The organism is Maribacter aquimaris, assembly GCF_014596745.1.
GTDB lineage: Bacteria > Bacteroidota > Bacteroidia > Flavobacteriales > Flavobacteriaceae > Maribacter_A > Maribacter_A aquimaris.
On the sequence record NZ_JABTCF010000001.1, the window covers coordinates 461,372 to 692,057 of the forward strand.

210 protein-coding genes and 1 riboswitch (2 of these 211 cut by a window edge) are annotated in these 230,686 nt (G+C 40.2%); of the genes, 116 read left to right on the forward strand and 94 right to left on the reverse strand.

The window, feature by feature from the left end:
* The 4 genes in view from ligA to HPE56_RS02020 are tightly spaced (at most 7 nt apart) and all read right to left on the reverse strand, a layout consistent with a single transcriptional unit that may run on beyond the window.
* On the reverse strand, positions 1-1,211 hold the 5' portion of the coding sequence (gene ligA / locus HPE56_RS02005) for an NAD-dependent DNA ligase LigA (protein WP_188242092.1). It extends 787 nt beyond the left edge of the window; the window shows 1,211 of its 1,998 coding nt (coding positions 1-1,211); its start codon is at positions 1,209-1,211; its stop codon lies beyond the left edge, outside the window.
* Between the two features lie 6 nt (positions 1,212-1,217).
* Complete coding sequence (locus HPE56_RS02010) at positions 1,218-1,799, reverse strand: LOG family protein (protein ID WP_188242093.1); 582 nt, start codon at positions 1,797-1,799, stop codon at positions 1,218-1,220.
* Between the two features lie 7 nt (positions 1,800-1,806).
* A complete protein-coding gene (gene prmC / locus HPE56_RS02015; protein ID WP_188242094.1) occupies positions 1,807-2,658 on the reverse strand; it encodes a peptide chain release factor N(5)-glutamine methyltransferase in 852 nt (283 codons plus the stop codon).
* Between the two features lie 3 nt (positions 2,659-2,661).
* The gene (locus HPE56_RS02020; protein ID WP_188242095.1) at positions 2,662-3,147 is read right to left on the reverse strand and encodes a GNAT family N-acetyltransferase; all 486 of its coding nucleotides are present in this window, start codon (positions 3,145-3,147) and stop codon (positions 2,662-2,664) included.
* 74 nt (positions 3,148-3,221) lie between these two features.
* Here HPE56_RS02020 and HPE56_RS02025 point away from each other — a divergent pair, with 74 nt between their 5' ends.
* Genes HPE56_RS02025 through HPE56_RS02045 form a run of 5 tightly spaced genes read left to right on the forward strand, consistent with a single transcriptional unit; the run spans position 3,222 to position 6,809 of the window.
* Positions 3,222-3,683, forward strand: a complete 462-nt coding sequence (locus HPE56_RS02025; protein ID WP_188242096.1) for a hypothetical protein — start codon at positions 3,222-3,224, stop codon at positions 3,681-3,683.
* Positions 3,684-4,736, forward strand: a complete 1,053-nt coding sequence (ribD, locus tag HPE56_RS02030; protein WP_188242097.1) for a bifunctional diaminohydroxyphosphoribosylaminopyrimidine deaminase/5-amino-6-(5-phosphoribosylamino)uracil reductase RibD — start codon at positions 3,684-3,686, stop codon at positions 4,734-4,736.
* Positions 4,729-5,331, forward strand: coding sequence for an HAD-IA family hydrolase (locus HPE56_RS02035; protein ID WP_188242098.1), 603 nt, complete (start codon positions 4,729-4,731; stop codon positions 5,329-5,331). The genes ribD and HPE56_RS02035 overlap by 8 nt, the downstream gene beginning before the upstream one ends.
* The gene (locus HPE56_RS02040; RefSeq protein WP_188242099.1) at positions 5,332-6,195 is read left to right on the forward strand and encodes an EamA family transporter; all 864 of its coding nucleotides are present in this window, start codon (positions 5,332-5,334) and stop codon (positions 6,193-6,195) included.
* The gene (locus HPE56_RS02045) at positions 6,195-6,809 is read left to right on the forward strand and encodes an IMPACT family protein (RefSeq protein WP_188242100.1); all 615 of its coding nucleotides are present in this window, start codon (positions 6,195-6,197) and stop codon (positions 6,807-6,809) included. Before HPE56_RS02040 ends, HPE56_RS02045 begins: the two co-directional genes overlap by 1 nt.
* Here HPE56_RS02045 and HPE56_RS02050 read toward each other — a convergent pair.
* Positions 6,806-7,204, reverse strand: a complete 399-nt coding sequence (locus tag HPE56_RS02050) for an acyl-CoA thioesterase (protein WP_188242101.1) — start codon at positions 7,202-7,204, stop codon at positions 6,806-6,808. The genes HPE56_RS02045 and HPE56_RS02050 overlap by 4 nt on opposite strands.
* A gap of 206 nt (positions 7,205-7,410) precedes the next feature.
* On the opposite strand from HPE56_RS02050, the gene dnaA reads away from it, so the two are divergent.
* Genes dnaA through HPE56_RS02065 form a run of 3 tightly spaced genes read left to right on the forward strand, consistent with a single transcriptional unit; the run spans position 7,411 to position 10,033 of the window.
* On the forward strand, positions 7,411-8,835 hold the full coding sequence (gene dnaA / locus HPE56_RS02055; RefSeq protein ID WP_188242102.1) for a chromosomal replication initiator protein DnaA: 1,425 nt from the start codon (positions 7,411-7,413) through the stop codon (positions 8,833-8,835).
* A gap of 9 nt (positions 8,836-8,844) precedes the next feature.
* The gene (locus HPE56_RS02060) at positions 8,845-9,300 is read left to right on the forward strand and encodes a low molecular weight protein-tyrosine-phosphatase (RefSeq protein WP_188242103.1); all 456 of its coding nucleotides are present in this window, start codon (positions 8,845-8,847) and stop codon (positions 9,298-9,300) included.
* Between the two features lie 10 nt (positions 9,301-9,310).
* Positions 9,311-10,033 carry an SAM-dependent methyltransferase gene (locus tag HPE56_RS02065; RefSeq protein ID WP_188242104.1) on the forward strand — a complete coding sequence of 241 codons (723 nt, stop codon included), beginning with the start codon at positions 9,311-9,313 and terminating at the stop codon, positions 10,031-10,033.
* Between the two features lie 57 nt (positions 10,034-10,090).
* Here HPE56_RS02065 and HPE56_RS02070 read toward each other — a convergent pair whose 3' ends face one another.
* The 4 genes from HPE56_RS02070 to dapF all read right to left on the reverse strand — a co-directional run bounded on the left by HPE56_RS02070 (position 10,091) and on the right by dapF (position 13,213).
* Positions 10,091-10,720 (reverse strand): lysozyme family protein, encoded by a 630-nt coding sequence (locus HPE56_RS02070; RefSeq protein ID WP_188242105.1) that lies wholly within the window; start codon positions 10,718-10,720, stop codon positions 10,091-10,093.
* 146 nt (positions 10,721-10,866) lie between these two features.
* A complete protein-coding gene (gene mltG, locus HPE56_RS02075) occupies positions 10,867-11,910 on the reverse strand; it encodes an endolytic transglycosylase MltG (RefSeq protein ID WP_188242106.1) in 1,044 nt (347 codons plus the stop codon).
* The gene (locus tag HPE56_RS02080; protein ID WP_188242107.1) at positions 11,910-12,431 is read right to left on the reverse strand and encodes a GNAT family N-acetyltransferase; all 522 of its coding nucleotides are present in this window, start codon (positions 12,429-12,431) and stop codon (positions 11,910-11,912) included. The genes mltG and HPE56_RS02080 overlap by 1 nt, the downstream gene beginning before the upstream one ends.
* On the reverse strand, positions 12,425-13,213 hold the full coding sequence (gene dapF, locus HPE56_RS02085; RefSeq protein WP_188242108.1) for a diaminopimelate epimerase: 789 nt from the start codon (positions 13,211-13,213) through the stop codon (positions 12,425-12,427). The genes HPE56_RS02080 and dapF overlap by 7 nt, the downstream gene beginning before the upstream one ends.
* 139 nt (positions 13,214-13,352) lie before the next feature.
* Here dapF and HPE56_RS02090 point away from each other — a divergent pair, with 139 nt between their 5' ends.
* The 11 genes from HPE56_RS02090 (at position 13,353) to HPE56_RS02140 (ending at position 25,678) form a co-directional block, all read left to right on the forward strand.
* Complete coding sequence (locus HPE56_RS02090) at positions 13,353-14,747, forward strand: S1C family serine protease (protein WP_188242109.1); 1,395 nt, start codon at positions 13,353-13,355, stop codon at positions 14,745-14,747.
* A 125-nt stretch (positions 14,748-14,872) separates the two neighbouring features.
* Positions 14,873-16,321 carry a glyceraldehyde-3-phosphate dehydrogenase gene (locus HPE56_RS02095; RefSeq protein ID WP_188242110.1) on the forward strand — a complete coding sequence of 483 codons (1,449 nt, stop codon included), beginning with the start codon at positions 14,873-14,875 and terminating at the stop codon, positions 16,319-16,321.
* Positions 16,322-16,469: 148 nt separating this feature from the next.
* Positions 16,470-17,093, forward strand: coding sequence for a tRNA (guanine-N1)-methyltransferase (locus HPE56_RS02100; RefSeq protein WP_188242111.1), 624 nt, complete (start codon positions 16,470-16,472; stop codon positions 17,091-17,093).
* Between the two features lie 39 nt (positions 17,094-17,132).
* The gene (locus HPE56_RS02105) at positions 17,133-17,576 is read left to right on the forward strand and encodes a GNAT family N-acetyltransferase (RefSeq protein WP_188242112.1); all 444 of its coding nucleotides are present in this window, start codon (positions 17,133-17,135) and stop codon (positions 17,574-17,576) included.
* A gap of 18 nt (positions 17,577-17,594) precedes the next feature.
* Entirely contained in the window at positions 17,595-18,272 is a 678-nt protein-coding gene (gene trmD, locus HPE56_RS02110; RefSeq protein WP_188242113.1) for a tRNA (guanosine(37)-N1)-methyltransferase TrmD, read from the forward strand.
* A 5-nt stretch (positions 18,273-18,277) separates the two neighbouring features.
* On the forward strand, positions 18,278-18,595 hold the full coding sequence (locus HPE56_RS02115; protein ID WP_188242114.1) for a hypothetical protein: 318 nt from the start codon (positions 18,278-18,280) through the stop codon (positions 18,593-18,595).
* 131 nt (positions 18,596-18,726) lie between these two features.
* Positions 18,727-19,077 carry a 50S ribosomal protein L19 gene (rplS, locus tag HPE56_RS02120; protein WP_109650283.1) on the forward strand — a complete coding sequence of 117 codons (351 nt, stop codon included), beginning with the start codon at positions 18,727-18,729 and terminating at the stop codon, positions 19,075-19,077.
* A 772-nt stretch (positions 19,078-19,849) separates the two neighbouring features.
* Complete coding sequence (locus HPE56_RS02125) at positions 19,850-22,069, forward strand: NADP-dependent isocitrate dehydrogenase (RefSeq protein WP_188242115.1); 2,220 nt, start codon at positions 19,850-19,852, stop codon at positions 22,067-22,069.
* 115 nt (positions 22,070-22,184) lie between these two features.
* The gene (locus HPE56_RS02130; RefSeq protein ID WP_188242116.1) at positions 22,185-24,560 is read left to right on the forward strand and encodes a TonB-dependent receptor; all 2,376 of its coding nucleotides are present in this window, start codon (positions 22,185-22,187) and stop codon (positions 24,558-24,560) included.
* Positions 24,561-24,563: 3 nt separating this feature from the next.
* Positions 24,564-25,370, forward strand: a complete 807-nt coding sequence (locus tag HPE56_RS02135; protein WP_188242117.1) for a DUF4249 family protein — start codon at positions 24,564-24,566, stop codon at positions 25,368-25,370.
* A 71-nt stretch (positions 25,371-25,441) separates the two neighbouring features.
* A complete protein-coding gene (locus HPE56_RS02140) occupies positions 25,442-25,678 on the forward strand; it encodes a DUF6095 family protein (RefSeq protein ID WP_188242118.1) in 237 nt (78 codons plus the stop codon).
* A 32-nt stretch (positions 25,679-25,710) separates the two neighbouring features.
* Here the strand turns inward: HPE56_RS02140 and HPE56_RS02145 are convergent, their stop codons facing one another.
* A complete protein-coding gene (locus tag HPE56_RS02145) occupies positions 25,711-26,397 on the reverse strand; it encodes a DUF4294 domain-containing protein (RefSeq protein ID WP_188242497.1) in 687 nt (228 codons plus the stop codon).
* A 104-nt stretch (positions 26,398-26,501) separates the two neighbouring features.
* Here HPE56_RS02145 and HPE56_RS02150 point away from each other — a divergent pair, with 104 nt between their 5' ends.
* Complete coding sequence (locus HPE56_RS02150) at positions 26,502-27,590, forward strand: M42 family metallopeptidase (protein WP_188242119.1); 1,089 nt, start codon at positions 26,502-26,504, stop codon at positions 27,588-27,590.
* 24 nt (positions 27,591-27,614) lie between these two features.
* The gene (locus tag HPE56_RS02155) at positions 27,615-28,163 is read left to right on the forward strand and encodes an NUDIX hydrolase (protein WP_188242120.1); all 549 of its coding nucleotides are present in this window, start codon (positions 27,615-27,617) and stop codon (positions 28,161-28,163) included.
* On the opposite strand, the gene hisS is transcribed toward HPE56_RS02155, so the two are convergent.
* From hisS to rpsF, 7 genes are all read right to left on the reverse strand, one after another.
* Complete coding sequence (gene hisS, locus HPE56_RS02160) at positions 28,158-29,534, reverse strand: histidine--tRNA ligase (RefSeq protein ID WP_188242121.1); 1,377 nt, start codon at positions 29,532-29,534, stop codon at positions 28,158-28,160. The two genes, HPE56_RS02155 and hisS, sit on opposite strands and share 6 nt — an antisense overlap.
* Before the next feature lie 62 nt (positions 29,535-29,596).
* The gene (locus tag HPE56_RS02165) at positions 29,597-30,073 is read right to left on the reverse strand and encodes a DUF6495 family protein (RefSeq protein WP_188242122.1); all 477 of its coding nucleotides are present in this window, start codon (positions 30,071-30,073) and stop codon (positions 29,597-29,599) included.
* 156 nt (positions 30,074-30,229) lie between these two features.
* The gene (yccS, locus tag HPE56_RS02170) at positions 30,230-32,377 is read right to left on the reverse strand and encodes a YccS family putative transporter (protein ID WP_223170143.1); all 2,148 of its coding nucleotides are present in this window, start codon (positions 32,375-32,377) and stop codon (positions 30,230-30,232) included.
* A gap of 242 nt (positions 32,378-32,619) precedes the next feature.
* Entirely contained in the window at positions 32,620-35,802 is a 3,183-nt protein-coding gene (locus HPE56_RS02175; RefSeq protein WP_188242124.1) for a TonB-dependent receptor, read from the reverse strand.
* A gap of 84 nt (positions 35,803-35,886) precedes the next feature.
* Positions 35,887-36,336, reverse strand: coding sequence for a 50S ribosomal protein L9 (gene rplI, locus HPE56_RS02180; protein WP_188242125.1), 450 nt, complete (start codon positions 36,334-36,336; stop codon positions 35,887-35,889).
* A gap of 12 nt (positions 36,337-36,348) precedes the next feature.
* Positions 36,349-36,645 (reverse strand): 30S ribosomal protein S18, encoded by a 297-nt coding sequence (rpsR, locus tag HPE56_RS02185; protein WP_013307341.1) that lies wholly within the window; start codon positions 36,643-36,645, stop codon positions 36,349-36,351.
* 5 nt (positions 36,646-36,650) lie between these two features.
* On the reverse strand, positions 36,651-36,989 hold the full coding sequence (gene rpsF / locus HPE56_RS02190) for a 30S ribosomal protein S6 (RefSeq protein WP_188242126.1): 339 nt from the start codon (positions 36,987-36,989) through the stop codon (positions 36,651-36,653).
* Between the two features lie 232 nt (positions 36,990-37,221).
* On the opposite strand from rpsF, the gene HPE56_RS02195 reads away from it, so the two are divergent.
* Positions 37,222-37,914 (forward strand): LytR/AlgR family response regulator transcription factor, encoded by a 693-nt coding sequence (locus HPE56_RS02195; protein WP_109650312.1) that lies wholly within the window; start codon positions 37,222-37,224, stop codon positions 37,912-37,914.
* Between the two features lie 32 nt (positions 37,915-37,946).
* On the opposite strand, the gene priA is transcribed toward HPE56_RS02195, so the two are convergent.
* Genes priA through nadC form a run of 4 tightly spaced genes read right to left on the reverse strand, consistent with a single transcriptional unit; the run spans position 37,947 to position 42,678 of the window.
* Positions 37,947-40,403 (reverse strand): replication restart helicase PriA, encoded by a 2,457-nt coding sequence (gene priA / locus HPE56_RS02200; protein WP_188242127.1) that lies wholly within the window; start codon positions 40,401-40,403, stop codon positions 37,947-37,949.
* A 12-nt stretch (positions 40,404-40,415) separates the two neighbouring features.
* Positions 40,416-40,856 carry a DUF2147 domain-containing protein gene (locus HPE56_RS02205; protein WP_188242128.1) on the reverse strand — a complete coding sequence of 147 codons (441 nt, stop codon included), beginning with the start codon at positions 40,854-40,856 and terminating at the stop codon, positions 40,416-40,418.
* Positions 40,840-41,820 carry a YihY/virulence factor BrkB family protein gene (locus HPE56_RS02210; protein ID WP_188242129.1) on the reverse strand — a complete coding sequence of 327 codons (981 nt, stop codon included), beginning with the start codon at positions 41,818-41,820 and terminating at the stop codon, positions 40,840-40,842. Before HPE56_RS02210 ends, HPE56_RS02205 begins: the two co-directional genes overlap by 17 nt.
* On the reverse strand, positions 41,821-42,678 hold the full coding sequence (nadC, locus tag HPE56_RS02215) for a carboxylating nicotinate-nucleotide diphosphorylase (RefSeq protein ID WP_188242130.1): 858 nt from the start codon (positions 42,676-42,678) through the stop codon (positions 41,821-41,823). It lies immediately after the preceding gene.
* 82 nt (positions 42,679-42,760) lie between these two features.
* Here nadC and rlmH point away from each other — a divergent pair, with 82 nt between their 5' ends.
* Complete coding sequence (rlmH, locus tag HPE56_RS02220; protein ID WP_188242131.1) at positions 42,761-43,234, forward strand: 23S rRNA (pseudouridine(1915)-N(3))-methyltransferase RlmH; 474 nt, start codon at positions 42,761-42,763, stop codon at positions 43,232-43,234.
* A gap of 68 nt (positions 43,235-43,302) precedes the next feature.
* Here the strand turns inward: rlmH and serA are convergent, their stop codons facing one another.
* The 5 genes from serA to HPE56_RS02245 form a co-directional block, all read right to left on the reverse strand.
* On the reverse strand, positions 43,303-45,198 hold the full coding sequence (gene serA, locus HPE56_RS02225; RefSeq protein WP_223170144.1) for a phosphoglycerate dehydrogenase: 1,896 nt from the start codon (positions 45,196-45,198) through the stop codon (positions 43,303-43,305).
* A 211-nt stretch (positions 45,199-45,409) separates the two neighbouring features.
* Complete coding sequence (locus tag HPE56_RS02230; protein ID WP_188242132.1) at positions 45,410-46,195, reverse strand: alpha/beta fold hydrolase; 786 nt, start codon at positions 46,193-46,195, stop codon at positions 45,410-45,412.
* A 45-nt stretch (positions 46,196-46,240) separates the two neighbouring features.
* Positions 46,241-46,942, reverse strand: coding sequence for a DUF3307 domain-containing protein (locus tag HPE56_RS02235; protein ID WP_223170145.1), 702 nt, complete (start codon positions 46,940-46,942; stop codon positions 46,241-46,243).
* Entirely contained in the window at positions 46,942-47,553 is a 612-nt protein-coding gene (locus HPE56_RS02240; protein ID WP_188242133.1) for a SatD family protein, read from the reverse strand. The genes HPE56_RS02235 and HPE56_RS02240 overlap by 1 nt, the downstream gene beginning before the upstream one ends.
* 94 nt (positions 47,554-47,647) lie before the next feature.
* The gene (locus tag HPE56_RS02245; RefSeq protein WP_188242134.1) at positions 47,648-48,100 is read right to left on the reverse strand and encodes a methyltransferase family protein; all 453 of its coding nucleotides are present in this window, start codon (positions 48,098-48,100) and stop codon (positions 47,648-47,650) included.
* A gap of 165 nt (positions 48,101-48,265) precedes the next feature.
* Between HPE56_RS02245 and HPE56_RS02250 the strand changes: the two genes are divergently transcribed.
* The 6 genes from HPE56_RS02250 (at position 48,266) to HPE56_RS02275 (ending at position 54,882) form a co-directional block, all read left to right on the forward strand.
* Positions 48,266-48,856, forward strand: coding sequence for a non-canonical purine NTP diphosphatase (locus HPE56_RS02250; RefSeq protein WP_188242135.1), 591 nt, complete (start codon positions 48,266-48,268; stop codon positions 48,854-48,856).
* Positions 48,843-49,487: a DUF4337 domain-containing protein gene (locus tag HPE56_RS02255; RefSeq protein WP_188242136.1), complete on the forward strand. Its 645-nt coding sequence runs from the start codon at positions 48,843-48,845 to the stop codon at positions 49,485-49,487. Before HPE56_RS02250 ends, HPE56_RS02255 begins: the two co-directional genes overlap by 14 nt.
* A 148-nt stretch (positions 49,488-49,635) precedes the next feature.
* On the forward strand, positions 49,636-51,444 hold the full coding sequence (locus HPE56_RS02260) for a DEAD/DEAH box helicase (RefSeq protein ID WP_188242137.1): 1,809 nt from the start codon (positions 49,636-49,638) through the stop codon (positions 51,442-51,444).
* Positions 51,445-51,519: 75 nt separating this feature from the next.
* Positions 51,520-52,293 carry a carboxypeptidase-like regulatory domain-containing protein gene (locus HPE56_RS02265; RefSeq protein WP_109650336.1) on the forward strand — a complete coding sequence of 258 codons (774 nt, stop codon included), beginning with the start codon at positions 51,520-51,522 and terminating at the stop codon, positions 52,291-52,293.
* A 49-nt stretch (positions 52,294-52,342) separates the two neighbouring features.
* The gene (locus HPE56_RS02270) at positions 52,343-54,037 is read left to right on the forward strand and encodes an alpha-amylase family glycosyl hydrolase (RefSeq protein WP_188242138.1); all 1,695 of its coding nucleotides are present in this window, start codon (positions 52,343-52,345) and stop codon (positions 54,035-54,037) included.
* 32 nt (positions 54,038-54,069) lie between these two features.
* Positions 54,070-54,882, forward strand: a complete 813-nt coding sequence (locus HPE56_RS02275; protein ID WP_188242139.1) for a metallophosphoesterase — start codon at positions 54,070-54,072, stop codon at positions 54,880-54,882.
* A gap of 256 nt (positions 54,883-55,138) precedes the next feature.
* Here the strand turns inward: HPE56_RS02275 and HPE56_RS02280 are convergent, their stop codons facing one another.
* Positions 55,139-55,789, reverse strand: a complete 651-nt coding sequence (locus tag HPE56_RS02280; RefSeq protein WP_188242140.1) for a TrmH family RNA methyltransferase — start codon at positions 55,787-55,789, stop codon at positions 55,139-55,141.
* Between the two features lie 33 nt (positions 55,790-55,822).
* Between HPE56_RS02280 and HPE56_RS02285 the strand changes: the two genes are divergently transcribed.
* Positions 55,823-56,515 (forward strand): SIR2 family NAD-dependent protein deacylase, encoded by a 693-nt coding sequence (locus tag HPE56_RS02285; protein ID WP_188242141.1) that lies wholly within the window; start codon positions 55,823-55,825, stop codon positions 56,513-56,515.
* Here HPE56_RS02285 and HPE56_RS02290 read toward each other — a convergent pair.
* Positions 56,478-56,951, reverse strand: coding sequence for a heme-binding domain-containing protein (locus tag HPE56_RS02290; protein WP_188242142.1), 474 nt, complete (start codon positions 56,949-56,951; stop codon positions 56,478-56,480). The genes HPE56_RS02285 and HPE56_RS02290 overlap by 38 nt on opposite strands.
* A 34-nt stretch (positions 56,952-56,985) precedes the next feature.
* Between HPE56_RS02290 and HPE56_RS02295 the strand changes: the two genes are divergently transcribed.
* Complete coding sequence (locus HPE56_RS02295; RefSeq protein WP_188242143.1) at positions 56,986-57,555, forward strand: adenylosuccinate lyase; 570 nt, start codon at positions 56,986-56,988, stop codon at positions 57,553-57,555.
* A gap of 98 nt (positions 57,556-57,653) precedes the next feature.
* Positions 57,654-58,997, forward strand: coding sequence for an adenylosuccinate lyase (gene purB / locus HPE56_RS02300; protein ID WP_188242144.1), 1,344 nt, complete (start codon positions 57,654-57,656; stop codon positions 58,995-58,997).
* A gap of 95 nt (positions 58,998-59,092) precedes the next feature.
* Here purB and HPE56_RS02305 read toward each other — a convergent pair whose 3' ends face one another.
* The 6 genes from HPE56_RS02305 to HPE56_RS02330 form a co-directional block, all read right to left on the reverse strand.
* Complete coding sequence (locus HPE56_RS02305) at positions 59,093-59,908, reverse strand: mechanosensitive ion channel family protein (protein ID WP_188242145.1); 816 nt, start codon at positions 59,906-59,908, stop codon at positions 59,093-59,095.
* A 288-nt stretch (positions 59,909-60,196) separates the two neighbouring features.
* A complete protein-coding gene (locus HPE56_RS02310) occupies positions 60,197-60,736 on the reverse strand; it encodes a DUF4252 domain-containing protein (RefSeq protein WP_188242146.1) in 540 nt (179 codons plus the stop codon).
* 72 nt (positions 60,737-60,808) lie between these two features.
* Entirely contained in the window at positions 60,809-61,357 is a 549-nt protein-coding gene (locus HPE56_RS02315; RefSeq protein ID WP_188242147.1) for a DUF4252 domain-containing protein, read from the reverse strand.
* Positions 61,358-61,461: 104 nt separating this feature from the next.
* The gene (locus HPE56_RS02320; RefSeq protein ID WP_188242500.1) at positions 61,462-62,004 is read right to left on the reverse strand and encodes a DUF4252 domain-containing protein; all 543 of its coding nucleotides are present in this window, start codon (positions 62,002-62,004) and stop codon (positions 61,462-61,464) included.
* A gap of 11 nt (positions 62,005-62,015) precedes the next feature.
* Positions 62,016-62,435 (reverse strand): hypothetical protein, encoded by a 420-nt coding sequence (locus HPE56_RS02325; protein ID WP_188242148.1) that lies wholly within the window; start codon positions 62,433-62,435, stop codon positions 62,016-62,018.
* A complete protein-coding gene (locus HPE56_RS02330) occupies positions 62,422-62,931 on the reverse strand; it encodes an RNA polymerase sigma factor (RefSeq protein ID WP_188242149.1) in 510 nt (169 codons plus the stop codon). The genes HPE56_RS02325 and HPE56_RS02330 overlap by 14 nt, the downstream gene beginning before the upstream one ends.
* Positions 62,932-63,163: 232 nt before the next feature.
* On the opposite strand from HPE56_RS02330, the gene HPE56_RS02335 reads away from it, so the two are divergent.
* A complete protein-coding gene (locus HPE56_RS02335) occupies positions 63,164-64,651 on the forward strand; it encodes a S41 family peptidase (RefSeq protein WP_188242150.1) in 1,488 nt (495 codons plus the stop codon).
* 78 nt (positions 64,652-64,729) lie between these two features.
* Here the strand turns inward: HPE56_RS02335 and HPE56_RS02340 are convergent, their stop codons facing one another.
* Both HPE56_RS02340 and HPE56_RS02345 read right to left on the reverse strand, forming a co-directional pair.
* A complete protein-coding gene (locus HPE56_RS02340) occupies positions 64,730-66,145 on the reverse strand; it encodes a Calx-beta domain-containing protein (RefSeq protein ID WP_188242151.1) in 1,416 nt (471 codons plus the stop codon).
* A 5-nt stretch (positions 66,146-66,150) separates the two neighbouring features.
* Complete coding sequence (locus HPE56_RS02345) at positions 66,151-67,980, reverse strand: TonB-dependent receptor plug domain-containing protein (protein WP_188242152.1); 1,830 nt, start codon at positions 67,978-67,980, stop codon at positions 66,151-66,153.
* A 34-nt stretch (positions 67,981-68,014) separates the two neighbouring features.
* Positions 68,015-68,239: riboswitch (cobalamin riboswitch) on the reverse strand.
* A gap of 233 nt (positions 68,240-68,472) precedes the next feature.
* On the opposite strand from HPE56_RS02345, the gene HPE56_RS02350 reads away from it, so the two are divergent.
* From HPE56_RS02350 to gndA, 7 genes are all read left to right on the forward strand, one after another.
* The gene (locus HPE56_RS02350) at positions 68,473-69,621 is read left to right on the forward strand and encodes an ABC transporter substrate-binding protein (protein WP_188242153.1); all 1,149 of its coding nucleotides are present in this window, start codon (positions 68,473-68,475) and stop codon (positions 69,619-69,621) included.
* A complete protein-coding gene (locus HPE56_RS02355) occupies positions 69,622-70,653 on the forward strand; it encodes a FecCD family ABC transporter permease (protein ID WP_188242154.1) in 1,032 nt (343 codons plus the stop codon).
* A gap of 7 nt (positions 70,654-70,660) precedes the next feature.
* Positions 70,661-71,458, forward strand: a complete 798-nt coding sequence (locus HPE56_RS02360) for an ABC transporter ATP-binding protein (RefSeq protein WP_188242155.1) — start codon at positions 70,661-70,663, stop codon at positions 71,456-71,458.
* 63 nt (positions 71,459-71,521) lie between these two features.
* Complete coding sequence (gene rmuC / locus HPE56_RS02365; protein ID WP_188242156.1) at positions 71,522-72,868, forward strand: DNA recombination protein RmuC; 1,347 nt, start codon at positions 71,522-71,524, stop codon at positions 72,866-72,868.
* Entirely contained in the window at positions 72,865-73,230 is a 366-nt protein-coding gene (locus tag HPE56_RS02370; protein WP_188242157.1) for a 6-phosphogluconate dehydrogenase, read from the forward strand. Before rmuC ends, HPE56_RS02370 begins: the two co-directional genes overlap by 4 nt.
* Before the next feature lie 3 nt (positions 73,231-73,233).
* Complete coding sequence (locus HPE56_RS02375) at positions 73,234-73,782, forward strand: acyl-CoA thioesterase (RefSeq protein WP_188242158.1); 549 nt, start codon at positions 73,234-73,236, stop codon at positions 73,780-73,782.
* A 10-nt stretch (positions 73,783-73,792) separates the two neighbouring features.
* The gene (gene gndA / locus HPE56_RS02380) at positions 73,793-75,205 is read left to right on the forward strand and encodes an NADP-dependent phosphogluconate dehydrogenase (RefSeq protein WP_188242159.1); all 1,413 of its coding nucleotides are present in this window, start codon (positions 73,793-73,795) and stop codon (positions 75,203-75,205) included.
* Between the two features lie 117 nt (positions 75,206-75,322).
* On the opposite strand, the gene carB is transcribed toward gndA, so the two are convergent.
* Together carB and rpmH are read right to left on the reverse strand one after the other, a co-directional pair.
* The gene (gene carB / locus HPE56_RS02385; protein ID WP_188242160.1) at positions 75,323-78,175 is read right to left on the reverse strand and encodes a carbamoyl-phosphate synthase large subunit; all 2,853 of its coding nucleotides are present in this window, start codon (positions 78,173-78,175) and stop codon (positions 75,323-75,325) included.
* A 94-nt stretch (positions 78,176-78,269) separates the two neighbouring features.
* Positions 78,270-78,428, reverse strand: a complete 159-nt coding sequence (gene rpmH, locus HPE56_RS02390) for a 50S ribosomal protein L34 (protein WP_089887732.1) — start codon at positions 78,426-78,428, stop codon at positions 78,270-78,272.
* A 229-nt stretch (positions 78,429-78,657) separates the two neighbouring features.
* Here rpmH and HPE56_RS02395 point away from each other — a divergent pair, with 229 nt between their 5' ends.
* Positions 78,658-79,173, forward strand: a complete 516-nt coding sequence (locus HPE56_RS02395; protein ID WP_188242161.1) for a DUF2892 domain-containing protein — start codon at positions 78,658-78,660, stop codon at positions 79,171-79,173.
* Position 79,174: 1 nt separating this feature from the next.
* Here the strand turns inward: HPE56_RS02395 and cls (HPE56_RS02400) are convergent, their stop codons facing one another.
* From cls (HPE56_RS02400) to HPE56_RS02410, 3 genes are all read right to left on the reverse strand, one after another.
* Positions 79,175-80,638: a cardiolipin synthase gene (gene cls, locus HPE56_RS02400; protein WP_188242162.1), complete on the reverse strand. Its 1,464-nt coding sequence runs from the start codon at positions 80,636-80,638 to the stop codon at positions 79,175-79,177.
* A gap of 2 nt (positions 80,639-80,640) precedes the next feature.
* The gene (locus HPE56_RS02405; RefSeq protein WP_188242163.1) at positions 80,641-81,600 is read right to left on the reverse strand and encodes a lytic transglycosylase domain-containing protein; all 960 of its coding nucleotides are present in this window, start codon (positions 81,598-81,600) and stop codon (positions 80,641-80,643) included.
* Between the two features lie 100 nt (positions 81,601-81,700).
* Positions 81,701-82,363, reverse strand: a complete 663-nt coding sequence (locus HPE56_RS02410) for an alpha/beta fold hydrolase (RefSeq protein WP_188242164.1) — start codon at positions 82,361-82,363, stop codon at positions 81,701-81,703.
* A 169-nt stretch (positions 82,364-82,532) separates the two neighbouring features.
* On the opposite strand from HPE56_RS02410, the gene HPE56_RS02415 reads away from it, so the two are divergent.
* Positions 82,533-82,826, forward strand: coding sequence for a GNAT family N-acetyltransferase (locus tag HPE56_RS02415; protein ID WP_109650395.1), 294 nt, complete (start codon positions 82,533-82,535; stop codon positions 82,824-82,826).
* Positions 82,827-82,889: 63 nt separating this feature from the next.
* On the opposite strand, the gene mtaB is transcribed toward HPE56_RS02415, so the two are convergent.
* The 3 genes from mtaB to HPE56_RS02430 form a co-directional block, all read right to left on the reverse strand.
* Entirely contained in the window at positions 82,890-84,215 is a 1,326-nt protein-coding gene (gene mtaB / locus HPE56_RS02420) for a tRNA (N(6)-L-threonylcarbamoyladenosine(37)-C(2))-methylthiotransferase MtaB (RefSeq protein ID WP_188242165.1), read from the reverse strand.
* Positions 84,216-84,347: 132 nt separating this feature from the next.
* Positions 84,348-85,520 (reverse strand): GlmU family protein, encoded by a 1,173-nt coding sequence (locus HPE56_RS02425; RefSeq protein WP_188242166.1) that lies wholly within the window; start codon positions 85,518-85,520, stop codon positions 84,348-84,350.
* Between the two features lie 83 nt (positions 85,521-85,603).
* Positions 85,604-85,876, reverse strand: coding sequence for a type B 50S ribosomal protein L31 (locus HPE56_RS02430; protein ID WP_109650793.1), 273 nt, complete (start codon positions 85,874-85,876; stop codon positions 85,604-85,606).
* Between the two features lie 186 nt (positions 85,877-86,062).
* Here HPE56_RS02430 and HPE56_RS02435 point away from each other — a divergent pair, with 186 nt between their 5' ends.
* From HPE56_RS02435 to HPE56_RS02465, 7 genes are all read left to right on the forward strand, one after another.
* Positions 86,063-86,584, forward strand: a complete 522-nt coding sequence (locus HPE56_RS02435) for a DUF4199 domain-containing protein (protein WP_188242167.1) — start codon at positions 86,063-86,065, stop codon at positions 86,582-86,584.
* Positions 86,585-86,702: 118 nt separating this feature from the next.
* Positions 86,703-87,677 carry a glycosyltransferase family 2 protein gene (locus tag HPE56_RS02440; RefSeq protein ID WP_188242168.1) on the forward strand — a complete coding sequence of 325 codons (975 nt, stop codon included), beginning with the start codon at positions 86,703-86,705 and terminating at the stop codon, positions 87,675-87,677.
* Between the two features lie 24 nt (positions 87,678-87,701).
* A complete protein-coding gene (locus tag HPE56_RS02445; protein WP_188242169.1) occupies positions 87,702-89,411 on the forward strand; it encodes a phospho-sugar mutase in 1,710 nt (569 codons plus the stop codon).
* Positions 89,411-91,231 (forward strand): ABC transporter ATP-binding protein, encoded by a 1,821-nt coding sequence (locus tag HPE56_RS02450; protein WP_188242170.1) that lies wholly within the window; start codon positions 89,411-89,413, stop codon positions 91,229-91,231. The genes HPE56_RS02445 and HPE56_RS02450 overlap by 1 nt, the downstream gene beginning before the upstream one ends.
* A gap of 67 nt (positions 91,232-91,298) precedes the next feature.
* Positions 91,299-91,841 (forward strand): RNA polymerase sigma factor, encoded by a 543-nt coding sequence (locus HPE56_RS02455; RefSeq protein ID WP_188242171.1) that lies wholly within the window; start codon positions 91,299-91,301, stop codon positions 91,839-91,841.
* Between the two features lie 33 nt (positions 91,842-91,874).
* The gene (locus HPE56_RS02460; RefSeq protein ID WP_188242172.1) at positions 91,875-92,405 is read left to right on the forward strand and encodes a hypothetical protein; all 531 of its coding nucleotides are present in this window, start codon (positions 91,875-91,877) and stop codon (positions 92,403-92,405) included.
* Positions 92,398-92,853, forward strand: coding sequence for a hypothetical protein (locus HPE56_RS02465; protein WP_188242173.1), 456 nt, complete (start codon positions 92,398-92,400; stop codon positions 92,851-92,853). The genes HPE56_RS02460 and HPE56_RS02465 overlap by 8 nt, the downstream gene beginning before the upstream one ends.
* A 52-nt stretch (positions 92,854-92,905) precedes the next feature.
* On the opposite strand, the gene HPE56_RS02470 is transcribed toward HPE56_RS02465, so the two are convergent.
* Positions 92,906-93,937 (reverse strand): WD40/YVTN/BNR-like repeat-containing protein, encoded by a 1,032-nt coding sequence (locus tag HPE56_RS02470; RefSeq protein ID WP_188242174.1) that lies wholly within the window; start codon positions 93,935-93,937, stop codon positions 92,906-92,908.
* A 71-nt stretch (positions 93,938-94,008) separates the two neighbouring features.
* On the opposite strand from HPE56_RS02470, the gene HPE56_RS02475 reads away from it, so the two are divergent.
* The gene (locus HPE56_RS02475; RefSeq protein ID WP_188242175.1) at positions 94,009-95,223 is read left to right on the forward strand and encodes an RsmB/NOP family class I SAM-dependent RNA methyltransferase; all 1,215 of its coding nucleotides are present in this window, start codon (positions 94,009-94,011) and stop codon (positions 95,221-95,223) included.
* A 118-nt stretch (positions 95,224-95,341) separates the two neighbouring features.
* Here the strand turns inward: HPE56_RS02475 and HPE56_RS02480 are convergent, their stop codons facing one another.
* Positions 95,342-95,710: a winged helix-turn-helix transcriptional regulator gene (locus HPE56_RS02480; protein WP_188242176.1), complete on the reverse strand. Its 369-nt coding sequence runs from the start codon at positions 95,708-95,710 to the stop codon at positions 95,342-95,344.
* Positions 95,711-95,979: 269 nt separating this feature from the next.
* Between HPE56_RS02480 and purL the strand changes: the two genes are divergently transcribed.
* A complete protein-coding gene (purL, locus tag HPE56_RS02485; RefSeq protein ID WP_188242177.1) occupies positions 95,980-99,642 on the forward strand; it encodes a phosphoribosylformylglycinamidine synthase in 3,663 nt (1,220 codons plus the stop codon).
* Between the two features lie 104 nt (positions 99,643-99,746).
* Here the strand turns inward: purL and HPE56_RS02490 are convergent, their stop codons facing one another.
* Positions 99,747-100,871 carry a glycoside hydrolase family 10 protein gene (locus HPE56_RS02490; protein WP_223170146.1) on the reverse strand — a complete coding sequence of 375 codons (1,125 nt, stop codon included), beginning with the start codon at positions 100,869-100,871 and terminating at the stop codon, positions 99,747-99,749.
* Positions 100,872-101,144: 273 nt separating this feature from the next.
* Between HPE56_RS02490 and HPE56_RS02495 the strand changes: the two genes are divergently transcribed.
* The 7 genes from HPE56_RS02495 to HPE56_RS02525 all read left to right on the forward strand — a co-directional run bounded on the left by HPE56_RS02495 (position 101,145) and on the right by HPE56_RS02525 (position 110,963).
* Positions 101,145-102,917, forward strand: coding sequence for an AMP-dependent synthetase/ligase (locus HPE56_RS02495; RefSeq protein ID WP_188242178.1), 1,773 nt, complete (start codon positions 101,145-101,147; stop codon positions 102,915-102,917).
* A 127-nt stretch (positions 102,918-103,044) separates the two neighbouring features.
* Complete coding sequence (locus HPE56_RS02500; protein WP_109650427.1) at positions 103,045-103,479, forward strand: MarR family winged helix-turn-helix transcriptional regulator; 435 nt, start codon at positions 103,045-103,047, stop codon at positions 103,477-103,479.
* A 33-nt stretch (positions 103,480-103,512) separates the two neighbouring features.
* Entirely contained in the window at positions 103,513-105,918 is a 2,406-nt protein-coding gene (locus HPE56_RS02505; protein WP_188242179.1) for a 3-hydroxyacyl-CoA dehydrogenase/enoyl-CoA hydratase family protein, read from the forward strand.
* A gap of 41 nt (positions 105,919-105,959) precedes the next feature.
* Positions 105,960-106,307 (forward strand): four helix bundle protein, encoded by a 348-nt coding sequence (locus HPE56_RS02510; protein WP_188242180.1) that lies wholly within the window; start codon positions 105,960-105,962, stop codon positions 106,305-106,307.
* A gap of 41 nt (positions 106,308-106,348) precedes the next feature.
* Positions 106,349-107,539 (forward strand): acetyl-CoA C-acyltransferase, encoded by a 1,191-nt coding sequence (locus tag HPE56_RS02515; protein WP_188242181.1) that lies wholly within the window; start codon positions 106,349-106,351, stop codon positions 107,537-107,539.
* Between the two features lie 18 nt (positions 107,540-107,557).
* Complete coding sequence (locus HPE56_RS02520) at positions 107,558-109,369, forward strand: acyl-CoA dehydrogenase family protein (RefSeq protein ID WP_188242182.1); 1,812 nt, start codon at positions 107,558-107,560, stop codon at positions 109,367-109,369.
* A 235-nt stretch (positions 109,370-109,604) separates the two neighbouring features.
* Positions 109,605-110,963: a S8 family peptidase gene (locus HPE56_RS02525; protein WP_223170147.1), complete on the forward strand. Its 1,359-nt coding sequence runs from the start codon at positions 109,605-109,607 to the stop codon at positions 110,961-110,963.
* Between the two features lie 83 nt (positions 110,964-111,046).
* Here the strand turns inward: HPE56_RS02525 and HPE56_RS02530 are convergent, their stop codons facing one another.
* Positions 111,047-113,065 carry a dipeptidyl-peptidase 3 family protein gene (locus HPE56_RS02530; protein WP_188242184.1) on the reverse strand — a complete coding sequence of 673 codons (2,019 nt, stop codon included), beginning with the start codon at positions 113,063-113,065 and terminating at the stop codon, positions 111,047-111,049.
* A 205-nt stretch (positions 113,066-113,270) separates the two neighbouring features.
* Between HPE56_RS02530 and HPE56_RS02535 the strand changes: the two genes are divergently transcribed.
* Positions 113,271-115,847 carry a glycoside hydrolase family 3 C-terminal domain-containing protein gene (locus HPE56_RS02535; protein WP_188242185.1) on the forward strand — a complete coding sequence of 859 codons (2,577 nt, stop codon included), beginning with the start codon at positions 113,271-113,273 and terminating at the stop codon, positions 115,845-115,847.
* 194 nt (positions 115,848-116,041) lie between these two features.
* Here the strand turns inward: HPE56_RS02535 and HPE56_RS02540 are convergent, their stop codons facing one another.
* Positions 116,042-117,844 (reverse strand): glycoside hydrolase family 15 protein, encoded by a 1,803-nt coding sequence (locus HPE56_RS02540; protein ID WP_188242186.1) that lies wholly within the window; start codon positions 117,842-117,844, stop codon positions 116,042-116,044.
* Positions 117,845-117,947: 103 nt separating this feature from the next.
* On the opposite strand from HPE56_RS02540, the gene HPE56_RS02545 reads away from it, so the two are divergent.
* The 4 genes from HPE56_RS02545 to HPE56_RS02560 all read left to right on the forward strand — a co-directional run bounded on the left by HPE56_RS02545 (position 117,948) and on the right by HPE56_RS02560 (position 124,033).
* Positions 117,948-120,155: a bifunctional alpha,alpha-trehalose-phosphate synthase (UDP-forming)/trehalose-phosphatase gene (locus HPE56_RS02545; protein WP_188242187.1), complete on the forward strand. Its 2,208-nt coding sequence runs from the start codon at positions 117,948-117,950 to the stop codon at positions 120,153-120,155.
* Between the two features lie 99 nt (positions 120,156-120,254).
* Positions 120,255-121,586 (forward strand): M28 family metallopeptidase, encoded by a 1,332-nt coding sequence (locus HPE56_RS02550; RefSeq protein WP_188242188.1) that lies wholly within the window; start codon positions 120,255-120,257, stop codon positions 121,584-121,586.
* A 10-nt stretch (positions 121,587-121,596) separates the two neighbouring features.
* The gene (locus HPE56_RS02555; protein WP_188242189.1) at positions 121,597-123,213 is read left to right on the forward strand and encodes a M1 family metallopeptidase; all 1,617 of its coding nucleotides are present in this window, start codon (positions 121,597-121,599) and stop codon (positions 123,211-123,213) included.
* Between the two features lie 619 nt (positions 123,214-123,832).
* Positions 123,833-124,033, forward strand: a complete 201-nt coding sequence (locus tag HPE56_RS02560; protein ID WP_188242190.1) for a CsbD family protein — start codon at positions 123,833-123,835, stop codon at positions 124,031-124,033.
* A 56-nt stretch (positions 124,034-124,089) separates the two neighbouring features.
* On the opposite strand, the gene HPE56_RS02565 is transcribed toward HPE56_RS02560, so the two are convergent.
* Entirely contained in the window at positions 124,090-124,473 is a 384-nt protein-coding gene (locus HPE56_RS02565) for a winged helix-turn-helix transcriptional regulator (protein WP_188242191.1), read from the reverse strand.
* 219 nt (positions 124,474-124,692) lie between these two features.
* Between HPE56_RS02565 and nfsB the strand changes: the two genes are divergently transcribed.
* From nfsB to HPE56_RS02625, 11 genes are all read left to right on the forward strand, one after another.
* A complete protein-coding gene (gene nfsB, locus HPE56_RS02570) occupies positions 124,693-125,346 on the forward strand; it encodes an oxygen-insensitive NAD(P)H nitroreductase (RefSeq protein WP_188242192.1) in 654 nt (217 codons plus the stop codon).
* Positions 125,347-125,368: 22 nt separating this feature from the next.
* A complete protein-coding gene (locus HPE56_RS02575; RefSeq protein WP_188242193.1) occupies positions 125,369-126,292 on the forward strand; it encodes an alpha/beta fold hydrolase in 924 nt (307 codons plus the stop codon).
* A gap of 12 nt (positions 126,293-126,304) precedes the next feature.
* Positions 126,305-126,928: a putative quinol monooxygenase gene (locus HPE56_RS02580; protein WP_188242194.1), complete on the forward strand. Its 624-nt coding sequence runs from the start codon at positions 126,305-126,307 to the stop codon at positions 126,926-126,928.
* Positions 126,929-126,939: 11 nt separating this feature from the next.
* Positions 126,940-127,842 (forward strand): hypothetical protein, encoded by a 903-nt coding sequence (locus HPE56_RS02585; protein WP_188242195.1) that lies wholly within the window; start codon positions 126,940-126,942, stop codon positions 127,840-127,842.
* Between the two features lie 26 nt (positions 127,843-127,868).
* Positions 127,869-129,440 (forward strand): carboxymuconolactone decarboxylase family protein, encoded by a 1,572-nt coding sequence (locus tag HPE56_RS02590; RefSeq protein ID WP_188242196.1) that lies wholly within the window; start codon positions 127,869-127,871, stop codon positions 129,438-129,440.
* Position 129,441: 1 nt separating this feature from the next.
* Positions 129,442-130,380 carry an alpha/beta fold hydrolase gene (locus HPE56_RS02595; protein WP_188242197.1) on the forward strand — a complete coding sequence of 313 codons (939 nt, stop codon included), beginning with the start codon at positions 129,442-129,444 and terminating at the stop codon, positions 130,378-130,380.
* 24 nt (positions 130,381-130,404) lie between these two features.
* Positions 130,405-130,998, forward strand: a complete 594-nt coding sequence (locus tag HPE56_RS02600) for a DsbA family oxidoreductase (protein WP_188242198.1) — start codon at positions 130,405-130,407, stop codon at positions 130,996-130,998.
* Between the two features lie 100 nt (positions 130,999-131,098).
* Complete coding sequence (locus HPE56_RS20430) at positions 131,099-131,230, forward strand: hypothetical protein (RefSeq protein ID WP_262890260.1); 132 nt, start codon at positions 131,099-131,101, stop codon at positions 131,228-131,230.
* A 187-nt stretch (positions 131,231-131,417) separates the two neighbouring features.
* Positions 131,418-132,359, forward strand: coding sequence for an NADP-dependent oxidoreductase (locus HPE56_RS02610; RefSeq protein WP_188242200.1), 942 nt, complete (start codon positions 131,418-131,420; stop codon positions 132,357-132,359).
* Positions 132,360-132,405: 46 nt separating this feature from the next.
* Complete coding sequence (locus tag HPE56_RS02615; RefSeq protein ID WP_188242201.1) at positions 132,406-133,269, forward strand: SDR family oxidoreductase; 864 nt, start codon at positions 132,406-132,408, stop codon at positions 133,267-133,269.
* A 698-nt stretch (positions 133,270-133,967) separates the two neighbouring features.
* Complete coding sequence (locus tag HPE56_RS02625) at positions 133,968-134,345, forward strand: hypothetical protein (RefSeq protein ID WP_188242203.1); 378 nt, start codon at positions 133,968-133,970, stop codon at positions 134,343-134,345.
* 85 nt (positions 134,346-134,430) lie between these two features.
* Here HPE56_RS02625 and HPE56_RS02630 read toward each other — a convergent pair whose 3' ends face one another.
* Positions 134,431-137,454, reverse strand: coding sequence for a ThuA domain-containing protein (locus tag HPE56_RS02630; RefSeq protein ID WP_188242204.1), 3,024 nt, complete (start codon positions 137,452-137,454; stop codon positions 134,431-134,433).
* A 204-nt stretch (positions 137,455-137,658) separates the two neighbouring features.
* Here HPE56_RS02630 and HPE56_RS02635 point away from each other — a divergent pair, with 204 nt between their 5' ends.
* From HPE56_RS02635 to HPE56_RS02670, 8 genes are all read left to right on the forward strand, one after another.
* Positions 137,659-138,426: a CDP-alcohol phosphatidyltransferase family protein gene (locus tag HPE56_RS02635; RefSeq protein WP_188242205.1), complete on the forward strand. Its 768-nt coding sequence runs from the start codon at positions 137,659-137,661 to the stop codon at positions 138,424-138,426.
* A gap of 143 nt (positions 138,427-138,569) precedes the next feature.
* A complete protein-coding gene (locus HPE56_RS02640; protein ID WP_188242206.1) occupies positions 138,570-140,291 on the forward strand; it encodes an amidohydrolase family protein in 1,722 nt (573 codons plus the stop codon).
* 110 nt (positions 140,292-140,401) lie between these two features.
* Entirely contained in the window at positions 140,402-143,638 is a 3,237-nt protein-coding gene (locus tag HPE56_RS02645; RefSeq protein WP_188242207.1) for a WD40/YVTN/BNR-like repeat-containing protein, read from the forward strand.
* Between the two features lie 260 nt (positions 143,639-143,898).
* Entirely contained in the window at positions 143,899-144,567 is a 669-nt protein-coding gene (locus HPE56_RS02650) for a DUF2490 domain-containing protein (protein WP_188242208.1), read from the forward strand.
* A 66-nt stretch (positions 144,568-144,633) separates the two neighbouring features.
* Positions 144,634-145,851, forward strand: a complete 1,218-nt coding sequence (locus HPE56_RS02655) for a bifunctional alpha/beta hydrolase/OsmC family protein (protein WP_188242209.1) — start codon at positions 144,634-144,636, stop codon at positions 145,849-145,851.
* Positions 145,852-145,962: 111 nt separating this feature from the next.
* Positions 145,963-146,532: a superoxide dismutase family protein gene (locus HPE56_RS02660; RefSeq protein WP_188242210.1), complete on the forward strand. Its 570-nt coding sequence runs from the start codon at positions 145,963-145,965 to the stop codon at positions 146,530-146,532.
* Between the two features lie 347 nt (positions 146,533-146,879).
* Complete coding sequence (locus tag HPE56_RS02665) at positions 146,880-147,521, forward strand: YceI family protein (RefSeq protein ID WP_188242502.1); 642 nt, start codon at positions 146,880-146,882, stop codon at positions 147,519-147,521.
* A gap of 258 nt (positions 147,522-147,779) precedes the next feature.
* The gene (locus HPE56_RS02670) at positions 147,780-148,970 is read left to right on the forward strand and encodes an LETM1-related biofilm-associated protein (protein ID WP_188242211.1); all 1,191 of its coding nucleotides are present in this window, start codon (positions 147,780-147,782) and stop codon (positions 148,968-148,970) included.
* Positions 148,971-149,048: 78 nt separating this feature from the next.
* On the opposite strand, the gene HPE56_RS02675 is transcribed toward HPE56_RS02670, so the two are convergent.
* The 6 genes from HPE56_RS02675 to HPE56_RS02700 form a co-directional block, all read right to left on the reverse strand.
* On the reverse strand, positions 149,049-149,804 hold the full coding sequence (locus HPE56_RS02675) for a LytR/AlgR family response regulator transcription factor (RefSeq protein WP_188242212.1): 756 nt from the start codon (positions 149,802-149,804) through the stop codon (positions 149,049-149,051).
* Positions 149,805-149,851: 47 nt separating this feature from the next.
* Positions 149,852-150,181: a 2TM domain-containing protein gene (locus HPE56_RS02680; RefSeq protein WP_188242213.1), complete on the reverse strand. Its 330-nt coding sequence runs from the start codon at positions 150,179-150,181 to the stop codon at positions 149,852-149,854.
* Positions 150,181-150,519, reverse strand: coding sequence for a 2TM domain-containing protein (locus HPE56_RS02685; protein WP_188242214.1), 339 nt, complete (start codon positions 150,517-150,519; stop codon positions 150,181-150,183). The genes HPE56_RS02680 and HPE56_RS02685 overlap by 1 nt, the downstream gene beginning before the upstream one ends.
* Entirely contained in the window at positions 150,510-150,812 is a 303-nt protein-coding gene (locus HPE56_RS02690; RefSeq protein WP_188242215.1) for a 2TM domain-containing protein, read from the reverse strand. The genes HPE56_RS02685 and HPE56_RS02690 overlap by 10 nt, the downstream gene beginning before the upstream one ends.
* Positions 150,813-150,924: 112 nt before the next feature.
* On the reverse strand, positions 150,925-152,262 hold the full coding sequence (locus tag HPE56_RS02695; RefSeq protein ID WP_188242216.1) for a 2TM domain-containing protein: 1,338 nt from the start codon (positions 152,260-152,262) through the stop codon (positions 150,925-150,927).
* A gap of 13 nt (positions 152,263-152,275) precedes the next feature.
* The gene (locus HPE56_RS02700; RefSeq protein WP_188242217.1) at positions 152,276-152,896 is read right to left on the reverse strand and encodes a tetratricopeptide repeat protein; all 621 of its coding nucleotides are present in this window, start codon (positions 152,894-152,896) and stop codon (positions 152,276-152,278) included.
* A gap of 284 nt (positions 152,897-153,180) precedes the next feature.
* Between HPE56_RS02700 and HPE56_RS02705 the strand changes: the two genes are divergently transcribed.
* On the forward strand, positions 153,181-154,479 hold the full coding sequence (locus HPE56_RS02705) for a DEAD/DEAH box helicase (RefSeq protein WP_188242218.1): 1,299 nt from the start codon (positions 153,181-153,183) through the stop codon (positions 154,477-154,479).
* Between the two features lie 36 nt (positions 154,480-154,515).
* Here HPE56_RS02705 and HPE56_RS02710 read toward each other — a convergent pair whose 3' ends face one another.
* Entirely contained in the window at positions 154,516-155,250 is a 735-nt protein-coding gene (locus tag HPE56_RS02710; RefSeq protein ID WP_188242219.1) for a LytR/AlgR family response regulator transcription factor, read from the reverse strand.
* Between the two features lie 2 nt (positions 155,251-155,252).
* The gene (locus tag HPE56_RS02715) at positions 155,253-157,214 is read right to left on the reverse strand and encodes a tetratricopeptide repeat-containing sensor histidine kinase (RefSeq protein WP_188242220.1); all 1,962 of its coding nucleotides are present in this window, start codon (positions 157,212-157,214) and stop codon (positions 155,253-155,255) included.
* Between the two features lie 212 nt (positions 157,215-157,426).
* On the opposite strand from HPE56_RS02715, the gene HPE56_RS02720 reads away from it, so the two are divergent.
* From HPE56_RS02720 to HPE56_RS02745, 6 genes are all read left to right on the forward strand, one after another.
* Positions 157,427-157,945 carry an ester cyclase gene (locus tag HPE56_RS02720; protein ID WP_188242221.1) on the forward strand — a complete coding sequence of 173 codons (519 nt, stop codon included), beginning with the start codon at positions 157,427-157,429 and terminating at the stop codon, positions 157,943-157,945.
* 56 nt (positions 157,946-158,001) lie between these two features.
* Positions 158,002-158,766, forward strand: coding sequence for a hypothetical protein (locus tag HPE56_RS02725; protein ID WP_188242222.1), 765 nt, complete (start codon positions 158,002-158,004; stop codon positions 158,764-158,766).
* Positions 158,767-159,002: 236 nt separating this feature from the next.
* Positions 159,003-159,884, forward strand: a complete 882-nt coding sequence (locus HPE56_RS02730) for an ester cyclase (protein ID WP_188242223.1) — start codon at positions 159,003-159,005, stop codon at positions 159,882-159,884.
* Positions 159,885-159,962: 78 nt separating this feature from the next.
* Positions 159,963-160,721 (forward strand): hypothetical protein, encoded by a 759-nt coding sequence (locus HPE56_RS02735; protein ID WP_188242224.1) that lies wholly within the window; start codon positions 159,963-159,965, stop codon positions 160,719-160,721.
* A gap of 387 nt (positions 160,722-161,108) precedes the next feature.
* Positions 161,109-161,948: an endonuclease/exonuclease/phosphatase family protein gene (locus HPE56_RS02740; RefSeq protein WP_223170148.1), complete on the forward strand. Its 840-nt coding sequence runs from the start codon at positions 161,109-161,111 to the stop codon at positions 161,946-161,948.
* The gene (locus tag HPE56_RS02745) at positions 161,948-162,550 is read left to right on the forward strand and encodes an FMN-binding negative transcriptional regulator (protein ID WP_188242225.1); all 603 of its coding nucleotides are present in this window, start codon (positions 161,948-161,950) and stop codon (positions 162,548-162,550) included. The genes HPE56_RS02740 and HPE56_RS02745 overlap by 1 nt, the downstream gene beginning before the upstream one ends.
* On the opposite strand, the gene HPE56_RS02750 is transcribed toward HPE56_RS02745, so the two are convergent.
* Entirely contained in the window at positions 162,551-163,540 is a 990-nt protein-coding gene (locus HPE56_RS02750) for an NAD-dependent epimerase/dehydratase family protein (RefSeq protein ID WP_188242226.1), read from the reverse strand.
* 381 nt (positions 163,541-163,921) lie between these two features.
* Here HPE56_RS02750 and HPE56_RS02755 point away from each other — a divergent pair, with 381 nt between their 5' ends.
* Complete coding sequence (locus tag HPE56_RS02755) at positions 163,922-165,202, forward strand: MFS transporter (protein ID WP_223170181.1); 1,281 nt, start codon at positions 163,922-163,924, stop codon at positions 165,200-165,202.
* A gap of 7 nt (positions 165,203-165,209) precedes the next feature.
* On the opposite strand, the gene HPE56_RS02760 is transcribed toward HPE56_RS02755, so the two are convergent.
* Positions 165,210-167,375, reverse strand: a complete 2,166-nt coding sequence (locus tag HPE56_RS02760; RefSeq protein WP_188242228.1) for a TonB-dependent receptor — start codon at positions 167,373-167,375, stop codon at positions 165,210-165,212.
* 294 nt (positions 167,376-167,669) lie between these two features.
* Between HPE56_RS02760 and HPE56_RS02765 the strand changes: the two genes are divergently transcribed.
* A complete protein-coding gene (locus HPE56_RS02765; protein ID WP_188242229.1) occupies positions 167,670-168,092 on the forward strand; it encodes a DUF2141 domain-containing protein in 423 nt (140 codons plus the stop codon).
* A 72-nt stretch (positions 168,093-168,164) separates the two neighbouring features.
* Here the strand turns inward: HPE56_RS02765 and HPE56_RS02770 are convergent, their stop codons facing one another.
* On the reverse strand, positions 168,165-168,644 hold the full coding sequence (locus HPE56_RS02770; RefSeq protein ID WP_188242230.1) for a Dps family protein: 480 nt from the start codon (positions 168,642-168,644) through the stop codon (positions 168,165-168,167).
* Positions 168,645-168,746: 102 nt separating this feature from the next.
* Here HPE56_RS02770 and HPE56_RS02775 point away from each other — a divergent pair, with 102 nt between their 5' ends.
* A complete protein-coding gene (locus tag HPE56_RS02775; protein ID WP_188242231.1) occupies positions 168,747-169,685 on the forward strand; it encodes a LysR substrate-binding domain-containing protein in 939 nt (312 codons plus the stop codon).
* 4 nt (positions 169,686-169,689) lie between these two features.
* On the opposite strand, the gene HPE56_RS02780 is transcribed toward HPE56_RS02775, so the two are convergent.
* Both HPE56_RS02780 and HPE56_RS02785 read right to left on the reverse strand, forming a co-directional pair.
* Entirely contained in the window at positions 169,690-170,085 is a 396-nt protein-coding gene (locus tag HPE56_RS02780; RefSeq protein ID WP_188242232.1) for a hypothetical protein, read from the reverse strand.
* A 107-nt stretch (positions 170,086-170,192) separates the two neighbouring features.
* Positions 170,193-170,390, reverse strand: coding sequence for a hypothetical protein (locus tag HPE56_RS02785; RefSeq protein WP_109650535.1), 198 nt, complete (start codon positions 170,388-170,390; stop codon positions 170,193-170,195).
* Between the two features lie 145 nt (positions 170,391-170,535).
* Here HPE56_RS02785 and HPE56_RS02790 point away from each other — a divergent pair, with 145 nt between their 5' ends.
* Positions 170,536-171,804 carry a D-alanyl-D-alanine carboxypeptidase/D-alanyl-D-alanine-endopeptidase gene (locus tag HPE56_RS02790; protein WP_188242233.1) on the forward strand — a complete coding sequence of 423 codons (1,269 nt, stop codon included), beginning with the start codon at positions 170,536-170,538 and terminating at the stop codon, positions 171,802-171,804.
* Positions 171,805-171,849: 45 nt separating this feature from the next.
* On the opposite strand, the gene nudK is transcribed toward HPE56_RS02790, so the two are convergent.
* Complete coding sequence (gene nudK / locus HPE56_RS02795) at positions 171,850-172,431, reverse strand: GDP-mannose pyrophosphatase NudK (RefSeq protein ID WP_188242234.1); 582 nt, start codon at positions 172,429-172,431, stop codon at positions 171,850-171,852.
* 190 nt (positions 172,432-172,621) lie between these two features.
* Here nudK and HPE56_RS02800 point away from each other — a divergent pair, with 190 nt between their 5' ends.
* Positions 172,622-174,196 (forward strand): M81 family metallopeptidase, encoded by a 1,575-nt coding sequence (locus HPE56_RS02800; protein WP_188242235.1) that lies wholly within the window; start codon positions 172,622-172,624, stop codon positions 174,194-174,196.
* Between the two features lie 280 nt (positions 174,197-174,476).
* Here HPE56_RS02800 and HPE56_RS02805 read toward each other — a convergent pair whose 3' ends face one another.
* From HPE56_RS02805 to HPE56_RS02815, 3 genes are all read right to left on the reverse strand, one after another.
* The gene (locus tag HPE56_RS02805) at positions 174,477-175,274 is read right to left on the reverse strand and encodes a TIGR00266 family protein (protein ID WP_188242236.1); all 798 of its coding nucleotides are present in this window, start codon (positions 175,272-175,274) and stop codon (positions 174,477-174,479) included.
* A 228-nt stretch (positions 175,275-175,502) separates the two neighbouring features.
* Positions 175,503-176,396, reverse strand: a complete 894-nt coding sequence (locus tag HPE56_RS02810) for a DUF6268 family outer membrane beta-barrel protein (RefSeq protein ID WP_188242237.1) — start codon at positions 176,394-176,396, stop codon at positions 175,503-175,505.
* Between the two features lie 178 nt (positions 176,397-176,574).
* The gene (locus HPE56_RS02815) at positions 176,575-177,033 is read right to left on the reverse strand and encodes a DUF4442 domain-containing protein (protein ID WP_188242238.1); all 459 of its coding nucleotides are present in this window, start codon (positions 177,031-177,033) and stop codon (positions 176,575-176,577) included.
* A gap of 133 nt (positions 177,034-177,166) precedes the next feature.
* Between HPE56_RS02815 and HPE56_RS02820 the strand changes: the two genes are divergently transcribed.
* The 8 genes from HPE56_RS02820 (at position 177,167) to HPE56_RS02855 (ending at position 184,139) form a co-directional block, all read left to right on the forward strand.
* The gene (locus tag HPE56_RS02820; protein ID WP_188242239.1) at positions 177,167-177,649 is read left to right on the forward strand and encodes a DUF4870 domain-containing protein; all 483 of its coding nucleotides are present in this window, start codon (positions 177,167-177,169) and stop codon (positions 177,647-177,649) included.
* Positions 177,649-178,143 (forward strand): nuclear transport factor 2 family protein, encoded by a 495-nt coding sequence (locus HPE56_RS02825; protein WP_188242240.1) that lies wholly within the window; start codon positions 177,649-177,651, stop codon positions 178,141-178,143. Before HPE56_RS02820 ends, HPE56_RS02825 begins: the two co-directional genes overlap by 1 nt.
* A gap of 162 nt (positions 178,144-178,305) precedes the next feature.
* Positions 178,306-178,644, forward strand: coding sequence for a PadR family transcriptional regulator (locus HPE56_RS02830; RefSeq protein ID WP_188242241.1), 339 nt, complete (start codon positions 178,306-178,308; stop codon positions 178,642-178,644).
* Positions 178,644-180,470 (forward strand): PspC domain-containing protein, encoded by a 1,827-nt coding sequence (locus HPE56_RS02835; protein ID WP_188242242.1) that lies wholly within the window; start codon positions 178,644-178,646, stop codon positions 180,468-180,470. The genes HPE56_RS02830 and HPE56_RS02835 overlap by 1 nt, the downstream gene beginning before the upstream one ends.
* 136 nt (positions 180,471-180,606) lie before the next feature.
* The gene (locus HPE56_RS02840; protein WP_188242243.1) at positions 180,607-181,338 is read left to right on the forward strand and encodes a head GIN domain-containing protein; all 732 of its coding nucleotides are present in this window, start codon (positions 180,607-180,609) and stop codon (positions 181,336-181,338) included.
* 152 nt (positions 181,339-181,490) lie between these two features.
* Positions 181,491-182,501, forward strand: coding sequence for a dipeptide epimerase (locus HPE56_RS02845; RefSeq protein WP_188242244.1), 1,011 nt, complete (start codon positions 181,491-181,493; stop codon positions 182,499-182,501).
* On the forward strand, positions 182,501-183,547 hold the full coding sequence (locus HPE56_RS02850; RefSeq protein ID WP_188242245.1) for an aminotransferase class I/II-fold pyridoxal phosphate-dependent enzyme: 1,047 nt from the start codon (positions 182,501-182,503) through the stop codon (positions 183,545-183,547). The genes HPE56_RS02845 and HPE56_RS02850 overlap by 1 nt, the downstream gene beginning before the upstream one ends.
* A 121-nt stretch (positions 183,548-183,668) precedes the next feature.
* A complete protein-coding gene (locus HPE56_RS02855) occupies positions 183,669-184,139 on the forward strand; it encodes a hypothetical protein (RefSeq protein WP_188242246.1) in 471 nt (156 codons plus the stop codon).
* 67 nt (positions 184,140-184,206) lie between these two features.
* Here the strand turns inward: HPE56_RS02855 and trxB are convergent, their stop codons facing one another.
* Positions 184,207-185,172, reverse strand: coding sequence for a thioredoxin-disulfide reductase (gene trxB / locus HPE56_RS02860; RefSeq protein ID WP_188242247.1), 966 nt, complete (start codon positions 185,170-185,172; stop codon positions 184,207-184,209).
* 201 nt (positions 185,173-185,373) lie between these two features.
* Between trxB and cls (HPE56_RS02865) the strand changes: the two genes are divergently transcribed.
* Positions 185,374-186,801, forward strand: coding sequence for a cardiolipin synthase (gene cls / locus HPE56_RS02865; RefSeq protein WP_188242248.1), 1,428 nt, complete (start codon positions 185,374-185,376; stop codon positions 186,799-186,801).
* Here cls (HPE56_RS02865) and HPE56_RS02870 read toward each other — a convergent pair.
* From HPE56_RS02870 to HPE56_RS02880, 3 genes are read right to left on the reverse strand one after another with little or no spacing between them, the layout of a single operon-like run.
* On the reverse strand, positions 186,796-187,803 hold the full coding sequence (locus tag HPE56_RS02870) for a 2-hydroxyacid dehydrogenase (RefSeq protein ID WP_188242249.1): 1,008 nt from the start codon (positions 187,801-187,803) through the stop codon (positions 186,796-186,798). The two genes, cls (HPE56_RS02865) and HPE56_RS02870, sit on opposite strands and share 6 nt — an antisense overlap.
* The gene (locus tag HPE56_RS02875; RefSeq protein WP_223170149.1) at positions 187,784-188,446 is read right to left on the reverse strand and encodes a hypothetical protein; all 663 of its coding nucleotides are present in this window, start codon (positions 188,444-188,446) and stop codon (positions 187,784-187,786) included. Before HPE56_RS02875 ends, HPE56_RS02870 begins: the two co-directional genes overlap by 20 nt.
* Before the next feature lie 19 nt (positions 188,447-188,465).
* Complete coding sequence (locus HPE56_RS02880) at positions 188,466-188,909, reverse strand: hypothetical protein (protein ID WP_188242250.1); 444 nt, start codon at positions 188,907-188,909, stop codon at positions 188,466-188,468.
* Positions 188,910-189,232: 323 nt separating this feature from the next.
* Between HPE56_RS02880 and HPE56_RS02885 the strand changes: the two genes are divergently transcribed.
* Complete coding sequence (locus HPE56_RS02885; protein WP_188242251.1) at positions 189,233-189,937, forward strand: LytR/AlgR family response regulator transcription factor; 705 nt, start codon at positions 189,233-189,235, stop codon at positions 189,935-189,937.
* Positions 189,938-189,955: 18 nt separating this feature from the next.
* Here HPE56_RS02885 and HPE56_RS02890 read toward each other — a convergent pair whose 3' ends face one another.
* The 8 genes from HPE56_RS02890 to HPE56_RS02925 all read right to left on the reverse strand — a co-directional run bounded on the left by HPE56_RS02890 (position 189,956) and on the right by HPE56_RS02925 (position 196,722).
* Positions 189,956-190,387, reverse strand: a complete 432-nt coding sequence (locus HPE56_RS02890; protein WP_188242252.1) for a hypothetical protein — start codon at positions 190,385-190,387, stop codon at positions 189,956-189,958.
* A 68-nt stretch (positions 190,388-190,455) separates the two neighbouring features.
* Positions 190,456-191,826, reverse strand: a complete 1,371-nt coding sequence (locus HPE56_RS02895) for an MBL fold metallo-hydrolase RNA specificity domain-containing protein (RefSeq protein ID WP_188242253.1) — start codon at positions 191,824-191,826, stop codon at positions 190,456-190,458.
* Between the two features lie 6 nt (positions 191,827-191,832).
* Complete coding sequence (locus HPE56_RS02900; protein ID WP_188242254.1) at positions 191,833-192,678, reverse strand: ATP cone domain-containing protein; 846 nt, start codon at positions 192,676-192,678, stop codon at positions 191,833-191,835.
* 81 nt (positions 192,679-192,759) lie between these two features.
* The gene (locus HPE56_RS02905; RefSeq protein WP_188242255.1) at positions 192,760-193,656 is read right to left on the reverse strand and encodes a mechanosensitive ion channel family protein; all 897 of its coding nucleotides are present in this window, start codon (positions 193,654-193,656) and stop codon (positions 192,760-192,762) included.
* 19 nt (positions 193,657-193,675) lie between these two features.
* Positions 193,676-194,083 (reverse strand): hypothetical protein, encoded by a 408-nt coding sequence (locus HPE56_RS02910; RefSeq protein ID WP_188242256.1) that lies wholly within the window; start codon positions 194,081-194,083, stop codon positions 193,676-193,678.
* Positions 194,084-194,146: 63 nt separating this feature from the next.
* Positions 194,147-195,007, reverse strand: a complete 861-nt coding sequence (locus tag HPE56_RS02915; protein WP_188242257.1) for a universal stress protein — start codon at positions 195,005-195,007, stop codon at positions 194,147-194,149.
* Positions 195,008-195,009: 2 nt separating this feature from the next.
* Positions 195,010-195,858, reverse strand: a complete 849-nt coding sequence (locus HPE56_RS02920) for a universal stress protein (RefSeq protein ID WP_188242258.1) — start codon at positions 195,856-195,858, stop codon at positions 195,010-195,012.
* A gap of 18 nt (positions 195,859-195,876) precedes the next feature.
* On the reverse strand, positions 195,877-196,722 hold the full coding sequence (locus HPE56_RS02925; RefSeq protein ID WP_188242259.1) for a universal stress protein: 846 nt from the start codon (positions 196,720-196,722) through the stop codon (positions 195,877-195,879).
* Positions 196,723-196,837: 115 nt separating this feature from the next.
* On the opposite strand from HPE56_RS02925, the gene trxA reads away from it, so the two are divergent.
* Complete coding sequence (gene trxA, locus HPE56_RS02930) at positions 196,838-197,143, forward strand: thioredoxin (RefSeq protein ID WP_188242260.1); 306 nt, start codon at positions 196,838-196,840, stop codon at positions 197,141-197,143.
* A 5-nt stretch (positions 197,144-197,148) separates the two neighbouring features.
* Here the strand turns inward: trxA and HPE56_RS02935 are convergent, their stop codons facing one another.
* The 3 genes from HPE56_RS02935 to HPE56_RS02945 all read right to left on the reverse strand — a co-directional run bounded on the left by HPE56_RS02935 (position 197,149) and on the right by HPE56_RS02945 (position 200,382).
* Positions 197,149-197,988 carry a universal stress protein gene (locus HPE56_RS02935; protein WP_188242261.1) on the reverse strand — a complete coding sequence of 280 codons (840 nt, stop codon included), beginning with the start codon at positions 197,986-197,988 and terminating at the stop codon, positions 197,149-197,151.
* 90 nt (positions 197,989-198,078) lie between these two features.
* A complete protein-coding gene (locus tag HPE56_RS02940; protein ID WP_188242262.1) occupies positions 198,079-199,131 on the reverse strand; it encodes a response regulator in 1,053 nt (350 codons plus the stop codon).
* 6 nt (positions 199,132-199,137) lie between these two features.
* Complete coding sequence (locus HPE56_RS02945) at positions 199,138-200,382, reverse strand: PAS domain-containing sensor histidine kinase (RefSeq protein ID WP_188242263.1); 1,245 nt, start codon at positions 200,380-200,382, stop codon at positions 199,138-199,140.
* Between the two features lie 159 nt (positions 200,383-200,541).
* Here HPE56_RS02945 and HPE56_RS02950 point away from each other — a divergent pair, with 159 nt between their 5' ends.
* From HPE56_RS02950 to HPE56_RS02965, 4 genes are all read left to right on the forward strand, one after another.
* On the forward strand, positions 200,542-200,994 hold the full coding sequence (locus HPE56_RS02950; protein WP_188242264.1) for a hypothetical protein: 453 nt from the start codon (positions 200,542-200,544) through the stop codon (positions 200,992-200,994).
* 53 nt (positions 200,995-201,047) lie between these two features.
* Positions 201,048-201,947, forward strand: coding sequence for a DnaJ C-terminal domain-containing protein (locus HPE56_RS02955; RefSeq protein ID WP_188242265.1), 900 nt, complete (start codon positions 201,048-201,050; stop codon positions 201,945-201,947).
* A complete protein-coding gene (locus HPE56_RS02960) occupies positions 201,944-202,237 on the forward strand; it encodes a chaperone modulator CbpM (RefSeq protein WP_223170150.1) in 294 nt (97 codons plus the stop codon). The genes HPE56_RS02955 and HPE56_RS02960 overlap by 4 nt, the downstream gene beginning before the upstream one ends.
* A gap of 269 nt (positions 202,238-202,506) precedes the next feature.
* Entirely contained in the window at positions 202,507-202,956 is a 450-nt protein-coding gene (locus HPE56_RS02965) for a hypothetical protein (protein WP_188242266.1), read from the forward strand.
* Between the two features lie 4 nt (positions 202,957-202,960).
* Here HPE56_RS02965 and HPE56_RS02970 read toward each other — a convergent pair whose 3' ends face one another.
* The gene (locus tag HPE56_RS02970; RefSeq protein WP_188242267.1) at positions 202,961-203,911 is read right to left on the reverse strand and encodes an ROK family protein; all 951 of its coding nucleotides are present in this window, start codon (positions 203,909-203,911) and stop codon (positions 202,961-202,963) included.
* A 132-nt stretch (positions 203,912-204,043) separates the two neighbouring features.
* Here HPE56_RS02970 and HPE56_RS02975 point away from each other — a divergent pair, with 132 nt between their 5' ends.
* The gene (locus HPE56_RS02975) at positions 204,044-204,466 is read left to right on the forward strand and encodes a hypothetical protein (protein WP_188242268.1); all 423 of its coding nucleotides are present in this window, start codon (positions 204,044-204,046) and stop codon (positions 204,464-204,466) included.
* Here the strand turns inward: HPE56_RS02975 and HPE56_RS02980 are convergent.
* From HPE56_RS02980 to HPE56_RS03010, 7 genes are all read right to left on the reverse strand, one after another.
* Positions 204,440-205,276 (reverse strand): universal stress protein, encoded by an 837-nt coding sequence (locus tag HPE56_RS02980; RefSeq protein WP_188242269.1) that lies wholly within the window; start codon positions 205,274-205,276, stop codon positions 204,440-204,442. The genes HPE56_RS02975 and HPE56_RS02980 overlap by 27 nt on opposite strands.
* A 32-nt stretch (positions 205,277-205,308) precedes the next feature.
* Positions 205,309-205,608 carry a ribosome hibernation-promoting factor, HPF/YfiA family gene (gene hpf, locus HPE56_RS02985; protein WP_188242270.1) on the reverse strand — a complete coding sequence of 100 codons (300 nt, stop codon included), beginning with the start codon at positions 205,606-205,608 and terminating at the stop codon, positions 205,309-205,311.
* Between the two features lie 374 nt (positions 205,609-205,982).
* A complete protein-coding gene (locus HPE56_RS02990) occupies positions 205,983-207,329 on the reverse strand; it encodes a Gfo/Idh/MocA family protein (RefSeq protein ID WP_188242271.1) in 1,347 nt (448 codons plus the stop codon).
* 119 nt (positions 207,330-207,448) lie between these two features.
* A complete protein-coding gene (locus HPE56_RS02995; RefSeq protein ID WP_188242272.1) occupies positions 207,449-208,270 on the reverse strand; it encodes a sterol desaturase family protein in 822 nt (273 codons plus the stop codon).
* 234 nt (positions 208,271-208,504) lie between these two features.
* A complete protein-coding gene (locus tag HPE56_RS03000; RefSeq protein WP_188242273.1) occupies positions 208,505-210,538 on the reverse strand; it encodes a transketolase family protein in 2,034 nt (677 codons plus the stop codon).
* 306 nt (positions 210,539-210,844) lie between these two features.
* Complete coding sequence (locus tag HPE56_RS03005; protein WP_188242274.1) at positions 210,845-213,661, reverse strand: TonB-dependent receptor; 2,817 nt, start codon at positions 213,659-213,661, stop codon at positions 210,845-210,847.
* 235 nt (positions 213,662-213,896) lie between these two features.
* Positions 213,897-215,078: an aldose epimerase family protein gene (locus HPE56_RS03010; protein WP_188242275.1), complete on the reverse strand. Its 1,182-nt coding sequence runs from the start codon at positions 215,076-215,078 to the stop codon at positions 213,897-213,899.
* 661 nt (positions 215,079-215,739) lie between these two features.
* Here HPE56_RS03010 and HPE56_RS03015 point away from each other — a divergent pair.
* From HPE56_RS03015 to HPE56_RS03035, 5 genes are all read left to right on the forward strand, one after another.
* A complete protein-coding gene (locus HPE56_RS03015) occupies positions 215,740-217,170 on the forward strand; it encodes a TolC family protein (protein WP_223170151.1) in 1,431 nt (476 codons plus the stop codon).
* Positions 217,171-217,178: 8 nt separating this feature from the next.
* Positions 217,179-218,153, forward strand: a complete 975-nt coding sequence (locus HPE56_RS03020; protein ID WP_188242277.1) for an HlyD family secretion protein — start codon at positions 217,179-217,181, stop codon at positions 218,151-218,153.
* A gap of 5 nt (positions 218,154-218,158) precedes the next feature.
* On the forward strand, positions 218,159-219,346 hold the full coding sequence (locus HPE56_RS03025) for an ABC transporter permease (RefSeq protein ID WP_188242278.1): 1,188 nt from the start codon (positions 218,159-218,161) through the stop codon (positions 219,344-219,346).
* Positions 219,343-220,548 carry an ABC transporter permease gene (locus HPE56_RS03030; RefSeq protein WP_188242279.1) on the forward strand — a complete coding sequence of 402 codons (1,206 nt, stop codon included), beginning with the start codon at positions 219,343-219,345 and terminating at the stop codon, positions 220,546-220,548. The genes HPE56_RS03025 and HPE56_RS03030 overlap by 4 nt, the downstream gene beginning before the upstream one ends.
* A gap of 436 nt (positions 220,549-220,984) precedes the next feature.
* On the forward strand, positions 220,985-222,574 hold the full coding sequence (locus HPE56_RS03035; protein WP_188242280.1) for a sulfatase family protein: 1,590 nt from the start codon (positions 220,985-220,987) through the stop codon (positions 222,572-222,574).
* A 355-nt stretch (positions 222,575-222,929) separates the two neighbouring features.
* On the opposite strand, the gene HPE56_RS03040 is transcribed toward HPE56_RS03035, so the two are convergent.
* A complete protein-coding gene (locus tag HPE56_RS03040; protein ID WP_188242281.1) occupies positions 222,930-223,790 on the reverse strand; it encodes a glycerophosphodiester phosphodiesterase family protein in 861 nt (286 codons plus the stop codon).
* Positions 223,791-223,840: 50 nt separating this feature from the next.
* Positions 223,841-226,042, reverse strand: coding sequence for a hypothetical protein (locus HPE56_RS03045; protein ID WP_188242282.1), 2,202 nt, complete (start codon positions 226,040-226,042; stop codon positions 223,841-223,843).
* Between the two features lie 349 nt (positions 226,043-226,391).
* On the opposite strand from HPE56_RS03045, the gene HPE56_RS03050 reads away from it, so the two are divergent.
* The gene (locus tag HPE56_RS03050) at positions 226,392-228,356 is read left to right on the forward strand and encodes an FG-GAP-like repeat-containing protein (RefSeq protein WP_188242283.1); all 1,965 of its coding nucleotides are present in this window, start codon (positions 226,392-226,394) and stop codon (positions 228,354-228,356) included.
* A 100-nt stretch (positions 228,357-228,456) separates the two neighbouring features.
* On the opposite strand, the gene HPE56_RS03055 is transcribed toward HPE56_RS03050, so the two are convergent.
* A protein-coding gene (locus HPE56_RS03055) for a ligand-binding sensor domain-containing protein (RefSeq protein ID WP_188242284.1) crosses the window boundary here: on the reverse strand, positions 228,457-230,686 show its 3' portion. It continues 23 nt past the right edge of the window; only the last 2,230 of its 2,253 coding nucleotides appear in the window; its start codon lies beyond the right edge, outside the window; the stop codon is at positions 228,457-228,459.

A 230,686-nucleotide genomic window follows, 5' to 3' on the forward strand; every position in this document is an offset into this window, starting at 1 on the left:
GGGCAATGGGTGATATATTGTGTTGGTTTTGAATTGGCTGGTCTTAAGGTAAGGTCGACCCCAACAATCTTCGGAATGATCTCTCCCCCTTTTTCCACAAAAACGGTATCCCCTTCCCGTATATCCAATTTCTCAATTTGATCGGCATTATGCAAGGAGGCCCTTTTCACGGTCGTTCCGGCCAATAATACAGGCTCAAGATTCGCTACGGGGGTAATCGCACCAGTACGGCCCACCTGGTACGTAATTTCCCTTAAAATGGTGGAAACCTGTTCTGCCTTAAACTTATAGGCCATGGCCCATCGTGGCGATTTAGCCGTATACCCCAATTCCTCTTGGTGTTGAATACTGTTGACTTTTACGACAACACCATCGGTCTCATATGGCAAACTATGGCGTTGAACATCCCATTTATCAATAAAGGCCATAACCTCGTCGGTACTTTTACATAATTGGGCTATGGTAGGCACTTTAAATCCCCACTCCCTTGCCTTTTCCAACATCTGGAATTGGGATGATATTCCCGTATTGGTCCCTTCGATTCCATAGAGAAGACAATCCAAAGGACGTTGGGCCACCATAGCACTATCTTGCAATTTTAGGCTTCCCGAGGCCGTATTCCTTGGATTCATATAAGGGTCTTCCCCTGCAGCGATACGTTCCTCGTTCATTTTTGCAAAACCATCCAAAGGCAAAATAATCTCTCCGCGAATATCGAATTTAGGAGGATAATCACCCTTAAGTTGTAGGGGTACCGAACGAATGGTCTTTATATTGTTGGTTACATCATCGCCTTGAAAGCCATCTCCCCGGGTAACCGCCTTCACGAGTTTGCCTTCTTCGTAGGTAAGACTAATCGATGCCCCATCATATTTTAACTCACAGGTAAACGCTACTTCGGCATCGCCTAAAATACGCTGTATACGTTTCTCCCAATCTTCCAAATCCTCTTTGGAATACGAGTTGTCCAGGGAATACATACGATGTTCATGGACCACGGTATTGAAATTCTTCGTAATCCCCCCTCCAACCCTTAAGGTTGGGGAAGTCGAGTCTTTAAACTCAGGATGTTTTGCCTCCAAATCTTGGAGCTCCTTAAGTTTCATATCAAATTCGAAATCCGTAATCGTAGGATTATCGAGCACATAATAATTATGGTTATGCTCCCTTAATTCTTGGCGCAGTGCCTGTATTTTCTCTTTAATATCCATTTATAATCAACCTTTATCTATCCATTTTGGCAACACCACTGCCTTGTAGTTTTCCATTTGTTGTAATAGTCCGTCTACAGAATCATCAACCAACAACATATCATAATTTTCCTTTTTCAGAAAGCCTTGATCCACCATTTTCAGTAACATCGCCAACAAATCATCATAAAATCCATTAATGTTTAAGATACCGATTGGTTTTTGATGCAGGCCGATTTGGGCCCAGGTAATCATCTCAAACAATTCCTCCAAGGTTCCATATCCCCCGGGGAGGGCAATGATACCATCGGATAATCCATGCATTTTAAGTTTGCGTTCATGCATGTCCCCTGTAACAATCAACTCGGAAAGGCCAGTATGGAACACTTCCTCTATTTTTAGAAAATCGGGGATTACCCCTATGACCTCTCCACGGAACTTCAAGGCTCCTTCCGCAACCTTACCCATGACCCCAATTTTAGCCGCTCCATAGACCAACGTTATCCCACGCTCAGCCAACGTACTTCCCAAATCCTCGGCAACTTTCAATATCCTTAGGTCGTTCCCTTCACTACTCCCGCAAAATACCACGATGCTATTTAATCGCATAATACCACTATTTGTTGATTTTTGCCCTCAACATCCGTTCCTTTCCAAATATATCCTTTCTTAGCTCAATTTCCACAAACCTATCCACTAAGAGTGCTTTGGTTTCCGAACCTAAATATTGGTTGATTTCAAAATATAACCAACCATCTTGTTTTAAGTGCTCGATAGCAAATTGTATGATTTTACGATAAAATACCAATGGGTCATCATCAGAAACGAACAATGCGATTTCAGGTTCGTTTTCAATTACGTTGGAGTTCATATATTCTTTCTCTAACACCCTGACATAAGGTGGATTAGAGACTATAATATCAAATTTTTCTTCAAGGGATTCTGTTTTAAGGATATCAGATTGAATATATACTATTTCAACCTTATTCTTCTGTGCGTTCAATTCAGCCGTCCTCAAAGCTCTTTTCGAAACATCAAGAGCGAATACCTTTGTATTTTTTAAGGCTTTCGCCAATGCTATCGCAATACATCCACTACCTGTTCCAATATCCAGGATAGTGAATGGTGTATGATGATTGTTGTGTTCTTCTATTATCCAACGAACCAACTCCTCAGTTTCTGGCCTTGGAATCAGTACATCCTTATTCACGATGAACTCCATATCCATAAAATCAGTAGCCCCTAGAATATACTGAATGGGTTTTTCCAAACGCAATTGGCTCAACACTTCAAACAGGGGTTGCTCCTTTTCCTTGGTCAGCGTCAAATTAGGTTGCATCGCCAAAACAAAACGTTCCAAATCCAAGAAATGCGAAATGGCCAGGTAAAAAAAACTATCCACTTCCTCTTTGGGATAGATGGGGTCGAGCTCCTTATGATAAATATTCCTAATCTCCCGTAATAACATAATCTATAGTTGTTTCAACATCCATACGGGACAAGAAAAATGGCCCGTATCACCCATGGGGCCCTCAATATATTCAAATCCGGATTTTATATAGAGTTTTTGGGCGTCCTTCATGTATGGCATAGTCTCCAAATAACATTTTTCAAAACCATATTTTTTGGCACGGTCTAAGCAAATATCCATCATTGCCGCACCCAAACCCCGACCTCTAGCCTCTTCTAGAAAGTACATCTTTTGTAACTCACAGACATTCCCTTTGTAATTCGCTAATTGTGCCACTCCCGCAGCGCCGATAAGTCGACCTTGATCTTCGACCACAAAATAAGTGGCTTTGGGCATATCGTAATTCTCGAACATCCGGTCCAAGGCCTTATCCGCATATGCCGTACCCACCTTGGGCACGCCCATTTCCAACAAAACCTTCCGAATCAACGAAGCCACTTCCCTATTGTCCTTGGGTTCTATTTCACGTATTACAGCTGTTTCCATGAATTATTGATTCAATCTTTTTTAATGTTCTATTTTAGCGGAGTGAAGATACATGAAATATAAATTTATAGGGAATGAAAAAAGTATTTTTCATATTGGTTTTGACCGTACTTGGGCAAAGTTGCACCTTCAATCAAAAACCGGAATTTGTTGGAATCGATAGCGTTTCGGTGAAAGAGGCCAGTGCAAATGCAATCACCCTGCTGGCTGAAGCACGCTTTAACAACAATAACGATTTGGGAGGCACCCTACTTACCGATGAAATCAAGGTTTATGTTGACGGCATATACTTGGCTACCGTATCTTCAGAGGCTTTTGACGTGCCGGCCAAGGACAATTTTATTGTACCTTTGGTGGTTAATTTACCTTTGTCGGAATTGTTTAAAGAGGATAAGGGCAATTTATTCGGTGCCATCTTAAATCAGGTGTTGAACAAGAAAATGAAGGTTGACTTTAAAGGGAACATAACCTACAGACTTGGCGGTTTTTCCTATGATTACACTGTTGACCATAGTCAAGAAATAACGATACAATAAATGTCGATTGACCCAATATTTATGGAACGCGCCCTACAATTGGCGAAAAATGGCCTTGGGGTGACCGCACCAAATCCCATGGTAGGGGCGGTAATCGTGCAGGGAAACAGAATCATCGGTGAAGGATATACCAGTGCCTATGGAGGGCCCCATGCCGAGGTGAATGCCATCCATTCGGTTACCGATAAATCCCTTTTATCAAAATCAACCCTATATGTGACCTTGGAACCCTGTTCCCATTATGGAAAAACCCCTCCTTGCGCTGATTTAATCATAAAACATAGGATACCCAATGTCGTTATTGGCACGGTAGACCCCCATGACAAGGTTAAGGGCGAAGGTGTTGCCCGACTTAAAGAATCCGGTTGCAATGTAACCGTGGGGATACTTGAGGATGCGTGCCGGGAACATCACAAACGATTCATGACATTCCATCAAAAGCAACGCCCATTCATTATTTTGAAATGGGCTGAGACCAAAGATGGTTTTATGGCCCCTTTAGCTTCAAAAAGAAATGGCAAAACCGAACCCTATTGGATCTCTAACCATTATTCAAGGCAATTGGTGCATAAATGGCGTAGTGAAGAACAGTCCATTTTGGTAGGCACCAATACGGTTATGGAGGACAACCCCAAACTAAATGTGAGGGAATGGTACGGCAAATCCCCAATTCGTGTGATCCTCGATAGGAATCTAAGGATACAAGGTGAATACCACATCTTCGACCAAAAAATAAAAACCATCATTATCACACAGATTGAAGACACTGCCCTATGGAGAAAAGGCGTGGATTATGAGGTCGTCGACTTTTCAGTAAATTTGCCAGAACAAATTTGCCAAGTACTATACAAGAACAACATTACCAGTGTTCTGATCGAAGGGGGTTCCCAAACACTAACTTCCTTCATTACTGCCGACCTATGGGATGAGGCGCGAATATTCAATGGCCCCAATACCTTTGAAAAAGGTCTTAAAGCCCCAAAAATCATGGGCAAAACCCCATGTGTATTAAATATTGACACTGACATTTTAAACATATATAGAAATGATTAAAAACATCATTTTTGATTTTGGCGATGTTTTCATAAACCTGGACAAGGAGATTCTTTTTCGTGAAATCCAAAAATACGATAACACAAACCTCACAGCTGATCTCCTAGCCCTAAGTAATGATTTTGAAGTAGGGGCTATTAGTTCCGGGGATTTTGTAAAGAAACTTCAAATTGCTTTTCCAAGTGCATCATCGCAGGAAATAGTTAGGATTTGGAATGGAATGATATTGGATTTTCCGGAATACAGACTTGAATTCATTGAAAAATTGGCCCAAGAAAAGACACATCGTCTCTTTCTTCTAAGCAACACCAATGCCCTCCACATTTCCAAGGTAATCGAAACTATGGGGGAGCATAATTACCATCGCTTTAAAAACTGTTTTGAGCAATTCTATCTTTCGCACGAAATTGAAATGCGAAAACCCAATAAGGACATTTACGGGTTTGTACTTAAAGAGAACGATTTGAATGCCCCAGAAACCCTTTTTATCGATGACACCCTGGAAAACACCTTGGCTGCCGAACAGTTAGGGATAAAGACCTGGAATATTAGCGTTGGAAAAGAGGACATAATACAATTAAATTCTAGGATATAGATGTTAGACCTAGTATTAAGCGTCCTTTGTTCCAGTTTGATCTTTGTGATTTTCAAACTCTATGAGATCTATAAGATTGAAACCTCATATGCCATCATCACCAATTATGTGGTAGCCTGTGCAGTAGGGATGTTTTTTTATTCGGGTGAGGTGAAACCCTTGGAAATCACAGAACAACCTTGGTTTACCGGAACCCTTCTCTTAGGTGTGTTATTCATCGTCGTATTTAATTTAATGGCTAAGACCTCACAGACGGTAGGGGTTTCAGTTGCATCCGTGGCCACCAAAATGTCATTGGTAATTCCCGTAATTTTCGGGATACTGGTTTATAAGGAAACCCTTGGGTTTTTGAAAGTCATAGGAATACTTTTAGCATTGGCTGCCGTATATTTTGCTTCCATCAAGAAGAAGGAAATCAAATTCAAAAGATCATCCTTGCTTTTGCCAATTTTGGTTTTCCTGGGATCTGGAATTATAGATACCAGTATCAAATACGTTCAGGAAACCCAAATCACGGAAAACGAATTCCCCCTTTTTTCAGCTGCCATTTTCGCGGCTGCCGCTTTCGTGGGGCTATTCTTTATTATCTTCAAAGCCTTTAAAGCCCCTTTGAAAATAAACTTTAAGAATATTCTAGGTGGAATTGCCTTAGGGGTGCCGAACTATTTTTCTATATACTATTTGTTACGGGCATTACAAAACCCAACTTTGAATAGCGCTTCGGTCTTTACGATCAATAATGTGGCCATTGTAATGTTGTCAACCCTTTTAGGCATTGTCCTATTTAAAGAACAGATAAGCCCCAAAAACTGGGGAGGTATAGTCTTGGCTGTTATAAGTATCATTCTCGTTGCTGTATTCTAATGGAAAATACTGATTGTTATAAAACTTTGTCCAAACCTTCAGAGGAAGTTCTTTTTAAAGAGAAAAAGAGCAAGTTTTTTGGTTACGCCTACCCGTTGGTATCTGAGGACGAGGTGAAACCCATTATTGAAATGCTTAAAAAAAAGCATCATACCGCCAATCATGTCTGTTACGCATGGCAATTGGGTATAAATAACGTTCGGTATCGTGCAAATGATGATGGCGAACCTAACAACTCGGCCGGAATGCCCATTTACGGACAAATACAATCTTTTGAGGTAACCAATGTCCTTGTGGCCGTGGCCCGTATATTCGGTGGCACCAAATTAGGGGTTGGAGGCTTGATCAGCGCCTATAGGACCGCAGCACAAATGGCCCTTGAGGCATCACCTATTGTTGAAAGGACCGAAAAAGCCCATTTCGAGATCAAATTCGGCTATGAAACGATGAACAAGGTAATGCGCATAATCAAACAACACAACCTCGAAATCGTTTCCCAAAAACTCGAAATGGAATGCACTATTTATATTTGTGTACCTAAAAGCCATGCCCAAATGACACAGCAATTATTCCAAGAAAACCATACCATATCCATTACGGAAAGACCGGGTTAAAAACCGATCTTTTCGAGTATATCCGCAGGACACCTGATCGGCTTGTTTTTTTTGGCATCCATAAAGGCGAGTACTGTATTTGCTACAGCCAACAAATCACCTTCCCCATTATAGATTTCATAATCAAATTCAATCCTGACCATAGGTTTTTTACGCAGGTAAGTACGAAGAACTATAATGTCGTCATAGTAGGCGGATTTCTTATAGTTCAGGGAAATAGAGACAACAGGAAGAATAATCCCATTATCCTCCATGGCTTTGTAGGAAATACCGTAGGAACGCAACCATTCCGTCCTCCCCATCTCCAAATACTGCGGGTAATTGCCATGATGCACAACACCCATTTGATCCGTTTCCGCATATCGGACACGAAAAGAAATTTCATGAAAATCCATAATTATTCATCTAAAAATTATATCTTTAAAAGCTACCCTTACGGGCAGTGTAACATGCGAAAAAAAAAGGGTAAAATCAACCCCAAATCATTTTTTTTTTAGGATTTTTGTTCACATATTTGCGGGACCTAAATTACATTAATCCAGCTATAAGACCTAGTGCTATCAGTGCTTAAAAACTAACCATAAACAACAGAATTTTTACAATGAGTGTTACTGCTAATTCCGTCTGGAACAACTGTTTGGCTTTTATCAAAGATAACATCCAACCGCAGGCATTCAAAACTTGGTTTGAACCCATAAAACCTGTAAAATTATCAGATAATGCCTTAAGTATTCAGGTGCCCAGCAAATTTTTCTATGAGTGGCTGGAAGAGCACTATGTGAAGCTTTTGAAAGTTGCCCTTACCAAAGAATTGGGTGAGACCGCCAAACTTGTATACATTATAAGGATGGAGAATACCTACGGCAACCGTGAACCGTTTACAGAAAAAATACCCAGTTCAAACCGGGGCAATATGGGACCACAGGAAATGGATGTCCCTATTAAATCAAAAAACCCGGAACTTAGGAATCCTTTTGTCATTCCTGGAATTCGAAATATCAAAATCGAATCCCAATTGAATCCGAATTACAATTTCGATAATTTCCTTGAAGGCGACTCTAACCGTTTGGCCCGTTCGGCAGGGATGGCAGTAGCGAACAAACCTGGGGGAACCTCGTTTAATCCGTTATTGATTTTTGGTGGAGTTGGTTTGGGCAAGACCCACTTGGCTCATGCGATTGGCGTTGAGATAAAGGATAAATACCCTGACCGTACGGTTTTGTACATATCCGCGGAAAAATTCACCCAGCAGTATATTGAATCCGTCAAGAAAAATACACGAAACGATTTTATACATTTTTATCAATTGATAGATGTGCTCATTATCGATGATGTTCAATTCCTATCGGGAAAATCGGGTACCCAGGATGTGTTCTTCCACATATTCAATCATTTGCACCAGAACGGGAAACAAGTGATTCTAACATCGGACAAGGCTCCTGTTGATATGCAGGATATTGAACAACGATTGCTTTCGAGATTCAAATGGGGATTATCGGCCGAATTGCAAAATCCCGATTACGAAACGAGGATTTCCATCTTAAAGAACAAATTGTATCGCGATGGTGTTGAAATGCCTGAAGATATCATCGATTATGTTGCCAAACACATCAAAACCAATATTCGAGAGTTGGAAGGTGCCATTATATCCTTGATAGCACAATCTTCCTTCAACAAGAAAGAGGTTACTTTGGAGCTGGCACAACAAGTGGTCGAAAAATTCGTCAAGAATACCAAACGCGAAGTCTCTATAGATTATATCCAAAAAGTAGTTTCCGATTACTTTGAAATGGATGTGGCCACCCTTCAATCCAAAACAAGAAAAAGGCATATCGTCCAAGCTAGGCAACTGGCTATGTTCTTCGCCAAAAAATTTACCAAGGCTTCCTTGGCAAGTATTGGCTCACAAATTGGAAAAAGGGACCATGCCACTGTTCTCCATGCCTGTAAAACGGTTGACAACCTAGCTGAAACCGACAAGCAGTTCCGGAAATACATTGAGGATCTAACCAAGAAACTTTCTTAACATACTTTAATGGCTATAAAGGTTTTAATGGTCTGCCTTGGAAATATCTGCAGGTCACCATTGGCCGAAGGAATTCTCCAAAACAAGGTCGACAGTGATGAAATTCATGTAGATTCCGCTGGAACAGGAGGCTATCATATTGGCAGTAAACCTGACCCTCGAAGTATCGAGGTAGGTAAAAAATACGGTATAGATATCAGCCATCAACGTTGCCGACTATTCACGATAGCCGATTTTGAGGCATTTGATGTTATTTATGTGATGGATAAGAGCAATTACAGAAACATCATTGCCCTTACCCAAAATAAACACCACAAAAACAAAGTTAAATTATTGTTGGAAGTATTGGATTCCAGTACCATGGAAGTACCGGACCCCTATTACGATGACGATGGTTTTGAACATGTTTTTCATCTTATAGACGAAGCCTGCACAGTCATCGCAAAAAAGCTGGACAATAAGTAAGCACACCTGAATGGATAGCAACAACAAGACAAAAGGAAAACTTTATTTGATCCCCACCACTTTAGGTGATAATGAGCCATTGGAAGTATTGCCCATTTCCATAAAAAGGGTGATTGAAGCCGTTGACCACTATATTGTGGAAAACGAAAAATCGGCCAGACGGTTCATCAAAAAAATATCCCCTAGAAAATCGCAACCTGGATTGCATATCGAACTGCTGAACAAATATACCGAAGCGGAAAGCCTTCCTACTTTTTTACAACCATGCCTTGAAGGCCTTAATGTTGGGATTATCTCCGAAGCCGGTTGCCCCGGTATTGCAGACCCTGGTGCCGATGTGGTGCGTATTGCCCATCAGAAGAACATACAAGTAGTTCCCCTAGTAGGACCCTCATCCATTGTATTGGCTTTAATGTCCAGCGGAATGAACGGACAGAATTTCGCATTTAACGGCTACCTCCCAATTGATTCTGCAGATCGAAAAAAAACCATCAAATCGCTTGAAAAAAAATCGAGGGATATAAAACAGTCCCAAATTTTCATTGAGACCCCGTATCGGAATGACAAATTGTTCAAAGAACTATTGACCTCACTTTCGAACAGCACTCGATTGTGTATAGCTTGTGACATTACACTCAATACGGAATTCATTCAAACTAAAAATATAACGGACTGGAAAAAATCCAATGTGGACTTAAATAAAAGACCTGCCATTTTCATCATTCAGGCTTAAACAAATAAACCCCGACGTTTCCGTCGGGGCCTACCATTTTCATATACATATAAAACCTTACACTTTTGGGTTACGTTTTGGTAATACCAATGAAATATCGTACCCCGAGAATTTCTTTAAATAATTTACAATGGTTGATCCATAAGCATCCTTAAAATTGATTTTTCCATAAGAACGCAAGTATTTCATTACATTTCCAGGTCCAGCCAAATGGGCCGCAGCCAACATTCCAGATTCGGTAATCTCAACACCTTTAATCCGTTTGCCTACAAACTTCTTAATATCCCTCCGCATAATCCATTTATTACGGGCAATATTCGTCTCAAATGCCTTTTCCTGCAATATAGGATCATTAAGGAACACTGATGAGTTGAAAACACCCATTAATTCCAAGGTGTTTATACCGAACTGGTACTTACCTAAATACCCTAGGGTATTTGTTGCAAAATAATTCCCTGACGATTCCTTAAACGCCAAGGCTTCTTTAAAACCATGGAATGTACTGCCTAAAAAAGGCGGGGTTTCCAAGGTTGGAGCCAAAACAGTTTTGTTTTTGGGAAACAAAACCTCAGTAGGTTCATTGACTTTCAAGGTCCTAGGGACTGTCGTATCAGACGACAAACCACTAAAACTCACAAAAATCAAAAGCATGATAAGAGAACTAAAAAAGAAAATACATCTTCTCATATCTCTGTTTTCTTAAGACTTACTACCAAAAAGGGTATGCTTAAATTTCACTATGCAAAGATATGGCGCTTAACATGGGAAGGTCAGAAGGCTTTGTTAAAAATATACATTATTAGTTAACAAGTCCTTAATTTTCGATTAATGACCTATCTATTAATATTTTGACTATTGATCCATCGGACGTACTGTGCCTTATTTCGGTTATGTTGGGCAAGGGTTTTTGCGAATTTGTGATATCCGAAATTTTCAACATTGGCTACAAAATAATAATAGTCGTGCTTTTCTGGATTCAAAACAGCCTCTATTGCCGATATATCGGGCATGGTGATTGGCCCAGGGGGTATTCCGGCATATTTATAGGTGTTGTAGGGTGAATCTAGCTCCAGATCTTTATACAATACCCGTTTAATAACCGTATCAAAATTTCCTGTATGTTTTTTCAGTGCATAAATAACGGTAGGATCGGCCTGCAATTTGATGTTCTTTCTTAACCTGTTCAAATACACACCTGCCACTCTAGGCCGCTCCTCAACCTTAGCCGTCTCTTTATGCACAATCGATGCCAAGGATATAACCTCGGTCGGGGACAATCGCAAGGCCTTGGCCTTGGCCCTTCTTTCTTCATTCCAAAAACGATTATACTCCTTCAACATCCGGGCCCTGAATTTTTCCGCCGAAGTATTCCAGAAAAACTCATAGCTATTCGGAATGAACATCGCAATTTTCGTGGCCTCATTAAAACCATTACCCTTATAAAAATCGGGGTCGTTCAGAACCTTCAGGAGACTGAGACTGTCCGGCTCAATTTGGGAAGCAATCCTACCGGCCAAGCTGGCCAAGGTCTCTTGATTATTGAATGACACCTTAACAGGAATATTGTTACTTCTTAATGAATTTATGATATCATTGTTGCCCATTCCCTTTGTAATGGCATATTTACCTCCTTTTACATTTGAAGCGTAACCTTTTCGTTCGGCAACCTGAACAAATGTATTGGCATCTTTTAGCAAGGGATCCAACAACTGACTTACATCATTAATGGTAGCCCCGGTTGGTACGTAGACAAACGCCTCCTCATTGTTGAACTTGGTATTGGGAGAAAACACCGCATCGTAGACCTTATAGGCAAAAACACCCCCTATAATAAGTCCCAAAACAACCAGTAGCAATAAAATCTTTCTTATATACATTATACAGTGATCTTTTGTAGTAATATTTCATTTTTAAACGTGCCATTGGAGAAAATCCAATCTTTTTTCAAGCCGACCTCTATAAATCCCATTTTTTTGAACAGGTGGAGACTGGCCAAGTTTTCTTCCATGACATTGGCATACAATTGCCGAAGTCCCAAAACCTTAAAAACATAATCACACAAAAGTGAGAGGGCTTCCGCACCAATTCCCTTATTCCTGTGTTTGTGCTCCAAAACCACGATCCCTACTCCTGCCCGCTTGTTTTGGGGGTCAAAATCGAATAAATCGATAAACCCTACAACTTTATCCGTTGTAGCAATACATAATCGCAATTGCTTCACATCATAGATATCCCTATGGGCATTATCCAAATACTGTTTTAACACATGTTTGGAATAAGGTGTGGTAGTGCCACTGATCTCCCAAATATCCGTATTGTTCTCCAATTCATAGAGAAAATCCAGATCAGAAGGCTCTAGAGCCCTTAGATGAATATGTTTTCCTTGAAGATTCAACATTTGATTTCCCCTTTAAAAACTTGAGTTGCCGGACCTTTTAGATGTACGTTGGAATACCCTTTGGCATCGACTGAGAACCTTACTTGTAATTTTCCCCCTTGGGCCTCGATATTTACGACATCGGAAGACACCTTACCTGACTTGTGCATTGCAATAGCCACGGCTGTTACTCCAGTACCACAGGAAAGGGTCTCGTCCTCAACTCCACGTTCATACGTTCTCACTGCAAAAGTTCCTTCACCCAAAGGTTCCACAAAATTAATGTTACTCCCTTTTTGTCCATAGACCCCATATCGCAATTTGGAACCTTCCTTAAATACATCAAAATCCTGAAGCCCCTTTACCAACTGAACATGATGTGGGGATCCCGTATTCAGGAAATAAGCATTGGGTTTTTCACTGATTTCGGAAACGTCACCCATTTTGAGTTCCACGATATCCCCATTTATGGTAGCGGAATGCACTCCATCGACAGCATTGAATTTCGCTTCAGCGGAAACTACGCCCAGAAATTTTGCGAAAGCTACCAAGCAGCGGCCACCATTTCCACACATTGACCCTTGTTTACCATCAGCATTATAATATACCATGTTAAAGTCCATGATCGCATCTTCCTCTAAGAGGATGAGTCCATCGGCCCCTATCCCAAATCTTCTATCACACAGCCAAGCCACCAATTTTATATCATCTTTAGGGAAGCTATTGTCCCTATTATCGATCATTACAAAATCATTTCCCGTGCCTTGGTATTTATAAAACGTAAGTACCCTATTCATTTCCATGGTCCAAATATAATGTAATTTTAAGGGTTTTTTAGCAGTTAAAAAGTAGTTAAACCCTAAAGGCAAGATCTTTAATTCCCTTAATTTTACCTTGAATTTAAGACCTAAGGACACTAATAAATAAAAATTACATTTACGTATGAAAAAAATCGGAGGCTCATTACTTATAGCACTTTTTGCTGGGGCCATTACATTAGGCGCTTATAAATTATTTTTTGAAAGAACAAATTATGCCGTGGTATCGGACGATAATCCATCATCGATAATCAATTCAAGCTTTTCACCTGCATCAGCAAAAGGGGCTGGGATCAATGAGGTCGACTTTACATCGGCGGCCGAGACCACCGTAAATGCCGTTGTACACGTTAAAAACGTAACCATAAGCAGGGGACCTTCTAGTTTAATGGAGTTCTTTTACGGTTATGAAGGCAACCAGAAAGCCCAGATCGGTACTGGATCAGGGGTTATTATCTCCCCTGACGGGCATATCGTAACGAACAATCATGTTATCAAAGGTGCCAGTCAATTACAAGTCACCCTGAACAACAATAAAACCTATGAGGCCGAATTGGTGGGTACGGACCCAAATTCAGATATCGCCCTATTAAAGATAGATGCAAAAAGACCCTTGCCTTACCTGGCCTTTGGGGATTCTGACCATGTAAAAGTTGGCGAGTGGGTATTGGCTGTGGGCAATCCCTTTAATTTGACTTCAACGGTAACCGCCGGTATTGTAAGTGCCAAGGCACGGGCATTAATGAGCAACGACCAATCCTTTATCCAAACCGATGCCGCTGTGAACCCAGGAAACAGTGGTGGAGCATTGGTGAACACCAATGGCGATCTCATTGGGATCAACACCGCCATTTCATCCCAAACAGGTTCTTACGTAGGGTATTCTTTTGCCGTACCCAGTAATATCGCAAAAAAAGTTATTGATGATATTATGGAATTCGGAAGTGTCCAAAAAGGGGTTTTGGGTATCAAAACCGTTTCCATCAACACACCCTATGCCATTGAAAAAGGAATCAATGAAATTGACGGAGTGTATATTGAAGGTGTCGAGGAAGAATCGGGAGCCGAAGAGGCCGATCTAATGGCAGGGGACATCATTAAGGCCGTAGACCAGATAGAAGTGCACAAATTTGCCGACCTAACCGGGTATCTGTCTACCAAAAGACCAGGTGATGAAATTGAAGTAACCATTGACAGGGAAGGTGAAGAACTCATTCTTCCCGTGACCATCAAAGAGCGACAGACTTTATTTGTGCCGGTCATGGGCCTTGAAGTCAAAAATTTGACCGACAAGGACAGGAAAGCCTTCAAGACAAAAAAAGGAGTGAAAATTGTTGGGGTTCCAGAAACCTACCGCGGATATGGTTTGGATGGTAAAGTTCTTCTTTCCGTAGACAATGAAGAAATCAACGATATCCAAGAAGCCAAAACGCTTTTTGGACGCATTTCAAGATATGGAAAAACGAGTATTACCATGATCAATAAAAAAGGGGAAAGAGAACGACTTATCTTCCAATAATACTTAAAAAACACTATAGACCAAAACACCTTGACCATCGTTAAGGTGTTTTTTTTTGATTCTAAGAAACATTCCTAAAACGTTTGAAATATATATTTTTGGGTAAAACTACAACGCAACAAACTATGGAACATATTAAATCATACGAAAAAGAATTGGCTTTTCAGGCCGACCGTAGAAAGGCTACTACGGAATTTATAAAGATCACCAGTGACCTGTGGTACGACAAAGCCATTGAAGTTGTTTTGTTCAAAAACCAAATTATCGACCGCAGCGTCGGCGACATTATACACCTACATGAATATGCCGGTGAGTTTGTGCAAAAACCGATTTCGATATTCGATTCAATAGAAATCCTCAGGGCCATAAAGGATATTAAACTACCCCCTTCAAAACTGGATATTGGCAAATTAACCTATGAATACCACGCTGACGAAGGCAATTACAATAACGTAAAAGCGTTCGTTATTGGAAAATTGAAAAGCGCCTATAGCGCTGAAGAAATACAACCCAAGGACGTGGTCCTATACGGTTTTGGTCGTATTGGACGATTATTGGCCCGGGAATTGATGGCCAAAACCGGTAAAGGCAACCAGCTTCGTTTGAGGGCAATAGTTACCCGCGGAACCATCGATGAGGATATCCTTGAAAAAAGAGCTAGTTTATTGCGAACGGATTCAGTACATGGAAGGTTTTTAGGAACTGTGGATACCGATTTAAAGAACAAGGCCCTGATCATCAATGGCACCACGGTACATATGATCAGCGCAAGTCAACCCGAAGACATCGATTATACCGAATACGGCATAAAGAACGCCCTATTGATAGACAACTCAGGGGCTTATAGAGATCAAGAGCAATTATCCCGCCACTTGCTATCCAAAGGAGTAAAGAAAGTATTATTAACGGCACCAGGAAAGGAAGTACCGAATATTGTTCATGGTGTCAACCATTTGGAATACGACCCGGATAAAACACATATTTTTTCAGCTGCTTCATGCACCACAAATGCCATCACCCCTATTCTTAAAGTCATTGATGATTCCCTTGGTATCATAAAAGGACATCTGGAAACCATACATGCCTATACGAACGACCAGAACCTTGTAGACAATATGCATAGTAAATACAGGCGGGGAAGGGCCGCGGCATTGAACATGGTCATTACTGAAACTGGGGCCGGTGAGGCTGTTGCCAAAGCCATCCCCTCCCTTCATGGAAAATTGACCTCAAATGCCATTCGTGTTCCCGTTCCCAATGGATCATTGGCTATATTGAACCTGGTCGTAAAAAACGAAACCTCTTTAGATGGTATAAACACCATTGTCAAAAAATATGCCTTGGAAGGAGACCTTGTAGAGCAGATAAAATATTCGCTAAGCAAAGAGATGGTATCCTCCGATATTGTGGGCACGTCGGCCCCTTCGATCTATGACAGCAAGGCCACAATCGTGTCCGATAACGGCAAAAATATCATTCTATATATATGGTACGACAATGAATATGGGTATTCCCATCAAGTAATTCGGTTAGCCAAGTATATCGCTAAAGTTAGGCGTTTTACATACTATTAAACTATAAAGATAATATTGATACAATTAAAATTGATCCATCACGTTGAATAACTATAAGTAGCTTCTGATCAATTTTTTTTCTTAATTGATATTATTGGACTACTTTAGTCCCCTCTAAATCATTTACTAAACATAGAACCATTTAAAAATGAAAGGTTTAAAAACACTACTTCTTTTATTGACCTTATTGTCATTCAACCTACACAATGCACAAGAAGAAACAGACACCACTGAAGAATTATCCTTGGACAAAGGAACTATCGACAGTCAATTTGATTACATCTATAAAAAGTCGGGGAATTACAGGGCCGACGGCAAGCGTTATGAGGTGGTACGTATCATTTCCTTGGATAAATTGCGAAAGAATGTAATGGACACCCTTAATATGACGTACAAGAAAGAAGCGGAATTGAAGGCTACGATTTCGGGCCATGAAGCTACCATCTCATCCTTGAATAAAAAATTGGAGGAAACGACCAATAATTTAACTTCGGTATCGGAAGAAAAGGACAGCATGTCGTTTTTAGGTATGTTGGTTTCCAAAACCACCTATAACTTCATTCTTTGGTCCATTATCGGTTGCCTGTTATTGTTATTCTTGCTTTTTGTTTACAAATTCAGAAGAAGTAATACCTTGACCCAAGAGGCCAAAACGGCTCTTGCCGAAGTGGAGACCGAATATGAGGACCACCGCAGAAGGGCCTTGGAAAGAGAGCAAAAAATAAGTAGGCAATTACAGGATGAGATAAACAAGTACAAAAAATCAAAATAAAAAAAAGCTCCTTAACGGAGCTTTTTTTTTGCTAGCATCATGATCAAAATCGTTAAAGCCACTATAAAAGACCTTTTTGAGGTTGCACCCCTATTCAACCAATACAGGGTGTTTTATAAGCAAGAAAGCGATATTGAAGGCGCAAGGATATTCTTGACCGAACGTTTGAACAAAAACGAATCAATTATTTTTTTAGCCTATTACCAAAACAAACCAGCGGGATTCGTCCAACTCTATCCCATGTTCTCGTCGGTTTCGATGCAACATTCCTATGTTTTGAATGACTTATTCGTCGAGGAAGTATTCAGGAATAAACAAATCGGCAGGGCTCTTTTGGGTAAAGCCAAGGAATTTTGTTTAGCGAATAGGGCTAAAGGGCTTGCCCTAGAAACAGACGTGGACAACCCAGCCCAAAAATTATACGAAAAATTGAACTGGGTAAAAGACGTTGATTGTTTTCATTACTTTTGGACCGCAAAATAATTTAGACCCACAAACACCATGCGTATTGACATTATAACCGTATTACCCGAATTGCTTAAAAGTCCGTTTGAGGCTTCCATTTTAAAACGCGCCATTGAAAAAGGGATTGTTGAAGTGCATATGCACAATCTACGCGACTATACAGATTTAAGCTATAACCAAGTTGATGATTATCAATTTGGTGGTGGAGCGGGAATGGTATTGATGATTGAACCCATTGATAAATGCATTTCATCCTTAAAAGCGGAACGTGATTATGATGAAATCATTTATATGACCCCGGATGGCGTGACCTTAAACCAAAAAACCGCCAATAGCCTTTCACTAGTCGAAAACATCATCATTCTTTGTGGTCATTACAAAGGTGTTGACCAAAGGGTTAGGGATGCCTATATCACAAAGGAAATCTCCGTTGGCGATTATGTACTGTCCGGGGGTGAATTGGCCGCCGCCATACTCTGTGATTCGATCATACGATTGATCCCAGGGGTTTTGGGCAATGAGACCTCTGCATTGACCGATACCTTTCAAGACAATTTACTGGCCCCACCCGTATACACCAGACCGTCGGAATACAAGGGACTCAAGGTCCCCGATGTGCTACTAAGTGGTAATTTTCCGAAAATAGAGGAATGGCGTGAAAATAAGGCCTACGAAAGAACCAAAACATTACGCCCTGATCTTTTAAACGAATAATCTTCATGGACAATTACGAGATTTACTTTTTATTTGGCTCAATAATTGGATTTATCGTTGAGGTCGTTATTTTTATTTTCTCCTTATTGTATTATTTAAAATCCAAATCCACAGCCGGACTCTTAATGGGCATTGGCAGTTGCCTTAGTGCCTTGTTATATATCATCAGGCCTATATTGACAACCTTGACGGCCCACAACATGGGCGCTAGGGAGCTGGTGAACATTCAAGGGTATTTGACTATCGTCGGGGCTCTTTTCGCCTGTGTGTTCACCATCGGTTTTGTACTGGCCATACTAAAGATGCTGAAGACCGCTAACTAAGTTGCTGGAATTAAAAAAAATAAAAATAAATTTCTTGCAGTTTTTAATTTATAACGTATTTTTGCACCCTGTTAAACCAACCTCTGACGAAAATCGTGAATGTTGGTAGAATATAATTGTAAAAAATAACAATGGAAGCATTAATCAACTTCGTAGAAAACGAATTCATTCCAAAAAAAGAATTCCCAGAATTCTCAGCTGGAGATACAATCACCGTATACTATGAGATTAAGGAAGGTGAGAAAACACGTACCCAGTTCTTTAAAGGGGTCGTGATCCAACGAAGAGGCAGCGGAGCAACAGAAACTTTTACCATTCGTAAAATGTCAGGGACTATAGGTGTTGAACGTATTTTCCCTATCAATTTACCTGCATTGCAGAAAATTGAAGTCAATAAAAAAGGTAAAGTTCGTAGAGCAAGAATTTACTACTTTAGAGGTCTTACCGGTAAAAAGGCAAGAATCAAGGAAATTCGTTCTTAATCACGAATTACACAAAATCAAAAAGCATCCCTTCTTCAAGGGGTGCTTTTTTTATGAACAATTGTTAACAACCTAAGTTCATAAGCTGTTGATTTTTAATTCTTTGAAAATTCGAAATTTAAGCCTATATTTATTATATGGTTTTGAGGGAGTCCGACTAGGAATTTTAAAAAAGCCATTATAAAGTTTACGTTCTTTATATTGTTGTTTAGTCTTTTAAGAAAATCCAGTAGAATTCGTTTTACGGGATAATGATTAAATAGGCGAGCATAAACAAAAGAGGCTTATGTCTCCGGTTTTATGTAGGTATCCTTATTTTAAACGCAAAACGTAGGTCTTGTAGTTAAGTTAAGAACATTAAGACAACAAGAAGCAAAACATAAATGTGGTTGCTTGATTGAAAAGTCAAAAACCGCTTTGTATTGCAAACGTTGAAATAGTATTGGGAGTGGCAATCAATGGTTGCGGTTTTGATGAAAATTCAGAACATATATTTTCGTGCTATTTCTAAAAAGCCATATCAAATGTACTTGTACAAGTGATATGGCTTTTGTTTTGGACCCTAGTGCGGATTCCCTACTAGATATAAATTACGAATACGGAGCGTTACGTGGTTCTATTTCCCCATCCATGAAGTACACAATTTTTAGTACTGCCCTGTTTTCCACTTCACAAAAAGAAACTTTTCCATTATAAATAATCCGCAAAACACAAACAATCGGCAGGGCATAAAATTGTATATTTGTTTCACTAAAATCAAATTACTCAATAGATGCCAAAGATTTTCTATACCAAGACCGACGAGGCTCCTGCCCTAGCAACACAATCATTCCTACCTATTGTCCAAGCTTTTACCAAGACTTCGGGCATTACCGTAGAGACCAAGGACATTTCATTGGCCGCAAGAATACTTGCTGCCTTTCCAGAATTTCTATCCGAAGAACAGCGAATGCAAGATGACCTGGAAACTTTGGGAAACCTGGCCAAGATGCCAGAAGCAAACATTATTAAATTACCTAATATCAGTGCTTCGATCCCTCAATTGAACGAAGCCATAGAGGAACTCCAAAGTAAAGGCTATGCCTTACCCGACTACCCCGACGATCCCCAGGATGATGAAGAACGGAAATTAAAAGTACGTTATGACAAAATAAAGGGGAGTGCGGTTAACCCTATACTACGTGAAGGTAACTCTGATCGTAGGGCTCCAAGGGCCGTTAAGAACTACGCCAAACAAAATCCACATTCCATGGGTGCATGGAGTAAGGACTCCGCTACCCATGTTGCTACTATGGACCATGGTGATTTCAAATCAAATGAAAAATCATTGACCCTATCTGCAGCTACCAGCATTAAAGTTGTGCTTAACGGTAATGATGGCTCTACCACAGTTTTAAAAGAGAATCTTCCCCTCTTAAAAGGTGAGATCATTGACGCTACGATTATGAGCAAGAAAGCCTTGGTGGCTTTTTTGACCGAACAAATCGAAGATGCCAAGAAAAAGGGTGTTTTATTCTCGATCCATATGAAGGCCACCATGATGAAGGTCTCCGACCCTATTATCTTTGGTCATGCCATCGAGGTCTTCTTTAAGGATGTGTTTGCCAAACATGGCCCAACATTCGAATCAATAGGTGTAAACGCCAATGATGGTTTGGAAAATTTATTGGATAAACTCAATGAACTTCCCGCTGACAAAAGAAATGAAATTGAAAACGATATAAAAAACGCCATCAAACAAGGTCCTGATCTGGCTATGGTAAATTCTGACAAAGGCATTACCAACCTTCATGTACCTAGCGATGTTATTATCGATGCCTCCATGCCTGCCATGATTCGAAATTCGGGAAAGATGTGGAACGCGAAAGGTGAGGCACAGGATACAAAAGCGGTCATACCCGACAGCAGTTATGCCGATATCTATTCGGCTACCATCGACTTTTGCAAAGAGCATGGCGCCTTTGATCCAACTACCATGGGTACTGTACCGAATGTTGGACTTATGGCCCAAAAAGCCGAGGAATATGGTTCCCATGATAAGACCTTTGAAATTGGAACAGACGGTAAAGTAGCCGTAATTGATATAAATTCAGGAGAAACCCTCTTGGAACACACCGTGGAAAAAGGTGATATTTGGAGAATGTGCCAAGTAAAGGACGCTCCTATCCAAGATTGGATCAAATTGGCGGTTTCGAGAGCACGTGCCTCACAAATCCCTACTATTTTTTGGTTGGATGAGGAAAGGGCCCATGATAGGGAAATAATGAAAAAGGTTAAAACCTACCTGCCAGATTATGACACCACAGGATTGGACATTAAGATCTTATCTCCCCTTGAAGCTACAAAGGTCACCTTAAAACGTATGAAGGAAGGTAAAGACACCATTTCCGTTTCAGGGAATGTCTTGCGTGATTTCCTGACCGATCTTTTTCCTATACTTGAGGTAGGAACAAGTGCCAAAATGCTTTCCATTGTACCGCTTATGAATGGCGGTGGTCTTTTTGAAACTGGAGCCGGAGGTTCTGCCCCCAAACACGTTGAACAATTTTTGGAAGAAGGCCATTTACGTTGGGATTCTTTGGGCGAATTCTTGGCCCTAGGCGTTTCATTGGAATTCTTTGGGGATAAGAACAACAATCCAGAAGCCCGTATTTTAGGGGATGCCTTGGATGCAGCAACCGAAAAATTCCTATTGAACGACAAATCGCCTTCACGTAAGGTAATGGAATTGGATACCCGTGGCAGTCATTTCTATTTGGCCATGTATTGGGCCGAAGCTTTGGCGAACCAGAATAAGAATACGACTTTGAAAAACACCTTTTCCGAAGTTGCTGAAGCATTGAAGACCATGGAAACCCAAATAATCAACGAATTGACAGATGCCCAAGGCAAGCCTCAAGATATTGGTGGGTATTACTTGCCCGATGCCAAACTTGTTGCCGAAGCTATGCGACCAAGCAAGTCTTTGAATGCTATTTTGGAAAAAATATAACACATTGTTAACCAGAGAAAAACCCTTGGCTTACGCCGGGGGTTTTTCTTTTAAATAAATGTTAACACCCCCATATACCCTATTATTCTTCATACATTTACTAAAAATCGCATCAATGAATAAGAGGCCATTATCATTTATAATTTTATTTTTCCTTTTTTCTTTTATTCTATTTTCCCAACAAAAATATACTTTAAGCGGTACCGTATCGGAAGCTTCCAGTAACGAAACAATGATCGGCGTTACTATTGCCATTCCTGAATTGGGTACTGGTGTGACCACCAATGAATATGGTTTCTACTCCATTACACTGCCCGAAGGGGAATACAACATACAAATCAGTTATTTAGGATTTCAAGGGCAGACCCAAACCATCAGCTTAACCGAAAACAGCAAATTGAATTTTCTAATGGTTGAGGAAGCCCAACAATTGGAAGAAGTGGTTGTTACGGATTCAAGTGATAAATTGGATATTCGAAAACCACAAATGAGCGTAAACACCATGTCTGTGGCAACCATTAAAAAAATACCCGTAATCTTGGGGGAAGCCGACGTCATTAAATCCATTTTACTACTGCCTGGTGTCACCAATGCTGGCGAGGGATCTTCCGGCTTCAATGTTCGGGGAGGTGCCGTAGACCAAAATCTCATACTTCTGGATGAAGCCACTATTTTCAATTCCTCCCACCTTTTTGGTTTTTTCTCGGTTTTTAATCCTGATGCCATTAAGGATATAAAACTATACAAAGGGGGAATCCCTGCCCGATATGGCGGAAGACTTTCCTCAGTGCTTGATATCTTTCAAAAGGAAGGCAATAGCAAGGAACTGAAAATCAATGGGGGTATTGGCCTGGTAGCAAGCCGTTTACTTGTTGAGGGACCCTTGAAAAAAGACAAGGCGGCCTTTCTCATTGGTGGTAGATCGTCCTATGCCCATCTATTCCTACCCTTGTTCGACATAGACAATACCGCCTATTTCTATGACCTGAACACCAAAATCAATTTCAAGATAAACGAGAACAACAACATCTTTTTGTCCGGGTATTTTGGGAGGGATGTTTTTAGTATCAGCGACAGTTTTGTGAACACCTATGGCAATGCCGTCGGTAACTTTCGTTGGAACCACTTGTTCTCCAACAAGTTGTTCTCCAATCTTTCCTTGATTTATTCCGATTACTACTATGGACTCAAATTGGATTTTGTCGGATTCAACTGGAATTCAGGGATTCAAAACTTCAATGTGAAGTATGACTTAAAGCATTACCTGAATGATAATCTACAAATAAACTACGGCCTTAACAATATCTATTACCGCTTTAACCCAGGAAAAATAGAACCAAGCAATGCTTCTTCGGGAATTGTGGAAGATCAACTTATTCAAAAATACGCCAATGAATTTGCCGCGTATATTGATATTGAACATGATATTACCCCAAATTTAAGTTTGGGCTACGGATTGCGCTTTAGCAACTTCAACCGTTTGGGACAAGAGGAAGTAAACGTATATGAAAATGACAACCCAGTTGTCTACAACCCTTCCCTTCAAATCTATCAGGAAGCGGACCCCATATCCGTTTTAAATCCTAAGCGTAGCGAAAGTCTGGCCAAATTCAACAATTTTGAACCTAGGATCAGCGTATCGTACATTATTAACGACAACAGCTCCGTAAAGGGCAGTTACACCCGATTGGCACAATACCTCCACCTCATATCGAATACTAGTTCACCAACCCCTCTGGACGTATGGACCCCTAGTGGCTCTTTTATTGAACCACAGCTTCTGGATCAATATGCCTTAGGGTATTTCCGAAATCTTAAGGAAGGTGATTATTCCGTCGAAACCGAGGTATTCTATAAGGACATCCAAAACCGTATTGATTATATCGATGGTGCCAATCTTATCGCCAATGATGCCATTGAGCAGGTTATCCTTAATGGTGAGGCCAGGGCCTATGGACTGGAATTCCTATTTCGAAAGAATACCGGAAAACTTCAAGGTTGGTTGGCTTACACCCTTTCCAAATCTGAACAAAGAACACCAGGTAGAAACATTACCGAACCCGGTATTAATAATGGTCAGTGGTACAATACACCTTATGATAAGACCCATGATTTTTCCATCTATGGCAATTATGACCTTAATAGTAAATGGAGTTTCAATACAAATTTTGTGTTTCAAACAGGGCAACCCACCAACTACCCCATAGGGCAATATGAATATCAAGGATTGACGGTCCCTTACTATGGACTAAGAAACCAAGAAAGGCTACCGAGTTATCACCGCCTCGATCTATCGGCCAGTCTTACCCCTAGAAAGAATGCGAATAGAAAAGTACAGGGGGAATGGATATTCAGCCTTTACAATGTTTACAATAGACGTAATGCTGCCTCCATTTCGTTTAGCAGAAATGAGGATACCAATGTGAATGAAGCGGTACGAACTTCGATTTTCGGGATAGTACCTGCCGTTACCTATAATTTTAAATTTTAGGCCATGAAAAAATATGTACTTGTAATATTTGTGCTTTCCTTTGTTTTCGGTTGTGAGGATGTAGTCGAAATAGACGTACCCAAGGATGACACACGTTTATCGATTGACGCCTTGATCCGTATTGATACCGAGACATCAACAACACGCGTAGCGGTAAAGGCTACCGAAACCACCAGTTTTTTCGAGGAAATTGAGCCAGCGGTTTTAGACCAAATACAATTATTGAACACTTCCTCTAATACGATAACAGACCTCGTGGAAGACCCCTCTGGCTCTGGTGTTTATGTTGCAAATTGGCCAACCCGTGAATTGATGGAAGGTGATTTCCAATTGAACATTCTGTATAACAATGAACAATATGAGGCCACGACCACCTTTGTGCCCACGGTACCTTTCGATGATTTAAGACAAGGGGATGGTACATTATTCTCTGAAGACGAAACGGAAATCGTGGTTTCGTATACCGATGTAGCCAATAGCGATGACTATTATCTCTTCGATTTTGGATTTAATGAATACCTCGTATCCGAGGACACCTTTTATCCTGGACAGTCCTTTGAATTCTCTTACTTTTATGAAGACGGACTTGAAGCAGGAAGAAATCTGAATATCAGTATTTTAGGTGTAGATGAAACATTTTACAATTACATGAACCAATTGATTGCTCAAAGCGGGGGTGACCAAGGTCCTTTTCAGACCCCAGCAGCCACGGTTCGGGGAAATATCATTAATACCACTGATTCGGAAAACTTGGCCTTAGGATATTTTGCCCTATGTCAGGAATATAGGGAAACTATCATACTGGAATAAAATTATGGTGTAGTGTCACCCAATTATTACGCTAGAATGGATACTTTTATTGTTATAACATTTTAACCGGCATGAGAACCAATAAAGACCTATTGATTAAAGGCATAAAGCATTTTGCTTATACCTTTCTTTTAATGTTTACCGCTCCCACGGTATTATGGCAAGCTTTCAAAAACCAGGAACACTCCTTTTACATCCCGGTTCTGATTGTGGGCCTTATTTTGGCCATTGCGGCAATTGCCATGGCCTTTTATAGTGTTCATTTAATCATGAATGCCCTGTTCAATACACCAAAAAAGAAAAAATAACGGCTAAGCTTCTTTTAGCAAAAACCACTACATTATTTTTTATCGGTACTTGCGGTACGCCATTTGTCCTCCAAATCCATATAATCGAAATCCAAAGCCGATTTTTGTCGTTTCAATTTACCGGCCGCGAAAGCCCGCTGTAAAATATCCTCGATAAGGTAGTCCTCCTGTACCATTTCAGGATCATACTCCTCCTTTAAACTGATATTGAACATTTTGGCCGTCGTATTGTACCAAAAAGCACGCCAACCATTTCTTAGTTCCTTCACCAGGTTAAAAGCGTTATATCCCGTTTGTCGGTAAATAAGTTTCACCAAGATCTGTCCCTCGGTACGCGTCAGTTTTTTCAGTTCATCCGAAAATTCCCCTTCAATATATTTTTGGACTTTCTTCGTGTATTTTTTTCGTTTTCTTGGCTTTTTTATTTTTGAGAGACTATCATTGAGCTCCTGCAAACGCTCCGCAGCCATCTTCGCATAAGGAAATACCTTAATGGTCTTTCTTCGTAGGATATAATATCTGAGTTTTTCTTTGTAGGACGGGAATTTCAGTCGGCTAAAGACATACACTTCCTCAAGGGGAATAGAGTTGTATACAATCGAATCCCCTTCAATAACGATCATTTTTTCCATGATAGAATCCAAAGGCCGATCTTCCACCTGTGCCATAACAAGCAGCGAAAAGAAGCTGAAAACAAAAATCAATATGTTCTTTTTCATCATTGGGTTTAAAGCAAAAGCCTTGCCAAATTTAACGATAATTAACCATGGTTATTATTAATTGGAAGTGAATATTGTTAAGTTTGTATACAAAATTATTATATATGGCCACAAAGAATATTCTCAACAAAAAATCAATGGATTTTTTGGAAAAATACCTGAATAACGCAGCCCCAACAGGCTACGAATGGGAAGGACAAAAGATTTGGATGGAATATCTAAAACCTTATGTAGATACTTTCATAACCGACACCTATGGCTCTGCCGTTGGAGTCATTAATCCGGATGCCAAATTCAAAGTAGTTATAGAAGGGCATTCTGATGAAATTTCATGGTATGTCAACTACATTACCGATAACGGACTATTGTATGTAATCCGGAATGGTGGTAGCGATCATCAAATTGCACCTTCAAAATGGGTGAACATCCATACGAAAAAAGGCATTGTGAAAGGTGTTTTCGGTTGGCCCGCTATCCATACCAGAAATAAGGCTAAGGAAGAACCACCTAAATTGGATAACATCTTTATTGACATAGGCGCCAAAGACAAGGAAGAAGTTGAAAAAATGGGTGTTCATGTAGGCTGTGTCATTACCTATCCCGATGAATTCCAAATTCTAAACAAAGATAAATTCGTATGCCGAGCGATAGACAATAGGGCCGGTGGCTTTATGGTCGCGGAAGTTGCCCGATTGTTGCATGAGAACAAAAAGAAATTGCCTTTCGGATTGTATATAACCAATTCCGTTCAAGAGGAAATAGGGTTACGCGGCGCTGAAATGATTACCCAGACCATAAAACCGAATGTGGCGATCATTACCGATGTGTGCCACGACACGACGACCCCTATGATCGAGAAGAAGACCGAGGGCCATACCGAAATAGGTGCAGGGCCGGTTATTTCTTATGCCCCTGCGGTACAGAATAAACTACGGGAAAGAATTATAGAAACAGCGGAAGCCCATAAAATCCCATTCCAACGAATGGCAGCCTCCAGGTCAACAGGAACCGATACCGATGCCTTTGCCTACAGCAATGGCGGTGTAGCTTCTGCCCTTATCTCCTTACCGCTACGCTATATGCACACCACTGTGGAAACCGTGCATAAGGATGATGTTGAGAACGTGATTCGTTTGATTTATGAAACGGTATTGAATATAAAGGACGGTGAGACTTTCAGTTATTTTGATTGATGGACTCTTTTAAATAATTTTATTATGGATGAATTGGTTGATATACTGGATGCTGAAGGAAACTCCACCGGAAAAACAGCCATGAAATCCGAAGCCCATAAACATGGACTGTTCCATCCGACAGTCCATGTTTGGTTTTATACCAAAAACGGACAGGTATTATTGCAGCAACGAGGAAAGGACAAGGATATACATCCCCTACTCTGGGACGTTTCCGTAGCCGGACATGTAGGAGCGGGCGAAAATATTGAAACCGCTGCCATTCGTGAAGTCGCTGAAGAAATAGGTTTGGATATCACTTCCGATGAACTGGGGAAGATCGGGGTTTTCAAATCCATACAAGAACATCATGAAAACTTGATCGATTGTGAATTCCACCACACCTTTCTCTGCGAATTAAAGGTGCCTTTTTCACAATTGCATAAACAGGACTCCGAAGTTGAGGCCTTGGCCCTTACCCCACTCCTGAAGTTTTCAGAGGAAACCTGGGGATTGGCCAATCCACAAAAATATGTTCCACACAGCGTGGATTATTACAAAACAATAATCAAGGCCATTAAAAAAAGGTTATAGCCTTTTTATGAAATCCTTGATTTCATCCAGGCCATACGTATGTTGTTCACCGCTGGCCATATCCTTGACCACGAAAGTCTTGGTGTTCATTTCATTTTCGCCGATCAGCACTACAAAAGGCACCTTGCGGTTATTGGCGTATTTCATTTGTTTTTGCATTTTGGCCTTACTGGGGTACACATCTGCGGTAACCCCTTGCTTTCGCAACTGGGTCACTAATGCCAAAGCCGACATCGATTCCCTTTCCCCAAAGTTCATGCAAAGCACATCCAGTGACTTATCCAAGGTTTCAGGAAATAAGTCCAATTCTTCCAAAACCAAATAAATTCGGTCTAAACCAAATGAAATACCCACTCCGCTCACATTTTTCAGCCCAAAGATCCCCGTTAGATCGTCATAACGTCCACCACCGCCAATAGAGCCCATTTTAACGCCTTCTGGCGCTCCAACCTCAAAGATGGCTCCTGTGTAATAGTTAAGCCCTCTAGCAAGTGTTACATCGATTTTTAGGTTTGCGGATTCCAATTCCAAATCCCTAATGGCATTGATAATAAATCCAAGCTCTTCGACTCCCTTGCTACCTTGCTCGGAATCCGCAAGTAAATGCTTTAGGGCCTCCAATTGGGAAGCATTGTCACCGGAAAGGTCAAAAAGCGGTGCTGCCTTGGCTATCGCTTCTTCTGAAATACCTTTGGCCAGCATTTCCTTTCGTACCCCTTCTACCCCTATCTTATCCAATTTATCCAAAGCCACGGTAAAATTCACCAAATTGTCCTGGGCTCCAATAACCTCGGCTATTCCGGCAAGTATCTTTCTGTTGTTCAACTTTATGGTAACCCCTTCCAATTTCAAATCAGCAAAAACAGCATCGTACAACTGGATCAATTCCACCTCCTGTAAAAGGGAATTTGACCCAACCACATCGGCATCACATTGATAAAACTCCCTAAAACGACCTTTTTGGGGTCGGTCTGCCCGCCAAACAGGCTGTATCTGATAGCGCTTAAATGGAAAATCGATCTCATTTTGGTGCATCACCACATAGCGTGCAAAAGGCACTGTTAGATCATAGCGTAATGCCTTCTCCGAAATCTTCGCTGTCAACGATTTAGAATCCTTGGAACTGTAGGTAGCATCATCTACCTTACTGATATAATCACCTGAATTCAATATCTTAAAAATCAAACGATCCCCTTCATCCCCATATTTACCCATTAAGGTCTCCGAATTTTCAAAAGACGGGGTTTCAATAGGCTGAAAACCAAAAATCTTAAAGTGCTTTTTTATAATCTCGAAAATATAGTCGCGTTTTGCGATTTCGGTAGGTGAAAAATCACGGGTTCCCTTAGGTATACTTGGTTTTTGTGCCATTTGGTAAATTTCTAATGCAAATATATGTTTTTGTTGATCCTAGCCTTCGCCTGAATTTGATATTATTGTATCCCGATCATGCTGTCGAACCATTTATACAAATCCCCTTTGGTGATCGTAGCCCCTTGTTGGATCAACTTGAATTTGTCCAGGTTCTTATCCTCTGTGTACGCTTTAGATGCCGTTAAATATTCCACAAAGTCGGATTGCCAATTTTTCTTGAACCAACCAAACCCCTCCTTGGTCATTAAATCAACATCCGGATTCATCACCTTGACCGAAATGAGTTTCATTTCCTTATCGGTCAGTTCGAACAGATGCATTTGTTGGGCGGAAATATTCTCAAGATACGCAACCTTGGTCAATACCCCTTCCCAAATTAAATCACTGAAAACATCCAACTCCTCTTCTGCCACTTCCGGCTTCTTAGCCTTTAGTTCTTCCCACTCTTCAGCCGTAATGGATTGTGTTGCCAAGAAATTTATGAATTCCTGATGCAGTTCTTCCAATTGTTGCTTGGTCAATCTCGTATATTTCATCGATTATCTGATTTGTTACTGGTTTCAGTCTGCAAAAATAAAAAGCCCTGACAGAATCGTCAGGGCTTTTAAGATTATTTTCTGTATTCTTCCTAAAAAATATAATGTACACCTCTTTTATCCCCCTCTATGCTTTCTTATACAGTCAACCGTTTATCAACTTTCACCAGTGGTTGTCGTAAGTTTGGATAGTTTAGCCTGTTCAAGAATCTGTAAGGTTACGTGAACAATATTATACAATAAGATATATTGCATTTGCGTTGCCTCTTTGTTCGTGGCAAGCAATTGGGTACTTATCTCCTTGAGCATATTTTCAATCGGTTCTATTTCACTATTGTGTTGTGTTGTCAACCAATTAAAGGCATCGTCCAGTGCTTTTAAAATGTCATTCTCAAACTCCAGCACCTGTATAGTCCCACCTTTTTCCTGTGCCCTGTGGGCCCCTAATGCCGATAAATACGACAACAAGGCATGGTTTAGATAGGTTAGCGTAAAAGCCGTTTTATTCAGTTGTTGCTGTTTTTGGGGATCTAACTGCATGTTTTGCCAAACCTTAACCAAGGCATTATCGGCACGATGGGCTTCCCTTCTGGCTATTCTATATTTTAAATCATCTGTTGTAGGGTTTTGGTATTGATCCAAAATAGCCTTAAAATAAGCTGTGTTTTTATGGATGACCCCACTTAGCAAGCTTGGTAGTTTTTTGTATTGCCACTCCGGCCATAAAAACCGGACCACCATAAACGAAATAAACGCACCTATAAGTGTGGCCAATAAACGGGGGGCCATAACGTCTACCCCCTTGTTGGACATGATATTAAAGGCGCATAACACAAAAATGGTAATAAAAACAACCCCTACGGAGTAACGGCGTTTCATCCAAATAAAAAACAAATAGGCCGAAGTGATCAGTAGTACGATTTGTCCAGAAAAAGAAAACAGTCGAATTATCAAAACACCAACAACCACACCGGTTAAGGTTCCTATGGTTCGTTCCAATAATCGTTTTCTTGTTTCACTGAAACTGGACTGTAAAACAAACAAGATGGTCAGGACAATCCACTCCCCTTTGTCTATATTAAAATATTGATAGACCGTAAATCCAATTAGGAAAGACACACTCAACCGCAACGCATGACGCATTCTCGGATGATTGATGTTCAATTGTAATTTTAACCGTTCAAAATACGAGCGCGTTTCTTTTTCCAATTTTGGCAAGGAATCCGTGTCGTAATTTTTATCAATGCATTTTAATGTTTCATGACACTGCGTAATATTATTGATCAATAAACGCAAAGGAAGCGAACCTTTTAATGGATTGGTTTCCAATAATCCATTCATGGTTCCAACCAACCAACTTAACGCCATGGGATGTTTGTACGGACTACCGGTAAGTAAACTTTCGGCAAAATTATTGGTAGCAAATGCCAATTCATGCAATAATTGACGAATACCCCCAATCAATTCAATGTTGGCTGGATCCGTAGTCAATAAATCGTACCGTTCATGACTTGAGGTCGCCCTTTCGTGCAATCCTTGTAACACCATAAAATAATGCAAATAGGGCAATAAAGGTTGCTGATTTTTAAGCGCCTCCCCATAGCTGTTCAAAACTTCCTTACAGGAATCCAATGCCTCAACTATTTGTATGTTCAACAGGGCAAGTTTTGTTCTTACTTCCTTTTCTGATTCGCCATCACTGGGGAACAGTTTGGCCTTTTCATCAAAATAGTTTGAGAGCGCGTAAAATCCTCTGGCCAATTGTTCATTTAGAAGACTATAAGGTTTTAAAAGCAATATAACATATGAAAAAGCACCATAAATAAAGGCTCCTAATGAAAGGAGGATAGGTTGTATATACCAATTAGGACTTATTTGCGCCCCGATCATCGTATAAACCCCTATGAGTAAGGCTCCAAAAGTTACACCCCTAAAACGCTCACTGATACCCCCTATCAGTATAAACACAATGGTTGAAAGGGATAGACCAATGCCTAGCAGTATGGGGTATGGTTGCAATAATTCAACTGAAAAACTGGAAATAGCAAAACTGATGATTTTCAAAGCCATGGACTTCAAGCGCCCATTCGGGTGATCCTCCGTTTCTGAAAGCACCCCTGCAAGCGCTCCCAAACCCAATGTTACAGCGTAAAATGGCAATCCCAAGATCACCATTAAAATAACCAATGAACCTATGACGATAGTTCCTTTAAACGCCAATAGCCTATTAGGGTTCTTTAAAAACAGATTCCGATAATATTTATACCAAGAAATTTGTTTTAAGTTGAAAGAAAGTCGCTTCATTGCCATGGCTATTTGTGCCTTTTGTAATAAAACCACAAAAGTAAACAATAGCTATGGCTTAGTATGTATTATTAAACCATATCAGTCAATTTCTTGCAAGGGTGAAATACCCCCTTCTTCAACCGAGCCACATGTTTCAACTTCCTGTAAAGACGTTTTTCGAAGCTTGGTGTTCTATCATACCGCAAACAAAAAGCCCTGACGATGCTGTCAGGGCTTTAAGATTATCATCTGTATGTTTCTTAAAAAATGTAACGTACACCAAATTGCCCTTGCCATCTAGACAAAAGACTTGCGTCATACCCAAAAGTCTCGGTCAACTCAGGATTAAACGTATAGGTAGGTACATTTGTATTTGGATCCACTGAAACACTTAATGGGTTCAGATTATTTGGCTGCTGAACAACACCCCAATCCGAATTCAATAAGTTTCCTACATTCAAAATATCAAAACTTAACTGAATGGTATGGGTCTTACCCCCTGAAACCTTGAAGTTATAGTCCTGAAGAATCTTTAAATCCCATTTTCCCCTCCAAGGGGCCAAAGCACCATAACGCTCGGAATATTCCCCTCTATGGTCACTCAAATAATCATCTTGCTGAATATATGATTCAAAGGCCGCCGCTTGATTGGCTCCTGTAAATTGCATTTGTTGTACTTCGGTAGTGGTGGGAATATAGATTAGGTCATTGTTTTGGAACGAGCTATCGTTGTTTATATTACCCGCATAGGTATAATTGAACCTACCTCCTTGGGCATATTCAAAGAACGTGGAAATGGTGGTTGCCCATTTATTGTCTGTACCGTACTGGAATTGTTTTGATCCCACACCGATAAACCGATGTGTATCCCCATATTTTGAAAAGCCCAACACATCAGCATTGGCATCCCCTAAATTGGGATTGAAATCGAAAGCATCCCCTGTGATTTCCGCTTCAATGGAATTTACATCCTTGGCATTTAAATAACTATAGGCCAACATGGCGTAAATACCATTATCAAATGTTTTTTGTCCTTTTAGCGATAAGTTCCAGATACGTCCCTTGTCCGAATTTGTAAATACGTATGCACTAGTTGGACCTCCAAAAGCATTGGTGGAAACATCACTCCCCAAATATATCGGTCTGTTATCACCAGGAGCATTCAAAGTACCTGATGGGTCACTGTACGCCCAGTTCTGTACGTGGGAAGCATTCAAATCCTTTGTATAGGAAACATCGGCGGTTAAAACGAATCCGTTGTCAAATGCCTTATCCGCACCAAGGTTGGTTCTCCATACTTGAGGCCATTTAAAATCCGGATCTACAGCTTGATAAAAGAAGAAGTCCACACCCTGCACTTGGTTACCCAACCATACAAAAGGCAATCTTCCTGTAAACACCCCGGTTCCACCACGGAGTTGTAAGGTATTATTACCTTGTACATCCCAATTGAACCCTACCCTTGGGGATATCATCCAATCATTGCTTGGCAACTGCTCAGAATCAATCGTTGTCGCTTCCCCTGTATTGGGATTGTAATAAAGATTGTCTGGCTGATAATTCGCTGATTTCCTTTCAATGTTATCCCTGATTTTTTCCTTGGTGTCAAAGTATAATGGCTTATCAAAACGAACTCCGTAGGTCAACTTGAAATCGTCAGTGGCACTCCATTCATCCTGAAGGTAAAAAGAAAGTTGGCCAACGTTTGTTTCCGCTAGCGTCCATCCACCATCCGCTCCATCCTCAAACTGATTATTGTTCGCATAAGTCGCTTCAGCACCTTGGATCAATCCATCAACCAAACCTCCTGGTTGGGCATTGTCCAAAAATTCCTGTACACTTCTAAAATTTCCGAAATAACCATCCTCGATAGGAAATCCAAACGTTCCTCCGTAAAAACCTAGGTTGAAGGAATTATCGAATTGGAATTTTTCAAAGGCGAAACCAACCGTATAGGTATGGTTACCTTTAAAAATGTTCATGTTATTCGTGATTTGAAATACTTTTTGGTCCAATCTGTTATGAATGGAAAATGGTTCATGACCTGCAATAATGTAGTTGGAACCTGCACCATCTTGAATAATGATACTCGGAGCCGGTGATGAAAGTGGATCTCTAAAATCATCGAAATGGGAATAGCCAATCTGTAATTTATTGGTCACTTCGTCGGACAAGGTGGAATTCAACTCCAATTGTACGGAGTTCAATTTATTATTGATCTCGTATCCTGATTTTTCGAACTGCAACGTTGTAAAACTAGGCCCCCTTACCCCAATTGCCGTAGGGTGTGCAGGTTTTTCCTTGGAAGCTTTCAAAAAGTTATAAATAACTGCCAACCTGTTTTTATCATTGATGTTCCAATCCAATTTAAAAATACCCTTGGTAGATTCGGAGCCATAGGTAAACCCTTCATAGGCCCCAGTATCATACCCTAATGTACCTAAAGCGGATTGTACGGCCATAAGATCACTTTGCAACACCCTGGATTCATTAATGGCACCTGAGCCCGTATTGGGTATCCATCCGTTTGTACCAAGATCATCCCGTTGTTCTTTTTCAAAGTTTGCAAAAAAGAAAAGTTTATCCTTAACAATAGGACCTCCGATACTAAAACCATATTGACTTTGATTCAAATCAGGCTTTACAACACTTTCGCCGCGGATTTTTCCTCCGGTCAGACCTTCATTACGCGTAAACCCATATACTGTACCATGAAAGTCATTGGTACCACTCTTTGTTACTGCATTTACGGTTGCCCCCGTAAATCCGGATTGGGTTACATCGTAAGGAGCGGTTGACACTTGGATCTGTTCAATGGCATCCAAGGAAATGGGCTGTGCATCGGTTTGCCCACCAGGAGTCGGGGAATCCAATCCAAAAGGGTTGTTGAAAATAGCCCCGTCCAAAGAAAAGTTATTGTATTGATCGTTTCGACCCCCAAATGAATTGCCACTTGCAGTAGGCTCCAAACGGGTGAAATCCTGCGCAGAACGCGAAATAGTGGGTAAACGGGTCAATTCCCTTCGACCAACACTGGTCTCAGCACCTGTTCGACCATCCCCGAAGGTACCTGACCGATCCGAAACCACGATTACTTCATCAAGTGCCTGACTATCCGTAAGCATTGCAGCATCCAAATCAAAGGTTTGCCCTAAGGTTAAAAACACATTGTTCAGTTCTTGGGTCTTAAAACCGATATAAGACAAGGTAACCGTGTATGGTCCACCTACTCTCAGGTTCAATAGATTATAACGGCCATCCTCATTGGTAATCGCACCATAAGTAGTACCCGTTGGGGTATGGACTGCGACAATATTAGCCCCTAATAAAGGTAAATTCCGATCATCGACCACCTTACCTCTAATATTGGAAGTCGTGACCTGTGCCATTGCCGTAAGAGAAACGAACAGCAGCACCATGCTAAGTTGGAGTTTTCTGTACATATGTTTGGTTTGAGTTAGATCCAAAAATAGCACAAAAAAAGAGCTATGCAGGCATAGCTCTTAAAAGTTATTAACGGTAAGTTCCTATTTATCAGCAACTACCTCAAATGGGAAATCGATAATCACATCCCTGTGAAGTCTTACTTGTGCAGAAGCTACACCAGTTCTTTTTACCGTGCCTCCGAGAATATTGATGAATTTTTTATCAATCTCGTGTCCTTCTTTTTCAAGTGCAGCGGCTAAATCTATTGATGTAACCGATCCAAAAAGTTTATCACCAGCACCAGCCTTTGCCTTAATTTTAAGTTCAAGGGTCTTTAATGCCTCAGCTACTTTATTTGCAGCGTCAATGACTTTCTTTTCTTTATGGGCTCTCTGTCTTAAATTTTCTGCCAATACCTTTTTTGCTGAAGGAGTAGCCAATGAGGCCAACCCTTTAGGTATTAGAAAATTTCTTCCGTAACCGTTCTTAACACTTACTAAATCGTCTTTAAAACCTAAGTTTTGTACGTCTTCCTTTAATATAAGTTCCATGGTTCGTTTCTTTTATTTTAATAAATCACCAACATAGGGCATAAGTGCCAAATGGCGGGCTCTCTTAACGGCCTGTGCCACTTTTCTCTGATATTTCAAAGAAGTACCTGTTAACCTTCTTGGAAGAAGTTTTCCTTGTTCATTAACCAATTTCATTAAGAAATCAGCATCCTTATAGTCAATGTATTTAATACCTGACTTTTTGAAACGACAATATTTCTTTTTTGTGTTGGTTTCGATATTCAATGGGGTCAAATATCTGATTTCCCCATCTTTTTTACCTTTTGCCTGTTGTTCTATAGATGCCATAGTACTTACGCTTTAGATTTTAGTCTTGTTCTTCTTTTCTCAGCCCATTCAATGGCATGCTTGTCTAACTTTACAGTCAAGAAACGCATTACACGTTCGTCTCTTCTGAATTCCTGCTCATAAGGAGTGATTACCTCCCCAGGTGCTTTGAATTCAAATAAGTGGTAAAAACCACTCTTTTTGTTCTGTATTGGATAAGCCAATTTCTTGAGCCCCCAATTTTCGTTGGATACCATTTTGGCATCATTCTTGATTAAGAAATCCTCGAATTTCTTAACTGTTTCCTCTATCTGAACATCTGATAGAACGGGATTTAAAATGAAAACAGTTTCGTAATTGTTCATAAATATTTTGTTTTAAGGATCGCAAAAATAAGAATATTTACGAGTTAACACAAGAAAACGAGAAAATCTTCGTTATAGATAGGATAATTATAATAATAGAACCAAACAAAAATTGAATTTAATGATCGATGCAGATTACACAGTATTTAATGCAATGTTTACAACTTTTATTGCAGTTCAGCGTGTTATTTCGGTAATTTGTCGATGATTTAACCCCACAAATCAACCTTTTATGAAATTAAGAAGTATTATTGTTGATGATTCATCAATGCAGCGGATGGCGGTCGCAAAATTGGTCAACAACCATCCTAACCTAGCAATGGTTGCTGAATATAGCAATGCGATCGAGGCAAAGAACGGTATCAAAAACCATGAAATCGATTTGATTTTTCTTGATGTCGAAATGCCCATCATAAATGGATTTGACCTACTCGAGTCCCTAGAAAACAGTCCTCAGGTGATTTTAATCACCGGTAAACCCGATTATGCCCTTAAGGCATTCGACTATGACGTAACAGATTATTTGCACAAACCCATTACGATGGCACGTTTTGATGCATCTGTTAAAAGAGCAGTCGCAAAATACGAACAAATGAACAGGGTTCTTGAGGATGAAGAACACATCTTCGTAAAGAGTAACCTTAAGAAAAGAAAAGTTATACTTAACGATATTAAGTGGATAGAAGCCCTTGGTGACTACATAAAATTAGTGACTGATGAAGCCAATATCGTAATCTTATCAACAATGAAATCTTTCGAAAAGCAACTGCCTGAAGAAAAATTTCTTAGAATCCATAAGTCTTATATCGTTAACCTTGAAAAGGTTGAGAAATTCAACAGTAAAAATGTTGAAGTAAGTGGAAGGTCTATTCCTTTAAGTAGGAATAAAAAAGCCGAACTGGCCGAAGCGCTGAGTAACGTTTAATTTTACCTGGGAAATTTCTGGGATTTACAATGTTAAATGTGGTCTACATTGTAGATTACCCTAACACTTCTGAACTGCGAAATGGCATTAAAGGAATTTTCTATTCTTTTAATGCTATTTTTTGTTTTGCCCAATGGTTGTCCCAAAGGGATCTTAATAATCACATTCTTCAGGTATTGATTCCGTATTCGTGCCACGGGAGGATATTCAGGCCCTAAAATGCCTGCCCGAAAAATAGTTCTCAAGCCTTTGGCGAACCATTCAGCGGCATCGTTCAACGTATTGTAATTTTTGTGCTTGAAAGTAATCTTGATAATTCGATTTACTGGTGGATAAAGAAACTGTTCCCGCTCGTATAGCTGCTCTTTGAACATTCCCAAATAATCATTTGTTGAAACCTGTTTCAATATTTGATGATAAGGATTGAAACTCTGGACAATCACCTTTCCCCTTTTTTGGGTACGCCCTGCCCTACCCGCAACTTGGGTCAATAGCTGAAAACTACGTTCATGGGCGCGATAATCCGGGAAATTCAACAAAGAATCCGCATTCATTATCCCTACTAGGCTCACATTTCTAAAATCGAGCCCTTTGGTAAGCATTTGCGTACCCACAAGCACATCCAACTCTTGTTGCTCAAAAGCAGTTATTATTTTTTCATACCCATATTTTCCCCGGGTCGTATCCAAATCCATTCGGCCCACTTTTGCATCGGGAAACAATTTCTTAAACTCATGCTCCACCTGTTCGGTACCAAACCCTTTCGTATCCAAGGTTGGACTACCACAGGCCTCACAGATTTCAGGAAGGGCTATATGGTGTCCGCAGTAATGACAACGCAATTGCTTTTTAAACTGGTGATAGGTCAAACTTACGTCACAATTGGGACACTGGGGGGAATGCCCACAAGTGGTACATTCAACAATAGGCGCAAAACCCCTACGGTTCTGAAACAGGATTGCCTGTTCCCCATTATCCAATGTATCCGTGATTTCCTCCAACAATCGCTCAGAGAAATGCCCCTTCATTCTTCTTTTTCGGGTCTGCTCCTTTAGGTCGACCAATTCAATATCGGGCATTAAAACATCGCCAAACCTTCTATCAATTCTTGCATAACCGTATTTTCCCGTCTGCGAATTGTAATAACTCTCTACGCTAGGGGTAGCTGACCCCAAAACAATATTGGACCCGTGCAGATTGGACAACACGATTGCTGCGTCCCTTGCGTGGTATCTCGGCGCAGGATCGAATTGTTTAAAAGAACCTTCATGTTCTTCATCGACAACAATAAGCCCTAAATTCGAATAAGGAAGAAATAATGCGGAGCGAGCGCCAATAACGATTTGTGCCTTGGCCTTTTTTGCCAGGACATTATTCCATACCTCCACCCTTTCATGAATGCTATATTTAGAATGGTAAACAGAGATCTTTTCCCCGAAATACTCCTGCAGTCTTGAAATCAATTGCGTGGTCAATGCAATTTCAGGAAGTAAATACAAGGCCTGTTTCCCAGCGTTGATACAAGTTTCGATAAGCTTCATATAGACCTCGGTCTTGCCTGAGGAAGTTACACCATGAAGCAATGCAACCTTATGACCATCAAAACTTCCTTGAATTTCATCCAAAGCTTTTTGCTGATGTTCATTCAGGCTTTTTAAATCAAAATCCCCCGCAGTCCCATCATAATTGACCCTATCGACCTGTATGTGGTATTCCTCCAAAACACCTTTGTCTATCAAGGTCTTTATCACGGCCTTGGAACTGCCACTCATCTGTTCCAAATCAGTGATCTTTATCGGCTTCTTATCCTTTACCTCCAATTGGAAAAGGGATAATACCACTTGACTTTGTTTCGGAGCCCTTGTCAAAGATTGCAGCAACTCCTCCAACTTCCCTTCGGACTGGTATGCCGTACCTAATTTTACATACCTTACCAATTTTGGTTTATATTGCTCGTAAATCTCGTCTTTTAGAAGAATGACCTGTTTTTCAATCAACCTGTTCAATATGGGCAGTACATTTTTCCGGTCGACAATGGCACTGACCTCATCAACCCTAAGCATCGATTGATGCTGCAAGGCCTCATAAACCAAAAATTCATCATCCTTTAGATCACTTTCATCAACCTCCCCCCTTTCATTCCGTAGGATCAGGGTTTCACTCTCTAACAAAAATGCGCTTGGCATGGCACTTCGGAACACCTCCCCAAGTGTACACATATAATAATCGGCAATCCACCGCCAATGTTGCAACTGTATTGTGTTTACCACTGGGGTATCATCCAATATCTTATGGATTTCCTTAGCCTCATACACCTCAGGAGGGGTAGTATGGATTTCAAATACCAGGGCCGTGTATATCTTTGATTTACCAAAAGGGACCGCAACACGCATCCCAGGTTGTAAAAACCGGGATTCAGGTTCCGAAATACTGTAGGTGAAAAGCTTTTCTAGCGGAATGGGTAAGATGACGTTGATGAAATGTTCCATACACCCCGTCTTTTAGCTTTCAACGCGCAACCAAGTTTGCGTTCTATAAATAATAGCCAAATACCCCCGAACCTTAAGCTCATTGTGATTTTCCGGATTCAACCATATCTTGCATCGAAACGTCATAGCCTGTTGTGGATCGAATAGTTTTTTACCTTTCCATTCCCCATTATGGTGTTCTTTAGCCGCTTCTATAATCGTCATTCCTAATATAGGTTGATCCTTTAACTCCCCATCGCATTTAGAACAAACAGCGCTTTCTTTACCCTCTTCCAGGATTTTGACAACGTGACCATACATGAGGCCATCCTTCTCATAAATATCAATAATGGCTTTGGGCTTGCCTGTGCGGTCATCAATGGTCTTCCATTTGCCGAATACACTTTGCGATTGTACGGTAAAGGAGAACATGACCAACATTCCCAATAGTAATAGTTTACTTCTCTTTGTCATCTATATTGATGTTTTTTCGTAATGAATTAAGTGATGCGTTCAGTTCGAACCCGAGCAGCAATATATTGGAATTTAACCAAATGAACACCATTAGGATCAATAATCCTCCCAATGCCCCATATAATTCGTTATATCTCGCAAACTTCTCAACATAAACCCCAAAAAGATACGAAGTCAAAACAAAGAGTATCGTGGTCATTAAAGCCCCTACCGAAAAGAATTTTGCCTGTTTTCCTTCTGCGGTACCGAAATAATATAAAATGGCGGTTGTGAAATAGGACAAAATCACAAAAAAGAGAACCTTGCCAACCTGTGCTCCTATGATGTCATTTTCTGACAAATTAAAACCATTGGACTTTGCGGCCCATGCACTTAGATAATCCAGAATATAAAATTCAAAATACACGTAGATTGCGGCCCCTAAAATCAAAAGTACGGATAGGATCAGCCCCACCATAAGTGCATAGGCATACTGCCGTATAAAATTCCGGGTTAATTTAACATGATATGAATTCTCAAATCCCCCAAAAATAGCATTCACCCCATTGGCCATTAAGAATATCGAAATAAAAAATGCCGAGGATAGCACCCCGCCACTTTTCTGATCTTTAATCTGCTGATAAATATCCCCAAAATACTCACTGGTCGCCGATGGGAGAAAAGATTCCAGGAACAATAGGAATTGGGCATCAAAGTTTTCATTGCCCACACTCGCGTAGGGCACAATGACAGGCACCAGGGATACCAAAAATATCAAAAGGGGAAACAGTGCCATAAACAGACTAAAGGCAATGGAGCTTGCCCTAGAGGATAATGCACCCTGTACGATACCCAGGATATACATTTCTGCAAGGTCATACAGTGAAAGCCCTTCAAAAGCCGGTAATTTTACCTTTTTCAAAAGGGATACCAGCCAATTGACTACAGGGATTTTATCAAGTTTAGCTTCTATCTCCTCCGACATTTATACCGCTTTAAGGCTAAGGTCCATATTGTAAACCGAGTGTGTTAAAGCCCCTGAGGAAATGTAATCTACCCCACATTCCGCATATTCCCTAATTGTTTGTTCGTTGATTCCTCCTGAGGATTCCGTTTGGCATTGGTCTCCGATCATGGCCACTGCCTTTCGGGTATCTGCATAATCAAAATTATCGATCAAGATACGATGAACGCCTTTGGTTTCAAGAATTTCGCTAATCTCATTCAAATTCCTTGCTTCGACAATAATTTTCAAGTCCCGTTGGGTTTCCTTTAAATATGCCTGTGTTTTTTGTATCGCCTTGGTAATCCCTCCCGCAAAATCGATATGGTTATCCTTAAGCATGATCATATCATACAGGGCAAACCTATGGTTTTCACCACCCCCTATTTTTACAGCCCATTTTTCAAGAGCCCTAATCCCAGGAGTGGTTTTCCTTGTATCCAGTATTTTAGTTCCCGTACCTTCCAGCAAGGTGACATAGGAATTCGTCTTGGTTGCGATGGCACTCATACGTTGCATTGCATTCAACACCAGACGTTCTGCCTTTAATATACTTTGTGAACGTCCGGAAACATAAAAAGCAATATCCCCATATTTTACCTCAGCCCCATCCTCGATCAACGTTTCCACCTGCATTTCATCATCTATATGAGCGAACACCTGCTTGGCAAAATCAATCCCTGCAATGATCCCCTCATCCTTGACCAAGAGTTTCGCCTTTCCTTTGGCGGTTTCAGGAATACACGCCAAGGAGCTGTGGTCCCCATCACCAACATCCTCACGAATGGCATTGGCAATTATCAAATCGATCTCATGTTGAAATTGTGCTTGTGTAATCATTGGAAAAAATGGTTTGTGCTAAATTACTAAAAACAATATCCAATATGAATATCCTATTGGCTGAAAGTTTTATTTTTGGGTCATGACCATAAAACTACTTGCCATTGGCAAAACCGATAGTGCTTCTTTACAGCATCTTATATCCGATTACGAAAAAAGACTCCATCATTATATCAAGTTTGAGTTGGAAATTATTCCGGACCTGAAGAATGTAAAAAATCTTTCTGAAGTCCAACAGAGAGAAAAAGAAGGTGCATTGATCCTGAAAAAACTCAGCAATACCGACGTTTTGATTCTTTTGGATGAAAATGGAAAACAATTTGATTCCGTTGGATTCTCGAATTACCTTCAGAAAAAGATGAACTCAGGCATAAAACAATTGGTTTTGGTCATCGGTGGGCCATACGGTTTTAGTGATGCGGTATACGCAAAAAGCCAAGGCAAAATCAGTTTATCGAAAATGACCTTTTCCCATCAAATGGTTCGCCTTTTCGTGGTTGAACAACTCTATAGGGCATTCACTATTTTAAAAAATGAACCTTATCACCATCGTTGATCTTTAGGCATCATTGATCCCTTTTTTATAGGAATCACCCCCTGTTTTGGACCATGTATCCCAAAGTTTTAGTAAAGCACCCTGAATTTAATCGTATTCTCAATCTTACGTAAGGCTTTGATGACCTCCTTGTTGTACTCCTTATCCAAATCGGTGATTACATAACCCAACTCAGAGTCGGTTGACAGATATTGCCCATTGATGTTCAATTCATACTCTGCCAATACCTTGTTGATCTTGGCCATGATACCAGGTACGTTCTTGTGAATATGCAAGAAGCGATGTGCATTGGTTTGTTTCGGCAACCTGATATTCGGGAAGTTCACGGCATCCACGGTGTTCCCCGAATTGATATAGTCCATGATCTTATTAGGGACAAAATCGGCAATGTTACGTTGGGCCTCTTCGGTACTTCCCCCAACATGTGGCGTAAGTATTACGTTGGGAAGTCCCTGTAATTTGGAATGGAATTCCCCATTGGCCCTAGGCTCTTCAGGATATACATCCACAGCGGCACCAGCAAGCTTGCCGCTTTCCAACGCTGCGGAAAGCGCATCGATATCGACCACAAAACCTCTTGAAAGATTGATCAACATCGCTCCGTCCTTCATTTGGTTTAGCTCACGCTCCCCAATAAAATCCTTATTGGCCTTATTGTCGTCTATATGTAAGGTCACCACATCGGAAATATTCAATAAATTTTCCAAGGTTTCACAACGTACGGCATTACCAAGGGCCAGTTTATCATCGATATCATAATAATACACCCGCATACCTATGGCTTCTGCCAAGACCGATAATTGCTTACCTATATTACCATAGCCTACAATTCCAAGGTTCTTACCCCTGACCTCCCTTGAATTGCTGGCAGTTTTGTTCCATTGTCCCCCGTGTATCTCGGTACTACGTGGAAAAACACTACGCATAAGCATAATGATCTCCCCTATGGCCAATTCCACGACAGAACGCGTATTGCTATAGGGTGCGTTGAAAACAACAACCCCCTTAGACTTACAGTAATTCAAATCTATCTGTGTGGTACCGATACAAAAGGCTCCCACGACCAATAACTTGTCGGCCGCATCCATGACTTTTTGCGTTACTTGGGTTTTAGATCGGATACCCAACACATGAACACCTTTTATCCGCTCTATCAGTTCTTCTTCCGATAGGCTCGTCTTTACCAACTCCACAGAAAAACCATCTTCCGAAAGATTATGGAAAGCGGCTGGGTGAACATTCTCTAAAAGAAGGATCTTAATTCTATTTTTAGGATAGGAGATATTTCGTGGCAAATCGTTGACAAAAAGAAACTCATCCAAATTGGGTGTCACGTGGTCGGCATGTTCAGCAGCTTTTTCCCGATGCACATTTTCTGTATAGGCGAAGAACTTATCGGCAATACCCGCCTCGCGCATAACATAATCACTATAACCATCACCGATGACCTGTACCTCTCCTTTTAAATCGAGGTTTTTTAAACATTCAATCTTACCATTATGGGTCGCCAGAACATTTTTCTCATCAAAACCAATGATGTTTCCCTGCTCATCGAATTCAAAGGTATTTGCAAATACCCTTTCGGAGGGAATATTATATTCCTTGACAATAGGATCGATAAATTCTTTGAAACCACAGGAAATAACGTAAATGTCATCAGAGAATTTTTCGAAAAATTCCTTGTTGGATTCAATGGACTTCGAAATCTTATGACGCAACTCCTCCACTAATCCATCCAAATCATCCTTATGGGCCTCCAATAGTTTAATGCGTTGCTCTAGGGATTCTGTAAATGAGATATCCCCATCGATACCTAAATTGGTTATTCGTTGGATTTCCCCAATTATCTCTTCACGGTTCGGTTTACCCTGTAAGGTCATCTCCGCCAAAACATCCAAAGCCTCAACCCTGGTCAAGGTACTATCAAAATCAAAAACGTATTTACGTGCCACTTCGGTTATCATATTTAGATTATTGCCTAAAACTCACAGGTTTCCATAAAGATGGAGCAGACCCGATATTCTTTTTAAATCAAGCGATAAAAGTAAAAATTAATTCGTAAGCCATGGCTGGAATCTTATCAAAAGTTATCCCTATCACCAAAAGCCTTCATTTTGATAAATAAATCAATCCATTTTTGGCAAAATCAAGAAAGACCCTTTCCTGACTGGCCCATTAGTTCAAAAAAGTCAACACAGCCTTGGAAAAATCCAATGTTTTATACGTGCCATTGTGATCACCATCCACGATTTTCAACTCAGCCTTGGGTATGGCCCTTTGCAATTCACGGGGATCGCCATTATCATCATCCTTATCACCCGCTATGACCAACACTTTCTTTCGTAATGCTGCCAGTTCTTTTAGCGAGGTCACTGGTTGGTATTTTTGTTGTAGGTGCAATGAACGCAAATCCGCATGTATCGACTTGGCATAATCAACCGCGCCTTGGGTAACCTCGTTGGTATTGCCCGCAAAAGCCGCGGCGAACATTATTCGTCGATCCCAATCGGGAAGAGTGAAGTCTATGCCCATTCCTCCCAACACAGCCTTTTTAATACGCTTATCCTGAGTCAATAATTTAGCTAAAACGATACTTCCGCGGGAGTAACCCACCGCCTTGTATTTTGTGATTTTCAAATGATCCATGAGCAACAATAAATCCCTAACCTCAGCATCATTGGCATATGCCTTATCATCCTGAGGTTTATCCGAATCACCATTACCCCTTAAATCAGGAATGATAACGCGATAGCCCTTGGTCAAGAGGTCCTTCTTCAATACGGTTTGGTCCCAAGATTTCCGGGTATTGATAAAACCATGTATGAGTAGGACCGGTTTACCTTCACCTTCATCAGTGAACACCAATGTTGTACCATCAAAAGAAGTGAATTTTTGGGATTGGCCCCTAAGACCCTTACCGATGAACAAAAGAATGAGGAAAACAATACGTATACCAACCATACTCCACTTTTATATTTATAAATGATTCCCAGTGAAAGTTCAGGGCTATGAACTAAAATTCATATACAGGATACCCGTTATGATGGCAAAGCCAAAACTCAGTAATGTGCCGATCAAAATATATTCGGTAAGTTTTCGATTGTTACTTTCCTTAAGATCATTGAACCTAAAGACCGATTTTGCCGTAATCAATAATCCGATGGCCTCCCATCTACCCAATATTATGAAAGTAAGCACAAACAACCTTTCTATTATACCAATATACTTACCGGCATTCGGCAATGACTTATGATCCAATTCGATCTTACTCGACATACCTTCCAACAAAACACCCATTATGATTGCCGTGGGATAGCTTACAAAAACGATGGCCGTAACCAAGGGCCAATTTATCATATCTATCAAAAGTAAGGTATGCTCATATAGATTTTCGTAATAGACACAGGTATATAGGACCGCTATATGTAATATTTGATCGATAAAAAATGGAATGGTTTTTCGCTTGAACAATGGATTTGCATACAGCTTGGCCAAATCCAAAACATAATGGGACAAGGTTATGGCTACAACGATCTTCCAATAGCTTAAATCCCATAACAACAACATCATTAGTGCAGCATGAAGCAGTACATGTAGGTATAGGTATTTTGATGTTATCTTATTTGCTTCCTTATGGATCACCCAACGGAGAGGTTGCAATAAAAAATCCCCGATCAAATGGGCCAATAAAAGTTTCGTGAACAGCATTATTCCTTAATGGTATTTATGGTGGTTTGATAATATGCCAATAATTCCAAGACCAAATCCAATCTGGCCCTCTTGGTTCTTTGGCTTACCGCCGATTGTTTTATATGTAATTGATCGGCCAAGTTTTGTTGGGATGTATTGGGGTGACTCAAGCTCAGGTACACCATTTCTGCGGAAACCGTACTCCAATCATCCATAAAATCCGAGGCAAGTTTCAGCATAAGGTTCAAAGTACGGTTATAGGCCACATCTGCCGTTGTCAACATTAAATTGACTTTGCTTTCCTTTAATACCTCCAAGGTTGTTCCCGATCGTTGATAGGCCGTACCATTGGATTCACTTACACCGGCACCGATAAACGATTCATCACCTACGCCAATGCCCATGCGAATATCTAGCCCTTTTATGGTTTTCACCAGGGCCTTTACCTTAATTGCCGCGAATAAGGCTTCCGTTACCGGTATTCGCAATTGGATTTCATCCCCCCGATAAATCTCCCATGTTGTTGGGGTATCCCCCCATTGGGAGAGGCATGACTTTAATTTAGCCATCCATTCGGTTGAATCATACCCTCTGGAATTAACAATATCGCCTGTAATTACTGCTATCATTTTATTATCTAAAAAGCTAATATTAATTATTTATAAGCTAATTTACTAATATTTATTGTTATAAGCTAAATATGTAATGAAAAAAGACACCTACTTAAAACCACCGTCTAACCTGTGTACAATAGTGGCGGAATTCCTTTCCATAGGTAGCAGCCAATTCCCCCTCCTCCGGAATAATCTGAAACCTGTTCATATACCCTACAAAACCAGCGGCCAATAAGGTATTAAAAGCATTGCCCAACCAAAGTCCCCATGCCAATAAAACCATTAAAAGCGCCAAGTACATCGGGTTTCTTGAGTATTTATATATACCTTTTGTAACCATGGAGGAAACCTTCGCTGGTGTTCTGGGGTCAACGGATGTTTTTACGACATAAAATTGTATTACTGAGACCAACCCCACTAGTGCCCCCGATCCCACTAAAAAAAAGGCCAAAAATTGCCTGCCAAAAAAATCAAAATCACCAAAAGGCAGCACAATCGACAACACGTACATCAGTATTGAGAATATCACAAAAACAAGTACAGGGGGTAGTTTCAACTTCATAAATCTAATCAAATAATGGTAAATAAAATTACTACTTTTACGCCAGTTAAAATTACCCCCCAATTCTTTCCTTACCGAAATCACGCTATTACTTTGGCATGAATCCGTTAGAATAGGCGCATTCATTAGGGCCACACCATAAAATGAAATTTTGAAATTATTGCTATGAAATTGGTTTTTGCCACACATAATCAAAACAAGGTAAAAGAGGTGCAAGCCTTACTACCTAAAAACATATCCCTTTTATCATTGACCGATATCGGTTGTAATGAAGAAATACCTGAAACCGGGAAAACCCTAAAGGAAAACGCCATTATAAAAGCCGATTTCGTCACAAAACATTTCGGTTTGCCGTGTTTTGCAGATGATACAGGTTTATTGGTTGACGCATTGAATGGCGCCCCTGGCGTATATTCCGCCCGTTACGCAGGGGAACAAGGGAATTCCGATAACAATATGGACAAACTACTATCCGAATTAAAATCAAAAACCCATAGATCCGCAAGGTTTGAAACCGTAATTGCCCTAAACCTTGAAAATAGTCAGCATATTTTCACAGGCACTGTTGAAGGAGATATCATCGACGAAAAAAAAGGCGATAAAGGTTTTGGATACGACCCCATTTTTAGGCCAAAAAACTATTCACAAACCTTTGCCGAACTTCCAATGGATGTAAAAAACAAAATCAGTCACCGTGGTAAGGCCATTCAAGAATTACTAATTTTCCTAAAGCGTTTAGCCAATGATACCGAGTAATAAAAAAGGGGAAACCATAGAGGTTTCGGTTGCTTCTGAAAACGCGGAGGCCATAGGTGGGGTACTTATTGCCTTTTTTGCCGCCCTAATGGCCATTGCCCAGATGGTAAACGGGGAATTGGAAGAAGAAATGATGATAGCCCACAATAAAGTGGTCAACTATTCAAACTGGTATCAATCCAAAAGCATTAAAGAAAGTCTTAAGGAAAGTGAACTCCATTACCTTGAGACCCTTATAGAGGCCGGTTTGATTTCAGAAGAAAACCAAGAGGTAATAACCTCAAAAATCACAACTACCAGTTCTAAAATAAAAAAGTACGATGCCGAAAAGACAGAAATATTGCTTGGATCATCGAACATACCCAAAGAAAAATGGGCACAGGACCTAGACGGGGAAATGGGTGCAATCATCGGTATTAAGGAATGGGAGCTATTGGCCAATGAATATGATATTGCTACACAAAAATTCGATATTGGGATGTTGTTCTTTCAAATAAGTATCGTTCTTGGAGCTATTTGTATCATCATTTATGACAATCCGAAATTACAGAGAGGTTTTGTATTTCTTATGGTACTCTTTGGTATCATTGGGTTTACCCTATCTATTTATGGTTATTATTTAGCTCCTTAGGGCCCAATATACCCATGTAAATAAATAACTGTACCTTTGCACTTTTAATAATTGCCGCCGGTATGGCACGTGTTGCGCTGAGTCTAATGGGTTATAAACGATAATCGCTCTATACAACACACATATTTGCGATTAAGTAATAAACATTATGACAAAATTTGAAGCACTGGGACTACAGAAGTCCCTATTGGACGCTGTTACCGATTTAGGATTTGAAACCCCATCAGAAGTACAGGAAAAAGCAATCCCCATTTTATTGGAGAAAGAGATTGATTTGGTTGCCTTAGCCCAAACAGGAACAGGTAAAACCGCCGCTTTTGGCTTTCCGCTCATCCAAAAAATACAAAGTGACAGCAGAACAACCCAAGGGTTGATCCTCTCCCCCACCAGGGAACTCTGTTTACAGATTACCAACGAATTGAAACTATACGCTAAGTATGAGAAAAACATCAATGTCGTTGCCATCTACGGTGGTGCAAGTATAACAGATCAGGCCAAACAAGTAAAAAGAGGCGCTCAGATTGTGGTTGCCACACCGGGCCGAATGAAAGATATGATAGGCCGTCGACTCGTTGACATCTCTAAAATTGATTATTGTATTCTAGATGAGGCCGATGAAATGTTGAACATGGGCTTTTTTGAGGATATCAAGGATATTCTTTCGAACACTCCCAAGGAGAAATCCACTTGGTTGTTTTCGGCCACCATGCCGAAAGAAGTTTCGGTTATTGCCAAAAAATTCATGCATAACCCAAAAGAAATTACCGTAGGTGATAAGAATTCGGGTGCAACGACTGTACAGCATGAATACTATGTTGTTGGAGGACGAGATCGTTATTCTGCCTTAAAAAGATTGGCAGACACCAATCCTAATATCTTCTCTGTTATCTTTTGCCGAACAAAACGGGATACCCAAAAAGTTGCCGAAAAGCTTATTGAGGATGGCTATAATGCAGGGGCACTACATGGCGACCTAAGTCAGAACCAAAGGGATTTGGTCATGAACTCCTTTCGAAAAAAGCAAATACAAATGTTGGTCGCTACGGATGTGGCTGCCAGGGGTATCGATGTAGATGACATCACCCACGTGATCAACTATCAACTGCCCGATGAAATAGAAACCTACACACACCGAAGTGGTCGAACAGGCCGTGCTGGTAAATCAGGTATTTCCATGGTCATCGTAACCCGAAGTGAGTTGCGAAAGATAAAATCCATTGAAAACAAAATAAAGCAGAAATTCCTTCAGAAAACCATTCCTACGGGAATAGAAATCTGTGAGATCCAGCTTTACCACTTAGCCAATAAAATAAAGGACACGGAAATCAACGAAGAGGTAGAAAGTTATTTACCTGCTATCAATGATGTATTCAAGGACCTTGACCGTGAAGAACTTATAAAGAAAATCATCTCTGTAGAATTTACCCGTTTCTTCAATTACTACAATAAGACCCGGGATCTGAACAGCGCCGATGCAGGTAGCAGTGGTGAAAGACATAGCGAACGCGGCGGTGATGTTCCAACAAGTGGTTCGGTTCGTTACTTTATCAACGTTGGTGAAAAAGACGGATATGACTGGATGTCGTTGAAGGATTTCATCCGTGATACGGTAGGTCTTGACAAGGACGATGTTTTCAAGGTCGACGTAAAAGAGAGCTTTTCGTTTTTCAACACTGATGCGGAAGCCACTGAAAAAATATTGGCCACTTTCACCGAATTTAAGGTTGATGGAAGATTCGTAAATGTTGAAGTATCCAAAAATCCCGGTGGTGGCGGTGGCCGAGGTGGAAGGGACAGAAAAAGAAGCGGAGGCGGAGGCAGCAAAGACCGTAGCCGATCATCTAGCAGAAGCAGGGACCGGAATAGTTCTGGAAAAGGAAGGGATAGAAAATCTTCTGAAGGCGGCGCTACATATTCGGGCAAAAGAAGGAGTAAACGCAAAAGTGATTTCTTTTAGTTAATTGTATATTAAAAATACGATTCTTAGTCTTTTTTGTTTTGATTAGTACCCAATTATTCGGATTTTAGACCAATGATAAAATATATTACCATTGCCTTTCTATTCATAGGTATTATGGGGTTTTCCCAAGAAACCGAATCAGAGGCGCAAACATTCAGTGCAATCATTGTGAATGCACAGACAGACAAGCCTTTAGAAAGTGTCCATGTCGTAAATCTAAACAAGGTATTGGGTACAATTACCAATCAGCGAGGTGAGTTTTCAATAACCGCCTCCGTAAACGATACCTTGTATTTTTCCTATCTCGGTTTTAAATCGCAGAAAATAAGGGTAACCAATGACATGTTCAAGTTCGAGGATACCAAAATCTCGCTTACCGAATTGGCATATGCCTTGGAGGAGGTCATTGTACGCCCATACCAACTTACCGGCTACCTGGAAATAGACGTCAAAAATGTGCCCATCAATAATGCCTACCAGTATAGTATTTCTGGACTGAACGTAGGTTATGAAGGAGGAAATAAGAACCCCAGTGCCGTAACCAAGGTGCTTGGTGCGATTTTGAATCCTGCCGATTTATTACGGAACCTCTTCGGAAAAAAACCCAATCAAATGCGAAAGCTAAGACAGGTTAAGGAAGATGATGCCATACGCGATCTTCTTGCCTCGAAATTTGACAGGGAAACCCTTACGGAATTGCTTCAGATTGAAAAAGTGGATATCGAGGATATCCTTAACAATTGCAGTTATTCCAAATCTTTTATCACCACGGCAAATGATTTGCAGATCCTAGATGCCATCAGTAGTTGTTATGAAGAGTTCAAGGTGCTAAATAGGAAGAAATAAATTTTCTTATTCCCCCTGCATTTTATAGCTTTAACCAAAATACACAACTATGCGTCGACTATTGGTATTGATTTTGGTTTTGGCCTTTTTCTACTGCTGTAAACCAGAGAAAAAAGAAGCGATAAAACAACCCGAAATCGTTGCTAATCAAAGTAGTCCGGAAGCTACGGAAACGGTTCCTTTCGTTTGGGAAGGTGCCAATATATACTTTTTGCTTACAGACCGTTTTAACAACGGCAACACTACAAACGATGTAAATTTCGAAAGAACGAATGAAACCGGTGAACTCAGAGGGTTCATGGGAGGTGATTTGGAAGGCATTACCCAAAAGATAGAGGAAGGTTATTTTTCCGATTTGGGCATTAATGCCATTTGGTTCACCCCTGTTGTTGAACAAATTCACGGTGACACTGACGAATCCACTGGGAATACTTATGGTTACCACGGGTATTGGGCAAAGGATTGGACTGCCTTAGACCCCAATTTCGGTACCAAGAAGGATTTGGAAAAATTGGTGAAAACCGCCCATAAAAATGGTATCCGTGTTTTGATGGATGTGGTTTTAAACCATACCGGACCGGTTACCGACAAAGACCCTGTATGGCCAGAGGAATGGGTAAGGACCAAGCCTACCTGTGAATTTACGACCTATGAGAATACAACGGCATGTACATTGGTAGACAATCTTCCCGACATTTATACAGAATCCGATGAGAATGTTCGGTTACCTGATGCCCTTTTGGCCAAATGGAAGACCGAAGGGCGTATCAGTACAGAACTCGATGAGTTGCAACTTTTCTTTGATCGTACCGGTTACCCTAGGGCTCCCCGTTTCTATATCATAAAATGGTTGACGGATTACGTCAATGACCTGGGTATCGATGGGTTTAGGGTGGATACCGTTAAACATGTTAATGAGAATGCCTGGTCCGAACTTTATAAAGAAGCTTCGGCAGCCTTTGAATCCTGGAAAAAGAAACATCCGAACAACGTTTTGGATGACAATCCCTTCTACATGGTCGGTGAGGTATACAATTATAATATCTCGAACGGAAGATTGTTCGATCTTGGTGATAAAAAAGTAGATTATTTCAATCATGGATTCAAGAGCTTAATCAATTTTGAACTGAAACAAGACGCTGATATGGATTACGAATCCATATTCAAAAAATACAACAAGCTTTTGCATACAGACCTTAAAGGCAAAAGTGTTCTTAACTATCTAACGTCCCATGATGATGGCAATCCCTATGATAAGGATCGCAAGAAACCCATTAGGGCCGCGAATGTACTACTACTTACACCAGGGGCCTCACAAGTATATTACGGGGATGAATCCTCCAGGGACCTAACGATAGAGGGAGCGGTTGGTGATGCTACCTTACGGTCCTTTATGAACTGGAAAGACCAAGACAGTTTGCCCGGGACCAAGAATATTTTAGCCCATTGGCAAAAATTAGGCAAATTCAGAAAGAACCACCCGGCAATCGGTGCTGGCAAACACAAAAGACTTTCCAAAACGCCGTATGTCTTTAGCAGAACCTATATCAATGATGATTTTAAGGATAAGGTTGTTGTGGGCTTGGACCTTCCAATAGGTAAGAAATCACTATCGGTCAAGGGATTCTTCGGTGATGGCACAAAATTGCATGACACCTATTCAGACACCTATATGGAAGTTCAGGATGGTAAAGCCATCTTTGAGAGCGGGTTTGATATTGCTTTATTGGAATTGGCCCAGTAATTAGAAATACTAAATCCACATTTTGATGAAAAATGAAATTAAGTAGAAGAGGCTTTGTGATAAAGTTTTTCTTAGGTGTTTTCGGATTGTTTTTTTTGGATGCATTTTGGTTAGAACAATATTTTATTGAATGGAATATATTTGACGTTTCCAATGGGAACCAAAATAAAATTAAGGCTATTCAATTGAGTGATCTTCATCTCAAGGAAATAAAAAAAGTCCATAAAACAGTTGCCGAACGTATCAATAAAGAACATCCTGATGTTCTGCTGATTACCGGGGACTCCATTACAAGGAATTCGAGAATACCATTGTTAAGTGAATTCCTATCACTTCTTGATTATAAAATTAAAAAAATAGCCATATTGGGTAACAAGGAATATTCGGGCCGTGTCAACCTAAAAGATTTAAGAGAAACCTTAGATTCCCATAATGGCATCCTATTAATCAACGAATCTTATGTTTTTGATATTAAATCAAGAAAATTAAACATATTGGGCGTAGATGATTTTGTATTTGGGAAACCCGATTTTGCCAGAGCCTCCCGAGAAATCGACTACAAATTGCCCACGGTTGTCCTAAACCACTGTCCTGCTTATCGAAAGACAATTGATGAAATAAGTTCTTCCTTAGATTTAAAACCAACGATTCTATCGGGACATACCCATGGTGGTCAAATAACCTTTTTTGGCATTCCTTTAATGACACCTTATGGAAGTGGCGAATATGTAAAAGGTTGGTACCCCAGTGAGACCTCCCAAATGTATGTTTCAAAAGGGGTAGGCACAACAATTCTCCCCATTCGGTTTGGAGCCCGTGCCGAAGCATCAATCCTCTATTTTTAGGATTATTTTTGCGAATGCAAAGCGATTCTATTACCCTCAGTATCCTTTATCAAGGCTATAAAACCATATCCACCCCCTATTTCCGTCTTTTGCTTAAGTATGGTGCCAGAAGCCCCTTCAACCCGGCTAAGCTCTTTGGTGAGATCTTCACAAGTAATACATACTAGAGGCCCACGATTCCTATCAGGACATAAAATAGTATATACATTTGTCTATCAATTGATTACTTACCATTAAATATAGTGAATATTTATATTCACTCGTAATATCGTGATAATATATCATCAATACTTCTGATGGATTTTTTGGTCCAATCCAATCGTTTATCAAGTTTCTCAGCATCACTTAAATGCCAAGGCAACTGTTGTTTTTTCATTTTTGAGGTAAGATGCTGCAAAATAATCGCTGCAGATACGGATATATTCAGGCTCTCCGTAAACCCAACCATCGGTATTTTCAAAAAACCATCAGCCTCCCTAATTACTTCTGCACTAAGTCCTTCTTTTTCCGTACCAAAAAACAATGCTGTTTTATCCTCGATTACAAATTCCTCAAGATAACAGGAATCGTTATGCGGTGTCGTTGCAATAATCCGATAACCTTGCTTCCGTAAATCGGAAATACAGGATTGTGTGTTCCCATGTCGATATACATCGACCCATTTCTGGGCACCCATAGCTATGTTCTTATCCAATCGCTTCCCAAAACGACTTTCAATGACATGGGCCGTCTGCAATCCGAAAACCTCACAGCTCCGGATTACGGCACTCGTATTATGGAATTGGAAAACATCCTCAATGGCAACCGTTATGAATTTAGTACGTTCCTCCAGTACTTTTATAAAACGTTCCTTTCTTTCTTCCGAAATAAATTCTTCGAGATAGTCTAAAAGTTGTTGATTTAACATAAATCGAATATAAGAAAAGTCTAATTTTATACCATGAAAAAAAATGTGGTAATCCTAACAGGTGCTGGAATGAGTGCTGAAAGTGGACTTAAGACTTTCCGTGATGCCGATGGTTTATGGGAAGGACATGATGTAATGGAGGTAGCTTCCCCCCAAGGGTTTTCGAGAAACCCCCAATTGGTATTGGATTTTTACAACCAACGTAGACGGCAATTGTTGCAGGTCTCCCCCAATAAAGCACATAAGGCACTGGTGACCCTTGAGGAAAAATACAATGTAAACATCATTACCCAAAATGTAGACGACCTTCACGAAAGGGCTGGCAGTACGAATGTGGTTCATCTCCATGGGGAACTTTTGAAAGTTCGGAGTACAGGTGGTGGAGACCCAATTCCCTGGCGTAAAGACCTTGTCTTGGGTGACCGCTGTGAAAGGGGATATCAATTACGCCCACATATCGTCTGGTTTGGTGAAGACGTGCCACTCATGGGCAAAGCCATGGAATTGACCTCTAAAGCCGATTTCTTGATCATTATCGGCACATCGATGAAGGTCTATCCCGCTGCTAGTTTAATTGACTTTGCTCCCCCGGGAACCCCCATATATTTCATCGATCCAAAACCATCGATTGAAAACCGCTCTAAACATAACCTAAAGGTAATTCCTGAAAACGCAACGAAGGGTGTTCCTATTGCGGTTGCTGATTTAATTGATAAAGCACCCTAGAACGCTTGGCCCATTCGATTACCGCATTCATTTGATCGGCAGTCAGTTGAGCCTCGGAATGTATCCAAGTATACGACTTTAGGGGCATTTCGCCATTTTCGAGAACCTCGACAACCTCCTCGAGCTTATGACTTTTTCTTTTCCCTGAATAAGTATCCCAAGTCGAGAAATTCAATTCGTCCTTTCCTTCATCCACATGCTTGGAAAGTAAAAATGAAATGGGTGCGACTGTATTGTACCACGGGTAACGGGTGTTATCACTATGACAATCGTAACAAGCATTCTGCAGAACCATTCGAACCTCGGGTGAGGGATTGGTTTCCTTTAAAAAATCTGCTGTATGATTGCCCTGCGACAAATTCCTTTGAGGACGGTAAAATTGCATGGCAATTAGTATCAATAGAAGTGTTACTCCTATTTTTTTCATTATTTTCATTGGGGCGAACATTTAATCAAAAATACAAATAATTGTGACTCAGGACGACTTGATAAAATCTTTGGATTATGTAAATGCTACAAGGGAAAAACGCATGCATATGGCCCATTTGGTCTTACAAAAACCCGAATTGATCGAACCCTTGCTGCAAATCGCTTTTAAAGGTAAAGCCCCTATATGCAACAAGGCCTGTTGGATATTGGAATTTGTCCTCAAGAAAGACCTAAACCCCATCTTGCCTTATATCGACATTTTTACCAAAAATATACATCTCCTGAAACTCGATTCCTCAGTGCGGCCCATGGCCAAAATATGCGAGATAATCACAAAAGCCTATTATTCGAAAAAACAGAATGAAATTAAATCGGTATTAACCCCTAAACACCTCGAACTTATAGGCAGTACCTGTTTTGATTGGCTAATTGGGGAATACAAAGTCGCTGCAAAAGCTTATTCCATGACCTCGTTATTGCTTTTAGGCCGTACTTTTGATTGGATACACCCTGAATTGAAAATGGTTTTGGAGCGAAACTATGCCTCGGGGAGTTCTGCCTATAAAGCGAGGGCAAGAATGACCCTTGAAAGGCTCAACCCCCTGAAATAGTGTTGAAAAGAATATGCAAACAATGTTTTGCAAACCTTTTAAACTCCCTTATGAATAAGTATCTTTGCTGCTTTTAACCAAAATCAAGCACATCAGCCATGTCACTATCCCAATTGAATGCCATTTCACCGATTGACGGTCGATATCGAAATAAAACGGTTTCCTTATCCCCTTATTTTTCTGAGGAAGGATTGATAAAATACCGGGTCCTTGTTGAAATAGAGTATTTTATCGCACTCTGTGAGCTTCCCCTACCCCAACTTGAATCGTTTGACACCTCAAAATTCGATGCATTAAGGGATCTCTACAAAAAATTCGATTCATCCGATGCACAGGCCATCAAGGATATTGAAAAGACCACCAACCATGATGTGAAGGCTGTTGAGTATTTTATCAAAGATGCCTTTGATACTTTGGGTTTAAGTAAACATAAGGAATTCATCCATTTTGGATTGACCTCCCAGGATATTAACAATACGGCCATTCCCTTGTCGATCAAAGAGGCCATGAATGATGTGTATGTACCCCTTTACTTTGATGTCGTCGACAGATTGAAGGAATTGGTGAAGGAATGGGCAAATGTGCCCTTATTGGCCAGAACCCATGGCCAACCCGCTTCCCCAACCCGTTTAGGCAAAGAGATAGAGGTTTATGTAACGCGATTGAATGAACAATTCAATTTATTGAATGATGTTCCCAGTGCCGCAAAATTTGGTGGGGCAACGGGTAATTATAACGCACACAAAATAGCCTATCCCAATATCGACTGGAAAGTCTTTGGCCAAAAATTCGTGCAAGAGAAATTGGGGCTGTATCATTCTTTTCCAACAACACAGATCGAGCATTATGACCATATGGCCGCACTGTTCGATACCTTAAAACGTATTAATACCATCGTCTTGGATTTGGACAGGGATTTCTGGACCTATGTTTCCATGGACTATTTTAAACAAAAAATAAAGGAAGGGGAAGTTGGATCATCGGCCATGCCCCATAAAGTCAATCCCATTGATTTTGAGAATTCAGAAGGCAACCTCGGTATCGCCAATGCGATCTTTGAACATTTGTCGGCCAAATTGCCGCTATCAAGATTACAACGTGATTTGACGGATAGTACGGTACTAAGAAATGTAGGTGTTCCCTTTGGGCATACCCTAATTGCTTTCCAATCAACCTTGAAAGGATTGAACAAACTTCTTTTGAACCAAGAGAAGATTGAATTGGACCTAGAGAACAATTGGGCCGTAGTAGCCGAAGCCATACAGACCATATTGAGAAGGGAAGGGTATCCGAACCCTTATGAGGCCTTAAAGGGGCTAACACGCACCAATGCGAAAATAAACCAGGCAACCATTTCCGATTTCATTGACACTTTGGAAGTTTCGGATAGTATCAAGGCCGAGTTGAAAGTAATCACCCCTGCGAATTATACAGGAATCTAAATGAGTTGTTAATCAGATCAACCCATTGAATAGACCTATAAAAAAAGCCCCCATACAATCGTTGTATGGGGGCTTTTTATTATAAATGATTTTAATTATCCTTCCTTGTGGATTTCCACGGAGTGTGGGTAAGGAATTTCAATACCAGCTTTATCCAACGCCAGTTTACAGTTTTCCAAAGTACCGAAATATACATCCCAATAATGTTCTGGTTTACAGAAAGGACGTACGGCAAAGTTTACAGAACTATCGGCCAATTCAGAAACATTTACTGAAGGCGCCGGGTCCTTTAAAACCAATGGATTTGAGGTTAACACCTCTAATAGAACTTCTTTGGTCTTTTTGATATCCTCCCCGTAACCTACCCCTATGGTCGTATCTACGCGAATTACACCTTCTGCAGTATAATTAACGATATTCCCATTGGCCATGGCCCCATTGGGTATTATGGCCAGTTTATTCTGAGGTGTAGTCATTTTAGTCGTGAAGATCTCAATATCTTTTACAACCCCCAATTCGCCTTGGGCCTCGATAAGATCCCCAATTTTATAAGGTTTGAAAATCATGATCAAAACACCACCTGCGAAATTCGAAAGTGAACCTTGTAAGGCTAAACCAACAGCCAAACCGGCAGCGGCTATTACTGCTGCGAAAGTGGTAACATCAACCCCTAATTGGGAAATGACCACAAGAATCAAAAATATCTTTAAGGCCCACGAGATTAAATTCAATAAAAAACCTTGTAGGGATTCATCGTATTTGCTTTTGGCCATCATTTTTCGCGACGCACCCACAATCTTCTTGATTATCCAAGCGCCGATGATGTAAATCAGAATTGCCGTCAATAATTTTGGTCCAAATTCTTTGGCCAATTCTATGCCATAATTAAACCATTCTGTTGCTTTTTCCATTTTTAATAAAGTGTTATAGTTAATAGTGTCACGAAGGTAATGATTAGTCGCCAAAACCATGAAGCATGACCCCTACTAATTTCATGCAAAAAACAAAAGAACGACCCGTGCTCAAGAGGGTAAACCGAAGTGGTCCTTAAAAGATATTTCGAACGGGTTTGCGTAACCTGACCGGACATTACCGAATAAAATAATGATAAAAAACAGCAAATAACCCCTTAAAGAGGTCATAGCCTGTAATTTATTCTTTCTTAATAACATACGGATATTACGAATAGGCAAGTGTTTTTAACTTTTGATGAAATCCGCAATTTTGTTTAGCCCCTCCCCCTTGTAATCCGATTTTTGGATGGCTTGTATAAACTTCGCCAGATTTGCCGGTTTCATATTGTTTCCCAAGACCCTGATCAGCATAAAGCCTTTCTCATCGTTGTCGCCATATATAATTACCTCATCGATTACCTCATCATTACCCATGTATTTAACAACGCCTTTACCATAGCTGGTATTGATCTTCATTAAATCGATGAATTTCCCATTCTTTAAAATGGCCTTTACGTTGGCCTTTTCCACCTCAAACTCCACCGAATTGGCCTCATTTTTTTTAAATGCCAATACGTTCATTTTTTTCAATGAATTCAAGGCTTCCCGTTCAGCCTCACTTAAATCCACTTTATCCATATTCAAAAGACTGGCCGGAAGGTCTACGGATAGAAAATTGGGGTTGTCCGAATTATCGACAAAATACTCCTGAAGGCTTTGGGTCGATGTACAGCTACCTGCAACCAATACAACAATGACCAATAGGCCTTTTATTACTTTTTTCATTCTTTATGATTTATTAGTTGAGTCTCGTTATGAAAATCGGTCGCCAAGGTTAATGGCAACCGATCTTGGATTTTACCTATTATGCTTTCCTGCTTTATTCAACTCTTGGGGCAGATCCATCTTCTTGGTCAATGCACTGATTTGGTTTAAATCGATATCCCCGGTCATGGAGACCAATACCGTTTCGAACTTTCTGCCATTTACATCCACATCCATATTTTTCAGCCCTGAGACGAACATCAACAATTCGGTGACATGGTCTTTTTTCTTTCCGTTTCTGATATAAAACTTCACGTTTACATCCTTGTCCTTGACCCGCATCAACTCTTCCAAAGAGGATGAACGCAAGTATTTGCGAACGGTTGCGGACATATCGGCCGCTACACCCTTATTCTCTGTAATAAAGACCTTTATCCCGTCTATTCCCCGGGCCATTTCCACAAAGTCCTTGGCTTCCTTATCGTCTTCCAGGCTGCCGATGGTGGTTAGAAGGTCTATCATTCCCTTATTTACTATTACGGAGCCCACATGGTCCATATCCTCAAATTTATCAAAGATGGATTGGGAGAAACCTGTTAAAGGTAATAAGGCGATTGCTAAAATTAAGGTGATTTTTTTCATGATTGTCGTTTTTTCTGCCTGTTGGCATTTTGATTATTGATGATTGATTGATGAATGTGGTGGCTCAAGTGGTTTATACTTTGAACCACCACGTTTTTTTGATTTTAATTCTTTTTTCCGGCTTCGTTCAATTCTTCCGGTAGGTTCATCTTTTTGGTCAATGAACCTATTTTACGTAAGTCAATGTCGCCGGTCAATGAAAGTAAAACGGTTTCGAACTTTCTTCCGTTCACCTCTACATCATTATTGATTCCCGTTACGAACATCAACAACTCACTGACATGGTTTTCGTCCTTACCACTTTTGATATAGAACTTAACGTTGGCATCCTTGTCCTTAACCCGCATAAGTTCCTCTAACTGCGCGCTTTTAAGGTATTGGTTCATGGTCTTCAACATATCCGCGGAGATATTCTTATCCTCGGTAATGAAAACCTTGAGGTTCTTAAGACTTTTGGCGATATCCATAAAGTCCTTTGCTTCGGGGTCATCTACCTCTACGTCTATATTGGACAGCAACCGGAACATACTCTGGTTGACCACTACGGCACTTACATTGTCCAGATCTTCGAATTTATCGAAGGCAGACTGTGAAAAGCCCAGTATGGGCAAAACTGCCAATGCCATTGTAATTATAATTTTCTTCATCATTTTCTGTATTAATTTTTGTTGTAAATCTTTTGTGTTGCGTTTTCAAATTCCTTTAAATAAGCCACTTTTTCGGTACCTCTACTAAAGTTATCGGCCAAAAGGGTCAACGCTTTTTTTGTTTCATTGTAGGCAAACTCGGCTTCTTTCTTTTCCTGGTATTCCTTACCAAAGTATATGCCGAATAACAAAACGGCCATTGCGGCTATGGAAAGCCACCTGTAGTTTATGTTTCTTTTCTTCAAGGGCAACCCTTTGGTATACCGTTCTTCCTTCGCTGCGGAAAAATATTGGAACATAGGTGCATATTGCTTTAGATGTGATGCTACACTTTCCTGTGAGAAATATGCCCTTAACTCTTTCTCTTCGCCAATGGAAGTGGAAGCTTCAAGATATTTTTCCAATAATTTTTCTATTCTATCCAATTCCATAACTGTGTTTTTGCATTAATTTTTCCCTTACTGTTTTACGGGCCCGTGATAAAGCCACCCGTATTGCCGTTGGTTTCATGTTCAATAATTCACCGATCTCGTCAAAATCATATTCCTCAACATCCCGTAGCTGTAAAACCAATTTTTGTTGTTCGGGCAGTTCCTCCATAATCTTTTCCACCCATCCAAGACTGTCCTTGGCCTCTACCTGTTTCTGCAACGAAGAATTATTATCCCCGTAATTACTATGGACCAGCTTTAGGTTTCCAGCTTGTTTTGATTTTAACCGGTCCAAACAAAAGTTCTTGGTCATCGTCATGGCAAAAGCCTCTACATTTTTGTATTTACCGATGTTTTCATTTTTTGACCACAACTTCATCAGGATTTCCTGGGTGGCATCCTCAGCCTCTTCCCTGGAGACCAGTAGGCGTTTTGCCAACCTATAGAGTTTATCCTTAAAAGGCATAACCACATTTAGAAATTCCGATTGTTTCATTCCTTTGGTTCGTTGTTCGTAGTACTTCTTCCTCGTCTACATAAGCAAGACGAAGTACAACTAATTTTGTTACAAATAATTTTTATTTCCTGTTATTGTCTTTAAATTGGGCATCCAAACAACAATAAGTTGCGTATATAATTTATTCAAAAGTAAGTAAGTCCCCCTTTTCTTCTTTCAATTTATGGAATGGTAATTGCGGTTCTCTACGAAATATTGCAAAAGAAAATTTATGAAAAAGTATGTTTTGTTATTCCTTTCCCTTGGAATACTATTGGTTTCCTGTAAAAAAAGTGATGATGACCTTACCCCTCCCGATGGCATTGACCCAGACTCTGCTGAAGTAGAAGTACAGGATTTTATGTGGAAAGCCATGAATTTTTGGTATTTCTGGCAAGAAGATGTTCCTAATCTAGCGGATGACAAATTCCCAAATACCGATGAAGGAATAGACGCTTATACAGAATTCCTGTCGTCAGAATCAGATCCGGGGACTTTCTTTGATGATCAATTATTATATTCCGAAGATCGCTTTAGTTTTTACTCGGACGATTATAGGGAATTGACACAGTCGTTTGCTGGAATCAGTAAAAGTAACGGACTTGAATTTGGATTGGTCAAATTCAGTGATAGCGATGATGTCTTTGGTTATGTCTGGTATATTATACCCAATTCGGATGCCGCCACAAAGGATATTTCCCGTGGTGATCTCTTTACCGGGGTTGATGGACAAACCCTGAATGTATCAAATTACACGGACCTCCTATTTGGGGACAATGATACCTATACCCTGAACATGGCTGATATCGCCAACGACCAAATTACACCTAACGATAAAGAGGTAACCCTAACTAAATTTGAGGGCTTGGTGGAAAATCCCGTTTTCCTTTCCAAAATCCTTGAAATTGGTGGTGAAAAAATCGGATACCTTGTATACAATAGGTTCACCAACGAATTTGACGAGGATCTCAACGACGTGTTCGGTGAATTTAAAGCCGATGGCGTAACGAATCTCGTATTGGACCTTCGTTATAACCCGGGAGGATCGGTCAATTCAGCACGTTTATTATCAAGTATGGTTTATGGAACGAACAAAGAGGAATTATTCTTAAGACAACGCTGGAACTCGAAAATACAAGGACAGTTGAGCGATTCGCAATTAACGGATTACTTTGCAGAAAAAACCAGTGATGGCTCCTCTGTAAATACACTTAACCTTTCCAAGGTATATATCATTGCGACCAATAGTTCCGCTTCGGCCAGTGAATTGGTCATAAATGGGCTCGCCCCTTATGTCGATGTCGTACATATCGGGGAAACTACAAGAGGGAAGAATGAATTTTCCTTGACCATGGTAGATGACTTCGACGGCAGCTACATTTACAATGCAGAGCGCGAAAGTAAGATCAACCCCGACAACCAATGGGCCATTCAACCTTTAGTGGGTAGAAACGAAAATGCCGATGGCTTTTCCGACTACACCTCTGGTCTGGTTCCCGATATTGAGCTTGAAGAAGATTTAGAGAACCTAGGAGCTTGGGGTGACCCCAATGAGCCTTTATTGGCCAGGGCCATACAGGAGATTACCGGAGCAACCGGCAAACGTGGTTTTCAGGTAAAAATGCCGGCAAACGTTATGACAAACTCTAAAATGTTCTCTGTTCTAAAGGATAATATGTTCTTGGACAAACCCATGCAAATGGGAAATATTCCTCAATAAACAAAAAGGTACTCCATAAAAAAAGGGCTCTATAACTAGAGCCCTTTTTCATTTATCCTTATTGATCTGTTAAAGCGATTAACGTTCTGCTGTACCATTAAAATAGATACCTGCAGGGATAATGGAAACCTCTTTGGATACCAATAACGAATTATCGTTTAGGTCATAGACTTCCAAAGAACCATTACTAGTATAATCCTTGGCATCAACACCATAAAGCTTACCATCATTCACAGTCATATCATAAAAATTAAGATCCGTGATTTTAGCTGTTTCAGGAAGGGCTGTCGCCGAAGTTTCCATGCCATAAACCGAACCTGACATAAAATAATAAAGACTACTACCATCAACAACCAATGCTCCTGGGTGTTCTGCCGCTGCAAAATCAAAAGTACCGGCAACAGTATTGTCCGCAGTATTTATTTTATCCAATTGGGCCAAGGTCTCATTACCTGTCCAAGCAGGATTACCTCCAGAAAGTACCCATAGGTTTCCTTCAGCATCCACTTGTAGGGAATTTGGACGATCACCAACGGTAACGGTAGTGGTTACCATATTTGTAGTCGCGTCAATAACGGTAACGATATTATTTTGGTTATACCCCCCTTGCATAGCTACATAAATCGTATTTTCCTTAACTATAAGTTGTTCGGGACCTTCTGCAACCGGAATCTTGGCGGTTACCGTATTTTCTTCTAGATCGATCACAGCAACATAATCATCGTCAGGATTACTACCATCCCCCCAATTGGTCACATATCCCTTTCCATTGGCAAAAACCATATAGCGAGGGTTTGAAAGTTCCATATCAATTGTGGCGACAGACTCAAACGTATACCGATTGACAACTTCCACTTTTTGTGAATTATTCACAACAATATATCCAAATTCCTCATTAAAGGCCATACTCTGGATAACATCTGCCCAAGCATCAACATCGTTTACTGTTTTGAAAACTTCATTTTGTACTGTCGTATAATCATTGGAAATAAAGGAAACCGAGGCATTACCCTGGAAAAAATTACCTTCATGGGTAACTATAATCCCATTTTCATAGGGATAGGAGTCATTATCGGTAATGGTAAGGGTAACCGAATCTTTTAAACCAATAACAAGGTCTTCCCCCCCTGTTATGGTCTTAATGGTTACGATAATTTCTTCTGATGGCTCTACCTCGTCGTCATCAATAAGCGTAAGGCTTTGGGATACGGAAAGATCACCAGCAGGTAGTACCACTGAACCGGATAGCGCTTCATAATCCACACCGGAAGTAGCGGAACCTGATACTTCATAAGTAATGGTTACATCCGTCCCATTGGCCAATGCCGTACCAAAATCAATATCAACCACACCTGCCCCTTCGTCATAGGTATCGGTAGTTGTTGACACCTCAATCGCCCCTATGATAGGTTGATCGTCATCATCATCATTGTCGCATCCTACAAATACGAACGATGCCAGTGCTGCTGTAATAAAAAAATGTTTGAATTTCATTGGTCTTAAAAATTTAAAATTAATTGTGATTGAATATTTCTGTTTGGCATTGGACGTAATGCTATATTTTCATAATAAGTGTCGTACACGTTGTTGAAGCTAAGGCCAAGCGTATATTTTATCTTTTTTTGAAGGGTACCTGTATAATTTATCCCGACATTGGCCACATCATAACCATCCAACTCCCCTCCAATGATGGATACAGGACCATTATAGAGATGCTGATAAAACACGTTAAAATGGGATAGGCTATAGGAAAAGGAGGCATTAGCCTTATGAAACGGGACATAAATCAGTTGTTCCTTGGTCGATTGGTCTTCAGAAACGGTATAGGCGTAGTTCGCTTTGAATGCCACCTTTTGGTGCTTACCGATATCATAACCAAGACCTAGTTCCCCTTCCGCACCATAAATACGTACATCATCAATATTTATTGGGGACCAGATTCCATTGCTACCAGGTAGCCATTTGATCATATCCTTGGTAGTGATATAATAACCATTTAGATTGAAGGTAACCCCTCCAAACTGCAGACGATGTCCCAAATCAACTTGATACGATTGTTCGGCCAATAAATCCAGATTACCCCCAGGCTGCCAGTAAAGGTCATTAAAAGTAGGCGTCCTAAAGTTCTTTGAAGCATTCAACTGAATATCATAATGCCTATTGACGGTGTACTTTCCATCCAACGAAAAAACCAAAGGACTGCTGTAGTCCGAGGAAAAATCCTGTCGTAAACTCACATTGTAAACCAATTTAGGGGAAACCTGATGCTTAAGCAATGCGGTTGCAGAGAAATCATTTCGGTTGGGGTCTCCAAAACTATCACCTTCTCCCTTATAATTATCGAATTCTAAAAAAGAGTTTAATCTAAAGGCTTTTGATAATTTCATGTCCAATGAATACCGAGCCAAAAAGGTCGATACTTTCCCAAAGGAATGGTTATCAGAATCTTTATTCTCATAATATCTGAATTCTTCCTGTAAATAGGCCACCTTTACCTTTGAAATCGTCTTTTCGCCAAAACGGCCCCACTCCAATTGGGTACGATACTGATTGTCTTTGTACTTGCTTCTACCCACTGATACAAGGGTTCCCGACAAATTCCTGTCCCCGATAAAGCTTTGATGGTATAATCGCAGTACCTGTTTTTCAGAAAGCACATAGCCCGCATTGAAATTAAAGTTCAATTGTTCAAACTCCCCATTGACATTCTTTTCGTCGGTTTTTAAATATTCATAGTCGTTATCCGATTTTTTATAATTGACCCCAAAATTGGAAGACCATCGCGAATCGCCATAACTTTGGGCGTAATTGATGTTTTTGGTTTCAAAACTTCCGTATCCCAAAACAACCCGATGATCAAAATGGGAATCGAACCGAAGGTCGTTATTCAGGTGAACGCTTCCCCCAATGGCACCAGATCCATATTGAACACTGCCACCTCCACTGCGGATACCTATTGAATTATAACTTAAGGGATCTATGGTATTAAAATCGACCTGTCCGTTCAATTGGGAATTGATATTTATCCCATTCCAAATTACTGCCGTATGGGAAGCATTGGTCCCCCTAAAAGCGGGAGACGAAACCATCCCATAACCATTTTCCTTAAAATAAATATTGGAATTGAAGGCCAACAGGGAGGTTAGGGAATTATTTTGACGTTTTATGGTACTATCCCTTAATTCCGTAACCTTATGTCCTTCCGCATATCGTTTTAACCGAATATCGGAAACAACCACTTCCTTTAATTTGATTATGGGGTTCTCTTGTGCAAAAGCACTGTTCAGGCTTACAAAAACAATAAAGGATAGTAATAGCGTTTTCTTCATACCAATGACCTTTTACCCGAAAGTCTATCGAAATTCTTAGTTTGTGAACTTGGCAGGTCTCCTGACTTGCAATTTGCGATACAACCTTCCCGATATTCTCAGTGGTATAAAGTGTATGGCAGCTATTCTTCATCGAATAGGTACTGAATAATGCGTTCAGCACATGCTTACAGTTGCGGGAACAGTTCCAGATTTTCACTGGATTCCCTTTTAATTTAGTCACCGTGAAAGTGACAAAACCAAATTCGGGGCAAAATTAAACTAAAAAATTACTTATCCTCCTTTTTTTTACTAAGTTTTACGGCCAACCAGATAAAGCCCACCACGAAGTGAAGTATTATAATCCCTGCGACTATATAAATGATGGTATTGGAGCTATCGCGCATGCTTGAATTTTTAACAAAAGTAAAATACTATCCATTCTAGAATTGTGACATTTGTTACCTTGCGGTCATTTTAACCAAACATACTAAGAATACAACCCACATCAAAATGAGATCCACTGTACTGCTTTCCCTGATTTTCTGTTTGTTTCTTTCCTGTAAGGAAAAGACAAAGGATACCTTGCCACCAACATTGGAATCCAAAACCATTGCTATTGAATATGCAAAAGGATTTACCATAGAAAAAACAGGTTCTGGGGTTACCATTATCACGGTTTCCTCTCCTTGGCCCAATGCCAAGACCAATTTTAAATATGCGCTGGTCCCCAAAGACAAAATGGCCTCGATTACCCTAAACCAAGAAGAATATAATGCCATAATCGGGGTACCCGTAAACAATATCGTCACGACTTCGACCACGCACATCCCATCATTGGAATCCCTTGGGGTTATTGATGCCTTAAAGGGCTTTCCGGACACCCAGTATGTATCTTCGGTGAAAACCCGGGAACTTATAGAGGCTGGCAAAATAAAGGAATTGGGGAACAATGAAACCATCAATACCGAAATGGTCATTGAATTGAATCCAGAGGTTGTTTTCGGTTTCACTATCAATAACCAAAACAAAGCCTATGAGACCTTACAACGTTCCAATATCCCTGTAGTTTACAATGGGGACTGGACAGAGGAAACCCCTTTGGGCAAAGCGGAATGGATCAAGTTTTTTGCTCCCTTCTTTCAAAAGGAACAAGTGGCAGACAGTATTTTCAAGGAGATTTCCGATGCCTACAACGAAGTGAAATCGATGGCGAAGAACTCAAAGAACAAACCTACTGTTTTAAGTGGCGCCCTTTATAAGGATGTATGGTACCTACCTGGTGGGAATAGCTGGGGTGCCATGTTTTTGAAGGATGCCAATGTAGTTTACCCTTGGTCCACAACGGATCAGACCGGTAGCCTTAATTTAAGTATAGAAAGTGTTTTGGCCAAGGGCATAGATACCGATTATTGGATTTCACCATCCCAATTCACTTCCTATCAGGAAATGGAAGACGCCAATCGACATTACCTAAAATTTAAGGCTTTCCAAAATAAGAATGTATATACCTTTGCAAAAACAAAAGGTGCAACTGGTGGTTTACTTTATTTTGAGTTGGGACCCAATAGGCCCGATTTAATATTGAAAGATCTTATCCATATATTCCACCCTGAAATATTGCCCGAACATGAATTGTTTTTCTTTAAGCCGTTGAATTAATTGGAAAATACCGCTAAATACAAAGTTTCTTTACTCCTACTGGTACTGGCATTGGCTATTTGTTTTGTGTTGAACATTAGCCTTGGTTCCGTATCCATTCCCTTTAAGGGCACTTTAAATGTAATTCTTGGGCGCGAAGTTGCCCATGATTCATGGGAATATATCGTTTGGAATTATCGTATCCCCAAAGCTTTCACCGCTATTCTTGTGGGCAGTGGACTTGCCCTCAGCGGGCTTTTGATGCAAACCCTGTTCAGAAACCCCTTAGCAGGCCCTTTTGTATTGGGAATCAGCTCAGGTGCGAGTTTAGGGGCAGCTTTATTGATTATGGGCAGTGCCCTAATTTCCAGTTTGTTTTCCTATGGAATGGTCAACGATGTTTCTTTGGCTGTAGCCGCCAGTATCGGAAGTTTTTCCGTTCTTTTGGTGGTGGTGGTGGTTTCTTACCGTATCAAGGACACTATGGCCCTGTTGATCATAGGCCTCATGTTCGGAAGCATAACGGCCGCAATTGTTAGCGTGCTTTCCTATTTTACCGATGCCGAGAAACTGCAACAATACATTTATTGGTCCTTTGGTAGTGTGGGCAACCTCTCCTGGTCCCAATTACTGCTACTATTGATCATTATCCTTATTGGGATTGTCCTAAGTATTGTATCCATAAAACCCTTGAATGCATTTCTTTTGGGGGAAAACTATGCCCAAAGTTTGGGGGTCAACCTAAAAAGATCCCGTTATAAAATCATTATTGCCACGGGATTGTTGGCCGGGGGCATTACCGCTTTTGCTGGTCCGATTGCCTTTATCGGATTGGCAGTACCCCATTTGACGAGACAAATATTCAATACCACAGACCATAAGGTTTTGGTCCCCGCTGTACTGGTCTATGGTGCCATTTTAATGTTGATATGCGATACCATAGCCCAATTGCCCACTTCAGCAAATGTATTGCCCATCAACGCCATTACCTCCATCGTGGGTGCCCCCGTGGTCATTTGGCTATTGGTAAGAAAAAAGAAAATGATCTTTTAATGAAGGTATGAACAAGAAAATAATAGCACATACCGCCCTAAAAGTCAAAGACCTAAGTATTGGTTACTTCTCGAAAAAGAGTACCACCGTAATCGCTGACGGGATAAACTTTCAGTTACAGCAAGGGGAATTGGCCGCAATCATCGGGGTAAACGGTATTGGAAAGTCGACCCTACTGAGAACATTAGGAAACGTACAAGCGAAATTGTCGGGTTCAATACAATTGGATGGAAAGGACTTAAAGAGTTATACACCGATTGAAATGGCATCGACCATAAGTGTGGTACTCACCGAGCCTCTAGCCTCAAAAAACCTTACGGTCATAGAACTTATTGCCTTAGGAAGGCAGCCCTATACCAATTGGATCGGTAGATTATCGGAAACGGACAAAACCAAGATACAAGAAGCTATTGGCATGGTAGGACTACAGTCCTTAAAAAACAAAAAATGTTACGAGCTTAGTGATGGGCAACTGCAACGGGTTATGATCGCAAGGGCTTTGGCCCAAGACACTTCGATCATATTATTGGATGAACCCACCTCCCATTTAGACCTTCACCACAAGGTTCAAATTTTAAAACTTCTAAAGCATATTGCCCATAAAACCTCTAAAACCATATTGGTGACCAGTCATGAGATTGAAATGGCCATACAGCTTTGTGACAAGATCCTTATCATGAACAAGGGTTCCCATGAGTTCGGCGAGCCCTGTGAATTGATCCAAAAAAAGTCTTTTGAACGACTTTTCCCATCTGATACGGTGACATTCGATCCAAAAACAGGTTCATTTAAAATAAAAAAGTAACCCTGGGTGGTTTAAATTTTTAAAGTCAAACCTTTATCTTTACTCCAAAGAAGTATTACCCTAATGAATGTATATCTCATATATCTGCTTATTGGACTCATATGCCTGGCCATTGGTTATTTCTTGGGCAATTACATCCAAAACCTAAAAACAAAATCGAACCAAAGCACCTTGGAAGAGGAAATTAGACAGCTTGCGCTTTCCAATACCAATTTGGAAAATCGGATCCTAAGCCTGGAAAATGAAAAAGACGAACTGCGTTCGGAAAAGGAACACCTAGGCAATGAAATTGTTAGATACCAGTCGGACTTAGAGCATTTGGACTTGAAGAACAAGGAACAAAAGGCGGAAGTCGAAAAATTACAGGAAAAGTTCACCAAGGAATTTGAGAATTTAGCCAATAAGATCTTGGATGAAAAAAGCACCAAATTTACCGAGCAGAACCAAATAAACATCAAAAACCTGCTCTCACCCCTACAGGAAAAAATAAAAACGTTTGAAGAAAAGGTAGAGACTTCACAAAAAGAAAGTATCAGTATGCACTCTGCCTTAAAAGAACAGTTGCTCAACCTTCAAAGTCAAAACCTTAAAATCACCCAAGAAGCTGAAAACTTGACCAAAGCCCTTAAAGGGGATAGTAAAATGCAAGGGAATTGGGGCGAATTGGTCTTGGAGCGTGTTCTTGAAAAATCAGGTTTGGAAAAAGACCGCGAATATTCCGTTCAACAAAGTTTTACCCGTGAGGATGGATCCCGTGTACTACCCGATGTCATCATCAACCTTCCGGATGGGAAAAAGATGGTGGTCGATTCCAAGGTATCACTCACCGACTATGAGCGTTATATCAATGCAGAGGATGACTTACGGGAGAAATTCCTAAAAGACCATATCAACTCCATTCGTAGGCACGTAGACCAATTATCCGCCAAAAAATATGAGGATCTGTACGAAATGGAGAGTCCCGACTTTGTCTTGATGTTCATTCCCATAGAACCAGCTTTTGCCATTGCAATAAACCATGACAACTCCCTGTACAACAAGGCTTTTGAACAGAATATCGTAATTGTGACACCATCTACCCTATTGGCCACTTTACGGACCATCGATAGCATGTGGAACAACGAAAAACATCAAAGAAATGCCATTGAAATTGCCCGGCAAGCTGGAGCTCTATATGACAAATTCGAAGGTTTTGTGACCGACTTGACCAGAGTGGGCAAAAAAATGGACGAAGCCAAGAGTGAGTACAAAGGCGCCATGAATAAATTAGTAGAAGGTCGTGGCAATTTAGTGACCAGTATCGAAAAACTCAAAAAAATGGGGGCCAAAGCTAAAAAATCCCTTCCAGAACCTATTCTGAAACGCGCCCAGGAAGATGATTTTGAGGAAGAACCTAAACTTAAGTTATGAAAAAAGCCTTTGTATTGACCCTAACGGCCATCGTGATCATTTTTCTTTTGATATACGCTTTTATTTACTTTGTGCCTTATAGTGAAGGGGTCCGTTCCGGTGAATTGATCAAAGTAAGCCGTAAAGGGGTCTTTGCCAAAACTTGGGAAGGTGAAATAAGCCAAGGGATTTCAGGGGCCCAAATATTCTCTTTTTCCATACTTGACAAGGATAAGGAAACCATTGACAAACTGAAGCAATATCAAGGGAATTACGTAAAACTGGTGTATGTTGAACGTTATGCCACTTTTTTCTGGTTGGGGGACACCAAGTTCTTCGTTACCAATGTTGAGAAAGAACAATCACCGCATTTTAGACAATAGCAAATGAAAAAATTTAAATCTGCTGAGGAATCACATGTCTCCATTACGGAATTGATGCTTCCCTCCCATTCCAATTTTAGTGGTAAGGTCCACGGTGGACATATTCTCAACCTAATGGATCAAATCGCATTTGCCTGCTCTTCGAAACACTCCCAACATTATTGCGTAACGGCATCGGTGAACAAGGTTGATTTTTTGAACCCCATCGAAGTCGGTGAACTGGTTACCCTACGGGCCTCCATAAATTACACGGGGAGAACCTCAATGGTGGTTGGGGTACGTGTAGAATCGGAAAACATTACCACAGGGGAGAAAAAACATTGCAACTCTTCTTATTTTACCATGGTCGCTAAAGACGACAATGGCAAAAACGTACCCGTACCTGGTTTGATCATAAAAGACCATCAGGGCGTAAGGCGATTCAGTCGTAGTATGAGACGTAAAGAGCAAGCAACAAAGAGAAGTTCCAAATTCAAGGCCGAAACGTTTAAGACCGATGATCATTTGGAAAATCTGGTAGCGGAAAATGTAAAAATTGAATTGACTATATAATTTTAGGTTTATGGGACAAAAAAGGTATGATTTTGGATTGGTTGGACTTGGGGTCATGGGACGTAATTTCATTTTGAATGTCGCAGACAAAGGCTTTTCGGCATTTGGCCATGATCTGGACGGGGACAAGGTGGCGTCCCTTCTGGAAGAAGGTGGAAATACCGATAAAATCAATGCTTCAACAGATGGCAAAACCTTTGTGGAATCCTTATCGTGCCCCCGAAAGCTAATGCTTTTAGTGCCCGCTGGCAAAGCTGTCGATGCTGTTATTGAGGGACTTCTACCTTATTTAGATCAAGGGGATATTATTATTGATGGTGGAAATTCATTTTATAGGGATACGGATAGAAGGGAGTCCTATTTAAAATCGAAAGGAATACATTTCTTCGGTGCCGGGGTTTCAGGAGGTGCCAAAGGAGCCAGACGTGGCCCAAGTATCATGCCTGGGGGCTCCAAAGAAGCTTACCAAGAGGTGAAACCCATATTCGAAGCTGTAGCCGCCAATTTTAACGGTGAGGCCTGTGTAGCCTATTTAGGTCCTAAATCAGCAGGAAACTACGTTAAAATGGTCCACAACGGCATTGAATACGGATTGATGCAGTTGACTTCCGAGATCTATGATATCCTAAAAAAAGCCGGGAATTATTCCAATCCAGAATTACAGCAACTTTTTGACTCATGGAACCGCGGTCGGTTACAATCGTTCCTGGTTGAGATCACCGCAGACATCCTAAAAAAGAAAGACGATAAGACCGAAGGGTATTTGGTCGATATGATCCTGGATAAGGCCAAACAAAAGGGTACCGGTAAATGGACTTCCCAAAATGCAATGGACTTGGGCATTCCCATACCTACGATTGATGTCGCAGTGAGTATGCGGGAACTTTCGGCCTTAAAAGAGGAACGTCTTCAGGCCCATTCCATGTACCCTAAGAAAGAGTTTGAAAAAATGGATAAGGAAGCATTGGGGAAATGGGCTGAGGAAGCCTTATATTTTGGCTTTATACTTACCTACGCCCAAGGTTTTCATCAATTGACCGAGGCTTCCAAAGAATATGGTTACGAACTCAATATGCCAACCGTGGCCAAAATATGGCGTGCCGGTTGTATTATCAGGGCTGGACTTTTGGCAGACATCGCCAAGGCTTTCGACAAAAACAAAAGTACCACCCACTTGGTATTGAATGAGGATTTTGCCGCCAAGATCAAACCTACACTGCCTGCTGTTCGCCATCTGGTAGCCTTTGCCGTAAACAATGGAATACCGCTTCCCGGATTAAGTAATGCGTTAACCTATTTTGATGGTTTCACTACAAACCGCTTGCCCTTGAACCTGATCCAGGCCCAAAGGGATTACTTTGGCTCCCACACCTATGAACGCACCGATATGAACGGTATTTTCCATACCGATTGGGAGATTTAAAAAACTATAACCCAAAGAATTGAGGCAATATAATAAGGGCTATTTAAACAGTGTGTTTAAATAGCCCTTATTCAATACAAAGTACACTAATTACTTCGTTGGAGTGCTGATTTTTTATTATTTGGAGAGGTACATCTTTCTTCTTGAATAAAGGTTGTAAAACTCATCATCCTTTAAACTATCGATAAATAGTATACTTTCCCCCGTACTCTTCATTTCCGGTCCTAGGTTTTTATTTACATTCGGGAATTTATTAAAAGAAAATACCGGTTGCTTTATTGCAAACCCATCCAATTGCGGATTAAAATTGAAATCCTTTATCTTCTTTTCTCCCAACATCACCTTGGTCGCATAGTTCACATAAGGTTCTTTATATGCTTTGGAAATAAATGGAACCGTTCTTGAGGCTCTTGGATTGGCCTCTATGATATATACAATATCTTCTTTAATGGCAAACTGAATATTGATCAATCCAACGGTATTCAAGGCCAAGGCGATTTTTTTGGTATGATCCTTTATCTGTTGCATGACAAACTCCCCTAAATTAAAAGGAGGCAAAGTCGCATTGGAATCCCCGGAATGGATACCACAAGGTTCGATATGCTCCATGATTCCAATAATATAAACATCCTTACCATCGCAAATAGCATCCGCTTCCGCTTCGATGGCTCCATCCAAATAATGGTCCAAGAGCAACTTGTTGTTGGGTATTTTTCGAAGTAAATCGACCACATGGGTCTCCAACTCCTCCTTATTGATAACAATCTTCATACCTTGCCCCCCTAATACATAGGATGGTCTTACCAACAATGGGAAATCCAGTTTTTCGGCCAATTCCAAAGCCTCTTCGGCGGTTTCCGCCACCCCGAATTGCGGGAAAGGGATATTGTTTTCCTCCAATAATGTGGAAAAACTCCCCCTATCCTCGGCCAAATCCAAGGCTTTAAAGGTGGTTCCAATAATCTTGATTCCGTATTTATCCAATTTTTCAGCCAGTTTCAAGGCTGTCTGCCCTCCCAATTGCACAATAACACCCTCCGGTTTTTCATGACGGATGATATCATAGATATGCTCCCAGAAAACCGGTTCGAAATACAACTTATCCGCCGTATCAAAATCCGTCGATACCGTTTCGGGGTTACAATTGATCATTATAGTCTCATAACCACATTCTGCTGCTGCCAATACCCCGTGCACACAGCAATAATCGAACTCTATCCCCTGCCCAATCCGGTTGGGACCCGATCCAAGCACCACTATCTTTTTCTTATCGGTGACAATACTATCGTTTTCAACCTTTTTAACGCCATCCGCGGTTTCGTATTCCGCTTCGAATGTTGAATAATAATAGGGTGTCATCGCTTTGAACTCCGCTGCACAGGTATCCACTAGTTTATAAATCCTATTGATGTTCAGTTCTTCACGCTTGGAGTAAACCTCACTTTCATAACAATCGAGCATATGGGCGATCTGCCTATCGGCAAAACCCTTCTGTTTGGCCTCCAACAACAGACTCTTCGGTAGACTGGCAATGGTATATTCCGATATTTCCTTTTCAAGGAAATGTAATTCCTCATACTGTTTCAGGAACCACATGTCAATTTTTGTGATATCATGGATCCTACTAAGTGGAATACCCAATTGAATGGCATCGTAAATAACAAAAACCCTATCCCAACCGGGAATCGTAAGTTTATTTATAATTTGATCGTAATCGGTATATCCCTTTCCATCGGCACCAAGTCCGTTTCGTTTGATCTCGAGTGATTGGGTTGCTTTATGAAGTGCTTCCTGAAAAGAACGACCAATACCCATTACTTCTCCCACGGATTTCATTTGCAGGCCTAAGGTTCTGTCAGATCCTTCGAACTTATCAAAATTCCATCGCGGTATTTTTACGATTACATAATCCAAGGTTGGCTCAAAAAGAGCGGACGTTGATTTTGTAATTTGATTATCCAACTCATCCAAATGGTACCCAATGGCTAATTTTGAGGCAATCTTCGCAATAGGATAACCTGTTGCTTTTGACGCCAACGCCGAAGACCTGGACACCCTAGGGTTGATCTCTATAGCAATAATATCCTCTTCTTCATCCGGACTAACAGCGAACTGCACATTACAACCACCGGCGAAATCACCAATACTTCGCATCATTTTGATGGCCATGTCGCGCATTCTTTGATAGGTACGGTCAGACAAGGTCATTGCAGGCGCAACGGTAATGGAATCCCCTGTATGGATACCCATGGGGTCCATATTCTCAATGGTACAGATAATCACAACGTTGTCATTCTTATCCCGTAACAACTCCAATTCGTATTCTTTCCACCCCATTAGGGCCTTATCGATCATAACCTCGTGAATAGGTGAGATTTCAAGTCCCCTACTCAATAACTCATCAAAATCCTCAGGTTTATAAACAATCGAAGCCCCGGCGCCCCCTAAGGTATAGGAAGCACGGATTACCAAAGGAAACCCGAATTCCTGGGCTATTTCCTTTCCTTTTAAGAAAGATGTCGCTGTTGCCTGGGGAGCCATTCCCACTCCTATTTTCAACATCAATTCCCTGAACTTCTCACGATCTTCGGTAATATTTATCGCATCGATATCAACCCCAATGATCTCTACATTGTGATCTACCCAAATTCCTTTTTCATCAGCCTCAATACATAGATTCAAAGCTGTCTGTCCTCCCATCGTGGGCAAAACCGCATTGATTTGAGGGTGTTCTTTCAATATTTCAAGAATAGATTTTGTCGTCAGCGGTTTCAGGTAAACATGATCCGCCATTGTCGGGTCAGTCATAATCGTGGCTGGGTTACTATTGATCAAGACGGTTTCTATACCATCCTCCCGTAAACTACGAAGTGCCTGGGAGCCCGAATAATCGAATTCACAAGCTTGTCCGATTACAATTGGACCTGACCCTATAATCAATATTGACTTTAAATCTTTTCTTTTTGGCATGCTCTCAGTTTTGTTTTAGATATTACAAGAATAAAAAAAAGGTGCTACTTTTAGAAAAGTAACACCTTAATATTTTAAAAAAATAGTTCTAACATTATTTTTTATGTCTCGGCTCAGAGGATACAGATAATTTTTTTCTTCCTTTTGCTCTTCTTCTAGAAAGAACTTTTCTACCATTAACGGTTGCCATGCGCTCTCTAAAGCCATGCTTATTCTTCCTTTTTCTTTTTGATGGCTGATATGTTCTTTTCATCCTCTGGCTAAATTTTTAAACTTATATTTTGTGCTTATGATTTTTGCTTATACCTCTGCAAAATCTGGGCGCAAATATACAAAGAGTTTTCGCTTTGACAAACCTAATCAAAAAAATATTTTTTTCATGCAGGTTTACTAGCTACAAGATGGTTTTTATTACTTTTGCCCATCAAGGGATCAAATGTCCATTATTGGTTAAATTCATCCACAAACAATAGCAAACTACCATGTTCAACAAAAATATCAAACTCGTTATAGCAGGCCTGATTATTGCATATGCCATTTATCAATTTGTTGAGGGAAACATCGGAAACGGTATATTCTTGATTCTTTTTTCATTCATATTCATATTCCTCTATTTTAGGAACGAAATTATTTTACTTGCTTTTCTTAGAATGCGGAAACAAGATTTGGAAGGTACCAAAAAATGGTTGGACAAGATTAAAAATCCGGAATCAGCCTTGATCACCAAGCAACAAGGGTATTTCAACTATTTGCACGGAATCATTCTTTCCCAAAAGAACCTGACCCAGGCGGAGAAATTCTTTAAAAAAGCTTTGAAACTCGGACTCACCATGGATTATGATACGGCAATGGCCAAATTGAGCTTGGCTGGTATTGCCATGCAGAAGCGCCGCAAAAGGGAAGCTACGATGCTTTTGAACGAAGCCAAAAAATTGGATAAAAGCAACATGCTTACCGATCAAATAAAAATGATGCAACAGCAAATGAAAAAGATTTAACTTAGAGCAAAGGAGCCCATAATCTACTGATCGATTCTTGTATTTTACGGGTCATACCACGTTGTAACCATCTTTCATAATCCACTTCCTCACTTTCCAATAGATCTTTTTTGTAGATTTCCCGCATTTGCCGGTTAATTCCCATATTGTATACTAGAGCATTGATTTCAAAATTCAACGAAAAACTTCGATAATCTAAATTTGCAGTTCCTATACTCGTGAAATAGTCATCAATGATCATTGTTTTTGCATGCACAAACCCCTTGTGGTATCTAAAAATGCGAACCCCGGAACGCGCCAATTGCTCAATATAGGAATCCGTCGCATACTGGGCCGCCCATGAATCCGATTTCTTGGGAATGATGACCCTAACATCCACCCCACTTCGAGAAGCTGTTGTCAAAGCGGTTAGAATTTGACTATTGGGTATCAAATAAGGGGTCGTAATACAAATGCTTTTTTTGGCCGTGTTTATGGCCGTGAACATGGCCTCCATAATATTCTCCCAATCAGTATCAGGACCGCTGGCAATGATTTGGACCGCTACGGGATCCTGTACTTTGGATTTGGATTTAGGAAAATGTCTTCCCTCCAATGCAATATCATCCTTGGCAGCGAAGTTCCAACTGAGGAAAAAGGAGGATTGCAAGGCCCCTACGGCCGCACCTTGTATCCGCAAGTGGGTATCCCTCCAATAACGCTTGTTCGTATAGTCATTATTATACTTCTTGTCAATATTGATCCCGCCTAAATAACCGATTTTACCATCAATAACGACTATTTTACGATGGTTCCTGTAATTGATCTTACTGGTGGAATTTGAGAACAATACCGGTAAGAACGCATGGTGCCGCACTCCACTGTCAGTCAGAAGTTTTTTGGATCTCGATGAAATAGTGCTTCCCACATCATCATAGATCAACCTTACCTGTACCCCTGCTCTTGCTTTTGCACAAAGCGATTCAATAATTTCAATTCCTTGTACATCATCGACAAACACGAAATATTCCATGTGTATGTGATCTTCTGCCTGTGCAAGGTCTTTCTTTAATTTTTTGAATTTTTGCTCCCCATTGACCAGAATATCCACTTCATTCTCAAAAGTGAGAACCGCTTTCTCGTTGTGACGCAATAAATTATAGATTTTAAAGGCCCCATCGCCAAATTCATTCTTGAAGTCGAAACGCTCCTCCCTGTCTAAACTGAATTTCTTACGCCACTGCTTCAGTGACTCATTGTCGAAAATGTACTTCTTTTCGAATATTTTGTGCTTTCGATAGTCCTGTCCGAAAAAGTAATAAATGAAAATGCCCAAAAATGGCAGTATGGCCAGTATAAATATAAATGAGAGTGTTTTTACCGGATTTTTGTTCTTGAGTACGATAAGTATCGAAAAAAGTACAACCAGCACATAATTTACCCCTAAAAGAATTGGCCAAATATTTTCCTTGAAGAAAGAAAACATACCTATTTGGCGACTTTATAATAGCCTTTATTCGGGATTTCTATGGTGTATGTCTTTCTTGATGCATTGTTCAAGTGAGGCTCTCGTAACCATGGGTTATGCCGTTTTAAGATTTTATAATTGATCTCATATTTTTGGGCAAAATCCGCAAAACTGGCAATAGGCTCATCGACCTCTACCTTAAACGCAGGAACGGCACTGTACATATCTTCCTTTTCAATCTCAAAGCCATATTTTTCAGGACTCGAAAGAATTTCTTTTATGGCCATAATCCTGAATACGTACCTTCCTGTCTCTTGTCCGAGCAAAAGATCATAATAATCCTCTACCTTCTGGATTCCCATAAATTTATTGATTGCACCAGGACCTGCATTGTAAGAGGCTGCGGTCAGTGTCCAACTTCCATATTTCTCTTTCCATTTGTTCAAGTAATCACAGGCAACCTGGGTCGATTTCTCTAGATGGTAACGTTCATCCACATTGGCATTTATCTCGAGTCCATACTCCCTACCCGTTCCTTTCATTATTTGCCAAAAACCGGTAGCCCCGGCATGGGACACCACATTGGTCAAGCCACTTTCCGCAACTGCCAAATATTTAAAATCATCTGGAATACCATTTTTGGCCAGAATAGGTTCTATAACCGGGAAGTATTTATTGGCCCTTTTCATTAATAGCAAGGCATTTGACTGCCAATAGGTATTCACCAAGAACTCCCTATCGATACGCTCCATAATTTCAGGGTCGTCCTGAGGCACCAATTCACCTGCAAAATTCAAATCTTCCGGGATCTCAATCGCAGAAATCCTATACGTATCGGAAACACTCTTATCATTATCGTTTTCGGCAACATCCTGTACAGATTCATTTTCGCTTTCATTAACACCTTGTACGGCAAAAATGAGGGTCGTTATCACAAAAAAGACCCCTAACAGCATTAAAATATTCTTTAAAATCCTCATATTTCCTCATTAAGTTTAAATCCAAAGGTACTAAAGAAACATAGAAAAAAATGAATCTTTATTTCTTAATACAGTGACAAACACCATTACTACAACTTCGTTATTCCCTAATAATTGTGGGCAGATGCTCATTAAACCATCGAGCACGATGGATAATCATGGTATGAGTGCCGTTTTTAACAGGAATGCAATCCTTAATATGTGCGATAGGGAAAACAGTATCCTTATCCCCATGGATATGCACAAGGTTTTTAGGATACCGCAGCTGTTTCCAATTGACAATCTGGTCAATTGACCAATCAATATACTGTTTATCCCTAATGGACAAGTACTTTTCGTAAAGTTCCAATCGCTTATGTACGGCCTCCCCAAACGCATATTTGGCCAGCAATTCCACATTATTCACCAATCCCGTAGGCAATAGTTTATGCACTTTGGTGTATTTGGCAAAGAGCATTCTTTTAGGCAATTCTTCCGTACTTTTTACGCTAGAAACCAGGATAACCTTCTTTGTATCTATGAGTTTGGCCATTTCCTGTACCAGCATACCCCCGAAGGAAACCCCAATCAGGACCGGGTGGTCATGTTTAATGTTTTTTACCATTTTCTGCGCATAGGCAACCAATGACATGTCCTTTTCCGGGACAAACCAATCAAGCCTATGGGTTTCAAATTCAGTTTCAGGTAAACGTATATTTTCGAATATCGTTGAATTCGCAGCCATTCCTGGCATGAAGTAAACTTGTATTTTTTCTTGGTTCATATCGTTCTGCCTTACGAATTTCTTAGGAAAATCGTATTTTTATTATTACTTTTGTATTCTGTTTCGAATAACCCCAAGCATCTTATTACAAAGCCATGTAAATGTATAAAATTACGATTCAATCTGACGTGATTTTTTTTAGGTAAGACCAATAATAAAATCTAACTATATGAATGAAGTAGAAATAAATGACAATAGTTTCTTGCGCCAATTTGAAGCTAGAGTCGAAGGTCAATTAGCTAAGATCGAATATTCTTCACAAGAACGTAAAGTTTTTTTAACCAAATTGGTTATTCCGGAAGAAATCACAAAAGAAGGTTTTAAAGAAGACTTCATCAAATCTGTTTTACATCATATTCAAGACCAAAACCTAAGAGTGGTACCTACGAGTCCACAAATAGCAGGTTTCTTAAGAAAAAACAGACAGTACAAAGAGATGCTACCGGTAGGAATCCGGATTTAATCCAAAAAAACAACTTACAAAACCTGTTTATACTGAAACAAATTCAGTCATTAACAGGTTTTTTTATGCCGTGATGCCACTTTCCACAAACTGTATCTTTACGAGTCCGTCTACATCGATGTCTGTAAGTTCCACTTCCTGTAGTGTATTTACCAAATTGGGATTCCAAGGATACTTTACCTTAACATAATTCTCGGTAAAGCCCTGAATATAACCTTCTTTGTTTTCCCCTTCGAACAATACGGTCCTAATAGTCCCCAATTGACTTTCATAAAAGGCCCTACGTTTTTTCACTGATAGGCCCCGGAGCATTTTACTTCGTTTGCTCCTTACCTTTGATGGTACGGGGTCAAGCATACTTGCTGCAGGGGTATTATCCCTTTCCGAATAGGTAAAGACATGCAGATAGGAAATATCAAGTTCATTCAGAAATTGGTAAGTTTCCAAAAAATGGTCGTCACTTTCCCCCGGAAAACCAACAATAACATCGACGCCTATACAGGCATGGGGCATGGTCTCTCTTATTCGGTTTACCCTATCAATATAAAGTGTTCGCAGGTAACGACGCTTCATCTGTTTTAGAATAGCATCACTCCCACTCTGTAGGGGAATATGAAAATGGGGCACGAAAGAATTACTTTTTGCTACAAAATCTATGGTTTCATTTTTCAACAAATTAGGCTCAATGGAAGAAATCCGTAATCGATTAATGCCCTCTACCCTATCCAAGGCTTGTACCAAATCCAAAAAAGTATGTTCATGTTTTTTATTCCCGAATTCACCTTTCCCAAAATCACCGATATTTACTCCCGTAAGTACGATTTCCTTAATTCCCTTTTCTGAAATTTCCTTGGCATTCTTAAGTACGTTTTCCAAAGTATCACTACGAGAGATACCCCGGGCCAAAGGAATGGTACAAAAGGTACATTTATAATCACAACCGTCCTGTACCTTCAAAAAGGCACGTGTACGATCACCAATGGCATAACTCCCTACGTAAAAATCAGCTTCCTCAATCTCACAGGCATGCACCTGCCCATAATCATTCTTGGATAGATCATTGACATAATCGGCTATCTTGAACTTTTCCGTTGCCCCCAAAACCAAGTCCACCCCATCAACCGCGGCCAACTCTTCAGGTTTAAGTTGTGCGTAACAACCAATGGCTACCACAAATGCTTCCGGATTTGTTTTTAAGGCATGTCGCACGATGGACTTAAAACGCTTATCTGCATTTTCGGTGACCGAACAAGTATTTATAACATACATATCAGCCTTCTCGGAAAAGTCTACACGCTCATAACCATCTTTTTGGAAATCTCTTGCGATTGTTGAAGTTTCTGAGAAGTTGAGTTTACATCCCAAGGTATAAAATGCTACTTTCTTCATGTGGAATTCAATTGGGTGCCCCGGGTAATTGTTTTAATTGGGCTTGCAAATATATCAAATTTTGTAGTTAGGAGGTCCTAAAGGAATATTTCAGACGTTTGGTTTTCCCACTACTGCTTATTGAATATGGAATTAGTAATTCCTCCACTTTTTGGTGAGCTCAAAAACATGGTTAAGGATATCCGCCTCTTTTTCATCAAACTCCACTCCCCTACGGGCCATCATAACTTTAGCGGCCTCAAAAGCCTTAATCGGCAAGTAGGACGTAAAACCAGAAGCGCCTCCCCAGCTAAAACTAGGTATAAAATTCCTTGGGAATCCAGGTACATAAATATTGGCGTTAACCCCGATAACCGTTCCTGTATTGAACATGGTATTGATGGCCGTCTTACTATGGTCCCCCATCATCAGTCCACAGAATTGCAACCCTGTTTGCTCAAACTTCTCGGTGGCATAGTTCCATAATCGCACTTTGGCATAATTGTTCTTTAGATTGGAGTTATTGGAATCGGCCCCAATGTTACACCATTCCCCCAAAACGGAATTTCCCAAATACCCTTCATGCCCTTTGCTCGAATATCCGAAGATGACCGAGTTACTTATTTCACCACATACCTTACCATGAGGTCCTACAGTAGTGGGTCCGTACATTTTGCCCCCCATTTTAACCACGGCATTGTGACATAGGGCAAACCCCCCACGAATAAGGCTGCCTTCCCAAATCTCGGCATTCTCCCCTATGTATATGGGTCCCTCCGTAGCATTCAAAATACTGTATTCCACATTGGCGCCTTCCTCAAGGAAAATATTCTCAGGATGTATTACACTATTCGTTTCAGATATGGGCTCTGAGGTTCTTCCCTCAGTAAGAAAATCAAAATCCGCCTGTAGTGCCTCACCATTTTTGGAAAAAATATCCCACGTATGCTCAATACGTATGACTTCCCCTTCGAACGATATTTGTTCAAATGTGGAGAAATCAACTTCCTGGCCCTCCAATGAAAAGAAAGCTATTATATCTTCTCCCTGAAAAACAGCCTGGTTTTCTTTAAGTGACTTAATTTGGTCTACTAATTCCTTGGTTGGCAAAAAGGAGGAGTTGATCAACACATTCCTGTCCAACTCTACCATAGGATATTTTCCTGACAGATAATCCTCTGTGATTGTCGTAGTGGTCGTGTTGAGATATTTTTCCCATTTTTCACGTATGGTAAGAATGCCAACACGTATATCGGCTACAGGTCGTGTGAAAGTAAAGGGCAACAAGGAATCCCTTGAAGGCCCATCAAAAAGGATATAATTCATAAATTGAATTTTGCTTAAAACAAATAGCGCCCTCGATACTAACTATCGAGGGCGCATGTTTATTGTTGAATAGTGTACTTATTCTATTCTTCTTCTTTTTTATCCGCTTTTTGGAATTTCTTGTACTTGTTCTTGAATTTATCAATTCGACCTGCTGTATCCAAGAATTTAGCCTTACCTGTATAGAAAGGGTGTGATGTCCTAGAGATTTCCAATTTCACTAAAGGATATTCAACACCTTCAACCTCTAAAGTTTCTTTGGTGTTTGCAGTTGACTTTGTTAAAAACACTTCTTCATTCGACATGTCTTTAAAAGCAACTAATCTATAATTTTCAGGGTGTATTCCTTTTTTCATTTTTTTAAAATCTTTATAACGCCCATTCCGACAGGCATGCATTTTAAGGCTGCAAATTTACATTTTTTTATCTAAAACACAATTAATTGTTCAAAAAAGAAAAAATAAATATTCGTACCTTTCGGTGTAACATAAACTACAATTAGCCAACTAATATACCAAACCAATTAAATCTTAGATATAAATATGGAACAAAACGAACCAAAAACAGGGAAATTCGCATTAAATTTTGGCGTGCTACTTGGTGTAGTCAGCGTTGTATTCGGACTTATGCTATTTTCAATGGATATGCATTACGACCAAGGATGGGCGATTCGTGGAATTAGCTTGGTATTGACCGTGGCCGCCATATTTTTGGGCATATTCCAATTCAAAAAGGCCAATGGAGGATACCTGACCCTATCAGAAGCCTTGAAAATCGGAACAGGAATCGCCTTGATTGCCGGAATTATAGGTTTGATCTATTTCTATTTACTGTCCAATGTCATAGAACCTGGCTATATGGACAAGATGTATGAAATAGGCAAAGTGCAGGCTATGGTGGACAATCCAAATCTTACTGAAGAACAAATTGACCAAGGAATAGAAATGCAAAAAGGTTTCGCATGGCTAACCTATCCGTTCATACTAATCATGAATATTATTATCGGATTGGTATTGGGACTTATCTCTGGACTTATTTTGAAAAAACAAAAACCAGCGTATTAACAAACACTTTCAAACTTTTGAAATCAATCAAAAAACATCCTTTTTCGCTTCTGATCAAAAAGTTTAATCGTGTTAAATGTCAAAATTGTACTTTTGAAAAGAATTTCAGAAGTTTTCAATGAACCTATCTGTAGTAATACCATTACTGAACGAAGAAGAGTCCTTAAACGAACTGCACGATTGGATTGTAGCTGTTATGCAATCCAATCGTTTTTTATATGAAATCATCTTTATAGATGATGGCAGTACCGATGGTTCGTGGAACATTATTTCCCTTCTTTCCGCCAAAAACGAAAATGTCAAAGGCATCCGTTTCAGCAAAAATTTCGGCAAGTCACAAGCCTTGCATGCCGGCTTCAAAGCGGCACAAGGTGATGTGGTCATTACCATGGATGCCGACCTACAGGATAACCCTGAGGAAATTCCCGAATTATTCGACCTAATTCAGAACAAGGGGTACGACCTTGTATCCGGATGGAAGAAAAAACGATACGACTCGGTCATAACCAAGAACATTCCCTCTAAATTATTCAATTGGGCAGCCCGTAAAACTTCCGGGGTCAAATTAAACGATTTCAATTGTGGATTAAAAGCTTACAAAAAGGCAGTAATCAAGACTATTGAAGTTCGTGGTGAAATGCACCGCTATATACCCGTTCTTGCCAAAAGTGCCGGATTCACCAATATCGGCGAAAAGATAGTACAACATCAGGCCCGTAAATACGGTAAAACCAAATTCGGTATGGAACGTTTCATCAATGGTTTTTTAGATTTGATCACCATTTGGTTTGTTTCCAAATTCGGAAGGAGACCCATGCACCTTTTTGGCGCCCTTGGCGTGTTGATGTTCATCATAGGCTTCGGATTTGCCATTTTCCTAGGTATTGACAAACTGTTTATAAATCCTACCGCCCGATTAATAACCGATCGACCTGAGTTCTTTATTTCATTGACTTCTATGATCATCGGGACACAACTGTTCCTTGCGGGGTTCTTGGGTGAAATCATGGTACGATCCAGAAAAGACGAAAAACGATATAATATATTGGAGGAATTGAATCTTGCCCAAGAAAAAGAGCAATTTTCTTCGTAAATTAACCTATAAAATAAAAAGTACATGGATTCTATTTTAAACGCTGCCAAAAGCTGGCTTTCAGATTTTTTCGACGCTGATGTCAAAACTGAGATTCAACAACTAATCGACAATGATCCCGAGGGACTAAAAGACCGGTTTTACAAGAACATGGAATTTGGGACGGGTGGTATGCGCGGTATTATGGGTGTTGGAACCAACAGGATCAACAAATATACCTTGGGAAAAAGCACCCAGGGACTTAGTAACTACCTGAAAAAGAGTTATCCAACGGAAGAAATCAAGGTGGTGATCGCATATGATTGTCGTCATAACAGTGATACGTTGGCTAAAACGGTTGCCGATGTGCTATCGGCCAATGGCATCAAGGTTTATCTTTTCTCTGAATTAAGAACCACACCCGAATTATCATTTTCGGTAAGACACCTCAATTGCCATGCGGGAATCGTTTTGACGGCTTCCCACAATCCACCGGAATATAATGGCTATAAAGTCTATTGGACCGATGGAGGACAAATAGTACCACCACAGGATGGGGAAATCATTGGTGAGATCGATAAACTGGCTTACGAGAATATCAACTTCAATGCCAATGAAGATTTAATCGAATATATCGATAAGGATGTTGACGAGGCCTTTATGACGGCATCGGTTGCCAATGGTAGTTTCAATGCCAAAGGAAAGGATGATTTCAAGATTGTTTTTACCTCATTACACGGTACATCGATCACAGCGATTCCCGAAGTTTTGAAGAGAGCTGGTTATAACAATGTAACCATCATTGAAGAACAGGCAAAACCCGATGGGAATTTCCCAACCGTTAAATCCCCTAACCCAGAGGAACCTGAAGCCTTATCCATCGCAATCAAGAAAGCTGTGGAAATTGGGGCCGATATGGTTATCGGGACAGATCCGGATAGTGATCGATTGGGAATTGCCGTTAGAAACCTTAAAGGGGAAATGGAATTACTCAATGGTAACCAGACCATGGTAATGATGACCAAATTCTTATTGCAGAAACGCAAGGAAAAAGGGATGCAAGGCAATGAATTCATAGCGTCCACTATCGTATCCACACCGATGATGAATGCCTTGGCCGAAGCCTATGGTGTAGAATACAAAATAGTATTGACCGGCTTTAAATGGATTGCCAAAATGATCAAGGATTTCCCGGAATTGCATTTTGTCGGCGGTGGCGAGGAAAGTTTCGGATTTATGGTAGGTGATTTTGTACGGGACAAGGATGCTGTTACCGCTACCCTATTGGCCTGTGAAATTGCGGCGGATGCCAAAGCAAAGGGAAGTTCGTTTTACAAGGAATTGATCCAATGTTATGTGGATTATGGTTTTTATAAGGAAAAATTGATTTCAATGACCAAAAAAGGAATCAGTGGTGCCGAGGAAATAAAACAAATGATGGTCGATTACAGGGAGAACCCAATCAAGGAGATCGATGGTTCCAAAGTTGAATGGGTACACGATTACGATAGCTCAGTAGCTAAAAATATGATTACCGGAAAAACGGAAACTATTGAAATCCCAAAATCGAATGTATTGATCTACACTACCGAAAATGGGACACGAATGGCCGCAAGACCAAGTGGAACGGAACCAAAAATCAAATTTTATTTCAGCATAAATTCAAAACTCGACACGGTCGATAATTTCGAGAAAGTTCAAAAAGAACTCGATTCGAAACTCGATCGGATTGTAAGTGAATTGAAACTCGGTTAATGGATTATTTTAAAAAAATCCTTCGCTTTGCGAAGCCATATAAGAAATACGGATTTCTTAATATATTTTTCAATATCCTTTACGCCTTGTTCAGTGCCTTGTCCTTTGCGGCATTGATCCCGATGCTGGATGTGCTTTTCAAACCGGAGAAAAAGGTTCTAAAGGAACCTATATACACTGGAATGGGCCAATTAAAGGATTATCTCCAGGATTATATCAATTACCGGGTCACGGACTATTCAGGGGATGATCAAATGAAGGGGCTGGTCTTGGTCATAGGACTCGTTTTAATCTTGTTCCTATTAAAGAACTTCTTTAATTACGCCGCCATGTATTTTATTACATTTTTGCGTAATGGGGTTTTAAAGGATGTTCGTAACCGCATGTACCAAAAGATAACGGAACTGCCTATTTCTTATTATTCGGAAAAACGCAAAGGGGATGTCATCGCCCGTATTACCTCGGATGTATTGGAAATACAGCATTCTTTTCTTTCTATTTTGGAATTGATCGTTCGCGAACCCTTGACCATTGTGTTCACCATCTTGATTATGTTCGGGATCAGTTCCAAATTAACCATTTTCGTGTTTATTTTCATACCGGTTGCCGGAGCCATTATTTCGAGAATCGGCAAATCGTTGAAAAAGAAATCGGATCGCGTCCAAAAAGAACAAGGGGAGTTTTTATCCATTGTAGAGGAAACGCTTGGTGGATTAAGGGTCATCAAGGCCTTTAATGCCGAATCCCGCTTTTATAAAACATTCAGTACCTCTACCGAACGATTCTTTAAGTTCTCTAACAAGTTATTGAACCGTCAGAACCTGGCTTCACCAACTGGGGAGTTTTTGGGTATTTTGGTCATTGGTGTCCTATTGTGGTTCGGTGGTAAAATGGTATTGGTGGAAAAGACCCTTGATGCTTCATCGTTCATCGCTTATATGGGACTTGCCTATAACATTCTAACTCCGGCCAAAGCCATAAGTAAAGCGTCATTCGGGGTCAAAAAAGGGAATGCAGCCGCGGAACGCGTCCTTCAGGTATTGGAAACTGAAAATCCAATTGTTGACAAAGAGGATGCCATGGAAAAAACAACCTTCGACAATAACATTGCCCTTGAAAACATCTCCTTTAAATACGAAGATGAGTATGTATTAAAAGACTTTGATTTGAACATACCCAAGGGGAATACTGTTGCCTTGGTTGGTCAATCAGGAAGTGGAAAAAGTACCATTGCCAATTTAGTGACCCGATTTTATGACGTCAACAATGGGGCCATTAGTATTGATGGTACGAACATCAAGGATATCAGCAAAAAATCGCTGCGTAACTTGATGGGATTGGTTACGCAAGACTCTATCCTGTTCAATGATACCGTTGGCAACAATATTGGTATGGGCAAGGAAAATGCCACCGATGATGAGATCATCGAAGCCGCGAAGATTGCCAATGCCCATGAATTCATAGCATTGCTGCCAAATGGATATGACACCAACATCGGGGATAGCGGCAATAAATTAAGTGGTGGCCAAAAACAACGTATCTCCATTGCCAGGGCGGTTCTTAAAAATCCACCGATAATGATACTCGACGAGGCTACCTCAGCCTTGGACACCGAAAGTGAGCGATTGGTACAGGATGCCTTGGAAAAAATGATGTTGCACAGAACCTCTATTGTTATCGCACACCGATTATCCACAATTCAAAAAGCGGATTCCATCGTTGTTCTCCAGAAAGGCAAAATCGTTGAACAAGGCACACACAACGAACTTTTGGCCAAAAATGGGGTCTACAGGAAACTGGTGGAGATGCAATCTTTATAAAACATAATACCACGCATTAAACCTTTTGTCCTAGAATAGGTCTTAGTTTAAACTTAAGTGCTGTAATTTGATAGCCGAAGAGACATTACTAAACGAGTTGAGACGTCCAGAAACCCTGGACAAAGCCTTTGAAGTGTTGGTCAACACCTACAAAGAACGCCTCTATTGGCATATACGAAGAATCGTCTTAAACCATGATGATAGTGACGATGTTCTTCAGAACACCTTCATCAAAGTCTATAAAAACATCAACGGCTTCAAAGGGGAAAGTCAATTGTATTCATGGATGTACCGTATTGCCACCAATGAATCCCTGACCTTTCTGAAGAAAAAATCCAACAAGATGGGGATTTCCGATGCAGAGCTTCAAGACAGAATGGTATCCAATTTACAAGCTGATGTCTATTTTGATGGGGATGAGATACAAATAAAACTTCAAGAGGCTATTGCCCGTTTACCAGAAAAACAAAAATTGGTATTCAACATGAAGTATTTTCAGGAAATGAAATACGAGGAAATCTCAGGAATATTACATACTTCGGTGGGCGGTTTAAAAGCATCCTATCATTTGGCGGTTAAAAAATTGGAAGCTTTTTTAAAAGAGGATTAAACCTTTTAAGGTATTGAAAGTCAAAGAATAGAAATGAAAAAGACAAACAACAAAAAGGATTTTAAAGTCCCCGAAGGTTACTTCGAAGGATTTACTGATAAGCTAATGGAACGTGTTTCAACTTCCAACGCCGATCAGCAGAACCTTATGTTGCCTAAATCAGACGGTTTCAAAGTACCCGACGCCTATTTTGAAGGACTGCATTCAAAAATACAAGCAAAATTGGAAGGGGAAGAAACCAAGGTCATCCCACTCAATCCTTGGCACAAACACCTGTATTACGCAGCTGCATCAGTGGCAATCGTAGTTCTCCTTACAATTGCAATACAGTTCAACCAATCACCAGAACTAACTTTTGAGAGTTTGGCCAATGCTGATATCGAGGATTATTTTGAACAGACGGATCTAGGGTTTTCAACCTATGAGATCGCAGAAGTAATCCCTATTGATGACCTTGAAGTTTCCGATATTCTGGAATATCAGTTTAAGGATGAAAACATCATCGATTATTTGGATGATGATATTGATAATATTGAAGAATTAAATCTATTGGATAATGATTAACTATAAGAACATCACAGTACTCCTGTTATTGCTGTTCATTACAACATTTACCTTTGGACAGCGTAAACCTGATAAAGAAAAGATACGTACACTCAAAGTGGCGTATCTTACGGAACAACTGGAATTCACAACGAGTGAAGCCGAGGCTTTTTGGCCCATTTACAATACCTATCAAGATAAAATGGATGCCTTTAGAAACAAGGAACGTGCCATAATCTATGACAAAACAAAGGACATGGAATCCCTATCGGAACAAGAGGCGAATACCCTATTGGAAGATTTGCTAGCTTTGGAAAACGAAAAGAGCCAAGAGAACAAACAGTTTTTAAAAAATATTCAAAAAGTGATTTCCGCTAAGAAAACCTTTTTATTATTGAAAAGTGAAAACGGATTTAAGCGGCACTTATTGAAGCAATACCATCAAAAAAGGAATGGCGGACAACGATAATCCTCCATCCTAAACAATTAAGATATATTCCAAAATAGGGGCCAAAAGGCCCCTATTTTGATTTAAAAACCAATTTGGCAATTCTATTTTTGCCGGCCGCATAGGCAATGGAATCATTTAAAAAACGTACCGTATAAAAGGATTCATCCGAAAGCCTTGACCATTTTTCACCTTTGTTGCTACTATAGGAAATCCCGGTAAAACCTACCGCAACGATCCCATTCCCCCCGGAATTGGGCACAAAACGAACACAACTTTTATAGTTTGGCTCTTGGCCATCCGCCAGTAACCTCCAGCTTTTTCCGCCATCTTTGGTAATGGCCTTATTGGCGATATTCCCTTCAGGCTGGGTGTAATCACCACCTAGGGCGATTCCTAGGCTTTCATTATAAAAATCCAAAGAATAAATGCCTTGGGCTTCTTCCTTATTCATTATAGGTGTTTGAAAAACTTCCCAGGTCTTTCCTTTATCCCCTGAAAAATAAATACGGCCACTCGTCGTTGCGACCCATGTCTTTTCCCCTAAGGTCTTAATGTTGGTGTTGCTCGCTGCGAAAGCCCCTTCCCCATCGATTCCATTCGGTAAGTTGGCACATGGCATCTTATTCCATGAAAGGCCGCCGTCCCTTGTGATAATAATGGACAAACAACCATCTACCGAATCACCAATGGCTATACCTTCTTGATCGTTCCAAAAAGTCATGGCATCGTAAAAAACACCTTCCCCTTCTTCCTTGTAAACCAGCTCCATGCCATTGTCCCCTGTTTTATACAACAAAGCAGGACTACCTACCGATAACATAAAAAAGTCGGTCGATGTATGTGCAACAGCCCTAAATTCGGGTAACAGGGAATCCTGCTTCAGCATATTGGTACGAATCTGTTTGGTGCTAAGGTCAATACTGCCAAAGACACCATTATTGGCACCAAAGGCCAAACTATTATCCAAAAGGGCTATGGCCCTAATACTGAGGGAGTCTTCATAGAGAGGCTCTATCTGTACAGAAACGAAGGGCTTTGTTCCACTTTGATCGGCACATCCAATAACAATAATGAGAATAAGAAGAGGGATACAATATCGCATAGCAATAATTTTTTTCAAAAATAGACAGAATAGCAGCCAAAACGATACCTTTGCAGCCTTATTTTTTAGTTATGAAACTTCATAGAAATTTAGTTTTTGCAGTGGTCGATGCCCTTGGGGATATCTTCAACGAAGGGGAATATGCCGATAAGGTAGTTCAAAAAACACTGAAACGGGACAAGCGTTGGGGGTCTCGTGATAGAGGTTTTATTGCCGAAACCACCTATGATATCGTACGGTGGAAACGTTTGTATGCCGAAATTGCCGAAGTAAAGGCTCCTTATAGTCGTGCCAATCTTTTTAGAATGTTCGCTGTATGGGCTGTTTTAAGGGGTATTGAACTTCCCGATTGGAAACAGTTGGAACCTGTACCTACAAGAAGGATCAAAGGTAAATTCGATGAACTCTCAAAAATCAGAAAATATAGGGAATCCATTCCCGATTGGTTGGATGCCTTGGGCGAAAAAGCCTTAGGGGATAAGTTGTGGACCAAAGAGATTGCGGCCCTAAACCAACAGGCCAATGTTATTTTACGGGTAAACACCTTGAACACTACCAAGGAAAAACTACGTAAATCCTTATTGGATGAAGGTATTGTTTGCGAAGCCATAAAAGGACACCCTGATGCTTTGCAACTTGCCGAAAGAGCCAATGTATTTACGACGAAAGCCTTTAAGGACGGATATTTTGAGGTTCAGGATGCCTCTTCCCAATTGGTGTCCGAATTTTTAGACCCCCAACCCGGGGAACGTGTTGTGGATACTTGCGCTGGTGCCGGTGGAAAAACCTTGCACCTGGCTGCCTTAATGGAAAATAAAGGACAGCTCATTGCAATGGACATCTACGAAAACAAACTCAAGGAGCTAAAACGTAGGGCAAGAAGAAATGGTGCGCACAATATCGAGCCTCGGCATATTCATTCGACCAAGGTGATAAAAAAACTGTACGGCAAGGCGGACAGGGTACTTATTGATGCCCCTTGCACCGGACTTGGTGTATTGCGAAGAAACCCCGATGCCAAATGGAAATTACAACCTGATTTCTTGGATACAATCACGAAAACACAACAGGAAATCCTGAGGAGCTATAGTAAAATGGTGAAACCGGAAGGAAAAATGGTTTATGCCACCTGTTCCATTCTTCCCCAGGAAAACTCTGGTCAAGTAAATTCATTCCTTGCCTCTGAAGAAGGTTCGGAATTTACATTGGCCCAGGAAAAGAAGATTTATGCTTCCAAAAGTGGGTTTGACGGATTTTATATGGCGCTCTTGGAAAGAAGCCTGTAAAAATCATTTAGAAAAATATAAAAGCCTATCAGTCCCCATGACCGATAGGCTTTTTTTTAGATACAAAAATCAGTAAAATGGAATAGAACCATTTAGAAGTGCCATAGTCAACCTTACATTAGAATAAAGGTAACTGTTGGTTTTTCGGAGGTTCGGAAGTCTTGGTTTTTACGGCATATTGTTTCTTTCCCCATCGATTCATTGTGTGCACTACCGGTAAAAGTGATTTCCCCTTTGAGGTCAAGACATATTCTACCCTTGGTGGAATTTCAGGATATAGCGTTCGGTCAATCACACCTGACTTTTCGAGTGATTTTAATTGCTTACTGAGCATTTGTCTATTAATTCCCTCTATAACTAAAATGAGTTTGCTAAATCGATTTGTTCCTTTTGAAATATAAAAGAGAATTATAGGCTTCCACTTACCGCCAATCATCTCAATACAATATTCAAGTGCCTGGGTATCCAACTTTTTTTGTTCGGCCATTATAAATTCTCCATTTTTAAATGATATTGGTATGATAAAATTATATCATACCAAGTCTAATATACATACTTTAATATAATTTATGGTATAAATCTAATTATCATACTTCCTTTAATACAGAACTAATCTATTTTTAGGCATTGACCAAAAGGAAGCAAAAACCATTAATTTCATTAACAACTACTGTTTAAAAGTGTTTTTATTATCCGTAAAACATAGCGTCTAAAACCTTAATTTTGTATTTTAAAAATCAACACTAGACATATTAAATGATTCACTTTTTCGGGAACGTAGCCACAAAAGTTTTTGCCGTACAAACAGTTCAAGAACTTTCTCAGGAAGACAATAACAAACTCACATGGTTATTCGGTAACCAACCCAAGATAAACATGGCGTCACTCGACGCCTTTTTTGTTGGACCCAGGGCCGCCATGGTCACACCATGGAGTACCAATGCCACTGAAATCACCCAGAATATGGGAATCAAAGGTATTCTCCGCATTGAGGAATTTGAAGCTGTTGATGCCGATTTTTCCGATTTCGACCCTATGCTTTTCCAAAAATTCAACACCTTGACACAGGAGGTTTTCAAAATTGATGTGGTTCCTGACCCCATTCTTGAGATTGCCGATATTGCCGCATATAACATACAGGAAGGGCTCTCTTTAAACGAGGAGGAAGTTGCCTATTTAAATCAACTTTCCGAAAAAATCGGACGTAAACTAACCGATTCCGAAGTATTCGGTTTTAGCCAAGTGAACTCCGAGCATTGTCGACACAAGATTTTCAATGGCACCTTCAAGATCGATGGAGTGGAAAAATCCTCTTCCCTCTTTAAACTGATAAAGAAAACGTCCCAAGAACATCCGAACGATATCGTTTCGGCATACAAAGACAATGTCGCTTTTGTAAAAGGCCCTAAAGCAATCCAATTTGCTCCCAAAAGTGCCGATAAGCCCGATTTCTATGTGGAAAAGGAATTTGAATCGGTCATATCGTTAAAAGCGGAGACCCACAATTTCCCAACAACCGTTGAACCCTTCAACGGTGCTGCTACGGGTTCTGGTGGGGAAATCCGAGACCGTTTGGCTGGAGGTAAGGGTTCTTTACCCCTGGCAGGTACAGCAGTATACATGACGTCCTATTCCCGTTTGGAAGAACATCGACCATGGGAAAAAGCAATGCCAGAACGTGAATGGCTCTACCAAACCCCAATGGATATCCTAATCAAAGCTTCCAATGGGGCTTCTGATTTTGGTAATAAATTTGGCCAACCTTTGATCGTTGGTTCGGTCTTGACCTTTGAACATACCGAAGACTCCAGAAGATTGGGCTTTGACAAAGTCATTATGCAAGCCGGTGGTATCGGTTACGGCAAAGCCGATCAGGCGTTGAAAGACACCCCAAATACCGGGGATAAGATTGTCATCCTTGGGGGCGATAATTACCGCATTGGCATGGGGGGCGCAGCTGTATCCAGTGCCGACACCGGTGAATTCAGCGCTGCAATCGAGTTGAATGCCGTTCAACGTTCGAACCCCGAAATGCAAAAAAGAGCAGCCAATGCCGTACGAGGTATGGTGGAAAGTGAAGAGAACCCAATCGTATCCATCCATGATCACGGTGCGGGTGGTCACCTCAACTGTTTGTCCGAACTCGTTGAGGACACCGGTGGTAAAATCGATTTGGATGCGTTGCCTATCGGCGACCCCACCCTATCCGCAAAAGAGATCATCGGGAATGAATCCCAGGAACGAATGGGTCTGGTCATTGGCAAAAAAGATGTTGACCTATTGCATCGAATCGCTGATCGGGAACGTTCACCCATGTATGAAGTCGGTGATGTGACCGGTGATCATAAATTCACCTTCGAATCAAGCAAGACAGGGGCTAAACCGATGGACCTGGATTTGGAGGATATGTTTGGCAGCTCCCCGAAAACGATTATGAACGACATTACTGTCGAAAGAAAATATGAAAATCCCGAATACTCCTTAGAGCATTTCCATGAGTATCTGGAGCAAGTTCTTCAATTGGAGGCGGTAGCCTGTAAAGACTGGTTAACGAATAAAGTGGACCGCTGTGTAGGTGGTCGTGTCGCGAAACAGCAATGCGCAGGTCCGTTGCAACTTCCACTTAACAATTGCGGGGTCATGGCCTTGGATTTTAAAGGTAAGGAGGGTATCGCCACCTCAATTGGCCACTCCCCTATTTCCGGCCTGATCGATCCTGTTGCAGGAAGCAGAAATAGTATTACCGAATCGCTGACCAATATCATATGGGCCCCATTGAAAGACGGTTTAAAATCCATCTCTTTATCCGCCAATTGGATGTGGCCCTGTAAGAACGAAGGTGAAGATGCCCGTTTGTACGAAGCTGTCCAAGCCGTTTCTGACTTTGCCATCGGTTTAGGGATCAATGTGCCTACCGGAAAGGATTCCCTTTCCATGAAACAGAAATACAAAGACGGGGATGTTATTTCTCCCGGAACCGTAATTATTTCAGCAGCTGGTCATTGCGATGACATTTCAAAGGTAGTGGAACCTGTTTTACAGAAAAACGGCGGTTCCGTGTACTATATCAACCTTTCAAAAGACGACTATAAACTCGGCGGCTCCTCATTCGCACAAGTGCGAAACAAGATAGGAAGCGAAACACCGAACATCGTAGAAACAGCATATGTGAAAACCGTTTTCAATTCAATACAACAATTGATACGTAAAGGACAAATACTTGCGGGACACGATATTGCTTCAGGCGGTTTGATAACCACCCTACTTGAAATGTGTTTTGCCAATGTGAATTTAGGTGCAGAATTAGACCTTTCCTCCTTGAATGAGGAAGACACCATTAAATTGCTTTTCTCTGAAAATGCCGGGATTGTTTTTCAATCCAAGGACGACAGTATTGAGGCCATCTTAAAGGATGCTAAGATCGATGTCAAAAAAATCGGAAAAGTCACAAACAAACCAAGACTGAATATCCTGAACAACGGAGTTGAAATGGGGTTGAATGTGCATTCGTTGAGGGACACTTGGTATAAAACCTCCTATCTACTGGACCAAAAACAAACAGCCAATAATCTTGCTAAGGAAAGGTTTGAAAACTTCAAAAATCAATCTTTGACCTACGCCTTCCCTAAGGATTTTGATGGCAAGTTGCCCAAAGTTGGATCCTCCAGGCCTAAAGCCGCCATACTTCGCGAAAAAGGAAGTAATTCGGAACGCGAAATGGCCAACGCCATGTATTTGGCAGGTTTTGAGGTGAAGGACGTTCACATGACCGATTTGATTTCTGGTAGGGAAACACTTGAGGATATTCAATTTATAGGTGCCGTTGGCGGGTTTTCCAACTCCGATGTATTGGGCAGTGCCAAAGGGTGGGCCGGAGCCTTTAAATACAACGAGAAGGCCAAAACAGCCTTAAAGAATTTCTTTGCCCGGCCGGACACCCTGTCCGTAGGTATTTGCAACGGTTGCCAGTTGTTCATGGAATTGGATTTGATCAATCCCGATCATGATGAGCATGGTAGGATGTTGCACAACGATTCCCATAAACACGAAAGTAGTTTCACTTCGGTTAAGATCCAAAAAAACAACTCCATTATGCTTTCCAGTCTGGCTGGGACCACACTCGGGGTTTGGATTTCCCACGGTGAGGGAAAATTCAATTTACCTTATGCCGAGGAAAAATATGATATCGTAGGCAAATATGGATACGTCGATTATCCTGCCAATCCGAATGGCAGCGATTACAACACGGCCATGCTTTGTGATAAGTCCGGAAGACATTTGGTGACCATGCCCCATATTGAACGTTCGATATTCCCTTGGAACTGGGCACATTACCCTGACAATACGAACGACCAAGTTTCCCCTTGGCTGGAAGCCTTCGTAAATGCGCGGATTTGGGTCGAACAACACAACCGATAAAACCGATTACAAAATCAAGAACGTTGAACCACTTATAGTTTAAATCAAAAAAGGAGCCCATGAAGTGGCTCCTTTTTTATCTAACTCAACATAAACTCAAACTACTAATCACTATCTTTTTTGGAATAGTCTATATAAATAGCTCTCTCAAATGCCTTCCAATGTTCGGGTGTCATTCGCTCTGGTGTAAACAAACAAATGCCTGTCGCCCCATTTTCCATGGACCCCCTTATGGCTGTTTCGATTTCAGAGGGTAACAACCCGTGGTTTTCAGGATCTTTCTCCTTGCTCTTACTTTCTGGTTTTGGACAGATAAACAATCCGCTATATATAGGCTTTTCCCCATTTACGGCCGCCACTTCCTCTTTGGTGATCGGCGCTAGCCATTCGGGACCTTCTAAATAAAAATCATTGTAATTCATAGGGTAAACGGCATCCAAATCCCATTTATCCCATTCTTGTCGCACCAATTTCTTGGCAATCGAAGGACCAGGGAAAACCGCTGCATTGATAACCTTCCCTTTATCGTGAACCACCTTGGACAATCGCCCTACCAAACGGGTGATCAAATCATATCTAAACTGCTTCCATTCCATTACTAGTGATGGATCCTCCACGGTTTTAATATCGATTCCCGTCTTGGTTAAAAAATCAGAGGTACACTTATCACAATAACAATAATCATATTCAGGGAACTCACGGTCCATAACCAAGCCGTACTTCTCCCAAAGGCCCCTAGCCAAAATTACATCGGGAAAACGAATGAAATCCAAATGGATACCATCAACCTCCTCTACGGCGGCAACGCTTCCATACAAATCAGCCAAAAATTCATAAGTACCTTCCTTGTTTGGGCACAAAAATTTATAATGGTCTACATAAGCTGGCTTTTCCAAAGCGGATTCCCCCTTTCTGTTGTACGCATAAAGACTTGTGTCAATCTTAGGGTTTCGACCTTGCACCATGGTGGGTATCCAGGTATGGAATTCCATTCCAGCCTCTTTTACCAAAGCCCCCACCCGCTTATAGGTTTCTGGGTCGTGACCCCCACTGTACATCAAACCATCGATGCCTTTGGCATTAAAATCCTTGAATTTGGCCAACAACTCTTGATCCGTATCATCTCCAGGACCCCCTGTCCACGCATAAACAGGAACCTTAGCCCCCTTTTCCGAACAAGAAGCAACGGCTAAAACCGTCATAAAAAGCAATACTATCCTTTTAATCATAACAGAATTTTGAATTCGGGAATGAACTTAATAAAAGAATGCCATTGATCAAACAATTCTTAGCTTAACAACAAAATTGCCCCTATAAACAACAAAAAAACAAAGCGATTTACTATTTTTTTAAAATAAAAATCCAGGACCTATTCCATTGTGAACCAATGCGAAATTGGAATTCAAATGAATAAATCATAAATAATATGCAGTTATTTTATTAATCTCATTTTAAAATCCCGAATGCTTTTCCTAATTTGCAATACTCTATCAGTAACAAGTATGTCAGAAATTACCAGACTTTTTGATTTTCCATATTACCAATTGGAAAAATACAATCTGAAAAATGCCCTTGTCACCAAATATGATGGCAAATGGGTCAGTTTATCTTCCAAGGAATATGTAGACGAAGCAAATAGCATTAGCCGGGGGTTATTGCGATTAGGTGTTGAGAGAAACGACAAAATAGCCGTTATTTCAATGACCAACAGAACAGAATGGAATGTACTCGATATCGGGGTATTGCAATTGGGTGCACAAAATGTACCTATTTATCCTACCATAGCCGAGGAAGACTATGAATATGTTCTAAACCATAGTGAATCGAAATATTGTTTTGTCTCGTGCCAAGAGGTTTTTGACAAGGTGAATAAGATCAGGCCCAATGTACCCCATCTCAAGGAAGTGTTTTGCTTTGATATGATCGATGGTTGTAAAAACTGGAAAGAGGTTTTAGCCTTGGGTGCGGATACATCGAACCAACCAGAGGTCGAAAAAGGAAAAGAACAAGTTACCCCTGACGACTTGGCCACGTTAATATACACCTCAGGTACAACGGGAAAACCAAAGGGTGTAATGCTTTCGCACAACAATCTTGTATCCAATGTAATCGACAGCGAAAAAAGGGTGCCACTGGCCATGGGCGAATCGAGAGCCCTCAGTTTTCTACCCGTTTGCCATGTGTTCGAACGAATGATTCTCTATCTATACCAATTTTGTGGGGTAGAGATATATTTTGCGGAATCCATGGAAAAGATGACCGACAACCTTAAAGAGGTCAACCCCAATATTATGACTGGAGTACCTAGACTATACGAAAAGGTTTATGATAAAATTGTAGCTAAGGGTGGTGAGTTGACAGGAATAAAGAAAGCCTTGTTCTTTTGGGCGATAGATGTTGGACTCAAATACGAACCCTATGGTGCTAATGGATGGTTGTACGAACAAAAATTGAAACTGGCGCGTAAACTGATTTTTAGTAAGTGGCAAGAAGCGTTGGGTGGTAAGCTGAAATTTATGGTTTCAGGTAGTGCCGCACTCCAACCTCGATTATCGCGTATTTTTGCTGCGGCACAAATGCCCATAATGGAAGGTTATGGCCTTACGGAAACATCCCCAGTGATTTCCGTAAATGATTTAAGGAATGGCGGTTTCCGTATAGGCACCGTTGGCAGGGTCATTGATAACGTAGAGGTAAAAATAGCCGAGGATGGGGAAATCCTGGTTAAAGGGCCGAATATTATGCAAGGCTACTACAAAGACCCCGAAAAGACCGCTACGGTAATGACAGGGGATTATTTTCATACTGGGGATATCGGTGAAATGGATTCCGATGGATTTCTAAAGATCACCGACCGTAAAAAAGAAATGTTCAAAACTTCCGGTGGAAAATACGTTGCCCCGGCCTTGATCGAAAACCAATTGAAACAATCGCGTTTCATTGAACAAGTGATGGTCGTAGGCGAAGGTGAAAAAATGCCGGGGGCCCTGATCCAACCTGACTTTGATTTTGTAAAGGAATGGGCTAAAAGACATCAATTGAAACTGGAAACGATGTCAGACGTAGTGACCAATGAAAAAGTATTGGAACGTTTTCAAGAAGAAATTGACCATGCCAATACGGATTTTGCCAAATGGGAAAAAGTAAAAGTATTCAAGTTAACCCCTAGTCTCTGGACAATCGACGGAGGACACCTCACCCCTACCTTAAAACTTAAAAGAAAGGTAATCAAGGAGATATACAGGGACTTGTACAACGAAATTTACGGACATTAAAAACCTTTAACGGTATACCCCCTTTTCATATATCATGACATAAAATGAAAAGGAAATCCTTTTTTTATTCCAATTTGTTATGCATGCATAGTATTTTTCCCTATATTTGATAGCCAATCAGTCCTTTATGAAAGATGCAACTATTGATTATGTACTAAGAGCCACTTGGCAAGCCGTTGCTAGGATGTATAATGAACAGGCAAAAACTTTTGATTCCACCATGGCGGTCGGTTTTACCTTATTAAGTATAGATCCCAAAACAGGAACACCGTCTACGGCGTTGGGTCCTAAAATGGGGATGGAAGCCACCAGCCTTTCCAGGATACTCAAAAGTATTGAGGACAAAGGATTGATAAAGCGAAAGCCAAACCCAAAGGATGGCAGAGGTGTTTTGATCCATCTTACTGATTTTGGTCTTGAGAAAAGAAAGGATTCCAAAGATGTGGTACTGCGTTTTAATGAAGTAGTACGTGCCCATGTCACCGATGAGAAATTGGATTGTTTCTATGAAGTCATGGAAACGATAAACAAGCTTGTGGCAGAAAAGAACATTTACAAATAAAATTCAACAATAAATTAATACAGCTTTAACTACATGAACAAGCACATTGAAAAAGTAGCGGTAATTGGTTCTGGAATAATGGGAAGTGGTATTGCATGCCATTTTGCCAATATTGGGGTCGAGGTTCTATTGCTAGACATCGTCCCACGGGAACTTGATGACAAAGAGAAGGCCAAGGGACTAACCTTGGAAGACAAGGTCGTTCGTAATAGATTGGTCAACAATTCTTTGACTACGGCCTTAAAGTCGAAGCCCTCCCCTATTTACCATCAAAAATTCGCTTCTAGGATCACCACAGGGAATCTTGAGGATGATATTGCCAAAGTAGCCGAAGTCGATTGGATTATCGAGGTAGTGGTAGAACGTTTGGACATCAAGCAAAAGGTTTTTGAAAACCTTGAAAAATACAGGAAACCAGGCACATTGATAACTTCAAATACCTCTGGTATCCCTATCAAGTTCATGTCCGAAGGGCGTAGTGACGATTTCCAAAAGCATTTTTGTGGTACCCACTTTTTCAATCCTGCCCGTTATTTAAAATTGTTCGAAATCATTCCTGGACCTAAAACAGCCCCGGAAGTTTTGGATTTCCTAAATGGATATGGTGAAAAATTCTTGGGCAAGACCTCGGTAGTGGCCAAGGACACCCCTGCATTTATCGGCAATCGTATAGGTATTTTCAGTATCCAAAGCCTTTTCCATATGGTTAAGGAGATGGGCATGACCGTTGAGGAAGTTGATAAGTTGACCGGACCTGTAATCGGCAGGCCCAAATCAGCCACTTTCCGAACCGTCGATGTCGTAGGTATGGATACCTTGGTGCATGTTGCCAACGGCCTGTACGAGAATTGTCCCAAGGATGAAAAGCATGGACTTTTCAAATTACCCGACTTCATCAATACAATGATGGAGAATAAATGGTTGGGTAGTAAAACCGGCCAAGGTTTTTACAAGAAAGTAAAAGGGAAAGACGGTAAAAGCGAAATCTTGACCTTGGATTTGGACAGTATGGAATACCGCTCCAAGAAAAGTGCAAAATTCGCCACACTTGAACTGACAAAGACCATTGACAAGGTCGTAGACCGCTTTAAGGTTCTTGTTGGAGGCAAGGACAAGGCTGGTGATTTTTACAGAAAGAGCTTTGCTGCCTTGTTCGCATACGTTTCGCACAGAATTCCGGAGATATCCGATGAGCTTTATAAGATTGATGATGCCATGAAGGCCGGTTTCGGCTGGGAGCATGGTCCTTTCCAGATTTGGGACGCCATTGGACTCCAAAAAGGTCTCGATATTATGAAATCGGAAGGTGAAGAACCCGCCGCATGGGTAGCCGAAATGGTAGCCGCAGGTATGGATTCATTCTATTCGGTGAAGGAAGGAGCTTCCTATTTCTATGATATTCCTTCAAAATCCATGTTGAAAGTACCTGGACAGGATGCCTTTATCATTTTGGACAACATTCGTAAATCGAATGAGGTGTTCAAAAACAGCGGAGTGGTTATTGAGGATCTTGGCGATGGCATTTTAAATTTGGAATTCCAATCCAAAATGAACACCATTGGAGGTGACGTATTGGCCGGACTGAACAAAGCGATCGATTTGGCCGAAAAGGATTTCCAAGGTTTGGTGGTCGGAAACCAAGGCGCCAACTTCTCTGTAGGTGCCAATATCGGAATGATATTCATGATGGCCGTTGAGCAGGAATATGACGAACTGAATATGGCGACCAAAATGTTTCAGGATACGATGATGCGCATGCGCTATTCATCCATACCGACGATTTCGGCTCCCCACGGAATGACCTTGGGTGGTGGTTGTGAGTTATCCATGCATGCCGATAAAGTGGTAGCCGCGGCTGAAACCTATATCGGATTGGTAGAATTTGGTGTAGGGGTAATTCCCGGTGGTGGTGGATCCAAGGAATTTGCGCTTAGGGCCTCAGACACCTTTAAGAAAAATGATGTGGAACTCAATGTACTTCAGGAGTATTTCATGACCATTGGCATGGCAAAAGTCTCAACTTCCGCCTATGAAGCCTACGATCTCGGAATTCTTCAAAAAGGAAAGGATATTGTTGTCGTGAACAAAGACAGACAAATTGCCACCGCAAAGGCCTATGCAAAATTGATGGCGGAAACGGGATATACCAAGCCTGTAAAACGCAAGGACATCAAAGTACTTGGAAAACAAGCATTGGGAATGTTCCTTGTTGGTACGGATGCCATGGAAGCAAGTCATTTCATCAGTGAACACGACCAGAAAATAGCCAACAAATTGGCATACGTTATGGCCGGTGGCGATCTTTCAGAACCTACTCTGGTAAGTGAACAATATCTACTGGATATAGAACGGGAAGCATTTTTAAGTTTATGTACGGAACGCAAGACATTGGAACGAATCCAACATATGTTGAAAACAGGTAAACCATTAAGAAACTAGTAGTGAGTATCGAGATATTAGTATTAAAGTAGATAGGCAAAATGCACAAATTAGAAGATTTAAAAATTTGGGAAAAAGCGATTCACTTAACTAAAGAGGTTTATTTCTTGGTTTCAGAATTGCCGTCTAACGAAAAATTTGGTCTAAGTTCTCAAATAAAAAGATGCTCGGTATCTATTCCCTCAAATATAGCGGAGGGTGCTGGTCGGAATTCCAGTAAAGAATTCAAACACTTTTTGAGTGTTGCGAATGGTTCTTGTTATGAACTTTTTACGCAATTAATTTTAATTATAGAACTCCATTTAATCAATAAAGAAAAAGTAAAACCAATAATTGACATATGTATTGAAATTCAGAAAATGAATTATTCATTTCAACATAAAATATAATTCTCAATACTAAAACCTCAATACTCAATTCTAAATAGAATATGAAAACAGCATATATAGTAAAAGCTTATAGAACTGCCGTGGGCAAAGCACCAAAAGGGGTATTCCGTTTTAAGCGAACCGATGAGTTGGCGGCGGAAACCATAGAATACATGATGAAGGAGTTGCCCGACTTCGATAAGAAACGAATCGACGATGTCATTGTCGGCAACGCTATGCCGGAAGGATCCCAAGGACTTAACATGGCCCGTCTTATTTCATTAATGGGATTGGACATTGTTGATGTACCCGGGGTTACCGTAAATCGATTTTGTTCTTCGGGAATAGAGACTATTGGTATAGCCACGGCTAAAATCCAAGCGGGTATGGCCGATTGTATTATTGCAGGGGGTGCCGAGAGTATGAGTTCCGTTCCCATGACAGGTTATAAGACCGAACTTAATTACGACCTGGTAAAATCAGGACACGAAGATTACTATTGGGGAATGGGCAATACGGCTGAGGCTGTTGCCAACGAATTCAATGTTTCCCGGAAAGATCAGGATGAGTTTGCCTATAACTCCCACATGAAAGCCTTAAGGGCACAGGCCGAAGATCGCTTTCAAGATCAAATCGTCCCTATAGAAGTAGAGCAAACGTATTTGGATGAAAACGGTAAAAAGGCCACTAAAAAATATACCGTGACCAAGGATGAAGGTCCAAGGGCCGGGACGAGTAAGGAAGTATTGGCAAAATTGCGCCCGGTTTTTGCCGCTGGCGGAAGTGTTACCGCAGGAAATTCATCACAAATGAGTGACGGAGCCGCTTTTGTTTTGGTCATGAGTGAGGAAATGGTCAAAGAATTAAACCTGGAGCCCATTGCCCGAATGGTCAATTACGCAGCTGCCGGGGTTGAGCCAAGAATCATGGGGATTGGTCCCGTAAAGGCGATTCCCAAGGCCTTGAAGCAGGCTGGATTACAGCAGAATGATATTGAATTAATAGAACTGAACGAAGCTTTCGCTTCCCAATCCTTGGCCGTAATGAGGGAATTGGACCTCAACCAAGAAATTGTCAATGTGAATGGCGGTGCCATTGCCCTGGGTCACCCCTTAGGTTGTACCGGTGGCAAATTATCCGTTCAACTATTCGATGAAATGCGGAAAAGGAATATGCAAGGTAAATATGGTATGGTAACCATGTGCGTCGGAACAGGGCAAGGCGCTGCAGGAATCTATGAGTTTTTAAAATAAATTAAAAAAATTAATACTATGAGTACCGAAACAAAAAGCGAAGATCTTCTAAGAGGAGGTCAATTCCTGGTAAAAGAAACCCAATGTGAGGATGTTTTTACGTTGGAAGACCTATCGGAAGAGCAACGCATGATGCGTGACAGCACCAAGGAATTCGTTGATCGTGAACTTTGGGCCCATTGGGAACGTTTTGAAAAGAAAGACTATGCCTATACGGAGGAATGTATGCGTAAGGCTGGTGAGCTTGGACTTTTGTCCATTGCCGTTCCTGAAGCTTATGGCGGAATGGGAATGGGATTCGTATCCACCATGTTGGTGTGTGATTATATCTCCGGGGCAACAGGATCGTTTAGCACGGCTTTCGGTGCCCACACCGGAATCGGCACCATGCCGATAACTTTATACGGAACCGAGGAACAAAAGCAGAAATACGTACCTAAATTAGCCTCTGGGGAATGGTTTGGAGCCTACTGCCTAACAGAACCTGGGGCTGGATCCGATGCAAACTCGGGAAAAACCAAAGCTGTACTTTCCGAAGATGGCAAATACTATTCCATTACAGGACAGAAAATGTGGATATCCAATGCAGGGTTCTGTAATATGTTCATCGTTTTTGCCCGAATTGAGGATGATAAGTATATCACAGGCTTTATCGTGGAAAATGATCCCAAAAATGGTATATCATTGGGTGACGAGGAAAAAAAATTGGGAATCCACTCCTCCTCTACCCGTCAAGTATTCTTTAACGAAACCAAAGTACCAGTTGAGAATATGCTTTCTGAACGTGGAAATGGTTTCAAGATTGCCATGAATGCGTTGAATGTTGGACGAATCAAATTGGCTGCGGCCTGTTTGGAAGCCCAACGTCGTATCATTGGGGAATCTGTAAAGTATGCCAACGAACGTAAACAATTCGACACCCCAATCATTAATTTTGGGGCCATAAAAGCAAAGATTGCTGAAATGGCAGCAAACACCTATGCTAGCGAATCAGCAAGTTATCGTGCAGCCAAGAACATCGAGGATAGGATTGCCATGCGGGAAGCTGCCGGCAACACCCATCAGGAGGCCGAATTGAAAGGGGTTGAGGAATACGCCATTGAATGTTCCATCTTAAAGGTTGCGGTTTCAGAACACGTACAGAGCACAACGGATGAGGGTATACAGATCTTCGGAGGTATGGGATTCAGTGCGGACGCACCGATGGAAAAAGCCTGGAGGGATGCCCGTATCGCCCGTATTTATGAGGGCACCAATGAAATAAACAGAATGTTGGCCGTAGGTATGTTGGTCAAAAAAGCCATGAAAGGCCATGTCGACCTTCTAGGTCCCGCAACAAAGGTCGGAGAGGAATTAATGGGAATACCATCGTTTGATACACCTGATTTTTCGACGCTTTTCGCAGAGGAAAAAGACATGATCGCCAAAATGAAAAAGGTTTTTCTAATGGTAGCCGGTAGCGCTGTACAGAAGTACGGTACCGAACTTGAAAACCATCAACAGTTGATGATGTCAGCTTCCGATATCCTTATTCAGGTTTACATGGCTGAATCCACAATACTAAGAACAGAGAAAAATGCCAAGCGTTTTGGAGAGGAAACTCAGGCAACGCAAATTGCAATGTCTAAACTTTACTTGTACAATGCTGTTGAAATCGCTATATCCAAAGGTAAGGAAGCTATTATTTCCTTTGCCGAAGGTGATGAGCAACGTATGATGTTAATGGGACTTAAACGTTTCACAAAATATACCAATAACCCGAATGTAGTGGCCTTGAGAACACAAATTGCCGATAAGATCGCTGCAGATAACGGTTACACCTTTGACTAATTCAGATTGATCTTCGGAACTATTCTGAAGTAAAAACCACTCCCAATCGGAGTGGTTTTTTTGTTTTATAAATATTACGGTCATTAATGTAATAGAAACCAGGCTGTTTCTAAATTTTAACAAATTATTAGGTTTTTGTTAATTTATTTAATATTTTATTCTTTATTAACTCAAACTAAAAAGAAGTATGAAAAAAAGTGTTAACATTTTAAAGAAAAGTTATTTACCAGTTTGCTTGGCTCTACTGTTTTTAAGCTCGTGTTCAACGGAGAACGATGTTACTAACGACACTGAGCTCAATGCTGTTTACGCAAAAACCTCTTCCAAAACGGATTACATGGTTATTTTAAAAAGTGAAAGCATTCCAGATGGCTTCGAAGCTGAAATGGAAAGCATCGGTGCCACAATAAAATCGACTATTCCGGAAATCGGCGTTTTAGTAGTTTCTTCAAGCGAAAATGTCAGCAATAAAATTTCTAAAAAAGGAAATGTTCGATCAGTGGTACCTGACTTGAATGTACAATGGATTGAGCCAAGTGATTTTGCTCCTTTGGCATCTCCGCTAAGTATTGGAAGTGATGAGTTCTACTTCGATCTTTTATGGGGAATGGATGCCATTGATGCTCCAGAAGCTTGGAATACGGGACAGACGGGAGCTGGCGTTAGGATAGCTGTATTGGATTCCGGAATGGATGGGACCCACCCCGATATAGCTCCAAATTTAAACACAGGGCTTAGCGCCTCATTTATTGAAGATGAAGATTGGCAAGTTCAACCTGGTAGTTACTTTAATCACGGAACGCATGTTGCCGGGACAATTGCCGCTGCAGACAACGAAATTGGCGTTATTGGTGTAGCACCAAATGCTGAAATTATAGCCGTAAAGGTACTATCTGAGTTTTCTGGCTCCGGACCTTTTAGTAGTATTAATGCAGGAATCGTATATGCGGCTGATATAGAGGCAGACGTTATAAACATGAGCCTAGGAGCAACCTTAAATAAAAATGGTAAATTTTATGATGAGGATGGTAATTTCACAGATAAAATTCCTTCTAAATACATACAAGAAATAGTACATGCGCAACAAAGGGCCATTAATTATGCCTATAGAAAAGGTGTTACTATTGTGGTTTCTGCTGGCAACGGAGGCGAAAATTTTGATGGTAATGGCTCAACAATTAAGCTGCCCGCTAGTTTAAACAACGTAATCTCTGTTTCTGCCACGGCACCTGAAAGCTGGATTGAAAACCCTTTAGGTGATTTAGATTTACCTGCTAGTTACACTGATTATGGAAGAAGCCATGTCACCGTTTCCGCACCTGGAGGTGATTTCGACAGCCCAAGTGATTTTTGGTTTTATGATATGGTCTTAAGTGCTAGTCCTGGAGGTTGGTTTTTCAGCGCAGGCACTAGTATGGCATCGCCACACGTTGCAGGAGTTGCTGCTTTGATCATTGGTAAGAATGGAGGACAGATGGATCCACATGAGGTTACCAAGCAACTAACCAACACCGCTGATAATATAGATGGTAATGGAGCTAGTCTTTATCATGGTAAAGGAAGAGTAAATGCCTATAGGGCGGTTACTGAATAAAAGAAAACTTCCTAAAAATAAAAATCCGTCCTGACGATACTGTCAGGACGGATTTTTTATTCTATTATTATTTTCTGATTGGGCTAATCCAAAAAACTATACTCTTTAGCATACATGAGCATTTGCTCCGTAAAAGTTTTTGGCTGGGTTACCTTTACATCCACAATTTCCCCAGCATCATTGGTCTCAGGAACCAATACTGGATTTACAAATCCACTGTATGGTGCCGATTTAAACTGTTTATTACGCTCCAACACCTGTGCGTGCAAGGCTTGGTCCACTTTTACACCATAACCTTCAACCAAATCCTGGGCGGCCTTAAAATCACCTTCGGATTTGATACGTTGCGCCTCACGTAGTAACTCACCGAACAATTCACGAAGTTTTTTATAATCGTTGATATTATAGTAGGTCTTACCATCTTTTTCAATCTTTTCGATGACATTATCGGCCTTTCCTTTTTCATAGACCCATGAAGAAACCCATTGTCTATTGACCATGTGGTCTTCCTCAATATCATCTCCAAGATTTATACGGACCAATTGAGTAATCAATCCATTTCTAATATAGCCATCATAAGCCGCTTTACCTACGGATTCCCAATCATCGACCAAACCAAGTTCCTGTAATTTGGGATCCATCAAGTAATAGAGTCCGACCAAATCGGCCCTACCCTCTTCCATTGTTGAAGCATAATTCTTCAAGGTTTCCTTTGGTTGACCTACACCGGGGTTTATCAATCCTGAGGCGTGACCTATTACCTCATGTAAGGCCGTATGCAATTTATCGGCCAACTTACCATATTGCTCTTCCAAGGCAATTTCTTCCTCGTCGTAAGCAAATTCCTTTAATCGTCCACTTCCACCTGCATTATTGTAGGCACCAATGATGTTTCCTAAAGAAACCGATTTACTACCATGTTCTTGTCTGATCCAGTTGTTATTGGGTAAATTCACGCCAATAGGTGTACTTGGGGATGCATCACCGGCTTCACCGGCTACATTGATTGTTTTATAGGAAACCCCAACTACATCACTTTTTTTGTGTGACTCCATTAAAGGGGCATTATCTTCGAACCACTGTGCATTCCCTGAGAGTACGGCCATTTGCTTTGACATTTCAAAATCCTTAACCTGAATGATACTCTCATAAGACCCTCTATACCCTTTAGGATCATTGTACACTTCAATAAAGCCATTGATCCAATCGATATTGCCTTCGGTAGACGTTGCCCATGAAATACAATATTCATCCCAGGTATTCAAGTCACCGGTTTTATAATAATCGATAAGTAATCCTAAGGTTTTTGCCTGTTTTTCGTTCTCTGCAACACCTTTGGCCTTTTCAAGCCATTTTATGACCTCATCAATGGCACTACCATAAAGTCCCCCTGACTTCCATACCTTTTCAACAATCTTTCCGTTTTCCCTTACCAATGTGGAATTCAACCCCGCCTCAATAGGTCTATCCTTAGGCCCTTTATAAGCGTTTTTATAAAAAGCATCGACATCGGCATCGGTGATTGTTGGTCCATAGAAATTCACGGCGGAAGAAGCTATATTATCGACCCCCTTTTTCTTATTGACTTTTTTCGCATCCTTATCATTGAAGATAACCTCAAAGGCCTCTCCTTCCAATTTGGTATCTGTTTCCTTTAATAAAAAAGTAAGGTAGTCCGACTTAAATCCTGGTTTGAGTTTATCGTTGGAATAGTGATGATGGATCCCATTGGAAAACCAAACCCTTTTCAGGTATTCCTCAAAAGCCAACCAATCTTTGGTGGTTTTATCACCACTGTAGTTCGTATAGATGTTCTCTAGGGCATCCCTTATTTCAAGGTTGTGTCTGTAATTCTGGTCCCACATAATATCCCGGCCGGCCAATCCCGCTTGGGTCATGTAATACACCAATTGTTTTTCTTTTAAGCTCAGTTCATCGAACCCGGGAATTTGGTAACGCAATATTTTGACATCGGCAAATTCATCCGCTATATAATCAAACTTCTTTTCAACCTTTACAGGTGGTGTTTCATCCACCTTATCCTTGCAAGACGAAAGAATTCCCACTAAAAGGAATCCCAATAAAATATGTTTTAATTTCATGCTATATGTTATTTATAATAAGGCCACAAATTTAACAAAACATCCGCTAAATGTTCCGTTTATACACATTAAATACCCTGCAAAAATCAGTCAATCCAAATCGCCTTTGAACACCTATCGTTTTAATGCCGAAATCATGGGAAAATAAATGAATTAATAGTTAAATTTACTAGTCAAAAACTCAACCAATATTAGACTACGATCAATGAAAAAATCCTTATCCCTTCTCGTATTATTTTTAACCCAGTTGAATTTCTTTGCCCAAAACACTGCATACCCCTTTCAAGATGCGTCGTTGGACCCAAATTCTCGTGCGCAGGATATCGTCGATCGATTGACATTGGATGAAAAGATAAGCCAAATGCAGGATGTTGCCCCAGCCATAGCGCGTTTGGGAATACCGGAATACAATTGGTGGAATGAGTGTTTGCATGGTGTAGCCCGCGCCGGTGCAGCGACTTCATTTCCCCAAGCCATAGGCATGGCGGCCACATGGAATCCTGAACTGATCAATGAAGTAGCCGATATTATCAGTACAGAGGCCAGGGCCAAATTCAACCGAAGTATAAAACTAGGACAACGGAATCGCTACCAAGGACTTACCATGTGGTCTCCCAACATAAATATATTCAGGGACCCACGTTGGGGTCGAGGTCAGGAAACCTATGGTGAAGACCCCTATCTCACGTCAAGATTGGGAGTTGCCTTTATCAAGGGACTTCAAGGAAATGATCCTGACTATTTTAAGGTAATAGCTACTGCCAAACATTTTGCTGTACATAGCGGGCCTGAATACAACAGGCACCATTTTGACGCCTACACCGATGCAAAAGATTTATGGGAGACCTATTTACCGGCGTTCAAGGCTGCCGTTTTGGAAGGGAAATCATACTCCGTAATGTCTGCCTACAACCGTTATCTAGGGGAGTCCGCTACGGCCAGTAGGTTGCTCTTACAGGATATCCTAAGGGACCAATGGGGATTTAATGGATATGTCGTTTCCGACTGTGGTGCGGTCGAAGACATTTACCTACGTCATAAAATTGTAGAGACCGCAGAAGAAGCCTCTGCCCTAGCCGTACAATCGGGTTGTGACCTCAATTGTGGGTCAACGTACGCCCATTTGAAAAAGGCTGTGGAAAGTGGTTTGATCACGGAAAAAGAAATCAACACCTCGGTTAAAAGATTATTCCTGGCCAGAATAAAATTAGGATTGATGAATACCGCTGATAAAATGCCATTTTCAACCATACCAGATAGCGTGATCGAATCGGAAAGCAACCAGAATTTAGCCCTACAAACAGCAAGGGAATCCATGGTTCTCTTAAAAAATGAAAATAAGACGCTTCCCATTTCAAAAAAAATAAAGACGATAACGGTTGTTGGCCCCAATGCCAATGACAAACAATTCTTACTTGGAAATTATTTTGGCACTCCGACCAATCGTACCACGATCCTGGAAGGCATCCGTGAGAAAGTATCGAAAAAAACGAAAGTCCATTATTTCAAAGGAACAAACCTTTCCGACAACGAGCCCATATTCGATATTATAGGTGCCGATTATTTTAAAGGCCCGATAAAAACGGAGTATTATGACAACCCCGATTTGGAAGGTAACCCCGTCGCCCTGCGATCAGAGGACCAAATTGATTTTGAATGGGGAGGTGCAGCACCCATTGACCTACTAACGCCGGGCAAATTCTCCATTCGCTATACAGGAACGCTCAAAACCGATTTCAGTGGCGATGTGGCCCTTAACGTACTTCAAAGCGGTGGCTCATACCGTTTATTGATCGAAGGCAAAGAAATGGCGATGAGTACCGGTGGCGATGAGGATGACTCCAAAACCGTACAATTCAATGTTATAAAAAATAAGGGTTATCATTTCATACTGGAGTACCATTGTACCAACCCATGGATATCGTCTGTTCAATTCTCTTGGAACAAAGAGCATTTACAGGGCAAAGATCAAATGATCAAAAGTGTAAAAGAAAGTGATATTGTCATCTATGTAGGTGGTATTACGGCTCGTTTGGAAGGCGAGGAAATGCCAATAGCCATCGAAGGTTTTTCAAAAGGGGATCGAACAAATTTAAAAATGCCCGCTGCCCAGCAAGATGTACTCAAGGAGCTCTACGCCTTGGGAAAACCAATCGTATTTGTGCTGACCAGTGGAAGTGCCATGGCTATAAACTGGGAACAAGAACACTTACCTGCCATAGTAAGCGCATGGTATCCCGGCCAAGCGGGTGGTAGTGCCGTGGCCGATATTCTTTTCGGTGATTATAATCCGTCAGGAAAATTACCAATAACCTTCTATAAATCCGTAAAAGACCTCCCTCCTTTCGAAGATTACCATATGAAAGGGCGAACGTATCGCTATTTTGATGGTGAAGTGCTTTACCCGTTTGGATATGGACTGAGTTACACCCATTTCTCATATTCCAAACCCATTTTGGAAAAAGCAACCATGGGCAAGGACGAAAAGAATAAAATCAGTATAACCATTACCAATGATGGGGATCACGATGGGGAAACAGTAGCCCAGGTTTATATCAGTGACAAGGAAGCCAGTGTGAGCAAACCCTTGAAATCATTGCGAAAGTTCAAAAAAATAGAATTGGCCGAAGGGGAATCAAAAACGATTGAATTTGAGATTTCCGCTGAGGACCTTTCAATCTTTGATTCTAAAGGACAAAGTTTCGTCGAACCAGGGGAATTTGAGGTTTATGTAGGTGAACATTCCGCTACTGAAAACAAGACTATCCTTACCGTGAAGTAAGTTCCTACGGTCGACCAACCTTTTAAGGATAAGAGGATACCGTCGGTAAATTGGAGAAAGTCAATGATTGGGACATACTGGTAGACGAATACGACTACTGGTATGTCCCCATCAAATTTAAAGGTATTTACCGCCGATGCACTTCAATCGGAAACCATCCCCCCAAAAAGGATTTAGTCCAGATGATGAACAAATCAATCCCTCATTGACTCTAAAATACGCTCTTCGGTATCTTTGGTCGAGAAGTTGACCGCACACTCTATTAAGGCCAAGTGCGAGTAGGCTTGTGGGAAATTACCCAATAATCTTTTGGTCTTAAAATCGATATCCTCACTAAACAATCCTAAATGATTACTATAGCTTAAAAGCTTTTCAAAATGCTTCCTTGCTTTTTCTACCTCCCCTATTTTAAAGAGGCTGTTTATATACCAAAAAGTACAGATTGTGAACGATGATGAAGGCAAACCAAAATCATCCTCATTTTTATATCGATATAGCAACCCATCATTACTAAGGTCTTTCCCAATGGCTTTTACCGTACTGACAAATTTAGGATGCTTGGCCTCTATAAAACCATAGGATTCCATCAACAGTACCGATGCGTCCAAATGCGAAGAACCATACGATTGGGTAAAGGCATTTACCTCCCCGTTCCATGCATTTTCATAAATATCGGCTTTGATCTCTTTTTCCAAAAGAAGCCATTTTTCCAATTTTCTGGTCTTTTTCAAGATTCGAGCTACTTTGACCGCCCGATCAATAGCTACCCAACAGAGCACCTTGGAAAAGGTAAAATGTCGATCTTCTGTACGGAATTCCCAGATACCTTTATCGCGTTCTTTCCAATGCCGGGAAACAATCCAAACGATACCTTTGGTTATACCCCATAATTCCTCGCCATTCTCAATATCGGTATTGAACTTTACCAGTTGGGCGTGTATGACATCCATAAGAATACCATAAATGTCATTCTGTTTTTGTTCATAAGCGGCATTCCCAATTCGGACGGGCTTTGAACCTTTATAACCACTAAGGTGGTCCAAGGTCTCCTCGGTCAGTTCCTTTTCCTTATTGATGCCGTACATGATCTGGAGTTTTTCATCCTTATCGGGTATTAGATCAATGATGAATTGCAGATATCGCCTTGCGACATTCTTATGGCCAAGTCCCCCCATTACCTTTATCACCATTGAGGCATCCCTTATCCAACAAAAGCGGTAATCCCAGTTTCTGACTTCCCCTATGGTTTCCGGCAAGGATGTTGTAGCTGCAGCCAAGACGGCACCCGTCTTATCATAGCTCAATAATTTAAGGGTAATGGCACTACGGGCGATTTCCTGGTTGTATTTTTTATAGGTTGGGGTTTTATTGGTCCAATTCAACCAATAGACCTTGGTCCTTTCCAAGTCCAAATAAATTTTTCGGGTCGTGGGCTGCAATATCTTTTCATTATAGCCCATCAGGAAATAGCCGTTTTTCGTCACCTCGATTTCCTCGCCTTCCAAAACAGCGTTCTTGTTGAAGGATGTATAAAGGAAAACGGTATCGAATTTTACGGTTTTGGTTAAACTGACGATAAAATCATCCTTAATATAGGTTTTCGTCTCCCCTAGGGCGTATTCCAACTTAGGGTTGTACAATACCCTAAAAACAGGTTTGCCCTTGATATGCTTAACATATCGCACCAATTCCGGTGGGGCGTGGTACTTACCTTTCTCATCGTGGTACCGAGGCATAAAATCATGGATCTCAAAAACATTCCCTTTGTTGGAAAACCTCGTGATCAAGACAGCCGTATTCTTCTTATACCTTTGTTTTACGGTATATTTATCCGAAACCTGTATCTCAAAACTTCCTCCAATCCCTTCGTCCAATATTTTGGCAAAGACCGAAGATGAATCGAACTCAGGTAAACAGCACCATTCAATAGCCCCGGTTTTCGATATTAGGGCCGCACTCCTACAATTTCCGATAATTCCGTAATCCAGATTGTCCATATTTTAAATATCCTCTAAAAGACCTTTATTAGTTGGTTTTGCCATGCAATTTGACGAAATTTATACAAACAAAAGACAAAACACTTTAAAAAAAATCCACTTTATGGGAAAAACTATCATAATCTCAAATAGACTACCTGTACAATTACAAATTAGCAACGGAGGCATCTCTGCAATACCAAGTGTAGGGGGATTAGCTACAGGTATGAAATCTGTACATTCGGGCAGCGATAGTGTTTGGATTGGCTGGAGCGGTTTGACCGATGAAGAGATCCCCAAAAAATTAGCCCCGAAAATAGATCAAGCCCTGGCCGAACATGGATCGGCAAAAGTAAATCTAACCGCTAAGGAGGTAGATGGGTTTTATTATGGTTTTAGCAATAGGACCATATGGCCCTTGTTCCATTATTTTCTCGAATATTCCGAGTTTGAACTGGAAAGCTGGAATGTCTACAAGGCAGTGAACCAAAAATTCGCCGATGCCATTCTAGAAAAAGCAGAAGATGATGATATTGTTTGGGTACATGACTACCAATTGATGTTAGTTCCGCAGATGGTACGTGCAAAACGCCCCGATATTTCAATAGGATTCTTTTTACATATCCCATTTCCTTCCTTTGAAATCTTTAGGACCCTACCTTGGAGGGAAGAAGTATTGGAAGGCCTTTTAGGTGCCGATTTAATTGGTTTCCACACCTATGATTACGAGCGCCATTTTTTAAGTTCCGTACGAAGGCTATTGGGACTAGAGGTAAGTTTCAATGATATTTATCTTAACGATAGGATCATTAAAGTTGATTCTTTCCCCATGGGAATTGATTATAAGAAATTCAGCGAAGCTGCCAAGGAACACGAAAAGAACACCACGTCCCAGCAAACCGAACTACAGCAGCGCCTCAACAACCATAAACGCTCTACACCCGATGCCAAGTTAATACTTTCCATTGACCGATTGGACTATTCCAAAGGCATCGCCAAGCGGTTAAATGCGTTTGAGTATTTCTTGAACAAATTTCCGCAATACAAAGAAAAGGTAAGGCTCATAATCTTAGCCGTACCCTCCCGCTCCAACGTACCCCAATACCAATTATTGAAGAAGGAGGTAGATGAGCTGATAGGACGTATCAACGGTGATTTCTCTACAGTTAGCTGGACGCCCATTTGGTATTTCTATCGTTCTGTTCCTTTTGAAAACCTGATAGACCTCTATACTTCAAGTGATATTGCATGGCTCACCCCGCTCAGGGATGGTATGAACCTGGTTGCCAAGGAATATATCGCCACCAGAACCGATAAGACAGGTGTACTTATCCTAAGTGAAATGGCGGGATCGGCCAATGAGATGAATGAATCGCTTTTGGTCAACCCCAATAATTTTGAGCAAACCGCAAATGCTATTTATGAAGCCATAAATATGCCTATTGAAGAACAAAAAGAACGAAATACAGAATTACAAAAACGCTTGGAACGCTATAACGTTGAAAGATGGGCAAATGATTTTATGTCTTCCTTGAAAGAACAAAAGGAAAGGGATGCTGCCAATATTTCCAAACGACTGACCGAACATCGCTTGAGTGCTGTTTTGGATGATTTTAAGAAGGCTAAGAAAAGAATGCTTTTCTTGGATTACGACGGTACGCTCTCCAAATTTCATGTTGACCCTCAAAAAGCAGGTCCCGATGAAGAACTTTATGCCCTTCTGGATGCCCTTAATGCTTTGAAAGACACAGAAGTGTATTTAGTAAGTGGGCGGGACAAGGAAACATTTACCAAATGGTTCTTACCCAAAAAATATAATATGATCGTTGAGCACGGGGTATGGATTTCCCAAAATGGAGAGGACTTTAGAATGCTCGAAAATGTTAAAAACGACTGGATGGAAAAAATTCGTCCCGTATTGGAATCGTTTGTAGATCGTACACCTGGTAGTTTCATTGAAGAAAAAAACTACTCCCTAGCATGGCACTACCGAAAAACCGATCCCGATTTCGGTAACCTAAGGGCCAATGAACTCAATACCGTTTTGACCAGTTTGATCGCCAATGATGATTTAAGTATATTGAACGGCAATAAGGTCATGGAAATAAAAAGTAGCAATGTAAACAAAGGCCGTGCAACAATGCGCGTTTTGGGAGAAGGCGATTATGACTTTGTATTTGCAATTGGTGATGATTGGACCGATGAGTTCATGTTCCAGGAACTTCCTGAGCGTACGGTAACCGTTAAGGTAGGAAGACAAAAAACCCATGCCAAATACTTTATCGATGATATCAAATACGTTCGCAATGTATTGAAACGATTTGCCGAATAAAGAAATAGGATGTAAACAAAAGGGGCCTATTACATGTTAATAGCCCCCTTTTGTTCGCCAATTAGCACTGATTTCCATAAAATACCAAACTTGATTCTGATGAAAAAACCACTTTTTGCATTATTGATTCTCCTTCCAATTCTTGTATGCGCCCAAACCGATGATCGCATTTACGATATTATCGATGCTGTTTCCGCTGAACGCATACAAACTGATGTAACAAAGCTTGTCAATTTCGGAACAAGACACACCCTAAGCGATACGATATCCCAAACCAGGGGAATTGGTGCGGCCCGTAGATGGATCAAAAGTGAATTCGAAAAAACATCCGGGAACTGTGGGGACTGCCTAGAGGTTTTTTATCAGAAAGACCTGATTAAAAAGGGTGATAATGAACGTATCGTTCACGATGTTATGGTAGTAAATGTGGTTGCCATCCAACGTGGTACCAAATATCCGAATCGCTATATAATCATGAGTGGGGACATAGACTCCAGGGTTAGTGACCCAACAGACTTTACCTCAGACTCCCCAGGAGCCAATGACAATGCCAGTGGAATGGCCGGAACCTTAGAGGCTGCAAGGGTACTTTCCAAATATAAATTCGAGAATAGCATCATCTATGTTGGACTTTCCGGTGAGGAACAAGGACTTTACGGCGGTAAGGGACTTGCGGCCCATGCCAAGAAAAATGGCTGGGAAATCATTGGGGTGTTGAACAATGACATGATTGGCAACATCAGCGGAGTAGATGGAATCATCGATAATCGGGAGTTTCGGATTTTCTCTGAACCCGTACCTCCCACCGAAACCGAAAAAGAACGTAATGCCAGACGATTTTACGGGGGTGAGGTCGATGGTATTTCACGCCAATTGGCCCGATACGTTTACAAAAATACCAAAACCTATATGCCAGAAATGAACCCGATGATGGTATATCGCTTGGATCGCTTTGGGCGTGGAGGACACCATAGACCTTTCAACGATGCCGGTTTTGCCGGGATTAGAATTATGGAAGCACATGAAAACTACACCCAACAACATCAGGATATCAGAAATGAAAATGGCACTGCTTATGGAGACGTTTTAGAACATGTGGATTTTGACTATGCCCGTAAGTTGACGGCCGTAAATGCAATTAACCTAGCTTCTATCGCCTGGGCTCCCCCCGCTCCCAAGGAAGTTAAAATAGGTGGTATTGTAGAACCATCGGCACGATTGCAATGGAGTAAGGTTGATGGAGCTAGCAGTTATAAGATTTATTGGAGGGACACCACAGCCCCACAATGGGAACATAGTCGTAACGTAGGGAACCTAACCCAATTTACCCTTAAGGGTATCGTAATCGACAATTCGTTTTTCGGGGTTTCCGCTGTTAGTGCGGATGGCTTTGAAAGTCCAGTTGTTTTTCCGAATTCGATTATTAGATAACAGCCTTAGAATGAAACAAAACGCACTTTTATTATTTCTTACCTTATTTACACTTGGTCTTTCGGCTCAGCAATTTACACATCAAGATACTTTGAGGGGAAGTATTACCCCGGAGCGTGCTTGGTGGGATTTGAAATTCTACCATTTGAATATAGAGGTACAACCTGACAATAAATTCATTTCAGGAAGCAATCTAATCCGTTACCAGGTGTTGGATGCCCAAAAAGTGCTTCAAATTGACCTTCAACCCCCGTTAAGGATTGATAAGGTTACCCAAGATGGAGAATCGCTGGTAGTCATTTCCAAGGGTAATGCCCATTTCGTACAACTTAAAAAAAAGCAGCGGAAAGGTGAATTCAATGAGATAGTAGTACACTATTCGGGTCATCCCAAAGAAGCGGAAAATGCCCCTTGGGATGGCGGTTTTTCTTGGAAGAAAGACTCCAATGGCAAGCATTTTGTAGCAACAAGCTGCCAAGGTATCGGTGCCAGCGTATGGTGGCCCAACAAAGACCATATGTACGATGAAGTCGACAGTATGGCCATTAGTGTCAAAGTACCCAAAGGCCTTATGGATGTATCGAACGGCAGATTGCGAAAAGTGGACAAAGCCACCAATACCTATCATTGGTTCGTCGCCAACCCCATCAATAATTACGGAGTAAATGTAAATATTGGGGACTATGTTCATTTTGGTGAAAAATACCTAGGGGAAAAAGGGCTCTTGGACATGGATTATTATGTGCTTCGGGATAATCTTGAAAAAGCAAGAAAACATTTTAAACAAGCCTCAATGACGATGAGGGCTTTTGAATATTGGTTCGGTCCCTACCCCTTTTATGAGGATAGCTATAAATTGGTCGAAGTCCCTTACTTGGGCATGGAACACCAAAGTTCCGTCACGTATGGCAACCATTACCAAAATGGTTATTTGGGCGGGGACCTCTCGGGTTCTGGCTGGGGATTGGAATTTGATTACATCATCATTCATGAATCGGGTCACGAATGGTTCGCCAATAATATAACGTATAAGGATATTGCGGATATGTGGGTACACGAAGGCTTTACCTGTTACTCGGAAAACCTGTTCTTGGATTACCATTTTGGTACGAAAGCCGCCGAGGATTATGTAATTGGTCTTCGAAAGAATGTCCGAAACAACATTCCCATTATCGGTCACTATGGTGTAAACCAGGAAGGATCGGGTGATATGTATTACAAAGGGGCCAATATGTTACATACCATTCGTCAATTGGTCGATGATGACGTAAAATGGCGAGGGATATTGAGAGGGATCAATAAGGATTTCTATCATCAGACCGTTACTTCCGAACAAATTGAAAAATACCTTATTGACGAAACAGGCATCGACCTCAGTTCAATCTTTGATGAATACCTGCGTACAACAATGATACCTGAATTTGAATATAGCATAGCTGGTAATACCCTTAAGTTTCGATACAAAAAGGTTGTTGCTGGTTTTAATATGCCTTTACAGATCTACATTGATGGCCAAGATCATTGGTTGACCCCAAAAGCTGAATGGCAATCGCAAACATTTAAAGGAGACCTTTCAACTTTTGAAGTGGATAGGAATTTTTATGTTGATTTAATACAAGAGAGGTGAAAAACAATAATTTAGAAAAAAGGATTCAGAAAGAAATTATATCGCAATAAACCGGGAATCCTGGAACAATAAGACCGATGTCGATTTGAAATCGAATTTTTACGACCTTAAAGGTTTTATAGATTGTAAAACCTCCCTGAACGAGATTGAATTAAATTTATTGGGAAATATTGAAGGAAAATCAAACTACATCTACAATGTCATTTTGGTCAGGACACTATCTAACTAAATAGACTTGGAACCCAAGTTACAGGCGTAGACTTGTCTAATAAAGCTATTGAAAATGCATGGAAAATTGCCATTGAGACTAATTCGTTATAACGCTTTTTATCGCCAATTAAATGGGTAAGAATAACACGCTTCCATTTTCCTTCAATAAGTTTGATCGTTGCAATCGTTGGGCAAAAAGACAATTCTCGACAGCGTATCAATAAGCGTATGATGTAGCTAAGATTGAAAAATTAATTTCTTTGAGTACTACACTAGTTAAGATATTATATTATTTCCAATTTTGATTTAAACAATTTTTGAATGGATTGAGTTAAGCCAACCTTTCATTTAAGGTTAATTTTATAATGTAAACAAATAGTTGTTTGCGTAATCTTAAAAAATTAATCAAATGTCAAATCCATTAGAAGATAAATTAAAAGGAAATTGGAATATTGCTAAAGGGCAACTGAAGCAAAAATGGGGAAATTTAACCGATGATGATTTAGATTACCAAGAAGGTAAGAAAGATGAATTAGTAGGTAAAATTCAAAAACGTACAGGTGAATCAAAAGAAAAAGTAAATGAAATTTTGGATAGTTTAAAGTTTTGAATTTTTGAATACTTTGAAAAAAAATCCCGTTAAGCGGGATTTTTTTATGCGGCTATTTATTCATCAAAAATAAATTCGCCTTTTGTTTCTGCGGCATGTAATCCCCATTCAGTTATCAGATTGAGAATTGGAGTAAGGGTTTGTCCAAAGGTAGTAAGCGTATATTCTACTTTTAAAGGCGGTTTTTTTGTAAACACTTTTCTACTTACCATACCATCAGCTTCCAATTGTTTCAGTTGTAAACTTAGTGTTCGCTCTGTAATACCTGGGATTTCCTTTCGTAATTCGCTATAACGCTTTTTGTCGCCAATTAAATGGGTAAGTATCACACTCTTCCATTTTCCTCCAATAAGTTCCATAGCTGCACTTGTTGGGCAGAAGGATATTTTATCGTTGATTTTAATCTTTGGCTTTTTTTCAAACAGTTCTTTTCTGTCCATTTCTTTATGTATTTAATATCCAGCAAAGATAACATGCTTTAATTAAGTATGCAACTATATTTTTTATAGTAATATATTTTATCATAACTAATTGATTATAAGTATAATTGCAATTTATTTTTATACTATACTTCTTGACCGTTATTGCACAGAATTAATACTTCATATACTTTTGTAACTATAATTTTGATAGTACAATTAACACGTAAATAAATTAGAATGAATTTTTCAAAAATCTTAAACAACCGCTACACAGTAAAAGAATTTGATGCTACTAAAAAGGTATCCAATGCCGATTTTCAGCAAATCAAATCGTTATTGCGTTTAAGTCCATCAAGTATAAACCTACAGCCTTGGCATTTTATAGTTGCTGATACGGCAGCGGGTAAAGAGCGTATTGCAAAAGGTACGGAAGGAACCTTTCCTTTTAATACACCAAAGGTTTTGGATGCTTCCCATGTAATTGTGATTGCGGCTAAAACAGGAATTGAAGAAAATTATATAAAAAGTATTCTAGACCAAGAAGATAAGGATGGTCGCTTTGCAGTTCAAGAATACAAGGACCAAGCATTTGATGGACGGATGATGTTTACAAACCTGCACCGGTATGACCTAAAGGATGTACAACATTGGATAGAAAAACAAGTGTACCTTAATATGGGTTCTTTATTAACGGGAGCTGCTGTTTTAGGGATAGATGCTTGCCCAATGGAAGGCGTAGATGTAAAAGCTTTAGACAAGGAGTTTGGTTTACGTGAAAAAGGATATACCGCTTTAGCTGTTGTGTCTTTAGGATATAGAAAAGACACCGATTTCAATTCAAAACTTCCAAAATCCAGATTGCCGGAAGATACCATTATAACTCAATTATAATGCCGCTTTAAACGATAAACTAATGAAAAAATTCTTTAAAATAATTGGAGGTATCATCGTAAGCTTGTTAGCCATTGGTGCTATACTATTTTTCTTTTTCCCTAAGGTGTTGGTAGACCAAACCAATGCAAGTTATGCGAATGCTGCAAACTTGGAAAAGAAAACGGTGGAAGTAAATGGATACACCGTACATTTTTATGAAAGCAAAGCGAATGATGACAAGCCAGACTTTGTAATGCTCCACGGAATGGCAGACGATAAAAGTAGCTTTTTACAAACTGCTAAATTCTTATCTAATGAATATCATCTAATTCTTCCTGATTTGGCTGGACACGGCGATAATGGAAGAAAACAAGGACTTGATTATTCTATAGACGGACAAGCCTCTTTTCTAAAATCGTTTTTAGATCAACTTAACGTAACAAACTTTAACCTAATAGGTAATTCAATGGGCGGACATACAGCAGCTGCCTATGCCATAAAATACCCTAATGATGTTAAAAATTTAATCTTATTGGATGCTGCGGGCATTACAATAGATGACCATGTTGTTTATGGTGGTTTTGGTAAAAAAATCGAAAATAAAGAAGAGTTAGATGCTGTGCTTCAACGTGTTTTTTACAAAGTACCAGACCTTCCAGGACCCATAGCCAATTATATGATCGAGACCGTAAATAATAGTAAAGATTTTGTTGACGACACTTTGATTCCTGCAATTACCAACGGAAAATACTTCAATCTTAAAGACGATGTTCAGTATATAAAAGCGCCAACATTGGTATTACAAGGGAAACACGATGTAGTGGTACGTTTTAATGTAGCTGAATACTACAAAGACCACATTCCGAATGCAACTCTGGTAGTTATCGAAAACGCGGCACATTCACCCCAATTAGAAGTTCCTGAGGAAGTTGCTAACGATATCAATCAATTTATAAAATTATAAAAACACATAATTATGAAAAGCACCATAGTAAAATTCACAGCAAAACCAGAACATGCCACTAGTTTTGCAGCAACCTTAAAAGAAGCACAAGCAGCAACACAAAAAGAAGCAGGTAATAAAGAAATTAAAATATTTGTATCTAAAGCAGATGCCAATGTGTTTTTTGTTTACGAACGTTGGGCAGATAAAGCAGCCATAACGTCTCATGATAACGAGCCACACACGCAAAAATTGATGCAAGTAGGACAAACTGCGCTACAAACTGCTCCGGATTTTTACTTTTTGGGTGATACCAATCCGTTACCAGACCATTCTAATTCAGCGAATCCTGAAGATGAAGTATTTATTATTTTCTTCATTTTCAAGTTTAATCCTAGCTATAGAAAGCAAATTTTAGCGCAATTTGAAGACCACATTACAAATACCCGAAAAGAGGAAAAAGGAAACATCCTTTTCGATTTATATACGGTAGACGATCATGAAGATACATTGGCTGTTTACGAACATTGGAGAAAGGAATCTGATGTTTGGGACATTCACTTTAATCAGCCATATGCAATGAAAACCGGAAAATTGTTGGAAGAAGCTGTAGACGGAGATTTAAAGCAGTATATGAATTTTGTTACAGAAATATAATTTAGTGAAAGATGAAAAATTTAGTGAAAGCGTTGGTTTGCGTATGTATAGTCGTCATTGGAATTCAAAATGTTTCAGCCCAAGAACCAAGTATGAGAACTTTTGACAACAATACCAAAGCAGTTCAATTGCAAAAAGGCACAATGCAGGTTTTTGATTATGGAGAGACGCAAGTCCACGCTTATGAAACCAAAGGTTTTTTTAACACACATGCTTTTTTTATTGAAAAAAATGGACAAGGTGTGCTGATCGAGACTCCTCCAATGAAAGATAATTACAATGAACTAGTGGATTATATTGTTGGTTTGGGGTATACAAATATTGATGTGATGGTTTCCTATCATTTAATAGGAAAGCACTTTTTTGATACGGACAAATTAAAATTCAATCATATCTATTCCAATCAAGAATCTTTGGATTATATGACAAATTCCGGAAATGAATCCCTGTCAAAATTGAAGGAAGTTTCAGGTGAAGATCTTGATGAGACAACTATTGTACCAACCGATTTATTAGAAGCAGGAGCTCAAGAAATTTCTGGAATTCCATTTGTTATTACACCTACCGGTTTTGGATTTGATGTAGAAATGCCAGAAATAAAAGCGGTTCACTTACATATGGTGGGTCATGATAATCATACTATGATTTTCAATACTGAATTTATAGATACGGTAATTAAAGAACTTTCCGCTTTTCAGGAAAAAGGATATACTACCTATTTTTCTTCACATAGTGCTCCTGAAACCTCAGGAGATGTAACGATTAAAATCAACTATCTAGAAGATATGAAAGCAATTCTTTCAGCATCTAAAAACAGTGAAGCATTCATTCAGAAAATGGATAAAGCCTATCCTGATTTTGGATGGAGAAATTACTTGTTAGGAAGTGCAAAAATGTTATTTCCAAAAAAATAATTCACGAATAATCACAAATCAAGGTTATGAAAAAGCAATTAATTTTCGTCTTCACCTTATGTATCACATACATAACGATTGCACAAACTACAAAAGAAGACGACTATAAGGCAGGCGTTAAAACTGTAAATGAGGTAAATGGTGAAGGTGCTTCCAAAGGTCTGGAAGCGGCGTTTAAAAGCGTGTCTCCAGATATGGCAGATTATATTATTCGTTATGGTTTTGGAGAAATTTACAACAGAGAAGGTTTGGATTTTAAAACAAAAGAATTGCTGATTATTGCTAGCCTAACGACACAAGCCAATGCAAAATCACAGTTAAAGTCGCATATGAAAGCTGCACTAAACCTTGGTGTAACTCCAGATGAGATTTCTGAAACGATGATCTTGCTAAGTCTATATACTGGGTTTCCGGCTGCAAACAATGGGATTTTTGCCTTGAAAGAAGTTTTGGATGAAACAAATTATGCTGCCTCTTCTAAAATAAATTCAACGAATCAATTAATTAAAAACTGGGAATTGGAAGGTTTTGCTATGCCAGAATCCATAGTAGCTTCTCCTACTGAAGATTGGTTGTATGTTTCTAACGTAAATCAGAATGAAAAAGGATATATAAGCCGAATTACAAAGGATGGTAAAGTAGATAATTACAAATGGGTTACAGGTTTAAATAACCCTGCTGGTTTAGCATTATACCAAGACAAATTGTATGTAGGTGATGGCACGGAACTTCATATTATTGATGTAAAAAAGGGTAAGCTGATAAATAGCTTTACATCAACAGATGTGGTTTCATTAAATGATGTGGTAGTTTCTAAAACTGGACAGGTTTTTATCTCTGATATTGCAGGCGGAAAAATTTTCACTTTAGAAAATAACAAACTAGTAGTTTGGTTTCAAACACCTGAAATTAAACATCCAAATGGCCTTTATATTCAAGATGATAATTTAATTATTGCTGATTTTGGTGCAGAATTATCATTGGAGTTAACTCCAGATAAGTTTGGTAGTGTGTATAAGGTCAACCTAAAAGACAAAACAGCTACGATGATTAAAAGTGGGTATCAATTAGGTGCTTTAGATGGCTTAGCTGCTGTTCAAAACGGATTTTTAGTTACAGGTGGTACGGTTAGCGATTTGTTTTTTATAAACGATAATGCTAAACAGTTAATTGGAACTTTTCCGAAAGGTTTAGCAGATATAAGTATTCAAGGGAATACGCTATATGCACCAATTCTTTTTAGTAATAAAATTGAATCTTTTTCAGTTCCGAATAATTTGGTTTCTAGCGAGACTATTGATGATAACTGGCATCGAATTAAAACAAAAGAGGAGTATTTAAAATTGGCTGCCGATAATTTTTACAGTGATAAGGATGGTACATCTGTAGCTACTCACGACGGACAAATATTTGGAGTCTTTGGCGGAAAAATATTAACGGGAACTTGGGATTGGAAAGATACTTTCTTTACACGTACTAGTAAAATAGGGGATTTAGACTTGGGTTATGATGAAATTGTAATCGAAGTAAATGCTACACAAATGCGATTGACCTTAAAACAAGGAAAAGGACCAACTGTAATTTATAATAAAAAATAGTATGCAAAATAAGACTTCTCACGATTCTCTTATTTTTAACAAAGAAGAATCAAATCAGAAAAAAAGACCTTTTTTGGTCGATAAAAACGAATATCCTTTTAAAAGTAATTGGTTTGAAAAAGAGGGTGTTTCTATGCATTATATTGATGAAGGAGAAGGCATACCTATTGTATTGGCGCACGGAAATCCAGAATGGTCATTTATATATAGAAATATTATAAAAGAGTTATCTGGTGAAGCAAGATTAATAGCTTATGATTTACCAGGTTTTGGATTTTCAGATACGCCTAAAGATTTTGATTATACTCCGCAAGAACACGCTAAATGGGTAAAATCTTTGGTGCTTGATCATTTAAAACTTGAAAAGTTTATTTTGGTTGTGCAAGATTGGGGCGGACCAACCGCATTGCATCTAGCTACAAACCATCCAAATAGTATTCTAGGAACCGTTATTTCTAATACTTGGGCGTGGAAAGCGAATCCTGAATCAGAAAAATTTTCTAATTTCTTTAAAACTGAAGAAGGAAAGAGACTTATTTATGAGGAAAATTACTTTGTAAGAACATTGCTTTTAAAAAGTATGAATAAAAAATCTGGCAATAATCAAGCGATTATTGATGCTTATGAAATGGCATTTCCAACACCAGAATCTAGAAAAGGAACATTGATTTTTCCACAGCATATTACACTTTCAGAATCTTGGTTTCTAGAAATAGAAGAAAAATTACATCTTTTAGCAGACAAACCAGTGGAGTTGATCTTTGGTGAGAAAAATAGAACTTTAGGAAATCCAGAATCGATTGCTAAATGGCGTTCTTATTATCCAAATGCAAATGTTCAGTTATTGCCTAATGCAGATCATTTTACGCAAGAGGAAAGCCCTGAGAGTTTTGTGTTTGCACTTAGACGAATATTAAAAGAGAATAAAAATTCTATATAAATAGGAATAAAAAAACGAGATAAAATGAAATATGAAATTTCAATGTTTTCTGATTTTCAATGCCCTTATTGCTATATAGCAAAAGGAACTATTGATAGTCTAAAAAAAGAATATGATATTGAAATTAACTTTAGAGGATATGAAATTCATTCAGACATACCTGAAAACGGTATTCCCTCAAAAGATTATTTCCCAAATGCAAAACAGAAAAATATTCAGCTACAAGAATTTGGACGTCAATTCGGTTATGAATTTGCAGATATAACTGCTATGCCTAATTCAAACAAAGCATTACAAGTTGCAGAGTATGCTAAAGAGGTAAATAAATCTGATGCCTTTAATACACTAATGTACGAAGCATTCTTTTTTAAAGACATAAACATAAGTTTGGTTCCTGAAATAAAAAAAATGGCATTGACAGTAGGTATTTCTGAAGCAGAAGTGAATCAGGTTTTTGCTACAAATAAGTATAAAGAAATATTAAAATCCAATAAAATATTTTGTAGAGATAATAATATCTCTAGTGTTCCAACTTTTATTATTAATAATAAAATGATAGTTGTTGGAGCTCAAAGTGCTGAAAATTTTAGAAAAGTCTTTGAAGAATTAAAAGTATAAATAAACAGTAACCATTATATAAAATTTTAGTAACAAAATACATTCAGTAGTTTTTGCTACTGTTGATAAAAATGGATTGCCTTCAACACGAATTATAGATATGATGTTGTTTGATAATGAAGGCGAAACTTCTACTGCTACTGGCGTTGGAATTATTGAAAAAAAAGAAAATGCATTTGTTTTTCAGGAGCATTGGGAGAATGCATTTTTTGTGAATCAGATAGAAAAATAGAAAAGTAAAATCCAAAACTTTTAATCAGAGAGGTTTTTTTTAACGAAATCATAAAGTATTCAATTCAAATCTATTAAGGCATAAAAGTACACTAGATGGGACCATTTTTACCACTCCCCTCCTTTCTAATCCTTCTAGTTTTGCCTTGTATTTAATAAATAATAAAGCAATTTAACACATACACTATATGAAAGCTATTGTATTAGAAAAAGCAGGAGGACCAGAAAACCTTCATGTAGCAGAAGTAACAAAACCATGTATAAAAGAGAACGAAGTATTAGTTGCTGTTAAAGCAATTTCATTAAATCCAGCAGATGTAAAACCAAAGTACGAAGACGAGATGTTGAGTATGATGTACGGTAAAGAACGACCCGTAATTTTAGGTTGGGATATTGCAGGTACGGTTACAGAAGTTGGTTCGGCAGTTACCAATTTCGAAGTCGGAGATAAAGTCTTTGGAATGGTTAATTTTCCTGGTATTGGTAATGCTTACGCAGAATTTGTTGCTGCTCCAGAGGCGCATTTAGCTGTAATGCCAAGTAACGTGTCTTTTACTGAAGCTGCTGCAACCACTTTGGCGGCTTTAACAGCATTACAAATATTATCCGGTAAGATTAACAAAGGTGATAAAGTCTTAATTCAGGCTGGTTCAGGTGGTGTTGGTCACTTTGCCATTCAAATTGCAAAAAACTTCGGAGCGTATGTAATTACTACTGCTTCAGCAAAAAACAAAGATTTTGTATTGTCTATTGGTGCAGATGAAGCTATCGATTATCATACGCAAAAATTTGAAGAAATTTTATCAGATATCGACTTTGTATTAGATACTCAAGGTGGTAAAGTTTTAGAAAATTCAGCAAAAGTTTTAAAAAATGGCGGAGCAATTATAACCACGGTCGCACCAGATTTACCTGAAGGTGTTAAGGCTGCAGCCGAAAAAGAAAACAAAACGATAACTAATATTCTAGTGCATTCCAGCGCAGAAGATATGAACACCTTAAAAAGGATGTTAGAAAGCGGAGCAATTAAACCAAATATCTACAAAACCTTTGCTTTTGAGGCTATGGCAGATGCACACAGAGAAGTTGAAAAAGGAAGAACGGTTGGTAAAGTGATTGTAACAATATAAATAATAGAGCAAAAATTAGTTACTTTAAGGAGCATATCAAAAAATTATGAAAAAGAACATTTTAATCACAGGAACATCCACAGGAGTAGGGTTTGAAAGTGCCTTATTATTGGCGAAAAATAACTTCAAAGTTTATGCGACAATGCGAAATTTGAAGAAAGCCGATATTTTGAAACAGGAAATAAAAGAAGGGGATTTAGATATTGAAATTTTAGAACTGGATGTCTCTGACTACAATTCGATTGAAAAAGCAGTAAAAACCATCATTGCCAAAGATGGTAAAATTGATATCCTTTTAAACAATGCCGGGGCTGGTTTTGCAAAAACATTAGAGCAATCATCCTTAGATGAAATTGATTGGGTTACCGATGTAAATTATAAAGGTGTTGTGAGAACAACAAAAGCAGTTTTACCTTTTATGAGAAAAGCTAAAACAGGACAAATCATTAATATCACCTCTATAGGCGGACTTGTAGGGCAACCTTTCAATGAATTGTATTGTGGGGCAAAATTCGCAGTAGAAGGTTTTACAGAGGCATTGGCCTCTTATGTGTCCTCACCTTTCAATATCAAACTGTCATTGGTAGAACCAGGAGGTATTGCCACTGAATTTTTAAGCAGTGCCATATCAAAAATGACCAACGACCAGGGCGAATTGGTATCAGGAGAATACGCTCCTATTTTTCAGAAATACATGCAAAAGGCACAAGACAGATCTAATAATGGAGAAGTTTCAACGTATCAAACAGGAAAAGAGGTAGCCGAAGTAATACTAAAGGTTATACAAACCGAAAATCCTCCGCTACGAATCAGAACTTCAGAATGGGCAGAAGAGATGACTAGACTTAAAACACAAGCCGATCCTGACGGCACTAAATTAGTGAACCGGATAGAAGCGTATTTTCTGTAAAAGGATTTCAGAAAATTTTGATACTTAAGCATTACAACAATTCACATTGCTGTTAAGAAATAATACCAAGATATATGTCCCAGTATTATCAGGATTACCCCCCCTGTAACTTATCCGCTCCATCCAATAAACCCACCAAGTCTTGGGGATTATGTATCAACACTGGTAAGTGCTGTGGACAAATATAAAATTCATCTTCTTTGTAATAAAACTTTGTCACTGGGATTTCGTTTGAAGATTTTTTACAAACGATACAGGTTTTGCTTGTACTCATACTTTGTTTTATTTATATGGCAAAGCTATCCTTTCCTTATGGCTTAAAAGCTAACAATTATCATGCTTTGTATTTTTTCCAATCAATCATTATGAGGCAATAACAATTTCTTTCAGGAATGCCTTGACAATAAAACCGGTACTTTTTTTTAATAATCACCTAATCATCTACTTACATGCCTTAAAAGAATACAACGACTTGTTCCCTTACAAGCCCAAATGCATAATTTGCTATTATTATTTCATTCTCTTATAACATTTCATCAAACAGCTCCTATATGATACTAGGTTACTGGTATATTTCGTAATTTATTAGTTATATACAACTATTCCCTTATATTCAATAAGTATAATGCGTCATAGCGCGTTTCCTCTTTAGGGCTATTTTATTGGATTTTTCAATGGAATGGTAAACACAAAGCATTATGGGTTGGAAATCTGAACACCACAGCGTAGAAAATAGATTGGAGCTAACTTTGGAAGGGGTTATGGATTACGATTCCTGGGTTGAGGCTGTCTTAAGTATTATGGAATCTGCAAAAAAACACAATACCATCAAATATTTGGTTGATTGTTCTAGTTTTCTGCCCAAATTCAGTAGGGGTGAGATATTCGAGCTTCTCAACAAACACTTTCCAGAATGGGACATCCCTTTAGGCTCAAAAGTATCACTGATCGAGCCTAAGGATATGAGTACCAAAATAAAAGTCAAGTTCTATGTTTACGCTGTGAACAAGCTAGGATTGGAGGCTGCTATTTTCAAGAATCGAAAAAAGGCCATGGCTTGGCTGAACAAAGAATAATCCAACACGTTCGACCCATAAATCCTATTATAGATTCCACCCTTGAATAGCCGATAACCTTAATTTTGGCTTAGTCAACCACCGGTCATTTATCCACATTCCGTGCATTGGTCAATACAACTGAACCTGTACCCGTCAATGGGATGCCACTGCCTTCCCCTTTATCTGTATAACTTGCGGTGATTACCATAACATTATCCCCCACCGAAGGTGTTGGGAGAATACTTCCTGAGGGTGGTAATGATTCCTTTTCCGAATTCACTTTTACCAATGATTGAATGTATAGGATAATTTGCCGCGTTTCATCATCCGTAATAGCCGTATGTGCCGGCATCACCACTTCTCCCCAAACGCCAGATCCCCCTGCTGCAATCTTTTTTTGCAAATACGTCATTGCCTCGGGGTCATTCTTGTACTTTTCCGCAACACTTTGATATGCCGGTCCTATAGACGCCCCTATTTCCTTATGACATGATTTACAGTCCATCGATTGCGTAAGGGCCTTGCCCATCGCTGCGGCAGAAACCTGTTGATGGCCTTGGGAGATGTTTACTTTATCCATACCGCTCAAATAATCTACAGAAACATAAATATTTGACGGATTGATGGTGCCACCATCGGCATCGGTCACCGAAACTTTATACTGAACCGGTGTCCCTTCATCATAAAACGATGGATTTCCTCCTCCTATTTCTATAGCCACTTCAGGTCGCGTATTACCTGCAACAATGGATACCTTTTCACTTACCGCCATTGCATTCTTGTCATCCTTGACCTCGACCGATACCAGATATCCACCGGCCTTAGAATAGGTATAGGTAAGTTCGGGGTTCCGGGTCTCCAAGGTCTCCCCATTGCCAAGATTCCACAAATAGTTGAGCGGGTCATTTTCGAGGTCTTTCACATCAACGGTTGCCGATATGGTTAAAGGTAATTTACCCGAGGTTTTATCAAGTGATATGCCTTTGATTACCGGTGGGCGATTTCCTCCGTTGTATTGAATATACCCCAATCCCGAATTTTCATTCTGTTGAAACCATCCGGTACCGTATTCCAAAAGATATACCCGTCCATCAGGGCTCATTTCCATATCTATCAGGTTGTTCAATGCTATCTCCGACGCGAAAGGCTCCATTTTATTAAATGTACCATCCTCAAAGAGGGTAACCGCTTTCATCCAACCCCTCATCCAATCATAAACCAGTACTTTTCCATCATAATAGGAAGGTAATCCACCTCCCTTAGGATATAAATCAGAATAATAGGTTGGTCCAGCCATGGCATTCCTTCCCCCTGTTCCTACCTGGGGAAATTCCCCGGAATGGTCGTAAGGATAATATACATAAGCTCCTATGGCCGGCGGCAATTCCCGTAAGCCAGTATTGTTTCTGGAATCGTTTATAGGTTTTAGTGGGTCAAAGGTGTCCCCCGAAATACCACTGCTATAATCATAATCCTTATATGGTTTATTATCACCAACAAACAAGGGCCAACCAAAATTACCCGCTTCCCGTGCCTGATTCATCTCGTCATACCCCTTTGGACCCCGGTTTTCAAAATCATCCTCACGGGCATCTGGACCTACATCGCCCCAATATAAATAACCTTTTTTAGGATCCACTGCAATACGGTATGGATTACGGTGTCCCATCGTATAAATCTCTGGCCTAGCATTTTTGGTTCCCACTGGAAAAAGATTACCCTCGGGTATATCATAGGTGCCATCCTCATTTACCTTGATTCTTAAAATCTTACCCCTAAGATCATTGGTATTTCCTGAAGAACGCCTTGCATCATATTGCTCCTTCCCCGGAATATCGTTTAAAGGCGCATACCCCTTGGAAACATAGGCTGCACCCTTTTCATTAAAGGGGGTTGAATTATCCCCTAAAGACAAATACAACAGCTTATCAGGACCAAAAGCTATGGAACCTCCTGTATGGCAACAAACCTCACGTTGGGTATTTATTTCAAGTATAATCTGTTCAGATTCCATATTAAAAACACCTTCCTTGAACTTGAATCGCGACAAGCGGTTTACCCATTTATCCCCAGTTGGACTATAATAGAGATAAACCCAATGATTTTCGGAAAAATCAGGATCTTTTTGCAACCCCAACAACCCATTTTCCACATTTACGCCCGGGGTATACAGAGCCTTATAATAAACATCGAGTTTTGCAACTTGGCGTAGTTCGTTTACATCTTCGTCATAGAGTAGTACTTCGCCCCTTCGTTGGGCAACCAATACATCATTATTGGGCAACACGGCCATTTCGGTTGGCTCAAAGAACTCCCCGCCAGTCAAGGTAACCTTTGTAAAACGGTCCATTTCCGGTGGAATTTGCGTTCGGGCCTTGGAATAATCCAACTTTCGATTATTCCCGATGGCATATTGTATACCTCCCAATATATGCTTTAGGAATTTTTCCTCCGAATAACTTGCCTCAGTATGCCCCGCTGCCGTATAGAATGCCCTTCCACCATCATATTCATGATACCAACTCATTGGGTGGTCACCACCATTCACACCACCTTCATAGGTCGTTTCATCAACGGTTACCAGAACATGGACCTTAGGATTCAAATTTTTGAAATTATACAGTTCATCATTCCGGTTCCATATCGAATCCTTAAAATGCTTGGTGGCCATAAAAGAATTGTCCTTGATAATAAAGTTTGAATTGGGTGTGCCCGATGGATGGCTGAGAAATTGTCCGCCTACCAATTTATTGTACCACCCCCAATCGTACTCTGTATCCGTAGCGGCATGAATGCCTACAAAACCACCCCCGGATTGAATGTAACGTTCAAAAGCCGCTTCCTGATAATGATCTAGGATATTTCCGGTAGTACTTAGAAAAACAATCGCTGAATATTGTTTCAGGTTTTCATCGGTAAAGAGAACGGCATTCTTGGTTGTATCGACCACAAAACCATTTTTCTGACCTAATTGCTGAATAGCCTCGGTTCCTTTTAAGATTGAAGCATGTTTATAGCCCATAGTTTTTGAAAAAACCAAGACCTTTGGCTTTCCCTCCCTTTTCGTATTACAACCTGCAAGCATAAAAACCCCCGCAATCATCATCAAAAACAATATCCTTTTCATTATTTAATCCTATCTTTAAATTATACCCGAAGCCGATAAATATAGGCATAGATATAGTGCCTGCCCAAATGCTTTCTTGGAATGACACAAAAAAACGATGGAATGGTTATAAATATCCATACCTGGATACGCTGTTTTAAAATAGCATCATTGTTTTAAATAGAACCTACGAAAGCCTGAAATCCAAACCGTAAAGATTTTAATATGTCGAAATTGCCCAAAGCGAACCAATTTTTTGATATATCCGATTACGGTCGTCCTATAGCCAAGGGTATTGCCGCCTATTTTAAAAATACCGCCGTAACGCCGATTCACATAACCATAAGTTTTATTATCTCAGGCTTGCTGGCCATTGCCTTCCTCGTAAACCATCACTATTGGATAGCTGCCTTCTTCTTGATCTTAAAATCCATTCTCGATGCTGCTGACGGGGAATTGGCACGAATAAAAAAAACGCCCTCCTATACCGGAAGGTATTTTGATTCCATATCCGATATTCTATTGAACTTCATGATTATCCTGGCTATATGGCATGTGACCAAAGGCTCAATAATGTATGCCATTCTCGCATTTATCGGCTTACAATTACAAGGTACGTTATACAATTATTATTATGTCATTCTTCGAAACAAGCACAACGGTGATACGACCAGTCGTATTTTTGAAACGAAAACCCCAAAAGCCATGAAAGGGGAAAAACAAAGCAGGGTGAACCTGTTCTTTAATTTATACCTATTGCTCTATAGCGTTTTTGATAAAACCATTTATTGGTTAGACCGAAAAGCCATTTATGACCATCGATGGCCCAATTGGTTTATGACCGCCATCTCCTGTTTTGGTCTTGGTTTTCAATTATTGCTAATAGCACTATTCCTGATCTTCGACCAAATACACCTCATAATCCCTTTTTTCATTGGTTACTCCCTGCTGATTTTTGTTTTTGTACTCATAAGAAAGTCAATCAATCGATAAAACCTTTTTTATTGACTAATCCCGACTTATATATGGATTTGTTTTTAGGATAATTATCCTGACATCCACGACTTATTAGGGTTTTTATGAAAAAACAACAAACCGCTTTCCATATTCAATGAAACAATCCTAATTTTATAAGCATGAAAAAATGCGTTCTCTTCCTAGTCGCCATTGTTATGTTGGCCTGTACGAATAAAGCTGAAAAAGGAACCATCATCATCGATGTGAATGTTTTGGATGTCGCCACAGGAAAAATACAGGAACATAAGGACGTGGTTATTGATTCGGGGCGGATTAAAAGTATTTTCGAACATCAAAAGAATCGAAACCGCTACGAAACCATGGTGGATGGCAAGGACCAATATTTAATGCCAGGGCTTTCTGAAATGCATGCCCACATTCCGCACCCTTCTGAAAACAATGAACAGATTGAGGATGTTCTCTTTTTATATTTGGCCAATGGCATTACAACCATTCGAGGAATGTTAGGCCACCCCACCCATTTGGTATTGCGTAACAATGCCGAATCCGGCGAACTGCCAAGTCCACGTATCTTCACTTCGAGTCCGTCATTGAACGGAAAATCAGTTACCTCGGTCGAGGAGGCTATTTCAGTAGTCACCACATATCAAAAAGACGGCTACGATTTTTTAAAAATACACCCTGGAATCAAACGTGAGGTATTCGACCAGCTGGTTAAGACTGCCAAGCAAGTGGGTATTCCATTTGCCGGACATGTTCCTGTCGATGTCGGTATTCACCACGCCCTGGAGAGCCACTATGCCTCCATTGACCATATTGATGGATTTTTGGAGGGCTTGGTACCTGAATCGGCCAATGTAAAACCTGGGGACAACGGTTTTTTCGGATATGCCTTTACACCCTTGGCCGATACTTTGAAGATTGATGGGTTGGTCGCCTTGACAAAAGAAAACAAGGTCTGGGTCGTACCCACCCAAAGCCTTTTCGAGCGCTGGTTTGCCCCTATTACAGCCGATGAACTATTGCGACAACCCGAGATGCAATATATGCCTTCGAAGACCTTGGCCGATTGGAAAAAGCGTAAGATTGCCACAACAGGTACCGCCACCGGTTTTAATACTAAGCAATGGCAAAAATTCGATGCCATTCGCAAACAACTCATTCAGAAACTACAAAAAGGAGGGGTCGGTATGCTTTTAGGTTCCGATGCCCCACAAGTTTTCAACGTACCTGGATTCTCCATCCACCGCGAAATAGATGGCTTATTGGCTGCTGGGCTTACTCCTTTGGAGATTATTCAATCCGGCACCATAAATCCGGCTAAATTTTTCAATAAGGAAGGAGTATTCGGTCAGGTAAAGGAGGGACTGGAAGCCGATTTGATTTTGCTTAACGCAAACCCTCTTGACGATATGGACAATCTAAAAGACCTATCAGCCGTATTTCGTAAAGGCCATTTTATTCCCAAGGTAGAAATCAATAAACGTTTGGCGGAAATTGCGAAAAAAAATGGATATCCCTTGAAAAGTAGGACGGCTACCGAAAAACGGGATGCCCCATTAAACGGCACATGGAAATACTACAGTCGAAAAGGGAAAAAACCAGCCGCCTCAGCTACATTCACCCGTATAAAAACCTTGGCAAACGGCTATTGGTCCATGTCCGAAACGAATATCCTAACCAATAAATTGGATTCTTATCAAGGAGGCCGGTATTTAAGGAATGACACTATCTTCTCAGAAACCAACACTTTCGCCAATAGTAGTAGTTTATACCTGTTGGGTGAAACACAACTGTTTGAATTGGATGTAAAAAAAGACACGCTTATCCAAACAGGAATCAATAATGATACGGATGAAGTTTGGATACGGGTGGAATAGCCTTTGACAGCGCAGCACTTCGGGGAAGTATTGAATTCATTAACAAGTATTTAATGAATCCCCCAAAAGATTTATTTATATTTACGAGACTAATTAACTTACCTAAACCAATGAGAAGAATCCTCTCCCTAGTGATGCTAATGGCATCTATTACAATTTTTGCACAAGAATTTAAAATGGACCTGGTACAGGACTTAAAACCTAGGAATATTGGTCCCGGGGGTATGAGTGGTCGGGTTACCGCCATCGATGTGGTACAAGACGCACCAGACATTATGTATGTGGGTACGGCTTCGGGCGGACTTTGGAAATCAACTTCAGGAGGAATACAATGGAACCCTATTTTTGACAAGGAAGTCACCGCTTCAATCGGTGCAGTTGCCATTCAACAATCCAATCCCTCTGTAATATGGGTAGGTACCGGGGAAGGAAATCCCCGAAATAGTTTAAATGGAGGTTATGGCATTTTCAAATCCTTGGATGGAGGAAAATCATGGAAATCGATGGGTCTTGAAAAAACCCGTCATATACATCGTATCAAAATCGACCCCATGAATCCAAACACCATTTATGTGGGCGCCATTGGTTCCCCATGGGGTGAGCATGCCGAAAGAGGGGTTTACAAAACCACTGATGGTGGTGAAACTTGGGAAAAGATACTTTTTGTCAACAACAAGACAGGGGTTGCCGATTTGATTATGGACCCAACGAATCCCAATAAATTGATCGCCGCCATGTGGGAACACAAAAGAGACCCATGGTTCTTTAAATCAGGTGGTGAAGGTAGCGGGCTTTACATGACCCACGACGGCGGTAAAAACTGGAAAAAACTAACGGAGGAAGATGGACTCCCCAAAGGGGAATTAGGCCGAATTGGTATCGCTATAGCCCCAAGTAAACCCAATATCGTTTATGCCCTGATAGAAGCAAAAAAGAATGCACTCTACAAATCGGAAGACGGCGGTTTTACATGGAAGAAAATCAATGATAAGGCCGATATCGGGGACCGTCCTTTTTATTACTCGGAAATTCATGTAGATCCCCAAAATGAAAATCGGGTATATTCGGTATTTACCTATGTAAATGTTTCACAGGATGGAGGCAAGAACTTTTCCCAGCTCATGCCCGCCTATAATGCCACCAATGGTGTGCATCCCGACCACCACGCATGGTGGATACACCCAGATAACGGACAGTTTATGATGAACGGTAATGATGGTGGGTTGAACATTACCAAAGATGGTGGTAAAACATGGCGGTTTATAGGAAATTTACCCGTAGCCCAATTCTATCATATCAATACGGACAATGAATACCCGTATAATGTATATGGGGGAATGCAAGACAATGGTTCATGGCGGGGCCCTGCCTATGTGTGGAAAGACCAAGGCATACGAAACAGTTATTGGCAGGAAATCAGTTTTGGGGATGGCTTTGATGTCGTGCCCGACCTAGATGATTCAAGATATGGATATACCATGAGCCAGCAAGGTTTCGTGCAGCGTTATGACCATGTTACCGGTAATAATTATATTGTACGCCCCACCCCTCCTGATGCCGATACCAAACTCCGTTTTAATTGGAATGCGGCCATTGGTAAAGATCTCTTTGATACTAATACGGTATACTTCGGTAGTCAATTTGTACACAAAAGCACCGACAAGGGCCTTACTTGGAAGGTGATTTCCCCGGATTTGACAACCAATGACCCTGAAAAGCAAAAACAATCGGAAAGTGGTGGTCTAACCATGGATGCCACAGGTGCCGAAAACCATTGTACCATTTTGGTCATTGAACCATCCCCTGTAGAAAAAGATATGCTTTGGGTAGGTACCGACGACGGCCGCGTTCATTATACCCTAAATGGAGGTGCCACCTGGACCGAGGTTACACAAAACATAAAAGGCTTACCTAAAGGTAGTTGGATACCACAAATTAAACCTTCAAACAAGAATAAGGGCGAAGCACTATTAATTGCCAACGATTATAGGCGATTCAATTACACCCCTTATGCCTACCGCACCAAAAACTACGGAAAAACATGGGAACGTATCGTTGATGGCAATGACGTAGCGAGCTACACCCTATCGATCATAGAGGATATAGAAAACCCTAATCTTATGTTCTTAGGAACTGATGACGGGCTCTATATTTCCTTTAATGCTGGAGAGAAATGGCAAAAATGGACAGAAGGCTTCCCTACGGTCTCTACCAAGGATTTGGTAATCCATCCTAGGGAACATGATTTGGTCATAGGTACGTTCGGACGCGCTGCATGGGTTCTGGATGATATCCGTCCGTTAAGGGCTTTGGCCGCTGATAAAACCATGCTGCAAAAAGACATCAAAATCTTCACTCCACCTACGGCATACCAAGCCGCATACCAACAACCGACGGGAAGCCGCTTTGGGGCAGATGCCCTTTATAATGCCGAAAACCGGAAAAAAGGTGCGATGATCACCTATTTTTTAAAGGAAGGAAAGAAAGAATCACCTAAGAAGGATAAGGATTCGACCCAAACAAAATCAGAAGCAACCGTTGACTCCGACAGTGTTGAAAGCAAAAAGGATAAACTGACCGGGGTACAGAAAAAAGATTCCATCATGTTCCAGTTCTATGATGGGGATAGATTGATACGAACCATTAAGAAGAAAACCCCAGAAAAGGCTGGGTTCCATCGTATATATTGGGCTATGGACGAAAAAGGCCCGGACCGACCTTCAAGGAAGCTACCAAAAAGCAAAGATGAACGCGGAGGCACTACTGTAAAACCAGGGACTTACAAGATAAAAGTTTCCTATGGAGCGTTAACCGATGAGACAATGATCGAAGTGAAATCGGATCCGAGATTGAATGTTTCCTTGGCCTCGATCAATGAAGTTTACGACAGTTCAAAAAAGTTGGAGTCCTATACCCAAACGGCTGCGGATGCCGTAAAACAATTGGTGGAAAGCAAGGACATTGCCAACAAATACCTAAAAGAACTTAAAACCCTCGATAATGAAAAATATAAAGACCAAATAAAAGCCTCCAAGGAGATGGCAAAGGCTATAGATACAGTCATCGCCTTATATCTGGGCAAGGAAGATAAAAGACAAGGTATCACCAGAAACCCGGAAATAACCGTAATGCAGCGTATTGGGAATGCCAGTTTTTATTCCCGTACCCGAAAATCGGGAATTACAACAACTGAAAAACAACTGATCCGTTTTGCAGAGGACGAACTGAAAAAAGCACTGCAAGAGACCAATACATTCTTCAATGAAAAGTGGAAGCCTTATAAGGACGACATTGAAAAACAGAAAGTCAGTCCTTTTAAATCCATAAAAACATTCCATCTGGAATAAAAATCACATATCTTAAAAATACGCCCCTTCTATAAACAGAAGGGGTTTTTTCTGTTTGGTTTTTAAATGGATCCTTGGACTCCCCCTTAATTCAAAATCGCAATACCGTTTAAAAAAACAAAAATTATACAGAAACTTGACTTTTATCAGGTTTTCCTTTTCAGCACAAAAGTACATTTGCAGCTTCAAATTTCGCCTTAAGGCATTCTATATGTTCAGGCTTGATACAACCAAATCCTTTACCTATAAAAACGACCATCATGAAGCGGGGCCTACTGTTACTTTCCCTTCTATTTTCATCCCTATTAAGTTCCCAGAACACCACCGAAGACAAATGGGGCACATGGATTATGCTGTACGGGGACAATAAAATATCCGAAAATTTAGATATTGTCACCGAATTTAGGTTACATCATTATGAAATTTTCGATGTCTTGGACAATCAATTCTATAAAATCGGACTGGGCTATCATCTTACCCCCAATATATCGGTAGGTGCCGGTTATGTTCACCATTATTCGGAAACACGGACAAACATCAGTGTCTCTGAGAACAGACCTTATGAAGAAATATGCCTTAAGAGAAAAATAAAAAAATTAAGTATTTCGCACCGTTACCGAATAGAACACCGGTGGATAAACAAAGATGGGATTACCGATTTTGTCAATAGAATGCGATATCGATTACTGCTGATCCATCCAATTTCGGATAAGTTTTACATCAAGGTTTTTGATGAGATTTTCCTTGATATACATGAAGATGTTTTTAATCAGAATAGATTACATACGGGAATCGGATATCGTATAAATCCGAATTTTAAGATTGAAGTAGGCTATATAAAAAACCATTTAGCGAACCGCGCTGATGACATTCTTCGAATTGGGGTTCTTTTCAAAACCGATTTACGACAAAAAACTAATATGGAATAAAACGTTCAGGTTAAGTATTTTGGATATTTTGCGACCTATTAGAAATATCATAAAAACTTGACTATAATGAATCTGCAAAAAGTAATCTTCAAGAACAAGGATGGAAAATCATTGGTAGGACGATTAGAACTACCTGCCAACCAAGATGCACATAACTTTGCGATTTTCGCCCATTGTTTTACCTGTAACAAAAATCTGACAGCGATTCGAAATATCAGTAAGGCCCTAACCTCAAGTGGTTTTGGGGTTCTCCGTTTCGATTTCACAGGACTAGGGGAAAGCGAAGGTGACTTTGCGGATACCAATTTTTCAGGAAATGTTGAGGATTTGATTGCTGCCTCGGACCATTTGAAGGCCAACTACCAAGCCCCCACCCTATTAATTGGGCATTCCTTGGGAGGCGCTGCCGCTATTTTCGCTGCCGCACAAATAGACTCCATACAGGCCGTTGCCACGATTGGGGCCCCTTCAGATCCCGAACATGTAAAACATTTATTGCGCAATGGAATTGATGAAATTGAGCATAATGGGAAAGCTTTGGTAAATATAGGTGGAAGGGATTTCACCATTAAAAAGCAATTTTTGGATGACCTCCAACAAAACACCCTGTCGGCTACCGTGAAAAATTTGCGCAAACCCCTGCTTATTCTACATTCACCACAAGATACCACTGTGGGTATAAAAAACGCGGAGGAAATTTATAAAGCGGCCCATCATCCCAAAAGTTTCATTTCCTTGGATGGAGCGGACCACTTGTTAATGAACAGGAAAGATTCCCTTTATGTGGGCGATAGTATAGCCGGGTGGGCAAAAAGGTACCTATCGATTGATGATGATGAACATTTGATCGAAAGCGACCACCAAGTAATGGCCAGTTTGGATTTTGAAGATGGATTCACCACCCGAATGAAAGTTGGTAACCATTACCTCTCTGCGGATGAACCCGTTAGTTATGGGGGCAATGATTACGGTCCTTCCCCCTATGAATTGGTGTCCGCCGGGCTATCGGCCTGTACCGCCATGACATTGCAAATGTATGCGAAACGCAAAAACTGGCATATTGAAAATGTTGAAGTACACACATCGTACAGCAAAACACATGCTAAGGACTGTGAGGATTGTGAATCATCGACTGCTAAAATCGACACTTTTCATCGAGATATCAAGATTTCAGGGGATTTTGATGAAAAACAACTCGACCGCTTGCTCCAGATCGCTGACAAATGTCCCGTGCACAAAACCTTACATAACGAAGTTCAGGTTATCAGCAAACTCATCAAGTAAATTGGCATCCATAACCCTTTTACTACGGGAAAAAATCGAATTCCGATAGACCGAAAATTGCCTTATTACGATAATTAATTAACTTTAATACCTAACCTAAAACAAAGTAGCATGAAAAAATTATATTTTTTTGCATTAGCATTTGTCCTAATGGCTGGTTTCAGCTGTAAAAAGACTAAGAAAGAAGCTACCGAAAAAGTCGTAAAGGATGTTGTTCAGGAAGAATCCGTGGAGACTATCAGCTTCACCATGGAACCCAAGAGTGATAGTACCGTTAAGGGTGAGGTAACTTTTACCCAAGAGGATGACGAAGTAACCATGATTGCCAATTTTTCGGGACTTACCCCTGGAAAACACGCTATCCATTTGCATGAAAAGGCGGATTGCTCCTCCAATGATGGCAAATCGACCGGGGGTCATTGGAATCCCACACACGAACCACATGGAAAATGGGGTGCGGCAGAAGGCTATCACAAAGGGGATATCGGCAACTTCGTAGCGAATGAGGAAGGCAACGCTACCCTCACGTTTTCAACCGACCAATGGTGTATTGGTTGCGATGACCAAAACATGAATATTGTAGGTAAGGCCGTTATTGTGCATCAAGGTGTAGATGATTTTGTATCACAACCAAGTGGCGATGCCGGTGCGCGTATCAGTTGTACGGGCATTATCCAATAAAACCTAAAAAACCAATGGTAAAAGCTGCTTTTATGGCAGCTTTTACATTTTTATCAGATTACCCCTATTTCCACTATTCGACAGTCCCAATCAACCTCTTAAAAAATGGCGCTTTTCGCCCGTGAAACATTCGTATGCTACAGCACACAGAGTAAGATAAAAATCAAAATCCAGCACCAATTGGACCTTACCTGCTTATGGTTGATTGTCGATTTAAAGGTCAATCCTAAGAATTAATCCCTTCAAAAAGAGCTTCTTTTTTCATTTATCTTTAATATTGCAATAAATGTGGTCATCTATCATAGGTGTTCAACAGTACTTTTAAATAATTTTAAAAAATCATGATGATGAAAAGAATTAATTTATTGGCCTTAGGCATGCTTTTGATTTTAGGTTTTAGTTGCAAACAAGCCAAGAAAGAAAATACAGAGCAACAGAAAGAATCCAAAGAAGTCATGAGTGATTCCTTTACCTTGGTCAAGGATTCGACCAAAGTAGGATTCACTGCCTATAAGACTACGGAAAAAGTTCCCGTTGGTGGCCAGTTCAAGGATATCAATATTACGAATACCAAATCCGGAGCAACGCCTTTAGAGGCTTTGAACGGCACTGAGTTTAGCATCCCGGTAAGCAGTTTATTCACAAATGACCCTACAGAAACCAGAGACCCTAAGTTGTTGAAGTTCTTTTTTGGCGTCCTTAAAAACACCGAGCTTATATCAGGAATCTTTAAAACCACTGCTGACAACAAATGTTCCATAGACGTTACGCTAAATGGTGAAACCGCAAATATTCCACTCGAGTACACCATGGATTCTGAAAATAAAATCACATTCAAGGGCGTAATGGATTTGGAAAATTGGAACGCCCTTGATGCCGTTGCTTCCATCAATAAAGCCTGTAAGGAATTACACACGGGTACTGATGGGGTAAGCAAAACATGGAGTGATGTTGCCGTACAAGCCGAGGTACAACTGAAGAAAAATTAATAAAGAAACACCTCTTAACATACCAAAATATGCATAATAGTAAATGCATATAAGAGTGTTCCAAGGTTTTAAAAAAATAGCTGCCAAATGGCAGCTATTTTTTTTCGCCGTTTAACTCACTAATCACCAGAAAATCCTTCAATGTATGTAATTTTTGCATTGGCATTTTATCAAAAACCCAATTTCAACTTATAAACCGATGATTACATGTGAAATGTCCTATAATTTGCTTTATTTTGGAACCAAAACAACAATACCATGAACCCTTCATCCTCAGGATGGATTGATAAATTCGGATATCTGGTTAAAGATCAGGTTGAAAGCTATAAGGATTATATCGACCTTTATGAAGCTTTGAAAAATACCGGGTTCGTATATGGACTTAACATTAAGTTCCCAAGATTCATCCATCCCGAACATAAACTATCAGAAGACGAAAAGGCCAAGATCAACCTTTTGGCCGCACTGTATTATACCTATAGATTCGAAAAAAAGAGCACTGACTTCAACGCCTTTTTAATTGCTGTTTTCCAGTTTTATCAGGACTTGGGTCTCAACAAAATCTCATTCTTGAATAAATTATTCGTTGGGAGCAAAACTTCCGATCAGCTTGAAAAATTAATTGATACCAGGGTATATTTGGAAGATAATGTCATTAGCAAGACCTTTAATAGCATTATCACCAATTCATTATTATACATCGATGTGTTGACGTTTAAAAGGTATTTGAGCAACCCCAGTGCCATTGAGGAATTTGCCGAGAATTTCGAAAAAACGGCAATGAATGTCATTTACCATACCTTGAATTCCAAGGAGAACCATGAAAATGACCATAAATTGGCCCATTTATTCGAAGCCTCCCTAACCTTTATCGATAGTGAGACCCATACTTTTGATGCCAATTATCGCGATAGGTTACAAAAGGACCTTTCCCCTATCGAAAAACAGTATTTACTTGATCTTGCCGCATTGACCATTTGGGAAGACCACTCTATCGATTACATGGAATCGGAATTCATCTATCAATTTGGAAAGGACCTTGGTTTCACCAAAAATGAAATAGCAACCATCTTGGATGATATTTCGATGTTTTTTGAAAAGAATTTAAAAATAATACCCCATTTAAAAAATCATAATTTAGCCTCCAAGTTCTACGATAGCATGTCAAAAGTGGTGAATAAATTGATTCTACGGAATAGCAAGAGACTTCAAAAAGAGCTTTCGGAAAGTAAGGAGTTGGTTGCCTTAATCTCTAAATCAACGGTCAGGGACCTAAGTGCTGAAGAGAAGAAAAAAGTTCAAAGTCAATTGTTGGATATTTTTAAAAGTATCCCCTCACTAGCCATTTTCATGCTTCCCGGAGGGGCTATCCTATTACCTATTTTCATTAAATTGATACCTAAATTATTACCCTCCTCATTTGATGAGAACAGAATCGATGAAACCTAATTTTTTTGCTTTATTTCGGACTATAAGGAAAATCTATACAAGGCATCAATATTCTAAACCTCAATTATTTAAATACCTTTACTCTAACCATAACTTAAAGTCCCTAACCCGCTCCCTACTCACAATGATCTCTTGATCAAGATAGCGATTTAATTTGATTTTCAAACGCGAATTGGTGTATGCGACGATATCATTAATGTGATTGATATTGACGTAATACTTTCTACTTACCCTAAAGAAAATCCTAGGCTCCAATTCAGACTCGAGATTTTCCAGGGTAGTATCCAATAGATAATTCCTACCATCGGAAGTCGAAGCGTAAGTACCTTTGTTTTCACTATAAAAACATTCAACGTCGTCAGCGTTTATGATCTTAAGATGTTGCCCCACCCTAGCGGTAAATCTTTTTTTGTATTCACGCTCCAAAGGGTTGACCAATAATTTTTTGATATCCTCAAAATCCAATGCCATTGTTGGGGCGGCAGGCTTAACGGTTTTGTATTTTTTCACGGCATTTGCAAGCTCTTCGTCATCAATAGGTTTTAACAAATAATCAATACTATTCAGCTTAAAGGCCTGCAGGGCATACTCATCATAGGCCGTCGTGAATATTATGGCACTTTTCATATCGACCACATCGAATATTTCAAATGAGAGTCCGTCAGAGAGCTGTATATCCAAGAAAATAAGGTCGGGATGCTCGTTGTTTTGAAACCACACTATCGATTCCTCAACGGAATGGAGCATAGTGGTTGTCTGCACACCCAATTTCGCCAATTGCCGATTAAGCCTTCTAGCGCTAGGTTTTTCGTCTTCTATGATGATTACATTCATTGGTTTCTGGTTGGTTATACTTCGTATATATATTGCACCTAATATACTTAATCACCTTCTTCAAGGTATTTCCTAATCTGTTTTTCTTCCCAAATCTTAAGAATGTTCGCTCTGAACACAAACAACCTTAATCCTATTACCACAAGCACTAATCCCCAAATTATAGGTATTAAGAGCATATTCCATTCCATCCACCGCAATATATTTTCATCTTCAACACCTTTTTCTATGAATATATTCAAAACCACCCCCTTAAAAAGCAATATCAAGATCGTAATCATTGCGAATTTTATCAAGTGGAAGTAAAAATCCTTAATTTCGTCAACCCTTTTTCTTGCTTTGATGTACTTTCCTATTTCTTTCCGTTCATTCTCCATTACCTGTACTTTTTACTTTCTTTTATATCCTTGTCCATGTATTTCTGAATCTGTCTTTTTTCCCAATCCTTCCCAAAAAAAGGATTATACGAAAAGACCTTCACCCCATGAAAAAACAAGCCTATACCCCAGAACAACCACACAGCAAAGGTGCCGAAGTCCCAAAACGCTTCATTAAAACCCTCTCCGTCCCCCAAATTACGAACGACCTTCATGGTAGAAATAAAGGTGTTTACCATGATATAAACAGCAAAGTGAATATAAAACCCCTTGAGTTCCTCTACCCGTTTCTTGACACGGTTCAGCTTTCCATTATCCTTTTCATCCATTATTTCCATCTTTGTTGTTTTTCGTCCTTATGCATATACTCCTTTATTTTTCGCTCCTCCCAGTCCCTTCCAAAGAACGGACTTAAACTGAATGTCTTGATGGCCTGAAAGACCAAACCAATACCCCAACCAAAGGCAGCCCAAAGGAACCAAGGATACCTCCATTCATCTGTCCAATAATTTATTCCTGCCAAAAGTCCAATAAAAAATATATACGATAACAAACTGGTATAAAACTTTTTAATAGCCTCTACTTTATCCTTTGCTCTAAAATACTTGTTGTCTTTTTCCGAAGTTTCCATGTGTTGTTGGTTTAATGAATCATACTTTATTGATAACCCAAAAGTAAAGCGATTACAACTCCTTTATAAATGAATCTTACCCACTTGTTATTTTTAGGGGATGGATTGTCATTTAGAAGTTTTCATCATCCATATACTTCCTAATCTTTCGTTCTTGCCAAGATTTCCCCCATAAGGGATTATACCCAAAGACCTCCATACCGTGAACAACCACCCCAAACCCCCAACCAATGGTTGGAAAAATAATCCATGGGAAACTGGTCGTATTATGGTTCAGTATGGCCAAACACGGAATCACAATACAATAGGCTATAAGGTTGCCATAAAACCCCTTAAGCTGCTCTACGTGTTCCTTAGCCTTTTCATAACGTTTATCGTCTATATAAGTTTGTTGTGCCTCCATGATTGTTACCTGTTTTGTCAACATCGGCAGTTTCACCCTGAATTCGTTGGGTGACTTGGTTATTTCCACCTGCCTATTGGTTAATATATCGTAGCGTTGTTGAATATTACGCAACCCCACCCCGCTACTCTTCTTTACCACCTGTTTTTCCTGTATATTATTATCGACCACCAGCATATCCCCCTCCTCATATACCTTGATGTGCAAAGGTCTTGCTGAAGTGACCACATTGTGCTTTACCGCATTCTCGAGCAACAACTGCAGGGACAGGGGCACTATTTTGGCTTCCGGGTTACTACTGTGATCGGGTATATCGAAATGAATACTATCCTCAAACCGCATCTTTAAAAGCTTTACGTAGGTTTTGGCAAATTGAAATTCCTCATCCACGGACACCAGGTCTTTATTCTTCTGCTCAAGAACATAGCGATACACCTTGGAGAGCGAGGTAGTGAACTTCTGCGCCTGACCGGGGTCTTCCTCAATTAAACTGGTCAGTACATTTAAACTATTGAAAAGGAAATGTGGGTCTAATTGGTTTTTAAGGGCATCGAATTTGGCCGAGGCCGTACCGGCTATTATCTTTTGCTCTTTCACCTTGTTTTCCTGCCGATATTTATAATACCATACCGCATAAAATATAAGTGAGATACATATCGCAATGATCAACGACAACTGATAATACCCGAGATTCTCATTGGCAAGAAACTCCGTTAAGGGCTTCTTTTCCAATACCACAACAAGTACAATACGGGAAAGGAAAATCCCAAAAATCGAAATCAGGATATTCCCCGTAATCCCAATGGCAAATCTTTTTAAGGTGAACAGGTCATGTTTATGAGTGGTAATAAGATGTTCAATCCAATACGCATTTGCCATGTACAGGATCAAAGCGAATATCATATTTTGATAATATTCGGTCCATGTGATTTGATAATCAAAACCTTCATCGAACCTGCCCGTGAAAAAATAAATGGCGAGAAAAACGAAATAGATCACAGTACCTATTACGATTGCCCTTATGAAATGATTATAAAATCGTGTCATTGATTATTTGTTCTTATTTACAATTCTTGACTATTTCTTCCGCCCTGTCTTTTCCCCAATTGGGATGAAAGACCGACTCTGGCTTAAATGTAGCAAAAAGTTCCAAAGCACGTTCAACATCTTTACAGAATGGAGCGGTATCCTGTCCAAAGTACCGGGCACACCCCATATCCCATTCAGCCTTTGAAAACACAACCCTTGGGTTTTCCGGGGCCAATTCCAGTGCCTTTTGGTACAGGGCTACCACCTTACCAGAAAGCGTCATTCCATAGGTAGCCCCATCAAAAGCGATCCAAGCTGTATAAATCATGGCCTGTTGCACCATGATTTCAGGATTATTAGGGGAAATGACCTTTGCCAAGTCGATAAACTCTTGGGCCTTACCCAATTGCTGGCTGACTTTACCCTCGTCCTGTTCCCCAAAAGAGGCTACGGTGTTCACTTGTGCCCCATAATAAGATGGAAGCCAATTATCCGGCTCTGCCATCGAGATCCGATCAAACAGGTTTGAAGCCTCCAAAACATCCCCATTGCCCCAGTACTCAAATGCCTTTTGCATTCCTGAGGTAAATTTATCCTGTGCCGAAACCATTGTTGCCATAAACAACAAGATCAATGTAACTGTTTTCTTCATGATTATTTGTTTTAAGGATTGTATGGACCAAAAATGAAACAAACCCACAACTTAAGACAAAATGAATTACCGAACTGTTCAATTTTAAGGACGGACTGTCAATTGGCCCAAGGTTATACGAGCTCATTAAAGAAAACCTGTTAAAACCACACGCCACTTTTTCCTAAACCAATCATTATATTGCATCACAAAGCACTGTAATTAAACTACTTATGGTCATTTCAAGGATTTAACTCTTTTTACCAATCTAATCCACTACCTTTGCCGCTTATTCTTCACAATACATGACATTCAAAGATTTAGGCATTATAGAACCCATCCTTAAGGCCCTTGGGCAAGAAGGTTATACCAATCCCACACCCATTCAAGAACAGTCCATTCCCATTTTATTGAATGGTAAGGACCTTTTGGGTGTTGCCCAGACGGGCACAGGCAAAACCGCAGCATTTGCGGTACCGATCATTCAACAGATTTACAACGACCAACCCGAACAGGGACGCAATCGAAAGATCAAGGCATTGGTTGTTACCCCAACCCGTGAGTTGGCCATTCAAATCGGGGAAAGTTTTACGGCGTATGGCAAATTCACCGGAATTAAGAATACTGTTATTTTTGGCGGTGTAAAACAAGGAAAACAGGTACAGGCCTTAAGAAACGGAATTGATGTTTTAATCGCCACACCAGGGCGTTTATTGGACCTTATGAACCAAGGGTTCATCTCGCTTAGGGATATTGAATATGTGGTATTGGATGAAGCCGATCATATGCTAGACATGGGTTTTATACATGACATCAAAAAAATAATAGCCAAGCTCCCTTCCAAAAGACAATCGCTGTTTTTCTCAGCCACGATGCCCAAGGATATCGTTGAACTATCTCGTAAGATTCTCGGTGATTTTGAAAGGGTTACCGTAAAACCGGAACAAGCCACAGCGGAAAAAGTAGAACAGGTCGTATATTTTGTAAGCAAGGGAGACAAGGTAAACCTATTGGTTCATATATTGGAGGAACAACCCAATAGTTCCGTACTGGTTTTTTCACGAACCAAACACGGGGCAAATAAAATCGTAAAAAAATTGGCACAGGCGGAAATCCGCTCAGCGGCCATCCACGGAAACAAATCACAAACCGCCAGACAAAATGCCCTGAATGATTTTAAAGATGGGAAGCTTGGGGTACTAATAGCGACGGACATTGCCGCTAGAGGCATCGATGTAGACGGACTTTCCCTGGTCATAAACTTTGATTTACCCAATGTTCCCGAAACCTATGTACACCGAATCGGCAGAACAGGACGGGCCAATGCCAGCGGAATCGCGGTTTCCTTTTGCGATAGGGAGGAACGCCCCTATTTGAGGGATATTGAAAAACTAATCAACCTAAAGGTTCCCAGAATAACCGAGCACCCTTTTCACGAAGAAGTTGCGGAAGGATCCCCCATCAAAAAGAGCCGAAACACGCAACGGCCAAAAAGCCCCAATCAAAATCGGAATCGGAATCAATCCAGAAACTCGAATTACAAAAGCCAAAGCAGCGGGAATCGAAACAACAACGACAGGAACAAATCCCGGGGAAGGGATTAGAAACCCCTACTTCCAACTGCACTAGTTGACCACAGCTTAAATCGTCTGTAAACGGCTTAACAACGCCCCTCTGTGCATTTTTGCGATAGGAATGACCTTTCTATCGATTTCAAGATGACCTTCCGCCACAACGTCTAATTTGGAGATATTTACCATATACGACCTATGTATACGCAAAAAACCGTGCCTGGGCAATCGTTCTTCCATGGTTTTCAAGGTTGTTGCCAATAAATATGTGCTTGATACCGTAATGATCTTACAATAATTCCTGTCGGCCTCAATATAGAGAATATCAGCCAACAACAACTTTACCATATTGCCCTTGTGACGAATAAAGATGCGATCTTCCAAAACTTTCAAAGTTGAATTTTCGATTTGGGTCTTACCCCCTTTCAAATCCATCTGTTGAACTACAAGTTCAAATGTTCGTCGCAATTGAATGATATTTAAAGGTTTGGGAATAAACGCAAAAGGGTGGGTCTTCTTGGCCCTATTGAATGAAGCCTCATCGGTATTGGCCGTGAGGTAAACAATGGGAATGTTTAAAATACCATTTATGTGCGTGGCTGTTGCTATACCATCGAGCTTCCCTTTTAGATGTATGTCCATCAAGATAATATCAGGGTTATTTTCCTGCACGTGGAGAATCGCCTCTTCCCCCCGAGTCTCTATACCCGTAACCTCAAATCCCAAATTGGTCAATTGCAGGCTGATGTTGGCCGCAATGATCATATCGTCCTCAACCACCAATACCTTTACTTTATTTTCCATAGCTATGCTGCTTTATTATATTGGAATTCAAAGGAAACCGCTGTCCCGTTTTCGACAACCAAATGCATTTCACCATCTAACTGTCTGGTTAATAATTTAACCAATTTAGTACCAAAGCCGGTTCCTATTTCATTTTCATTTACAATGGCACCAATACCATTATCCGATACCTTCAAGAATAATTGGTCGCCTGTTTTTCGCAATGCCACAACAACGCTACCTGATGCTTGTTCCGGAAAGGCATATTTCATCGAATTCGTCAAAAGTTCATTTACAATAAGACCAATTGGTATCGCCGTATCAACATCAAGTTCGATCTCCTCCATATCCAAAAGCACTTCAATCCTACCTTGAACACCGAAAACATTGACGATATAATTCGATAAATTAAAAAAATAGGATTTCATCTCTATTGATGACAAACTATTCTCCTGATATAATTTTTGATGTACCATGCTCATACTCTGAATTCTATGCTGACTGTTTTCCATGGCATCCACAATCTTTTTGTCACTGATTTCGGCGGATTGCAAGGTTAAAAGACTAGAAACGATCTCGAGGTTGTTCTTTACCCTATGATGGATCTCCTTCAGTAAAAACTCTTTCTCCTGGTTCTGTTTTTCAAGCATTTTATTCTTTTTCCTATTGTTCTTCATAGCCTTAAAAAGCAGCAACAAATAAAGCAACAGAAGAAATACAAAGGCCATGATCAAGGTCTGCCTTAGTTGTTGTTTTGTAATCCGGGTTTGCTGAAGTTGAATGGTATTCTCCTTTTGGGCCACATCGTATTCCGTTCTAAGTAAGGATATTCTTTGATCGGCCTCAGCGGTAAAAACCTTATCTTTTAAGTCGTCATATACGGCGAAGGCCTGATAAGCTTCTTGATAATTATGATTCCCTGCATAAGCCTTGCCCAAGGTTTCATAGGCCTGACTTAAAAAATACCCATCCCCAAAATCATCAGTCGCAATAGCGATGCTCTTTTTTAGGCTTTCTATGGCTGAGATATACTTACCTTGTATATTCTGCAATTTCCCGATAGCCAACCAGGATCGCATCAACATAAAACCATTATCCAACAATTCGGCATATTTCAATGCATTCCCCGCAGCTACTGATGCTTTCCCGAATTCGTTCAAATAGGTATAGAGATCTACCTTGGATATATACACGTCGCTAAGGTTATTGTAAAAACCATACCGCTCCCCTATAGCAATCGAATGATCGAAATAGTTCATGGCCTTTTCGTATTCTTTCAATCTTAGATAGTTGTTGCCCACTACATAGAGGGTAAAGTCGTAGTCCAAGTCATTGACACCCAGTTCCTCAAAAACAGCTACCGATTTTAAACCGTATTCCAAGCCCGATTCAAATCTGGATTGCTTCCAAAATAAATTACTTAAATCACTATATGCTAAAGCTATAGCCCTTTTGTCCTTATGTTCTTCTCCAAGCTGCAAAGCCAGTAAGGCATAATCGGCAGCCCGGTCTAACTGCCCCTTACGTTCGTAAACATATCCCATTTGGGTATAGAGAAAAGGAAGATCATTTTCATTGACTTTCCCCTTGGCTTGGGATAAGATGGTGAGGGCACTGTCCAAGGCTTCCATTCGCAACAAAACTGCAGCTTGGGTAATTTGAAACCTCCCCTCCCATAATGTGTTCTCCTTTTTTGAAGCCATATCCAATCCTATTTGTGTAAAATGCATAGATCGGTTCAAATTACGGGTATGCCAATAGTAGGCAAGATCATTGAGCATGCAAAACTTAAGGGTGTCCGACTTGGCCAATGGATAAGACGTTTCCAAGGTATCCAAATAAGAAGCCCCAAAATTATCGGTGTCGACAAATACCTTTTTGTAGGGATTTTCGCGATTAAAGTCCACTATTTGGGAAACACCAAGAAAACCATTCAAAAGTATAATGGTCAGTGGAATGACAACAGTCAGGAAGCGCAGTCTCATTTCTCGAATTTTTTCACCGGGGGAAATGAGTATTGTTAAATATACAACTTTTTACAACAGCGAAACGCCCGATAACTAACCATAGGGTTTCGGACAGTTTTTAACGCACCCCATCCTCAAACCCTTTTAGAATAAGGTTATAATGCATTCCTTGGTCCTACAAAGTTTTTACTTGTGGCGCCATACGGTCAACACCATTAACATTCAGGATTATGGGAAGAAGGGGAGTAATATTGGTCATTATCGTATTCTTAGGAATTAACTGTAAGGAGAATAATCATTATGAAAAGGAAATTGAACTCGAAAACGCGATAACAAAAAACTTCGGAAGTTTTATAACGAATGCCTGGAATCATAAAAACATGGATAGCCTAAGATCAATAACCGTAGAAAACTATAGTCGTCGACTTAACGGAATAATGGTAGCGGAAAACCATAATGAACTTGAGGCCAATATGAACATTTATTTTAACGGGTTTCCCGATCTAAAGGTTTCCATTAAAAAAACCATTATCAAGGACAACCAACTATATGCCAGCTGGACTTTCGAAGGCACCAACACAGGAACGTTCGGCGAATCCGCTGCCACGGGAAAAAGAATAGCGGTCAACGGATTCTCCGAGGTCACTTTTAATAATGAGGGCAAATTGATCAAAGAGGACATCTATTACAACGAACTAGCACTTTTACAACAAATGGGGTATTCCTTGGTGCCCCCAATCGTTGAATGAACCATTGGAAACCATATTGAACTAGTACAAACACTAATCCTAAAACAAAGTACATCATGAGCACACTAAAATCGACTGTATGGATTACCGTAATGTTATTCTTGCTCCCTTATCTGAACATAGCACAGGAAAGCAAAAACCAACTCTTCTACATTCATGAGGATCAGGTTAAACCATCAATGATCCAAGAATATGAACAAATATCCAAGGAATTCAAGGAAGCCTGTACCAAACACAATCTTCAAGATCTTAGTTGGCAAGTTGCCTCAACCTCAACAGGACGGTACCTGAATATTTCCCCGATTAAAAACATGGCTGAACTTGATGTGAACGTCATGGCACCTTTAGCCGAAAAAATGGGGGAAGAAGCTTTTAAGGATATGTTCAAACGCTTTAATCGTTGCTATGACAAACACGGGGATTATATGGTATACCTCAATGAAGAACTCACTTATATGCCAGAAGGCATCAGTACGACCACAGAAGGTCAAAACTACCGAAAATGGCATTTTTTATATGTGACACCACAAAACATCCAAAACCTAAAAGGAAAACTCAAAGAATTAAAGGCCTTATTCACCAGAAAAGGATCCAAGGAATACTACCGTATTTACCATAACGGATTTGGAACAATGGGAGACTACTATGTTGCCGTTCTGACCGCTATAGACGAGGAGGAGTATGCCAAAAAATCCAAAGCAAATCAGGTTTTATTGGGCGAAGAAGGGAAAAAGGTTTTTGATGATGTCTTCAAATATGTATACAAATATGAGGTTGAATCGGGCAGCATGCACCCTGAGCTGTCTTACTCCCCAAAATAACAAAAGTATCATAGAATGTACCAAGTACAAAAATTCGAAACCCACGGATTTTGGCATTTTAAAATTTGATATCTAGACTAAATAAATGAAGAAGGACACCTTTTACGACACTTTGACCGTATGCAACCCATGAAACATAACACCATAAAATAACAAGCCAAACCCGGCAGATACATTTGCTAAACATATTTCGGGGGAACAATGCTAGCACCCTGTCGGGTTTTAATCCTATCAACATGAGAAAATTACTTCCAATACTATGCCTTTTCATTGTAGTATGCTTTTTATCCTGTACTTCGGAGGATAAACAAGTAGCTGAAAACATCAAAACATACTCCAATACCTGGGATGAAGTCATCAATAACGGGAAACTGGAATTGATCAATAACACCCATTTTGACGAACGTATTACGCTACTTATGAGTCCTGAAAATATTGTTGGTATTAAAAACGTACAGGATTTTTATGCCAATTATCTGACTGGGTTTTCCAATATCGAATTCACCATCGTGGATATATTCGGTCAAGGCGACAAAATAGTAAAGCACTGGAATTTTAAAGGTACGCATACAGGGGAATTTTTCGGAATTTCCGCAACGGGTAAATCTGTTGATATTGATGGGGTTACCCTCGTATCCATGAAAAATGGGAAGGTTTCACAAGAACAGGACTTTATGGACAATATGGCCTTTATGCAACAGTTGGGAATCCTCTCAAACCCGGACAATATAAGGGTCATCAACACCTTGTACGATGCCTTTGCCGCAGGTGATATCCCTGCTGTTTTAGATTTAATGGATGCCAAAGTGGTGTGGCACGAGGCCGAAGGTAACGCCTATGCCGATGGCAACCCCTACAAAGGTCCAGAGGCTGTTTCAAACGGTGTTTTTGCCCGTATAGGAAAGGATTATGACTATTTTAACCTGACCAATATCCAACTGCATGAAATGTCTGGGAATCAAATCCTTGCCACCTTGCGTTACCAAGCCAAGTCAAAGAAGAATGGGACCGTCATAGACGCCCAAGTAGCCCATCACTGGTTTCTTAAAAACGGAAAGATTATCGGATTTCAGCAATATGTGGAAACCAAACAACTCGCAGAGGCCCTGTCCAAATAGCAATCCGTAAACGGTAATTACCGAAATATCAAAATGAATACATAACATCATATTCTAATAACCAAACAAATAAAAATCATGAAAAAATTAATGTTCATCCTAGTGATACTCCCATTTATGGCGTTATCCCAAAACAACCAAGAAAGACCCATTATCGAAAATGTCATGTTTTCTCCCATAGCCGGAAAAACGGCGGAATTTGAGGCTGGCATAGCAGCCCACAACAAGAAATTCCATGCAGAAGGACCTTATGGCGTGCGTATTTACAATATTCTTAATGGTGAAAATGCCGGTAAGTATATGAACATTATGGGACCTTTGACTTGGAACCTAATAGACAATAGACCACATAGTGCGGCCCATGAAGAAGATATGAACAAGAATGTGAACCCCTATCTCTCTGCGGAAGTAGAGGTAAATTACATGAAAATGCATCCTGAATTATCCAATTTTTCGAAGGATTTTGAAATCAATAAGGTTTCAGTATTCGTGATCGACGTAAAACGCTTTAAACAAAAGGAATTTATGGATAAGGTCGTGAATAAAGTAGTAAAGGTATACAAGGAAAAAATGTCCGATCAAATATTCGGCATATACACCAACGAATTGAACAATAAAGAGGGAATGGATTTCGCCTGGGTAGATTTCTTTGACAATTCTTCATGGCTCGGTAAAGAGGATAAATTCGCCGCGTACTACGAAGAGGTTCATGGCGCAGGTAGTTTTGCCGATTTTTTAACCGCTGTTGAAGCCACCACAAATGGAGATTATGTTGAAATTTGGAATCTTAGAAATGAACTTAGTGGCCCGAATGCCAAGGTCATTGGCACGAATTGATCTTAATAACACCAAACCCTTATACCCAAAAACCATTGTTTTTTTAAATAATAATATATGCGAACCATTTTGGATCGTAGTCCTTGTTCTCGATAAAACCCGTATAAAAGCGGGTTTTATGTTTTCCTGTCATCAATGCTTATCCCTATAGAAAGTCAATTCGTTACCAAAAGGGCCATAAAATTCAACCCCCTTGTATCCCATGCAGTTTCCCTCAAAAGGGGATGCGCGTTAAAAACATCCTTTTCAAAATATTCCTCATAGTGATCCTCTATGTTCTGGGTAACGGTATAGGATGAATTTGATGTAAATGGCCTTTCATTTTTTAAAATTGAACATATATAAGTACCTTGTGTATTAATATGTAAAATAATAAAATCCTATATTTTGAAAAATCACTACACCCTCTTTTTTCTGACACTTTTACTCGTCCAAGGAATACAAGGCCAAGACATTAATGTTATGACCTATAACATCAAATACGACAACACCAAGGATACGGTCAACAACTGGAACGATCGTAAGGAAAGCATGATAAAACTGATTCGGCATTATGACCCAGCGGTTGTGGGCATGCAAGAGGTCTTGCACCGCCAAATCACCTATATCGATAGTGCGTTAACCGATTTCTCCTATATTGGTGTAGGCCGCAATGATGGCCAACAAAAAGGGGAATACTCCCCCATAATATACAACCATACTAAATTGAAAGTCTTAAAAAGCAATACGTTCTGGCTTTCCCCTACTCCCGAAAAAATATCCAAAGGTTGGGATGCCTCCTTGGAACGAATATGTACCTACGGACTTTTTGAAAACAAGACCGATCAAAGTAAATTCTATTTTTTCAACACCCATTTTGACCATAGGGGGATTATTGCCCGTGAAAAGTCGGCGGAATTGATCCTTAAGAAAATCCAAGAAATAAATCTTCAAGGTTATCCTGTGGTATTAACAGGTGATTTTAACCTTAGCCCAGAGGAAAAGCCCATACAATTCCTAAAAAAGAACCTACATGAAGGCAAGGACTATACACTTAAAACATTTTATGGGCCAAGTGGCACCTTCAGTGGTTTTGACCCTAATAGAATATTGGACCATAAAATCGATTACGTCTTTGTAAAGGGTTTCAACGTGCAATCGTATATTCATATCGATGACCGCATGGAGAACAACAAACATATTTCCGATCATTTGCCCATTTTGGCCCATTTGACAATAGCGAAATAATGTATATCCCCCATCAATATAAAAACGAGGATATTGACGAAGTAAAGGATTTCATTACCAAAAACAGTTTTGGCATTTTAGTGAACCAAGTAGAAGGAAAACCATGGGCTACCCATATTCCGTTGGAATTGGATACTAACCAGGACGGTAAGGATGTTTTGGTAAGCCATATTTCAAAGGCCAATCCCCAATGGAAGCAATTTGCGGAAAACGATAATGTCCTCTGTATTTTCAACGGACCACACAGCTATGTCTCCTCCTCCTGGTATAAAGAGGAGGAAGTCCCCACATGGAATTATATTGCGGTTCATGTCTACGGAAAAATCAAGATTTTAACCGAGGAAGAAGTGCTGGCATCCATGCACAAATTGGTTGATAAATACGAGCGGCATTCGGAAAATCCGATTTCCATGGATCATTTATCGGAAAAGACCTTACGACAGGTAAAAGGAGTGGTTGGTTTTCAAATCACCATTGACAGCATTCAGGCGGCCTACAAACTTTCCCAAGGAAGGAAAGTAGATCACCCCAGGATCATTTCTGAATTGGAAAAAACCGAAAATCAACAATCCAAAGATATCGCCAAACGAATGAAGGATTAATTATCCGTTCAAAGCTTTATATTTCTTCAAAATCCGATCGATCTTTTCGTTACTTTCAGGATTAATTAATTTTCTTTCCGGATTTTCATCCAACCATTGTAAAGTCCTTTTTATTCCCGTGGCAAAAGGAATGGTGGCCTTAAATTCGGGCACAAAGGTCTTTATCTTGGTATTGTCGAAAATAACGCTTTCGGCCTTATCGGCCAGCAGTGTACCGGTAAAGGAAGGTTCAATGGCGCAGATGAAATCGGAAGCGATATGGACTACCTGGGCCTCACGCCCTAAACTTTCGGCTAAAATCCTATAAATCATATTCCAACTTAAGATTTCATCGGAAGTAATATGGAAGGCATGGCCTATGGCCTGTGTCAATCCCAACAAACCAACGAATCCTTTTGCAAAATCATCGGAATGGGTCACTGTCCATAAAGAGGTACCATCGCCATGGATGATTATCTCTTTTCCCTTTAGTATCCTATCCGCAGTGGTATATTCATTAAACCCACCGATAGCTATAGGTATTACGGTATCGTACGTTAGGGATGGGCGGACAATCGTCATTGGAAACCCCGCTTCGCGATAGACTTTTTGCAAACGATCTTCACATTGGATCTTGTTAAAGGAATAATCCCAAAGATTATTGTAGAGTGGTGTAGATTCGGTAATTACCGGGTAGCTCAAAGGCGTTTGGTAACAAGAAGCCGAACTAATAAAAATATACTGCTTCGTTTTTCCTTTGAAAAGGGCAATATCCCTTTCAATATCCTCAGGGGTAAAGGCTATCCAATTGACCACCACATCCCAATCGTGTTTTGCCAATTCGGTTACTTCATTCGCTTTACGGATATCGCCAAGAATATTCCTCACCCCGACTATTGGGACAGTAGCGTTGCCGCGGTTCAAATGATAGAGGTCAATGCCTTTTTTTATGGCCAATCGACTTGAGGCTGTGCTGATATTCCCGGTTCCCCCAATGAACAATACTTTCATAATAGCTGGTCTTTAATATAGAACCATGAATTTAGAAATAAAAGAACAAAAAGACTATTCCATTTACCTAAAAGCGTAAATGAACCTGATGCCCAAAGGGGTATAGGTTTGTAATTTGAAGAAGAACGATGTTGTGTTTCACAAGCGCCCCTTAAATGACCACTTATAAAAAAGAATTGAAAGATGCTTTAAAATCAATGCATTGACACCAAAAAGAAACCTATGGCAACGGGCTATAAAAATGCCCTACGGATACCAATGAAAATGATAAAAAGCACTAATTTTATAATCATTTTATTTTTTCCAACTTAAATACACCATATGTCTCAAATTTCCATCGGTTCTAAAAAACCTAAGTTATCATTTTGGCAAATCTGGAATATGAGTTTCGGATTTCTAGGGATTCAATTTGGCTTTGCCTTACAAAATGCAAATGTCAGCCGAATTTTCGAAACCCTGGGTGCCTCGCAGGACGAACTCCCCATCCTATGGCTTGCAGCCCCCGTCACGGGACTGTTGGTACAACCCATTATTGGATATTACAGTGACCGGACTTGGCATAAAAAATGGGGACGTCGAAGACCTTTTTTCGCAACTGGGGCAATTTTAGCCACCATTGCCCTATTCGTTATGCCTCATTCAACAGCTTTGTGGATGGCGGTTATTATGCTTTGGTTAATGGATGCTTCCATCAATATCAGTATGGAACCGTTCCGGGCCTTTGTTGGGGATATGTTGCCCAATGAACAACGAACCAGTGGTTTTGCCATGCAAAGTTTCTTTATCGGTGTTGGGGCCATTATTGCCTCTGCCCTGCCCTACATTTTTACCAATTGGTTTGGAATAAGCAATATGGCTTCTGATGGTGGTATTCCCGATGCCGTAAAATGGTCGTTTTATGTGGGTGGTATCGCATATTTCAGCGCGGTTATGTGGACCGTCTTCAATACGGAGGAATATCCGCCCGATGATTTGGAAAAGCTTAAATTGGAAAACGCCCAAACAGGGGTTTTTACGGGATTGAAAGAATCTTTTATCGGTATTTTCAAAATGCCCAAAACCATGGTACAATTGGCCTTTGTGCAGTTTTTTTCATGGTTTGCACTGTTTGCTATGTGGATTTATACCACTTCGGCAGTAACAAGCCACGTTTATGGCACCTCCGATACGGCTTCTGCCTTGTACAATGAAGGCGCTGACTGGGTAGGCATTTGTTTTGCCATATATAACGGTATTGCAGCTGTTGTTGCCTTTCTATTGCCTGTCATTGCGAAGAAGACCAGCAGGCGAATCACCCATCTCATGGCTTTGTTCATTGGGGGTGTCGGACTCATTTCAATCTATTTTATTTCCGACCCCAATATGCTTTTGATATCAATGATAGGTGTCGGTATTGCCTGGGCCAGTATCCTTTCCATGCCATATGCCATGCTCTCGAGCATTTTACCGGCTAACAAAATGGGCTATTACATGGGGGTTTTTAATTTTTTCATTGTCATCCCACAAATAGTTGCTGCCGGTATTCTAGGCTTTATCTTGAAATCATTTTTTGAAAATGAGGCGATTTACGCCATGTTCATAGGGGGTGTTTCGTTTTTTATAGCCGGATTGCTGTGCTTGATCGTTCAGGATAACGAGATTCCAGTCAAAAGCGAGGAATGACCGAAGTTTAAAGGTTATCCAATTGGTTACTGGTTTTATCGGTACTAATGGTCCAAAAGAATCCGACAAAGAAAAACGTATCGGCTGTTGGGCGTATGGTTCTACGGTCAAACTGCCCGTTGGAATTTGGTGCATCGGCATATTGATACCCATTGACATTATTAAAACCCAATGCATTACTCACAGAACAATATAAGATTTTCTGTGGGGAAACCAGATAGGCCCAATTAAGGCTCAGGTTATTGTACGCCTTTGTTTTTTCTGCGAGAAAAGATTCTGTTGTATTCGGATTGTCATACGGCCTTCCTGAAGCATGGGTATAGGAAAGCCCCACCTGCGAACGCAAATCGTTTATCCAATATTTGGTCACTATCGAGAGATTATGCTTGGGCGCAAAATTGGGGGTCGCCTGTTCTTTAAAATTCAAATAATCACGTTGAGTATCCAAATAGGAATACGAAATCCAATAATCCAGGTTCTTGATGTTCTTATTGTCCCTCCAAAAAACATCCAATCCTGCTGCATAGCCACTTCCCAAATTATTGAAAAGCGTATCAAATCCCGGTGTATCGGTATCAAACTTCACCAAATGATCATACTCCTTATAATAGGCCTCCGCCCTAAACGTCCTTCCATTCCCCATATACTGATAATTCAATATATAATGGGACGTTTTTTCAGTATTAAGTCCGTCGTCGAACTTCGCATATTCAATAGCTGGATTTTGGTAAAAATCACCATAGGCCAAGGAAAACTGTCCTTTATCCCCACTCTTATAGGCCAGGGATACCCTTGGGGCCAAACTGAAATCTTCCACAGCCTTTGAATACTCCCCCCGCAACCCTACTTTCATGGCAAACCGGTTACTAAAGAAAATATCAGCTTCCGTAAAGGCAACGGCAAGGTCATCCCTGTAATCACTATTATAGGTCAATTCATTTTCCGTCGATACCCGATTCTCATAATCCAACTTAAAATACGCTGTCCCAAAAGTCAATTGAAACCGACTGCTGAAATTTTTCTTTAATTTTAATTTGACATGGGCTCCTATTTCTTCGGTATCAATGGCATCAGTGAGAAAGCCGATTTTGTTTTTATCTATGGATACGCTGGCCCCTGTGGCCAATGTCCAGTCATTTTCCAAATAATGTTTATAGGTTGAATTTAAATAGAGGTTATTGTTCTTTAATCGAAAACGAACCAAATCCCCATAATTGATGTCTTTTTGATCAATATCCAAGGTACTATGATTGAACCCTGTGTAAAATTTAAACAGATTGTGCACTCCCTTACTCCTAAAAACGGCTTCCCCCGCCAAGGATTCATAAGGTTTTCTCCAGCGCACATCCTGATTTGAGGGTACCAGGGCCTGATAGGGGGCCAGATTTATGTAAGACGTATTGATGCTTAAGGATTTCGTTCCCCAAATTTCAGTATGGCCAAGTCCACCACCAACTGACATCACCGATATATCGGTTTTTTCCTGTTCGGGCACATCGGTAGTGTTCAATAACAAAATACTGGAAAGGGCTTGACCGTATTCGGCGGAATACCCACCTGTACTAAAAGTGATTCCCTTAAAAAGAAAAGGGGAAAACCGTCCCCGGGTCGGAATGTTGTTCACCGTGGCATTAAAGGGTTGGAAAACCCTGAGACCATCAATAAAGACTTGGGTCTCCCCAGCTGCACCCCCACGTACAAAAAGCCTACCATCACCACCGACCGTCGAAGTACCCGGCAAGGTTTGTAAAGCTGCCACAAAATCACCGGCGGCACCCGCTGTCGTAACAATATCCAAAGGTTTTAAAACGGAAACTTTTGAATTGTCACCGGCTTCAAATGAACCCGCAGTTAAGGTTACCCCATTTAACTGGTTGATCGTCTCCCTGAGTTGTATCGATAGGTTTTTAAAGTAGGAAACATCCCCAACTTCATAATGGGTGTCGTAAGCAATATTCGATATCACCAGGGTTTGTGATCCCTTCAAGGTAGTTTCAAAAGAAAAATCCCCATTTACATCGCTCGAAGCCCCATCATATGTTCCTTCTAGATAGATATTGGCTCCGCTTATTGGAATATTTTTTTCATCAACAACCTTCCCCAATATGGTTGTTTGCGCCACAAGTAGGCTTGTATAAAGGAAAGCAAGGGATAATACATGATATTTTAGCATGACATTTCATTTTTTTTGATGAAACAAAAGTGTCATACACAAAAGGATTCCCCCAATACAATGTTCCCAATTGTAAAATTCCAGTACCCAACTGTAGACATACCGAAGCCTTGTACCAATCGAGGGAAGCATTCCAATTTTGGTTATAGACCCCTCGTATACCATGTCCCATTATCAAAAGGGTGTCCATAAACACAATTCAGGGCAGCAAAACCACAATTGGGTCATTGTGATTTTCAATAAATAGGTAATAAACGGAGTTTTGACGCAGTACTAACAATTAAACCACTATACATGAAAACTATTGGACTTATTTTATCATTGGTATTTACAAGCTTTATCGCTACTGCACAACAAGCCGAAGAAGGTGTTAAGGTAACAGTGAACATTGAAAATGTATTGAATGCCAATGGCAAGATACTGGCTTCCCTGCATAATTCGGAAACTTTTTTGAAGGGAGAAGGTTTGGACCATATAGCCATGAAAAGTACCAAAGGCACACTCACCTTGACTTTTGAAGGTGTTGTACCTGGAACATATGCCATTATGGTGTTACACGATGAAAACGACAATCAACGCATGGATTTTGAGGCCAATGGAATGCCCAAGGAAAACTATGCAACAACGGGAGTTATGGCTTTGTACGGCCCACCGAGCTTTGATTCCTCTAAATTTGAGGTATCCCACGAAAATCTCGAACTCCATATTCGATTTTAGTCCCGAACCATCAATTAAAAAACAAAAAAGGCTTCCCTTAGGAAGCCTTTTTTAATAACCTTTTGGTCGCATCTATATATCTTCGGCCAACCATGCTTTCATCATCCAAACCGTTTTTTCCTGTTCGGAAATGAAATCGCTCATCATTGAGTTTGTCCCTTCATCACCAGCTTCATCGGAAGCATTCAATATTTTACGTTCAATCATCAACAATTGGGTCAAAGATTCGACAATAAGATGAATCGCATCCTCATCCTTTGATACGTTCTTACCAACCGGAATCTTGGAATTCTCAATATAATCCTCAAAGGTATGTAAGGGCACCCCTCCTAGGGTCAGGATACGTTCGGCAATTTCATCCACCTTCATATTTGCATCGTTGTACAAATCCTCAAACTTCACATGAAGATCAAAAAAACGTTTCCCTTTTATATTCCAGTGGATACCTCTTAAATTTTGATAATATCTTTGGAAGTTTGCTAATAATTCGTTTAAATCCTTGCTTAAGGCCATTGATTTCTCGGCACTTAATCCTATACTATTGTAAGACATACTATTTGTTTTAATTATACTATAAAATTAATGAATATTCAGGTCTTCAAGGCCTGTTTTAATCGTTAGTTTTTATATTTTTATAGACTTAAACTATAATTCATGACCATTACCCAATTACAATATGTATTGGCCGTTGCCGAACATAAAAATTTCACTTTGGCAGCCCAAAAAAGCTTTGTCACACAACCTACATTAAGCATGCAGGTACAGAAGCTTGAGGATGAATTGGACATATTGATTTTTGACCGGGCCAAAAAACCCATTGCTATTACCGAGGTCGGTAAAAAAATTGTGGAACAAGCAAAAAATATCGTTAACGAAGCCGACCGAATCAAGGATATCGTAGACCAGGAAAAAGGCTTTATCGGAGGTGATTATACCTTAGGGATCATTCCTACCATTATGCCTACGTTGTTACCCATGTTCTTAAAAACCTTTATCAAAAAATACCCCAAGGTCAACTTGATCATCAAAGAACAGAACACTGAAAATCTGATTCGGAACATCCAAGATGGACATTTGGATGGTGCCATAGCCGCTACCCCCTTGGAAATTGAGTTCATAAAGGAACGCCCTTTATATTACGAACCTTTTGTAGGTTACGTGCCCCCGAACCATCGATTGGCAGATAAGGAAAACCTAGAACCCTCCGATTTGGACATTGCCGATATCCTCTTATTGAGGGATGGACACTGTTTTAGGGATGGGGTCATTAACATTTGTAATGCCACCAAAAATTATGGGGAAGAACATTTTCAACTTCAAAGCGGTAGTTTTGAAACATTGATCAACTTATCGAATGAGGGACTAGGCATGACGTTATTGCCGTATCTCAATACGATGGAATTGGATGATCGTAAAAAGAAACACCTAAAATATTTCAATGCTCCCTCACCGGCGCGTGAAGTAAGCTTGATCTACCACAAGAGTGAATTGAAAATACAGATTACCGAAGCATTAAAAGATGTGATTTCCGGGATTGTAAGGGGTGCAATCGCCTTCCAGGATGTTAAGATCATAAGTCCATTGGGCAAATAAAAGATCAATCCAATCGTGTGAATCGATAGGAGCATTCCTCGATGCAACCTATGAATCCCAATATGAGCTTTTTTTCCTCAACCAAGATGCGGTAAACGGGTTCGTACAATTCGGAATTACAAAAGAATCTTAAATAGAGTTTTTCCTCGGCGATGGCGAAGGTACCAAAGACCGGTGCCTTGCACCCATCCCATTTTGATAATTCGAGTGAACCATCTCCTTGAAAATCATAAATAGCACCATCATCAACCTGGGTCCAATCCACAATTCCTCCCGGACTGATTTTTGTAGCTTCCAATTGCCATTGACCTATGATTTCGTGATCAATTTCCCCTCCCTTCAAATCATCATCGGCACATCCTAAAATCAACAGGAACAAAAACGGGAAAAAATACTTCATTTACTTCTCTACTTCTAATTGAGTACTGTACATTATAGCATATACGGTACAAATGATATTGCGGTTCACGAAAACCAAAAAAAACCACCCTTTTAGGGTGGCTTTATTTATGCATTTAAATAAATGAGACTTTCTTTTAATTGCGGTTTATCGGTTACGAACTGATACAACCAGTATTTTAGTTCCTCTATTTCGGCCGGCAGCAATCTATTTACCGCCTTTTTAAGCTCTTTACAAAATAGCTTCGTATCAAAACTAACCTTTTTTAGTACTGTTTTAGTGTACTCAAGCATAGCTCTAGCCATATTACAAAATGTTTAATTAGTTGTTGTCTTCTCAAAGTTAACTATAAATCAATCAACAATATTGTTTGACAATCGTTAAATATTCGATAATTTCCTGTTAAAATAACACAGTTTAATTCAATTTGGTAAATTCTACGTTAAAGATATGAAAAAATTCGTTGTTTTACTACTGTTAACTATCTTAACCACAGGATGTTCAAGTGTTAAAAAACAAATGACGAGGACCATTGACCCCCAATTGAAAACAACGCTTTTCAGGGACCAGTTCACGGGTTTTTTATTACTAAATGCAACGACCAGGGATACTCTGTACCAACACAACAGTTCCAAATATTTCACACCCGCCAGCAACACCAAGATCTTTACACTTTTCACTTCCTTAAAGTTATTGCCAGAACGAATTCCCACACTTAAATATTCCTATGTAAAGGACACCCTTTATATAGAAGGTACTGGTGACCCTTCGGTTTTACACCCCTATTTAAAAGACAGCACGGCCATTCATTTTTTAAAACCCTATGAAAATATCGCCCTATACCTGAACAACTTCAAGGATAAAAAATTCGGCCCTGGTTGGGCATGGGATGACTATGATTATTATTATTCGCCAGAGCGCAGTGGTTTCCCCCTTTATGGAAATGTGCTCACTATTGAAAATGGGGATACACTGCAAATATCACCGAATTATTTCAAGGATAGTATAATACCCTTTGGACATTCGGTACGGCGAGATCCCATAAAGAATCTGTTTTATTTTGATCCCACCCAAAAAGACACCCTTGAAATCCCTTTTTCGGTCGATAGCAGCTTGACCAAAAATTTGTTGGAAAAAGCACTTGGCAAGAAAATAAGAATATCGCCTACCATGCCCAATGCAGCGCATAACGTTTTATACGGAATAGCGGCGGATTCAATCTATAGCCGAATGATGGAAGTGAGTGACAACTTCCTTGCCGAACAATTGCTTTTTTTGGCATCCTCTACCCTATCGGACACCCTCAACAGTGCTAAGGCACGAGAGTTTATACTTGAAAACCACTTGTCCGATCTAGAACAACCCCCAAGATGGGTAGATGGCTCGGGACTTTCCCGCTATAATTTGTTTACCCCGGAGTCTATGGTGCATGTGCTCTATAAACTGTATACAGAGATCCCTAGAGAAAGGTTGTTCCGGTATTTCCCGGTAGGTGGCGTTGCTGGAACTTTGGAAGACTGGTATCCGGGTGACCCAGAACCATATATATATGCAAAGACAGGTAGTTTAAGCAATAATCATTGTTTAAGTGGCTATCTGTTGACCAAGTCGGGCAAAACATTGATTTTCAGCTTTATGAACAATCACTTTATGGAAGATTCATCAGATATAAAGCAAAAGATGCAAACCATTTTCGAGGAAATACGGGATGCCTATTGAATCGAAATCGCTGAAGATCCTGCCGCCATTCTTGCCCAAAGATATTTAGAGTAATTTGTGTATTTGGGCGTACTGCAATAACATGATGGTTTTTGCATCCCTTATTTCTCCAGATGCTATCATTTTCAGGGCATTTTCGAATGGCATCTCCAGTACTTCTATATTTTCAGTTTCGTCTTCGGCACCACCACCTTCACTAATTTTCATGGTTTCCTCATATTCAGCAACGAAGAAATGTAAGATTTCGGTAACGGAACCGGGAGACATAAATGATTCGAAAACCTTCTGTACATTCTCGATCTTATATCCTGTTTCCTCCTCTGCCTCCTTCTTTATGCAATCCACTGGATTATCCCCATCCAACAAACCAGCACAGACTTCCACCAACATTCCGCCTTTATTGCCATTTACATACGTAGACATACGAAACTGCCTCGTCAAAACCACAGTACCTTTCTTACTATTGTACAATAAGATGGCTGCCCCGTTACCTCGATCATAAACCTCCCGCATTTGGGTTTCCCAAGTACCATCTTCTTTTTCGTAATCGAAGGTGTATTTATGGAGGATGTACCAATTATCAGACAACAACTCGGTTTTGATATTCTTTACACGGCCTTTTTCCAAGATAGATTTATTTTGGGTTACTACTAATTTTTAACATCGAATTTACGTTCATTCTAAATAGCCAAAGAGCTCCGTACACAAAAGTCGAAAATGAAAATAAAATGCTACTTTTAAGCAACGAAAGAAAACGATTTCAATTATATTCCAAGACAAATTTCAGGGATTTTAACCAAACCAAATAACAAACCTCATGAAAAAATCGATTGCACTCCTTATTATTTCATTTTTCCTGGTATTAAGTTGCAAACAAGTAAAGAAAGAAGACAATAATGTAAAGAATCTTCCCCGGGTCGCCATTGCGGGTCTGGGTATTGAATCAAGTACCTTTTCACCTGCCCAAAGTCATGAAGAGGCCTTTCATGCCCGTATCGGGGATTCTATTTTTGGGAAATATCCTTTTTTTGCCGAAGGAAGTGAAATCCGTAAAAGGGCTGATTGGGTACCCACCCTCTTAGGCAAAGCAATACCCGGAGGCATTACAACAAGGGAAGCCTATGAAAGTATGGTGGGGAAAACCTTGAAAATGCTGAAAGACAACGGACCGTATGACGGTTTGTTTTTTGATATTCATGGAGCAATGAGTGTTGTAGGGCTGCAAGATGCCGAAGGTGACCTTATTAAACGGATCAGGGAAGTGGTCGGACCGGATGTCCTGATTTCCACTTCAATGGATTTGCATGGCAATGTTTCCGAAACCTTGGCCGAACACAGTGATCTGATCACCTGTTACCGGATGGCTCCCCATGAAGATGCTTTGGAATCGAAGGCTAGGGCGATCACCAACCTATTGGATCGTTTGGAAAATGGCAAAGGCAAACCCAAATACAAGGCATGGATCCCTGTTCCAATTTTGCTTCCTGGTGAAAAAACAAGTACACGTATAGAACCTGGCAAAAGCCTATATGCCAAGATACCAGCTATAGAAAAACAAGAAGGGGTTATCGATGCGGCCATTTGGATTGGCTATGCATGGGCCGATGAGCCCCGAAACCATGCCGTGGTTATGGTCACCGGTGACAACAAAGAACAGGTAACCCAAGGAGCCGAAGCGTTGGCCAATGCCTTCTGGGACGTACGGAATGAATTTGAGTTCGTAGCCCCTGTAGCGACTTTTGACGAGAGTCTAAAAAAAGCCCTCAATAGCAAAAAACATCCATTCATTATCAGTGATATGGGTGATAACCCTACCGCTGGAGGTGCGGGTGATGTGACTTGGACCTTACGGGAACTTTTATCGCGTCCAGAATTCAAGACCAATGAAGGCCCTTCCTTGATCTATGCTTCCATACCGGGTCCTAAATTGATCCAAGAAGCTTTAAAAGTGGGTGTCGGCGGAAAAGTTTCCGCAATGGCAGGTGCCGAAGTTGATCATCGTTTCGCCCCTCCCCTAAAACTTACCGGTACGGTGAAGGCCATAAAAGAAGGAGACCGTGATGCGGAAGTCGAGGTGGTCGTACAGATTGGCAGTATACAGGTGATCGTCACCAATAAAAGAAAGCCATACCACTATAAAGCCGATTTTACGGATTTGGATCTGAATCCGGAGGAGACCGATATTGTCGTTGTAAAAATCGGTTACTTGGTTCCTGAACTTTATGAAATGCGAGGGGATTGGATCATGGCCCTGACCCCCGGTGGGGTTGACCAGGATTTGGAACGTTTGGGTTACAAACACATCAAACGTCCTATGTTTCCTTTGGATGAGGATATGGAGACCCCGGATTTAAGCGCTCGTTTAATCAAGGCTTCCAACCAACTGAATTAATATAAAAAGGGACAATGTTCCTAAGTACATTGTCCCTTTAAGTGGCCGGTAATTTCAAAAGTATTACCAATGTTATTAAATCAGTTCCAATGTCAGTTCGAGTGCAGTCGAGAACTATTCTTTTTCTCGATTTATATTTCGACTGCGCTCGAACTGACATTCACTAATGCGTTGGTTCACTTTGATCGGTAAGTGGCCAATCACCTATTTCCGCTTTTTTAAAATTATCATTTCCAAGGAATTTTTATTCTCGATGGCATAAAAATGCTTAGATATTTGTTTAGAATCGGTTATCACCACCTACGATATCGCCCAAAGTACCTAAAATGCTTCCTTCCCCTTTATCCTTGCCTCCTCTGGGAATAGATGCCACTATCCTTCCGGCCAATCTACTAAAGGGCAAGGATTGTATATAAACCGTTCCTGGACCTCGAAGCGTGGCAAAGAACAATCCCTCTCCACCAAAGACCGTGTTTTTTATGCCTCCCACAAATTGAATGTCATAATCGACATCCTTGGTGAAACCGACAATACAACCGGTATCTACCTTTAATACTTCCCCTGGCGCCAGTACTTTTTTTGCCAATGTTCCACCGGCATGTACAAAAGCCATTCCGTCACCTTCCAACTTTTGCATAATAAAACCTTCCCCACCGAAAAGTCCACGCCCCAATCGTTTGGAGAATTCGATACCCACGGAAACCCCTTTGGCTGCGCAAAGGAATGCATCTTTTTGACAGATGAACTTCCCATCCTTTTCAGAAAGATCAATAGGCAGTATTTTTCCTGGGTAGGGTGAAGCAAAACTTACCTGTTTTTTTCCTTGGCCTATATTCAAGAAAGCCGTCATAAAGAGACTTTCCCCTGTAAGCACTCGTTTCCCGGCTGAAAAAATCTTTCCCAGGACACTATTATCCTGATTGGAACCGTCGCCGAAAATGGTGTCCATCTTAATATCGGAATCCATCATCATAAAACTTCCAGCTTCAGCCACAACGGCCTCTTGGGGATCGAGTTCTATTTCGACATACTGCATTTCTTCCCCGTAAATTTCGTAGTCAATTTCGTGTGCATTCATTTTTTATATTTTTTTGTTGATGCCAATTAGTTGACGGATTGACTGTTTTGTTACAATCAACCATTGTTTTCCATGTGAATATAAAAAAAGGAATAAAACAAAAAAAACCGATACCCCGAAGAAGTTTTGATTCTTTTCCACCATGAAAAGAAAAGGGAACTATATCAACAGGGATAATAACGGAAGTTGCTTAGATTAGCGTTTGGACTATTTACCAAACGCATAATACTAGTACGGGCTTTTGACTTTGGCTTTCTTATTAAAATTATACTTTAAGCCAAAATTGTAATAAAAGCCATTATCCATCTCAAAATCGTAAATCCTATCTGAATCATAATCTTGGACTTCCATCGTATTAAAAGCAACATATCCGGCTTTGGCATTGAATTCAAAAGATTTCAGGAAGGTAATATTATACCCCAAACCACCAACCAAGTAGGTGTTTTTCAACTTCCCTGTATAATCTTCTTTATAAATCTCGATTTCATCATTGATGTTTCCCGCAAAACCGTCCAAAGTAGTAAAAGCTTCAAAATTATGATTATCGTGAAAAGACCATTTTAACCTACTATCGGGGAACCCTATTTTATATGCCCACTGATCATCCAATCTTTTGGTATACGCAATAACAGGAATCGGATAATTTAATCCGTTTTGGGCATCGTACTCAACCCCAAAAGTCCACATAGACCGATTTTCTTCGTTCAACTTATCAAAAACCAGACTACCATTGACAAAGATGTCTTCATTACCCAATTCCTCTACATCAAAATTAGAGGATATTTGTGGCGCTATTTTAATACCAAAGCCCCAACCGTTTTCTAAAATTCTATTATAGGATAGGCCTAAACTAAAGGTTTGGAAGTTGTCGATCTGATAGGTTTCAAAAGGCACATCTTTATCTACATAGCCAATATTCAAATTTTGATATTCCCCGATTAGGCTGATACTTTCCTTGCTCGAAAAGTTTTTTATGGGAAAATCGAACCCAACGCTATTCTTTTTAAAAGTCCCCACATTGGAATTAGGTAATAACTGGGAATTGAAATAAACACTACCGGTTTCCTGTGAAAAGCCCACACCTACCGCACTTAAAATAAAGATAATCACCAATTTTCGCATTTTCATTTCTATTTTAAAGATTATTGATCCGATCTTGATTACTATAGCTTAGCTCCAAGACCAATTAGAAACGAAATTGCTGATTATATAAAAGAACGACAAACCAAATAGATCTGCAGGGGTTTTAAGTATACCAAACAGGGGTATTTATCTACGGAATGCTTTTAAGGGGTAAAATTTATTTCTTTTTTAACTTAACCGTCCACTCAAATTCAAAGGTAGAGACCACTACCCCATCCTCATTGACGCCAACCGATTTCATCCAAACGGTTTGCCCTTCCCCTGTGGCAATGGTTTTGTCCAATGCTTCCTTGATCTTATGGCCATCTTCACAGGTAAAGGTTATTCTACCGGTGGCTTTTTTTGAAAAATTGGCCGTATTGTTCAACACCAACATCGAAATCCTTTTACCACTTTCCTTTATCTGATCAATGACCATCGTACCTGTACTAAATTCTGCGGCCATACCCTGAACGGCCCAAAACATCGAGTTAAAAGGGTTCTGATTGAACCATTTATACTTTACTGTAACGATGGCTTTTTGCTTATCTATAGATTTTAATCGCACACCACACCACCAAGCCGATGGTAATTTAAAAAAAGAAAATGTATTGAATTTTCGTACTGAAGTACCCATAATCATTATAATTTCCCCTAAATGTATGCAAAATAGTTGAAGTGATAAATGTTAATTCTATGTTAATTTTTAGTACTATGTTTTGCAAAGTACCTGTCTTTAGCCATATATTTGTATAAGAAAATAATAGGCCATGACAGACACCATAACAAAACACGAACGAAATCTATCAGCGATCATACATGCATCGACCTTTAGTAAATTCTTTATTCCCTTTGGTAATTTCATTATTCCATTGGTATTATGGACCGCTAATAAAAAGGAATATGAATTCGTGGACTACAATGGCAAGCAGGCATTGAACTTTCAGATAAGCATGCTTTTATATTCCATTATCCTAGGTATGGTGAGCATTCCGTTTTTCATTGGATTTTTACCCAATCTTTTTGACCATGGTTTTTTCGGATTCGATGGTCTAAACAGTTATAACAATTTTAATTTGGATATTGACCTTGGCGATTTGCCTTTCAACAGGTGGATATTTCCCGTAGGCATTGCTGGGTTATTGCACGGTGCACTATTCTTAGTCAATGTAGTATATACTATTTTGGCTACAATGAGAACCAATGAGGGACAAAGCTTTCGCTATCCTTTTACCATAAAATTCATAAAATAATGAAAAATAGCAATCAAAATAAAAGCATACTGACCATCCTGGTGGTTCTTATTTCAGGAATCATACTTGTCTCTTTCAGACCAATTGAAGACAAAGGGACATATCCGCCACAGGAAGACACCAGTCTTTATGATGCCATTGTTGCCATGGATGACATTTACTTTACCGCCTACAACAATTGCGATATGGAAACACAGGAAAAACTATATGATGAAGACCTTGAATTCTATCACGACAAAGGAGGTTTGTCAACTTCAAAACAAGAGCTCTTGGAGGGGTTGGAAAAAAACATTTGCGGTAAAGTGACCAGGGAATTGGTTGAAGGAAGCATCGAGGTCTACCCTATCCCAAACTTTGGCGCGGTAGAAATAGGAATGCATAAGTTCCATAACAACCAGGAACCAAATGCGATTTCAAATCCAAGTAAGTTCATTACCATTTGGAAACAGGTAGGCGAAAGTTATAAAATGACCAGGGTCATAAGTTTGCATTAACAATATCAAGTATAACTGGTACCCATCACACCGGTTAGGAGTTTAATCATCAATCAAAACTGTCTTGGTCCTTATTCATAAACATCTTAATCACATGTTGTAAAACCGGGTAAGGTCCAGAACAGTACAAACGAACAGTTAAATTAATAGAATCATGAAATTATGAATGTAGAAAACACAAAAGCACAAATGCGTAAGGGGGTTTTGGAGTACTGCATACTGTCTATACTTAATGGACAGGATAAATATGCTTCCGAAATTCTCAGCACCCTAAAAGACGCTAAGATGCTTGTCGTAGAAGGTACCATATACCCGCTATTGACCAGGCTCAAGAATGCCGGCCTGCTCAACTACCGGTGGGAGGAATCAACTTCAGGACCACCACGAAAATATTATACGTTGACCGAAACGGGGAAATTGTTCCTTAAGGAATTGGACACTACTTGGGACGAATTAAGAATGGCCACAAATGTGGTAACCAACAACAAAAACAAAAAATAATGAACAAGACAGTAAACATTAATCTCGCAAATAGGCTTTTTCATATGGATGAAGAGGCATACAATAAGATGCGTCGATATTTGGAGTCTATCAAACGTTCATTCGCCAACACCCCGGGCAGCGATGAAATACAGGCCGATATCGAAGCGAGAATTGCCGAACTTTTCTACGAAAAATTGAAAGATGAACGTCAGGTTATCACCCTAAAGGAAGTAGATGATGTTATTTCCGTCATGGGTCAGCCAGAGGACTATATGATCGATGAGGATATCTTTGAGGATGAACCTATAAACAAATCGAAAGCCGCAACAGGTACAACCGGTAGGGTTAAAAAGCTCTATCGCGATATGGAACACAAATACATTGGTGGTGTCTGTTCTGGATTGGAACATTATCTTGGACTTGATGCCCTATGGATCCGTATTATATTCATCCTGCTGGCCGTAACGACCGGTTTCGGATTCATAGCTTACATTCTTCTGTGGATCTTGGTCCCCGAAGCGGTTACCACCTCCCAAAAACTGGATATGACGGGAAAGCCCGTGAATATCAGCAATATAGAGCGTAAGGTCAAAGAAGGGATTGACGACGTTGCTGATAGGGTAAAAAGTGTAGACTATGAAAAAGTAGGTAACAAGGTAAAGAGTAGTGGCAAAACTTTTTTTGATACCCTAGGGGATATCATCATGTTCCTCTTCAAGGTTTTCGGAAAATTCATCGGTATTTTATTGATCTTAATAGGGGCTGCCACCCTAATTGGTTTATTCATTGGTCTTTTCACCGTTGGTGTATTGGACATGATACATATACCCGGTGTGGATTTTTACAACATGGTCAACTCTACGAATGCACCCGTGTGGTTCGTTTCGCTATTGGCCTTCTTTGTAGTGGGCATTCCCTTCTTTTTTGTCCTTTACCTAGGGTTAAAGATTTTGGTGAACAACTTAAAATCAATTGGAAATATCGCCAAATTCTCCTTATTGGGACTATGGTTGATCTCATTGATCACTTTGGTGGTACTAGGTATTCGCCAAGCTGCCGCACATGCCTATTCGGATAGCATATCCGTGGAACAGTCCATAAAATTCGAAGTCCCCAATGACACCTTGCTCATTAGTATGCAACCTTCCGAATATTTTGAAAAAAGAAGGAATATGGCCATCGATGGTGTAATGGTCACTGCAACGGATGAAGGTGAGGAAATCTTGGTCTCCGATGATGTACGTCTTTCCTTAAAAAAGTCCAAAGACAGCATCGTACGGGTAAAAATACGTAAGGATGCCAATGGCAGCTCCTTCAACGAAGCGAAGGAAATCGCCAGAAACATCGAATATTCCTATACCGTTGAGGGCAATTCAATTGTATTCGATGATTTTCTCATCAGCGCCATGCAATATAAATTCCGGGACCAGGAAGTTTGGATTACACTCTATGTTCCTGAAGGCAAAACGATTCAATTCGATAGTGAATCGAAACGATGTATCCCCATAAGTGCAAGGAATGACCAGGATATGGGACGATGTGATCTTTCCAAACACATTTGGTCCATGGGAACCGATGGGGAATTAAAATGTCAGGACTGTCCCGAAGTCATTGAAGACGAAGAAGGTAATGACCGTATTATCATCAACGAGGATGGTATCGATATCGATATTAAGGACAATGGGGATTCGTTCAAAATGAAAATCGATGGGAACGGTGTTAAGATACAAGCCGATGACGACACCGATGGGGAAGTTTTGAACATTGACTTAAATGACCAAGGTGAAGGCCTTAAAATGAATATAGACGAGGACGGGGTAATCATCAAAAACGAGAATAGTTAGCATATTTTACGACTCAGTAGCAATCATCGACAACTGGGTATCTATAAATGGTTTAATCACCAAATAAGTACGAAGTTTATTCATCAATTAACAACAATCAAATGGCCCGAATTGGGTCCATCTAAAAAAAACGATCATGACAACACTAGTAAGGATTACCATCGCATTGATTTTGACTTTATTCCTGTCATCCTGTGGATTTGACATCAACTTTGGGGACTTTGGCAGTGGCCAAAAGGGCAATGGGGTAGTTACCTCGGAAACCAGGGAGATTACGGAAGAGTTCACAGAGGTTTCCGCTTCTGAAGGACTTGATGTATATGTTACAAACGGTACTGAATTTGAAATCACGGTTGAGGCCGATGAAAACATCATAGACCTTATCGCAACCGACATCAAGAATGATCGATTGAGAATCCATGCCGTGGAGAATATTGGCAGGGCTACCAAGAAAGTCTTTGTAACCCTACCGGAAATTACCGGACTAAAGAGTTCTAGCGGTGCCCATTTAAGTACGGAAAACCTAATCAAATCCGATAAACTGGAAATTGATGCCAGTAGTGGGGCCAATATCAATATTGAGATGGATGTAAGTGAGGTCGATATTGACGCCAGTAGCGGGGCCAATCTCAATCTATCGGGCGATGCCCATACCGTTTATGTAGATGCCAGTTCAGGTGCCAACATCAACGCTAAAAAACTGATTTCCAAAGTATGCCATGCCGATGCCAGTAGTGGGGGGAACCTATCCGTATATGTTTCTGAAGACCTTACGGCAGATGCCAGCAGCGGTGGTAACATTTCCTATTCGGGTGAGGCCTCGGTTACCAAAAAGAAATCCGTATCGGGCAGTGTACATAAGAACTAACCTTCCCGGATTTTAGGAATAATCAAAAGTCCTTTTGCGAAAAAACGAGCCATATAAATTGGATTGAAAACACAAAAAAGCCACCGAAATTTCGGTGGCTTTTTTAGTATTAGTCCCATGGCTTTAGCTATCTTAGTATAAACATTTGACGCATGCAATTACAGTTGAAAAAATACACCTTAGCATTAAAACATACCTTTAGCATTTCCCGGGAATCACATGATTATCAAGACACCATGATTGTCAGTCTCACCTTGAATGGGCAAACGGGATATGGTGAGGCAACCTCAAACCCGTACTACAGGATTTCGACTGAAAGTATGATTGATGAAATTGAAACGATACGGGAAGCTATTGAATCCTTTGAATTTACCGTCCCCGAAGTTTTTCATCAATTTCTTGTTGAAAAAGGATTAAGCAATTTTACGATCTGTGCCTTGGACCTTGCTGCCAATGACCTATATGGGAAACTATTGGGGAAACCCCTATACGAAATTTGGGGTACTACCACAGACCACTACCCTACCTCGAATTACACCATCGGTCTCGCCGATATCCCTACCATGGTAAAAAAAATGGAAGAAAAACCATGGCCCATCTATAAGGTAAAATTAGGGACGGAAAATGATGTGGAAATTATACGTGAATTACGAAAACACACCGATGCCGTTTTCCGAATCGATGCCAATTGTGCGTGGACAGCCGAACAAACCATCGCCTATGCCCCACAACTTAAGGAATTAGGGGTCGAGTTTTTGGAACAACCCTTAAAAGCTGATGACTGGGCTGGTATGGAGAAGGTTGCCCATGACTGTGTTCTACCGGTTATTGCCGATGAAAGTTGCATCGTTGAATCCGACGTTGAAAAATGCGCTTTGTTCTTTAATGGTATCAATATAAAGCTTACTAAATGTGGCGGCCTAACCCCAGCACTGCGCATGATAAAAAAAGGAAAGGACTTAGGTTTGAAGGTGATGGTTGGTTGTATGACCGAATCTACCGTCGGAATCTCATCCATTGCGCAATTGGCTCCCCAATTGGATTATGTTGATATGGATGGTGCCATGTTATTAAAAGGGGACATAGCCGATGGTATTCGAATAAATGATGATGCAACCTTAGTGTACCCTAAGTTGGGCGGTAGTGGTATAACCCTAAAATAATGGCATATTATATCGATGGTTTTCCGGGACGTAAGATCAAAATTCATGGAAAAAACCACCTCTATTTTGGCGGAACCTCCTATTTAGGACTTCAAACCGACAAGAATTTCCAAGACCTGTTCATTAACAACATCAGGAAGTATGGCACAAACTATGGCGCTTCAAGAAAATCGAATGTACGCATTTCGGTTTATGGAAAAGCGGAAACACTTTTGGCCAATATTGTAGGAAGTGATGCTGCCTTATCCATGTCTTCAGGATACTTGGCCGGACAGTTCATTGCCCAAAATTTCAACAAACCAGGGTATAAGCTTTTTTATGCACCTAATACCCACTCTGCGTTATATAATAATTACAACAAACCTTATCCCGACTTTAAGACGTTAAACCATGCCATAACAGAACATCTCGACCTAAAGGATGATATTGTTCCTGTACTGTTTTTGGATTCCATCGACTTTAACGGATATAATTATCCCGAATTCAAAGAACTTTCAAACCTGCCATTGGACAAAATCATTTTAATTGTTGATGACTCCCATGGGATAGGGATCATAGGCGAAAATGGTGGTGGGGTTTTTAGGACATTACAAAAATTCAATGCCAAGGAGTTGATTATTTGCTGTTCATTGGGAAAGGGTTATGGCATACAGGGAGGAGCCGTCTTGGGATCAAGTGAAAGAATGAAACAACTTAGTGGAACTGCCTTTTTTGGGGGCGCCAGTCCGGCCGCACCTTCCGGGATGGCTACATTCATTGAGGCCCAATCCATTTATGCCTCAAAAAGATCGCAATTGTACAGAAACATGGCTTATTTTGAGCAATCAATAGACCAAATTGATTTTTTCCATCATTTAAACGGGCACCCTACCTACACCTTTTCATCCCCAGAAATGGCAGATTATATTGAAAAAAGGGGTTTTATTCTTACCAACTTCAAATATCCGGTAGAAAGCTCTTCAGTAATGAGTCGCGTTGTACTGGGTAGTCACCATTCCCTAAAGGACATTGAAGGCTTATGCAAGTGCATAAATGCTTTTCTTTAAAAGATTTTCACACCATATTGTATTTCATTGTAAGATTCACAATTACAGGTACTTAAAATTATGTTGTTATTGTAATTTTTTGTAACTTTTATACAATTATTAATCCCTAAAACACACCACTATGAAAAAATCAATCTACTTGGTTTTATTGCTGTCCGTTTTTGTTACCATTGTTGCCTTCACAAGCGATAAACCCGAAACGTACCACAGCATAGAAGGCACTTGGGAACTTGTGGATTTTTATAATTTTGATGGTGGGGATATCACAGATACCTTATCGACTTCAGAAGGTTATAGACAAGTAAAAATGTATTATAATGGTAAAGTCATGTGGTCCCGAACAACACTGAAGTATATTAAGGATGCCGATGGTAATAACGTAAAAGGCAGGTTCGGTTATGGCTCCTACAAGATTACCATGAATGAATTGATAGAAAATATTGAATATGGCGATATTGGAATGATGACAGAACTTGATACCTTACGCAATTTTAAATTTGAATTATGGTTGGGTGAAGATAGTTTCAGCCAAATCACACTGGATGAAGATGGCAATCGTACTTTTTCTGAAAACTACAAACGAATTGATTGATACGAAACTTTAAAGCATAAAAAAAGACCACTGCAATGCAGCGGTCTTTTTTTTATATCCATTTATTCTAAGCTACCTCCTCGGCAGATTCCACCATGGCCAAATAACGCTCGGCATCCAAAGCGGCCATACAACCGGTTCCTGCAGCAGTAACTGCTTGTCTGTATTCCTTATCCTGGGCATCACCACAGGCAAAAACCCCTGGAAGATTGGTCTTTGTCGATTTTCCCTTGGTAATGATATACCCGGTTTCATCCATATCAATTTGACCTTTGAAAATATCGGTATTCGGTTTATGTCCGATTGCTATAAAAAGTCCGGTTATGGCAATTTCCTCTTTTTCCTTGGTTTGGTTATTCACCATTCGAAGTCCTTCGACCACTTGATCGCCCAATACCTCATCAACTTCCGTATTGTATTTAATTTCCAAATTGGGAAGACTGTTCACACGATGTTGCATCGCTTTTGAAGCCCGCATACGATCTTTCCTGACCAACATGGTTACCTTATTGCAGATATTGGCCAAATAAGAGGCCTCTTCCGCTGCGGTATCGCCAGCACCTACGATAGCAACATCCTGACCCTTATAGAAAAACCCATCACAAACCGCACAGGCAGAAACTCCCCCACCCCTTAAACGCTGTTCGCTTGGAAGGTTCAAATACTTCGCTGTCGCCCCTGTTGAAATAATAATGGTTTTCGCCTCAATGATCTTATTTTCATCGACGGTCACCCTATGGATTCCGCCCTCGGCTTTACTCAATTCAACCGCGGTCACCAACCCCATCCGAACATCAGTACCAAAACGTTCGGCCTGCTGTTGCAACTGTATCATCATCGATGGCCCATCAATACCTTTAGGATATCCTGGAAAATTATCAACCTCAGTTGTTGTGGTCAACTGTCCACCTGGTTCCATACCTGTGTAAAGAACCGGTTTAAGGTCTGCTCGGGCAGCATATATAGCCGCTGTATATCCTGCAGGACCGGAACCAATAATCAATGTTTTTATTTGTTCTACTTTCTCAGACATATTTATATTCTTCAATAAGTTTATTATTACAAAAGTAGGTTTTTTGTAAAAAACCTTACAGCTAAAGTTATCAAAAGTTATAGATGATGATTCCAGTTGAGAGTAAAACCCATAGTAGCAGGCCATCGACTTATAATGACAGCCGTCATAATAAAATTCCATGTGTTTTGTACTTTTAAAAAATATTCAAAAGATCCCATTATGTATTGGAACATTGCCTTGATCGTTTATGTGATTATTGCCATAGGAATGGTAATAAGTTTATTGGTCAATGGTATTAAACCTGCCAAAACACTGGCTTGGTTATTGGCGATTTTCACCATACCGGTAGCGGGAATCCTTTTGTATTGGATGATCGGCAGAAATAGAAGAAAATATTCCTGGAAAGACATACAGGAAGATATCGCCATCAATAATTACCTTAAGAAAATACAACGCAACCAGGATGCCGTAGAGACATTGGATATGGAATCCAAGGGGTTTGCCAAACTTACCCGTCTTGTTGAAAAGAACGATGGCTTTAAGCCGACCAGGAACAATGAGGTTACCATCTTAAAAAATGGTAAGGCAACCTTTGATGCTATTTTCGAAGCCCTTGAGGCTGCCGATAAATATATCTATCTTCTTTATTACATCTTTGAAGAAGGGGAACTTGCGGACCGCCTAATTACCTTGTTCAAGAAAAAGGTGAAGAATGGTGTCAAGATCAAAATCATTTATGATGGGGTCGGCAGTTATTCCTTAAGCAAAAAATATATTTCCAAACTAAAGTCCATAGGTGTTGAAGTCTATCCATTCCTACCTTTTAAATTCGGAAGGTTCCTGGCTTCGATCAATTATAGGAACCATAGGAAAATCATTATCGTAGACGGGAAGGTGGCTTTTACGGGGGGCATAAACATTTCTGATAAATACCTGAAGGGCGATCTGGTACTGGGAAAATGGCACGACATGCATTTGCGATTAAGGGGGGCTTCTGTCCGGGAGTTGCAGGTGGTATTTGAAATTGATTGGTTTTTGGTTTCTGGGGACAATTCAGAATTTAACAAGGAATTGCTTCCTTTACGGGAAAAAGTCGGAAACCAGATCGTACAGATTGTATATGGTGGTCCTGATGATTATTTTTCGCCCATAGGGCAAACCTATTTTGCCATGATCAACAATGCCAAAGAATATATTTATATCACCAATCCCTATATTATTCCGGGTACAGCAATTCTCAAGTCCCTCGAAGTAGCCGCCAACAGTGGTATAGACGTAAGGCTGTTGGTATCAGCGAATGCCGATAGTGTTCTGGTAAATTGGAGTGTACGGTCCTATTTTGAATCCTTTTTATTGGCTGGAGTCAAGATTTACCTATTTCCTGAAGGTTTTTTACACAGTAAGATCATTGTTTCCGATGACAATTTAGTTTCTATTGGTACCGCAAATATGGATATTCGAAGTTTTGAACAGAATTATGAAGTAAATGCCATGGTCTATGACTCCAAAACCGCATTACTGCTCAAACAGGAATTCTTAAATGAAATAGAAAACAGTATACCCCTTGACTATAAATCATTCAAAGACAGGCCTTATTTAGAGCGACTGAAGGAAGGGTTTGCCAAGATATTCAGTCCTTTATTATAATACAAGGGTTTCGTATCCCAATTCATTGGGACAAGACTTTCCATGTTCCCAATTATCAAGGTTCTCAAATGTTATCGCCGCAATTCTGGTAAGAGCCTCTTTCGTAACATAAGCTTGGTGTGGGGTTAATAGCACATTAGGGAATGAAAGTAAGGTTTTTATATTTTCATCATGAATGTCATGGGCATCATTATTCTTAAAGAATAAGCCCTTTTCCTTATCATACACATCGGCTGCATAATAGCCGATCTTTTTGTCCCTTATCGCCTTGATCAACGCTTTGGTATCAACAATGGATCCCCTCGCGGTATTCAAAAGAACCACATCGGGTTTCATCTGTTCAAAGGCCTTCCCATCGAGCATATGGTGGCTTACCGATGTCAACGGTAGGTGAAGACTGATAATATCCGCTTGGGCATATAACTGATCCAAACCCACAAATGTTACACCAAATTTAGTGACCAATTCTTGATTGACCGTTAAATCATGGGCCAGGACCCTACATCCAAAACCATGCATGATCCGTACCATTACCGAACCTATGCGACCCGTACCAATAATGCCAATGGTCTTACCCACCAAATCAAACCCCAACAATCTCTTTTGTTCAAAGTTATAATGATGTACTTGACGATCTGCTATATGGGTCTTCCGATTGATGGTCATTAACAAAGCAACAGCATGTTCGGCAATGGCATTTGGAGAATAATCCGGCGCATTGGCGACCTTGAACCCGAATCGTTTTGCCCCCTTGATCTGGATGTTATTATATCCTGCCGAACGCAAGGTTATGTATTTCACCCCTAGGTCCCTTAATTTCTCAAGGACTATCAAACAGGCATCATCGCCAGAAAATATGCTGACGGCATCAAAACCTACGGCTTTTAAGGCCGTATTCGAATCTAAGGCATCGGGTATATAAGTGACTTTATGTCGAAGTCTATTGGCTGCTTTAAGAAAAGGGATCTCAAAATCCTGTGCACTATAGACCAGTAACTTCATTTGTGTGTTTTTTTCTAAAGATTAAATCTTGATCTTCCATGGCCATAATAACCAGATCTATATAATCGTCTATTGATTTCTCCATATCAACAGGATCATTAATATCTATAGACCCCCTCCATATCAAATCCCTTTCCTTATCCGGACAAATACAATACAATGAAGTTTCTGCATGATAGATGGTAAAATCCTGATCGTCCTCTGGTGCAAAATAGATGTTTTGATTGCTGATGTAATCCTCCTCAAAACCGGTTTCGTATCGATCTATGGTATTCAACAATCTTCTATTGGCTTCAATATTCTCTATTCCGTTCACCTTGGTAAAAAGAATGGCATCGAAATCCTTGTCCAACAATTGCTGTTCAACTTCACCCAACTCCTGCTCTGACCGTTCAGATGAGGTAAACTCAACATCAAAAAGGTCGATGCTCCTCATGGCTTCCACACCCCTCTTTTCAAATTCATCCCTTAATTTGGTCTCATATTGTACGCGGGCCTCCTCATTATAAGTCATACCTACGATCAGCACTTTGTCCGCATCGAAGATCACAATGTCAGGGTTCTTCCAATTTTCAACCAATTCGGCCGAAGAACACCCCATTATCAAAAGCAAAATAAGTACTGATAAAGTCAACTTTCCCATGATTCTTGGTTTAGCAACTTCAATTAAGAAGTCTTTTTTGTTTCTCCTTTTTCATAACCTTCGAAATAAACTGGAATAGACTACCTTTTAATTTTCGATATGCAACCAAATAAGTTTCAATGGCATAAATCATATCCCTGTGACTTTCGGTATAGGCCTTCTCCATTTTTGGTTGATCAATGTCGTCTAGCATTATGGATAATTGATTTTCATGTACCATGGCTTTTTTCAAGAGCTTATCAGCCTCTAATTCCGAATTGGAAATAGCAGTAACCAGCCCTTTACTTTCCTCATATAAACCTAAGCCGGTAATTTGAAGGGTATAGGACTTGATCAGATCATTCAAGAACAATTGTTCATCCTTTACGAATTTTAATTCTGAAATCCATTCCAATGAAGTTTCGTGCATTTCTTCTGGGCTTTTCCATTCCAGATACCTGTAAATTTGTTTTTTGGTTTTCATCGTTATATATTTTTAATATTGATATAGACTTGTTTTATCCTTTAAAGGCAGGACACCATATTACTACTTCTAAGGTATCCTATTTATAGTTTTGAATAAATGATTTAGATCAGTCACAACAAGAAGTGTCCGATTATAGGATACGAAGATTTTCTATATACAACCTGACATGTAACCTTAATACTACAGGTTTGTTTTTATGCCTCATATTTTTGAAGCTAACTAATTTTGTCTAGATTCGTACCTGTATCCGGTTTTCCGGGTTACAAAAACGGCGATTAATGTAAACCAATACTAAAAATGCCGTGATAAAGCATACCCAAATGACCTATAAAACCTTGAACACCATAGTCGTTGAAGACTCTGACACCCAAAGGACCGCAATAACCAAATTAGCTAAAGAACACCCCCAATTAAAAGTTTTGGGTGATTATTCAAATGGTATACTCGCCTTGAATGCCATTCAGAAAAACAAGGTGGACTTAATTTTGCTTGATATTGAAATGCCCGTAGTCAATGGTTTTGACTTGCTTGACTCCTTAGAGAAACCACCACAAATCATCCTTATTTCAAATAAAAGTGATTATGCCTTAAAGGCCTTTGACTATCCCAATATTACCGATTATTTGCAGAAACCCATTGATAAGGCCCGGTTTACCACTGCCATAGGCCGAGTGGTAAAAACACATCATCAAATGACAATAAGCAATAAAAATCGGGATTTTGTTTACGTCAATGTTGATCTTCAAAAGAAAAAAATATACCTGAATACGATCAAATGGATTGAGGCTCTAGGGGATTATATTAAAATAGTGACCACTGAGGACAATTATGTTGTCCTCTCAACTATGAAATCATTTTTAGAGCAAGTACCTGGGAAAAATCTCATTAGAATACACAAATCCTATATCGTGAATGTCAAAAAGATAGATAACTGGAGTAGTACCAAGGTAGAAGTTGCCGGTACAAAATTACCAATGAGCAGGTCACATAAGGAAGTTTTGGAGAAAATTCTCATAACCACATAATCGAATCATCCCCAAGACTTATTTGTTGGGTTTGTTTTTTTTTAAAATACCTCCGGCATATTCAAATATCTCAGATTTAAGGTCTTTGAAACTTTCCAAATAACTAACTGTTTCCGCTTTTAGTACTTCGTGTTTTTGATGATAAAACTTATCGCATGTCCGATCTGAACATTCGAGTATTCCCCCAATATTATTTTCATGGCCTACAACCTGTTTGGAGAGTGTATTCCAGTCGTCTTTTGACTTTTTAATCCGTGTTTGGTAATTCTGTAAACGCTCGAACAAATTCGGTGTATTGGGTTCAAAAACGTACGAATTAAGTAAGTGCTGAATAAAGGTTAGTTCATCGAATACAAGCTGTAAATAGGATTTCCATTGCTGGGATTCCCTATACATTTGCTCCACTCTTTCGGACAAGACCTTCTTTGTTATTTTTTTCTGGGAAACCATGGCCTATAAATTTTACATAAAGCTAGCCCTGTCAACCGGTTTTTACAATGACGAATATCAGTGGGGGTTCAAACCATTAGGGATACCGTCTCATGCAGTCTGGGAATATGTACATGCCAATCGAATTTATCGTTCAACTTACTTCGAAACGCATCCAATGCCGTTGGTTCGCCATGGACTAAAAACACCTTCTCTGGAATATTCTTTAAACCGGACAGCCAATCGAGCAATCCTGACTGGTCAGCATGGGCCGAAAGACTCTCCAAATGCCTGATTTCGGCTTTGACGGGGTAATACTTGCCAAAGAGCTTCAATTCATGCGCGCCTTCCAAAAGTTGTTTTCCACGAGTGCCTTCCGCTTGGTACCCCACTAGTAAGACTATGGTGCTTTCAACATCAATCAACTGTTTCAAATACGTAAGCACCCTTCCCCCGGTGACCATACCACTACCCGCAATCACTATTTTTGGTCTTGGGTCATCTATGGTTTCCCAAGTTTCCTTGTACGAGCTTATGATATTCACATGATCACACATGGCGTTGTATTCCTTTAAGGAAAGCTTATGCCAATCGGGAAACTGTTGAAACACCGACAAAACATTATTGCCCATCGGGCTATCTACAAAAATCGGTATATTCGGTATTTTGTTCTTTTTATAAAGCAGCCATAATTGATACATCAAGGATTGTAATCGCTCCACCGCAAAGGAGGGGATAATGAGGTTACCCCTTTGTTGTATAGTTTTGTTAACCAGTGTCGTTAAAATACCTTCAACGTCTTCTTTGGGGTGGTTTTTATTGCCGTAAGTACTTTCTACAAATAGAAAGTCAGCCCATTCCGGGCGTTCCGGTGGATCCAATAGGAAATCCTCCTGACGCCCAATATCCCCAGAAAACACAAATCGCTTTCCGAAAATCTCCAATTCAATGAATGTGGCACCAATGATATGCCCATTGTACTTTGCCCTAAACCGTATATTCGGGGAAAGGGTTTCCCATTCATCTTTCTCTATGGATGAAAACAAGGAAATCGTCTCTTTGGCCTCCTCTACGGTATAGAACGGAAGTGCGGGTTTATGCTTGGAATACCCTTCCTTATTTGCTTTTTCAGCCTCTTCTTCGTGAATTTTGGCACTATCCTTCAAAATGATGGAGGTAATGGCCAAAGTAGGTGCGGTTCCCAAAATCTGGCCTTTAAAACCTTCTTTCAATAATCTAGGTAAATATCCTGTATGGTCTAAATGCCCGTGGGTAAGCAATACATAATCGAGTTCATTAACCGGTATCGGAAGTGGTTCCCAATTACTCATCCTTAATTCTTTTAAACCTTGGAACATGCCACAATCGACCATGAGTTTGAGTTCAGGTGTTTCCAAATAGTATTTTGACCCCGTAACGGTACCTGCAGCACCTAAAAATTGTATTTTTACTGTATTCATATCGATTCAACAATTACATAATTGGTGTAGTTCCTTCATGATTTTTTCCTTTCTCGGCGCATTGATCTCTAGATGATCCAGAAAAAAACTGTCATTCAACAATTGACGGCACAATACAATATCCCGGCTTAACAAGAATTGCTTTTCCCTTTGGGTCAACAATGTTGATACGGTTATGGGGTATAATCCCAATCGGTCAATTCGGTCTCGCAGACCATCGCCTTTGGGAACATCCCAACTCAACAGATAAAGGCCTACGCATTTACCATAAACAAGGGCATCTTCAGTAAATCGGGTGTTTGTGACCACCCAACCTTTATCCAAGGTGCCCGAATTAGAACTTTTGCCTTCCCAATGCGTTTTTATATCGTTATATCTGGATTGGATGTACAAGGGTACTTTTACATTGCAATTACGCCCCTCATCACTGTGGAACTTACATTCTATGACCACTACAGTTCCATTTTTCTTGGCCAGTACATCAACCTCATGGCTAACGCAATGGCCCTGCATTATCTTACCAACCTCCGTGTCATAGCCTGAATAACGCAAGATAGCGGCCACAAATTTTTCAAAGGGAAAACCAGTGGGACCCAATTCATAAATGGCTTTCTTCAACTTGTATTTAGAGGCAAATACCGATTTTTTCTTTTTCAACAATGCAAAGGCCCGGTTATAGATTTCCCTTGTTGAAATTCCTTGGTACAGCTCATCCCGAACTTGATTTACGATTTGCTCCACCAAAACGTCATCAGCCCCACTTCGCTGAAGGGAACTTCGCAATTTAGTAAGTGAAAACCTCACCTTGTCACCGGATGATTTAATGATTTCAATTGCCTTTTGTTCTTCCATTTGATTCGATTTTCGATGTCCTTTATAAATAATAGCATCCTTAGATTATCCCATATGATTGGTACAAGACCGCTTACACTTTTATTTTACGGCCACATCAACCTCAGGGATTTTCAACAATTGTAAGGTGGTCGAAGCCAAGACAACCTTGCCCTTTGTCGCTAAAATCGATTGTCCGATACTTTCAAACAGCTTGTCCTTGGTACTTCTCCTTAATTTATAATCAGTAATATACCTTAGATTGAGCTCGACCCAATTATCTGTTAAGTGCATGGCTATGGTTGGGTCCAATTTTGCGTTTTCTATGTAATAACGTTCAACCATTTTTTCCCAATTGGCTTTAGACTTATCCACATAATCGGCCAATAGGTCATTGGAACAATCCATGATGATATTTTTCGCCAATTCAACATCAGAATCAAAAGTGACAAGAATATTAAGTTCATCCCATACAAATGGAAAGTCCATAGAGTAGTTTTTTATTGGCCCCTTAAAAACAAAGGCATTACTTATTTTCACAATCCTACCGGAATAGTTATCACTACTCACCCACTCCCCCATTTCCATTATTGTGGTGTAAATACTATCAATATCGATCACATCGCCCATGATGTTATTGATCTCTATACGATCCCCAGGCTTATAGACCCTCACAAAAAAGATGTAGAAAGACCCTGCAATGCTTAAAATCAATTCTTGTAGGGTAAATGTGAGTCCAGCCGTAAAAAGGCCAATTATGATTGTATAATCCTTGACGCTTTCCATCGTAAACGTCACCAAGATAAGAATGGCGATAAGCAAATACCCTATGACTTCTATGCCTTTTTGGGCCTTATATCTAAAATTGACGTTTTCTAACCGTCTTTTGGCCAATTTCCTAAGGAACCCAATACATAAGACTATAAAAACAATCCATATTAAAAACCGTAGACCCTTAAGAATTAAGGGGTCCCCTAGGAAATCATCCAGTATTTGCATATTGCTCGTGTTTTAAAAACTAGGTTTTAAAATAATCGCGAACCAATTTCTTGACTTGGTTATCTGTCATACTATCGGCTTTAGTCACCGTTTTTACCTTGGTGGCAGTAAGTGGATGTTTTTTATCCAGATACTTCTTAAACCGTGCCGCCGTTTCCGCAGGACCAAATAATGCCAAGCTCTCAGTTTTCCCTATGGCTTTTACCAAGTTTTCAAAATACAATTTGTACTGATGATTTTCCCGTTCTAGATATTTACTATCCTGTACAACGTCTTGGGGTCCCCATTTCGCCGATTTTGTACCCGAACCTCCCGAAGGCCTATAGTTCTCTATTTCAGAAACAACCGTGTTAAACGTTTCGGAATCATTCTTAAGCGATACAATGTGTGCTTTCTCCTTATCGAGCCAAATACCAATATTTTCCATAATTCACGTTTTGATTATTATATTGAATATCTCGAAAAAAAACGCATGGTACAATGACCAAAATCAGGACTTACCGGGTATGACCAAGAAAGGGATATCGATATTGAAGGCCAGTTTCTTAATAATGGGCTCTTTCAGTAAATTCTCCAAAAATCCGTGTTCGTAGTTCACCATCGTAAGCATTCCTATGCCTAGTTCATCCAAAAAAACCTGTATAGCCTTGGTTTTACTTTTAAAACTGGGCATCCAATGAACCGTGTTTGGGGTCGCTTCCAAATAAGCCCTCAATGTTTTTAGATTGCTTTCCTGGACTTTTGACAAACGTTCCTCCTCATTAATATGCAAAATTCGTACGGCAGATCCGCAATGTGTCGCCAATGACTTTAAGGGTTCGATTACCTTGGCATTGTAGTGCCTTTTATAATCGGTGGCAAAGGCGATTTCATAGGGTACCTGAAAATCGGCATTCATAGGTACGGCCAAAATGGGACAGTTTTTAACCGATGCCAAAACTTTGGTAGTACTACTTCCCAAAAATACCCCTAAACCATTGGACCCTCCTTTGTTTCCCATAATCACAAGATCTATATGGTACTCGTCTATGGTTAGGGAAACCGCTTCGGTCAAATCCCTTTTCATTGGAATCAACTTATAGGTATGGTTCGGGCACTTATGATCTAAATTGATTCTATGGAAGGTACGTTTCAATTCTTCACAGGATTCGTCATTGAGTTGCTCCAGTAATCCTTTACGATGCCCATTACCATCAAGTGCATTTGTATTTCTGCTTACCAATGGAGTGCTCTCATTATAAACATTCAAAAGATAAAAATTACAGGTTTTGGACTTAAAAAGTTTTGAAGCGTAAAAGAGGGCATTGTACGCATCATTCGAAAAATCGGTTGGGATTAAAATATTCTGCATGGTCAATTATTTTTATGTGGTGGAATTACCAAAAATGGAATGGTCTGATGGAATCCCAATTTCTTAATTACTGGTTCTATGAACAATCGTTCCAAAAACGTATGGCGGTTCTGGATCATGACCAACATATTGATCTGTTTCTTTTCTTGAAAAGCATTGATTGCCGTCATAATCCCTTGATTGGGTTCTTCATGGAATAGATGTGGTGTTTTCCCTAAGATCCCATCCAATTTGGCCTTATTCTGCAACTGGGAACTGGTTAGGTCGTATCCTGAGGATACGTGCATTACCTGAATATTTGAATGATGAAGTTCTGCCAGTTGTATTACTTCCTGTAATTGCCCCTGTTGATAATCGATTTCAAAATCGGTGGGAAACAATATTTCCTTAGGCTGCTCAAATTTAAAACCAGGAGGTACGGCCAAAATAGGACAACAGCCCCTTTTTATGACATGGACGGTATTGGTTCCAATAAAAATCTCCTTGGCCCCCGTAGCCCCTTGAGTACCCATAATCACCAAATCAGCACCTTCTTTTTGGGATGTTTCCACTATTTCATCAACCAAGATATTAAAAGCCGAATGTACGATGAAGGTGTGTTTCTTGTTATTGAACTCCGAGATCAACTGCTTCTTCAATGCATTCAATTGGGTCAATGCATTTTCTTGATAAATATCGCCGAGACCAATCTGTCCGGGGCTGTGCAACACATATTCCGCCTGATAAATAGCCGGTGTATAGGTATGTAAAAGATAAAATGTACACGTTACATCCTTAAAAAGGTCAATGGCATAATTTATGGCATTATAGGCGTTTTCAGAAAAATCGGTGGGAAGGATTATACGTTTCATGTTCCATTTTTTTTAACATTATCTAAACAAATTCTGCATCACCAAAAACGGGATTTTAATATGCAACCCTATTTTATCCAAGGTTGATTTTGTCAGCATATCCTCTACAAATGAATGCCTGGTGTTGACCAAGACCAGCATATCGATGTTTTTGTGCACAATGTACTTGGTAATGGCGATGGTCTTATCCTTCTCCTCGGTCGTTTCAAATACCAATCTGGCTTTGGGAAGGCACTCCTTAAGAAATTGCTGGTTGTCCTCTTGTCTAAGTGTCAATTTTTTAATGGGGTCGATATACAGCATATGGATGGTCGATCTAAAGGAACCGGACATTTCGCACAGTAATTTTAATTCTCGCCTTTTGTAGGGTACCAAATAATTGGTAGGGAAAAGCAATTCTTTTGGCGCATGATAGGTATAACCTTCGGGTATGGCCAAGACCGGACAACTTATATACTTCAACACTTGCAATGTATTGCTGCCAAAGGTTAAGCTTCGATCATTGGTCGCCCCTCTTGTTGCCATAACAACAATATCCAGGTTTTCCAGGTTAACCAAGTCATTTACTTCGTCGATCAAGGAACCAAATGCGGATATTTTTTTATACTTGTGATGGGGGTTTGGATATTCGTGTTCAATCCTTTCCAATACCTCATTAAGCTTTTCTTCAGACTTTCGATGTGTTTTTTCCTTAAGCTCGTCCAAAAGGCTTCTTTTTGTTAAGCGATCCTGTTGGTAGACCTCATCGGCATAGGCATGCATGATGAAAATCTCACTTTTTTCGTACTTGAATACATGGCAAGCATATTTCAAGGCATTAAAGGCGTTATCTGAAAAATCCGTAGGAACCAATATCTTTCTCATGGCACAAGATGTTTTCGTTTTATCAAATTTAACTTTTAACAAAGTTTTAAACCATGACATTAATCAGTTGAATAATTTTGTCTTTGTATTACTTTGCAGTGTTAAATAATTTCCTATGAAAAGTAGTTTTACAAATATCATCAATTCAGAAACCCCGGTTCTTGTAGATTTTTTCGCTGATTGGTGTGGCCCTTGTAAAATGTTGGCGCCAATCCTCAAGGAGGTAAAGAAAGAATTGGGTGATGCGATCAAGGTCATTAAAATCGATGTGGATAAAAATCAATCCATAGCTTCCCAGTACCAAGTACGGGGCGTACCTACCATGATCCTATTCCAAAACGGCAAACAATTATGGCGACAATCAGGGGTGCTTCAAAAAAGGGATATCGTGCAAGTGATACAATCAAAAAGCCAATCATAAATCACTTACTCATGCAGTATTAGGAAAGGAATATCCGTATGATAACTGATTTTCTCCACTTTTGGCCGAAAAAGGATACGCTGGAAAAAATTAAGGTTTTTGGCCACCATGGTAATCATATCAATATCCCTGGATTCTGTAAAACACTGGACCGAAGTCTCCAAGTCCTCCCCTGTCAACGAATGGAAACTATGTTTCACATCCTGTAGGTAATCATTTAAGAATTCCTTGTTTTCCAATTGTTCGTCACTTAGTTTCTCACCTTTCTTTGAAATATGCAGTATATGCAAATCCGATTTATTCAAGTTGACCATTTCTATAAGCGTATCGAGTACATTCAAATCATAACCCAAATGATAATCCGTAGGAAAGGCAATTTCCCTAGGTGTTTTATAGACAGTATTCTCTGGCACGGCCAATAGCGGGCATTTGACTTTGGTCAGTACATCCCCGGTATTGCTTCCAAGGGTTACTTTCTTTAAGCCCGAAGCGCCCTTCGTTCCCATGATGATCAAATCTATTTTCCTATTCTCAACTTGTCGTTTGATAGCTTCAACAAAAAAATTATGTGAGGAAATGGTGGTATAGGAATGTTTGGTACTAGTGTCGAATTTTTCAATCTGGAACAATAATTTTTCCAGACTTGCCTTACTTTCAATCAAAACATTCCCTTCTGCCATTTTAGAGGAAACCCGTACGGATGTTCCCGCTCCTGAATAAGCAGGAATCGGGTTAATATGCAGCAAATAGAATGTGCATTGGACGTCTTTGTATAATTGGACCCCATACTTAAGGGCATTCCAGGCATTCTCGGAAAAATCGGTTGGAACTAAAATGTGCATCATTAGGTAAACATTTTGGTTTAAGCCCCAAAATTAAATCGTTACCCCCAATTAGTAAATGACCAGCATCATGTATCGTTATTCCGATACGCTTCAATAAATTCGGCTTAGGGACTCTTGATCCAGTATTCTTATGTTATGGTCTTCCATAGCAATCAACCCTTCCTTTTTAAAGCTTGACAGGGTTCGGATCAGGGTTTCTGTGGCCATACCTGCGACGCTGGCGAGATCGCTTCGTAAGATCTGTATGTTCCCTTGTTTATCGCGCTCAAGTTTATCGGCAAACTTCAAGAGGGTACTTGCCGTTTTCTTGCGTACGGACCCATAGGCCATTTCCAATAATTGTTTTTTGGCATCGGTAAGGTTTTCTGCCAATACATGCATTAATTCAAGGGCAAGGCTGTGGTTCTCCTGTAAGACCACCCGTAACTTGTCCTTGCTTACCCCAACCAATTTGGTATCCTCCATAGCGGTAGCATATTCCTCATAAACTTCGTGGGCCGACAGGGATGAAAATCCGAAGAAATCATCCTCTTTATAAATCGCAGTAATCAGTTCCTTTCCATTTTCATCCAATTTATGGGTCTTTACAATCCCTTTTATGATCAAATAGATCATATGGACATTACCTCCCTCGTGATAGATCTGCTCGCCTTGGGCGAATTCCAATTCATCCCCATTGTCATCCAAATAATTCTTGAATTCATGAATGGAGCAGATTCCCAAATCTATTTCCTCATCCTTTTCCGATTTTGAATTTTGGATCTCCTTTAAAATGGCAGCCCTGGCCAACCTACTCTCAATCGCACCAATGAGATCGGATTCTTCAAAAGGTTTTGTCAGGTAATCATCAGCCCCGAGGTTCATTCCTTTACGAATATCCTTTCGTTCCGTTTTGGCCGATAGGAAGATAAAAGGAATATGCTTTGTCGATTGATCTTCTGCCAACTGTTCCAAAACACCATACCCATCCAGTTCGGGCATCATGATGTCACAGATGATCACATCGGGTAAAATCTCCTTTGCAATCTTAACCCCTTTCTTTCCATTGGATGCCGTAAACATCTCATAATCGGAAAGTTCCAATAATTCAGCTGTATTATCCCTAAGTACGGGATCATCCTCTATCAATAATACTTTGCTCATCATTACCTAGTTTAATCCTGTATCTATTCGATTGTTGATGGGAAGCTCAACCGTAAAGGTCGTTCCCTCATTCTGTTTGCTATTAAAATAAATCTTTCCTTCAAGGTTTTCTATGTGATCCCTTATGATATTGAGACCAATGCCCGTTCCTTGGTTCAAAAGGGCATTCTCTGCCCTAAAATAACGTTCAAAAATATGTTTTTTATCCTGCTCCGGTATGCCGATACCTTGGTCTTGGATCTTTAGTACCATTTGACTTTCCCCAATCTCAATCGAAATATCTATATCGCTATCCTCTGGGGAATATTTTATTGAATTATAGAGCAAGTTAGTCAATATTAGGGTTACGATCTTCTCGTCTTGATGAATGATAATATCATCTATATTCTGCGGGTAATTGATATGTTGGCCTATCTTCAACAACATGTTGGCGTTGTATACTACCTCATTGACAATTTTACTTAGGGAAAACGTAGTGAACCCATAAATTTCTTTTCCTTTTTCCAGCCTTTCTATGGAAAGAAAATCGGTCAGGATACTATTTAAGTGCCTTACCTCACCAATGATTGTATTGATGTGTTTTAGGCGCTTTTCCTGATGGTGGGCTTCCTTATATTTGCCCACAAGTGTAGCAGAGGAAAGTATTCCACTCAATGGCGTCTTGAATTCATGGGAAACCAATGACAGGAATTTTGTCTTCAATGCCCCCAATTCACGTTCGCGTTCCAAAGCTGATTTCATCCTCATTTCCGCCTCTTCCCTCCTTTTGACTTCTTTTCTCAATTTGGCAACGGTCTCCCTCAATTCATAGGTTCGGGTCTTGATCTTTCTCTCGAGATGTTCGTTCAATTCCTGGATTTGCAAATCCCTATTACTAAGCTCGGTCTTATCGAATACCAAGGCAAAAACATAATGGGAACCCTCCGTATCAAAAGGATTAAGGCTTATTTGTACCGGAAATTCCACCTGGTCCTTTCGCAGGCCAAAGAGCAGGCGATCAACCATCATCTTACTGGACTTATGCGTGTTAAAAAACCTGTTTACATGAAAATCGTGATTATTGCGATGGGAATCGGGTACCAAGATGTGTATAGGCTGCCCAATAAGTTCCCGTTCCCCATAACCGAACATTTGATCCGCTTTGGAATTCGTGGCCACAATAACATGCTCTTGATTAATGACCAATATCCCTTCTGAAACCGCTTCGGAAAGCAAGTTGAAAATAGTATTGTTCTGCGCGAAATTCTTCATTCCTCTTAATAGAATTGCCTCAATTTGCCATTAGTCCTGAAAACAAATATAACCTTCCATAATTATAAAGTAAGTTACCGCATTAGCCATTTAGGGGTTATGATAAAAATCATATTATAAAATTATTTATAAGTTTAATTTTAGTCAAAATAATCTATTATGGGAAAACTGATTTCTTCTTTGGATATTTTGAACACAAGGGGTACATGGAACACCTACCTTAAGGAATGTGAACAATTAAAATCGAAATTAGAGTTACAAACCAAGGATATCCGGTTTTTACAACAACTATTGGATCGTTATTTCGATGAGATAGTACAAAATGAAAATTTGGATGAAGTGCGCGAGAGCCTGATGCGCTTCCAGGATCTATGTTATACCTGCGGCCGTTTAAAAAAGCGCTTGAAAGACCATCAAAATCGATTGGGTGGTATTATCAAGGGAGCATCGGACTATGACCCTAGGGCTATTTACAAAGAGCAATCTTTGATCAAAAAAAATATCATATCACTCATAACGGATTTTGTTGCAGTGGAAAAGGAGATTTTGATCATTGCCGACGGTGTCATCCAGGTTGGGAAAGATAACAGAAATGTACTTTATCAAGCCTAATATCGAATCCTTCGGTTTAACGATATAGAAACCTTACAAAGTGAACGTGGAAAATGGAATACATTGACTATTATAGTGTACTGGGTGTTTCAAAAAATGCCTCTGCAAGCGATATCAAGAAAGCATATCGCAAACTTGCCCGCAAATACCACCCCGATGTAAACCCCAATGACTCTGAGGCCGAACGCAAGTTTAAACAGATCAATGAGGCCAATGAGGTATTGGGTAATGCCGATAACAGAAAAAAATATGATGAATATGGCAAGGACTGGCAGCATGCCGATGAAATAGAAAAAGCAAGAAAAGCCCAACAACAAAGAGGCCCGCAATCCCAGAGTACCGGTGGCTTTGGGGAACATGATTTTTCAGACTTTTTCGAATCCATGTTCGGGGGAAGAACTTCCCAAGGTTTCTCCAGCGGTCGTAAAGTGAAGTATCGGGGACAAGACTACAATGCGGAACTTAAATTGTATTTAAAGGATGTATACACCCCCCATAAAAGGACTTTAACGGTCAACGGGAAGAATATTCGTATTACCATTCCTGCGGGTATAGAAAATGGCCAAACCATAAAAATCAAAGGCCATGGTGGTCCTGGACGTAATGGCGGACCCAAAGGGGATTTGTTCATCACCTTCTCCATAGAAAACAACACACCCTTCAAACGCGATGGCAATAACCTGTACAAAACAGTCGATTTGGATTTATATACCGCTGTTTTAGGAGGGGAGATTACCGTAACCACCTTCGATGGCAAAGCCAAACTAAAAGTGAAACCTGAGACGCAAAGCGGAACACAGGTAAAATTGAAAGGCAAAGGTTTCCCCATATATAAAAAGGAAGGACAGTTTGGTGATCTATATATTACCTATACCGTCAAAACACCCACAGGTTTATCTGTCAAGGAAAAGGAACTTTTTAAAGAGCTCGCCAATTTAAAAGCTACGAAATGATGGAACAGTATAACTATATTGAAGTAAAGGAATTTTGCTACAGTCATGGCGTCCCTGCGCAATTCATCCTACAGTTGCAGGATTTCGGTCTGATTGAAGTCGTCAAAAAAGAGGATACCGAATATATTCCTTTTGAGGAACTCCCAAAAGTGGAAAAAATAGTTCGCCTACATGATGACCTGAATATCAATCTTGAGGGAATCGAGGTCATTCACCAACTATTGGATCGTATAACGCAAATGCAGAACGAAATCATCTCCCTAAAGAACAAACTCGACTTCTACCAATAACAGGCGATACCCCACCTGTATGCACTCCACCTCCCCTAGAATTCATTTTTTGGAAGGGTACGATAAAACAAAAGTCAGGAAACCCCTTACTAGGTTTGTCCAAAAACCAAGCCCTTCCGCCACGTGTTCGATAATTTAACGAAGTGTTATGCTATCGGCTATATTTAAACCCTTAATTTCATAGGACATCATGATAAAAATCATAAAACATATTAATGATAGAAGGTAACTTTAAGTAATGGCACAATGCCGATTAAAACAATACGCTCATGGAAAATTATAGAACTAGACCAAAGGGTGATTATATTCAACAAACAGATTGGAATGAATTATATGTTTTGACCAAGCATTGGAAATCCGATTTGACCTTCTACCAACAAGACCTGAAATTTCTCCTTAAGTTATTGGACAAATATTTTATCTGGATTACAACAAAGGAGAATCTGGATGCTGTCAAAAAAATTGGAGAAGGCATATTAAAGGACAAAAAAATGGGGGACCAACTCTTAAATAGGGTCGATGGACATCTTACCCATATTGCCCAAACCATAGAAGACCCATTTAAGCATGACACCCGATTATTCCGTGAAGAACATCAGGAACTTGAAGACGATATCGCCAAATTCTATAAAACAGTACGCAGTAATAGAAAACAAGTGTTTGCCATAACGGAACACATCGTTGACGTCGAGAACCTAGAGCATTTACTTGAGGAATAATGCCTTACGAAACATAGGACCATGCCAATGCCGCAGGCCCCAATATGGCCGCATCCCTAGGCGCATCGGATAGGTAAACCTTTATTTTTCCCTTATAGGCTACAAAGAGGTTTTTCTCCATGCTTGCCTTAACAGGTTTTAAAAGAATATCGCCAGCCTTGCTAAGTCCGCCAGCAAGAATAAAAGCCTCAGGGTCTAAATGAGCCACTGTATCGGCCATTTTACGACCCAAAATCTCTGCTGTGATATCAAAAGCCCTTAGGGCCAAAGCATCGCCCTCTAACGCTGCCTTAGCGATAGCTTCCCCTGTCAAGTCCTCAAAACTAATACTGCGTAGCGGGGATGCCTCGCGCATTTCCGCAATGAGTTCAAAAACCGTACGCTTTATTCCGGTTACCGATGCATAGGTCTCCAAACACCCCTGTAAGCCACAATTGCAATACCTACCATTGGGATCCACATTCACATGGCCTAACTCACCTGCCTGGGCGTGTTCCCCCAATAAAAGTTCACCATTCACAATGATACCACTGCCTAGCCCCGTTCCCAAAGTCAATACCACAAAATTGCGCATGCCTTGTCCCAAACCAAATTTCAACTCGCCCAAGGCTGAGGCATTGGCATCATTTGCAATGTAAACAGGTAGTCCCAATGCTTCATTTATTGCCTTTACGATAGGGGTTTCCTTTCCCCAATTTAGATTGGGTGGATTCTCAACCTGACCCGTCAATGAATTGGCATTGGGAGCGCCTATCCCAATGGCCATGGGCTTATCCTTGGCATTCAAAGAACCCAGTAATTGTTTTATATTGGATAGTAATTCCTTTAGATAAATGGCAAAGGGTTCTTTAGATTTTGTGCTAAAAACCGCGGAATCCAGAATACCCCCATTTTTATCCACAATACCAATCTTTGTATAAGTACCCCCGATATCAATAGCCAATACAGTATTCATAGCTCATAGTTTTAACGATACAATTTACATTAAAAAGATTGATTTATAAACTGATACAAATCAGCCTGAACATCATAAATTAAACGTATACTTATCGCTTTAAAGTACAACCCTAAATGAATTGGAACGACCATGGAAAATAGCAAGGACTCCCTGAATCATCATCTAGGCATCTTATTTTATGCCGTGGCCATGGCGGATAAAAAAGTGCATGAAAAAGAACATGGAATGCTTAAAAAAAAGCTATCCGAAGCATTGACACAACCAGAGGAAAATCCAGAAGACCTTACCCGTCATGACGCTCTTGCCATTGAAGGGATTTTTACCCGTATGCAAAAAATCAACGCAGAAAGCAGTACCTGTTTTAATCAGTTTTGTGACTATTTCGATAAGAACCAATCGCGCTTTACCCCTAGATTGAGAAAATGGGTATGGAACATCGCACAGGCCATTGCATCATCATCTGCCCAAAAGAACAAATCGGAATTAGTGCTTCTGGGCAAACTTAGATTACTTTTTGAAACCCAATCACACTCGGAAAGTGATAACGGGTAAGTCGGCCCTATTCGCAATATCCTCCCCTACACTACCTTTAAAAAAGTGTGCAAGCCCTTTTCTCCCACGGGTAGGTAGTGCGATAATATCGGCATTTATGGTTTGGGCGTAATTATAAATACCCTGTTCTAAGCTATAATCATTGAGAATGGTTACATTTTCCTTGGCGGGTATTTTACCGTGATGCGCCACACCCATAAAAACCGCTATTTGTTCCTTAATTTCCTCGGTACTTTTAAAATATTGATTGGGCCTGTTTATATAGACTTTATGTACTTCAACATTCAGCATATCGAAAAACTTCAAGGCCTTATGGTACACTTCCTTATGTTCAACCCCAAAATCGCTGGCGAACACCGCTTTCTTGATGTCAAAATCGGTCCTTTTCTTTTTGATGACAAGCACAGGTACCTCACAATTTCGAACCACCTTTTCGGTATTCGACCCTACGAATAGTCCACTGATACCGGTTGCCCCATGGGACCCCATTACCACAAGGTCTATCCCATGTTCCTTTACCACGTTGTTCAATTCGTTGAAATCCTTATAGTTCTGTACAATCTCAAACATCTTAACCCCTTTTAGAAAGGGCTTATCCAAAAATTCATTGAATCTTTTCTTGGCCAATTTCATATAATATTGGGCCTCCATAAATTCCTGGGCTTCATTCTTTGTGAAAATAGCCTCCGAAAGGCCCAGCATATGCAATAAGATTAAATCGGCATCGATTTTTTTAGCCAAATGGGCTGCAACCTCCAAGGCATTTTCAGAGAATTCAGAAAAGTCAACCGGTACGAGTATTTTCTTCATAAAAAATAATATTAAGGTTTATACAATTGGTATTAACGCTTATTCATAACGGCTTTTCTCTTGTTCAATTGTTTTTCAAGGTCTTTAATGGTATTTGCAGCCGCCTTTTCAAAATCATCCTCATCAGACCGTGCAAAAATACGGGGTCCAGGGGCACTGAGTTCCATTTCACATATTTTACCCTTGCCTGTGGGGTCATTTTCCTGTTTAAAATAAACTTCCGCCCGTATTACCCATTCAAATTTTGCAGCAAGGCGATTTAATTTAATGGTTATTAATTCATTCATTGCTTCACTGGTAGGCATTTGAACATACTGAATGTTGATTGTCATAGTATATATGGTTTTAAGATTTACATAAAGCTATGATTTTTACAAAAATGAAACCATGACAAATATCATTATACCAAAATAAAACACAAGACATACCTGGTGATTTCCGTCCAAGTTGTACCCTGCCTTGTGTACATTGCGCCTATGACCAAACGCAAATCATTTTCGCCCGGTAAGGAGGAGTTTCCACCTTCCCTTGTCCGTACCCCCCAAAATTACGCCTCTGGGTTGTTGGATCAAAAATGTACTTGAGGTCTAGCTTTTTTTAACGTTATTTAAATTGGATCCGAAGACATCATTGCAGCCAAAAAAAATGTCCCTGCCAAAAGCAGGGACAATCGTAACATCTTAAAGTATATAGGATGATGGTTACCCTACATCACAACAGTCTTCCCTGGCATAGGTATATTATAACTACCATCCGCATTCGGCTGTACCGGTGCGGGCGAGGCCCAGGTCAATTCGTCAGGCACCAATTTCAATTCTGATTTCATAGCCTCTTCCCATGTGATAATCTGTCCGGAATAGGTAGCCATTCGCCCTATGATGGCACTCATGGTACTGTTCGCCCCATTTTCGGCATTACTGATTACCCCTCCACTCCTAATGGATGCAAACAACTTATCATGTTCCACTTGGTAAGGATTAGCATCGTCCTTGCCCCTATGGTTGAATATAGCGTTCCCGTCCCAATCTTTCATTTCCACATTGTCACCTGCCGTAGAGACAGTCCCTTTTGTTCCTTGGAAAAACTCTGCGACCCTTCGCATCGTATCAGGTTGATGCCTGCACTGACTTGCGACCACAGCCCCACTTGGATAGGTATATTCAACAAAATGATGGTCAAAAATCTCCCCATGGTCTTTACCGGTCCTAACCTGTCTTCCTCCCATACCTTGGGCAGAAATGGGGGTTTCCCCAATGAACCAATTGGCCACATCGATATTATGTATATGTTGCTCCAGAATATGATCCCCACACAACCAATTAAAATAATACCAATTACGCATTTGGTATTCCAATTCGGATTGACCAGGTTGTCGCTCTCGTACCCAAACACCAGAACTGTTCCAATATACTTGCCCGGAAACTATCTTACCTATCTTGTTTTGTTTCAATTGCTCTAATGCGGCCAAATAACTCGATTGGTAGTGTCTTTGAAGGCCTACGACCACGTTCAACTTATTCGCTTTAGCTTTTTTTGCCGCTGCCAAGACCTTGCGAACACCGGGAACATCGGTGGCCACAGGTTTTTCCATAAACACGTGTTTACCTGCATCAATGGCATACTCAAAATGTTGGGGCCTAAATCCTGGAGGTGTGGCCAGGATAACCACATCGGCAAGATCAATTGCCTTCTTGGCTGCGTCAAAACCCACAAATTGATGCTCTTCCTTTACATTCACCTTTTTGGTCTCTCCCATTTCCTTGGAAATATTCATAAGACTACTTTTAAGCCTATCCTCAAAAGCATCTGCCATGGCAACCAACTCAATATTTTCATCGGCCCTCAGGGCCTGTACAGCGGCACCGGTTCCACGGCCACCACATCCTACCAAGGCAATTTTCAATTTCTTTTCATTGAATACATTCACCATGGCATCCATCTGAAACGTTGGTAATACCAAAGCTCCGGAAATCAAAGCGGTGTTTTTGACAAAAGTTCTCCTAGAATTCGTACTACTCAGCAATGTTTTCTTTGGGTTACTAGTTTTTTTCATACTATCGGTTTAATTTATACGGTCGGTAATGCTTTTATAAAGCATAGTTCAATTTAATCATAAAAAGCTTTGAAATGAACATATTAGCCTTGTTTTTTAAAGGCTTTACCACAAAAACATCATATCTCCATGTTGTTTTTTTTGTAAACAAATGGCACTTTCAATTGATACAGGATATCATTTGATTTATCATTATCCAAAATATCCAAGCCATATACGATGTCTTTGGGATTATGGTATACAAAGGTGCCAAATGCCCTATCCCATAGCGAGAAGATATTGCCGTAATTGGTGTCGGTCCAAGGCACTTTATGATGGTGGTGGAATTTATGTGTGTTTGGTGAAATAAAAACCAAGCTAATAATCTTATCCAACCAAATCGGCAGGCTTATATTGGCATGCGAAAAATACGTGAACAAAATGGTCAACACCCGGTAAATCACATAATACGCCAAAGGTAACCCCGCGATCACAATAGCCAGCAAGGCAAAAGTCTCCCTCATGACAAAATCTATCGGGTGATGTCGGGTACCCGATGTCACATCGATATTGGTATCACTATGGTGCACCATATGGAATCGCCACATAAACCGAACTTTATGCAGCATAAAATGCACGACGTATTGCGCTAAAAAATCCAACAACATAATGGCCAGGACCAATTCTACCCATACCGGGAATTCGACCAAGTTCAGTAATCCAAATTCATTTTCTTCCAACCAGTTGAAAATACCTAGGGTAGCCAGACCAAAAAGAACATTGATCAAAATCGTTGAAGAGAGTAAAATTAAATTTGGCGTAGCATGTGCCCATTTTTTATAGTGGAATCTCCTGAGGGGATAAGCCCCTTCGAAGAGCCAGAAAACCGTTAACAGACCTATAATCCAAATCAATTTTTGGAGGCTGGTCAAATGGGTGAAAAAATCTATGATTGCATCCATAATCGCGATGACATATTATTGAATATCCAATTTTTAGGCTCAATATAATTCAAAAAACCAAAAAAATAATGAATTTACTGCATATTAATAAATATACAGGTACCATATCTCCATTGGAAATAGCCCATATCCTTAAAGAAGGGAAATAAGAAACAAAAAAAGCGGCCTGGATTTATGATCCAAGCCGCTTTACAATAATATTTACTGATTTTTAAGGCGATATACGCTTTAGGATTACTTTTCCAAAAAGGCCAAAACCTCGTTATATACCTTTTCCCCCGTAAATCCGAATTTATCATCCAGCACTTTTGCAGGTGCCGAATATCCGAAATGGTCCAATCCGAAAACCTTGCCATTGGCGCCAACCAAAGCCTCTAGGTTTACCGGCAATCCGGCTGTAAGTCCAAAAACAGGAACCCCCTCGGGTATAACACTGCTTTGGTAAGCCTTAGACTGTAGTCTAAAAATACCTTCAGACGGAATGGATGCTATGTTTATTTTTAAATTCTTTCTTTCTTCCAACAATTGCGCTGCCTCTATCAATGTGGATACTTCCGAACCATTGGCTACCAAAACCACATCCGGGTTAGCTGTTTCCTTTACCAAATACCCTCCTTTTTCAGCTTTCAATGCCTCGGTATATCGGGATCCCGTTAGGGAAGGCACATCCTTGATCCCTTGTCTGGAAAGGATCAAACCAGTTGGTGTCTTTGAATTTTCCATAGCCATTTTCCAAGCAACGCTGGTTTCTTGGGAATCGGCGGGACGCAAAGCAACAAAACTAGGGTCGCCACTATGGTTTTTCAATTTTTCCAATAAACGGATCTGGGCCTCTTGTTCAACAGGCTGGTGTGTTGGACCATCTTCCCCTACCCTAAAGGCATCATGGGTCCATACGAACTTCACAGGCAACTCCTGGATACAACTTAATCGTATTGCGGGTTTCATATAATCCGAGAATACAAAGAAGGTAGCTACGACAGGAACAACCCCACCATGTAAGGCTATACCGTTTGCCAAGGAGGTCATGGTCAATTCTGCCACCCCTGCTTGTAAGAATGCCCCTGAGAAATCCCCTTTTTTCAAGGCATAGGATTTCTTCAAGAATCCATCGGTCTTATCACTATTCGATAAATCCGCGGAAGAAACAATCATGTTCTCAACGTTTTCGGCCAAATAGGCCAGAACATTTGAAGATGCCGCCCGTGTTGCGAGTCCGTCTTTATGTGCTACCGATTCAAAATCCAACTTTGGCAATTCACCGGAAAGAAAACGATCCAATTTAGCGGCCAATTCCTTATTTTCCTTTCTCCATGCGTCGATTTCGTTCTTTTTCTCCTGGGCATCGGCTTTCTTTCGGGCCACTATACCCTTATAAAACTCTTTTACCTCAGCTTTTATCTTAAAAGGTTCACTGGGATCGACACCGAGATTCAACAATGTCTTTTCATAATCCGCACCAGTCTGTCCGATGGGCTGTCCATGCAATTCGCAATGGCCTTCGAACATACTTCCATCAGCCGTAACACAACCTTTGCCCATTATTGTTTTACCAATAATCAATGTAGGCCGCTCAGTTTCGGCATTTGCCTCAGTGAGCGCTTTTCTGATCGCATCGTGGTCGTGACCGTCAATGGTGATTACTTTCCAACCCCAAGCCTTATATTTCATTTCGGTATCCTCTGAGGTTACCTGATCGGTCATTGTGGATAATTGAACATCATTGGAGTCATAGAACATAATAAAGTTATTCAGGCCTAAATGCCCTGCAATCCTACCTGCTCCCTGGGAAATCTCTTCTTGTACCCCACCATCGGAAATAAAACCATATATTTTATGGTTCATCCAATTGCCAAAACGGGCCTGAAGGAACTTGGCGGCCACAGCTGCCCCAACACCCATGGTATGCCCCTGTCCCAATGGACCGGATGTATTTTCTATACCTCTTGCAACATCAACTTCAGGGTGTCCTGGTGTGATCGACCCCCACTGTCTGAAATTCGCGACATCATCCTTACCATAATTACCCAACAAATAGTATTGGGCATACATTAGGGTTGACAAATGACCTGCATCCATAAAGAAACGATCTCTAAAGGGCCAAGTCATGTCACTTGGGTCATAGTTGAAAAACTCCGAATATAGGATATGCATGAAATCGGCCCCTCCCATTGGACCACCTGGGTGTCCTGAATTTGCCTTTTCAACCATAGCCACTGCCAGAGCCCTTATATTATCAGCCGATTGCAGATTAATTTCTTTGTCCATTTGATGTTTTTTCTAAGAATTATCAGTTTATCTTTTTATCTCAAATTTTTGCTAAAAAATTCGCACAAATCTAACTTTTTTTATTGTTTTACTGATTAATATACCCGTAAAAACTGTTTTTTTTAATATTCACAACAAGAGCCTCTTTTTTTGTGCAATCCGTAGGCCTATAGTTTATTATGCCTTTGGCCGTTCGCCCCAATCCATGGATTTCATATAACGATTTCGTATTTTTTATATGTTACAGGAAAGCCCCCCTTTTGTGGTGAAGGTCTTTACCTCCCCTTAATAGTCAATCAGCAAAGCCTAGAACTTGTAATCCAAGCTCAAATAAGTCCCCCTGGGCAATACCGGAACAACAATAAAACTTGCATCGGGATTCGCTTGAATATAGTCCGCAGTAGCACTATTGGCACTTGACCCAAAATTATTGGGACCAAAGAAATTGGCAAGCCCCCCGGAATTGAAAAGATTGGTGACCTCTAGGTGTGCAGAAAGGTTGTTGTTGATTTGAAAGCCCACTCCTGTATTAAAAATACTATAAGCTGGTAATTGAAAGGCATTTGCAACGTTTCCTTCCCGTTCCCCCATAAACTGCCATCTATAATAGCCGTTCCATTTATCCTTGTGATACGCAACCCCTAAGTTGAACATTATTTTGGGGTTATATGCCAAGGTGTTCCCCGAATAATCCACAATAACATCATCTGACCTATCCACAGAATCCGAAGCGTCATAAACCGTCCATTGCGTAGCTTTTGCATTTTGCAACGATCCATTAAAAGTAAACGCAAGATAGGAAAGTGGTGTATAGGCACTTTCCCATTCTATACCAACCGTGCGTGAATCATTGAACTGTACCGGGGCGTAAAATACACTACCATCCTCGGGGTCAAATTGAAAATCCGCAATACCGATGTTCCTCAATTGGCTCCAAAATGCTGTTGCCATAACGGAAAATTGGTTGGTTTGGCCCTTAAAGCCCATTTCCAACTGGGTGATTTCCTGCACCTGTCCTTTTTGATTGATGGGCACCCCGGAGAAGTTATTGAAATAATAATTCAATTCCGGTGCCTTATTACCCGAAGAGAAACGGCCAAAAATACTGGTATGGTCATTGACCGCGTAATTCAATGCCGTTGAATAGGACAAATAATCATACTTAAAATCGAAACTATCCCGTTCACTCGAAGGCATTAATATACCATTGTCATAATCTGTTATTGGATTACCGTCATATCCGCCTTCCCTTTCAAAAGGAACCGCCTGATCTTTGCTTCCTTTATGACCAATGGATTCATATCTCCATCCGATATCAACATGTAAACGTTCGGACAATTTCCATCGATCATTCGCGAAAAATGCGACCTGAGCCACGTCAGCCCTTGCATTATCGAAAAATAAACCTCCGTAATTACTTAATCCATTGGAATCGGAAAGGGCAATCACAGGTTGATCTGGATTTTCAAGGGTTACCTGTAACATCCGGGGATTGGGTTCATAGGTCACATAACCAAAGCTGCCTTGGGTAAAAAGGGATGTATTTGAGAACCCCAATCCCAAACCAAAGGTAATATCATGATTATCAGTCAATTTACGAATGGTCATTTTATTCATCCATTCATCACTCTTGTTCTGTTTCAACCAAGAAGCCGTACCCATAATCGCATCATAAGGCAATGTGCCCGATCCTATATATGCAAAGGATTCCCCCGTTAAAACGCCACTATTGTCCAAACGCGCCATTTCCTCTCCAGAAACCGCATCGTTAAAAACTACCTGACCTATCGGAAATTGGGCTCCTGAAATGAAATACGCCAAAGGATCGTCCAAAGAAACGAATGCATTACTAATGGCCGTTTGCCAATTGGCATTCTTATGGGAATATTTTAGATTGAAACGCACGGACCAATCCATTCCTAAATCCTGTAAAAATTCAACACCGAAGGCCTTATCCTGGGCATGAACACCTTGGGAAGGGTCAAAACGTTCCGTAGCGCCCTCACTCAATCTTCTTCCATCGGGAACATCGGCAGAAAAGGCTGGCATCAATAAAGCCGTAGTATTAAAATCCTGACCATAGGCCGCTATGGGATCATCCCAATTCTTAGCGGCTACCCCAGTATATCTGTTTGTAAAATCATCCAACAACTTACCGTAGAATTTAATAAATCCTTTTTCATGTTTTTTTATAAGGTTGAATCGCAATTGTCCACCTTTACTGAAAGTGAAGTTGGTATTCCTAGCCCCTTCATCCTTACGGTAATGACCCCCAATATTGAAAAACCAATGGTTACCCATCGGCCCTCCTAACCTACCATCGATCCTGGACATGGGATTATTGTCCCCTTGCAGTCCTCCCTGAATACGAATTTCACCTCCAAAAACATCACTAGGACCTTTGGAAATAAAGTTATAAATACCTCCAGGGGCATTTAGAGCCGTAATTGCGGCACTACCTCCCCGTATGGCCTCTACCCTATCGGTATATAAATCCGCTCGATGAAAGATATCAGGTCCGTAATAGGAATGTTGCACCAAACTTACCGGCAACCCGTCTTCTTGAAGCGAAACATAATACCATCCCATATCATCCTCTGCAGAAGCCGAAATACCCCTTGTATAGACCTTGGTGAAAACTTCACCTGCAGATGCATCTGTAAAAGTCCCTGGAATTGCCTGTAATAAATTTGCTGTCCCGCCTAAAATCCTATGACTTAAACCATCGGCATCCAAGGTGCTAATCGCTGTAGAGGAGGAAAGCTTGCTCCGGGGTTCAAAAGTTCCGGTTACCACAACCGTCCGTAGGGCCAGAATATCGTCCTTCAATACGATGTCCACATGAACATCATCCGTTTTTATCCCTATTTTTTCTACATAGCCCTTCGTTCCCAAATAAGATATGGACAACAGATATTCGCCGGATTTCAAGTTGGACAATTCAAATTCACCTTGGTCATTCGTAGTAGTGGAATAACTCCCTGGAACAAGTTTAACATGTGCCCCCTGATAGGGCTGACCCGCTTTATCTTCTACTACACCCCTAACACTGTATTGGGCGAATACCCTGTTCTGGGCCAATAATACCATGAATAAGAAAAAAGGAAGTAAGACTTTGGGCATTTTGGTTTTTTCTAAGAAGCCAAATATAGTATAAACCTTACCTATTATCTAAAGAAACAACACCTTATAGCGCGAGTCAACCGATGACGTCCCAATCGCTAAAAACTCTATTGGTTCCTCCTTTCCTTTTGTCGCTTTTCCAAAAAGTAATCGTTGGCAACTCTAACAAATTAGCATTGTTGCCATCCAGCAATATGAAGTGTTTCGGATTTTCTTTTCTTTGGGTAACCTTTTTCTATTTGGTTCCGAACTTAAAGTAAGTAGCCGTGGAGTATTTTTCTCCCGGATTCAAGATTACGGAAGGAAAATCGGTCTGGTTCGGGGAATCGGGATAATGTTGGGTTTCCAAGCAAAGTCCACTTCTTTTACCGAAAGTACCCCCATCCGGTCTTGGAAGTGTGCCATCCAAGAAATTTGCTGTGTACAATTGAACCCCTGGTTCGGTAGTGGCAACTTCCATAACCCTTCCCGTTTCTGGATCATATACCTTAGCCACTGTTCTTAAACCTGCATCTTGACCCTTTAATACCCAGCAATGGTCATATCCGCCACCTTTGTTAATTTGATCATTATCAGCATTGATATCCCTTCCTATTGGCTTGGGGGACCTAAAATCAAATGGAGTCCCAGCTACATCCATAAGTTCCCCTGTAGGAATCAGGTTTTCATCCACAGGAACCAGTTGATCCGCTTCCAATGAAACCTCATGATCCATTATGGTTTTCGAGAAATCCCCAGAGAGGTTAAAATAGGAATGTTGTGTCAGGTTCACCACAGTAGGTTTATCGGTAGTCGCTTCGTAGGCTACTTGCAAGGTATTGTCTTGGGTAAGTGTGTAGGTAACGGTAGTGTTGAGATTCCCTGGGAAACCTTCTTCCATATCCGTACTCAGATAACCCAGTTTTAATATCGCATTTTCATTTTCATCCGTCGCTTCCACTTTCCAAACCACTTTATCAAAGCCTTTTAGCCCCCCGTGCAAATTGTTTGGGCCATTATTTGCCGCCAAGTTATATTCCTTGCCATTCAATGAAAATTTGGCGTTTGCGATTCTATTGCCATATCTACCGACCAAAGCGCCGAAAAAAGGATTTTCCTTTTCGTAATGTTCCAAAGTATCAAACCCCAAGACCACATTACTAAACTTTCCATGTCGATCCGGAACGGACAATCCCGTAATCCGGCCACCATAGGTTATGATATCCACTTCCATTCCATTTGTATTCCTCAACGTATAAAGTTCTACGGTCTTGCCCTCAGAGGTAGTGCCATAATCCTTTTTAGTGACGGTAGCTTTTGATTTCTGTTCCATAGGATCTTTTATGTTTTCTTGTTGGATTTTATTCTTACAACTTACACCACCAAAGGTCATTGCTATAGTCAACAAAAGGAAATAAATACATTTTGATTTTCTCATAACTTTTTGTCCATTATACACGGTTGACCTTGCGGAGACTGGGGACCATAAACCTTGTCCCAATCCATAGGCTATTCATGGCTAGCCCAAAAAATACCCGTATCCCCAATAGGGATGTTTTCAAGGAATCCTCAGTTTCCATCGGTTGCAATAAAGAAAAGATCGCAGCTTAAACTGCAATCTTTTCCAAAAAAATTTCAAATTACAGTTATGTAATCTTAATTCAGCAACTCTTAAAAAGTGTATTTGTTACACATTTAAAAGTAAGAAAGTTTTCTAAATGAACAAGTATCGAATCGATAATATTTTTTAATTCTGGTTATTTTATGATGATGTTTAAATAAACCGAATACAATTCCATAATTTTGTCCTTTAATTATAAAATAGGGATGATTATTCCTTAAGGGGACAAAAAACCAATAACAATAACCAACCGAACCCCATACTTACCCCCATTATGAAGACCCCTATATATTAGGGTATCAAGACATATTCCGATACCGAAGGATAATCAAAAAACCTGAATTTTTATGACTTATGTCATAAATAGTAATAGTATATCGAGGGAACTTTGTATCGAAAATTTTAGATATACATTTATACTATCAGTATGAGTATTTGGATGAAAAAAATATCAAACATCCCATTCAAAACAATCGTGATGTTATTCATTGTGATTCCCTTTACCTCTTATGTGAACGGACAAGAACGGGAAATCAGTCTTTCCGAGGCATTGGATCTAAGCTACAACAACAATGAGCAAATCAAGCGTTACTCGGAACGTGTAAAACAAAAAATCTATGAGGACAAAGCGGCTAAGGGCAATTTTATGCCGTCTGTAAATCTTGTAGGTGGCTATACGTACCTTAGTGAGAATATAGAGGTGAACTCTTCCCAAATGTCGAGCTCTTTAGACCAATTGGGCGGTAAATACAATGCGGCATTTGTGCAAGCCTATGGCGAACAGATCGGTCTGTCGGGTGTTAGTGCCGAAAGTGCATTCAGCACTATGGTCAGTGTTTTAGGACAATTCCCCGATTACACCAATATGATTATCGATAATCAGGAATATGTGACCGCAGCCTTGACCGCTACCCAACCCTTATTTACGGGAGGAAAAATAATAGCTGCAAAAAAATATGCCAAAGCCGAATTACAATCTGCCGATATAGAACTTAAACAGGTTAAGGATGAAATAGCCAATGAACTGATTGAACGCTATCTGAATGTAGTATTGCTAAAACAGGTTATCAAAGTCCGTAAGCAGGTTTATGACGGCATGCTCAAACACAAGGAACAAGCCGAACGCGCCATACAGCTAGAGATTCTCCCCAAACATGTTTTGTTACGGGCCCAGGTTGCCGTAGCCGATGCCGAGAAAGATCTAAATAATGAGCGCAATAAAATGCAATTGGCAGAAATGGCGTTGCGTTCCACAATGAACGTACCCGATTCGGTTCATTTCAAGGTTATGGACAGTATCGCATATCGGGATATTTATCTCAATTTTGACACCCTCTTAAATACCGCATACGCCCAACAACCCATACTGGAATTGATCAATCAGAAGGAAGTAATGGCCAAACAGGCACATGCTATTGAAAAATCAAAGTTTATGCCCAATGTGGCGGCATTTGGTAGCTATAATATGTTTCGAGAGGATTTACCCATAATTCCACCTAAATTTATCGTCGGTGTACAGGCACAGATCAATATTTTCAATGGTTTTAAGGACATCAACAAGCTTAAAGCCAGTAAACATTTGCAAATGGAAGTGGAAAACGCAAAAGAATACGCTACACAGCAAATCCACTTACTGGTAAAAAGCAACTATACCAATGCCTTAAATCAGAAAAAACTCTACAATAGCCATATCACCACGGTTGAGCTGGCCAAGGAGAACCTAAGGATAAACAAACGACGATTTGAAGAAGGCATTGGCAAGTCCATTGATGTTATCGATGCCTCTTTATTATATGAAAAATCGAAAGTGGAACAATTGGTAGCCTTGGATGGTTATTTTAAAGCCATTGCCAATTTATATACAGCCATAGGGGAGCCAGAAAGAGTAATTCAAATCATTAGTAAATAAGCATCATCGTGAAAAAAGCACATATCACATTAGCCATTCCGGTACTTGTCATCCTATTTTCAATTGTATACTTTATCATTCGAGCAAGTTCTTCCAATCCAGAAATATATACAGGTATCTTGGAAACCACAGAGGTAAATGTGTCTTCCGAAATTCCGGGAAGGGTAAATACCATTGTGGTCGAGAAAGGGCAAACAGTTGAAAAAGGTCAGTTATTGGCCACTTTGGAGGCCGACGTACTCGACGCGAAAAAGGGTCAGGCCGAGGGTATGGTCAAAGCTGCCCGCTCTTTGGTTGAAAAAGCGGAATTCGGTGCAAGGACTGAGGAAATAAATGCTCTGAAAAACCAATATCAAATGGCTAAAAGCCAATTTGATTTTGCCGAAAAAACCTATAAAAGATATAAGGCCTTATATGCGGACAGTATTATTTCCAAACAGGAAATGGACGAGCTTCAATTCAAGTATGACGCCGCCAAGGAACAAATGAATGCCGCCAAATCCATATGGGAAATGGCTAAAAGCGGTGCCCGTAAGGAAGACATTAAAGCCGCCTACGGAAGTTATGAAAGTGCCAAAGGTGCTTATCAGGAAGTTGAGGCTTTCTACGATGAACTACAGATCATCGCCCCCACTGCTGGAATCATCAGTAATCAGATTGCTGAAGAAGGAGAGGTTATGGCGGCCGGCTACCCCATATTGACCATACAAAGACCGGAAAAAATATATGCCATCTTCAATGTAAGGGAAGATGATCTGGCCGATTTTAAGAAAGACAATGTATATACGGCAAAAGTACCCGGTTTGGGTAGCGACGAAGTCAAATTCAAAGTGACCTATATCTCACCTATGGCAGATTTTGCCACTTGGGTTCCTGTAAAGGCCAAGGGGGAATATGAGCTGAAGACCTTTGAAGTACACCTAAAACCCCAAGACCGTATAGAAGAGCTTCGACCAGGTATGTCCATTCAGATTTACAAATAATCAATATGCTCAAGAATTGGCCTGTATATCGTGTTTTTAAACGTGAAATGCTGCGGTTGGCACGGCTGAAATCGGCACGGAATCTATTTATCATTATTCCGTTGGTCGTGTTTCTTCTGCTCGGATCAATTTACTATAAAGGAGCACTTAGGGAGATTCCCGTTGCCGTATACGATAACGACAATAGCACCTTAAGCCGTACATATATCCGGTTTTTGGAGTCTTCCCCCAATCTAAAGGTCACCCATTACCTATCATCATCTGACGCCATTGAGAATGCCTTTGTTGAAAAAGATGTTCAGGGTGTATTTTATATCCCAAAGGATTTCCATAAAAACATCCTAAAAAACGTACCTACACAGATACGGATATATACGAACTCGACAAACATTGTTTTCGGAAACCTGTTATACAAAACCGCATTACAGGTTACCCAAACCTTAAGTGGGGCCATCGTGGCTAAACGAATAGCCCCTTTGGGCATAAATCCGAACAAAATTCTAGGTACCGTATTGCCCATTAACATAAATACACGGGTTTTGGGGAACCCACAATATAATTATGTGTATTATCTGTTACCTGGCTTGACCACCGTTTTATTACAAATGATCATTTTCCTGGCCGCCGCCAGGGCTTTCAACCTTGAATGGAAAAACAACACTTATCAGGAATTGTTTTCCCTCGCCAGAGGAAGTATCCCCACCATGGTATTGGGCAAATATTTTGCTTATATGGTCTATTCCCTTGGTTTGTCCGGATTGACATTCGCCATCATATTCCCCATTTTTGGGATTCCCATCTACGGGAACATAGGCTTTCTATTCCTATTACTATTACTTTTTATCACCGTTAGTATTATAATGGGATTCGGATTGTCCCTAATGGTCAAGGATGAAATCATTGCCCTTGATGCCGCTATTTTCTACAATTCGCCTGCCTTTGTGTTCAGCGGATTCACCTTTCCGATCTGGGCAATGCCTTGGCCCAATACCGTGTATGCCGAAATAATACCCTACACCCATTTCCTAACGGCTTTTCTAAAGTTATATCAACTGGATACGTCACTGAACTTTATTTTACCAGAGGTTTTGAAACTCCTATTATTTTTATTCTGTGGGATACTCATGATCGCGATAGGACTCTTGATCAATAGAAAATCTATTTTTCTTTCCCCAAAGACTGCTGCGTTATGAACCTAAGACTTATTTTGACATTAATTATAAAGGAAGCTGAACTGGTTATCAAAGACCATAGTATCCTTTTGGTTTTATTCATTGCGCCCATACTCTATTTTGTGATGATGGGATCGACCTACATCAAGAAGGATGAGGAAAAAGTCAGTGTGGGGGTTGTGGACATGGACCTGACAAAGAGTAGTAAGTCATTCCTGAATAAGGTCAATGCGACTCAAAAGGTCGATATCACCCATGTGTACAACAGTCTCCCCGAAGCCAAAATCGGAATGTCAAAATTTGAGATTCAAGGAATCATTAGTATACCCCGTGATTTTGAAAAAAAACTCAAAAAGAACGAAAGTTCCCCTATTGGACTTATTCTGAACAACACGAAATTCCTGTCCTCAAACGACATTAACAAGGCAGTGACTCTTGTGACTATGGATTACGCCCTGGAATCGCGACAAAAGTATTTTGAGTCCAAAGGCATAAATCCCACGTTTGCGGAAATAAAGGCCAATCCGATAACCACACAGGTAAATGGGGTATACAATCCGACCAATAATTACGGAAACTTTCTTTTGCCTGCCCTATTGGTGCTTATTCTGCACCAAACATTGCTTATAGGGTTATCGGAAAGCATCGCTTCAGACCGTAAGAAAGGCTTGATGAAAATTGGCTTTGAAACGAGTAAGTATAACTTTCTAACGTATATTACAGGTAAATTAGGCTTTCATCTTTTCTTATATTCAGCGTATTTGCTGTTTACTTTTTTAGTCGCCTTTCCTTATTTCGACCTACCCATCAAAGGTGATTTCCTCACCCTGATTTTCGTTTCCCTGATCTTCTTTATGGCAACACTGCTGTACGGATGGTTTATCTCGACGTTCTTCAGTTCACAAGCCGTAGCGATGGAAATTATGGCCTTTACATCTTATCCTGTTTTCTTGGTAACGGGTATTACGTGGTCAATAAGTGATATGCCCCTGTTTCTGCAGGTCATATCCAACCTTCTCCCTCTAAAACCATTCTTTGTTTTTATAAAAAGACATGCCATTATGGGAGTGGACGCTTACTTGTATAGCCATGAGGTCATTCAACTATTGCTCCTCTTACTACTTGGATACGTAGCTGCCTATTTAAGGTTCCGGTATCTTCAGAAAAAATCAATACAGATGAAACCTATGGTTTCTGGCACCCTTGATCAAAACGGAGTATAAATATTCAAGTACAACCGGATATTCTTACAATCTATGGATCCCATGGTATTCCATTTTTAAATTTCGGCAGATTTACTTTTTATCGTAAAACCTTTAAAATTCCAAAAGTAAATTCCTTGCCAACGTGCGTGGGTGGATTGCACAACCAAAGAATCCATAAAGGAAGCCAGCTGCCAAAATCGAGGGAGAGGTAGCCCTTTTTAATGATTTCCATGCCTTGGCCATATGCAGACCTGAACTTATTATTCCATTGCCTTGAGACCCTCTTAATTCGACAGTATTTAAATTTTCCTTATCGTTAATAGCAGTATCCTTAAAAGAAAAATAATAAATGATTTTGCGTGTACACCTTCAAAATTGTTGTTATATTATCTCTTCAAAAGTTACTTTGAAAATACCAAAAAAAAATAGCCACATTACTTTTAAATTCAAAACTATGACCCACAAAAATTATGTATTTCCAATATTTACCTTTCTTGCCATCTTAGCGGTAAGTTGTAAAAATAAAAGCACGGAAATCCATAAATCCATGGAATTACCCAAAAGTCCCAATATTGTGCTTATTTATGCCGATGATCTAGGCTATGGCGATATAAGTCCTTATGGATCCATTGGCCTTCAAACCCCTTATTTGGATTCTTTGGCCACGGAGAGCATCGTATTTCGAAACGCCTATGCAACCGCAGCGACATGTACCCCTTCCCGTTATTCGCTGTTAACGGGTAATTACGCTTGGCGAAAGAAAGGTACCGGTGTTGCAAAGGGAGATGAGTCCCTATTGATCGATACGGCTAGCACAACCTTACCTTCCATTTTAAAATCCGCTGGATATGAAACCGGTATCGTGGGCAAATGGCATTTGGGTCTTGGAGGCATAGGAGGCCCCGATTGGAATGGGGAAATAGCTCCTGGACCTTTGGAAATTGGGTTCGATTACTCCTATATCATCCCTGCGACCGGAGATCGTGTTCCCTGTGTTTTTGTTGAAAATCACAATATTGTGGATCTAAATCCTAACGATCCCATCAAAGTAAATTACAAAGAAAAAGTAGGGGATTGGCCCACTGGCAAGGAAAACCCGGAACTGCTAAAAATGAAACCTTCACAAGGCCATGACAACACCATTGTAAATGGCATAAGTCGCATTGGCTGGATGACGGGAGGACGTGATGCACTTTGGGACGACGAGACCATCGCCCAGCAATTAGTGAAAAAATCGACCGACTTTATCGAATCGAATAAAAACGAACCATTTTTCCTTTATCTCTCTACCCACGATATCCATGTACCAAGGGCTCCCAATAAAATGTTCCAAGGTAAAAGCGGTCTGGGACCCAGAGGCGACGTAATCCTGCAATTGGATTGGACAGTGGGTCAAATAATGTCCTTCCTTAGACAACAAGATCTGATGGACAACACCATAGTAATCTTTTCTAGTGACAACGGCCCGGTTGTTGACGATGGATACTATGACCAAGCAAGGGAACTCATTGGAGACCATAAACCAACAGGTGATTTAAGGGGCGGTAAATACAGTTCCCTTGAAGGAGGGGCGAGAATCCCTTTGATTGTAAGATGGCCAGATGGTAAAGGAAAGGGAACCGTTTCCAATGCCATGATCAGCCAAGTGGATTTCTTAAAATCCTTTGGCCGTTTGGCAGGGGTTGATACAATCCAAAATGATGTAATCGATAGCCAGGACCGCTTAGACGTTTTATTGGGCGACGACAAGGTTGGCAGAAATGCATTGGTCCAAGAAAGTTTTGAAGGGCCCTTATCCTATATTGAGGGTACTTGGAAATATATTGCACCGCACAACGGCCCTAAAATGGTTCCATGGGGACCAAAGATCGAGACTGGATTCGAGCCCAACCAACAACTATACAATTTGAAAGAAGATTCTGGGGAGTCCAATAACCTGGCCGATAAATTTCCGGAAAAGACCGAGGAAATGGAAAAGAAACTAGCGGCCATCCTAAAAAATTCCTTTACCAACAAACTGGAGGTAAATGTAGAGCAATATTAAAATCAATTTTTATGGTAAAAAGGACACTTTCCCGTAACCGCATAAGTTGAAAATAACGAGGGTTTGACTTTTATTTAAAAAGTCAAACCCTTTTTCATAGAACCAAAGGAATTGATTTAGAATGACGCACCATTTTCCCATGGACAAGCCTCCCTATTTGGCAGCTTCCCTAGGAACCAAATGTACGGGATTCAACATCACATCGTCAGTAAAAGAATGGCTTGTATCTTGGTATGCGTTTCCTATAAAATGCACCGCACCAATATGGGTCTAAAGGACCATGATTTCCATAATCCAAATAGACGTCCTATTATCGAATATTACTAGGACCTTTTATTGTTTATAGCGTTTTCAATCAATGATGCAACCCTTTATACCTTAGAAGTTCCAACAACATTTCAGGTTCATCGGTTTGAATCATATTTGCACCGTACTTTATAAGTTCTTGAACAACTTCTTCCCCCTTACCGTATCGGATAAGCGCATCTTTTTCCCCCAACGTATTTATCCAAATTCTTGAATTGTTCTTTTTTAGTAAATCACCAACCTCCTTGGTATTGAATTTTGAATCAATATGTACGACGGGTGGCGCAAACTTTACAATGGCCGAATCTGCCATTTGCAAAGAATAGGCTCTAGGCATAAGTTGCGCCGACTTATCCAATTCCTTTATTAAATCCAATTGATCGTAATCATTGTCAAAATAAAATACCTGATCACCCATATCAAAGTCATGAACTGCCTTTAAAATACCTTTAACATTATCCGTCTTCATATCGACATCAACCATAATCTTGCCTTTGGTTACTTTTAAGAACTCTTCAAAGGTTGGCACGGTTTCATCACTTATTCTACCATAGGGTGCCTTAAGCTTATACTTTCTGATTTCAGCCAAAGTTAAATCCTCAACCTTACCTTTTCCTGTAGTAGTTCGATCAATACTTGAATCATGCATTAAAACCAAATATCCATCCTTGGTTGTTTTCACATCAGCTTCGATAATATCAACACCCAATCGAATAGCTTGCTTTGCGGAAGCTATGGAATTTTCGAAATTACCCATATGTGCTCCTCTATGTGAAGCTACAAGAACTTTATTGGCATGAGCCGCATTAAACACCTGTAATGTTTCACTCAGGTCTGTCTTGTTCTTTAAACTTGAACAAGAGACAAAAAAGACGGCCACAAAAAGAACTAAATACTTAAAATTTCCCATTATTACATTAATTTACTGAAAGTATAATACTATTTTCCTTTAAGATTCCTTTATTGTTTTGGAGCACTGATTGCTTCGGCATAACGACCTGCCCAATAAGGCAATAGATAAATATAGGGCGCATATTCTTGTTTGGCATTACCCCCATTATTTCTATATGCACCATTATGCTTGTGTAGTACACGCTCATCACCTGGCAACACTTCAGAATACGTTTGGCTTCTAAAATTAGGCTCGATCATAATCAAGTCCTTACGATGGCTATTGTCAATTTTCCAGTCGATCAAATCCATGGGGAATTCGCGCAAATTCCATGCAGACTCCTCGCTATCAATGGTTGTACTACCGGTTAGGGCAAAAAGATAGTTCCACAAAGGGTTCTTCTCTGAACGTTCGACTTCCCAATGGCTTTTTACCGTTTCGAAATGCTTTGCTCGTTGTTCCTCAGTAAACGAATAATTTACAAAACCCGGTATGGTCAAAAAATACATTTCATCATCAGAATGATTCCAACGGTCGCTTAAATCCTGGCCTTCAACAAAACCAATGGTAGTTGCTGGGCGATTTGCATTTTCATCATAACCATATTTCTTGATTAACTTTAGGGCCGCCTTCTTATATTTTTCATCTTTTGTAAAATGATATGTCGTTTGCAAAAAGGACAGTATAAGGGTAGAATTCAATCTTCTATCACCCACATTTATCGGAAAACTATTTACGTATTTGGGGTTCCACTTGCCCCATGCCGTAGGCTTACCGTTCCAATCGACCAAATACCAATTATTATCCATAATATGATCCATTTGAATCTTGAGTTGGTGTATTGCGCGATCTCTCCATTCTTGATCCGGGGCCAACTCCGCAAAAAGCGCATGAACATAGAAATGTCCACAGGTTTCATCACTACTGGTTGTCGATTTCCATCGCCATTTTCCATCATCGGTCAATCGCCAGATCCTACCATTTTCGGCTACGTGTTTTTTATACCATTCCTCAGAGAACCCATTTGCATGCAGTCCCATCTCATAACCGTCACGTTCGAATGACCTTGCCGGAAAACCATCCATCGGAGGAAGTGCCGTCAGCCTTTCCATAGCTTCAAAGGCCTCATAGGCATTTTGTTTTGCATCCTCATCCTTGGTAACCGCATAGCGATACAATTCCCCGGCCAAATACATCGATGTCCATAAACCATCATTATCGGTATCATGGTAGTAACCTGTTGTTAAATCTCCAGGTGTTTTCAATTCAAGATTAGCAGTAAAACCATATCGAATATGACGCAAACGCTGGATTTTTTGAAAATACGCTGCTTTTTCAGCGAGGGTCATCGACACAAAATTTATTTGTGACAAGCCCGTTTTGGTAGCAATGAGCACGCTATTATCAGGCCCTTTTGCTATGTCGATCACCTCATCATCAACCAACCAACGTTTTGATGCATAATAGTCATACTTACCATCCTCACGTAATTTGAATGCCCCTTTTGTAGACCCCAACCACAAATCATTATTGATATTTTTAATTGCTGTGATTTCCGTCCAAGGTAATTTCTGATTGACTTCACTTTCTTTTAAAGCAGTACCGGTTAAAGTAATAATGCCATTATTGGTCCCAACAACGATATCATCCTTATAAACGGCCATGGCAGTCAAGTTTGAACCCGAGTATAGTTTTTTAAGTTCCGGTTTGGCAAGTGCAACCCCATAAATAGCGTTCGAACCCAAAAGCAAGAAACGATTCTTTCGGTTATCATATTTTAATGAAATAAGGTCCAATCCGTTTTGATTGGTTTCCCATAATATCTTTCCTTCCTTATTGATTAATTTCAATGTATTGGCAGAAGAGACCAAAGCCGTAAATTCCGAACCCATTACAAAATGGGTTGGTTGCTGCAAACCATGTTCCACTTCAAACGTTCCGCCCCATGCATTACTTAAGACAGAGGTATCGGTCAAATAGACAAATTGGTTTTGATAGTTGTCGATAGCGACTATTTTCATATCCGTTAGGGGCCTATATTGCAGATCCAAAGACAGTTCATTTTCAAATGCATTCAAAAGTCCGTCAGCAGAGAGCATTTTAATCGCTAAGTTCCGATCACTCCTTACTTGTTTCAGGTGTACACCCTTGACCGATTCCTGTAGTTCAAATTTTACTGCGTAATCCTGAAGATAAGGCACATCCTCATATTGTTGCGCGGTTAAAACAATCGACATAAAAAGACTTAAAACCAATGTTAATTTTCCCATAAATTCCTTGCTTTGATAAGTGGATAAAATTAGCATTATGAAAAACGCTTTCATTCATCATTATTGATTAAAACACATAATATATTGACCTAAAAGCCAATTTTAATCGAATTCATCCATCTTCCATCCTTCTTGATTATACATCACTAATCGGAAACATAACTGCTAATCTGGTATCCCTTTAAAAGAAAATCCAATGGTTTTGCAACAAACACCCTGAACCTTGCTCTATTTAATTTTTCTAAAAAAGGTCAATTTTCCATATAAACAAATCAATAATAATAGATAACTACACTAAAGCTATTCCTATTTTTACGTAACCAATTATGTACAGACTATCCTCTTTATTATGAATTCTACCAAAGCGTTACTATTTATTGTTCTATCCACACTGTTAAGTTGTAAAACAAAAAACGAATCCAATGTCGAATTTTCCCCAAAGTTTGAACGTTTGGCCTATAACAATCCCGGCTTAACGGTCGACCTGGGGGTGGGACTATGGGCTTCCCCGCTACCTATGGATTATGACAATGACGGGGATTATGACCTATTGGTTTCCTGTAGTGATGTGCCTTTTCATGGAATCTTCTTTTTCGAAAACACCAGTGGTGATTCCTTTCCGGTCTTCGCCCCGGCCGTCAAGGTTAGCGATGACCCCGTAAAACACATCCAAGTATCTTATGTTAATGGGGAACCCCGTTTTTTGAGACCTGGTGAGGAATTGAAAGATTTTAAAAACACTTTTGCCGATACGTCCGAAGTACTCTACCCAGGGGATGCTTTTGAAAAACTCCATAATAAAATCCGATTCAATCAATGGAAATACGTCGATTATGAGAATGATGGTGATCTGGATATCATTGTTGGAATCCAGGATGGGGAGGATTATGGATGGGATAATGCCTTTGATGACCATGGCATTTGGACCAACGGACCGCTTCATGGCTACGTCTATCTGATCGAAAACGTAAACGGTACCTACGCGTTGAAGGATAAGATTACCGCAGACGGAGAACCTATTGACGTCTACGGTGCCCCTACCCCAAACTTCGACGATTACGACAATGATGGTGATTTGGACATTATTTGTGGGGAATTTATGGATAAATTCACATGGTTCGAAAACATCGGTACGCGGGAAAAGCCAAAATACGCCAAGGGTAAGTATTTGGAAAACGAGACTGGAATTATAGCCATGGACCTCGAAATGATCCTACCCGTTTCTTTGGACTGGGACAAGGATGGCGACATCGACTTGGTTGTCGGGGACGAAGACGGTCGGGTGGCTTTCGTTGAGAATACCGGAAAAACCAAGAATGGCATGCCGGTGTTTAACGACCCCAAGTACTTTCAGCAAAAAGCGGAACACGTGAAATTCGGAGCGTTGGTCACTCCTTTTAGCACCGATTGGGACGATGATGGTGATGAAGATCTTATCTGTGGCAATTCTGCAGGATATATTGCATTTATTGAAAACCTCGATGGAAAGGATACCCCCAAATGGAATGCCCCAAAATTACTGTCCGCCGAAAATGAAACCATAAGGATCCAAGCTGGTGAGAGTGGCTCCATCCAAGGCCCCTGTGAAGCAAAATGGGGCTATACAACCTTGTCGGTAGAGGATTGGAACAATGATGGCTTAAAGGATATCATCGTAAACTCGATATGGGGAAAAATTGTTTGGTATGAAAATATAGGCACAAAGGGGAACCCCAAACTTAGTGCCGAAAAACCCATTCATGTGCAATGGGAAAACGAAACACCCAAACCGGAGTGGTATTGGTGGGATCCCGAACCGAACACCTTGGCTACCCAATGGAGAACAACACCCAATGCCACTGATTGGAATAAAGATGGACTAATGGATTTGGTTATGTTAGATCAAGAAGGGTATTTAAGCTACTATGAGCGATTTAAAGATGGGGCGGAGTTAATTCTAAAACCAGGGCAGCGGATTTTTCATTCAGCAAATGGCACCTTTGATCGAAAAAACAAGCTTATTGATATATCAAACGGTCCATTAAGGCTCAGCGAGAAAAAATATGGCAGCAGTGGAAGGCGAAAACTTGCTTTTGGCGATTGGGATGCCGATGGGGATATTGATATTTTGGTCAACGGCATCAATGCGGCCCTATGGGAAAATATCGGACAGGCCGATGGTAAAGTAGAATTCAAATTCAACGGCAACTTATCGGATCTGAAGTTAGCCGGCCATACCACGAGTCCCACACTCGTTAACTGGGACAATAAAGGAAATCCCGATTTACTTTTGGGTGCCGAGGACGGCTATTTCTATTATTGGAAAAATGACTGATTAAAAAATCGAAACCGTTTACGGGAATAGATCCACCATGCCTGATTGAGCGATAGCTTTACACACAATGGAAAACAATGCACAAGTGGACGTGCCCCCATTATTCTGTTTGTATCAAATTAAGGTAACGCCCCATCCAATAGGGCAAAAGCCAATAAACAGGTTCCTTTTCCTGGGCCGGGTTGCCAACTACAGCCTCGTAGATATTATTGTCCCAACGCACTGCACGGGATTCACTTGGTGGTCGCAACGCGACCTGTAGTTCCTCTAATATGGGTTCCCTGACTACTTTTAAATCCTCGCGTTTACCATTGTCAATATTCCAATCGACCAAATCCAATGGAGCATCCTTAAGAAAAGCAATGGAAGCCTCAAGTTCATCATTACCACCGGAAAGATAATTATAGGTAAAATTAACAAGGGGACTATTCGTTTTCCTGTTCTTTTCAAACCACTGGTTTAAATGGATTACATATTCCTTCTTAATCTGTGGATCATCCTCATACTTTATCAACGGGGGGTAAACATACAAAGCCATATAAATATCGAAATACGTTTCCCATGCAGGATTTGTAGCATGCAACATTTTAGCGTTTTCAAGGTACCCCTCTTTATTTATCAATTTTAAATATTCGTTCTCATATTTTTTATTTTTGGTAATGTGGTACGTAAATTTCAAAAAAGAGAGCAATTCAAGGGAGTTCAAAGCCTTTTCCGAAGCCCATTCTGGATCGTTATTCAGCATTTGAGGTGACCATACCCCCCACTTTGTATGCTTACCATCGGCTCCTATCAAGTTAAAATCATTTGCGATCAGATGATCCATTATCTTACTGAAATGGTTTGCTACACGTTCCTTTTCTTGGTTATCCGCAACCAATGTATAATAGCAGTAATAACCGAAGAGGTGGCCACAAAGCTCATCACTACTCGTATCTCCTTTCCATTTCCACTTTCCATCTTTAGAAATATGCCAACGCTGTTCCACGGGTTTTTGTCGTGGATTTTTGATTATTTCCTCCGCCAATTCCCGATCCGTATAGGTACGGTCCATATCGTGTGATTCTTCCCAGGATACCGGTATAATCGTTCGTGCAAAGAATCCATCAATTTCGGTCACTTCGCGCAAATAATGTAGAAAATCAAATGCTTTTTTAGCCCTTTCCTTCGCCTGTGGATTTTTTGTGGTTGCGTATCGAAATGATTCCATGGCCAAGTACATTGCCGTATATTCCCCATCATTGTCGTCATCTTCCGGGACAATGGATGTTGTATCCCCGGGAATCGTAAGTTTGGACCTCCCTACAATCCATGGTTCCCGAACGTGACGTGGTATTAATTTCTTGTAGAAATAATCCGCTTTGGATTGAAGCGTCATTTGCTTTTTCCTGATAGCACTAACACCATTTGCAGTGGCAATCCATGCATTTCCATCAGTATCAAAAGCAATGTCCCGTACCTCATTATCCATCAGCCAACGTCTACTCAATCGTATTGAATATTCCTTTTCCCCCGGTGTAAATCTTGTAATGCCATAATTTGTCCCGACCCACATAATACCATTGGGTGCTTTTTTAACCACATTGATATTGGCATTCGGTAGACCATCCTGGGGCAATTTTTCCCCTACTTTTTCAGTAGCATTCCGGATTGCAATACCCCCCATACTTCCAACCCACAATTCACCTTGACCGTCATAATCGATCCCTTTGACATAAGCACTTACCAGGTCATTATTCTTTTGATAGACCTTTGTTTCCCCATCATTACAATGATATAGTCCGACATCGGTCCCTACCCACAACCCTCCATTATTATCGGACAGGGCTGCCCTTATGCTTCTGGCGATGTCATAATCCTTTTTGACCCAATTTTCCTTATTGTAAAACCAATTACCATAGGGTCCCAAGGCGTATACCCCCTCTTTAGCACAAACCACTTTTGCGATGGGCGGATTAAGCCCTTCCATTTTTTTGATTCCCTTGGATGTATAGGTATAGACACCATTCCATGTTGCCATCCATAGGGTTCCTGTAGCGTCCAATCCCACATCATATGCAGGGCCTTGATCTGCATCGGTAATCATAAGTTGCCAATCTTGGGAAGTTGCTTTTTTTCGATATATGCCATCCTTGGTGGCGACCCATATATTTGAATCCACATCTAGACTTATGGCCCTTATATCATTTGCGTCTGGATTATTCCCTTCGACCCAAAAACCTTCGTGGTATTCCTGTTCAAAAGGTACATCTACATAAAACGATCTGTTCCCTGCCTTGGTTTCATCGGTTTTATATGGAGTTTCCTTACACGATATAATAGAAAGGATT

Excerpts from the sequence above, each read along its gene's own strand:
- HPE56_RS02010 (WP_188242093.1), bottom strand. The coding sequence starts at position 1,799 with ATGCGATTAAATAGCATCGTGGTATTTTGCGGGAGTAGTGAAGGGAAC.
- prmC (WP_188242094.1), bottom strand. The coding sequence starts at position 2,658 with ATGTTATTACGGGAGATTAGGAATATTTATCATAAGGAGCTCGACCCC.
- HPE56_RS02020 (WP_188242095.1), bottom strand. The coding sequence starts at position 3,147 with ATGGAAACAGCTGTAATACGTGAAATAGAACCCAAGGACAATAGGGAA.
- HPE56_RS02025 (WP_188242096.1), top strand. The coding sequence starts at position 3,222 with ATGAAAAAAGTATTTTTCATATTGGTTTTGACCGTACTTGGGCAAAGT.
- ribD (WP_188242097.1), top strand. The coding sequence starts at position 3,684 with ATGTCGATTGACCCAATATTTATGGAACGCGCCCTACAATTGGCGAAA.
- HPE56_RS02035 (WP_188242098.1), top strand. The coding sequence starts at position 4,729 with ATGATTAAAAACATCATTTTTGATTTTGGCGATGTTTTCATAAACCTG.
- HPE56_RS02040 (WP_188242099.1), top strand. The coding sequence starts at position 5,332 with ATGTTAGACCTAGTATTAAGCGTCCTTTGTTCCAGTTTGATCTTTGTG.
- HPE56_RS02045 (WP_188242100.1), top strand. The coding sequence starts at position 6,195 with ATGGAAAATACTGATTGTTATAAAACTTTGTCCAAACCTTCAGAGGAA.
- HPE56_RS02050 (WP_188242101.1), bottom strand. The coding sequence starts at position 7,204 with ATGGATTTTCATGAAATTTCTTTTCGTGTCCGATATGCGGAAACGGAT.
- dnaA (WP_188242102.1), top strand. The coding sequence starts at position 7,411 with ATGAGTGTTACTGCTAATTCCGTCTGGAACAACTGTTTGGCTTTTATC.
- HPE56_RS02060 (WP_188242103.1), top strand. The coding sequence starts at position 8,845 with ATGGCTATAAAGGTTTTAATGGTCTGCCTTGGAAATATCTGCAGGTCA.
- HPE56_RS02065 (WP_188242104.1), top strand. The coding sequence starts at position 9,311 with ATGGATAGCAACAACAAGACAAAAGGAAAACTTTATTTGATCCCCACC.
- HPE56_RS02070 (WP_188242105.1), bottom strand. The coding sequence starts at position 10,720 with ATGAGAAGATGTATTTTCTTTTTTAGTTCTCTTATCATGCTTTTGATT.
- mltG (WP_188242106.1), bottom strand. The coding sequence starts at position 11,910 with ATGTATATAAGAAAGATTTTATTGCTACTGGTTGTTTTGGGACTTATT.
- HPE56_RS02080 (WP_188242107.1), bottom strand. The coding sequence starts at position 12,431 with ATGTTGAATCTTCAAGGAAAACATATTCATCTAAGGGCTCTAGAGCCT.
- dapF (WP_188242108.1), bottom strand. The coding sequence starts at position 13,213 with ATGGAAATGAATAGGGTACTTACGTTTTATAAATACCAAGGCACGGGA.
- HPE56_RS02090 (WP_188242109.1), top strand. The coding sequence starts at position 13,353 with ATGAAAAAAATCGGAGGCTCATTACTTATAGCACTTTTTGCTGGGGCC.
- HPE56_RS02095 (WP_188242110.1), top strand. The coding sequence starts at position 14,873 with ATGGAACATATTAAATCATACGAAAAAGAATTGGCTTTTCAGGCCGAC.
- HPE56_RS02100 (WP_188242111.1), top strand. The coding sequence starts at position 16,470 with ATGAAAGGTTTAAAAACACTACTTCTTTTATTGACCTTATTGTCATTC.
- HPE56_RS02105 (WP_188242112.1), top strand. The coding sequence starts at position 17,133 with ATGATCAAAATCGTTAAAGCCACTATAAAAGACCTTTTTGAGGTTGCA.
- trmD (WP_188242113.1), top strand. The coding sequence starts at position 17,595 with ATGCGTATTGACATTATAACCGTATTACCCGAATTGCTTAAAAGTCCG.
- HPE56_RS02115 (WP_188242114.1), top strand. The coding sequence starts at position 18,278 with ATGGACAATTACGAGATTTACTTTTTATTTGGCTCAATAATTGGATTT.
- rplS (WP_109650283.1), top strand. The coding sequence starts at position 18,727 with ATGGAAGCATTAATCAACTTCGTAGAAAACGAATTCATTCCAAAAAAA.
- HPE56_RS02125 (WP_188242115.1), top strand. The coding sequence starts at position 19,850 with ATGCCAAAGATTTTCTATACCAAGACCGACGAGGCTCCTGCCCTAGCA.
- HPE56_RS02130 (WP_188242116.1), top strand. The coding sequence starts at position 22,185 with ATGAATAAGAGGCCATTATCATTTATAATTTTATTTTTCCTTTTTTCT.
- HPE56_RS02135 (WP_188242117.1), top strand. The coding sequence starts at position 24,564 with ATGAAAAAATATGTACTTGTAATATTTGTGCTTTCCTTTGTTTTCGGT.
- HPE56_RS02140 (WP_188242118.1), top strand. The coding sequence starts at position 25,442 with ATGAGAACCAATAAAGACCTATTGATTAAAGGCATAAAGCATTTTGCT.
- HPE56_RS02145 (WP_188242497.1), bottom strand. The coding sequence starts at position 26,397 with ATGAAAAAGAACATATTGATTTTTGTTTTCAGCTTCTTTTCGCTGCTT.
- HPE56_RS02150 (WP_188242119.1), top strand. The coding sequence starts at position 26,502 with ATGGCCACAAAGAATATTCTCAACAAAAAATCAATGGATTTTTTGGAA.
- HPE56_RS02155 (WP_188242120.1), top strand. The coding sequence starts at position 27,615 with ATGGATGAATTGGTTGATATACTGGATGCTGAAGGAAACTCCACCGGA.
- hisS (WP_188242121.1), bottom strand. The coding sequence starts at position 29,534 with ATGGCACAAAAACCAAGTATACCTAAGGGAACCCGTGATTTTTCACCT.
- HPE56_RS02165 (WP_188242122.1), bottom strand. The coding sequence starts at position 30,073 with ATGAAATATACGAGATTGACCAAGCAACAATTGGAAGAACTGCATCAG.
- yccS (WP_223170143.1), bottom strand. The coding sequence starts at position 32,377 with ATGAAGCGACTTTCTTTCAACTTAAAACAAATTTCTTGGTATAAATAT.
- HPE56_RS02175 (WP_188242124.1), bottom strand. The coding sequence starts at position 35,802 with ATGTACAGAAAACTCCAACTTAGCATGGTGCTGCTGTTCGTTTCTCTT.
- rplI (WP_188242125.1), bottom strand. The coding sequence starts at position 36,336 with ATGGAACTTATATTAAAGGAAGACGTACAAAACTTAGGTTTTAAAGAC.
- rpsR (WP_013307341.1), bottom strand. The coding sequence starts at position 36,645 with ATGGCATCTATAGAACAACAGGCAAAAGGTAAAAAAGATGGGGAAATC.
- rpsF (WP_188242126.1), bottom strand. The coding sequence starts at position 36,989 with ATGAACAATTACGAAACTGTTTTCATTTTAAATCCCGTTCTATCAGAT.
- HPE56_RS02195 (WP_109650312.1), top strand. The coding sequence starts at position 37,222 with ATGAAATTAAGAAGTATTATTGTTGATGATTCATCAATGCAGCGGATG.
- priA (WP_188242127.1), bottom strand. The coding sequence starts at position 40,403 with ATGGAACATTTCATCAACGTCATCTTACCCATTCCGCTAGAAAAGCTT.
- HPE56_RS02205 (WP_188242128.1), bottom strand. The coding sequence starts at position 40,856 with ATGACAAAGAGAAGTAAACTATTACTATTGGGAATGTTGGTCATGTTC.
- HPE56_RS02210 (WP_188242129.1), bottom strand. The coding sequence starts at position 41,820 with ATGTCGGAGGAGATAGAAGCTAAACTTGATAAAATCCCTGTAGTCAAT.
- nadC (WP_188242130.1), bottom strand. The coding sequence starts at position 42,678 with ATGATTACACAAGCACAATTTCAACATGAGATCGATTTGATAATTGCC.
- rlmH (WP_188242131.1), top strand. The coding sequence starts at position 42,761 with ATGACCATAAAACTACTTGCCATTGGCAAAACCGATAGTGCTTCTTTA.
- serA (WP_223170144.1), bottom strand. The coding sequence starts at position 45,198 with ATGATAACCGAAGTGGCACGTAAATACGTTTTTGATTTTGATAGTACC.
- HPE56_RS02230 (WP_188242132.1), bottom strand. The coding sequence starts at position 46,195 with ATGGTTGGTATACGTATTGTTTTCCTCATTCTTTTGTTCATCGGTAAG.
- HPE56_RS02235 (WP_223170145.1), bottom strand. The coding sequence starts at position 46,942 with ATGCTGTTCACGAAACTTTTATTGGCCCATTTGATCGGGGATTTTTTA.
- HPE56_RS02240 (WP_188242133.1), bottom strand. The coding sequence starts at position 47,553 with ATGATAGCAGTAATTACAGGCGATATTGTTAATTCCAGAGGGTATGAT.
- HPE56_RS02245 (WP_188242134.1), bottom strand. The coding sequence starts at position 48,100 with ATGAAGTTGAAACTACCCCCTGTACTTGTTTTTGTGATATTCTCAATA.
- HPE56_RS02250 (WP_188242135.1), top strand. The coding sequence starts at position 48,266 with ATGAAATTGGTTTTTGCCACACATAATCAAAACAAGGTAAAAGAGGTG.
- HPE56_RS02255 (WP_188242136.1), top strand. The coding sequence starts at position 48,843 with ATGATACCGAGTAATAAAAAAGGGGAAACCATAGAGGTTTCGGTTGCT.
- HPE56_RS02260 (WP_188242137.1), top strand. The coding sequence starts at position 49,636 with ATGACAAAATTTGAAGCACTGGGACTACAGAAGTCCCTATTGGACGCT.
- HPE56_RS02265 (WP_109650336.1), top strand. The coding sequence starts at position 51,520 with ATGATAAAATATATTACCATTGCCTTTCTATTCATAGGTATTATGGGG.
- HPE56_RS02270 (WP_188242138.1), top strand. The coding sequence starts at position 52,343 with ATGCGTCGACTATTGGTATTGATTTTGGTTTTGGCCTTTTTCTACTGC.
- HPE56_RS02275 (WP_188242139.1), top strand. The coding sequence starts at position 54,070 with ATGAAATTAAGTAGAAGAGGCTTTGTGATAAAGTTTTTCTTAGGTGTT.
- HPE56_RS02280 (WP_188242140.1), bottom strand. The coding sequence starts at position 55,789 with ATGTTAAATCAACAACTTTTAGACTATCTCGAAGAATTTATTTCGGAA.
- HPE56_RS02285 (WP_188242141.1), top strand. The coding sequence starts at position 55,823 with ATGAAAAAAAATGTGGTAATCCTAACAGGTGCTGGAATGAGTGCTGAA.
- HPE56_RS02290 (WP_188242142.1), bottom strand. The coding sequence starts at position 56,951 with ATGAAAATAATGAAAAAAATAGGAGTAACACTTCTATTGATACTAATT.
- purB (WP_188242144.1), top strand. The coding sequence starts at position 57,654 with ATGTCACTATCCCAATTGAATGCCATTTCACCGATTGACGGTCGATAT.
- HPE56_RS02305 (WP_188242145.1), bottom strand. The coding sequence starts at position 59,908 with ATGGAAAAAGCAACAGAATGGTTTAATTATGGCATAGAATTGGCCAAA.
- HPE56_RS02310 (WP_188242146.1), bottom strand. The coding sequence starts at position 60,736 with ATGAAAAAAGTAATAAAAGGCCTATTGGTCATTGTTGTATTGGTTGCA.
- HPE56_RS02315 (WP_188242147.1), bottom strand. The coding sequence starts at position 61,357 with ATGAAAAAAATCACCTTAATTTTAGCAATCGCCTTATTACCTTTAACA.
- HPE56_RS02320 (WP_188242500.1), bottom strand. The coding sequence starts at position 62,004 with ATGAAGAAAATTATAATTACAATGGCATTGGCAGTTTTGCCCATACTG.
- HPE56_RS02325 (WP_188242148.1), bottom strand. The coding sequence starts at position 62,435 with ATGGAATTGGATAGAATAGAAAAATTATTGGAAAAATATCTTGAAGCT.
- HPE56_RS02330 (WP_188242149.1), bottom strand. The coding sequence starts at position 62,931 with ATGAAACAATCGGAATTTCTAAATGTGGTTATGCCTTTTAAGGATAAA.
- HPE56_RS02335 (WP_188242150.1), top strand. The coding sequence starts at position 63,164 with ATGAAAAAGTATGTTTTGTTATTCCTTTCCCTTGGAATACTATTGGTT.
- HPE56_RS02340 (WP_188242151.1), bottom strand. The coding sequence starts at position 66,145 with ATGAAATTCAAACATTTTTTTATTACAGCAGCACTGGCATCGTTCGTA.
- HPE56_RS02345 (WP_188242152.1), bottom strand. The coding sequence starts at position 67,980 with ATGAAGAAAACGCTATTACTATCCTTTATTGTTTTTGTAAGCCTGAAC.
- HPE56_RS02350 (WP_188242153.1), top strand. The coding sequence starts at position 68,473 with ATGAGATCCACTGTACTGCTTTCCCTGATTTTCTGTTTGTTTCTTTCC.
- HPE56_RS02360 (WP_188242155.1), top strand. The coding sequence starts at position 70,661 with ATGAACAAGAAAATAATAGCACATACCGCCCTAAAAGTCAAAGACCTA.
- rmuC (WP_188242156.1), top strand. The coding sequence starts at position 71,522 with ATGAATGTATATCTCATATATCTGCTTATTGGACTCATATGCCTGGCC.
- HPE56_RS02370 (WP_188242157.1), top strand. The coding sequence starts at position 72,865 with ATGAAAAAAGCCTTTGTATTGACCCTAACGGCCATCGTGATCATTTTT.
- HPE56_RS02375 (WP_188242158.1), top strand. The coding sequence starts at position 73,234 with ATGAAAAAATTTAAATCTGCTGAGGAATCACATGTCTCCATTACGGAA.
- gndA (WP_188242159.1), top strand. The coding sequence starts at position 73,793 with ATGGGACAAAAAAGGTATGATTTTGGATTGGTTGGACTTGGGGTCATG.
- carB (WP_188242160.1), bottom strand. The coding sequence starts at position 78,175 with ATGCCAAAAAGAAAAGATTTAAAGTCAATATTGATTATAGGGTCAGGT.
- rpmH (WP_089887732.1), bottom strand. The coding sequence starts at position 78,428 with ATGAAAAGAACATATCAGCCATCAAAAAGAAAAAGGAAGAATAAGCAT.
- HPE56_RS02395 (WP_188242161.1), top strand. The coding sequence starts at position 78,658 with ATGTTCAACAAAAATATCAAACTCGTTATAGCAGGCCTGATTATTGCA.
- cls (WP_188242162.1), bottom strand. The coding sequence starts at position 80,638 with ATGTTTTCTTTCTTCAAGGAAAATATTTGGCCAATTCTTTTAGGGGTA.
- HPE56_RS02405 (WP_188242163.1), bottom strand. The coding sequence starts at position 81,600 with ATGAGGATTTTAAAGAATATTTTAATGCTGTTAGGGGTCTTTTTTGTG.
- HPE56_RS02410 (WP_188242164.1), bottom strand. The coding sequence starts at position 82,363 with ATGAACCAAGAAAAAATACAAGTTTACTTCATGCCAGGAATGGCTGCG.
- HPE56_RS02415 (WP_109650395.1), top strand. The coding sequence starts at position 82,533 with ATGAATGAAGTAGAAATAAATGACAATAGTTTCTTGCGCCAATTTGAA.
- mtaB (WP_188242165.1), bottom strand. The coding sequence starts at position 84,215 with ATGAAGAAAGTAGCATTTTATACCTTGGGATGTAAACTCAACTTCTCA.
- HPE56_RS02425 (WP_188242166.1), bottom strand. The coding sequence starts at position 85,520 with ATGAATTATATCCTTTTTGATGGGCCTTCAAGGGATTCCTTGTTGCCC.
- HPE56_RS02430 (WP_109650793.1), bottom strand. The coding sequence starts at position 85,876 with ATGAAAAAAGGAATACACCCTGAAAATTATAGATTAGTTGCTTTTAAA.
- HPE56_RS02435 (WP_188242167.1), top strand. The coding sequence starts at position 86,063 with ATGGAACAAAACGAACCAAAAACAGGGAAATTCGCATTAAATTTTGGC.
- HPE56_RS02440 (WP_188242168.1), top strand. The coding sequence starts at position 86,703 with ATGAACCTATCTGTAGTAATACCATTACTGAACGAAGAAGAGTCCTTA.
- HPE56_RS02445 (WP_188242169.1), top strand. The coding sequence starts at position 87,702 with ATGGATTCTATTTTAAACGCTGCCAAAAGCTGGCTTTCAGATTTTTTC.
- HPE56_RS02450 (WP_188242170.1), top strand. The coding sequence starts at position 89,411 with ATGGATTATTTTAAAAAAATCCTTCGCTTTGCGAAGCCATATAAGAAA.
- HPE56_RS02460 (WP_188242172.1), top strand. The coding sequence starts at position 91,875 with ATGAAAAAGACAAACAACAAAAAGGATTTTAAAGTCCCCGAAGGTTAC.
- HPE56_RS02465 (WP_188242173.1), top strand. The coding sequence starts at position 92,398 with ATGATTAACTATAAGAACATCACAGTACTCCTGTTATTGCTGTTCATT.
- HPE56_RS02470 (WP_188242174.1), bottom strand. The coding sequence starts at position 93,937 with ATGCGATATTGTATCCCTCTTCTTATTCTCATTATTGTTATTGGATGT.
- HPE56_RS02475 (WP_188242175.1), top strand. The coding sequence starts at position 94,009 with ATGAAACTTCATAGAAATTTAGTTTTTGCAGTGGTCGATGCCCTTGGG.
- HPE56_RS02480 (WP_188242176.1), bottom strand. The coding sequence starts at position 95,710 with ATGGCCGAACAAAAAAAGTTGGATACCCAGGCACTTGAATATTGTATT.
- purL (WP_188242177.1), top strand. The coding sequence starts at position 95,980 with ATGATTCACTTTTTCGGGAACGTAGCCACAAAAGTTTTTGCCGTACAA.
- HPE56_RS02490 (WP_223170146.1), bottom strand. The coding sequence starts at position 100,871 with ATGATTAAAAGGATAGTATTGCTTTTTATGACGGTTTTAGCCGTTGCT.
- HPE56_RS02495 (WP_188242178.1), top strand. The coding sequence starts at position 101,145 with ATGTCAGAAATTACCAGACTTTTTGATTTTCCATATTACCAATTGGAA.
- HPE56_RS02500 (WP_109650427.1), top strand. The coding sequence starts at position 103,045 with ATGAAAGATGCAACTATTGATTATGTACTAAGAGCCACTTGGCAAGCC.
- HPE56_RS02505 (WP_188242179.1), top strand. The coding sequence starts at position 103,513 with ATGAACAAGCACATTGAAAAAGTAGCGGTAATTGGTTCTGGAATAATG.
- HPE56_RS02510 (WP_188242180.1), top strand. The coding sequence starts at position 105,960 with ATGCACAAATTAGAAGATTTAAAAATTTGGGAAAAAGCGATTCACTTA.
- HPE56_RS02515 (WP_188242181.1), top strand. The coding sequence starts at position 106,349 with ATGAAAACAGCATATATAGTAAAAGCTTATAGAACTGCCGTGGGCAAA.
- HPE56_RS02520 (WP_188242182.1), top strand. The coding sequence starts at position 107,558 with ATGAGTACCGAAACAAAAAGCGAAGATCTTCTAAGAGGAGGTCAATTC.
- HPE56_RS02530 (WP_188242184.1), bottom strand. The coding sequence starts at position 113,065 with ATGAAATTAAAACATATTTTATTGGGATTCCTTTTAGTGGGAATTCTT.
- HPE56_RS02535 (WP_188242185.1), top strand. The coding sequence starts at position 113,271 with ATGAAAAAATCCTTATCCCTTCTCGTATTATTTTTAACCCAGTTGAAT.
- HPE56_RS02540 (WP_188242186.1), bottom strand. The coding sequence starts at position 117,844 with ATGGACAATCTGGATTACGGAATTATCGGAAATTGTAGGAGTGCGGCC.
- HPE56_RS02545 (WP_188242187.1), top strand. The coding sequence starts at position 117,948 with ATGGGAAAAACTATCATAATCTCAAATAGACTACCTGTACAATTACAA.
- HPE56_RS02550 (WP_188242188.1), top strand. The coding sequence starts at position 120,255 with ATGAAAAAACCACTTTTTGCATTATTGATTCTCCTTCCAATTCTTGTA.
- HPE56_RS02555 (WP_188242189.1), top strand. The coding sequence starts at position 121,597 with ATGAAACAAAACGCACTTTTATTATTTCTTACCTTATTTACACTTGGT.
- HPE56_RS02560 (WP_188242190.1), top strand. The coding sequence starts at position 123,833 with ATGTCAAATCCATTAGAAGATAAATTAAAAGGAAATTGGAATATTGCT.
- HPE56_RS02565 (WP_188242191.1), bottom strand. The coding sequence starts at position 124,473 with ATGGACAGAAAAGAACTGTTTGAAAAAAAGCCAAAGATTAAAATCAAC.
- nfsB (WP_188242192.1), top strand. The coding sequence starts at position 124,693 with ATGAATTTTTCAAAAATCTTAAACAACCGCTACACAGTAAAAGAATTT.
- HPE56_RS02575 (WP_188242193.1), top strand. The coding sequence starts at position 125,369 with ATGAAAAAATTCTTTAAAATAATTGGAGGTATCATCGTAAGCTTGTTA.
- HPE56_RS02580 (WP_188242194.1), top strand. The coding sequence starts at position 126,305 with ATGAAAAGCACCATAGTAAAATTCACAGCAAAACCAGAACATGCCACT.
- HPE56_RS02585 (WP_188242195.1), top strand. The coding sequence starts at position 126,940 with ATGAAAAATTTAGTGAAAGCGTTGGTTTGCGTATGTATAGTCGTCATT.
- HPE56_RS02590 (WP_188242196.1), top strand. The coding sequence starts at position 127,869 with ATGAAAAAGCAATTAATTTTCGTCTTCACCTTATGTATCACATACATA.
- HPE56_RS02595 (WP_188242197.1), top strand. The coding sequence starts at position 129,442 with ATGCAAAATAAGACTTCTCACGATTCTCTTATTTTTAACAAAGAAGAA.
- HPE56_RS02600 (WP_188242198.1), top strand. The coding sequence starts at position 130,405 with ATGAAATATGAAATTTCAATGTTTTCTGATTTTCAATGCCCTTATTGC.
- HPE56_RS20430 (WP_262890260.1), top strand. The coding sequence starts at position 131,099 with ATGATGTTGTTTGATAATGAAGGCGAAACTTCTACTGCTACTGGCGTT.
- HPE56_RS02610 (WP_188242200.1), top strand. The coding sequence starts at position 131,418 with ATGAAAGCTATTGTATTAGAAAAAGCAGGAGGACCAGAAAACCTTCAT.
- HPE56_RS02615 (WP_188242201.1), top strand. The coding sequence starts at position 132,406 with ATGAAAAAGAACATTTTAATCACAGGAACATCCACAGGAGTAGGGTTT.
- HPE56_RS02625 (WP_188242203.1), top strand. The coding sequence starts at position 133,968 with ATGGGTTGGAAATCTGAACACCACAGCGTAGAAAATAGATTGGAGCTA.
- HPE56_RS02630 (WP_188242204.1), bottom strand. The coding sequence starts at position 137,454 with ATGAAAAGGATATTGTTTTTGATGATGATTGCGGGGGTTTTTATGCTT.
- HPE56_RS02635 (WP_188242205.1), top strand. The coding sequence starts at position 137,659 with ATGTCGAAATTGCCCAAAGCGAACCAATTTTTTGATATATCCGATTAC.
- HPE56_RS02640 (WP_188242206.1), top strand. The coding sequence starts at position 138,570 with ATGAAAAAATGCGTTCTCTTCCTAGTCGCCATTGTTATGTTGGCCTGT.
- HPE56_RS02645 (WP_188242207.1), top strand. The coding sequence starts at position 140,402 with ATGAGAAGAATCCTCTCCCTAGTGATGCTAATGGCATCTATTACAATT.
- HPE56_RS02650 (WP_188242208.1), top strand. The coding sequence starts at position 143,899 with ATGAAGCGGGGCCTACTGTTACTTTCCCTTCTATTTTCATCCCTATTA.
- HPE56_RS02655 (WP_188242209.1), top strand. The coding sequence starts at position 144,634 with ATGAATCTGCAAAAAGTAATCTTCAAGAACAAGGATGGAAAATCATTG.
- HPE56_RS02660 (WP_188242210.1), top strand. The coding sequence starts at position 145,963 with ATGAAAAAATTATATTTTTTTGCATTAGCATTTGTCCTAATGGCTGGT.
- HPE56_RS02665 (WP_188242502.1), top strand. The coding sequence starts at position 146,880 with ATGAAAAGAATTAATTTATTGGCCTTAGGCATGCTTTTGATTTTAGGT.
- HPE56_RS02670 (WP_188242211.1), top strand. The coding sequence starts at position 147,780 with ATGAACCCTTCATCCTCAGGATGGATTGATAAATTCGGATATCTGGTT.
- HPE56_RS02675 (WP_188242212.1), bottom strand. The coding sequence starts at position 149,804 with ATGAATGTAATCATCATAGAAGACGAAAAACCTAGCGCTAGAAGGCTT.
- HPE56_RS02680 (WP_188242213.1), bottom strand. The coding sequence starts at position 150,181 with ATGGAGAATGAACGGAAAGAAATAGGAAAGTACATCAAAGCAAGAAAA.
- HPE56_RS02685 (WP_188242214.1), bottom strand. The coding sequence starts at position 150,519 with ATGGAAATAATGGATGAAAAGGATAATGGAAAGCTGAACCGTGTCAAG.
- HPE56_RS02690 (WP_188242215.1), bottom strand. The coding sequence starts at position 150,812 with ATGGAAACTTCGGAAAAAGACAACAAGTATTTTAGAGCAAAGGATAAA.
- HPE56_RS02695 (WP_188242216.1), bottom strand. The coding sequence starts at position 152,262 with ATGACACGATTTTATAATCATTTCATAAGGGCAATCGTAATAGGTACT.
- HPE56_RS02700 (WP_188242217.1), bottom strand. The coding sequence starts at position 152,896 with ATGAAGAAAACAGTTACATTGATCTTGTTGTTTATGGCAACAATGGTT.
- HPE56_RS02705 (WP_188242218.1), top strand. The coding sequence starts at position 153,181 with ATGACATTCAAAGATTTAGGCATTATAGAACCCATCCTTAAGGCCCTT.
- HPE56_RS02710 (WP_188242219.1), bottom strand. The coding sequence starts at position 155,250 with ATGGAAAATAAAGTAAAGGTATTGGTGGTTGAGGACGATATGATCATT.
- HPE56_RS02715 (WP_188242220.1), bottom strand. The coding sequence starts at position 157,214 with ATGAGACTGCGCTTCCTGACTGTTGTCATTCCACTGACCATTATACTT.
- HPE56_RS02720 (WP_188242221.1), top strand. The coding sequence starts at position 157,427 with ATGGGAAGAAGGGGAGTAATATTGGTCATTATCGTATTCTTAGGAATT.
- HPE56_RS02725 (WP_188242222.1), top strand. The coding sequence starts at position 158,002 with ATGAGCACACTAAAATCGACTGTATGGATTACCGTAATGTTATTCTTG.
- HPE56_RS02730 (WP_188242223.1), top strand. The coding sequence starts at position 159,003 with ATGAGAAAATTACTTCCAATACTATGCCTTTTCATTGTAGTATGCTTT.
- HPE56_RS02735 (WP_188242224.1), top strand. The coding sequence starts at position 159,963 with ATGAAAAAATTAATGTTCATCCTAGTGATACTCCCATTTATGGCGTTA.
- HPE56_RS02745 (WP_188242225.1), top strand. The coding sequence starts at position 161,948 with ATGTATATCCCCCATCAATATAAAAACGAGGATATTGACGAAGTAAAG.
- HPE56_RS02750 (WP_188242226.1), bottom strand. The coding sequence starts at position 163,540 with ATGAAAGTATTGTTCATTGGGGGAACCGGGAATATCAGCACAGCCTCA.
- HPE56_RS02755 (WP_223170181.1), top strand. The coding sequence starts at position 163,922 with ATGAGTTTCGGATTTCTAGGGATTCAATTTGGCTTTGCCTTACAAAAT.
- HPE56_RS02760 (WP_188242228.1), bottom strand. The coding sequence starts at position 167,375 with ATGCTAAAATATCATGTATTATCCCTTGCTTTCCTTTATACAAGCCTA.
- HPE56_RS02765 (WP_188242229.1), top strand. The coding sequence starts at position 167,670 with ATGAAAACTATTGGACTTATTTTATCATTGGTATTTACAAGCTTTATC.
- HPE56_RS02770 (WP_188242230.1), bottom strand. The coding sequence starts at position 168,644 with ATGTCTTACAATAGTATAGGATTAAGTGCCGAGAAATCAATGGCCTTA.
- HPE56_RS02775 (WP_188242231.1), top strand. The coding sequence starts at position 168,747 with ATGACCATTACCCAATTACAATATGTATTGGCCGTTGCCGAACATAAA.
- HPE56_RS02780 (WP_188242232.1), bottom strand. The coding sequence starts at position 170,085 with ATGAAGTATTTTTTCCCGTTTTTGTTCCTGTTGATTTTAGGATGTGCC.
- HPE56_RS02785 (WP_109650535.1), bottom strand. The coding sequence starts at position 170,390 with ATGGCTAGAGCTATGCTTGAGTACACTAAAACAGTACTAAAAAAGGTT.
- HPE56_RS02790 (WP_188242233.1), top strand. The coding sequence starts at position 170,536 with ATGAAAAAATTCGTTGTTTTACTACTGTTAACTATCTTAACCACAGGA.
- HPE56_RS02800 (WP_188242235.1), top strand. The coding sequence starts at position 172,622 with ATGAAAAAATCGATTGCACTCCTTATTATTTCATTTTTCCTGGTATTA.
- HPE56_RS02805 (WP_188242236.1), bottom strand. The coding sequence starts at position 175,274 with ATGAATGCACACGAAATTGACTACGAAATTTACGGGGAAGAAATGCAG.
- HPE56_RS02810 (WP_188242237.1), bottom strand. The coding sequence starts at position 176,396 with ATGCGAAAATTGGTGATTATCTTTATTTTAAGTGCGGTAGGTGTGGGC.
- HPE56_RS02815 (WP_188242238.1), bottom strand. The coding sequence starts at position 177,033 with ATGGGTACTTCAGTACGAAAATTCAATACATTTTCTTTTTTTAAATTA.
- HPE56_RS02820 (WP_188242239.1), top strand. The coding sequence starts at position 177,167 with ATGACAGACACCATAACAAAACACGAACGAAATCTATCAGCGATCATA.
- HPE56_RS02825 (WP_188242240.1), top strand. The coding sequence starts at position 177,649 with ATGAAAAATAGCAATCAAAATAAAAGCATACTGACCATCCTGGTGGTT.
- HPE56_RS02830 (WP_188242241.1), top strand. The coding sequence starts at position 178,306 with ATGAATGTAGAAAACACAAAAGCACAAATGCGTAAGGGGGTTTTGGAG.
- HPE56_RS02835 (WP_188242242.1), top strand. The coding sequence starts at position 178,644 with ATGAACAAGACAGTAAACATTAATCTCGCAAATAGGCTTTTTCATATG.
- HPE56_RS02840 (WP_188242243.1), top strand. The coding sequence starts at position 180,607 with ATGACAACACTAGTAAGGATTACCATCGCATTGATTTTGACTTTATTC.
- HPE56_RS02845 (WP_188242244.1), top strand. The coding sequence starts at position 181,491 with ATGCAATTACAGTTGAAAAAATACACCTTAGCATTAAAACATACCTTT.
- HPE56_RS02850 (WP_188242245.1), top strand. The coding sequence starts at position 182,501 with ATGGCATATTATATCGATGGTTTTCCGGGACGTAAGATCAAAATTCAT.
- HPE56_RS02855 (WP_188242246.1), top strand. The coding sequence starts at position 183,669 with ATGAAAAAATCAATCTACTTGGTTTTATTGCTGTCCGTTTTTGTTACC.
- trxB (WP_188242247.1), bottom strand. The coding sequence starts at position 185,172 with ATGTCTGAGAAAGTAGAACAAATAAAAACATTGATTATTGGTTCCGGT.
- cls (WP_188242248.1), top strand. The coding sequence starts at position 185,374 with ATGTATTGGAACATTGCCTTGATCGTTTATGTGATTATTGCCATAGGA.
- HPE56_RS02870 (WP_188242249.1), bottom strand. The coding sequence starts at position 187,803 with ATGAAGTTACTGGTCTATAGTGCACAGGATTTTGAGATCCCTTTTCTT.
- HPE56_RS02875 (WP_223170149.1), bottom strand. The coding sequence starts at position 188,446 with ATGGGAAAGTTGACTTTATCAGTACTTATTTTGCTTTTGATAATGGGG.
- HPE56_RS02880 (WP_188242250.1), bottom strand. The coding sequence starts at position 188,909 with ATGAAAACCAAAAAACAAATTTACAGGTATCTGGAATGGAAAAGCCCA.
- HPE56_RS02885 (WP_188242251.1), top strand. The coding sequence starts at position 189,233 with ATGACCTATAAAACCTTGAACACCATAGTCGTTGAAGACTCTGACACC.
- HPE56_RS02890 (WP_188242252.1), bottom strand. The coding sequence starts at position 190,387 with ATGGTTTCCCAGAAAAAAATAACAAAGAAGGTCTTGTCCGAAAGAGTG.
- HPE56_RS02895 (WP_188242253.1), bottom strand. The coding sequence starts at position 191,826 with ATGAATACAGTAAAAATACAATTTTTAGGTGCTGCAGGTACCGTTACG.
- HPE56_RS02900 (WP_188242254.1), bottom strand. The coding sequence starts at position 192,678 with ATGGAAGAACAAAAGGCAATTGAAATCATTAAATCATCCGGTGACAAG.
- HPE56_RS02905 (WP_188242255.1), bottom strand. The coding sequence starts at position 193,656 with ATGCAAATACTGGATGATTTCCTAGGGGACCCCTTAATTCTTAAGGGT.
- HPE56_RS02910 (WP_188242256.1), bottom strand. The coding sequence starts at position 194,083 with ATGGAAAATATTGGTATTTGGCTCGATAAGGAGAAAGCACACATTGTA.
- HPE56_RS02915 (WP_188242257.1), bottom strand. The coding sequence starts at position 195,007 with ATGCAGAATATTTTAATCCCAACCGATTTTTCGAATGATGCGTACAAT.
- HPE56_RS02920 (WP_188242258.1), bottom strand. The coding sequence starts at position 195,858 with ATGAAACGTATAATCCTTCCCACCGATTTTTCTGAAAACGCCTATAAT.
- HPE56_RS02925 (WP_188242259.1), bottom strand. The coding sequence starts at position 196,722 with ATGAGAAAGATATTGGTTCCTACGGATTTTTCAGATAACGCCTTTAAT.
- trxA (WP_188242260.1), top strand. The coding sequence starts at position 196,838 with ATGAAAAGTAGTTTTACAAATATCATCAATTCAGAAACCCCGGTTCTT.
- HPE56_RS02935 (WP_188242261.1), bottom strand. The coding sequence starts at position 197,988 with ATGATGCACATTTTAGTTCCAACCGATTTTTCCGAGAATGCCTGGAAT.
- HPE56_RS02940 (WP_188242262.1), bottom strand. The coding sequence starts at position 199,131 with ATGAGCAAAGTATTATTGATAGAGGATGATCCCGTACTTAGGGATAAT.
- HPE56_RS02945 (WP_188242263.1), bottom strand. The coding sequence starts at position 200,382 with ATGAAGAATTTCGCGCAGAACAATACTATTTTCAACTTGCTTTCCGAA.
- HPE56_RS02950 (WP_188242264.1), top strand. The coding sequence starts at position 200,542 with ATGGGAAAACTGATTTCTTCTTTGGATATTTTGAACACAAGGGGTACA.
- HPE56_RS02955 (WP_188242265.1), top strand. The coding sequence starts at position 201,048 with ATGGAATACATTGACTATTATAGTGTACTGGGTGTTTCAAAAAATGCC.
- HPE56_RS02960 (WP_223170150.1), top strand. The coding sequence starts at position 201,944 with ATGATGGAACAGTATAACTATATTGAAGTAAAGGAATTTTGCTACAGT.
- HPE56_RS02965 (WP_188242266.1), top strand. The coding sequence starts at position 202,507 with ATGGAAAATTATAGAACTAGACCAAAGGGTGATTATATTCAACAAACA.
- HPE56_RS02970 (WP_188242267.1), bottom strand. The coding sequence starts at position 203,911 with ATGAATACTGTATTGGCTATTGATATCGGGGGTACTTATACAAAGATT.
- HPE56_RS02975 (WP_188242268.1), top strand. The coding sequence starts at position 204,044 with ATGGAAAATAGCAAGGACTCCCTGAATCATCATCTAGGCATCTTATTT.
- HPE56_RS02980 (WP_188242269.1), bottom strand. The coding sequence starts at position 205,276 with ATGAAGAAAATACTCGTACCGGTTGACTTTTCTGAATTCTCTGAAAAT.
- hpf (WP_188242270.1), bottom strand. The coding sequence starts at position 205,608 with ATGACAATCAACATTCAGTATGTTCAAATGCCTACCAGTGAAGCAATG.
- HPE56_RS02990 (WP_188242271.1), bottom strand. The coding sequence starts at position 207,329 with ATGAAAAAAACTAGTAACCCAAAGAAAACATTGCTGAGTAGTACGAAT.
- HPE56_RS02995 (WP_188242272.1), bottom strand. The coding sequence starts at position 208,270 with ATGGATGCAATCATAGATTTTTTCACCCATTTGACCAGCCTCCAAAAA.
- HPE56_RS03000 (WP_188242273.1), bottom strand. The coding sequence starts at position 210,538 with ATGGACAAAGAAATTAATCTGCAATCGGCTGATAATATAAGGGCTCTG.
- HPE56_RS03005 (WP_188242274.1), bottom strand. The coding sequence starts at position 213,661 with ATGCCCAAAGTCTTACTTCCTTTTTTCTTATTCATGGTATTATTGGCC.
- HPE56_RS03010 (WP_188242275.1), bottom strand. The coding sequence starts at position 215,078 with ATGAGAAAATCAAAATGTATTTATTTCCTTTTGTTGACTATAGCAATG.
- HPE56_RS03015 (WP_223170151.1), top strand. The coding sequence starts at position 215,740 with ATGTTATTCATTGTGATTCCCTTTACCTCTTATGTGAACGGACAAGAA.
- HPE56_RS03025 (WP_188242278.1), top strand. The coding sequence starts at position 218,159 with ATGCTCAAGAATTGGCCTGTATATCGTGTTTTTAAACGTGAAATGCTG.
- HPE56_RS03030 (WP_188242279.1), top strand. The coding sequence starts at position 219,343 with ATGAACCTAAGACTTATTTTGACATTAATTATAAAGGAAGCTGAACTG.
- HPE56_RS03035 (WP_188242280.1), top strand. The coding sequence starts at position 220,985 with ATGACCCACAAAAATTATGTATTTCCAATATTTACCTTTCTTGCCATC.
- HPE56_RS03040 (WP_188242281.1), bottom strand. The coding sequence starts at position 223,790 with ATGGGAAATTTTAAGTATTTAGTTCTTTTTGTGGCCGTCTTTTTTGTC.
- HPE56_RS03045 (WP_188242282.1), bottom strand. The coding sequence starts at position 226,042 with ATGGGAAAATTAACATTGGTTTTAAGTCTTTTTATGTCGATTGTTTTA.
- HPE56_RS03050 (WP_188242283.1), top strand. The coding sequence starts at position 226,392 with ATGAATTCTACCAAAGCGTTACTATTTATTGTTCTATCCACACTGTTA.